We start from the raw sequence: 179,512 nt of genomic DNA on the forward strand, positions 1-179,512 counted from the left end.
CGAACTGGTCTCGTATCAGGCCGAGACGCTGGTGGTGACCGGGGCGACCGACCCGGATCGTATCGCCGAATTCTGCGCGGCGGCGGGGGTGCGGACGATCAATCTGGATCTGCCGGGCAGCAAGGCGCCGTCGGTCCTTTCGGATAATTTCGGCGGCGCGCGTGATCTGACACGGTTGATCATAACCCGTACAAAGCAGGATTTCGGCGCCGTGCCGCCGTTATGGTTCATTGGCGGGCGTTCGCATGATCACAATACGATGGAACGGCTGCGTGGTTTCCGCATCGCCCATCAGGAGGCGGGACTGACCCTGTCCGAAGACCGCATTCTGATGCCGGGTTATTCGCCGGACAACGCATTCGCCGCCCTGGAAGGCCGCGAATTCACGCAATCATGCGGCATTTTCGTGAATTCGACGATTTCAATGGAAGGCGTGGTCCGCTGGCTGACTGGCAATGTCGCGATGGACCGTGTCCGGCTGGGCTGTTTCGACTGGGACCCGTTCGCAGCGCTTCTGCCTCAGAATGTCGGCATGGCGGAACAGGACGTGCCGGCGATGCTGGCCCGGTTGTTCCAGATCGTTTCTTCGGCGGAAGGCAATCCATCGGATCGCATCGAATTGCCCTGCATCCTGCGGCCACTTTCGCCGCAGCGCGGTTTCATCTGATCTGCAACGGGCGGAGTTTGCGCCGGATGAATCGCTTGCCGGTTGCAAGCGGCTCGGCAATGCCGACGATTCGGTCAAGTTATCGGATGGCGCTGCCGGGCCGGTATCAAGGGCCGTGATCCGTGCCCGGTACAGCACCGGCGGGCATGGGCAGCTTTCCGGCCCAGACACCCTGTTCAACCATCGCGGCGACCTGTGCCGTGATCGCTTGCCCGGCAAAGCGCGCCAGACGCGGGGCAGGCCGGTCGGTGGGATAGCCGAGAACCAGTTTTCGCTGCGGAACCGGATTGATGAGCGGAGCGGCGCAAAGCAGGCCGTGTTCGAGATCACCGTAAATCGGGGCGGGCGGAAGCACTGTCATCCCATGTCCGCCGCCGACCAGTTGCTTGAGCGCCGCATAGCTGTCTGCCTCGACAGGGACATCAAGAAGAAATCCGCAATCTTCGGCGCAGCGATCAAGAATTGCGCGCAAACTATGGCCGACGCTTGGCAGAAGCAGCCGGGTCGCGCGGAGATCCCTGAAATGCACGGGTTTGTCTTGCGACAGTTCCGCTCCGGGCGGGCCGACCAGAAACAGGACTTCTTCCAGCAGCGGCTGCAAATGCAGGCTGCGCGCCGATTTGGGATCGTAAAGGACCGAGGCGTCGACCTCGCCGCGATGCATCCAGTCCAGCAGATAGCCGGAATAGGCACTGACAATGCGAAGCGTTGCCTCGGGATGCGTTGCCCTGAACGCGGCAACCAGCGGCTCGGCAAGGATATCCGAGACGGTGGGCGGCATGCCGATCGCCACATGGCCACGCAGCGGCGCGTTCTCGTTCCCGACAGAGGCGCGGATCCCTTCGGTTTCGGCCATGACCCGCAATGCGTGGCGCAGCACATCCTGCCCCTGCTCGGTCAGGATCATGCCGCGGCCATGACGATCGAAAAGCCGTGCCCCCAGTTCCTCTTCAAGCAATCTGACCTGACGGCTAAGCGCGGGCTGCGCGATATGCAAACGATCGGCGGCTTTGGACAGGCTGCCCAGTTCGGCTACATGTATCAGCGTGCGAAGTTGGGACAACTCCATAAGAGACCGTCGAGATATACAATAATCGTATAGCTGTTCACAAAAATCACTCGACGTCCAGAAGATTTTGTTAAGGCTATAAGGGGCAGGCAACCCTGACGAGGAGAGATGCGGTGAGCGTCGTCGATAGGATTTCAGCGGGCGCCGCCCGCGATCCGGCCAGAGAGTGGCCGCTTGAACTTTATGATCTGCTGAAGCGCGCGGGTATCCGGCAGGTGTCATATGTCCCCGATGCGGGGCATTCCGCGCTTATCCGCCTGTTCGGCGATGATGCGGATATGACCACCAATATGTTGACAACCGAGGAAGAGGGCATCGCCATTGCGACCGGCGCGTGGCTTGGCGGCCAGCGCAGCGTTGTTCTGATGCAAAGCTCGGGGGTGGGAAACTGCATCAACATGCTGTCGCTGCCGGTGCAGACCCGCACGCCGCTGCTGATGCTGGTGACGATGCGCGGGGAATGGGCCGAGTTCAATCCCTGGCAGGTCCCCATGGGGCAGGCGACCGAGGCGGCGCTTACGGCAATCGGCGTGACCGTGCTGCGCGCGGAAACACCGGAAGACCTGATCGAGATCGCAGAGCAGGCCGCCGGAATGGCCTTCGACGCGGATCAGCAGATCGCGGTGCTGATCGGTCAACGCCTGCTTGGCAAGAAGAAATGGTGAATGACATGACGCTCCCGACAATGGACCGCCGTGCGGCGGTGGCGAAACTTCTGGCTGCGCGGGACGGCGCGCTGGTGGTGACCGGTCTTGGCTCGCCCAGCTATGACGTTCACGCGGCAGGCGATATGGATAACAACTATTATCTTTGGGGCGCCATGGGAGGCGCTGCGCTGGTCGGGCTTGGCATCGCGCAGGCGCAGCGCGACAGGCGGGTCATGGTCATCACCGGCGATGGCGAGCAGTTGATGGCTTTTGGTGCCCTGGCGACCATTGCGGTTGCCGCGCCGAAAAACCTTGACGTGATCGTGCTGGACAACCAGCATTTCGGCGAGACCGGGATGCAGCCAAGCCATACCGGGCACGGCATTGCCCTCGACCGGGTCGCGGCCGCTGCCGGTTTCGCCGAAACCGCCGAGATTCGCAGCCTTGAAGAGCTCGGGGCATTGACCAAACGCCTGCGCGAACCTGCCGCCGGGCCGCGGCTTTTCGTCCTTAAGGTCGAAGCGAATAATCTGCCGCGCTCCCTGCCGCCACGCGACGCGGTATTCGTCAAGAACCGGTTTCGTGCGCATCTGGGGCTGGCGAGTTGTTGAAATGGCCGGGAATGCGGCTTCGTCCGTTCCGGCTGATGTAAAGGCGGCCACGCGGCCGCGGCATGGGGGGAAGATGGCACTTGCACGATTCCAGAACACCGTCGGCGGGCGTCTTGTCCCGGCCCGGAACACATTCGAGTCGCTGGATCCGTTCACCGGCAAACCCTGGGCGCTTATTCCGGAAGATGGCCCCGCCGAGGTCGAGGCGGCCGTGGCTGCGGCGAAAGCGGCGTTTCGCAACCCGGCATGGGCAGGGCTGAATGCCGGTGCGCGTGGAAAACTGCTGCTGCGCGTGGCGGAGCTGATTGCCCGGGACGCCGATCGCCTTGCTGCGCTTGAAACCCGCGACAATGGCAAGCTTCTGGCCGAGATGACGGCGCAATTGCGCTATATCCCTGAATGGTTCCGTTATTTCGGCGGGCTTGCGGACAAGATCGAAGGCGCTGTCCTGCCCATCGACAAAAGCGGCATGTTCGCCTTTACCCGACGCGAGCCGCTTGGCGTGATCGCGGCGATCATGCCCTGGAATTCGCCGCTGATGCTGTTGACATGGAAACTCGCGCCGCTGCTTGCCGCGGGCAATACCGCGGTCATCAAACCGTCCGAACACAGCTCTGCCTCGGCGCTGGAATTCGTGAAGCTGTTCGAGCAGGCGGGTTTTCCTCCGGGCGTCGTCAATACCGTGACCGGGATGCCGAAGGAGGTCGGAACCCCGTTGGTCAGCCATCCCGATGTGGCCAAGATCGCCTTTACCGGTGGTGAGCCGGGGGGGCTTGCAGTTTACCGGGCGGCGGTCGAGGGGCTGAAGACGGTGACGCTGGAACTGGGCGGAAAATCGGCCAATATCGTTTTTGGCGACGCCAATATCGATAGCGCGGTGAATGGGGCGATTTCCGGCATTTTCGCGGCCTCGGGTCAGACCTGCATTGCCGGATCGCGTCTGCTGGTGCATCGCTCCGTGCATGATCGGGTCGTCGAGGGCGTGGTGGCGCTGGCGGGCAAGGCGCGGCTTGGCAATCCCGCCGATGCCGCGACTCAGGTCGGCCCGGTCACCACGCGGGCGCAGCGCGAAAAGGTGCTGTCCTATCTTGATATCGCGCAGGACGAAGGGGCCGAGCTTGCCCTTGGGGGCGGCACGCCGGATGCCGACGGGCTTCGCGACGGCTGGTTCGTGCAGCCGACGATCTTCACCGGGGTCAGCAACCGGATGCGGATTGCGAGGGAAGAGGTTTTCGGTCCGGTGCTTTCGGTCATTCCCTTCGACGAGGAAGAAGAGGCCTATGCCATCGCCAATGACAGCCCTTATGGTCTGGCGGCCGGGCTTTGGACCTCGGATATCGGGCGGGCTTTGCGCGGCAGCGCGGCTTTGGAGGCCGGGACGATCTGGGTGAATTCCTATCGTGCGGTCAGCTATATGGCTCCTTTCGGCGGCTATAAGCGATCGGGGATCGGGCGTGAGAACGGGCAGGACGCCATCGACGCCTATCTGCAGACCAAAACCGTCTGGATCGATATGATCGGCGAGACCGCCAATCCCTTTGTCATCCGGTGATATTGAAGGAGAACGTCATGAGACTTCAGGGAAGGACCGCCATCGTTACCGGTGCGGCAGGCGGGATCGGCCGCGCCAGCGCGATACGCTTCCTTGCCGAGGGCGCAAAGGTCGTTCTTGGTGATGTGGACGAGTCCCGGCTTATGGCGACCGCCGCCGCGATCGGCACGGATGAGACAGTGCTTGCCGTTGTCGCCGATGTCTCGAAAAAGGCGGATATCGATGCGTTGGTGGCCGCGGCGGTCGGGAAATTCGGTCGCGTCGACATCATGCTGAACAATGCCGGGATCGCGCCGGTGATGGATTTCCTCGATGTGAGCGAAGAGATCTACGATCATGTGCTGAGCGTGAATCTGAAAGGCGCGTTCCTTGGCACTCAGGCCGCCGCCCGTCAGATGATCGCTCAGGGCGAGGGTGGGGTGATCATCAACATGTCTTCGATCAATTCCGGGCTCGCCAATCCGAATGTCGCAACCTATGCGATTTCCAAAGGCGGGATGAATCAGGTGACGTCCACCGCCGCAGTGGCCTTTGCGCCCTATGGCATCCGCGTCTGCGGCGTCGGCCCCGGCACGATCGCAACGGATATCATCAAGGGTGCCTTTACCGAGCGTGCAGGCATGGATGCCATCCTTGCCCGCACACCGATGGGGCGTCTGGGGGAGCCGGAAGAGGTTGCTTCGGTCGTGGCATTCCTTGCCAGCGATGACGCTTCTTATATCACCGGCGAGACGATTTATCCCGATGGCGGCCGCCGTGTGCTGAACTATACCGTGCCGGTCAGGGAATAAGCAGGATGAATGGCCCCGACGGCAGGTTGCGGCGATCCATATCCTGTTGTCCGCCGGATCGCAGATGTCATGTCGCCGGCTTTGACGGCTATTGTTCCTTCAGGCGCATGAATTGAATGAAGCAGAACAGATAGGCAAGAAACAGGACCAATCCGCAGCCAAGCGCATGGTCCGTGAACAGTCCTGCCGCGAAACTGCAGATCACGCCGCTCAGCATCTGGAAGCAGCCATAAAGCCCCGAGGCGGATCCGACATTGCTGCCAGCCAGCCGAAGCGTGGTGCCGATCGCGACCGGTCCCAGACCCCCGGCGGCGAAAAGAATGATCAGGCTTACGGTGACGACGGAAACCGGCGTCAGCATGTCGGTGATCGCGCCGATCAGGAATGCCAGCCCGGCAAGGACTCCGATGACGGAAAAGCTTCGAAGGATCAGGCGGTCCCTTACCCGCCCAACGATAGCGCGGGTCAGCAGGGAACCGGCCGCCGCCGCTGCAAGCGTGCTTCCGACGCAATACCCGACCGCCTGAACGCTCAGACCCATTTCGGAAGTCAGGATGAACGGTGCAGAGACGAAATAGGCATAGCACGCCGTCGATCCGAATGCTCCGCCGGTTATGGCTCTGAAAAAGGCTTTCCCGGCAAGAAGATCCCGGAATGTCGCGTAGATGCGCGTGGCGTTCAGTGTTCCGCTTGGGGCGGCGGTCTCGGGCAGATAGCGGGTGGCAAGTGCGATGGTTATCAATCCCATAAGCACCAGCGCCCCGAAAATCGTCCGCCATCCGAACAGGCCGGCAATCTCGGCGCCGATCACGGGTGCCAGACCGGGGCCAAGAAGCAGGATGAGGTTCAGGATCGCGATGCTGCGCGTGGTGCTTATGCCTCTGCTTGTGTCGGCCACGATGACGCGGGTCAGTGCCAGCCCGCCCGCGCCGCCCAAAGCCTGCAGGAAACGCGCGGCAATCAGGAACTCGATTCCCGTGGCAAGATAGGATGCAACCGCCCCGGTGCAATAGATGCACAACGCGCCAAGAACCGCGGGGCGCCGTCCTATCGCATCCGATAACGGGCCATAGATCAATTGTCCAAGCGCCAGACCAAGGATGTAAACGGTGACGGTCAGCTGGATGGTCTGGCTGTCCGTATGCAGGGCCAGAGCAGCCTGAGGCAGCGCGGGAACGAAGATATGCATCGCCAGCGTGCCGCTGAAAGCGATCAGCACCAGAAGCGCAAGTGAAGCGTGCAGGGGTTTATCCGTGGGCGTGGTGGTCATGTAATCGGCGTCACGATACAGGCAGGGGCATTTTTCGGGGGGGCGGGAAAGCATGGCGGGCTGAATCATCCATCCGGGATATTTGCCGAAATCCTGATAAGTGCCGAACGCATGGCGGCAATTTCCTCGTCCGAGACGGAGGTGAGGAATTTCCGCTCGGCTTCCATGCTTTTTGCGATGATGAATTCCGCCCAGCTTCGTCCTTCCGCCGTAAGCGAGATGCGTTTCGTCCGCTTGTCGTCGGCGTCGGGCGCAGAGGCGACAAGATCGCGCTCGGTCAAAAGCTGAATGACGCGAACCAGTGCGGACGGATCAAGGCCAAGCTGGGCGGCAAGATCCCGTTGACGCATCGGCTGATTATGATCGTAAAGCGCAATCAGCGGGCTGCGGGTCGCATCGGTGAAGCCGACGGCGCGAAACTCGTCATCGATATAACGGCGCCATTTCCGAAAGATGCTGCCCAGAAGGCGACCGAACCGGGCGGAGGGATCCGCCTGAGGCTGCGCTTGGGTCGCTTTGACAGGTAAAATCGATGACATGTCATTCGATTAGCCCCCGTGGCGTTGACATGCAAGGGGCAGGGATGCTGGTCGTGTCGAGGATCCGTGATAAATATGGAATATTTTTTCATAATATATAGGGTGGCATAAATATATTTTGAATCAGTAGATTGATGAGGATTCTTGACAGATTCACCTTTTCTGCAGGTCATGCGATCATGGATGATCCGGGCTGCCTCAGCCTGCCGGATGGCGGCGTGTTTTCACACTGTGAAACCGGGTCCTCTTTCATTGACGGTCGCGCGTTGGCTTCGTCCAATATGCGCAAGCTGCTGGCGGCCCGAGTTCGTTCAGTACCGCCAAAGGGATGGAGGAGACGGGATGCCCGGGAATTTGCAGATCATGAGCACCCTCGCGGTGGAACTTGCGTTCAAGCGCGATATCCTGCCCGCGTGGCAGGAAAAGGGGATCGACACCAGCGTGCAATGGTCGCCGACAACCGTACTGGTCCAGGAGATCCGGCAGGGAAAGCGGGCCGATGCGATCATCATGATCGAACATCAGCTTGAAGCGTTGGAGGCGGAAGGCATCGTCGAATCCAGCTCGATCACTCCGCTTGCGCAGGCCCGGTTCGGGCTGGGCGTGCTGGCGGGGGCCGCGCATCCGGCAATCGACACCGCAGAGGATTTTCTTGACGCGATCCGTGCCGCGCGGAGCATCGCCTATTCGCTGGCGGGTGCCAGCGGCATCCATTTCCGCAAAATTCTGCAGGATCGCGGGATGACGGATGTGCTGGATCGGGCCACGCCCATTCAGGCGGGCTTCACCGCCGAGAAACTGGTCTCGGGAGAGGCGGATCTTGCCGTGCAGCAGATCAGCGAGTTGATGCTTGTGAAGGGCGTCGAGATTGTCGGTCCGTTCCCGGAGCCATTGCAGCAGACAACCGATTTCGCTTGTGCCATCTTTGCGGATGCCCCGAATGCGGCGCATGCCCGCACTTTCCTTGATCACCTGCAATCGCCGCAATCGCAACAGGCCTATCGGGATGGTGGCCTTGATTCCCTTGTCACCGCTCAACCCGCCTGAACCGGAGTTCGCCATGCCACGCTCACCCCGTATCGTTCTGTTCCACGCCACGCCGGTCGCGATGGAGCCAATCAAAACCTCGATGGCGCGGCTATGGCCAGAGGCCGAGGCGGTCAATCTGCTGGATGACGGTCTGACCATCGACCGGGCGCGAGAAGGCGACGAATTGTCCGAGATCCTGATCGAGCGTTTCGTGGATCTTGGCCGCTATGCCTGCCGCGCCGGTGCCGACGGGATCCTCGTCACCTGCTCGGCCTTCGGTCCCGCCATCGATCGCATGATCGGGACGCTGCCGGTGCCGGTGCTGAAACCGAACGAGGCGATGTTCCGGGCCGCGATCCGGCAGGGCAGGCGCATCGGCATGCTGGCGACATTCGCGCCCTCGGTTCCGACGATGGAGGCCGAGTTTGCCGAATTCGCGGCGCAGGCGGGGGCAGACAGCAAGCTGGACACGATCGTCGTGCCGGACGCCATCGATCTTCTGCGCAAGGGCGATGCCGAAACCCATAACCGTCTGGTGGGCGACATGGCCCCCGATCTGGCCGACAGGGACGCGATCATGCTGGCGCATTTCTCGACCTCTCGCGCGGCGGAAAAGGTACGCGCGGCGGTCAGCGTCCCGGTATTCACCGCACCCGATGCGGCGGTCACGCGGATGCGCGAACTGGTGGCGGGGTAATCCATGCTTCTGGGGGTTATCGCCGACGATTTCACCGGCGCCAGCGACATCGCCAATACCATCGCCCGCGGTAACGGCGAAAGCGGCGGGCTGGTCACATCGCAATATATGGGTATTCCCGATTATAATGCCGACCCGACGGTTGAAGCCGGGGTGATCTCTCTGAAAAGCCGCTCGGTGCCGAAAGCGGATGCCGTGGCGCTATCGCTTGAAGCGCTGCGCTGGCTGAAGGCACAGGGCTGCCGACAGATCGTGTTCAAATACTGCTCGACCTTCGATTCCACGCCACAGGGGAATATCGGTCCGGTCGCGCAGGCATTGGCGGCGGAACTGGGCGTTGACGGGGTGGTTGTCTGCCCGGCATTCCCAAAGGCGGGCCGCACGATCTATCAGGGGCATCTCTTCGTGCATGACCGGCTGCTGAGCGAATCCGGGATGCAGAACCATCCTTTGACGCCGATGACCGATGCCGATATCCGCCGCTGGCTGTCGCTGCAGGTCACCGGCGATGTCGGGTTGATATCGTTGAATACCGTCCGGCAGGGCGCGGACGCATTGCGGCAGGCTCTGGCGCAGGACGGTCGGCAACTGGTGGTCGTCGATGCGGTTGACGATTCGGATCTGGCAATCATCGGGCGGGCCTGCGCAGAGGCGCCGCTGGTCACGGGTGGCTCAGGCGCGGCTTTGGGGCTGCCCGCGAATTTCATCGCATCGGGGCAGGCGCGCGGACATCATGGAGGCGGTTTCGCCGGTGCCGTCGGCCCCGAAGCTATCCTTGCCGGAAGCTGTTCGGGCGCGACGCGGGGGCAGGTCGATCATCATGCGAAGGGCCATCCCGTCCTGCCGATCCCGGTCGATCAGGTGATGACCGGCGAGATCGGCGTTCCGCAACTGCTGTCATTCCTGCTGGAGCATAGCGGCAAAGCGCCGCTGGCCTATTCCTCGGCCACGCCCGAAGAGGTGCGGGCGGCACAGGAACGTTATGGGCGCGAGAATGTCTCGGATGCGCTGGACAGGCTGTTTGCATCCACGGCGCAGGCATTTCTGGATCAGGGCGGCAAGCGGCTGGTGGTGGCGGGGGGCGAGACCTCGGGCGCGGTGGCGCAGGCGCTGGATCTGGGCGAGGTGATGATCGGTCCCGAGATCGACCCGGGGGTTCCGATCCTGATCTCGGCGCGGCGCGATGCGGTGCTGGCACTCAAATCCGGGAATTTCGGACAACAGGATTTCTTCAGGAAGGCCGCAAACATGCTGGCGTGGGCGGGCTCATGAGCGAGGAAGCCGATCTGCGCAGCAAGATCGTCCGGCTGGGCGCATTGCTGTACAACCGTCAGCTTGCGCATGGCAGCGCCGGGAACCTGTCGGCGCGGCTGGCCGATGGCAGCATTCTGGTGACGCCCACGAATAGCTGCCTTGGGATGCTGCATCCCGATCAGGTTTCGCGGGTCTCTGCCGCAGGCGAATTGCTGGACGGGGATCCGCCGTCGAAAGAGGCATTCTTCCACCTTGCCATGTATGAAGAGCGCCCCCGGACCGGTGCCGTCGTGCATCTGCATTCGACCTATGCGGTGGCCGTCTCCTGCATGTGCCATGACTGCACCGATGACGTGTTGCCGCCATTGACGGCTTATCACGCCATGCGTGTGGGTAAGCTGCCATTGGTGGATTACTATCGGCCCGGTGACCGGGCGCTTGCCGATGCGGTCCGCAAGACCGCCCGGAACGCGCATTCCATGCTGCTGGCCAATCACGGCCCCATCGTGTCGGCGAAGTCGCTGGAACAGGCGATCTATACCTATGAAGAGCTGGAAGAAACGGCAAAGCTGTTCTTCATCCTTGGCGACCGGCCGACGCGGCCACTGAGCGCGCAGGCGCTTGCCGAACTGAACGCCGCCTTCCCAAGCTGACATGCGTTTTGCCCTGTGGAAGTGGGCGACGGCAATGGATGAAACTATCGTGAAACGCCATGAAACGGGCGATTTTCTGCCGTGGATAGCGCCCTCCGCGGCGGGAAACTGACGGTTTCGCATATCGCTGCTCAGGCGGATTTTCACATTGCGAAAGCAAATCCGTTACAGTTGATCGGAAGCGGTATCACCCACATCCTCCGCTGGACAAAAGCCCGCACGGGACTGGCGGGCGACGATCTCGGGATTTCCCCGGCCAAGATCATCCGAGTGCAAGATGCCGCCGGAATCGGCGGCACTGGTCTAAATGTTCTAAGGAGGAACTGGATATTATGGCGATGCCAGAAAATGTTACGACAGATAAGGATTTCCCGATCCCGGAAACCATGAAAGCATGGGTCCTGGGCGATCCCGGCGAATTGAACTATGTCGATAAACCGGTTCCCACACCGAAAAGGGCAGAGGTTCTGGTGCGGATCGATGCCGTGGCGATCTGCGCGACCGATCTGGAAATCATCCATCACGGTCCACCCGCGATGATCGAGGGCGATCTGCCCTTCAACAAGAACTACACGCCGGGTCATGAATATATGGGCACCGTCGTGGCGCTTGGGCCGGGTGTGGACGAATTCGCCATCGGTGAACGTGTGACGGTGGAAATTCATGCCGGTTGCGGCCAGTGCAAACGTTGCCGTCAGGGCATGTATACCTCGTGCCACAATTACGGCAAGAATTACGGCGATGTCGACAAGGGCCACCGGGCCAACGGTTTCACCACCGATGGCGGCTTCTGCGAATATCAGGTGAACAATATCAACACGCTGGTCCATGTGGACGATTCCATGAGCGATGAGGAAGCGACATTGGTCGTCACCGCCGGGACCTCGATGTATGGCCTGACCGAGATCGGCGGGCTGATCGCCGGGGAAAGCATCGTCGTCAGCGGGCCGGGGCCGATCGGGCTTCTGGGCGCGGCGGTTGCAAAGGCGCTTGGCGCGCAGCCCGTCATCCTGACCGGCACCCGCGACAACCGGCTTGAGATCGGCAAACAGCTTGGCGCCGACCACGTGATCAACATCCGCAAGGAGGATCCGGTCGAGACCGTGCGCAAGCTGACCGGGGGCAAGGGTGTCGATTACGTGCTGGAATGCTCGGGCGCGCCGAATGCGGTAAACGAAGCGGCGCAGATGCTGAATCGCGGCGGCAAGATCTGCCTCGCGGCCTTCCCGTCCGACTCGGTGCCGGTGGATGTCGCCTATCTGGTGCGCAACAATATCTATCTTTACGGCATCCGCGGCGAGGGCAAGACGGCCACCCATCGCGCCGAAGCCTATATGCGCCAGAAGCGTTTCGATGCAAGGCTGATCCATACGCATACTTTCGCAATGGATGACCTGCCCGAGGCGCTGCGCTATGCCAAGGACCGGGTCGAGGATGCGATCAAGGTCGTGGTCAAGAACCGCCACGCGGCCCAGATGGTCGAGGCCGCCGAATGATCCGTTAAAGCGACGAAGAATAACGCGCCGGGCAAGAGTGGAGCTTGCCTGGCGCGGAATGTAAACCAAGGGAGGAAAATCATGGCGCATCTCACGCCGACGGAGGCCGCCCCGACAGCGCCGGAACGCAGTGGCATCATGCGCTGGTTGAGCAAGCTGTATATTCAGGTTGTCATCGGGGTCATCATCGGGACGACGCTGGGCTTTGTCGCCCCCGATATCGCGGTCACTCTGAAACCTCTGGGTGATATCTTCATCCGGGCCATCAAGGTTATTGTCACGCCGATCATCTTTCTGACGATCGTGGTGGGCATCGCCGCAATCGGCGATATGCGCAAGGTCGCGAATGTCGGGCTTAAGGCATTGATCTATTTCGAAATCGCCTCGACCTGCGCATTGCTGATCGGTATGGCAGTGGGCAATATCTGGAAATTCGGCAGTGGCATCAACGCCGATCCGGCCGAACTGGATGCCGGTGCGGTGTCAAGCTATGCGCAGCAGGGCGAGGATATGACGTTGATCGACTTTCTGATCAACATGGTGCCGAAAACCTTCCTTGAACCTTTCGTCACGGGGCAAATCCTGCCGGTCCTGTTCGTGGCGGTACTGTTCGGGCTTGGTCTTTGCAAGCTGGGCGAAAGGGCGCAGCCTTTGGTCGCGATGCTTGATACGGCGGCGCATGGCCTGTTCGGCATGGTCAATATCATCATGCGCGCCGCCCCCTTTGCGGCGGCGGGCGCAATGGCGTTCACCATCGGCACATATGGCTTTTCCACGCTGCTGGATCTGGGTCAGCTTGTCCTTGCGGTCTATCTGGTCAGTGCCCTGTTCGTGATCTTCGTGCTGGGCTTCTTCCTGCGCCTTGCCGGGTTCAACATCTTCAAGGTGCTGGCCTATTTCAAGGACGAGATCATTATCGTTTTCGCCGCCACCTCGGCCGAGACCATGATCCCGCGCAGCATGCAGAAACTGGAACGGCTGGGCGTGCAGAAGGAAACCGTCGGACTGGTCATACCGACCGGCTTTTCCTTCAACATGGACGGAACCGCGATCTACATGACGATGGCGGTGCTGTTCCTGGCCCATGCGACCAATACCGACCTGACGATCATGCATCAGCTGACGATCCTGTTCATCATGCTGTTCACCTCGAAAGGCGCGGCAGGCGTGACGGGCGGCGGCTTTATCGCTTTGGCGGCGACCATGCCCGCCATCGGCGTGCTGCCGGTTGCCTCGCTGGCGCTGCTGATTGGTGTCGACCGTTTCATGGCCGAAATCCGCGCGGCGACCAATCTGGCCAGCAATATCATCGCCACGCTGGTCGTCGGCTCGTGGACAGGCAATGTCGACAAGAAGCGGGCGAACGCGATCCTGAATGGCGAGGAGGTTCCGGATCTGCCGCAACAACCGGTATCGGCGCAGGCCGGCGCCGATTCTTCCGACGCGATGGGGCTTGCCCCCGCGCGTTAACCAACCGCCCCCGGACATTGACATATCGGCAATCGTTCGGGGGCGTTTCCCCGAAACAGGAAAACTCACTCCGGACCCTGACCGGCCCGGACCCGGCAAAGACCGCAAAGGAGAACCCATGAGCTTCGCTTTTTCCGAAGGAAATCCGCCCGAAGATACATCCCGGCTGCACAAGCCGCCCTTCGATACCGAGCGGCTGGACCGGCTGATGGAGGATGCCCGGCTTGACGCCCTGCTGGTAACGTCGAAGCACAGCATCCAGTACCTGCTGGGTGGTTATCGCTTCTTCTTCTACGATTACATGGATGCGCATGGCCTTAGCCGCTATCTGCCCTTTTTCGTCTATGTAAAGGGCCGCCCGAAAGACTCCGGCTATGTCGGCGTGCCGATGGAGCGGTACGAAAAGCAGCTGGGCAGTTTCTGGGTCTCGAACCTGAACCTGAAGAATTTTCAAAGCAAGGGCTTCGCGGCGGCAGCAGCCGATATGCTGAAGGGGATCAATGGCGGCGGCGGGCGCGTGGGCATCGAGGTCGGCTTCATGCCCATCGACGCCTATCAGGTGCTGGAAGAGCAGCTTCCTGACGCCACGCTGACCGATGCCACCTTCACGCTTGAATTGCTGCGCGCCCTCAAATCGCCCGAGGAACTGACCCTTCTGCGAGAAGCCTCGGAAAAGGTGGTCGATGCGATGCTGGCGGTGATCGGCAGTCACGGTCCCGGCGTGACCAAGCGCGCCCTGTTCGAGGCGCTGCGGCAAGAAGAAACCAAGCGCGGCCTGAAATTCGAATATGCACTGACCAATATCGGAACCGCCTTCAACCGCGCGCCCTATGACAAGATCTGGGAGGAGGGCGAGACACTGGCGCTGGATTCGGGCGGCAATTACAAGGGCTATATCGGCGATCTGTGCCGGATGGCCTTTACCGGCCAGCCGGATCAGGAACTGGTCGACCTGCTGGGGCAGGTGGAAGAGGTGCAGCAGGCAGGCCGCGGCGGGTTGAAGCCCGGCGCCATCGGCGGCGATATCTTCGAATGGGCGAATGCCGCGCTGGACAGATGCGGCGAGAGGAAGCGGATGTTCTTCTCGGCCCACGGCATGGGCATCGTCAGCCATGAAGCGCCCTGGCTGATGAGCACTGCGGTGCCGACCTATCCCGCCTATCACGCGGACCGCCCGCTGGAGGAAGGCATGGTGATCTCGATCGAGACCGAGCTGCATCATACCGAGCGCGGTTTCATCAAGCTGGAAGACACGATTGCCATTACCGCCGATGGCTGGGAAGCTTATGGCGATACCGGCCGCGGCTGGAACGTCGCGGGCGGCTGATGCGTCTTTCCGGGCCGCCGCCAGACTGGCGGCGGTTCGAATTGCAGTTTTTCATGGATCATATCATGGTGAAAGCATTCCCGCTCAGCGCTCATATGGGCTATCTTTTCACGGATCTCCCGCTGACCGACAGGGTCGCTGCCGCGCGAGATCACGGCTTCGCGGCCGTTGAATATCCTGCCCCCTACGACATTCCGGCGCGGCAGATGGCCGGCCTGCTGAATGCCGCAGGGCTGCGTTATACACAGTTCGGGTTGAGATCCGGCAATGCCGCGAACGGTGAAAAGGGCATCGGAATTCTCCCCGACCGGCGCGAGGAATTCCGCGCCAGCCTGACCGAAGCGCTGGATTATGCCGAGGCCATCGGCGTGCGCATGCTCCATGCGATGTCGGGGATCCTGCCGGCCGCTGAACGCCGCCCCGAGCATCGGGCGTGCTATATCGGAAACCTGCGTCTTGCGGCCGCCGAAGCCGCCAAACGCGATATCACCATCATCATCGAACCGATGAGCGCGGCGGCGGTGCCGGATTATTTCATCGATACACCGCAGGACGCCGCGCAGATCATCGCCGAGACGGGGGCAGGGAATATCGGTCTGCTTCTGGACATCTTCCACACAGCCGCCATCGGGCAGGATATTCATCAGACCATTCGCGACCATGCGCCCCTGATCCGTCACGTTCATATCGCCGATTATCCGGGACGTCATGAACCCGGTTCGGGCGAGCTTGATTTTCCCGCGATCACCGCGACCCTGGCCGAATGCGGGTATGAGGGCGTTCTGGGCTGCGAATATGCGCCTGCGGGCGAGACGGTGGCGGGATTGGGCTGGATGGGTGCGGATTGGGTCGGTTCCGGGACCAAAGCGACCGGATAAGAGGGGCGTTCCCGGATTCGGGGCGCGTCCCGAGCTGTCGGAAATGTCCTGGACGGCCCGCGCTGCCCGGGGCGCTGCCCCTCTTGGCTTGCGGCCAATTCACCCCGAGGTATTTGGACAAAGAAGAAGGGGCGGCCCTGACAGGCAGAATGGGCTGAAATCGCGCAATCCGAAACGAAGTGCCGCCGCGCCCGGATTCAGGTAAAGCAGCCTGCGGGCATGCGGCTGGACAGGTCATTGGCGCATTTCACCACCGCGCGGGTGAGGTAATCGCTATAGGCGTCACTGGCCCGCCGCCGCTCTACCGTTACCCCGATCGAGCCGACGACGGCGCCCGACATGTCCCGCACCGGCGCGGCAAAGCCAGCCTGCCCGGTATGAAATTCGCCATCCTCGACCGCGAAGCCCGACCGCCGCACCAGCCGCAGCTCTTCGGTCAGATCCGACAGCGAGGTGATCGTATGCGGGGTGAACGCGGTCAGCCCGTTATCGGCCACGACCCGCGCCAGCTCAGCCTGCGGCAGCCATGCAAGGATCGCCTTGCCGTTGGCCACAGTATGGACAGCATGGGTCAGGGGGCGGTTGCCGAGATCGATGGCGCTGCCGCGGATCTGCGAGGGCAGGCGGACATAGCTGACCAGCGACGATCCCCGCAGTACCGTCATCTGCACGGCTTCGCGGATATCCTCGTTCAACTCGTGCAAGGACGGTTTCACGAATTCGATCAGTTTCGCCTCGCGCTCGGAGCGGCGCGACAGGATCTCGAATTTGGAGCTGAGACTATAGCCCTGAGCCCGTCCCGAATTGATCACATAGCCGCGGCGGACCAGAGTATTGATCAGGTGATGGCATGTCGACAGGTTCAGATCGGCCAGATTGGCGATATCCTTCAGCATCAGCGGCCGGTCGCTGAGCGACAAGATCTCGATGATCGACAGCACGCGATCGACGGACTGGATGCTTTTGCCTCGTTCCTCGCCGGGCAGGGCAGGGGACAGATGCCTGTAATGGGACGCCCGCTTGCTGCCCGCCGCCGTTAACGCATTCGATACCTGCTGCATGCAAACCTCCGCTTCGATGCCGCAGTGACAAGGCTATCACGTCCCGAAATTCCATCAATGCGTGTATCGGAATTGCGACAGAATTTCATAATGTGAAAAATTGGCGGCCATCGTCACCACATGACGGGTGAAAGATCGTACCGGTCGATGCGTCGTATCGGCATGTCGTGATAACGGGCGGGCTTCGAAGTGGAAACCCATCGATTGATCGAAAATTCAGAACAAAACAATTCTTTTTTCTTGTTGGAATACAGATAAAAAATCCCCCATAAGCCGTGAAATAGCGAAAATTATCCTATCCAATGGCCAGATCACCATGTCGCATGTCACGACCGAGAAGCTTCCGAAAACGGCTGGAGACAGCAAGACATCCTGGACGCCCGGGCTGTGGATGCGGCGCTATCTGCCGGGGCTTTGGCTGGTCGGCCTTCTGACGGCGGCCTCTTACGGATTGCGTTCGTTTCCCGGTCTTGCACAGCTTAGCCCGATGATCATCGGCATCATACTGGGCGTAATGATGTGCAATCTCGCGCCCACGGCCGAGATATTCCGCCCCGGCATCGCCATCGCGGGCAAGGGGCTGCTGCGCGCCGCCGTCGCCCTTCTTGGTGTGCAGATCACCATTGGCGAATTGATCGGGATCGGCGCCTGGGGGCTGGCCAGTGCGGTCATCGCGTTATTCACCACATTTTTCTTTATCCTCTGGGTCGGGCGGCTGATGGGAGTCGGACGTTCGCTTACGGTGCTGATCGCGGCAGGAACCTCGGTTTGCGGCGCCGCTGCGATCGCGGGGGCGAACAGCGCTGCCCGCGGCTCGGATGAGGATGTGACCTATGCGGTCGCAAGCATCACGCTGTTCGGCACGATCGCGATGTTCAGCCTTCCCCTGATCGGCAGGCTTCTGGGCATGGAGACGCAGGCCTATGGCACCTGGGTCGGGCTTTCAGTGCATGAGGTCGCGCAGGTGGTGGGTGCCGGATTCCAAAGTGGTGAACTGGCTGGAAAAACCGCGGTCATTACAAAACTTGTGCGGGTCTTGCTGCTTGCCGTTCTGGTATCCGGGCTTGTGCTTGCCTTCCGGAAAAGAGACGGCGCGGAACCGGAAGCGGACAAGACTTCTGCCGGTGTTCCGCTGGTTCCTGGCTTCATCCTTGGTTTTCTGGGGCTGGTTCTGCTGAATTCGGGCGGCCTGTTGCCCGAGATGCCCCGCGAGGCGATCATCGATGTGACGCCCGTTCTGTTGACTGCCGCGCTTGCGGCGCTGGGGCTTGGCACGCGGTTCGACAAGCTGCGCGAATTGGGCGTGAAGCCGCTGATCCTTTGCGGATTGGGTACGATTGTCATCACCACGCTTTCCTATATTCTCGTGTCGATGTGATATCGAGGCGGCTTCCGATCTTCGGATTGCGGCCATCTGAAAGTACCGCCCATGACCATTGACCAGCTGCGGATTTTCCTTGAGGTGGCCCGGCAGCAGCATGTTACCCAGGCAGCAGCCATGCTGAATCTGACCCAATCAACGGTCAGTGCCGCGATCAAGGCATTGGAAACCCGGCATGACGTGCAACTTTTCAACCGGCTTGGCCGCGGCATTCACCTTACCCGCGAGGGCGAGCAATTCGTTGCTCTGGCCGAAAAGGTTCTGGCCTCTGTGCGCGATGCCGAGCAGTTGCTGCAGGATTTCGGCGTTGGCAATGCCGGTCGGCTGAAGATATTCGCCAGCCAGACGGTCGCCAGCGTCTGGCTCCCCCAGCGTCTGGTGCAGTTTCATCAGCACTGCCCGGCAATCAGCATCGGACTTGAGGTCAGCAATACGCAGAATTGCGTGGATGCGATTATCCAGGGCAAGGCCGACGCGGCCTTTATCGAAGCGTCGGTCAATAATGCCGAACTTTGCCAGATCCCCGTGGGGCTTGATCAGTTGGTGCTGCTTGTCGGAGAGCAGCATCACTGGAGCGGGACACCTCCGCGCGGTTTTGGCGAATTGTTCGAAACCGGCTGGATTCTGCGTGAGGCGGGCTCGGGCACCCGCGCGACATTCGAGCAGAAACTGCGCGCCGAAGGGTATGATCCCGAACAGCTCGACATCTTCCTTGAGCTTCCCAGCAACGAGTCGGTTTGCGCCGCTGTCGAGGGCTCGAAGCTGGCGACCGTGATCTCGAAGGATGTCGCGCAACCCTATCTGAGTGCCGGACGCATGGTTGCGCCGCCCTTCGATCTGCCGGCGCGTCCGTTCCATATGATCCGCCACAAGGACCGGCATCGCTCGCGCGCGTTGGGTCTGCTTGAGGAATTCATGGCGGCCAAGCGCTCCGTAACCCCGCCACCGGCTGGCGGTCTCTGATCCGGGGGAGGAATACGGGGCAGTCGGTTGTCCGCGTTCCGATTTCAACCAACGCGAAACCGCTCTCATCTTCTCTTCTGTCCTCGGGTATCTGTCCCAGGAAATGAATATGCGGCCCGCCTTGAAACGGGCCGCATATCAGAGCTTTACCTTGTTCCGTCTGTCGGAAGTCAGTTTGCTTCCGGCAGGGCATAGGCGACGATGTAATCGCCCCGATCGGGCGATTGCCGTGCGCCACCTGCGGAGACGACGACGAATTGCCGGCCGCTTTCGGGCGATACATAGGTCATCGGCGTTGCCTGTGCGCCGACCGGCAGGCGAGCTTTCCACAATTCCTCGCCGGTGAAGGTATCTAAGGCGCGCAGATAGTAATCCTGCGTTCCCGCATAGAAGGTCAGCCCTCCGGCAGTGGTCATCGGCCCGCCCAGGGAAGGCATGCCCACGGGGATCGGCAGATTGGTCTTCATTCCCAGAGGGCCGCTATCCTGCAATGTCCCTGCGGGAACCTGCCATGCGATCTCGCGGGTTTTCAGGTCGATGCCGGTGATGGTGCCATAGGGAGGCTGATGACAGGGAACCTGCAGGGGCGAGAAGAAACCGTTCTTCCACGCCGCATAGGGAGTCCCGGTCTGGGTCGCCAGCCCCTCATGCGAATCCGATGATACCGCACCGGATTCGACTTCGGCCTGCGGGATGAGCTGGACGAATTGCGGCATGCGGATATCATTGACGATCAGCATCGAATTGCCTTCGTCGACCGAGGCGGAGCCCCAGTTCATCCCGCCGTAATAGCCCGGCATGATCAGGCTCATATCTGTGCCCGGAGGTGTGAATTCACCCTCGTATCGCATCTTGCGGAACTGGATCCGGCAATAAAGCAGGTCATAGGGCGTCGCGCCCCACATCCGTGCCTCGGTGAAGGGTTCGGTGCCGATGGCGGGCATGCCCACGGAGTAGGGTTGAGTTTCGGACAGGAAATCTTCCGGAACGCCACCGGCCTGCGGCACTGGCTTTTCTTCGACCTTGGCGATCGGATTGCCGTCGCGGCGATCCAGCATGAAGATCTGGCCCCGCTTGGTCACCTGGATAAGCGCGGGAATCGTGCCGCCGTCTCCGTCGGGGATATCGTAAAGCGCCGGTTGCGACGGAACGTCATAGTCCCAGATGTCGTGATGGACGGTCTGGAATTTCCAACGCTCCTTGCCCGTGGCCAGATCAAGCGCCACGACCGAGGCGGAATATTCCTCGGCAGCTTCCGAACGATGGGCGCCGAAGAAATCGGGGGTGGCGTTGCCGGTCGGCAGATAGATCAGCCCCAGTTCCTCATCCACGGCCGGAGTCGACCAGACATTCGGGGTTCCCGGGGTATAGGTCTCGCCTTCCGGGGGCGCTCCGGTGATCGCGGGATTGCCAAGATCCCATGCCCAGGCAAGCTCACCCGTGACTGCGGAAAATGCCCGGACAGCGCCCGAAGGCTCGCCGGTCTTGACATTGTCCCAGACCCAGCCGCCGACGACGATCAGGTCATCCGCGACGGTCGGAGCAGAGGTCTGGAAATAGAAGCCTTCCTCGACTTCGCCCATGCCCTGCTTGAGGTCGACAATGCCTGCATCGCCGAAACCGGCGCAGGGCTCGCCCGTCGCCGCGTCGATCTGGATCAGCCGCGCATCGATGGTGGTCAAGACGATCCGCTGCGCGCAGGCTTGGGGTTCCGCTGCTGCGGTTTCCTCTGTTTCCGCAGTGCCGGGTGTTTCCGTCGCTGCGGGGCCTTCGGCGGTTTCCGCGCCGTCTTCCGACGTCGCGGGATCGCCGGGCTGCGCGGTCGCGGTGGTGCCGGCGGCAAGGGCGGCATCCGAAGGTTCGTAATAGCTGACCCCACGGCAACGCTGCCACAATGGCGAACTGGCTTCGGGATCGTATTTCCAGCGAAGTTCGCCCGTCTCGGCGTTCAGGGCGTGAACGATATTATGCGGCGAGCAGGTATAAACGGTGTCGTTCACCATCAGCGGCGTATTCTGATCCTGCGCAGGATCTTCCGCGGTATCGCCGGTCTGAAAGGTCCAGGCGACTTCGAGTTCACCGACATTCCCGGCATTGATCTGATCGATCTGCGCGAAGCGGGTGCCATGTGTGGTCCGGGCATAGGCGGGCCAATCCGTCCGGGCATCCGCGGGCACTTCCGCAACCGCATCCGGCGCGGTGCCCCGGATCACTCCATGAGGCTGGAACGCCAGATAGCCGGTCGCGGCCAGTGCCAGAACAAGGATGGCGGCAATGGTGAAGGGAAGCGCCTTGCGCGGACGCCCCGGAAACAGCGGCACGCATAGCGCGACGACGATCCCCAGAACCATCGGCGCCACCAGACGCGGCACGAGCGGCCAGAAATCCATGCCGGCTTCCCACAGCGCCCAGGCGACCGTGGCAAGGAACACAAGCGCATAAAGCCAGATCCCGGCCTTATTGCGTATGAAGAACAAGATACCGGTAACGACGATGCACAGGCCGGCGAGCAGGTAATACCACGACCCGCCAAGACCGATAAGCTGTGCGCCGCTCCAGGCCAGTGGCAGCCCGGCGAGCGCAATGAGTATGCCGACGATACGCAACAGCAACCCGCCACCTTCCGGCGGCTTGCTTTGCAAATTGTTCATGGACATCCGATGTTCCTTTCTCACGCGGCCCGAAATGCTGCGGACCGTACCGCAATACCAATCAGCATGACTGGCCGATCGGAGGACCTGGCGGCTTATGGGAAGGGCGAGGCAATGCCTGGCTGGACGGTTCGTATTTTTCCCGCCGACAAGTTCCTGAAAGATTGGTAGGCCAGAAAACAACAAATGACAACGCGCAGAACGCTGTAACGTCAGAATATTTTTAGGTGTTGTGCAGTTCGTGCAAATGCATCCGCCACCGTCACGACAAGCTCAGCCCGGCCGCGAATGTATAGCCGACGCCGTAGACGACCTTGATCGGTGCGGGCAGATTGACCCGTTGTTCGATCTTGCGGCGAAGCCGGCTGACCACCGCATCCAGATGCCGGTGATCGAAGGGCCAGTTGGGCCGGGCCACGACATTCGCCAGTTCGTCCCGCGAGCAAATCCCCCCCGAACGCTTGCACAGCAGATGCATGAAGGCGAATTCGGTTGCGGTCAGCTTCAGGGCATGACCGTTCGGCGCGATCAGCGTCCAGTCTATGGTGTCCAGAATCCACTGCCCGGATTCTTCGCTTCCGGAGCCGGGCGCATCGCTCGTGCGCCTCAAAAGGCTGCGGATCGCGGCTTCGATCTCTCGCAGGGTGCTGTGCTTGACCAGATAGATATCCGCGCCACTCTCATAGCCGCGAATGCGGTCGTCGCTATCTCCCAGCGCAGTCAGCATGATGATGCCGCAAGGATGTGATCCGCGAATTTCGCCGGCAAGTTCGAAGCCGTTTCCGTCCGGCAGCCCGACATCCAGAATGACAACATCCGGCGGAGTGCCCTTGGCAAGGGTCAGGCGCAGATCCTGCGCCGTCGCGACCCCCATGGTCGTATATCCCGTCAGTTCGAGAAAATCCGTCAAATCGCGGCGAAGGCGGGATTCATCCTCGACGATAAGAATATGTGTCATGCCATCATTTCCTTCGGCAGAGCGGGCTGTGCCGATCCATGCGGCAGGGGCAGGCTTACGATCGCGGTCATGCCCCGGCTCTCATTGGGCGATAGATGCAGTTTGCCGCCATGATAGCCAAGCAGCTTGCGCGACATGTAAAGGCCAAGCCCGGTGCCGGTTCCCGCCTTTGTATTCGAACCCCGGAAGAAGCGGCGGCCGATCTTGTGGAAATCCGCTTGCGGAATGCCGATGCCGCGGTCACGGATCCGGATGGTGATCTCGGTGTCCCTGGTTCGGATATCGATTTCGATCGGCTGATCCTCGGGCGAATATTTGAGCGCATTGTCAATCAGGTTGATCAGCACTGTCGCCAGCATCTCGGGATCCGCGAACAGCAATGTTCCACCGTCGTCGGCGGTGAAGATCAGCCGTTCGCCGCGTCCTGTCAGCTCGAAATGCAATCTTACATCCGAGATGAGCAGGCCGATCCTGATCGGTTCCGGCTGGAATCCCGTATCGCGATCCTTGGCCATGAAACGCTCGATCAGCGAAACCAGCCGGTCTATCGCCTCGCCGATCGCGGCGATCCGGTCCTTCGTGGCCGAAGGCGATTTGTCTCCGACAAGTTCGATCATGTCGGTCGCATTGCGGATGATGGCAAGCGGGGTGCGGAATTCATGGCCGACGATCCGCATGAAATCGGTCTGTTCCTCGCGCAGGCCGCGTTCGGTTTCGAGACTTGCGCTTAGCCGCGTCTCAAGCTGGCGGCGCATCGTGATTTCGTGGGACAAGGCGGTGTTCTTTTCGCGCAGGTCGTTCGACAGCCGCGTGCTGACCATGAACAGCATGCAGGCGAAGAAGGCGATCTGGAACAATGATCCCTGCAGCAGATACCAGCTGTTATGGTTGGCCAGAACCAGTGAATTCACCAGCCCGACCATCCGGAATTCAAAGACGCTTTGCGCAATGCTCGAGGCCATGTATTCGACGAATATCCCGATGGTGATCCAGCGCAGCAGGATCGGCTGGGTCCGGTCGCGGCTCAGGGCCAGACAAATCACCGACATCATGATCACCGTGAAGATCGTCGACATATGCACCCGGATGGCGACATTACCCGGATCAATGGTGACGGCGATGTTCCAGCCGATGACATGCAGGACAAGCAGCGATATCCCGATCCAGCTATAGCGAGGCTGGCCAAGAAAGCGGGCCAGCCCTTCGGCAAGCAGGACCAGTCCAACCTTGATCGTCGTATTGGCCAGCACGATGCTCCAGCCTGAGGGCTCGACGCCGCGTATGATCATGAGAAAAAGCCCAAGCGCGATGGCGCCCAGCCCCGCGGCGAGAAACTTGAGTTCGTAAAGATGCCGCCACGCCAGCCATACAAAGATCCAGGCGATTGCCTGCAAACTCGCGATTGCAAATGTGACAATCAGCACAGTCTTGAGATCAAGCATGACTGAATATCTCCCGGCACCCTTCTTCTATATTGCATACGGGTCGAGATTTTACCGTTGCAGGAGTTTCCGCATCAGGCAAGCGCCGCATGCCATATGCAAGATTTCCGAAGAATTCCATAGAATTGGTAGGTAGACTCATAAGTTCAGCCGTCGGTATCGTAGCGGAGTTCCGATCCGGTGGCGAAGTATTTCCTGACGTTACGGCCGGATCGTCGATATGGGGAGCGATATGACAAGAGCCTATCCGACCATCCTCCGCCCGCTTCTGGTCCTGCTGAGCCTGTTCGGCCTTGGTGCCTGCAACGCGCCTTCCGGCGGCCCGGTATCGGCTTGCGAGGATTCGGCCACCACGCAATGCCTGATGTCCTACCCGGACTGGTCATGGGCCAATGGCGCCGCGTGGCCCGTGCAGCTCTGATCATCGGATGCCAGCGATATCCCGGACCGTCATGGCCTGACGCAGAATATCAGGATCAGGTTTCGAGCAGGGCGCGCCCGTGCAGAGAGAATAACTTTGCACGGGCGCGGCAATCGGGCCGGGACATTCGTTGATTCACATGTGAATATCCCGGCGTTCCGTTATTTATTGGATGAATCCCGGGCCATGCGGGTATCGCTCTTGATCCCGGAACCGGGCCAGCCGCGGCATTCGATTGGCGGCGGCAACATCGTCCGGATGCGCGTCAGGCCATCCGGTTCAGATCGGCAAGAAGCTCGGACGAGACAAGCAACCCGTCCTTTTCGGATTGCAGCCTGGCGGCACGGCGGCGCTGGGACGGTAATCTCGCGCCCTGATCGGTGATCTGCCGGAACAATGTCTCGGCTGAATCCGGTGATATGCCAAAGCGTTTCGGGTCGAAGACGATGACCAGTTCGCCATGCAGAATTCCCTTGTCGCTGTTCATGCCGGGTGCCGAAGTCTGGCTGCTCAGCATGTCGCCGATCAGCGGTCCGGCCATCAGTTCGATCATCGTCGAGATGGCCGAGCCCTTATGCCCGCCGAATGGCAGCAACGCGCCAGACAGGGCTCTTTCGCTTTCGGTTGTGGGGTTTCCGTCCTTGTCGATGGCCCAGCCCGCAGGCAGCGACTCTCCCCTGCGGCTGCGGATCTCGACTTCACCACGCGCCGCTGCGCTTGTCGCGAAGTCGAACGTATAGGGCTCGCCCTCCGGCCGGGGCCACGAGAATGCAAGCGGATTGGTTCCGAAAAGCGGTTCTTTGCCGCCGAAAGGCGCGACATAGGGATGTGTCGGTGTCATGGCAAGCGCCACGAAACCCCGCTTTGAAAGCTGCTCGACCTCCCACCACAGCGCCGAATAGTGGAAGCAATTATTGATGGCGAGCGCGGCGATGCCGCTGTCGCTTGCCTTGCCGGTCAGCATGTCCAGAGCGGTATCGAACGCGAGAAGCGAGTTGCCGCCCTGCGCATCCGCCTTGACGATAGCTGGGGCGTGATCCGTCAGTTTCGGCTCGGCAGTCAGGTTCACCAGCCCGGTTGCCGCCATGTCCGAACAGGTGATCAGCCGGTAAAGCCCGTGAGAATGGCATTCCTGCGCCTGCGCATCCAGCATGTTCTGCGCCATCACAGAAACATGCGCCGCGGAAAATCCGGCTTTGGTCAGGATGGCCGCCGCCAGATCCGCGGCGCGCTGCCGGGTTATGCGTTCATAGGTCTTGCTATTCATCATATTGCCTCATGTTCGGATCGTTTGGGGATTGTTAGCGCATGACCGGATGGCATTCCATCGGCGGGATGCCCTGAGGGCCGTGATCTTCGCCGCTGTCTCGCCGCGATGCGATGGATCGCAGCACCGTCGAATGCCGGCACGGCGTGTTCATGGCGCGGCGATTTCCGCGCGACAGGCCGGGCAATTGCGGACCAGGCTGAGCGGCAGGACCGATCCGCAGCTCTTGCATGACCGGACATATTTGTGAATCGACCGCAGCGGCGACCGGCAGGCGGGGCAGCGTGAATATGCGGCACGCGGCACGGGTTTGCCGCAGATACGGCAATCCGGCTGGGGTCTCATCGGGATCGATCTTCTCGTCGTTCGACCTCAAGCAGACGCAGCCGGCGGCTTTCGTTGTTCCTTGCCTTCCACGAGGCTTTCGCGCCGACCGGCAACCCTATCAGGGCAATGCCGATCGGGGTCATGACCGAGACATGGTCACGCGCGATATCCGCCTCGGCGGGTGGCACCAGGGTCATGTGGCGGTTTATCTGGGTATCCTCGTCCAGATATGTCACCCGTCTGCCAAGGGCGACCACGTCATCAGGAAGCCGGTCCGCGGGCACGATCCGTGCCCGCGCCAGGGTCGACAGCAACAGGGCTGAGAGTTCCGGATTTCTGCGGGCAAGCCCCGCTTCCAGCCTTTCAAGCAGGTCAAGATGATCTTCGGAAATGACACGCCGCGCCGCACGCGCGCGGGCAGGAGGGGAATGATTCATGGGGTATCTCCTTCAGAGATGGGAATGAATTGTATCGGCAGGGTGAAAGCCGCGGGAGTGCCGGTTATCCGCCGGAAGAAAATCCTCGGCATTGATATGCAGTATCTCGATGCGCCGGAAACCTGCTTCGGGGTCGGAAAAGGTGACGATCTGATGCGGCGCCATGCCGATCAGAACCGCACCAAGCCAGGTGCCGGTCGAAATCGCGCAACGCTGAACCGGCGGGGTCCAGTGATACAGCCGGAAACATCTGGGCAGGTGATGATCGATCCGGCAGGCGACTACACGGCCAGAGGTGACAAAGGCGCGCCGGGCCTCCGGCTCGGGGATGATTCTTGCATCGGCCAGCTTTGCCCGGAGATAGGCCGCCAGATGCGGATCCTCGGCCGGCCCGCCGATTTCCCGCCGCCGCCGCTGATCCTGCAACTGCCAGAAATCGGTTTCGGACAATGTCGCGCGGATCGGTCGCAGTCGCTCGATATGCTGATCGTGATCAAATGATTGCTGGCATTTGCTGTGCCGCAGCCCCAACGCAGGATCGCAATCCCGCCCGGATAGACGTTGCATGGAAATTCCCCCGACCGCGGCCTGCGCGGTTCACATGGTCAAGATGGTGTGAGGAAAGCCCCGAACGATTATATCAGCACGCATGCCGACACCGCCCGGGGAAGGGGGCGGGTCAGAAGCGAACCCGGAAACAGGATCAACCTGCTGATATGCATCTCATGCAACGACATGGGATAACAGCTAGGCAGCCGGCGGCGCAAAGTCAATCGCCCTGCCTGGAATGCGGGGCATTCAGGCAACAGGGAACCCCCCGGCCCGGGTCCAATCGCCTTCTCCCCTTCTTCTTTGTCCAAATACCTCGGGGGTCCGGGGGGCAGCGCCCCCCGGCTTTGCGAACAAAGAGACAGGCGAAACCCGTTAGATCACACCCTGTGCCCGCATCGCCTCGGCGACCCGCACGAAGCCTGCGATATTGGCGCCCAGCACGTAATCGCCGGGCGTGCCGTATTCTTCTGCGGTGCTGGCGCAGGTGTCGTGGATATTGCGCATGATCTCGGCCAGCCGCTCTTCCGTGCGCTGGAAGGTCCAGCTGTCGCGCGAGGCATTCTGCTGCATTTCAAGTGCCGAGGTGGCGACGCCGCCGGCATTCGCGGCCTTGCCCGGCCCGAACAGCACATTGGCATCCCGAAGTACGCGGATCGCTTCGGGGGTCGAGGGCATATTGGCGCCTTCGCCCACGGCGATGACGCCGTTGGCCACCAGAGTCCTGGCGTCACGGCCGGTCAATTCGTTCTGCGTGGCAGATGGCATGGCGACATCGCAGGGCACATCCCAGATGCGGCCGTCACGGATGTAATGCGTTCCAGTGCCTTTCAGGCGGGCATATTCGCTGATGCGGTCCCGGCGGACCAGCTTGATTTCCTTGATCAGTTCAAGATCGATCCCGTTCTCGTCGACGACATAGCCGCCGGAATCCGAACAGGCCATGATCTTGCCGCCGAAGGACTGGATCTTCTCCATCGTGTAGATCGCGACATTGCCCGAGCCGGAAACCACGACTTTCCTGCCGTCAAAGCTGTGGCCCTTGGTGCCCAGCATGCTTTGAACGAAATAGGTGTTGCCGTAGCCCGTCGCCTCGGTCCGTGCCCGCGAACCGCCGTAAAGCAACCCCTTGCCGGTCAGGACGCCCGCTTCGAAGCGGTTGGCAAGACGTTTGTACTGGCCGAACATATAACCGATCTCGCGGGCGCCAACACCGATATCCCCTGCGGGCACATCGGTCTTGTCGCCGATATGATAGTAAAGCTCGGTCATGAAGGATTGGCAGAAGCGCATGATCTCGCCATCCGAGCGGTCGCGGGGATCGAAATCCGATCCACCCTTGCCACCGCCGATCGGAAGCCCGGTCAAAGCGTTCTTGAAGATCTGCTCGAAACCCAGGAACTTGATGATGCTCAGATTGACCGAGGGGTGAAAGCGAAGTCCGCCCTTATAGGGGCCAAGCGCCGAATTGAACTGGACCCGGAAACCGCGATTGACCTGCGTCCGTCCACGATCATCAACCCATGGCACGCGGAAGATGATCTGGCGTTCAGGTTCGCAGATGCGCTGTATAAGCGCGTGATCCGCGTAATCGGGCCGCTTGGCGATAACGCGGCCAAGGCTTTCGATGACTTCGCGGACGGCCTGATGGAATTCCGGCTCACCGGCGTTTCTAAGCAGTATTTCCGCAAGGATGGGTTCCAGTTTTTCGTCGATATTTGACAATGGCTCACTCTCTTTTCGGATTGCCTGGGTTATAGGCAACTGCACGAATTTTGCGCAAGGTGCAAATGCTTTGACCAGCGCAGGTTGAGTTTGTGCCTTCTTGCTCTCCTGCGCTGCGGTGACCGGGGCCATCGCCGGCTGGACCGCGAAAGATATCGCTGAAATACTGCGCCGATATGCTTCGTCTTTTCTGATATCGCCGAAGCGTTCCGCTGAAATGATTTCATGAGCCCCGGTCCGATGCCCTTGAATGTTGATTACCTGAAAAATCTTGAGCGTGAGCCTGTTATTCAGGCATATGATTGGCGCGATGCCGCGATTTATGCGCTTGGTCTGGGTTATGGCAGCGATCCCACCGATAGCGGGCAATTGCGGTTTCTGGACCGGGAACAGCAGATGCAGGCCCATCCGGCAATGGCGAATGTGCTGGCCTATGATGGCGCATGGCTGCGCGATCCGGCCAGCGGGATCGACTATCTGCGGGTGGTTCACGGAGAGCAGGAGATGGAGATCCATCATCCCCTGCCGCCGGAGGGGCGGGTGACCGCGCGGATCCGGGTCGAGGAACTGGTGGACAAGGGCGCGGGCAGGGCGGCGCTGGTGACCGCCTGCCGGGAGATTCGCGATGCAGAGGACGGTACGCATTACGCCACGGTCAGGAATACCGCGTTCTGCCGCGGCGCGGGCGGTTTTGGCGGGAAATCCGTGCAAAGCCGTCAGCCCCAAGAAATTCCGGATCGCGCACCGGATGGCAGCGCGGATATCCCGACGCTGCCGCAGCTTGCATTGATCTATCGTCTTTCGGGGGATCTGAATCCGCTGCATTCGAATCCGGAGATTGCCCGCAAGGCCGGGTTCGACCGCCCCATTCTACACGGGCTTTCGACATTCGGCATTGCCTGCCGTGCCTTGATGGCCGGGATCGTCGGCAATGAACCCCGGCAGGTGCGCAAGCTGGCGGGACGCTTCTCGGCGCCGATCTACCCCGGCGAGACACTGACGATAGACTGGTGGCGCAAGGGGCCGGGGCAGGCGGCGTTTATCGCACGGGTCGGCGAGCGCAGGGTATTGTCGGATGGGTGCTTCGCGTATCATCAGAACCCGGCGCAATGAATCTCGTTTCCGGCGGGGATGCCGGTTGCCGGAGGTTCCTTAACCCAGCCAGACATCAAGGAACAGCATGAGGGCAAGGCCGACCGCCAGTCCTGCGGTTGCCTTGTTCTGATGGCCGTTGCGATGGGTTTCGGGGATGATCTCGTGGCTGATGACGTAAAGCATCGCGCCGGCGGCGAAGGCAAGTCCCCAGGGCAGAAGCGGCTCTGACAGGCTGACCACCCCGGCACCAAGCAGGCCGCCTATGGGCTCGACCAGTCCGGTGAGCGCGGCGATACGCCATGCGCGCGCCTTGCTGTATCCTTCGCCCAGAAGCGACACGGCCACGGCAAGCCCCTCGGGCGCATTCTGCAAGCCGATCCCGATCGCCAGCGGCAATCCTCCGGACATGCCACCCGAGCCGAAACCGACGCCGACCGCCAGCCCCTCGGGGAAATTATGGATGGTAATGGCGATGATGAACAGCCAGACCCGGCGCAGGGAATCGGCTGCCGGACCTTCTCGCCCTGTCCTGAAATGCTCATGCGGGAGACGCTCGTTCATCAGGGCCACCACGCCCATGCCCAGAAGGATCGCGACGCAGACGATCAGGGCGGGGGTGGCGCTGGTTTCGTAACGCGGCTCGGCAGCGTCGAGCGCGGGAATGATGAGCGAAAAGAAGGACGCGGCCAGCATGACCCCGGCCGCGAAGCCAAGCAGAAGATCGCGCGACGCACGGGACGGAACACCGCCGAAAAGCACGGGAAGCGCGCCGACCGCAGTCAGTAAACCGGCGGCGAGGCTGCCAAGAAAGCCAAGAGTCAGAGGAGACAACGAGTCCACGATGCTACCTTTTTCTGCCTGGATTCCCGATCATCCGGAAAGGATATCAGGACCATGGTCGCGACTGGCGAGTGCCGAAATATACCCGGTGATCGGTATCCGAGGCCCTGCCATGTTGCAAGTGTGCTTATCCGGATGGCGGGGCCTGCGCGATTCCCTTGCCATAAGCCAGAAGCCATATGTGCTGTGCCCACGGAGTTTCGGGCAATCTGAGTTCGCATTGCCGGGATGCAGGCGGCGAAACTTTATAAAATATTTACATGACCGTTGCAGAACTGTCGGATTCCATCGCTAGCGACGGCCCCAGACAATCGGGGTATTCGGATGCTGGAAATAAGCGCTCTGACGAAACGGTTCGGAGATCGCACGGCAGTGGACAAGGCAAGTTTCGTCGTGACCGAACCGGCGATGATCGGGATCATCGGCAGTTCCGGCGCGGGCAAATCCACCATGTTGCGTATGCTTAACCGGCTGACCGATGCCAGCGAAGGCGCGATCCGTTTTCAGGGGCAGGATATCACTGCACTGACGGGGCGGGCCAGGCGGAAATGGCAATCGCGCTGCGCGATGATCTTCCAGCAGTTCAATCTGGTTCCACGGATGGACGTGGTGTCGAATGTGCTGCATGGCACGCTGAACCGGCGCTCGACCCTGGCGACGATGTTCAACCTGTATCCGCGCGAGGATGTCGAGACGGCCATCGAGATCCTCGACCGGCTTGGCGTTGCCGAGCATGCCGCCAAACGCGCCGAGGCGCTTTCCGGCGGGCAGCAGCAGCGCGTCGCCATCGCGCGGGCATTGATGCAGGACCCGGCGATCATTCTGGCGGATGAGCCGATTGCCTCGCTGGATCCGATGAATGCCCAGATCGTCATGGATAGGCTGCGCCGCATTCATGACGAGGACGGGCGCATGGTCATCGCCAATCTGCATACGCTGGATACCGCAAGGCGCTATTGCGACCGGATCATCGGCATGCGTGCCGGGCGGATTGTCTTCGACGGCACGCCCGCGCAACTGACCACCGGAGTCGCGCGCGATATCTATGGCGCGGGGGCGGATTTCTCGGAAAGCGCAACCTCGACCGCCATCGAACAGGATGAGGCGGAACGGCCAGCCGCCCGCATGGCCGAACCGGCCTGACAATTTTCCCGCAGTTCCCGACCGGAACGAATAATCTGGAGATGACGATGACCAAGACCCTTTCGCTGGCACTTGTTCTGGGCGCCGCCTTCGTGCCGGCCGCCTATGCTCAGGAAATCGACGCATTCAATATCGGTATTCTGGGCGGCGAGAACGCGCAGGACCGCATGAACAGCTATGCCTGCATGGAGGATTATACCGAGGAAGCCCTTGGCGTGCCCGTCAAGCTGTTCGCCCCTGCCGATTACAACGGTGTCATTCAGGGCCTGTTGGGCGGCACGCTTGACATGGCCTGGCTGGGCGCTTCGGCCTATGCGGCCGTCTATCTCGACGATCCCGAGGCGGTCGAACCGGTTCTGGTCAAGGTCAACGCGGATGGCAGCTATGCCTATCATTCCATCGGCTTTGCCCTGAAAGACAGCGGTATCACCTCGCTGGAAGACATGAAGGGCAAAAGCTTCGGGTTCGGGGATCCCAACTCGACATCCGGCTTTCTGATTCCTTCGGTTGAAATTCCGCAGGAAACCGGCGCATCGATGGAATCGGGCGACTATTTCGGCGAGGTGAAATTCACCGGCGGGCATGAACAGACCATCGTGGCGGTTGCGAATGGCGATGTGGATGGCGGTGTCAGCTGGGCCGACGGTCAGGGCGAGTGGGAAGACGGCTACAACTCGGGCGCATTGCGCAAGGCGGTGGATGCCGGGCTTGTCGATATGACGCAGCTTGTCGAGATCTGGAAATCCAAGCCCATCCCCGAAGGCCCGGTCGTGCTGCGCAAGGCTCTGCCCGACGACGTGAAGGCGAAGATGACCGAACTGGTGGACAATCTTTACGAAAACGACCCCGATTGCGCCTATGGGGTTTTCGCCGGGGAAACCCTGGGCGCACAGCCGATCACCCATGATGCCTATGAATCGGTGATCGAGGCCCGCAAGGCCGAAATCGGCGGCTGATCCCTGACCTATGCGGAGGGCGGCATCCTGTCGCCCTCATCCTTGTCCGGACCTGCTTCATGACCGATATTTCCGACCGGCCCCATCTGCATCAGATGCAGTCAGCTTATCTGGATCAGATGCGCCGCCGCCGGCTTTATGGCGCGTTGACGCTGATCATCTTCCTGCTGCTTTTGCTGCCCGGCTTCCATCTGGCGGATTCCCGGAATGCGGGCGGTTTCTGGAATGGGATCGGGCATGTCTTCGATTATCCGGCGGCTGTCCTGTCCGAGGCATGGGCGAAGCGTCAGGAACTGCCCGGGCATTTGGTCAAATTCTTCCCGGCATTGGTGGAAACCATCAATATCGCTGCCATCTCGACGCTGATCGGATCGATCGGCGGGATGCTTTTCGCCTTTCTGTCGGTGCGCGGGCTGGCCTGCTGGCCGCGGCTCGTGCCGCTGTTCCGTCGCCTGATGGATATCATGCGCGCCATTCCCGAGATCGTCGTTGCCCTTGTCCTTATTTTCGTATTGGGGGGCGGGCCGGTGCCTGCCATGATCGCGATCACGCTGCATACCGTCGGCGCGCTTGGCAAACTGTTCTCGGAGGTGGCGGAAAACGCCGATCCCAAGCCGATCGAGGGGCTGGCCTCGACCGGGGCAGGCTGGTCGCAACGGATGCTGCTGGGGGTGCTGCCCCAGGTCGCGCCGAATTTCCTCAGCTATGCGCTGCTGCGCTTCGAGATCAATATCCGCGCTTCGGCAATCCTTGGCTTCGTGGGCGCGGGCGGAATCGGCTACGAACTGAAAAACGCCATGTCATGGGGTCAGGGGAAATTCGACGACGCCGCGGCGATCTTCATCCTGCTCTTCGGCACCATCGTGCTGTTCGATCAGCTTTCCAGCAGCTATCGCAACCGTCTGGTCAAGGGGGACTGGCAATGACCGCCGCCACGCTGGCCATGATGAAGGACGCGGCAACGACCCGTCTCGCCCGCAAAAGAATGGCGGCTTACACGGTCGTTGTACTGATCGGGCTGTATCTGGCCTATGTCTTCTTCGCCTTCGACATTCCCGGTCTGGCGCAACGCGCAAGGATGGATAACGCGGTCACATTGTTGTCGGACAGCTGGTCCTACAAGACGCATGTGACCCGCGATCATCGCAGCGGCACGATCTCTTACGCCATCGAGGGGCAGCGGAAGGGGGCCTATCCCGAAGGCGAGCGACCCGAATGGGTCAGCGGCAATGACGACGCGGTGAGCGTCGAGCTGAAAAACGGCCATTCGCTGCGGCTGCTGCCGGGCAATGTCACGGAATATCACTATCCGGGAACCGATCCCGTCACCATCCGGCTGATGGATGATGAGTTGGTCGCGGATGTGATCGGACCCGCGCCCGACTGGATCACGCTGAATCCGCGCCGCGTGGGCATCACGACCGAGGGCGGGCGGGTGACCATAACCCGCTCGAAAACCGAGATTTTCCGATATTTTCCAGGATGGGAGCTGTTCTTCTTCACGCTGGACAGCCCCTATCACGGCCACGGTCTGCTTGATATCCTGTTCGGGGAACGTATCGACCCGGACCGCCCGAATATCACCGGGGCCTGGCATGATTTCTGGTATAATCCGATGTGGCTGCACGCCAAGGTCGCATGGGCGATCTTCGAGACCATGCTGATGGCGTTTCTGGGCACGTTCGGCGCGGCCATCATCGCGCTGCCGCTGGCGTTTCTCGCGGCAAAGCGGTTCGCGCCGCTGATGGCGGTCCGTTTCGGGATGCGGCGGATTTTCGATTTCATCCGGGGCGTCGACGGGCTGATCTGGACGGTGGTGCTGTCGCGGGCCTTCGGCCCGGGGCCGATGACCGGGGCTCTGGCGATCCTGCTGACCGATACCGGCACATTCGGCAAGACCTTCTCGGAGGCGCTTGAAAATGTCGATGACAAGCAGATCGAGGGCATTGCCTCGACCGGCGCGAACCCGGCGCAGCGCTATCGGTTCGGTGTTCTGCCGCAGGTGACGCCGGTCCTGCTCAGTCAGGTGCTGTATCTGTTCGAATCGAATACCCGCAGCGCGACCATCATCGGCGCGATCACCGGCGGTGGCATCGGGTTGCTGCTGACACAGGCGCTTCAGACCCAGCAGGACTGGGAGGAGGTCAGCTATTACATCGTGCTGGTGGTGCTGATGGTGATGGCGATGGACTGGTTCTCGGGCTGGCTGCGTGCCCGGCTGATCGGCGGAAAAAGCGACTGATCCGTCGCGGACCTGACGCCGTCCTGCATGGCAATAGCATTTCCAGCCGGGACAAGACCGCCCCTGAAGCGTGCTGTGCTGGGTCGGAAACGCTGGTTCTTTGCATGCTGCGATGGCCGGGGGCGCTGCCCCATTGCGGGCAGTCTCTTGGACCAGTGGCGCGACCCGCGGGCGACCCCCGAGGTATTTGGACAAAGAAGAAGGGCAGGGGCTTCGATCCGGCGCGATCGGCCCTAGACCAGCCTCCCCTCATCCATCGCGGCGCGGACGAACCCTGCGAATAGCGGTGCGGGCTCGAAGGGCTTGGACTTCAGTTCCGGATGCGATTGCACGCCGATGAACCAGGGGTGATCGGGATATTCGATCGCTTCCGGCAGTTTGCCATCGGGTGACATGCCCGAAAAGACCAGCCCGACCTTTTCCAGCGCATCCCGATAGCTCGCATCGACCTCGTAGCGGTGACGATGACGATCCTCGATTTCCAACGCGCCGTCATAGACCTCGGAAACCTTCGAGCCGGGGGTCAGCACGGCGGTATAGGCGCCCAGGCGCATGGTGCCGCCCTTGTCGTCGGTCAGCTTGCGCTGCACCTTGTAATTGCCCTGTACCCATTCCTTCAGGTGATAGACAACCGGGGTGAATCGGGTCTCGCCCGCCTCGTGATCGAATTCCTCGGACCCCGCGCCGGGCATTCCGGCAAGGTTCCGGGCCGCTTCGATCACTGCCATCTGCATGCCCAGACAGATACCCAGATAAGGCACTTTCTTTTCGCGGGCATAGCGGGCCGCGGCGATCATGCCTTCGGTCCCGCGCTCGCCGAAACCGCCCGGCACGACGATGCCGTGATAGCCGTCCAGCAGCGTGACGCCATCGCCTTCCAGCTTCTCGCTGTCGACCCAGTCGGCCTGAACGCGGACCCGGTTCGCCATGCCGCCATGGGTCAATGCCTCGGCAATGGATTTATAGGCGTCTTCAAGCTGCGTATATTTGCCCACCACGGCGATGCGGACCTGACCCTCGGCATGCTCCAGCCGGTCCATCACATCTTCCCATCGGGCCAGATCGGGGCGCGGCGCCGGGCTGATCTGGAAGGCGTCCAGAACGGCGCGGTCAAGGCCGGCACGGTGATAGGCCAGCGGCGCGTCATAGATCGAACTGAGATCATAGGCGGGTATGACCGCATCCGGCCGGACATTACAGAACAGCGCAATCTTGGCGCGTTCCTTTTCGGGAATGGGCTGTTCCGAGCGGCAGACCAGCACATCCGGCGCGATGCCGATCGAGCGAAGTTCCTTGACGCTGTGCTGGGTGGGCTTGGTCTTCAACTCACCCGAGGCCGCAAGCCATGGCAGCAGCGTCAGATGCATGAAGATGCACTGCCCGCGCGGCCGGTCCTGACTGAACTGGCGGATGGCCTCGAAGAAGGGCAGGCCCTCGATATCGCCGACAGTGCCGCCGATCTCGCACAGCATGAAATCGACCTCATCTTCGCCTATGGCAAGGAAATCCTTGATTTCATTGGTGACATGGGGGATGACCTGGATGGTTTTTCCCAGATATTCGCCTCGGCGCTCTTTCTCCAGCACGTTGGAATAGATGCGGCCCGAACTGACGGAATCGGTGCGCCGCGCGGAAACGCCGGTGAATCGCTCGTAATGGCCAAGATCCAGATCCGTCTCTGCGCCGTCATCGGTGACGAAGACCTCGCCATGCTCGAACGGTGACATGGTGCCGGGATCGACATTCAGATAGGGGTCCAGCTTGCGCAGCCTGACGGTGAAGCCGCGCGCCTGCAAAAGCGCGCCAAGCGCCGCGGATGCCAGACCTTTCCCAAGAGACGAAACCACGCCGCCAGTAATAAAAATATAACGCGCCATGGAGCCCCCGTGATGATAAAATTCAGCGATTTTGCGGGCCGTGGAACAGCCTGCATCACGGGACTTAAGTTATAACCGATTCGTCCCGTGGCCGCAATGGACCGCAAGTTGATGTGGGGAAAATTACTTGTCCCCCTATGTCTTGTATGTCGTTAATTCGCCGGCTGTTGCTGTTCCGACGCAGCGGGTTCACCGCTTTCCGTGCCTGCTTCGGGGGCGGCTTCCGGTGCAGCGCTTTCTGCTGCGGGGGGCGCTTCCACTTCGCTTGCTGCAGAGGCTTCCACATCTGCGGCCGGAGCTTCGGGCGCTGCTGCTTCGGGTGCTGCGGCGTCCGGCGCTGCCTGGCCATCATCCGCTGCCGGCGCGGTGCTGCTGCCTGCTGGCGCATCGGGTGCCGGAGGCGTCAACGGGTCGCCGCCGGTCGAGGGCGGAGGCGTGTATTCCGGCAATGCGGGCACGGTCGAACCCTGCCGCGATTCGGGAACGCCGATCTGATCCATGATCGAATTGTTCGAAACGCTCCGCGCCGCGATGATCGTCAGGCCGATCGAGGTCGCGAACAGGGCAATGCCCAACGCCCAGGTGAATCGCGTCATCCAGTTCGCGGCCTGGCGTCCCGACATCACGCCGCCACCGCCGCCGCTGCCCATTCCAAGCCCGCCCCCTTCGGAGCGTTGCAGCAGCACGACCCCGGTCAGCAGGACTGCCAGGATGAGGTGAACGGTCAGCACGACGTTTTCCACAGAATTCGGCCTTTCATTTGCGGACGGGCCTATCTAGTCATCCATGCAGATGAAGGCAAGCGGAGTGTCTCATGCCCGCCACAAAACCCCGCGCGGTGATGATTCAGGGCACCGGCTCGAATATCGGCAAGTCGCTTCTGGTCGCGGGCCTGTGCCGTGCGGCGCTGCGGCGGGGGCTGAAGGTTGCGCCATTCAAGCCGCAGAACATGTCGAACAACGCCGCCGTCACCGTGGACGGGGGCGAGATCGGCCGTGCGCAGGCCTTGCAGGCCCGGGCCAGCGGGCTGGAGCCGGTCACCGACATGAACCCGGTGCTGCTGAAGCCCGAGACCGATACCGGCGCGCAGGTGATCCTGCATGGCCGCGCGGTCGCAAGAGCCGAGGCGCGGGATTACGCGGCGCTGAAACCCCGTCTGATACAGGGCGTGCTGGACAGTTTTGCCCGTTTGCGCGCCGCATATGATCTTGTGATCGTCGAAGGAGCGGGCAGCCCGGCCGAGATCAACCTGCGCCCCCGCGATATCGCCAATATGGGATTCGCGCGGGCGGCGGGCGTGCCGGTGGTGCTGGCCGGGGATATCGACCGGGGCGGGGTGATCGCGCAGATCGTGGGCACGCAGGCGGTGATCGATCCGGCGGATGCCGCTCTGATCCGCGGTTTCATCATCAACAAGTTCCGCGGCGATCCGCGCCTGTTCGACGATGGCTATCGCGAGATCGAGCGCCGCACCGGCTGGCCCGGTTTCGGGGTGCTGCCCTGGTTCGCAGAGGCGCATCGCCTGCCTGCCGAAGATGCCGTCGATCTGCGGGCATCAGGCGGCAAGGGGCTGCATGTGGTCTGCCTCACCCTTTCGCGTATCGCGAATTTCGACGATCTCGACCCGCTGGCGGCGGAACCGGGAATCCGGCTGACCATGCTGGGACCGGGCCGGGCGATTCCCGGGGATGCCGGTCTGGTGATCCTGCCGGGCACGAAAACCACGCTTGGCGATCTGGCATTCCTGCGCGCTCAGGGCTGGGACACCGACCTTGCCGCCCATGTCCGGCGCGGCGGGCATGTGCTTGGCATCTGCGGCGGCTATCAGATGCTGGGCCGGGTCATCCGCGATCCCGGCGGCTCCGACGGGATCACGGGCGAGGTCGAGGGTCTGGGCCTTCTGGACGTCGAGACCACCATGTCCGCCGCCAAGCGCACGGTCCGGGTCACAGGCACGGCGCTTGGCCAGCCGGTGGCCGGATATGAGATTCATATGGGCCGGAGCTCCGGCCCAGACTGCGCGCGCCCCTTCGCGCAGATCCCGGGCCCGGACGGCGCGATCAGCCGCGACGGAAGGATCCTGGGCAGCTATCTGCACGGGCTCTTTGCCGATGACCGGTTTCGTGCCGGTTTTCTTGCGCGTCTTGGCGTGACCTCGCAGCCCGGATACGAGGCTGGTGTGGAAGAAACGTTGGACGATCTCGCGCGGCATCTCGAAGCGCATCTGGATGTCTCGGCGATTCTGGCGCTTGCGCTTTGAAACCTCTTCTTTCTTCTTTGTCCAAATACCTTGGGGGTCCGGGGGCAACGCCCCCGGCATTCGCGGGACGCAACGAATATTTCGCCGGCGGATTTGCACAGTCTCTTGTCTGGACGACGGATCGCGCTCAGGTTAGGGCATGACCATGGAACAGACGAAACCGCCCCTGACGCTTTATCTGGCCGCCCCGCGGGGTTTCTGCGCGGGCGTGGACCGTGCCATCAAGATCGTGGAACTGGCGCTGCAGAAATGGGGCGCTCCGGTCTATGTGCGCCATGAGATCGTGCATAACAAATATGTCGTCGATTCCCTGCGTGAACAGGGCGCGGTCTTTGTCGAGGAACTGGATGAATGCCCCGATGACCGCCCGGTGATCTTCTCGGCCCATGGCGTGCCGAAATCCGTCCCGGCCACAGCGAAGCAACGCGAGATGGTGTTCGTCGACGCGACCTGTCCTCTGGTCAGCAAGGTCCATATGGAAGCGGCGCGTCACCATGCCGAGGGGTTGCAACTGGTCATGATCGGTCACGCCGGCCATCCCGAGGTGCTGGGCACGATGGGACAACTGCCCGAGGGCGAGGTGATTCTTGTCGAGACGGTCGGGGATGTGGCGGATCTGACCCCGCGCGATCCCGGACGGCTGGCCTTCATCACCCAGACCACGCTTTCGGTCGATGACACCGCGCAGATCGTCGCCGCTCTGCAGGCGCGGTTCCCGGGGATCATCGGCCCTGCCCGGGAGGATATCTGCTATGCCACCACCAACCGTCAGGCGGCAGTCAAGGCGATCGCGCCGAAGATCGATGCGCTGCTGGTGATCGGGGCACAGAATTCCAGCAATTCCAAGCGGCTGGTCGAGGTAGGGCGGGCCTCGGGCTGTGCGTATTCGCAGCTTGTGCTGCGGGCGGATCAGATCGACTGGCGGGCGATCGACGGTGTGCGCCATGTCGGCGTGACAGCAGGCGCAAGCGCGCCCGAAGTGCTGATCGACGAGGTGATTGACGCTTTCCGGGCGCGTTATGATGTCGCTGTCGAAATCGTCGAGACCGCGCAGGAGAATATCGAATTCAAGGTGCCGCGGGTTCTGCGGGAAACGGCATAGGGAGGGGCGCCGCCCCTCTTGGCCTGCGGCCAATTCACCCCGAGATATTTGGGCAAAGAAGAAGGTAGGGAAATGCGGCTTTATTCGATGCCTTCTTCGGGGAACAGCTACAAGATCAGGCTTTTGCTGTCTCTGATCGGGCGGCGGGTCGAGGTGATCGATTGCGAGGACGGATCCGTGGCGTTGGCGCAGGCCAGGGCCGGGGGTGCTCTTCCCTTCGGCAAGGTGCCGGTGCTGGAACTGGATGACGGGCGCAAGCTGGCCGAATCCGGTGCGATCCTGTGGTATCTGGGGGAGGGGACGGATTTCGTGCCCGGTGATCCGGCTCTGCGGGCGCAGATGCTGGGCTGGATGTTCTGGGAGCAATATAATCATGAGCCGGTCATTGCGGTGCGCCAGGCGCTTCTGAACTATCCGCACCGTGCCGCAGAGGCGACGCCCGCGAGGCTGGATGATCTGCTGCACCGGGGTCATGCGCTGCTGCAGGTCATGGAAGAGCATCTGGCCGGGGATGACTGGCTGACGGGCGGGCCGAGTCTGGCGGATATCTGTCTTTACGCCTATACCCATTCCGCCGGAACACGCGGCGGTTTCGGGATGGAGCGGTTCCCGGCAATCGGCGCATGGCTGCGCAGGATCGAAGCGCTGCCCGGGTATAAGGAGCTGAGCGAATGAGTTTCGAATATCTGCTGACGGCGTTCATCGTCTGCGCCGTGCCGGGGCTTGGGGTGATCTATACGCTGTCCTCGACGCTGGGCGGGGGGATGCGTGCGGGGCTTTGGGCCGCGCTTGGCTGCACCATTGCGACCGTCATTCACATGCTGGTGGCCATGGCCGGGCTGGCGGCATTGCTGCATGCCAGTGCCGTGCTGTTCCAAGCGGTGAAATTCGCGGGTGTCGCCTATCTGCTCTGGATGGCATGGGGCGCATTGAAGGGCGAAGGGGGCTTGCGGTTCCATGCGGCGGCGCAGGTTCCTCCGCGACAGCTGATCTGGCGCGGGATCGTGCTGAACCTGCTGAATCCCAAGCTGCCGATGTTCTTCATGGCGTTTCTGCCGCAATTCCTGCCCGCCAATGCCGGGATCGGCGCGCTGTTCGAACTGGGCCTGGGATTTACCGGAATGACCTTTGGCGTCTTCGTGCTTTATGCTGCCCTTGCCGCGAGTGGCCGGGATGCGGTGCTGGCCTCGGAATCCGCGATGCGGTGGCTGCGGCGGGTCTTCGCGGCGTCATTCGCTTTGCTGGGGCTGAAACTGGCGGTGAGCCGGGCGTGACGACACTTTTCGCATGGACCGACGGGGCTTGCAGCGGCAATCCCGGTCCCGGAGGCTGGGGCGTATTGTTGCGGGCGATGGAGGGCGACAGGATCGTCAAGCAGCGGGAATTGCAGGGCGGCGAGGCCGCGACCACCAATAATCGCATGGAACTGATGGCGGCGATCTCGGCGCTTGAGGCGCTGACCCGGCCAAGCGAGATCACCGTGATCACCGACAGCGCCTATGTGAAGAACGGCGTCACCCAATGGTTGCATGGCTGGAAGCGGAATGGCTGGCGCACCGCGGGCAGGAAGCCGGTGAAGAACGAGGAATTGTGGCGGCGGCTGGACGAGGCGCAGGCGCGGCACCGGGTCGAGTGGCAATGGATCAAGGGCCATGCGGGCCATGCCGAGAACGAGCGCGCGGATGAGCTTGCCCGCGCCGGGATGGAGCCGTTCAAATGAGTTTCGAGGCGCTGCTGGTGGCGCTGGATTACGGGGCGGTCCTGATATTCGCCCTGACCGGGGCGCTTGTCGCCAGCCGCGCGCAGCTTGATCCGGTGGGGTTCATCTTCATGGCGGCACTGACCGCGGTGGGCGGCGGTACTTTGCGGGATCTGATATTGGGGCGCGAGGCGGTGTTCTGGATCGAACATCCCTCTTATGTGCTGATGGCTGCTGCGGCTGCCCTGCTGGTATTCTGGACCGCGCATCTCATCGAAAGCCGTTATCGGCTGCTGGTCTGGCTGGACAGCGTCGCTTTGGCGGTCGCGGCTGCAGCCGGGGCGGGGGTGGCCATGGAAAGTGGCGCGGGCCCGGTGATCGTCGTGATCATGGGGATCGTGACCGGCACATTCGGCGGGCTGATGCGCGATGTCGTCGGGAACGAGGTTCCTCTGGTGCTGAAGCAGGGGCAGCTTTATCTGACTGCGGCTTTTGGTGGAACATTTACGGCTGCCTTGCTGAACTGGTTCGGGTTTCGGCAGGGCGAAGCTTTGATCGCCTGTGCGGCGGTGGTCTGGATTCTGCGCGCCGGCAGTCTGATATGGGGGTGGAAACTGCCCGTTTACCGGCCTCGCCCGCCAAGAGGGCCGGGTTGAGTGATTGCCGGATCAACATTTTTTCACCCAAAGTGAAAATGTGATGCAACCAAAAGGCGTGTTCGGGTAATGAATCTCCGGGAATATCCTGCAGGAGTGTTTGACATGAAGACCATCTCGATGCTGCTTGCCGCCGCTATGGCGGTTGCGGTGGCCGGCGTGACGCCGGCTGTCGCGGATCCGGGGAAGGGCAAGGGCCACAAGCATGCGCATAAGCATCGCGAACCGCAGGCGAAACATCGCGGGCATGTCCGATACGGTTCGAACTGTCCTCCGGGGCTTGCGAAAAAATATCCGGCCTGCGTGCCTCCGGGGCAGGTGCGGAAACACGCGGTCCGCTATGGAACCGGTATCGGTGACATCCTGCGAATCGCCGATTATGTCCGGATCAACGATTATGATCGCTATGGTCTCGAACGGCGCGATGGCTGGAATTACTACCGCAATGACAACCAGATTTATCGCGTGGACAGCGGAACCCGGAAAGTTCTGGCGGTTCTGAACCTGATTGACGCTTTTTCGCGGTAATTTCCGCGTTACGGCGATTGTCCCGGCTGGCTGTCCCTGATCCCTCCTGCGCCGGTCTTGTTTTTTGCGTCAAGGCCCGGGTTTCCGGGTGACGTCACGTGGAACCATAACTGAACCGGAACGTTTCAATTTGTGAAACCTTCCCGAGAAAAGGGTATGATCATGCAGAAACTGACCGCTATCCTGTTTTGCGGCCTGACGCTGGCGGTCACCGCCTGCGGACCCAATACCGCGACCCGCGCCACCACCGGCGCCGCGACGGGTGCGGTCGTCGCCGGGCCGGTTGGAGCCGTCGCCGGCGCTGCTATCGGCGGCAGCGGTGCGGTGCGTGTCAGATAACAGAGCGTTGTCAAAAAGGACGAGCCGCCCGTAGTAACCTTCCCTGTTACCGGCAGGCCGCGTCCTGTCGTGTTACAGCCGCATATCTCACCGCTGGAAGCATTGTCGCGACCGCTTTTCGAGGGCGCAATTTCTTTTTGACATTAAAATTTTAAACTTGAAGCAAAATCCGTTTTCCACCACTATTCTCCCAAGCTATGATTCTAAAATGGTCTGCGGTATCACGACAGGCATATCTGGCTGCAAGGCGCTCTGGCCATGCGGATCCGCATGCCGGAAGGCATTTCGGTCAGGCAACAGGGAGAAAAATTATGAAAAAACTCGGAGCAGCGGTTGCGGCGGGCGTAATCGGCATTGGCGGTTCTGCCGCTGCCGAGATCAAGGTGGGGATGATCGTGACCCTGTCGGGGCCGCCTGCGGCGCTTGGCCAGCAGGCAGTGGACGGGTTCAAGCTTGCTCTGGAGGATCTTGACGGCAAACTGGGCGGCGAGGAGGCCGAGCTGATCGTCGAGGATGACGGGCTGAAACCCGAGGTGGCGCTGTCCGCCGCAACCTCTCTGGTCGAGCAGGAGCAGGTCGATTTTGTCGTCGGCACGGTTTTCTCGAACATGTTGCAGGCGATTTTCCGCCCCGTGGTCGAATCCGAAACCTTTCTGATCAGTCCGAATGCCGGGCCTTCGACTTTCGCGGGGAATGCCTGCAATCCTTATTTCTTCGTGACCTCCTATCTGAACAACCAGAATGCCGAGGTGATGGGCAAATACGCGCAGGAGGCAGGCTTTGAAAAAGTATTCATGCTTGCGCCCAATTATCAGGCCGGACGGGATAATCTGGAAGGGTTCCGGGTCCATTACGAGGGCGAGATCGTTGATGAAACCTATGTTCCGCTAAACAGTCAGGACTATTCCGCCGAGATCGCCCGGATCGCGACATCCGGGGCCGATGCGGTCTTTGCCTTTGCTCCGGGCGGGATGGGCGTGCGTCTCGTCGGGCAGTTCCGCGACAGCGGGCTTGCCGACAAGGTTCAGTTCATGTCGGTTTTCACCACGGATGAAACCACCCTTCCGGCGCAGAAAGAGGCGGCAGAGGGCTTTATCGGCGCAGGAAACTGGGCGCCGGATTTCGAGGGCGAGGCCAGCAAGGCCTTTGTCGCCGCCTTCCAGGAGAAATACGGATATGTCCCGGGCGGCTATGCCATGCAGGCTTATGACGCGGCCATGCTGATCGACAGCGCCGTCAGTGCCGTAGAGGGCGATCTGAGCGACAAGGCCGCGGTACAGGCTGCGCTTGAAGCGGCGGATTTCACCTCGTTGCGCGGCGATTTCAGCTTCAACAGCAATCATTATCCGGTGCAGGATTTCTATCAGCTATCGGTCGCCAAGCGCGAAGACGGCCAATGGGCCACGGCGATGGGCGAGTTGGTGATCAAGGATTATGCCGACAATCTGGCTGAAGAATGCAGCATGTAAGCTTTCTGGCGGGACCGGCTGCGGTTCCGCCGATTTGCGGATAGAATCCTGATGTCGTTGACGCTGCTCATCCTCCAGATTCTGAACGGGCTACAGCTTGGCGTGATCCTGTTCCTGATTGCCGCCGGGCTGACGCTGGTTTTCGGGGTCATGGGTTTCATCAATCTCGCCCATGGCGTGCAATACATGCTAGGCGCCTATCTGGCGGTGTTCCTTTACGGGCTGACCGGCAATTTCGTCGCCGCGCTGGTTCTGGCGCTGCCGCTTGCGCTGTTGCTGGGGCTGCTGCTGGAATTCCTTGTGTTCCGGCATCTTTACGACCGCGATCATCTTAGTCAGGTGCTGGCGACATTCGGGGTAATCCTGTTTCTCAACGAACTCATGAAAATGCTGTTCGGGCCGGCGACGCTGAGTGTTCCGCCTCCGGAATTCCTGAATTTCTCGTTCAAGCTGGTCGATGGGCTGCTTTACCCCGCCTATAAGCTGGCGGTGATTGTGGCGGGGCTGCTTGTGGCGCTTGGCCTGTGGCTGGTGATCACGCGCACGCGCATCGGGATGCTGATCCGCGCAGGCGCGACGACGCCCGACATGGTATCCGCGCTGGGCGTGGATGTCCGGCGGCTGTTCCTATGCGTCTTCGGTTTCGGCGCGATGCTGGCGGGGTTCGCCGGAGTGATGGCCGCGCCGATCTTCGCGGTCGAGCCGGGCATGGGAGACAATCTTCTGATCGTGGCTTTCGTCGTGATCATCATCGGCGGCGCGGGCTCGATCCGGGGCGCGTTCGTCGCCGCGCTGCTGGTCGGGCTGGTGGATACGCTGGGACGGATGCTGGTGATCGACGGGTTGCGGCTGATCATGAACCCCTCGGCGGCCAATCAGGTCGGCCCGGCCATTTCCTCGATGCTGATCTATGTGTTGATGGCGCTGGTGCTGTTCTGGCGGCCACAGGGGCTTTTCGCTCCGAAAGCCGCGAGGTGACGGGATGAGCGAGCAGACAAAGCCGGATTCCAGGGCGGCAAGCGCAACCGCGATGCCGCTGATCGTGACACTCGTCCTTTTCGCGGCGCTTGCCCTGATCCCGCTTCTTGCCACGTTCTATGGCGGCGGCTGGCTGACCTCGCTTGCGGTGCGGGCGATGCTGCTGGCGATCGCTGCCATATCCCTTGATCTGCTGATCGGGCATGGCGGGCTGGTCAGCTTCGGGCACAGCGCCTTTATCGCGATCGGAGCCTATACCTGCGGGATCATGATCACCGAGGGCGTGGACGAGATCGCACTGATCCTGCCGGTTGCCATGGCCGTGGCGGGAGGCTTTGCCCTTGTCAGCGGCGCAATCAGCCTGCGGACCTCGGGCGTTTCCTTTATCATGATCACACTGGCTTTCGGCCAGATGGTCTATTTCGCGCTTGGTTCGCTGGCGCAATACGGGGCGGATGACGGGCTGACCCTGTGGGCGGCGCCGGGTTTTCTGGGCGGCAAATGGCTGGCCTCGGATATCGGCGTATATGTCACGGTCCTGCTGTTGCTGATCGGGACATGGGCATTGGTTCACCGGATCACCGGCTCGCGCTTTGGCAGAGTACTGCGCGCGGCGCGGCAAAACCCCGTCCGCGTGGCCTCGATGGGCTATCCGGTGCGCCGCTATCAGTTGGCGGCCTATTGCATCGCCGGAATTATCGCCTCGGTGGCGGGGGTCATGTGGGCGGTGCAATTCGCATTCGTCAGCCCGTCACTGTCGGCATGGCAAAGCTCGGGCGATCTGATCGTCATGGTGATCCTTGGCGGGATGGCCAGTCGCAACGGCGCATTGATCGGGGCGCTATGCTTCATCCTGATCGAGGAAAGCCTTTCCGCCATCACCAATGACTGGCGCCTGATCTTCGGCCCGTTCCTGGTGCTGATCGCGCTTTATGCGCGCGGCGGGTTGGCGGGGCTGCTTGACCGGATGAGGGGGCCGCAATGAGCGAGGCGATCCTGCAATTATCCGGTTTGCGCAAGGCTTTTGGCGCGCTTGTCGTGACCGATGACATTCATCTGGAACTGCGCCGGGGTGAGTGTCACGCATTGATCGGCCCGAATGGCGCGGGAAAATCGACGCTGATCCATCAACTGTCGGGAATGCTGCAACCGGATGCGGGAAGCATCGTCTTCATGGGGCAGGACGTGACCCGGCTCAGCCAGTCTGAGCGCGCGCTGGCAGGGCTGGGCCGCTCGTTCCAGATCACCTCGATCCTGCCCGAATTCACGGTGCTGGAGAATGTCGCGCTTGCCGCGCAGGTCCGGGCCGGGTCCAGTTTCCGCTTCCTTGGCCGCGTCGCGGATGAGCGACTGTTGAACGAAGCCGCGATCTCGGCACTGGCGCGGATCGGATTGGCGGGAAAGGCGGACATGGTGGCGGGTACGCTGTCTTACGGCGAAAAGCGCCTGCTGGAGCTTGCCATCGCCATTGCGGGCCGCCCCCATGCGCTTTTGCTCGACGAGCCGCTGGCCGGTATGGGCCGGGCAGAAAGCGCCAGTCTGACGCAGGTGCTGCTGGCATTGAAGGCTGAATATCCCATCCTGCTGATCGAGCATGACATGGAAGCGGTGTTCCAGCTTGCCGACCGGGTCTCGGTGCTGGTGGCAGGGGCAATCGTTGCGACAGGCACGCCGGATGAGGTTCGGGCCGATCCCAAAGCGCGGGCCGCCTATCTGGGCGATGACCATCCGGAGGGTACGGCATGAGTCTGTTGTCGCTGAAAGGGGTCACCGCAGGCTATGGCGCGGCTCAGGTTCTGTTCGGCGTCGATCTGGATATCGGTCAGGGCGAGGTCGTCACGCTTCTGGGCCGCAACGGCATGGGCAAGACCACGACGGTTCGCACGATCATGGGATTGCTGCGACCGTGGCAGGGGGAAATCCGCGTCGCCGGACAAGATCTTGCCGGACAACCGCCATATCGCATCGGCCGTGCCGGGTTAGGGCTTGTCCCCGAAGGACGGCAGGTCTTCCCGACCCTTTCGGTGGAAGAGAATCTGCTTGCCACCTCCAGAACGCCAGAAGGGCGCAATCGCTGGGATCTTGCCGCGGTCTATGGGTTCTTCCCGAGACTACACGAGCGGCGCGGCCATCTTGGATCGCAGCTTTCGGGTGGTGAGCAGCAGATGCTGGCCATCGGCCGCGCCCTGATGACCAATCCGCGCCTGCTGATCCTCGACGAGGCGACCGAGGGGCTTGCGCCTCTGATCCGCGCCGAAATCTGGCAGCGGCTGGCGGAGCTGAAGGCCGAGGGCGAAGCGATCCTGCTGATCGACAAGAATCTGGACGCGCTGACCGAACTGGCGGACCGGCATTACGTCATCGAGAAGGGCGAGATCGTCTCGACGGTGCCCGCCGGGCCGGATGTCGCGGCGACGCTGGAACGGCATCTGCATCTTTGACATGTATTTGATAACAGGAGGAAGACAGCATGGATCATGGAGTAACCCCGGCCGCCGATGCTTTGGGCGGCAAGGCATGGACCGTTGTCGGGCAGACCTATACGCCGAAGCTGCGTTCTGAAAACGCCTTCATCTGGCATGCGGTCATCCCGGCGGATACTTTTGTGCCGCCGCATATCCATCCGTTACAGGATGAATGGATCTACGTTCTGGAAGGTCACCTTGAAATCGAGTTCGGCGATGAAAAACATCCCGCCGGTCCGGGCGATACCGTGTTCATGCCCAAAGGCGTCGCGCATGGAATCTTCAACCGCTCGGGCAAGACGGCAAGCTGCACCTTCGGGGTCGCGCCGACCGGCAGGCTTTTCGAATTGTTCGGCAGGCTGGATGGCGTCACCGATCCGCAGGAACTGGTGCGCATCTCGGCCGAGCATGACGTGGATTTCCTTCCGCCTCCGGGCTGAGCGCAATACCGCCCGATGACGAAAACCGTGGCCGTGGCGTTTTCCCGCGGCCCCTTATCCGCAATACAGGACGCTGTCGCGCGCCGCCCGCTACCCCGGCCGGCACACCGATATTTCTTCTTTGTTCAAATACCTTGCCGGGGGTCTGGGGGATGCAAATCCCCCAGCGATCGCCGGAGGCAGAAGAAAACCTCAATCCCGGTCGCCCCGGAGCCGGCGTCCCATAGGGGACTTCGCGGTTTTCCGTTTCTTCAGCCGCCCGTTTTCGGCGCGGCAAATCCCGCCAGCGTTTCGTAATCCCCGACGATGGCGCGAAGCTCTTCCGGGGTGGCGATGTCGTGAATATCGGCAAACCTGTCCGGGGCGCGGTTCTCGACGAAATCGATCACGCCCTCCGGCCCGCCTGAGCGGTTCGCCGCGACGATCGCCGCCGTCGCCGGGCGGCGTTTCGCGTCATAAGCCTCCAGCGCCTGAACCACATCGCCTCCCTGCGCCAGCCGGTCGGCCAGATCGCGGGCGTCAAGGATCGCCTGGCTCGCGCCGTTCGAGCCAACCGGATACATCGGATGCGCGGCGTCGCCCAGAAGCGTAACCCGCCCATGCGACCAGCGGGGCAGGGCGTCGCGGTCGCACATCGGATAGACGAAGATTTCACCGGTCGCGCGGATCAGATCCGTGATATCCAACTCGGGAACAGACAGATGCCCTTCGGCCATCCGCAGCGCCTCTTCCGCGGGGGCCTTGCGCGACCAGTCCTCGCGCGTGGGGATCGGGGCCGAGCCATCTCCCAGCCGGGAACAGACAACCCAGTTGGTCAATGCCTCATGGGGCCGGTCGGGGTCATGCGTGATCGGGTACAGCACCAGCTTGTGCCGCATCCCGCCCGCCACGATCATCGAGGCGCCGTCAAGGAAACGCGGCCACCAGACGGCGCCGCGCCACATCAGGACACCGTTCCATTGCGGCGCCCCCTGATCGGGATAGAAATTGCCGCGCACCACCGAATGGATGCCGTCGGCCCCGATCAGCACATCTCCGGTTTCCTCGAAGCGCGATCCGTCGCGCGATTCGAAGTGTGCAGTGACCTTTTCGGCGGATTGTTCGAACGACACCAGCCGCCGGTCGCTGCTGATCGCGTCCGGGCCAAGCCGGTCCAGAACCGCGTCATGGATGACCTTTTGCAACCTGCCGCGATGGATCGAGAATTGCGGAGAATCCAGTCCGGCCCAGATCCCGCGCGGCTGCGCCACGATATCCTGCCCGCGCCCGGTCTTGTAGATCAGCCGCCGCGTACGCACCGCCACCGCGTCAAGCGCGGGCAGAAGGCCCAGTCGTTCCAGTTCCGCAATCGCATGGGGCAGGGTGTTGATGCCGACCCCCAATTCGCGGATCTCGCGCGATTGTTCGAAGATATGCGCATCTATTCCACGCTCATGCAGCATCAGGGCCAGTGTCAGGCCACCTATGCCGCCCCCCGCGATCAGTATTTTCATGCGTTCCCCCCTTTTGTCCGGCCGTGACGGTCAGTCGTCCAGAACCGCCGTCGCCTCGATCTCGATCAGAGCCTCGTCCTCGATCAAGGCGGCGACCACGACCATCGTCATTGCCGGAAAATGCCGTCCCAGAACCTTGCGATAAACTTCGCCCACTTCTTTCTGCCGGGCAAGATATTCGGCCTTGTCGGTGACATACCATGTCAGGCGGGTGATATCCTGCGCCCGGCCGCCCGCTGCCTCGATGATCGCCATGACATTGCGCAGCGCCTGTTCCATCTGCCCGATGAAATCGTTGCTTTCGAATTCCTGCCGCTCGTTCCAGCCGATCTGGCCGCCGGTGAAAAGCTGCCGGTCCCGGGTCAATACGCCATTGGCATAGCCTTTTGGCGCAGCCCAGTTTTCGGGGGTGATGAAGCGATGTCCCATCTATTCTTCCTCATTTTTCAGATATGGCTTGAATGCATGGCGGAGATCACCGGACCACGGGCAAGGGCGGCCCTGCGCGTCGACCAGAACCAGCACCGAGCGGAAGATCATCCGCAATTCCTGCCCCGCGCTTGCGACGATCCGCAAATGCGCGCTTGCCTTGCCCAGCTGCGCCAGCCACAGCGCAAAGCGCAGCCTGTCGCCATGCCGCGATGGATGCGTGAAACGCGCCTCAAGCTGGGCGGTCGGAACAGCGCCGCCGTGGTGAAGCTGTTCGAACGGATGGCCGATATGATCGAAGAATGCCTCGACTGTATCGTTCATCATCTCGAAATAGCGGGGATAGAAGACGATGCCCGCCGGATCGCAATGCCGGAACAATATCTTTTCGTCCCGCAGGAATGCGTGGTCGGGAATGGTGATATCGGTGCGAAGGGTCATCAGTCCTGCCTGTCGCGCAGGCGGAAACGCTGGATTTTCCCGGATTCCGTTTTGGGAAGCGCGGTCACGAATCTGACCGAGCGGGGATATTTGTAGGGCGCGATTTCCGCCTTTACATGGGCCTGAAGCAGCTTGACCATATTTTCGTCGCCAATCTGTCCTTCGGACAGCACAACATGCGCCTGAACGATCTGGCCGCGCGCGTCATCCGGCGCGGCCACCACCGCGCATTCCACCACGGCGGGATGGGATAAAAGCGCCGCTTCGACCTCGGGTCCCGCGATATTGTAGCCTGCGGAAACGATCATGTCATCGCTGCGGGCGGCGAAATGCAGATAGCCGTCCTCGTCCATCACGAATGTATCGCCGGTGATGTTCCAGCCGTCCCGCACGTAATCCGCCTGCCGGTCGTCTGCCAGATAACGGCATCCGGTCGGACCGCGAACCGCCAGCCGCCCGGGTTCTCCGGTGGGAACGGGTTCGCCGTCTTCGTCGATGATCTTTACCTCGTAGCCATTGACGGGCCGGCCGGTACATGCGGGGCGATGATCGTCGAAACGGTTCGAGATGAAGATATGCAGCATCTCGGTCGCGCCGATCCCGTCCAGCATGGGCTTGCCGGTCTTGGCCATCCATTCCTCGTAAACCGGTCCCGGCAGGGTCTCGCCCGCGGAGACGGCGGCGCGCAGGCTGGACAGATCGGCCCCCTCATCCATGGCCCGCAGCATGGCGCGGTAAGCCGTGGGGGCGGTAAAGCAGACGGTGGCGCGGAATTTCTCGATGATCTCGATCATATTGGGTGGCGATGCGGTTTCCAGAAGCGTGGCCGTCGCGCCGAAACGCAGGGGGAAGACGGCCAGCCCGCCAAGCCCGAAGGTAAAGGCAAGCGGAGGTGAGCCGACGAAGATATCTTCAGGCGTGACCCCAAGGATTTCCTTGGCATAGCCGTCAGCAATGATCAGCAGGTCGCGATGGTAATGCACCGTCGCCTTGGGCCTGCCTGTCGTCCCCGAGGTGAATCCCAGCAGCGCCACATCATCGCGCGAGGTCTGGACGGAATCGAAACTGACGGATTTCTCAAGCGCCAGCCGGTCGAGTTCCGCATCATGGTTCGAGGTGCCATCAAAGCCGACCACGGATTTCAGATAGGCGGATTCCTTCGCGCAGCTTACCAATTCATCCATCAGTCTCGTGTCGCAAAGCGCGTGGGTGACCTGTGCCTTGTCCACGATCTTTGCCAGTTCGCCCGCCCGCAGCATGGGCATGGTATTGACCACCACCGCACCGGCCTTCGTCGCCGCCAGCCAGACCGCGACCATGGCCGGGTTGTTGGCCGAGCGGACCAGAACCCGGTTGCCCGGTTTCACGCCAAGATCCTCGACCAGCACATGGGCCAGCCGGTTGGTCCAGTCCGCAAGTTCCTTGTAGGTGCGGCGGCGACCGTTTCCGATCAGGGCGGTATGGTCGCCGAAGCCTTGCGCGACCATGCGGTCGGTCAGTTCCACGCCGATATTGATCTTTTCGGGATAGTCGAACCCGGTCAGCAGGAAATCCGGCTGCGCCTCGGGCGGCGGCAGATTGTCCCGCGTGAATGTATCGACATGGGCTGTATAGCCAGACATCGTCAACTCCCCCTCAGTTGATCCAGAACCTGCCGCGCAATGATGATCCGTTGCACGTCGGACGCGCCCTCATAGATGCGCAGGGCACGGATATCGCGGTAAAGCGCCTCGACCTTCTGGCCGCAGCGCACCCCGTCGCCGCCATGCAGCTGCACGGCGCGGTCGATTACCTGCTGGGCCTGATCGGTCGAGAACAGCTTGGCCATTGCCGCCTCGCGGCTGACCCGTGCCGCACCCTGATCCTTGAGCCATGCGGCGCGATAGATCAGCAATGCGCTTGCATCCACATCCACCGCCATATCGGCGATATGCGCCTGTACCATCTGCATGTCGGCAAGCGGCTTGCCCCCGATTTGCCTTTCGGTCACGCGGGTCACTGCCTCGTCAAGCGCACGGCGGGCAAAGCCAAGCGCGGCGGCGGCGACCGTGGTGCGGAAGACGTCCAGCACCGACATCGCCAGTTTGAACCCCTGACCCGGTGCGCCGATCATGGCCGAGGCGGGCAGGCGCAGATCCGAGAAGCGCAGCCTTGCCAGCGGATGCGGGGCCATGACCTGCAACCGCTCGACCACCTCGAAGCCGGGCATGTCAGGGGTGACGATAAAAGCCGATAGCCCCCTTGCCCCCGGTGCTTCGCCGGTGCGGGCGAAAACCGTGTAAAGATCGGCGATTCCGCCATTGGAAATCCAGGTCTTTTCGCCGTTCAGAATATAGTCGTTGCCATCACGCGTGGCTGTCATAGTTGAATTCGCGACATCGGAGCCCGATTGCGGTTCGGTCAGGGCAAAAGCGGATATCGCCTTGCCCGTCGAGGTCAGGGGCAGCCATTGCTGCTTTTGCTCGGCCGTACCGAAAAGCGAGATCGCTCCGGTTCCCAGCCCCTGCATCGCGAAGGAGAAATCCGCGAGCCCGTCATGCCGTGCCAGTATCTCGCGCGACAAGACCAGTTTGCGCACATCCAGCGGCGCGCCATCCGGGCTTGCGGTATGTTTCAGCCAGCCTGCCCGGCCCAGTTCCGCGACCAGCTTTCGGCAGGTGCTATCGGTATCGGCATGGTCGATACCGGTCAGATTGCCGCTTGCCCAATCGTCCAGATCGCGGGCGAAATCGCGGTGATGCGGTTCGAAAAACGGCCAGTCCAGAAAGCTGCGATCCGCCATCAGTTCCCCTCGAATACCGGTTTGCCCTTGGCGACAAAGGCGTTGTAGGCGCGGGTAAAATCCTCGGTCTGCATGCAGATCGCCTGCGCCTGCGCCTCGGCCTCTATCGCCTGCTCGATGGACATCGCCCATTCCTGCGCCAGCATCGTCTTGGTCATCATATGGGCGAAATTCGGCCCCGCCGCGATACGTCGGGCTATCTCGGTCGCCTCGGCTTCCAATGTGTCAGCAGCGACCACCCGGTTGTAGAAACCCCATGCCGCGCCTTCCTCGGCGCTCATCGCGCGCCCGGTGTAAAGCAGTTCCGCCGCGCGTCCCTGACCGATGATCCGGGGCAGGATGGCGCAGGCGCCCATGTCGCAACCGGCCAGCCCGACGCGGGTGAACAGGAATGCGGTTTTCGCCTCGGGCGTGGCGATCCGCAGATCCGAGGCCATGGCGATGATCGCGCCCGCACCTGCGCAAATCCCGTCGATGGCCGAGATTACCGGCTTGCCGCAATTCACCATCGCCTTGACCAGATCGCCGGTCATCCGGGTGAAGCGCAGCAATTCCTTCATGCTCATCCCGGTCAGCGGGCCGATGATGTCATGAACATCGCCGCCCGAACTGAAATTGCCGCCATTCGGGGTAAAGACCACGGCGCGGACATCGTCGGAATAATGCAGGTTGCGGAACCAGTCGCGCAATTCGGCATAGCTGTCGAAGGTCAGCGGGTTCTTGCGTTCAGGCCGGTCGAGATTGATGCGGGCAATGCCGTCTTCGATCCGGCAGGTGAAATGTTGAACGTCACTGCGCATGGCTGCTTCCTTTGCAGATTTTGGCGGAATATTCGCCCGTGCCGCTGGGGCCTTGCGCGGAATCAAGGGCCACAGGCCCGCCGCGCAGCGCCCGACCGCCCCGTCGTGCTGTGTACGCAATTGCCTGACGGGCGGGTGCCTTCGTAACGTTCTTCTGCGGGTCGAGCGTCGTGCGGGGGCGCGGCATAATGTGACGACCACTACGGTTGACGCCCACCCGACGGACGGGCACTACGCGGCTCTCGTTGGTCTGGGGGTGCCCGGCTCTGAAGGTCCTTAGCACGCTCACACCTCACCCCCCGACAGGCTCAGCGCATGACCGTTCACCGATGCTGCAGCCTCCGAGCAAAGCCACAGCGCGGTGCCCGCAACCTCCGCCACGTCGATCAGGCGTTTCTGCGGGTTTCCGGCGATCAGGGCATTCCTTGCGGCATCCTCATCCGCTCCGGTCTTGTCCATGATATTCCTGATCGAAGCTTGCAAAAGCGGGGTGTCCATGAAACCCGGGCAGATCGCGTTGACCGTCAGCCCGGTTCGCGCCAGTTCCTGCGCAAGCGCCCGTGTCAGGCCGATGACACCATGTTTGGCCGCGCAATAGGGCGCGACATAGGGATAACCTTTCAGACCGGCGGTCGAGGCAATGGCAAGCAGCCTTCCCCACCCGGCGGTTTTCATCTCCTCATGCGCCGCCTGCCACAGGTTGAACACGCCCTCCAGATTGACCTCTAGCGAGGCTTTGAAATCCGCCACCGTTATCTTGCGGAACGGGGCGCTTGGCGCGGCACCCGCATTGGCGATGGCGATGGCGACGGGGCCATGTTCGGCACGGGCGGCGGTCAGAGCTGTTTCCAACGCGTCACGGTCGGTGACATCGGCGGTGACGGCAAAGGCTCCGGTTTCCGCCGCTATCGCCTGCAGGGGCTCAGGACGGCGGCCGATAATGGTCACCCGCGCATCCGCCCGCGCGAATTGTCGCGCGATTTCGGCGCCTACGCCCGAACCGCCGCCGGTGATGACTGCATGCTTGCCCGCAATACTCATACCTGCACCGTCTCCGCTTCACGATCGGCCAGCCGCCATGCCTGATCGCGGCCTGCCTGATAAGGCAGGGGCCATTCCTCGTGCCGGTCGCCGATGGCGGCTGCCTCGTGCAGCGTCCAATAGGGATCGGCCAGATGCGGTCGTGCAAGACAGACCAGATCGGCCCGTCCGGCCATCAGGATGGAATTGGCGTGATCGGCTTCGTAAATATTGCCGACGGCCATGGTCGCGATGCCGGTTTCATTGCGAATCCGGTCCGAGAACGGCGTCTGGAACATCCGGCCATAGACGGGCCTTGCCTGCGTCGAAGTCTGACCGGCGGAAACGTCGATGATGTCGGCTCCGGCGTCGTGGAAGGCGCGGGCGATGGCTACTGCCTCCTCCGGTGTCACGCCATCCTCGCCGACCCAGTCATTCGCCGATATCCTGACCGACATCGGCTTGTCCCCGGGCCACGCCTCACGCATGGCGCGGAACAGTTCCAGCGGATAGCGCAGCCGGTTTTCCAGAGAGCCGCCATATTCGTCCTGACGGATATTGGACAGCGGCGAGATGAAGGACGACACCAGATAACCATGCGCGGCATGCAGTTCGATCATGTCGAAACCGGCGCGTTCCGCCATCTGCGTCGCCGCCACGAATTCGTCGCGGATCCGGTCCATATCTTCTCGGGTCATCTCGCGCGGGGTCTGGTTGCGTGGCGACCACGGGATGGCCGAGGCAGACAGTAATTCCCAGTTATCCGCCTCAAGCGGCGCGTCCATTTTCTGCCAGCCAAGCTGGGTGGAGCCCTTGCGGCCGGAATGACCGATCTGGCAACAGATCTTCGCTGCGGTTTCTTCGTGGATGAAATCCACGATCTGCCGCCATTTTGCTTCATGTTCCGGGGCGTAGAGGCCCGGGCATCCCGGCGTGATCCGGCCTTGGGCGCTGACACATGTCATCTCGGTAAAGATCAGCCCGGCGCCGCCCTTTGCCCGCTCTCCCAGATGCACAAGATGCCAGTCGGTCGGGCAGCCGTCCTGCGCCTTGTATTGCGCCATGGGCGACAGGACGATCCGGTTTTTCAATGCCATGTTGCGCAGTTTGAAAGGTGCGAACATCGGCGCCCGCACCGGCTCTGCCGGTCCGCCGGCATGGGTCTGGAACCAGCGTTCCGCGCCTTTCAGCCATTCGGAATCGCGCAGGCGCAGATTCTCGTGACTGATCCGCTGCGACCGGGTCAGCAGCGAATAGTTGAACTGCACCGGGTCGAGATTCAGATAGCGCTGCACATCCTCGAACCATTCCAGAGAGTTGCGGGCAGCCGATTGCAGGCGCAGCACTTCCAGCCGCCGCTCGTCCTGATACAGCCGGAACGCCTGTTCCAGGTCAGGCTGCGAGGTCACGTAATCGGCCAGCGCAATCGCGCTTTCCAGTGCCAGCTTGGTGCCCGATCCGATCGAGAAATGCGCGCTGGCCGAGGCATCGCCCATCAGCACGATATTCTCATGGTGCCATTTCTCGCAAAGCACGCGCGGGAAGTTCAGCCATGCCGAGCCACGGATATGGCCGGCATTGGTCATCAGGCTGTGCCCGTCCAGATGATTGCGGAAAACCTTTTCACAAACGGCGATGCTTTCATGCTGGCTCATCTCGCCGAAACCATAGGCGTCCCATGTCGCCTGATCGGTTTCGACGATGAAGGTCGCGGTATCCTCGTCGAACTGATAGGCATGGGCCCAAAGCCAGCCCTTGTCGGTTTCCTCGAAGATAAAGGTAAATGCGTCGTCGAATTTCTGATGGGTGCCAAGCCAGACGAATTTGCAGGCGCGCAGATCGATATCGGGCCTGAACTCTGCGGCATATTCCTGCCGGATCCGGGAATTCACGCCGTCGCAGGCCACGACCAGATCGTAATCCCGCGCATAATCTGCGGCGCTTTCGACCTCGGTTTCGAAGCGCAGCTCGACGCCCAGTTCCCGCGCCCGTTCCTGCAACAGCAATAACAGCTTCTTGCGCCCGATCCCGCAGAAGCCATGCCCGGTGGAAACCAGTTTTTCGCCCCGGTAATGAACGGCGATATCGTCCCAATAGGCGAAATGAGCGCGAATTTCCGCGGCACTTTTCGGATCGTTCCGATGCAGATTGTCCAGCGTTTCATCGGACAGCACGACGCCCCAGCCGAATGTATCGTCGGGGCGGTTGCGCTCGATCACCACGACCTCTGATTCGGGTTGGCGCAGCTTCAGCGAGATCGCGAAATAAAGCCCGGACGGGCCGCCGCCTATACACGCTACGCGCATCGCCATGATCCTCCGCTTCCACTTCATACTGCTGGGGAAAAGTAGAAGAGAGGGCTGGTTATTTCAACTAAAAAATTTTAAGCTTGAAATAATTATGGGCCGCAGGCGATGTCAGCACGCTGAAGACGTTTTCGCCTTGAAAGTTTTCGGTCTGACGTGAAACCTTGTTCTGCGAAGGGAAGAGGATCGCATGCTTGAAGGTAAGCAACCGGACGAAAAGCAAGATTTCGCTTCGTCAGACGATGGCGCCCTGGCCGTGCGGCGGCTGAAGCTGTGGATTCGGATGCTTGGCGTCACCCGGCTGGTCGAGAACCAGCTTCGCGAGTTTCTGCGCGTCGGCCATGACACGACCTTGCCGCGCTTTGACGTGATGGCGACGCTGCACAGACGCCGCGATGGGCTGAGCATGACGGAACTGTCGCGGACCCTGCTGATTTCGAATGGTAATGCGACGGCGGTGGTGGATCGTCTGGTCCGGGACGGGCTGGTGCGGCGCATTCATTCCGACACGGACCGCCGCCGCGTCACCGTGATCCTGACGCCCGAGGGGGTGACGCAATTCGAGGCTTTGGCCGTCAGGCACCGCGCCACGATCGATCGCCTGTTCGCCCAGCTTGACGACGAGGATCTGGACATGATGCGCGACGTGTTACGGCGTCTGCGCGGTGATCTGACCGGCGAAAGTGGCGGGTAGCGCGGTTGTAGCGAAGGCGGCCGCGTTAGAGCGTAGGATGGGTTATATGTGAGCGGAGCTTTGCGGGACGAAGCTGTCCTCGATCATCAACGATCCAATGCCCGCAATCGGTATATTCGAAGCGTCGAGACATAAAACGGTATCAAGTGCTTTAGCGCCTCATTGGTTGTCTTTGAATATGCCGGACGGCATACTGTCAGAATGATGAAAAGCCATGACGCTTATATAGCCGCCGCGCCGGAACAGTTTCGCGCCATGTTGGGTCAATTGCGTGCACAGCTATCACAGGCACTGCCAGATGCCGAAGAAGTCGTTAAGTACGATATGCCCGGATTTCAGATCGAAGAAACGATCATCGCGGGCTATGCCGCCTTTAGTAAACAATGTGGTCTATATGTTGACCCGGGCGCAATTGCTGCCCATGCCGACGAGATCGCCTCTTTGAAACTCAAGGCAACCAAGACCGGAGTTACGTTCTCGGTGAGTAAGCCTATCACTGGTGAGTTAGTTGAGAAATTGGCAGTTAGTTCGCGCAGGAAAAAGGGATTCTAGCGACCGTTTTCGACAACTCAAAATGCGGTTTGCAAACCGGCGTGAACTCGGAGCGTTCGGCCAAAGCGGACATCAGCTAATCACGTTCCGGATGTCGCTATGGCTTCAGAGAAAACTCTACCCGCGCCGATCTCTGCCACGCGCGAAATCCTTCCCCGGCGCCTATCCCTCACGGACATGCCTCGTTTCCGGGCCTGCATTCATCATTTATCGTCCGGATCCGGTGGTCGCGGCTTGTCCTTTCCATCGGCGGGCTGCTTTCGCTCGCGCTCCATGCCTTCAGGATATGTCTTCCGTTCCTGCGCAGGTTGTCCGGGGATGCGCTGTTCATCGTCGTGATCACGGTTTCGGGCTTTGCGGGCCATCTGTATTTCTCCTGATCAGGATGAAAGGGAAACCGGCTGGCAGTCCTCATGGTTCCATCAGAGCATCAGATGACGCGCCATCCATTCTGCAAACTGGTGCGATGGAAGGGTATGCGTCTCGCCTATCTGCCGGTACTCCCGCCGCAGATGCTGAAGACCCGGGGCGATTTTACAGGCACAATATACGGCATTGCATCGGAAGAGCGCGGTATCAGACCCATCTCAACCCGACTTGCCCTGATATTCATCATTCGTCAGCCGAACTGGTTCAAAGACCAAGGATTTCCTTCGCCTCGGCGAGTGCGTCAACCGCAGCCTGATGATTGCCGGCATCATGCTCTGTCTCTCCGAGGGCGCGTAATTCTTTCACCTTTGCCAGATCGGCTTCCGAGAGCGAGGCGGTTTCCAGCGCGGCGTCGATTTCGCTCATATCCTGGGGGCAATGGAAGGCAAGGGCGGGGCTGGCAGCGAACGCGGCGAAGGCCACGGCGAAGCTCAGGCGTTTCATGACGATGTTCCTTTCATCTTTCGTGGCAGTGGCAGCACTATATCACATAAGGCCGCAATCGAGATAGCGCGGCATGTGGTTGGCGGGCGTGTCATGGTACCCCGATTGGGGCCGCCCTTACTTCTGCGTCTGCAATGAACCAGCGCCAAGTGAATCCTGCGTCCGATTGGCCGGTTCCGGTTCCTTCGCTTCCGGCCGTTCCAGAGTCCTGCCTGCGCCGATCGCGTCCAGCACATTCTCGCTGGGCACGAAGAACAGAGCGCCCGTCACCGCTGTCGAGACATCGAGGATGCGGTCGTAATTCCCCGGCGGCAGGCCGATGAACATGTTGTTCAGCATCGTCTCGATCCGGCCGGGCTCGCGGGCATAGCCGATGAAATAGGTGCCGAACTCACCCCGCGCGGGGCTGCCGAAAGGCATGTTGTCGCGCAGGATCTGCAGCTGGTTGCCCTCGGCGTCACTGATGTTGGTCAGCACGTTATGAGCATAACTTGCCTTCTCGGCATCGGGAAACTCGATGTCTGACAGCTTGTGCCGTCCGATGACGCGCTCTTGCGCCTCGACCGTCATTGCTGTCCATTTTGCCAGATCATGCAGGTATTTCTGGGTGATGACATAGCTGCCTCCGGCAAAGACCGGCTCCTCGGGTCCGATGATCACTGCGGCGGTCCGATCGGCGCCGTTCGGATTCTCGGTCCCGTCCACGAAGCCCAGAAGATCGCGATTGTCGAAGAACTTGAAGCCCTGCGTCTCGTCTTCGACGGTCGAGATCGGGCCAAGACGCAGCATGATCTGGCTGGCCAGTTCGAAACAGAAATCGGGCCGCTCGGCGCGGATGTGGAGCAGCATATCGGCCGGTGTCGATGGGGCGTGATGGGCGCCCGCGATCTCGCGGAAGGGGTGCAGGCCCCGTGGGCGCGCGCCCATGCTCAGCCGGTCCCACAGGGCCGAGCCGATCCCGATCACGCAACTCAGCCCCGCCGCGGGGCTGCGAAAGCCCACGGCGCGGACCAGCGAGGGCAGGTCGGCGCAGAAATCGCGAAACCTGTCCAGCGCGGCATCTTCCCGGTTCAGCGTCAGCGTCAGGAAGATAGCGTTGGAGGTCAGTGAGCCTTCGGCAGGCTGGCTTGCGATGGGCGTCATTGTCATTCCCCTGCTGGCGTAGGTTCGGATAAGCCCTTTCTGATGGCTTGCGGAAGTATCTACCTTCAACATCCCGGATGTCACGAGACAGAGTGGTTGTCCGCCCTTCATTTCCGATCAGGCGGTCGTTGCCTGTTGGAACGGTGGCGAATATCGCGGCCAGCTTTGCCATTCCGTGGGTTTTTTATGCCTGTTTTCTCTGCATCGGAACGATTCCAGTGATGACAAACAGGTCATTCGAAGGGATTTCCGCAGGAAACGACCATTCCCGCTTGGCGAATGGACGCTGCGCAGACAGAATTATCCTTGTTGGGCATCTTGTACACGTCAGCGCGATGCCCAACACGAGCCTGGCTCACGCTGCTCCTGACTGGCGCGGGCTTTTTTTCACCTCTGTCACACGCCTGTAACTACCAGCAGGCAGAATGACGATGTTTTCACGTATTTATTGCAGACAGCCCGCGCCAACCCTCCGTCGGCGCGGGCTTTTCCATGCATCACTCCGCTTTGGGCGCGATTGTAGCAGCCTCAACGCTTGCGACAACTGGCCGCAGATAGTGCCGTTGATCACCGGAAGAGCGATCTCCACATCTGAATTACTCCCTGCTCTGGCCCGCGCCGTTCCTTCTCTCCCGTGGCGCGGGCTTTTTCATGCAGAAACGGCGGATGCGTCCCCGCCCATGGTTTTCCGGTCAGGGTGAATGTCGTGCCACCCTGCGTCGCATTCATGCCACTGTACCGGCTTCCGAATCGGGGAATATCAGTATTCAGAACCCAAGAGATCGTCGCGTTTCATTCAACCAAATGTCCCGACAGCGGTTTTACTGCGGGGCACATTTTCCGGCAAATGGCTGATGTCAGTATTTCTATGGGATTTCATGGAGCGGGTGATGGGAATCGAACCCACGTATTCAGCTTGGAAGGCTGCTGCTCTACCATTGAGCTACACCCGCGTTCCAACCCATATAAAAGCCTGCGTTGCCGGGTGCAACCTGTCAGATGCCAGATTCTCTCAGCGCAAGATGCAACGCTTCCGCTTCGGTGAAATGGATCGCCTCCATGCCGACCGCCCTGGCGCCTTCGACATTTGCCGGGCTGTCGTCGATGAAGACGCAATTTCCGGCCTTGATCCCGTTGCGGTCAAGCAGGGTGCGATAAATCTCGGGCTGAGGCTTCAGCAGCCCTTCCACGCCTGATACGACGATATCCTCGAACAATGTCTCCAGCCGTGGATATTGGGCCAAAGCGGCGGGCCAGTTGTCACGCGACCAGTTGGTGATCGCGAACAGCCGGTGGCCGGCCGATTGCAGGGTCTCGGCTATTTCCCAGCTTCCGGGGACGGGATCCTGAATGGTCAGGTGAAAATTCGCGGTATAATTCTCCAGCGGGGCAGCATCCGCACCATGGGCGCGGCGAGCCTCGGCCAGGCCGTCGGAAAGCGGGCGTCCGCCGTCCTGCAGGTAGTTCCAGCCGTGAAAATCCACACGCGCCATCCAGTCGCGGATCGCGGTGGAATCGGTGAAATGCGTGGCGAATGCCCGTTCGGGGAGCCAGTCGATCAGAACCCGGCCAAGGTCGAATACGATATGTTTCATCAGCGGCGAGCCTCGAAAAAGGATTTCAGAAGATCACGGGACGCCTCGGCGCTTATCCCGTCGTAAATCTGGGGGCGGTGATGGCATTGGGGATGATCGAAAACCCGCGCGCCATGCGCGACACCACCCATTCTGGGATCGCTGGCCCCGTAGTAAAGCACTGCAATGCGCGCCGCCGAGATCGCAGCCGCGCACATCGGGCAGGGTTCCAGCGTGACCCACAGGCCATGACCCGGAAGCCGGTCCGAACCGGCAGCGGCGCAAGCCTGCCGGATTGCCAGGATCTCGGCATGGGCGGTCGGATCCGACAATTCCCGCATGCGGTTTCCTGTCGTTGCTACGATCCGCCCATCGGCAGAGGTCAGCACCGCGCCCACCGGCACCTCGCCCCGCTTTGCGGCGGCCCGCGCTTCGGCCAGCGCCAGCGGCATATGGGATTTGAACTCTGTCATCGTCGGGGTTGTCGCAGGGCAGGGGGCATCGCGCAAGATACGGCTTTCCTGTAGGATGGATTTCACGTAAGGAATGCAGCTTGCCACCGCAGAGATGCGCAGGAGACATCGCCATGACCGACAAGACAGCCCCCGAATCCCCCTCAGCCGACCGTATCGCCAAGGTGATGGCGCGTGCGGGCATAGCCAGCCGCCGCGAATCCGAGCGGATGATTCTGGAAGGCCGTGTCACCGTGAATGGTGAAAAAATCACCAGCCCGGCGCTGGATGTTCTGCCCAGCGACAGGATCACCGTAGACGGCAGGAAACTGGATGAACCGCAGGAGGCCCGGCTGTGGCTATACTACAAGCCGATCGGGCTTGTGACCTCGGCTTCGGACGAGAAGGGCCGTCAGACCGTATTCGACGCCTTGCCGCGCGATCTGCCGCGGGTGATGACGGTTGGCAGGCTTGACCTTAATTCCGAAGGGCTTTTGCTGCTGACGAATGACGGCGAGTTGAAACGCAGCCTGGAACTGCCCTCGACCGGATGGCTGCGCCGTTATCGCGTGCGTGTGAACGGCGTGCCGAATGATCTGACATTCGCGCCTTTGCGCCGGGGCGCAACCATCGATGGCGAGGAATTCGCGCCGATGGAGATCCGGCTGGATAGTCAGCAGGGGGCGAATGCCTGGCTGACCGTGGGGATCCGCGAAGGCCGGAACCGTGAAATCCGGCGTGCCATGGCGCATGTCGGCCTTCAGGTGAACCGGCTGATCCGCGTCGGCTATGGCCCGTTCCGCCTGACCGGTATGGAAAAGAATCAGGTGGTCGAGGTCAAGCGGCGGGTCTTGCGCGACCAGCTTGGCGGATTGATGAGTGGCGAGGCCGAAACGAAGGACCGCGACATGCGTCCCCGGGGTGGCGATGCGCCGCGCAAGCCACGCGGCAAACCGGGTTTCGGCGATGCCCGCCGCCCGTCATTTCGCAGCGATGACGACAGGCCGGGCCGCAGCGCGAGGCCGGACGGCAAACCGCCCCGGAAATTCGGCACGGCGCGGATGAAGAATGAAGAGAGTCCGGCGCGAGGCGGCAAGCCTTGGAACAAGAGGGAACGGACAAGCGAGCCTCGCACCGGGGATGGCGCAGCGGGTGAGGAGCCGCGGCGCAACTTCGGCGCAAAAACTGCCAAGGGACAGCCTGCGCGCGAATTCTCGGGAAAACCAGGGTTCAAAGGGCCCCGCGGAGGATCGCGCGGGCCGGCAAAAAGCAATGCCGGATCCGGCAGGCCCTTTGGCGGCAAACCAGGCGGACGCCCCGGTGGTAAGCCGCGCGGACCCAGAACCTGATCGAAGGGCGCAGCAGCGCCCTTTTATTTTGTCAGGATCAGCTTGCCGGCGCGGGTGATGCGCAACTGGTAAACCTGTTCGTCAAGGACGATAAGTGCCTGATTTCCACCACGTGTCAGCTCATTGGCGTCGTGCTGCGGCAGCCGCGCGAGAACGCTGGTTCCGGGGCGGGTAAAATCGGCAGGGCGCGTAGCGGTCATGGTCAGCCTCATTCCTGAAAAATGCGTCTGAAACAAATCTGACTAATTTACTCGGCAATGTCAAAGAAAAAGAGTCGGAAATAAAAAACGGCGATATCCAAGCAGGATACCGCCGCAATGGGACGTATGAGAGAGAGTGTCAGCCCTTGCCGGAAAGGCATTCGGCAAGCGCATCGCCCATGTTCTGCAACATCTCCGCATACAGGCCGGCCCCGGCCTCGATCCCGCGCCCTGCCGGATCCAGTTCCGCGCCGATTCGCGCATCACTGCCCTCGATCGCGCTTTGGATCAGCGCCTGTTTATGCCCGTATTCGGGAAAAGCGCATTCGGCCCCCGAATCGGCGATCTGGGCCGAGATCTCGCTGAGCCGTGCGGCCGAGGGCGCCGAGGCATCCCCCAGCGACACCGCGATTCCCGGCAAAAGTCCGAAATGCGCGGTGAAATAGCCATAGGCATCATGGAACACCGCAAAGGGCCGGTCTTTCACCGGTTCAAGCTGCGCATTGAGCTGTGCTTCCAACTCTCCGATCTGCTTCACCGAAGCTTCGGCATTGGCGGCATATGTTTCGGCATTCTCGGGATCCTGCGTGGCCAGTTCCCTGGCGATTGCTGTCAGCCAGGTCTGCGCATTGTGGGGATCCAGCCAGGCATGCGGATCAGTGCCGTCGTGGCTATGACCATGGCCGTCATTGTGGTCATGCCCGTGCTCTTCATCATGCTCATGCTCATGCTCATGCTCATGCTCATGGTCGTGATCGTCATGCGCATGTTCCGCATGATCGTCACCTTCTGCGCCGAATTCCTGCAGATGCGTGCCGGGAACGGTCAGCAATGACAACGAACTGCCATCCCCAAGATTATCCGCCGCACGTTCCAGCCACGGTGTCATTTCCGGTCCGATCCAGACCAGAAGTCCTGCCGATTGCAGGGCAGCGGCATCCGAGGGCTTTAGCTGGAAGTGATGTGGATCCGCGCCATCGCCGATCAGCACCCGTACCTCGCCAAGATCCCCCAGAACCTGCTGTGCAAGTGACCCGGTCACGGGAATATCGGTGACGATCTGCGGAGGCGCGGCCATTGCCTTTGCTGCCAGCAAGCCCAGAATCGCCGTGGTCGTCAAAAGTCGCATGATGCCTGTCCTGAATAATAAGTCTCGTGTTGCGGGTGAAAGCTTTCTCATGTTATGTGATAACAAGTCAATCAAATTGTAATAAGGTAACAAATTGCAGCATGAACCGGATCAAGGCGACGCTTTCGCCCCGCATGATCATGCGCTTTGCCAATCGCGGGCATTGGCTGAAGCCGAGGAACGTCTGAGGCAGCAAGGTGCAAGGCTGACGCCCGTTCGCCGTCGCACATTGGAGATCCTGCTTGAAGCGCATCGGGCGATGGGCGCTTACGAGGTGCTTGACCGGCTGGCCGAGGCCGGGTTCGGCCGCCAGCCGCCGGTCGCCTATCGTGCGCTTGAGTTTCTGGTCGAGCATGGGCTGGCGCATCGCCTTCAGCGGTTGAACGCCTTCGCGGCCTGCCTGCATCCCGGCGAAGATCACGCCCCGGTTTTCCTGATCTGCCGGGTCTGCGACAAGGTGGCCGAAGCCCATGCGGCCAATGTCCGCAGCGAACTAAGTTCGGCGGCGGGGGAACTTGGCTTCACGGTCGAGCGCGCGACCGTCGAGGCACTGGGGCTCTGCCCGGCCTGCGCCGGACGGGACGCGGAATGACCGCTCTGATTGCTTCGGAAAAGCTGACCATCAATCGCCCCGGCACGACCGAGCCGGTTTTGCGCGATGTCGATTTCCACATTGTGCCGGGCGAGATCGTGACGGTTGTCGGCCCCAATGGTTCGGGGAAATCATCGCTTATCCGCGCACTTCTGGGGCACATGCCGCTGATCGCGGGGCGAATCGACCGCCGCGCGGGGCTGAGAATCGGCTATGTGCCACAGCGGGTTCAGCTTGACCGGTCGATTCCGATGACCGTGCGGCGCTTTCTGTCCCTTCCCCGCTGGGTCGGGGGGCAGGTGGCTGCGCTTGCTCTGGCGCGCACCGGAGTCGCCGGGCTGGAGGCGCGTCAATTGACCGAGCTTTCGGGCGGGCAGTTTCAGCGTGTCCTGCTTGCCCGGGCGCTTCTGCACGATCCGCATCTTCTGGTGCTGGACGAGCCGACGCAGGGGCTGGATCAGCCGGGGATCGTCGCCTTTTATCAGCTTATCGAAGAGGTTCGGCGCCAGACCGGCGCTGCCGTGTTGATGGTCAGTCACGACTTGCTTGTCGTGATGGGCGCGTCGGACCGGGTGATCTGCCTGAATGGGCATATCTGCTGCGAGGGAACGCCCCAATATGTCGGCAATGCACCCGAATACCGCGCCCTGTTCGGAGCGGATAGCAAGGGCACCCTGGCCCTCTACCGCCACCATCACGACCACGACCACGACCATGATCACGATCCGCATCACGATTGCGCCGATCATGGCGAATGAGTTCTCGAATGAGGCAGTGGCAACGCATATCGGCCAACAAGGGTTCCCATGCTTGATGATTTTCTGATCCGGGCCGTTCTGGCAGGTCTGGGGCTGGCGCTTGCCGCCGGCATGCTTGGTTGCTTCGTTGTCTGGCGGCGCATGGCCTATTTCGGCGATTCTACCGCGCATGCCGCGATTCTGGGGGTGGCGCTGAGCCTGGCCTTCGATCTGTCCATCTATGCCGGGACCATTGCGACCGCGCTCGCCGTGGCGCTGCTGGTATCGATGCTGACCTCGCGAGGGCATGCGATGGATACGGTGCTGGGCGTCATCGCGCATTCCGCGCTTGCTTTCGGGCTTGTCGCGATCAGTTTCGTTCCTTCGGCGCGGGTCGATCTGGCAAGCTATCTTTTCGGGGATATCCTTGCCGTCGGCCGCAGCGATCTGCTGTGGATCTGGGGCGGATCGTTCCTGATACTCGGGCTTTTATGCTGGCGCTGGCAGAACTTAGTGACTGCGTCGGTCAACGAGGAACTGGCGATGGCGGCGGGTATCGATCCCCGTCTGGAGCGGCTTGTGATGTCGGTTGCGCTTGCCCTTCTGGTTGCAATCGCGATTCGGATCGTCGGATCGCTTCTGATCTCGGCAATGCTGATTATTCCTGCGGCAACCGCCCGCCGATTTGCCGCCACCCCCGAGCGGATGGCCGCCATTGCCTGCATTATCGCGGCGCTGTCGGTTCTGGCGGGACTGTGGGCGAGCCTGCGGCTCGATACGCCTGCCGGTCCGTCGATTGTCGCCTCCGCAGCAGCTTTTTTTATGTTTGCGCAGGTATTTCGTTCACATTAACTACAAAACACCTCATTATCGCGGCGTCTCGTGGCCTGTGGGCAGCACCCCATGGTTGAAGTGTTGGCCAATATGCAACAGTGGGCGCAGCCCCGCGCTGACAAGAAGGTATTGTTCCTTTTCAACTGCGTGGGATTGTGTAAGTGTCACATCGATGTTGCCGGAAACGGCAGCTTTCAAAACGAAACGGAGCATGATCATGACCAAATTCGCTACTTTCGCTGCCGCTCTCGGCCTGACCGCTTCTTCGGCTTTCGCCGGTGGCTATGTTGCCCCCGTCGTCGACGTTGAGCCTGTTGTTGTCGAAGAGCAGTCGGCATCCTCGAACGCCGGCCTGGTTGTTCCCGCCCTGCTGCTGCTGGGTGTGATCGCCGCGGTTGCTGCTGACGATGACGACAGCTGATTTCAGAACAGATCGAATTTCGATCTGACTGTTTTCAATGGGCTGACCGATTGGTCAGCCCTTTTCTTTTTGCAATGTTTCATAACCATGCCGGCCGTTCATTCAGGCAGATCGGGTGTGATTTCAGCTGGAATCCGTTCCCGGCATGACATAGCTTTCACGGCATGAAGCCCAAGATTCTGACGACTCTTCAGACCTATAGCAAACAGCTTTTCATGGCTGATCTTGCTGCAGGGATCAGTGTCGCGATGGTGGCTCTGCCACTTAGCCTTGCGATCGCGATCGCCTCGGGCGCTGATCCCGCGACCGGATTGGTCACCGCGATCGTTGCAGGCTTTCTGATTTCGCTTCTGGGGGGCAGCCGGGTTCAGATCGGTGGCCCGACGGGGGCGTTTATCGTCGTCGTCTTTGCGGTCATTGCTGATCATGGCTATGACGGGCTTGTCATCGCGACCTTCATGGCCGGGCTGATCCTGCTCGTGGCGGGGTTTCTGCGGGCAGGGCGGCTGATCCAGCTTGTGCCCGAACCTGTCATCAATGGTTTCACCATCGGCATCGCGATCATCATCGCGACGAGTCAGCTTATGGATCTGTTCGGTTTGACGGTCGCGCAGGTCCCGGCCGAATTTTTCGGCAAACTGAAGGCGCTTTGGGCGGCGAAAGCCGGTCTGAGCATCCCGGCGCTGCTGATCGGCGGGCTGACGATGGCGTTGATCGTCGGTCTGAAACGCGCCGCGCCGCGATTGCCGGGGCTGATCATCGCCGTTGCCGTCACCTCAGCCATCGTCGCCATATTCGGCCTGCCGGTCGATACGATCCAGTCGCGTTTCGGAGATTTGCCGCGCGGTTTGCCGGCTCCGGCGATTCCCTCGTTGAATATGGAACGGATTGGGGAACTGCTGCCGTCGGCTTTCGTCATCGCGTTTCTCGCAGGTGTCGAATCGCTGCTGTCTGCCATGGTCGCCGACCGGATGATCGCAGGCAGGCACCGCTCAAATGCCGAACTGATCGCTCAGGGGGCGGCAAATCTGGGATCAGCACTGTTCGGCGGATTGCCGGCGACTGGCGCAATCGCCCGCACGGCCACCAATATCCGCGCCGGTGGCAAGACGCCGGTGGCCGGACTGGTTCACGCCATGACGATCCTGATCGTGATGCTGATCGCCGCGCCGCTGGCGGGTTATATGGCGATGCCCGCGCTTGCCGGGCTGCTGATCCTGACGGCATGGAATATGAGCGAACCCCATCGCTGGCCGGAATATCTGCACGAGAGGCGTTCGGACCAGTTTCTTCTGGTCGTGACACTTGTCCTGACCGTTGTGGCCGATCTGACCGTTGCAATCGGCGTCGGCGTGGCGCTGGGGCTGGCAATCCGCCTGCGCCGCCGCCTGATCCCGCCCTCGGACTGGAAGCCGCCGCAAAGATGACATTTGCGCAAGCCAATGACGAAGCCCGCCCAGAGCATGTCGCGCCTGCCCGGTTTCTCTCCTTCTGCTTCTTCTTTGTCCAAATACCTCGGGGGGCCAGGGGGCAGCGCCCCCGGCCGTCGCGGGACGCAAGTAACCGGCGTTTCCCATTCAAGCGTCACACGCTCTGGCGCCCAATGCTATCCGGGCCGCCTGATGCCCAGAAACGGCCCTTCGCCCGCTGCATCGATCCGGGCGATGGCGTCCTGAATCCCTTCGCGGATGACGGCCATTTTCCATGCGGTCGCGTGAATCATGACGTCCGCCGAGACCGCCATGGCGACATGGCCGGGCCAGAACAGCAGATCGCCGCGCGCGATGCCGGATACTGTCGGGAAGGCATCGCGCTGCAAATCGGAATCTCCCGGGCAGGGGATGCCGCAATCCAACAGCGCGATCTGGATCAACCCCGAGCAATCCAGCCCCGCATAGCTGTTGCCTCCCCAGAGATAGGGCGCCCCCAATAGTGATTCCGCAGTCGTGACGGGATCCGTGGAAGGCTTGTCACCGATATGCTGCAGGGGAACGAAGCCGCCGGTTGCAAGCTGCGCGAATCCCGACCTGGTTCCGGCCACCGACAATCTGGCACCGATGGACAATCCGCAAAACTCGGACTGCTTCATATCCGGCGCGGAATAAAGATGGCTTGCAGGGGCGGTAACGCGATGCGTGATAGGGGCGGTTCCGGTTCCCAGCACCTTCTCCGGCAGCCAGCCGCAATAGCCGTCCTGTGCGGTCTGGACAAAGGCCCATCCGCCGCGAATTTCGATCACGGTCAGGTCCGCGCCGAAAATCACCTGCCGGTCCCGGTGGCCATCCGGCGCATTCAGCAGATCGGCAAGAGGGGCGCTTAGACGCGCAGGCCGGCCGGATGTGTATTCCGGGCGCTCCAGTACACCGCGCAGGGATTCAAGGGCAACCCGCTCGGTCGCCGGGGTCAGGCGGCGATCATGCGTCATGTCAGCAATCGCGGAACGGCGTCCAGAATCGCCCGCGCGCCCTGACCCACACCGCCTTTCGGCCTGCCGGGCTTGGCAGCGGGTTGCCAGCCATAGATATCAAGATGGACATAGCGCCCCGCACCCTCGGCAAAGCGGCGCAGGAACAGCGCGGCAGTGATGGAACCGGCCATGCCGCCGGATGGTGCGTTGTCCAGATCGGCGATATCCGGCTCGATCATGGTCTCGTAGGGTTCCCAGAACGGCATCCGCCACAGCGGATCGCCTGCCTGCATCGCGGAGGTCTGGATGATTTGCGCGGTTGCATCGTCGTCGCAGTAGAAGGGCGGGATATCCGGGCCAAGCGCCACCCGCGCCGCGCCTGTCAGCGTCGCGTAAGAGATCATCAGATCCGGGTTTTCCTCGGCGCCCATCGTCAATGCGTCCGCCAGCACCAGCCGCCCCTCGGCATCGGTATTGTTCACCTCGACCGTCAGACCCTTGCGGCTGCCAAGCACGTCACCGGGGCGAAAGGCATTGCCGGCGATGCTGTTTTCCACCGCCGGGATCAGCACGCGCAGCCGCAGCCGCTGCGCCGCGCCCGTTCCGGCCAGCATCTTCAGCAGCCCCAGAACTGTGGCAGCGCCGCCCATATCCTTCTTCATCAGCCCCATCGAGGACGGGGGCTTGATATCCAGCCCGCCGGTGTCGAAACACACGCCCTTGCCGACCAGCGTCAGCATCGGGCCACTGTCGCCCAGCCGGATGTCGATCAGCCGGGGCGCCTGTTCCGCCGCGCGGCCAACCGCGTGGATCAGCGGCAGGTTGGATTTCAGCAGGGCTTCGCCCGTCGTCACCTCGATCGAGGCGCCGATATCGTTGGCCAGCTTGCGGGCCGAGGCTTCAAGCTGCTTGGGTCCCATATCGCTTGCCGGCGTATTGATCAGATCGCGGGTCAGAAATTCGCCCGCCGCGATGGCAAGAAGACGGTCGGCATCCACGCCGTCGGGGCAGACAAGCCGCGGCCGGGCGGGGGCGTCGCCCTTGTACCGTGTGAAGCGATATTGGCCCAGCAGCCAGCCCAGCGCCAGTTCTTCGGGATCATGTCCCTCGGGAAGGGATGCCAGCCGCCAGTCCCTCTGAGGCAATGCCGAGACGGCGCGGGCAAGGATGAACCGCTCCCGCCCGGCTCTGGCGGGCTGGCCAAGCCCGAACAGCGCGCCCTGAACGCTGCCATCCGGTGCCGGCAGCAGGCACAGCTCGCCTGTCTTGCCAGTGAAGCCGCAGGCGGCGGGCCAGTTGCCCGCCATGGCGTCTTCGGGAATCTCTGCGTCCTGCGTGACGCACCAGATCGGCAGTGACTGATCGGAGATGGGGGCAAATTCGACCGGCATCGCAATTTCCTTGTTGTCCGAGGGTCAAACTACACGCTGGCGGGGGCTTCGCAAGTGCGGCAGTCAGGAAAGGCCGGTATCGCGCCGGATCGTGGCCAGCGAGTGATTGCCGACCCGCTGCAGTCTGGCGCCGATTGCCGCGACGGCGATATGATTGCGCTGCTGGATGCAATCCCGAAGGTTCTGGGCAACGGTGGCCAGTGTCGGAAGGCCCAGCTGCCAGGCAAGACGCGCCAGCGATTCGGCATGAACCAGGGCATCCGTATCGTCGCGGCAATCCATGGCCTGTCGGGCTTGGAAAAGCGTAGCCTCGACCTCGCCCAATGCCAGGCGGATCGTGTTCCGTGCTGCCGGTTCCCCCAGTTTTCTGACAATATCCGCGATCCGCCGCTTGTCGAAGCGGACCGGCTCGAATATCGGCAGGGACATGACATTTGTCATGCAGGAATCTCCGGTCCCTCATTTGCGTTGGACGCGGAGATTGCAGTAAGAGAATGAACAACTTGCTAGCGCAGTGAATTTCCCCTCGAATTTTAGTCATTATGCGCTTATCAACTGGCAAGTTTACAAGAGGTCATCATGCATAATGTCCGCCCATTGCCGCAATATCTGATCAGCCGCTATCATGGCTGGAAGGCCACGGCCTATGCCGAGAACAGCGCATGGTACCGGAGATTGGCGGATGACGGTCAGCGTCCAAGGGCGATGGTCATCTCGTGTTGCGATTCGCGCGTGCATGTCACCAGCATATTCGGCGCGGATTCGGGCGAGTTCTTCATCCATCGGAATATTGCCAATCTGGTTCCGCCCCATGCGCCGGACGGGCAGCAGCACGGCACCTCGGCGGCGGTCGAATATGCGGTGGAGGCGCTGCGGGTGGCGCATCTGATCGTGGTCGGGCATACGAATTGTGGTGGCGTGGCCGGGTGTCATGCGATGTGTTCGGGGAATGCGCCGGAGCTCGAGGAGAAATCCAGCTTTGTCGGCCGCTGGATGGATATCCTTCGTCCCGGCTACGAACGGGTGCGGGAACTGCCCGAAGGAGAGCAGATCCGGGCACTGGAGCGCGAGGCGGTCATGATCTCGATCGAGAATCTGATGACTTTCCCCTTCGTGAAAGCCGCCGTCGAAACCGAGGAATTGTCGCTGCACGGGCTGGTCCACGATATCCGCGAAGGGACTCTGTGGCAGGCTGAAGACGGCGGCAAGCGCTGGATGGCGCTGTAAACTCTTTCGATCAGTCCTGGCGTATTCCCGGACCCGTGTTCCGGTTCACCATTTTCAACCGGCAATGCTCCGTTAACTGTCGTTTCCGGGCGATTTTACTTCCGCCCCTTCTTCTTCATCCAGATATCCCGGCGACGGGCAACGCCTCCGGCAGTCGCGGGGCGCAAGTAACCGTGTTCCCAGCCAACCCATACCGGCGCTAGCTGTCCGGCCGCCAGCGGATCACGCGCCACAGATATATTCCGATCAAAGCGACGACGATCAGCGTCGAAGCAGGGTTCAGCCATGCGCTGACCTGTTCGTACCTGCCTTCCAGCCAATATCCGGCAAGCGCCAGAAATGTGCACCACAGAAAGCTGCCCAGTGCCGAGAACAGCAGGAAGCGCGGGGTGGACATCCGCGCGATTCCGGCCGGAATTGAAATCAATGTGCGGATCGTCGGCACAAGCCGGCCGAAGAACACGACCGCGGCGCCATGCCGTTCGAACCATGCTTGCGCCCGGTCGAGTTCAGAGGGGGTCATGGTCAGCCAGCGCCCATGCCGCGCGATCAGCCGGCGCAACCGTTTGTCGCCAAAGGCGCGGCCAATAAGATACCACAGCCACGCCCCCGCCAGTGATCCCGCCGTGCCCGAAAGAATGGTGAGCCACAGAGGCGTACCGCCCCGTGCTGCGTTGAACCCGGCCAGAGGCATGACCAGTTCCGACGGAATCGGTGGAAAGACATTCTCCAGCAGCATGAGGGCAGCGATGGCCAAGGCCCCGCCACCCTCGAGAAAGCTGGAGATCCAGTCGAACATGATGGGGTCGTCAGCCCTTCTTCAGGACGCGATTGCCCAGAAGCTCGGCGATCTGAACCGCGTTCAGAGCCGCGCCCTTGCGCAGGTTGTCGCTGACGCACCACAGGTTCAGCCCGTTCTCGATGGTCGAATCCTGGCGGATGCGGCTGATGAAAGTGGCGAAATCGCCCACGCATTCGACCGGAGTCGTGTAACCGCCCGGTTCGCGTTTATCGACGACCAGAATGCCGGGGGCTTCGCGCAGGATGTCGCGGGCTTCGTCCTCGTCAAGGAAATCCTCGAACTCGATATTGATCGCCTCGGCATGGCCGACGAAAACCGGAACGCGGACACAGGTCGCGGTGACCTTGATCTTCGGATCGACGATCTTCTTCGTTTCGACGACCATTTTCCATTCTTCCTTGGTCGAGCCGTCTTCCATGAAGACATCGATCTGCGGAATCACGTTGAAGGCGATCTGTTTCTGGAATTTGCTGGGCTCGACCTCTTGCCCGGGCACATACATGCCCTTGGTCTGATCCCACAGCTCATCCATGCCTTCCTTGCCCGCGCCGCTGACCGACTGATAGGTCGAGACGACCACGCGTTTGATCCGGGCGCGGTCATGCAGCGGTTTCAAAGCCACAACCATCTGTGCGGTCGAGCAATTCGGATTGGCGATGATGTTCTTCTTCGCATAGCCCTCGATCGCGTCGGGATTCACCTCGGGCACGATCAGCGGGATATCCGGGTCATAGCGGTAAAGCGAAGAGTTATCGATCACCACACAACCGGATTTGGCGGCGATGGGGGCGTATTTCTTGGTCGCATCGGAACCGATGGCAAAAAGCGCGATATCCCAGCCGGTAAAATCGAACTGCTCGATATCCTTGATCTTCAATGTCTTGTCGCCAAAGCTGACTTCGGTCCCCTGCGAACGGCGCGAGGCAAGCACGGCGATCTCATCCACCGGAAACTGACGTTCGTCCAGAATATTCAGCATTTCACGGCCCACATTTCCCGTGGCGCCGGCAACAACGACTTTGTAGCCCATCGGGGCCTCCTTTCCTGCGATCGCTGGCGTTTAACGCAACGCGGCGTGGGATGGAAGGGGCATGGTCCGAAAGCTTGTATCTCGGGGAACAGGCAAAGCTGAGCCTGACAGAGGCGCAATTGCAGGAAATTGCGGGGATTTTTCCCGAGCTTCTGGAAAACTGCGCTCCTCTGGTTCCTGCCGCCGGAATATTCGCAAAGGGCGCTTTGACACGCAAACTGGTGCAGCGCAGCATAAAGAACCAGTTGCCGGTATTCGATTCAGCAACCTGAACGATGAAGAAGCCTGTCCCGGCCCGTTCGGGGCAGGACATCGTCATTGCGAGACGATATCCACGCCTTCCCCCCTTTTCATCGACGCCCATTTGCCTATGCTTGCCGACATGTTGAGAGGGAATGTCTGATGACGCAGTCGGGAATTGATTATGGCGGAATGATGCATCGCGCAATGCAGAGCCTGATTGCCGATGTACTGCGCGATGTGGCCCGGAACGGTTTGCCGGGTGAACATCACTTCTTCATTACCTTCGACACCCGCGACGAGGGTGTCGAAATGGCCGACTGGCTGCGCGAGCGTTATCCCGAGGAAATGACCATCGTCATTCAGCACTGGTTCGACAATCTGACCGTGGATGACCAAGGCTTCACCGTCACGCTCAATTTCGGCAATTCGCCCGAGCCGATGCGGATTCCGTTCGATGCCCTGCGGACCTTTGTCGATCCCTCGGTCGAGTTCGGTCTTCGTTTCGAGACTCAGGACGGCGATGACGACGAAGAAGAAGACGCGGATGACACCTACGAAGAGGTTCCCGCCGACGATGACGATCCCGACGACTCGCCCGGAGGTGGCGAGATTGTGCAACTGGATCACTGGCGGAAATAGGCCGTCACGCAGCTGTCACCTCTCTGCAATAGGCCATGTCCAGCAGCGCTGCAGGAGATTGCCATGTCGGATCTGTCGTTATTCGTCAGTCAGTTCATTCGTCGCCCGTCCGAGATTCGCTCGGTCATTCCCACTGGCCGGGCCACCGCCCGCGAAATGGCGCGGCTGGTGACCCCCAACATGCGCGTGGCCGAGATCGGCGCGGGGACGGGTACGGTTACAAACGCGATTCTGGCCCGTGGATTGCCGCCCGAGCGGTTGGACCTGTATGAATTGAACGCTGCCTTCTGCGACCATTTGCGCGCGCATTTCCCGGGCGTCCGTGTTCATAACCGGCCTGCTCAGGACATGGCCAATGAGAATGGCGAGCCATATGACATGGTGATCTCGGGCGTGCCGACCCTGCCGATGCCGGATGAGTTGCAGGCCTCGATCGTTGGTGCGGCCTTGTCGGTGATGCTTCCCGGAGCGCCCTTCGTGCAGATCACCTATGGCCCGCTGCCGCCGCTATCCGAGAATGTGCGCCGTCATTTCGGCCTGCAGCATGAGCGCAGCCGCCGGATCTGGGCCAATCTGCCGCCTGCGCAGGTCTATACATTCCGGCGGTATTAATCTTCTGCTTCGCATACAATAGCATACCGATTGCTTATCCCTGCTGCGGGGGATAAAACTCCGGCAAAACCGCGACGGAGCCATTGCCATGACCAAGACCCGCACCGAAACCGACAGCTTCGGCCCGCTGGAAGTCGACGCCTCGAAATACTGGGGCGCGCAGACGCAGCGTTCGATCATGAATTTCCCCATCGGCTGGGAACGTCAGCCGGTCGCGATCATTCGTGCGCTTGGCGCGATCAAGCTGGCGGCGGCGCGGGTCAACATGGCCTCGGGCAAGTTGGACGAAAAGCTCGGCGCGGCGATGGAACAGGCCGCCACCGAAGTGTTCGAGGGCAAGCTGAACGACAACTTCCCGCTGGTCGTGTGGCAGACCGGATCAGGTACGCAGTCGAACATGAACGCGAATGAAGTCGTCTCGAACCGCGCGATTCAGATTCTGGGCGGCGAGATGGGATCGAAAGACCCGGTCCATCCGAACGATCACTGCAATATGGGGCAATCCTCGAACGACACTTTCCCGACCGCGATGCATGTCGCCATCGGCATGATGGCGCGCGATGTGCTGCTGCCGGGACTGGAAAAGCTGCACAAGGCCCTGTTGGCGAAATCCGAAGAGTTCAAGGATATCATCAAGATCGGCCGCACCCATACGCAGGACGCGACGCCCCTGACCCTTGGGCAGGAATTCGGCGGATATGCCCATCAGGTGAAGATGGGGATCGAGCGGGTGAAACTCGCCCTGCCGCATGTCTACGAACTCGCACAGGGCGGCACGGCCGTCGGCACCGGGTTGAATACCGACAAAGGCTGGGACACCGCGATTGCTGCCGAAATCGCGAAAATCACCGATCTGCCCTTTGTCACCGCGCCCAATAAATTCGAGGCATTGGCCGCACATGATGCGATGGTGTTCTTTTCGGGTGCGCTCAAGACCGTTGCGGCTTCGCTGTTCAAGATCGCCAATGATATGCGGCTGCTGGGATCCGGCCCCCGCTCGGGTCTGGGTGAGCTGATCCTGCCCGAGAATGAACCGGGCTCTTCGATCATGCCGGGCAAGGTGAACCCGACGCAGGCAGAGGCACTGACGATGGTTTGCGCCCATGTCATGGGGAATGACGCCGCCGTTGGTTTTGCAGGGTCGCAAGGGCATTTCGAGCTGAATGTCTATAACCCGATGATGTCCTATAACGTGCTGCAATCCATGCAGCTTCTGGGCGATGCCGCGTCATCCTTTACCGACAACATGGTTGTGGGGACGAAGGCCAATACCGCGCGGATCGAGAAACTGATGAAGGAATCGCTGATGCTGGTGACGGCACTGGCGCCGACCATCGGCTATGACAACGCCACCAAAGTGGCCAAGACCGCACATAAAAACGGCACGACTTTGCGCGAAGAGGCAATTGCGCTAGGATTGGTGGATGGCGAGACATTCGACAGGATCGTCCGACCCGAAGACATGATCGGCCCCAAAGGCTGATCCCGGAGGAGATATGAAGGCGCTACCGCAACTCATGTTTCAGCGTGATCTGGCCGAGGTCATCCAGCTTTGGACGCAGGCATTTCCGGATATGACCGCGACTGAACTGGCGGCCAAGGGTGAACCTCGCCGGGTCAGCGTGAATCCGGCCGGGCAGGAGTTGATCCTGTTTCACAGCCCGGTCAGCCATGAGTTCGACTTCACACCTTCGATCTCTATTGTCGTGAGTTGCGAGCGGGCGGATGAGGTGGATCATCTGGCCGGGGTGCTTGGCGACGGGGGCAAGACCTTCATGCCGCTGGACAGCTATCCTTTTTCGCCGCGCTTCACCTGGATCGCGGACCGCTTTGGCGTCAGCTGGCAGCTCATGCAGCAGCCCGAGGGGCAGGGATGAACAAGCCCGTCAATCTTCGGCAGCACCGCAAACAGCGCGCGCGGCAGGAGAAACGGGCGCAGGGCGATGCGAATGCCGCGAAATTCGGCGAAGCGAAGCATCAGCGGAAGGTGCGCGACAGTGAGGCGCAGCGAGTGACACGGCTGCATGAAGCGCATAAACGCGATGATTGACCTGCCGCCGATGACCCCTCCGCTGAAGCGGTCGGTCACGATTGACGGCCATCGGACATCGGTGTCGCTTGAAGATGCGTTCTGGCAGGCACTGGGCCAGATTGCGGAACGGCGCGGCGTGACCCGCGTCACGCTGATCGGCCAGATCGACCGGTGCCGCGCGCCCGAGATCGGGCTGGCCACGGCGTTGCGGCTATTCGTATTGGCCGCGTTTCAGGAGCCGGGATCCCAGTGACGTCCGCATTGCCGGCGACGGTTGCGAGACTGGATTGTCATGATATCGGATGGCGGTGGTTGCGTAAAATGCAAAATTAATTACGCAATACGACAATCAGATAGCAACATTTTCGCCTATCTTTGCCGGGACGGCGCGGCGCGCCCTTGTCGCCGGCCGATCCAACAACGGAGGGGATGATAATGAAGCGCATTCTTGCAGCCGGTATTGTGGCATCGCTCGCGGCCGGTCAGGCCAGCGCGGCGGATGATCCGGCTACCTGCCAGGCACCCAGTTTTTCGGATGTGGGCTGGACCGACATCTCGGCGACGACGGCAACGGCGGCGCGAATTCTTGAAGGGCTGGGCTACGCGCCCGACGTCTCGGTCCTGTCGGTGGCGGTGACATTCGAGTCGCTGAAACAGGGCGATACCGACATCTTTCTGGGGAACTGGATGCCGGTGCAGGAACAGATTCAGCCGCCGCTGGTCGAGGCGGGCGATATCGAAATCATCCAGACAAACCTGGAAGGTGCCAGGATCGGTTTTGCGGTTCCGAAACATACCTTTGACGCGGGGCTGAAGACCTATTCCGACATTGCTGCGTTTCGTGATCAACTGGGCGGCAAGATCTACAGCATCGAGGCCGGCAGCAGCGCCAATGCCACGATACTGGATGCGATCACGGATGACACATTCGGCTTGTCCGAGTTCGAACTGGTCGAATCCAGCGAACAGGGAATGCTGGCGCAGGTCGAGCGCGCAATGAACGGGGACGGGGATATCCTGTTCTTCGGCTGGCGGCCGCATCCGATGAATGTCCGCTATGAAATGGAATACCTGACGGACGGAGATGACATGTTCGGGCCAGATGATGGCGCGGCCACTGTGCTGACCGTTTCCCGGGCAGGCTTTTCCGAGGATTGTCCGAATCTTGGCAAGTTCCTGAAAAATCTTGTCTTTAATGTCGAGGCCGAGGATCTGATGATGGCCTATATCCTTGACGAAGGGCTGGAGCCGCGCGACGCTGCCGAACGCTGGCTGTCCGAGAATCCGGAAGTGCTGGATGCCTGGCTGGCCGATGTCACCACGCTGGACGGCGAGCCGGGCCTGCCCGCGGTGCAGCAATCGCTAGGCCTGTAGCCGCCGCCGCGCGGCCGAGGGTGGATGCCCGTAATGCCGCTTGAACGCCCGCGATAGTGACGCGACCGAGGAGAAGCCGGTGCGCACGGCGATCTCGGCCATGGACAGGTTTGTATCCACGGTCAGCCGCCGCGCGGCCTGCAACCTGAGTGACAGGTAATAGGCGCCGGGGGAAATTTGCACGACGTCGCGGAACAGCCCTTCCAGCGTGCGCACCGAACAACCCGTCCGGCTGGCGATGGCCCGGACGGGCAGGGGCGCATCCAGATGCTCCTCCATGATCCGTACGGCGGCGGCCAGACGAGGCTCCTGCTGGCCAACCCGCCCCATCGAGACAAGCGGTTGCGCATCCGATGGCCGCCGCGTCTCGTCATAGACATAAAGGCTGGCGACATTCAGTGCGGCGGCGAAACCCTGCCGCGCCCGGATCAGTGCCAGCATGAAATCCAGCGCGGGCACGGCGGCGCCGGTGGTCAGAACCGGCCCGTCCACGATCCAGCGATCCGGGATCACCTGCACCTGCGGAAAACGGGCGGCGAAATCCTCGAAATCCTCCCAGTGGGTGGTGGCGCGGCGGTCGTCCAGCAGACCGGTCATGGCCAGAACCCAACTGCCTGCCTCGACCCCGCCGACCATCCGCGCATGTCTTGCGCCCTGCCGCACCGCCGCGACCAGCGCCGGGCTGGCATGGCGGGTGGCGTTGAAGGCGGCGACCACGATCAGCAGATCACATCCCTCGCGCGGGTCGAACGTGGCGTCGACCTGGACCTTCAATCCGCAGCTTGTGGCGACCGCCTGCCCCTCGAAGGAGACCACTTTCCAGCGATAGGAACGCTCGCCCGTGATCCGATTCGCCGCCCTCATCGGGTCCAGCGTGGCAGCAAGACTCATCAACGATGCCTCGGGCAGCACAAGGATCGTGACGGTCAGGGGCTGATCGGATTGCTGTAACACCATCTTTGCGCTGTTTGTCAATTTGATTGCGTTTTACGTTAAATGCGTAATTCCGCTTTGCGTCAAGTTGAACCTGCATAATCAGTGAGGAACCGCAGATGCCGCTTACCCCCAACCGAGAGGTGTTCATCACCTGTGCCGTCACCGGCGCGGGCGACACGACGGGCCGGTCGGACAAGGTTCCCGTCACCCCTGAACAGATCGCCGATGCATCAATCGCCGCCGCCCGCGCCGGTGCCGCCATCGCGCATATCCATGTTCGCGACCCTGAAACCGGCAAGGGCTCGCGCGATCCGGCGCTCTATCGCGAGGTGGTCGAACGTATCCGCGATTCCGGCACCGACATGGTGCTGAACCTGACCGCTGGGATGGGGGGCGACCTTGTCCTTGGCTCGACCGAAGCTCCGTTTCCCACCGATCCTGCCGGCACCGACATGGTGGGCGCAACCGAGCGTCTGGTTCATATCGCGGAACTGAAGCCCGAGATCTGCACGCTGGACTGCGGCACGATGAATTTCGGCGAGGGCGATTACGTGATGACCAACACCCCCGCCATGCTGAAGGAAATGGCGCGGCAGATTCAGGCGCTTGGCGTGCGCCCCGAGATCGAGGTGTTCGATACCGGCCATCTGCTGCTGGCCAAATGGCTGAAGGCGCAGGGGGTGATCGATGATCCGGTGATGATCCAGCTTTGCATGGGCATTCCGTGGGGCGCGCCAGATGATCTGGGCACGTTCAAGGCCGTCGTGGACAATGTGCCGGATGACTGGACCTTCTCGGCCTTTTCGATCGGGCGCAACCAGATGCCCTATGCGGCTTTGGCGATGCTGGCGGGCGGGAATATCCGCGTCGGGCTGGAGGATAACATCTGGCTGGACAAGGGCGTTCTGGCCACGAATGAGGCACTGGTAGCCCGCGCGGTGAATGTGGTGCAATCGCTGGGGGGGCGTGTTCTGGGGCCTGCTGACACACGCGCCAGGCTGGGGTTGGAGAAACGCTGGTGAACGGGACCATTGCAAAGGCCGCCTGTATCGGCGGCGGTGTGATCGGCGCGGGCTGGGTGGCGCGGCTGATCCTGTCTGGCGTGGATGTCGATGTCTATGATCCTTCGCCCGAAGCCGAACGGGTGGTGGCGGAAGTTCTCGCCAATGCCCGGCGATCCATGCCGCGCCTGCTGGATATATCCTTGCCACTCCCGGGACGGCTGCGCTTTGCCTCCAGCGTCGCCGATGCGGTGGCAGGGGCCGAACTGGTGCAGGAAAGCGTGCCCGAACGGCTGGATCTGAAACGTTCCGTCCTGACCGCCATCGACGCCGCCGCTCCGGCGGATGCGATCATCGGCTCTTCGACCTCGGGGCTGCTGCCCAGCGATCTGCAACAGGGCATGACCCATCCCGAACGGCTGGTCGTCGCGCATCCCTATAACCCGGTCTATCTGCTGCCGCTGGTGGAACTGGTCGGCGGGCAGGTCACCACACCGGAAACCCTGACACGGGCGCAGGCGATCTATACCGCGCTTGGCATGAAGCCCGTCACCATCCGGCGCGAGATCGAGGCTTTCGTAGGCGACCGCCTGCTGGAAGCCCTGTGGCGGGAGGCGCTGTGGCTGGTCCATGACGATATCGCCAGCGTGACCGAGATCGACGATGTGATCCGTTATTCCTTCGGGCTGCGCTGGGCGCAGATGGGACTGTTCCAGACCTATCGCATTGCCGGAGGCGAGGCCGGGATGCGCCATTTCCTGAGCCAGTTCGGGCCGGCTCTGAAATGGCCATGGACCAAACTGATGGACGTGCCAGAGATGGATGAGGCACTGATCACCCGCATCGCCGATCAGTCCGATGAACAGGCCGCCGGTCTGTCGATCCGGGAGCTGGAGCGGATCCGCGACGATAATCTGGTCGCGATCATGCGGGCGCTTGCGGCGCAGCAGGGCGGGCGCGGCTGGGGTGCGGGCGAATTGCTGCGCCAGCAGGAAGCGGCGTTGCGGAAGGAAAGCACGGCTGAACCCCTGCAACTGGTCAGCGGCACCGTTCCCGCCGAGTGGATCGATTATAACGGCCATATGACCGAACATCGCTATCTCGAGGTTTTCGGCAATACCACCGATGCCCTGCTGGAGCAGATCGGGGTCGATGCCGATTATATCGCCTCCGGGCGCAGCTATTACACGGTCGAGACTCATATCATGCATCTGGGCGAGGCCCGGCAGGGTGCGCATTACGGCACGATGACGCAGATCCTGCATGCCGATGACAAGCGGCTGCATGTCTTTCACCAGATCCGCAACAGGGAAACGGGCGCGATCCTTGCCTCGGCCGAGCAGATGCTGCTGCATGTCGATGCAAAGGCGAAAAAGGCTTCACCCGCCGCGCCCGACCTGCTCGCCCGGGTGACTGCGCTGGCGCAGAGCCATGCGGATATGCCCCGCCCCTCCGCGATGGGGCGTCATGTCGGGCAAAGGTCAGGCTGACCCTGCCCGGCCCGCCTGTGGAGTATCGGGCAGGGTGATGGCGGCGAGGGCCGCCATCACTCATATTGCATCCGTTACTCCAGTGCCGCGGAAACCGCGTCGAAGAACACCATTGGATCGATCGGCTCTGCTCCCAGTGGCTTCGGTTGCGCCATATGGGTTGCGATGACGATGTTCTTCGTCGGGTTGATATAGATGTTCTGGCCCTGAATGCCGATTGCCGCATAAGCGCCGTCGGCTATGGACTCTTCAGTCCATCCCGGCCACCACATCAGCCCGTATTCGATTGTCGATCCGTCATCCAGTTGTTGCGGCTTGCCGGCGGTTTCGGTCCAGCCTTCCGGCAGCACCCGTTCACCGTCGATCACACCGCCATCGAGGAAAAACTGTCCGAAGCGCGCGAAGTCCCGCAATGTGGCCGAGATGCCGCTGCCGCCGATCTCGATGCCATCGGGCGAATCCAGCCACCAGTTCGCGTCAGCCTCCATTCCGTAAGGCTGCCAGATTTTCTCGGACAGGTATTCGGCCAGCGGTTTGCCGACCGCTCCATGGACGATCTCGCCCAGGACCTGTGTTTCGCCGGTGGAATAGACATGGACGGTGCCCGGCTCGGCCGCACGCGGCAGGGCAGCCATGACCTGCATGGCGGCGCCCGGCTTCTGCGCGATCTGCGCACGAAGCAATTCGCGTCGGTCGGAGTCCGGGTTGGTATAGGTTTCATCCCATTTCACGCCCGACGCCATGATCAGGATGTCGTGGATGCTGACGCCCTCATAGGCACTGCCCGCCAGGCTGGGCACATAGTCCACCACCATGTCATCCACGCTGCCGATAAGCCCGTCCTCGATGGCTGCGCCGACAAGGGTCGAGGTGATCGACTTGGCGACCGACATCGACATCCAGCGCGTTTCGGGCGTGTTTCCGCGTTGATAGGTTTCGTGGACCACCTGACCGTCCTTCAGGACGATCAGGCCGGTCACATTGTCCAGCGAAAGGAAGTCGAAGAAATCATATTCCGTCCCGTCGATATCAAAGGCCACCTTGCCGGGCAGATCCTGCGGTCTCTCTGGCAGATCGCGAACCGCATCCCCGGCCGGAATGCTGCGTACCGGAAAAAGCCTGTCGATATTGCGAAACGTACTGACGGCGAGATCGGGGGTCAGGTGACCGTCATATATCTGTTCGACCGTGCCGATCTCTTCGTCGGCATGGGGGTAGTTCTCGGCCATTGAAAGACCGGGCCACGCCACGGACAGCGCCATGACCGTCAACAGCATCCTGTGCTTGCCCGAAACGCGCATTCCTTACCTCCCTGATTTTCTCGATTGGTTGCTTAATCTGTGCGGCTTTGCAAGCTGCGGACGGATTTTGCCGATGCGTCCGTGTCGGGCGTGTCGCGGTCGATGCGCGATATGCGCCTCCCGGCGTGGTTCCCTGACGGCGGCGGGTATGGCCGCGGCCTGTGCGGGCGGTCGGAATTCTGGCGCTTGATGTCGGATCGTTGGCGCAATCTTCGCGGCAAGCTGGGCAGAATGGACTGGACAAGGAACCCAGTGACGCACCCCAGACAACGTGAACCAGGAGAACGTGCTGATGCAGAAAGAACGGATCGCAGAGCTGCTAGAGCAGCGGCAGCCGGGATATTCGCTACCGCGCGACTTTTACGTCGATGACGACATGTTCCGCGCCGATATGAAGGCGGTGTATGAAACCGACTGGCTGTTTGCCTGTTCGACAGTCGAGATCCCACGCCCCGGCGATTATCTGACCCTGCAGGTGGGCGATAACCCGGTCGTGGTGCTGCGCAACCGTGACGGGGGCATTTCGGCGTTTCATAACACCTGCCGCCATCGCGGATCGAAGCTGTGCCTGAAGGACAAGGGGCGCGCCAACCGGCTTGTCTGTCCCTATCATCAATGGGTGTACGAGCTTGACGGCAGCCTGATTCATGCCCGCCAGATGCCCGAGGGTTTCGATACCACGCAGCACAGCCTTACCCCGGTGCATGTCGAACTGGTCTGCGGCATGGTCTATATCTGCCTTGCCGACACGCCGCCGTCGCTGCATCGCTTTCGTGCCGGTGTCACGCCTTATATCGCGCCCCATATGCCCGACCGCACCAAGGTCGCGTTTACCTCGACCATCGTCGAGGAGGCCAATTGGAAGCTGGTGATCGAGAATAACCGCGAATGCTATCATTGCGCGGCAAACCACCCGGAATTGCTGGTTTCGATGGTCGAGTTCGCTTTGCCGGATGACCCGCAGGTCGCTGGTCGCTTTCAGGCGTTGATGGATCGCTCGACCTCGCGCTGGGATGCGCTGGGCTTGCCGCATCAGCCGGCGGAGGGCGGTAATGAATTCCGCTGCATCCGCCTGCCGTTTAACGAAAACTGCATCTCGTTCACGATGGACGGCACTTCTGCCTGCAAGAAGCTGCTGGCCGATTTTACCGAACCGGATCTGGGTTCGGTCAGGATGTTCAGGGTGCCGAATAACTGGAACCATTTCCTGTCCGATCACATCATCCATTTCCGCGTCTTGCCGATCTCGGCCAACCGTACCGAGCTGCGGACCACCTGGCTGGTGCATGAGGATGCGGTCGAAGGCGTCGACTACGATGTCGAGCATCTTACGGCGGTGTGGCTGGCGACCAATAGCGAGGACGGCGAACTGGCCGAGAACAATCACCGCGGCATATTGTCCCGCGCCTACCGGCCGGGACCCTATGCGCCGTCGGAATTCATGCTGAACCATTTTACCGATTGGTATGCGGGCAAGATGGCCGAGTATGCGGGCGTCCGGCATACCCGGTTTGCGGCCGAGTGACGCGATGGATATGAGGGTTCCGCCCAAAGGGCAGCTGTCATTCGCCTGCGTTTCGGTGCGTGATGAAACAGCGTCGATCAAGACTTTCCGCCTGCGGGCGGGGTCCGGTCAGGTTCCTGTCATCCCCGGTCAGGCATTGGTGCTCAAGGTGCCTTTGTCCTCTGGTCCGGTGTGGCGCAGCTTCACCGTGTCGGGGGTGCGGGATGGCGATCTGGAACTGACGATCAAGGCGCAGTCCGAGGGCGGGGCGACCCGTTGGCTGCATGATAATTTCATCGCCGGATGTCAGGTTGACGCGCGTGCGCCTCGCGGCGATTTCACGCTTGCGTTGCGGCAGCAGCCGGAACTTGCCTTTGTTTCCGGCGGGTCGGGGGCCACGCCGATGATGGCCATGCTGCGCGAGCTGGCCGAAACGGAACCGCAGGCCGATGTGGCGTGGTTTCATGCCGCCCGTGATCCTGACGAAGTGCTGTTTGCCGCCGAACTGATCGAATTGCAGCGCATCATGCCCCGGCTGACAATCGCCGTTACGGTCAGCCGGACCGCGCCGGGCTGGTTCGGATATCGCGGACGCCTGAACCGCCGGCTGATGGCCACGGCAGTGCCGGATTTCGGCCGGCGCGAGGTATTCTGCTGCGGTCCGCAGGGCTTCATGCAGGAGACGCAGCTGATCCACGCAGCCGAAGGCGGCGCAAGTTCACGGTTTCATACCGAAAGTTTCGGCGGTGATACCGGTCCGGTCGCGACCCCGGTCCCGGCAAGTCCGGTGGGTGTCGCCGGGCCTTCGTTTCAACTGAAGGTGAATGGCCGGATTCTTGCCGCCGCTCCGGATGAAACATTGCTGCAGGCCAGCTTGCGTCAGGGTGTGGTCATCCCATGCGGTTGCGGCGAAGGGCGCTGCGGCACCTGCATGGTTCAACTGGTATCCGGCGACATCACCGCCAGTCCGAATGGTGGCATTACCCAAGAAGAGGCGGAAAGCGGCTATATCCTTGCCTGCTCGAGCCGCGCGACCTCGGATGTCGAAATTTCCATGAACTAAGAGAGCATCATGCAAAAATCTGCTTTCCACTGCCAAAGACCCGGGGCGTCGCGCCGCAGGCAGGCCGGGACAAGGCAATGATTGCCGATCCCAGATCCGTCGCAGGCAAGCAGCTTGTGATCGATGAGACGACCCGGATTCTGGTTGTCGGTGCCGGACCTGCCGGGGTGGCTGCCGCGCGCGCGGCGCAGGCGGGCGGTGCGCAGGTTGTGCTGATCGATGAAAATCCGGTTCCCTATGAGACGATGGCCGAGCATGTGCCGCAGATCTGGGGCGGAAGGATGGGCGGTGCGGTTCGCAACCGCAATGCCATACAGGAACAGATGCTCGATGCCAGACCTGACCTGATGCAATTGTTCGAGGCGGGTGTCGATATACGTCTGGGAACGGCCTGTTGGGGGCTGTTCACCAATCAGGCCAATCTGGGCTGGATGCCGGGGCGGGTGGCCGGCCTGCTGGATATCGAGAAAAACAGCCATCTGATCGGCTTTGAACAGGCGATTATCGCCACCGGACGGCGTGACATGGGACTTGCCTTTCCCGGCTGGGATCAACCGGGGGTTATGGGGGCCAATGCGGCGCTCACATTGTCGCGGCTATACGGTGCACTGGACAGTAAACGCGCGGTGATGCTTGGCGCGACATCCGAGGCCCTTATCGCGGCGCTGGATTTGATCGCTGACGGTATCGAGATCGTGGCGGTCGTCGAACAGGCGGCCGCATCCGTGGCTGACGAACAATTGGTCAGACGAATTCACGATGCCGGTATCGAGATCATGCTGAATGAAGCGCCAAGAGGCGTCACCTCCGATGCAAACGGCGTCACCGGGCTGGTTTTGCAGGACCGGACGATCAGTTGCGATACCGTCATTCTTGGGGTCGGCGCGGTGCCGATGATCGATCTGTTGCAGGCCGCCGGGGCGGATTGCCGCTTTGACGGCATGCGCAGCGGCTATGTCCCGGCACTTGGCGCCGGGTTCGAAACCAGCCTGAAAGCCATTCGCGCGGTCGGTGATTGTGCCGGGATCTGGGCGAAGAAATCCGCCGATGCCTCACTGGCGGAAGCCGAGGGGCGGCTGGCCGCCGCAGCAGCACTTGACGCGATCGGATTGGCCGCCGCCGCGCCTGATATCGCCGTGCCCCGGCCGGAACGTTCCGGCGATCCCGCCGGTGACGATCTTGGCGATTATCGCAAAGCATGGGTTCATGCGTCTGTGATCGGAGCGCCATCCGGAACCCATGTCTGCCAGTGCGAGGAAATCACCGCCGCAGAGCTCCTTGATGTCAGCCCGCCCCATTACCTTGATGTGCCGCGACTGCCGAATAGGCAGCGCAGTCTGGCCGAGATCCTTGGCGATGGCCCCCCGGATCCCGATCACATCAAACGGTTGACCCGTGCGGGTATGGGCCCCTGTCAGGGTCGCCGCTGCCGCGAACAGATACAGGCATTGCTGGCGCTGCACGAGGATCTGCCGCTGGCAGCGGTGCCTTTGGCTGGATATCGCAGCCCGGTCCGGCCGATGACGCTGGTTGCGGCCTCGCTGCCCGAGGATCCCGCAATCGCCGCGGTCTGGGATTCCTGGTTCGGAATGCCGCGCCAATGGGTGCCTTATTGGGAGGTCGATGAAAAATATACCGTCGCCTCGCTTGCAACGGAAAAAGATCATGTCAGCGAATAACCCTGTTACCGGTCTGGAAGGCGACGCGCCGCGCGGTGCAGCCGTTGTCATCGTCGGCGGCGGCGTCACCGGTCTTAGCGCGGCATTCTGGCTGGCCGAAGCCGGTGTCGATGTGCTGGTGCTTGAACGGGGCATCGTGGGCTGGGAGGCCTCGGGGCGCAATGGTGGCGGCTGCTCGCACCATCACAGCCCGCTTTTTGCGGAAGAGCAGCGGCTTTGGCCGATGATGGACGAATTGCTGGGCTATCCGACCGAATTTCGCCCTGACCGTATCCGCATTTCCCTGAGTCCCGAACAATCCCGGCTTTACGGCCGCGCGGTAACCAATGCCCGCAAACAGGGCTTTCGCGCCGACGATCTGGATGCGCAGACGGTACGCGAACTGGTGCCTTTGGCGGGCGATAACGTCCATTCCGGGCATTATTACCACTTCGGCGGCCATGCGAACCCGCACCGGACCGTGCAGGCATTCGCGTGGGCGCTGCGGGATCGCGGCGGCCGGGTGCGGCAGCATATCCGCGTGACCGGCTTCCGGCAGGCGGGTGGCCGGGTGACGGCGGTCGAAACCGATCAGGGGGTGTTCGGTTGTGATCATCTGCTGATTGCCGCAGGTCCTCAGACCGGTCAATTGGCGGCGCGGCTGGACGTGACCATCCCGATGCGCTCTGCCCGGGCCGAGATGATCGTGACAGAGCCTTTGCCGCTGATGCCGCTTGGCGGGATCGATGGCAACGGGCTTTACGGCCGTCAGACGCTGCGCGGCAATCTTGCCTATGGCGGCGGTCCGCATGAATGGGTCGAGACCGAGGGAGATTCGGGTGGCATACGGCCCTCGACGCCTCTGGCGGGCAGTATCGCGCGCCGGGTGGCCGAGCTTTTGCCGAAGGCCGCCCATGCCCGCGTCATCCGTAGCTGGTCGGGCATTATCGAGAATACCCCGGATGGCCGCCCGGTTCTGGATAATCCGGCCGGTCCCGGCAATCTGACTGTGGCGACGATGTCCGGCGTGGGTTTTGGCCTGTCGCCGGCCAGCGGACGGGCATTGATGCAACTGGTCCTGCAAGGGCATTGTGATTTCGCCGATATTTCCAGTCTTGGGCTTGACCGTTTCACTGCATTGGAGCCGGATTGGGCGGAATTGCAGGGCTGGCTGCCCGCCGGGCTGGCGGCCGTCTGAATCCGGCCGCTTGCGGATGCATCGGGGGCCGGTCAAGAATGGCGGATCGCCGCCAGGAACGAATGATGTTTTACAGCACCATCCCCGAGCCTCTCTGTTTCGCCTTTCTGATGATCGAAGGGCAGTCCATGATGAGTCTGGCGTCCGCGACCGAACCGTTGCGCGCCGCCAACCGACTGCTGCAACGCGAAGCTTTCCGGTGGGAATTGTGCAGCCTTGACGGTCATCCGGTGCAGGCCTCGAACGGGTTGCCGTTTCATGCGGAGCCGGTCGAGATCGGTTTGTCCCGCAATCACGCCATATTCCTTTGCGGCGGATTCCGGGTGAATCCGGTGGATGAACGCCCTTATCTGGCGGCGATGCGCAAGGCGGCGCGCGGCGGGCTTGCGATCGGTGCCTTGTCGACGGCCAGCCATCTTCTGGCGCGGGCGGGACTGCTTGATGGCTATCGCTGCACCATTCACTGGGAAAACCGCGCCGCTTTCGAAGAGGATTTTCCGCATCTGTCGCCCACCGGCACGCTTTACGAGATCGACCGCAACCGGCTGACCTGTTCGGGCGGGACGGCTGCGATGGATCTGATGCTGCGGATCATCTCGGATCGGCATGGGGCGGATCTTGCACAATCGGTGGCCAACCAGTTCCACCATGAAAGAATTCGCGCCGCGAATGAGGATCAGCAAGGCGGGAAACTGCAACGGATGAATGCACTTCCGCAGCCGCTGCAAAACGTCATCCGGCAGATGCAGGGCAATCTCGAGACGCCCTTGCAAATTGATGTCCTTGCCGAGGCATCGGGTCTGAGCGCCCGGCAGCTTGAAAGGCTGTTCCGGTTCTATCTGGGAATGACGCCGGTGCGATATTACCTGTCCCTGCGAGTCGAGCGGGCGCGGGAAATGTTGCTTTATACCGAACAATCCATTATGGATATAGCTATCGCAACCGGTTTTGCCTCGACCTCTCATTTCTCGAAATGGTTTAAAGAATTCAATAGTATAACTCCAACAAAGCTGCGGATGAGAAGCCGTCTGAAGCGTGATCGGGAACTGCAGGACAGGTTCGTGTCCGGTGATCCGGGCTGATCCGCGCGGGCGTATGACTGACGTGGCAAAGCATGGCCGGGCCTGTATCGGCATCCCATGCATGAGCAACGTTCTGCGGAATGTCCGTCCAGCCCGCCGGAAGGCCGCTATTGGTTCAGATGGCGGATTCATGCAAGCTGATGGCGGAAATGCGTAACGTTGCAAAGGATGATCCGCGTTATCCCTGGTAAACCGCTGACCAGATCGTGATCCGAGCTCAGAGGGGGGTATATATGGAAGTTCTAAGTTTTATCGCAGCCAATTGGCTGGTGATCCTCGGGTTGGCGGGTGAGCATCTGTCGATCGTTGTTGTCGCAGTCGGCCTTGCGATTCTGACCGGTGTGCCGATCGGCATTGCCATTACCCAGAACAAGCGGGTCGCCAATGTGATTCTTTATATCGCCTCGATCATCGTCACGATCCCGTCGATCGCATTGTTCGGGCTGATGATTCCGGTGCTGTCAAAGATCGGGCAGGGCATTGGCTGGCTGCCCGCGGTGATCGCGATCCTGCTTTATTCGCAATTGCCGATCATCCGGAACACCTACACGGCAATCACCAATGTCGACCCGGCCCTGCGCGAGGCGGCGATCGGCATGGGAATGACGCCGATGCAGCGCCTGATGCGGCTGGAAATTCCCGTTGCCCTGCCGGTCATCATGGCCGGGGTTCGGACAGCGGTCGTGATGAATATCGGTGTCGCCGCAATCGCGGCTTATATCGGTGCCGGCGGGCTTGGGGTACTGATCGCCCGCGGCATTTCGCAAACCGATCCGCGCCAGCTGATCGCGGGAGCAGTCGCGGTGTCGATCCTTGCCATCGCCGCGGATTGGGGATTGCTCAAGCTGCAGAAGCGGCTGACCCCGGCCGGCTTGAAACGTTGAACCAGACGGGAAGTCATCAATCAGAACATCGCAGAACAAACAAAATCAGATAACAGGGAGACAGCCATGATCAGGATCAAGCCACCCACCGTTGGAAGTGATCACCATTCCCGGGGTTTCAAAGGGCGCGTTTCTTTTGTGACGGCCGGGGTATCAGCATGATCCGCCTTGAAGACCTGACCAAGATTTTCAGAACGCCCAGCGGCGATATCGTTGCCGCCGACCGCGTGAACATGGAAGTTCCGGAAGGCGAGATCTGCATTCTGCTGGGGCCATCAGGCTGCGGCAAAACCACCGCGCTGAAAATGATCAACCGGCTGATCCCGCCCACCAGCGGAAAGATTTTCATTGGCGGCAAGGATACGTCACAGCTCAACGATATCGAGCTGCGCCGCAATATCGGCTATGTCATCCAGCAGATCGGCCTGTTTCCGAACATGACCATCGAGGAAAACATCTGCGTCGTGCCCCGGTTGCTGCAATGGGACATCAAAAGGGCCAAGACCCGCGCCGCAGAGCTGCTTGACCTGGTCGGTCTTGATGCCCGCCAGTATCTCAAGCGGTACCCGAAGGAATTGTCGGGCGGCCAGCAGCAGCGCGTCGGCGTGATCAGGGCATTGGCTGCCGATCCGCCGGTGATGCTGATGGATGAGCCTTTCGGGGCCATCGATCCGATCAACCGCGAGATCATTCAGGATGAATTCCTGAAGATGCAGTCCGAGCTGAAAAAGACCATCATGTTTGTCAGTCACGACATAGATGAAGCGGTGAAAATGGGTGACAAGATCGCCATTTTCCGGGCCGGAAAGATCGAGCAATATGCCTCGCCCGACCAGATCCTGGCGCATCCCGAAAATGCCTTTGTCGCGGATTTCGTGGGCACCGACCGCACCCTGAAGCGCCTGCGCCTGCTGACCGCCGAAGAGGTCGCCGACCGGAACGCCCCGATCACCTCGCGTTCGACCAAGGTCGAGGACGCCCGGCAGGTTCTGGCCGCATCCAAAGCCCGTTTTGCGGTCGTGATCGACGGCGAAAACCGTCCCGTTGGCTTTATCACCGCGGATGAAATGCGCGGAGCGTCCGGTACGGTTCGCGAATTGGCGAACAGGCTGCCCGCAACGGTTCCGATCCGTGCCGATCTGCGCGCCGTGGTGTCCGAAATGTTTGCGCATGATACCATGTGGCTGGCCTGTACCGATGACAACGGCCGTTATGCCGGGGTGATTTCGCAGCCGGATGTGACAACGGCGCTGCGCGCGACCTATGCCTCTGCGCCGGATGCCGCGCATGATCCGGGGGCGCCATGACACAATCTCTGGGCATGGGACGCATCGCCTCGTTCTTTCTGGTCTTTGCGCTTGGGATATGGGTGTCGGCCTCGGGCCTGACCGAGTCGATTGCCATGTATTGGGATGATATCGTTTATCTGACCAAACAGCATCTGGTTCTGGTCTGTTCATCCGGCTTTGCGGCAATCCTGATCGGGGTGCCGGTCGGCGTGTTGTTGTCGCGCCCGTCGATGGAGAAATATGCCGAATCGATCATGCAGATTTTCAACGTTGGCACCACAATCCCGACGCTGGCCGTCGTCGCCTTGTCGATGACGATTCTTGGCATCGGATTTCCTCCGGCATTTTTCGGATTGTTCGTTGCGTCACTGCTGCCGATCATCCGCAATACCTATGCCGGACTTCTGACCGTGCCTGCGCATCTGAAGGAGGCGGCAACCGGCATGGGCATGACCCGGCAGCAAATCCTGTGGCGGGTCGAGTTGCCGAATGCGCTTTATGTGATCTTTTCGGGTATCCGCACGGCCCTGGCGATCAATGTCGGCACGACGCCGCTGGCGTTTCTGATCGGCGGCGGCGGGCTGGGAGAGCTGATCTTTACCGGTATCGACCTGATGGATACGGGCATGCTGCTGGCCGGGGCCATTCCGACCGCGGCCCTTGCCGTCGCCGTCGATTTCCTGATGGGGCAGGCCCAGTTGCGGCTGATTCCGAAAGGCGTGAACCCGCTTCGTTAAGCAAGATATAATCCAGCAAAAACAAGGGAGAATAAGATGAATATCAGCATCAAATCCGCTTTGACCGGGATTGCCCTGACCGCATTCGCGTTCAGTGCTCAGGCGGCGGACATCGTTGTGGGTGGTAAAAACTTTACCGAACAGCAGCTTTTATCGGCCATTACCCAGCAGGTTCTGGAGGCCAAGGGACACAAGGTCGATAACCGTTCCGGCATGGGCTCGGCTGCCGTGCGGCAGGCGATGGAGAACAAGCAGATCGACGTTTACTGGGAATATACCGGCACGTCGCTGATCACCTATAACAAGATCGAGGAAAAGCTTGATCCCGAGGCGACCTATGAAAAGGTGAAGGAGCTTGATGCCGAGAAAGGCATCGTCTGGCTGAATCCGTCCGAGGCCAATAATACCTATGGGTTCGCGATGCGCGCCGATGACGCCACCGAAAAGGGCATTGCCACGATTTCCGATCTGGCCAAGTCGATCAATGATGGATCCGGACTGACCTTTGCCTCGAATGCCGAGTTTTATGCCCGTTCGGATGGGTTGAAACCGCTTGAAGAGGCATATGGCTTTGAATTCGGCCGCGCCAATGTCAAGCGCATGGATACCGGGCTGGTCTATCAGGCGCTTAATGATGGACAGGTCGATGTCGGACTGGTTTTCGCCACTGATGGCCGCATCCCCGCCTTCAACTTCACTATGCTTCAGGACGATCAGGGCTATTTTCCCAGCTACGCCCTTGTGCCGGTGATCCGTGACGAGGTGTTGGAGGCCAATCCCGATATCGGCGAGGTGCTGAACGAGGTTTCGGCCAAGCTGAACGACGAGGTCATGGCGCAGCTGAACGCCAGCGTCGATGTCGAAAAGGTTTCGATCGAGAATGCCGCGGCAAAGTTCCTCAAGGATAACGGTCTGATCTGACTTCAAAAACCGGAAAGGCGGTATCCCTGCCTTTCCGTCTTCCCCCTCGGCCCTGAAGCATTCTCGGTAAATGCCGGTATTGTTCTTGTGTCCGGAAAAGCATGAAAACGAAGAATTGCAGCATGCCGATGTTTCAGCGAAATGTCGGAATGCTGTAACGCCAAAAGGCCCCGGTCATGAGTAACCGTACCACCCTATCCGTCGGCGCTGCACAATTTGCCAGTGTGATCGGCGATATCGATGCCGGTATCGCATTGCATCTGGACTGGATTGCGCAGGGTTGCGCCGCCGGGCTGGATCTGCTGGTTCTGCCCGAATTGTCGCTGAATGGTCATCACGGCACCGAATGCCTGCTTGAGACCGCAATGTCGCGCAAGGATCCCCGCCTGGGAAAGCTGGCCGAGGCTGCGGGGCCGATGGCTTTGGCCCTGGGTTTCATCGAAGAAGGCCCGGCCGCGCAGTTCTATAACTCTTCCGCCATCCTCAGGGACGGCAAGCTTGTTCACCTGCACCGCAAGGTGAATATCCCAAATTACGGCAAGCTTGAGGAAGGCAAGCATTATGCCTCGGGGCGTTTTGTCGAGACATGGGCGCTTGACGAAAACTGGCGCGCCGGGCTGCTGATCTGCGCCGATGTCTGGAATCCCGCCCTGACCCATCTGGCCTTTCAGCATGGCGCAACCATGCTGATCTGCCCGGTCAGTTCCGGGATCGAGGCTGTGGGCGCGGAATTCGACAATCCGGGTGGCTGGGCACTGACCTGCCGGTTCTATGCGATGATCTACGGCGCTCCGGTGATCATGGTGAACCGGACCGGGACAGAGCGTGATCTGACCTTCTGGGGCGGCTCGCGCATCGTCGATCCTTTCGGGCGGGAGCTGGCCGTGGCCGGAGCGGAAGAAGAACTGATTACCGCCACACTCGACTATGACCAGCTTCGCCGTGCGCGGCATCAACTGCCGACCTTGCGCGACAGCAATATCGCCTTGGTCCATAACGAGACGGCGCGCTTGCTTGGCACTCTGGGTGTGCCTGATTTTCTGCGCGACTGAGGCCGATCATGACACTGGCTTTTGCCGATTTCCTTCACGATACCCATGCCGAAGATCTGCCGGACGAGGTCCTGATGCTGGCCCGTCACGCCCTGCTGGATCTGATCGGCGTCGCGGCGGCAGGCAGTCAGACCGCATTGTCGCGTATTATCCGCGACCATGCTGCGGAACATTTCGCGCCGGGACGGAAATCCGCGATCATGCTGCTGGATGGCCGCCGGGTCAGTCCTGCGGGCGCGGCTTTGGCGGGCGGGATGACGATAGATGCGATGGATGCGCATGACGGCCACAAGCTGACCAAGGGCCATGTCGGTTGCGGCCTGTTCCCGGCCTTGCTTGCCATCGCTCAGGCCGAAGCCGTCACCGATGACCGCGCCTTCCTGACCGCGCTGGTGCTGGGATATGAGATCGGGACCCGCGCCGGCATCGCCCTGCATCGCAGCGCCTGCGACTATCACAGCTCTGGCGCATGGGTGGCCATTGCCTGCGCGGCAATTGGGGCGCGGTTGTTGGGACTGGACAGCCGCCGCACGCGCGAGGCGATCGGCATTGCCGAATATCACGGCCCCCGCAGTCAGATGATGCGCTGCATAGATCATCCGACAATGGTCAAGGACGGTTCGGGCTGGGGCGCCATGACGGGGGTATCGGCGGCCTATCTGGCGGCTGACGGCTTTACCGGGGCACCCGCGCTTACGGTCGAAGCCGATGACCTGTCCGATCTCTGGTCGGCTCTGGGCAGCAATTGGCGTATCCGCGAACAATATTTCAAACACTGGCCGATCTGCCGATGGGCACAGCCCGCCGTACAGGCGGCACTGATGCTGCGCGATACATATGCCCTGCGCTCCGAACAGATCCGCAGGATCCAAATCACCACTTTCCATCAGTCGCTTCGTCTGGCCTGCCGCGAGCCGGCAACCACGGAACAGGCCCAGTATTCCACCGCCTTTCCGACTGCCGTCGCCTTGGTACATGGCCGGATCGAGCCGGGCGACGTCGACGGGCAGGATCGCATGAATCCCGAAATTCGACGTCTGGCCAGCAATATGGTTATACGGGAAAGCCCCGAGTTCAATGCCGCGTTTCCTGCCCGGCGTTTTGCCGATCTGCGGCTGGAGCTGGCTGATGGCCGCGTCGTTCGGTCGGGTCCCACCGAAGCCCCCGGTGATCCGGATGCTCCGGTCACATGTACGACTGTCCGGGATAAATTCCAGCGCTATGCCACGCCGGTGCTGGGCGCTGCGACGAGTGCCGAACTGGAGGACGCCGTATCGCGGCTTGGCAGTGGCGCCGGAACTGGCCGGTTCTTCGGACTTCTGGGCGGATCGGTTGCGTTGCGGGGATGAGCAGCGCGGGTTAGTCTTTGCGGCCGAGACCGTCGATGCGACCAAGCCGGCGCCTGCGCGCTCCGTGATCGCTTTGGCCCGCACATCGCGCCGTCACAGCAAATTCATCCGGAACCGGATATCCATTCCGAAGGACGTGCCACGATATGCGTCGATCGTCGAGCGTTTGCGATCGATATAGGCGCCGATATCGAATTTGCGCATTGGCACAACCACGCTGAGCCGCGTTCTTCGGTCTTCGCGGGCGATGCCGAACAACGCGCCGCCATCCGTGCGGATTTCGCTTAGACCCAGGGTAAGGTCACGTTCCATCAGCGTGCCCGACCATTCAAGGCTGATACCCTGGCGCAAGGTGTTTTCACCCGTGACCCGTTCGCCCCATGTCAGTCCAAGACTCCACATCCCATGATCTTCGGTCAGAAGAGCCGTATCGAATTGCAGTATTGCCTTGCCGTAATCCTCTGTTGTCAGCCGTCCGACCGTGAAGCTGGCCTGCTGGGCGCCGAAAGCGGTGTCGAAAATCCGGCGTGCTGTCAGACGGCTGTCCAGCGAGTATTCCGTCTTGATGCCGTCATAGGTCGCGCTGCCGGACAGGCAGGCGTCCATCCATGTCCAGTCGGCAACAGGCTGCTCGGCGCAGATATGGGCCGTCGCGGCGGCCTGATGATAGCCATAGACGGGTTCCGGTTCCACGGCGTAGGATTGCGCGATGCGCAGCCGTGCCCCGGGTGCATAGGAATAATTGGTCCATTGCGTGTATCGCAACCCTGGCAGCAGGGCCCCTTTGGCGCGTGAGTCCTTATCCACCCGAAAGCGTAGCCCGCCCAGTGTGATATGATCCGAAGGGATGCCGTCATTTACATTCGCTTCGTGGCGCAGGGTCGGCACCAGATTCTGGCCGGACGTCAATGGTTGCAGCGCCGCGCCCCCGCGCTGATGCAGGAAACCCTGAAGATGCAAGAGCTGCCAACCGGCCTCGGAGATTTGCGTCTCTGTCCGCTCAAGCACGAACAGCGCCAGATCCGGTTTGCCCTGTTGAAGCGGCAGGCGCAGATCCTGCGCTGCGGCCGGATCGGCGAAACCGAAAATCAGTATCAATGCGCCGAGCAACCGGCGCATTGATATTTTATGGTCAATCACGATCCCGTCTGCCCACAATGCTCAGGCCCAGCCGGCCGCCATCGCTTGTCGCCGAACCCCGCCCAGTGATGGAAGCGGCGTTCTCGCCAAGGAAATCACCCGAGATATTGCCCGAAACATTCCCCGGGCTTCTGGAACCGCCGCTCAGCTGGCCCGAGATGTCGCTGGAAAAGCCAGAGCCGTTGATCCGACCATTCGCCATCCGCAGTTCTCCGCGAATTCTTTCGCCCGAGCGCGTATTGAAATCGTCCAACTCTCCCGTGATCCGGTTCGTCGCGAAATTGGCGTTCATATCCACTTCGCCGATCATCTCGGCCTCGCTGAGTGAGGCGGGCTGGCCCCCGAATGCCATGCCGACGATGCCGTCATATTCCGCGCGTCCCCGCGTCGGCATACTGGCGACACCAGTGCTGCTGCTGGCCGAGGTTTCCGCAACGAGTCTGGCGGCGCGGTCAGAATCAGAGGCATATTCCGCAACCGGGTTGTCCCCGCCGTCGCTACCGCCACTACATGCCGCAAGCACAGACAAAACACCAAACATGGCAGTACTCTTGATCTTCATTATGACAGCTCCTTTGATTTTATTGATGGGTCAGTTATCTGGGCGCTCTTCCAACACCTCGCCGGTCGCGGCCTCGATCACGGCTTCGATGCGGCGGTTGTCGGGTGCGATGGCCTCGATTTCATGGGTCCGGCCATCATCTTCGGCACTAGTCACGACATAGCCGCGCTTTTCAAAGGACAGCACGGTTTCCGATAACGGGCGAAGCGGCTTTTGTTGCGCAATGGCCGGGCTGGAAGCGGCAGCGCCAAGCGCAAGTAAGGTAAGGGCAAGATATTTCATATTTTTTCCTTTTGGTACGTGTCTTCCTGACTACAGGGAGTAATATAGCCATTGGCCCTGACGCGGCGCTGACACCGGCTGTCAGCGGTTTGTCAGCGACACCGGGGTAAGATTTTCCATGTCCAGACACCGGATCATCCTGCTTTGCCTGCTCTTCCTTTTGCCAGCGGTGGCGGCGGCGCAGGGCTTGCCTTCCATTCAGATGGAAGACGGCCTTGATGCCGGAGAGGCCCGCGCTGCTGTGCTGCGCGGCGAAATCCTTTCGCTTGACCGGATACTCGATATCCTGCGCAAGGATTTTCCGGGAGAAATCGTCGAGATTCAGCTGGAACTCGAGGACGGGATACTGATCTATGAATTCGACATCCTCAGTCCCGACGGCCGATTGAATGAAATCGAGATCGAGGCCGCGACGGGACGCGTTCTGGAGGTTGAAGAGGAAGATAATGAGTAAGAGGGTAAAATGCGCTGTTTGATCGTCGAGGACGACGACAGAATCGCGGCGGATATGGCGGCGGCGCTTAACGCGTCCGGGTTTCGCACCGAGCGGCTTGCGGACGGTGAAACGGCATGGTTCGCCGGGGGCACCGAGGATTATGATCTGGTCGTTCTGGATCTTGGATTGCCGCTGCTTGACGGGATGACGGTTCTTAAACGGTGGCGGGCAGAGGGGCACAATATGCCGATCCTGATCCTGACCGCCCGTGGTGACTGGAACGACCGGGTCGAGGGAATCGATGCAGGCGCCGACGATTACCTGCCCAAGCCCTTCCGCATGGAAGAGCTTGTCGCCCGCGCCCGCGCACTGGTCCGGCGCGCCTCGGGGCGGATGAACCCGATCCAGCAGGCAGGAGAGCTTGTCATCGACACGAACCGCCAAAGCGTTTCCGTTGCGGGGCGGCTGTTAGGCATTACACCGCTGGAATTCCGGCTGCTTGCCTATCTGGTATATAATACCGCCCGCGTGGTGCCGCCGACGGAACTGCTTGAACATCTCTACGGAGATGATGACAGCCGCGATGTGAATGCGGTAGAGGCTATCGTGGCGCGTCTTCGGCGAAAGACTGGGCCGGGGATCATCGGCACCCGGCGCGGCTTCGGCTATTATCTGGAACAGACTAGGTGAGGCGCAACCATTCCATTCGGCGGCGGCTGACATTGGCCGCGGCATTGATGATCTCTGTCGCTTTGATCCTTGCCGGGCTGGCGCTTGCGACCATGTTCAGCCATCAACTCAGGCGAATGGCAGAGAACGAACTTGCCGATCGCGCGATCACGCTGATGTCCGGGCTGGATCCGAATGCGCCACTGCGCGAACCGGCAGGCACTATCGGCGGTGACCCCAGGTATCTGCAACCCTATTCGGGGTTTTACTGGCGTATCCGGGTGGCTGATCGCACCTATCGCTCCGAGTCGCTTTGGGATGCGACATTGCCTCTTGCCGCCGCACCGCCCCGCGGCGAAAGCCGGGTGACGACCGGCCCCGGTCCTGACGGGCAAGAGCTGATCATCCTTGACCAGACCCTTCTTCTGGGCCCCGACGAGGTTGAAACCCGAGTCTCGGTCGCCGTCAACCGCGCCACGCAGGTTGAGGCACAGGGGCTATTCGCGCGCAGCCTTGTCCCTTTCCTCATCGTGCTGGGATTGGTGCTGGTCGGTGCGTCGGTCCTGCAGGTGGCGGTCGGATTGCGCCCGTTTCGTCAGATCGGAAGCCGGATCGATGATCTGAATGCGGGTCGCCTGCCAAGGCTGGGGCAGGATATGCCGGATGAGGTGCGCCCCCTTGCGGAAGCGGTCAACCGGCTTCTCGACGATCGGGAGGCACGGATTGAAAAGGCGCGCAACCGATCCTCCGACCTTGCGCATACCCTGAAAACACCCCTGCAGGCATTGTTCGGCGAAACCGGCCGGTTGCGTGACGCCGGGCAGGGGAAGGCTGCCGATGCGATCGAAGAGATCGTGGAGATGATCCAAAGCCGGATCGATCACGAATTGGGGCGTGAGAGGATTAGTGGCAAGGGCATCAGCAATCCTGTTGTGGTCGTTCGCAAGGTCGCGGCGGTATTGCGGCGCACGGCGCGGGGGAGCGAAATCACGATCGGGCAGGAGGTCGCGCCACAGGACATCCGGGTCGATCCCCATGATCTGACCGAGATTATCGGAAGTCTGGCAGAGAATGCCATGCGTCATGCGCGCAGTCGGGTGCATATCTGGACCGAGGCCGATACCGCTACGCTTTCGGTCTGCATCCGGGATGATGGCGCGGGCATTCCCGAGGGGCAACTGAACACGGTGACCCGGCGCGGTGTCCGTCTGTTGCAGGACCCGGAGGGCACCGGGCTGGGCCTTGCTCTTGCGCAGGAAATCGTGGACGCGAATGGCGGCACGCTGGCATTGGAAAACCGCGATGACGGGTTTTGCGTGAAAGTGACCTTTGCCAAGGCCGACGACATTCCTTTGAAAAGCGCCGTTCATCGCCATCGGCCTTAATTCCACACCGGGAGTCAATCGGTGAGGCAGGGAAGACGGCCCGTCTGGATTTTCTGGAGACTTGTTAGTGGTTATGTGACATACCATCCCGATGTTGTGCTGAAATCAGGTCACGGATTTCACGCTCAGGTTATGTTGTAACGCGGTGTATGTGAGAATTCAGAATGAAAGATTCAAACGCTGATGCCGGGCGCGAAGACCCGCTGCTTCTGATCGGATTCCGTCAGGACCGGTTGGGTGCCAGATTGGTAACATTGGCGAATGTCATTCGCGTATCGAGGGCCCTGGATGTTGATGGGCGATATCTTTGGCTCAGTCAGCCCGATGGGCCATATCCCGATCTCACCGATCCGACAGAGATGTTTTCGGAAGAATTTGTCGCAAGATGGATCCGGGTCGTTTCAACCATTCCCTCTGATCTGGATGACAGGCATAATTGTTCAATCGAATTCAAGAAAATAAATAAAACGAATGTACTGAGCAAGATGAAGCGGGGAGACCGTTTCTGGACCGAAAACGGCGCTGATATATTGTACTTGATGGATGAAAATCCAAACGCGACAGCGGTAGATTTTCGCGCTGCCTTTTCCGAAATAGAATTCTCGAAATTCATCAGTTCGCGTTTCAAAAAAGCAATGTCCCGCATAGGGGCGGATGATTCTCTGACGGCGTTTCATGTTCGGCGCGGAGATATTCTGGATGGCGACCCCTGGTCGCTGACTCGCTGGCCACGGAAATATGTTCCTGATGAATTTTATGCCGCAGCCGTCAAGCAGGTTGAAGGTCCGATCGTCGCCTTTACCGATACTCCGGAGGCGCTTGAGCATCTGCGCCGCACACAACCCGGTGCTGAACGGATTACCCCTATTTATGATGCGCTCGATCTGAAGAAATGTTCGCGATCACAGCGAGATTTGCTGGAATTGCTGGTGCTGTCCCATGCCGCGAAAATCTATGCCCCGGTGCAAAGCGCATTTTCGACAGCGGCAAGCCTGATTTCAGGAAATCCTATTACTCCACTGCCCCGGGGGCTGGGTCATCGGCATCTTGAAGATGCCCATGACAGGCTGTTGAACAGAGCGATCGATAAACCGGAAAGCTTTTTCGTACCCGGTGACCTTGCCCAGTCGCTGCAATTTGCGGCGCGTCACGCGATGGTTACGAAACGTACCAAACCACTTCTTGATTCGATGATGAAGCTTGACGGAAGCATATTTTCTCGTCACCCGTTCCTGTTGCGCCTGGTTTCAGAATTGGCCATCGCTTCGGGAAATGGCGATGCAGCACTTGATTTCTCGAAGAAATCCTTCACAGCAGAAGGTATCTGGAAACGCGATAAGATCGCGGCGAAAATCGTAAATCTGGCAGCGCGGAAATGGCGGAAACCTGATTCACTGGCGGTATTGGAAGATTACTGTGCCGCCATTTTTGATTATTCCAATGAAACATCTGCATCATATCTGCTTAAGAACATAACAACGGATTATCTGGGGAATGCAATGTTCTGCACGGCATTTCTTGTGAACCCCAGCGGATTGGAAATGCTTGCCGAAAAAGTTTCAGGGGAAAGATCAATATTGCAGGCTGTTTCACAAGAAAAAGAGGTGAAACTGACGCCGCTTTGGCCCATCATGACAGATTGGATTGATCTGATTAATGGAAACCGCGGGCGACGAGAAATAAGTACGACGCCGTCACTGCACCCGCGCCTTGACGCATTTGGTCCGGAAATGAATGCACTTCTGAAAAATACCCTGTCGACCGGACAGGCCCCGGCAGATAGTTTGCAGCAATTACAGCTTGGCCGCATGGCGTCGAGCTTGTCGTTATTCGGTCGCTACAAGAAAGCACTAGATCTTTTAAACGCTCTACTTCGGAATGAAGTCACTCCGATGAACCTGAAGCGTCAGGCAGATCTTCATTATCGCATCGGCCATGACGCGAATGCATTGACATATCTGAAGGAAGCTGTGGAGCTTGCTCCGGATTGTCATGGGCTGCAGCTTTCTTGTGCGCTTGGCTATGCGCGCTCCGGTCAGTTTAATCTGGCTAAGAAGCATACGGATATGGCGCAGGAAATATGGCCCGGATCAAAGGTCACGGATCTTGCCAAGAAACAAATTCACAAGATGAGAAAGACATCATGATGTGTGTTTGCCAGGATGATCGGCAAAAGGCAGGTCCCGAATTTATGGATGCCGATGAAGACCGAGGGCGCTGCCGCGTCTCTGGCAGGTCTCCTGAACCGGTAGCGCGACCCGCTGGCAATCCCCGGGATATTTGAGTGAAGAAGGGGAAGCGAATCCGGCAGGCGCGACACGCTCCGGGTCGACCCCGCTATCTGCGTGTAATCATGCGCCCTGCGCCTTTTGCCGTTCATACGCCGCGATCGTGAGGCGCAAGGCCGACGCAAGATCTTTGGGCGGAGTCCAGCCATATTCGCGGGCGCGTGACGAGGACATAAGCTTGGCCATCATCCCCTCTGGCCGGGTGAGATCATGGGTGAATCGCCCTTGCCATCCTGCGATCTGCGCGATCATCCGGTAATACTCTGTTACCGAATGGTCGCGGTCCATCCCGATATTGAGAAGATCGGGCAGTGTTTCAAGGCGCGGCAGAATGTCCATTATAAAGCGCGCGAAATCGTCCACGAACAGGAATTCCCGGCGCGCATTGCCGCTTCCCCAGATTTCGACCTCAATGTGACCGTCATCGCGCGCGTCAATGACCTTGGTCACGATGGCAGCGATCAGATGGGATGCGATCGAGCCGAAATGGTCCTCGATTCCGAAAAGATTGCACGGAACCAGTGTCCGAAAGGCCCGCGAGGGATATTGACGCGAGACATAGCCGCAAAGTCGCGCAGCAGCTATCTTCGAAAGGGCGTATCCTTCATTTGTCGGCTCCAGTGGCGCGGCCAGTATGTCCTGTTCGACCAATGGCTGGCGATAATCCTTTGGATACATGCAGGAAGAGCCAAGAAATATCAGCCGTTCAACCCCCGCCTCATATGCGCCCATGATGACCGCATCATTTATCCGCAGGTTTTCAGACAGATATCCAACGGGATCGTTCATATTTGCCTGTATGCCGCCGACGCGGGCAGCGGCATGAATGACTGCATCGACCGGGTTCATGTTTAACCAACTGACGACGGCAGAGCGGTCGGTCAACGGCAATTCGTCGCGGGTCGGCGTGAACAACCTTATTGCGGGTGCGTGTTGCGGCTGGATGCGTTGCAGGGCACGCCCCAGCATGCCTGTGCCGCCGGTCAGCAGGACGCGCATGGTTTACGTCCTCGCATATACATCTTCGTAACGGATGATATCGTCTTCTGCCAAATAAGCTCCGGTCTGGACTTCAATAAGCACCATCGGAACCTTGCCGGGATTCTCCATTCGATGAACGCTGCCGACCGGGACATAAATCGACTGATTTTCTGTAACGAGCGTTACCGTATCGTCTATCGTCACGCGTGCCGTGCCGCTGACCACGACCCAATGTTCCGACCTGTGAAAATGGGATTGCAATGACAAGGCCGCGCCGGGTTTGACGACGATGCGCTTGACCTGAAATCGTTCGGCGAGTGCCAGCGTTTCGTACCAGCCCCAGGGCCGGTGATCGCGTGGAAAGCTTTCGGCCTGCCGCGCATTCTTTTCCTTGAGTGCGCCAACCGCTTCTCGGACATCCTGTGCGCGGTTCATATCCGCAACAAGAACCGCGTCGCCGGTGGCTACCACGATCAGATCCCTGACGCCGATCCCGACGAGTTCCATCCCTTCCTCTTCGGAACGTAACAGAACATTGTCGCAATCTATCGCCGTCGACCGGGCATCGGTCACCACGCCGCGGATGGCGGGCTTGTCCTTTTGGGCCTCGCGCCAGATTGCGTCCCAACCGCCCAGGTCGGACCAATGTTCCGCAAAGCGGACGACGCTCAGATTGGAAGCGTTTTCCATGATGGCGTAATCGATCGAGAGATCGGGCAGCTTCTTCCACGGATCGGCTGCCAGTCGCAGAAAGCCAAGATCGCATTGCGACTCTTTCAGTGCCGCGCGTACCGGCTCCAGAAATTCCGGCGCATATGTTTCGAAGGCCAGGATCATGGTTCGGGCTTCGAACAGGAAAATACCGGCATTCCAAAGGAAATTGCCTGCCGCTATCATGTCGGCGGCGGTCTTTTCGTCCGGTTTCTCGACGAAACGGCGCAAGGCGGACACATTGTCGGAAGGCGTGCCGTCCAGTTCAAGATAACCATAACCGGTTTCGGGATGGCTGGGTTGGATGCCAAAGGTGACGATGCGCCCTTGCCGCGCGATCGGGACGCCTTGATGAACGACCCGCGCGAATGCTTCACTGTCGGGGACGACATGATCGGATGGCGCAACCAGCATCAGTGCTTCGGGATCTTTCGCCGCAAGATAGAGTGCCGCAGCCAGGATAGCAGGGGCGGTGTTGCGCGCCGATGGCTCAATCAGGACCGCAGCAGGATCGATGCCGATTTCGGAAAGCTGTTCGGCCACGATAAAGCGGAACTCCGCGCCAGTCATCACCACAGGGGCGCCGAATTCGCTGCCCGACAGGCGCAGCGCAGACGCCTGAAATAACGTATGCTTGCCGATCAGCGGCGCGAATTGCTTGGGGAAGGATTTGCGCGACGCCGGCCAAAGTCTTGTACCGTTACCACCAGAGAGCAGGATCGGAGTAATCGTCATTCTGCGACCCCGTAAGCGCGACGGGCCAGGCGTTCGGTTTCCAGCAGGCGCCTGTCCTCGGCAACCATTTCTCTGACAAGCTGTGGAAAGCTTGTCTCATGGCTCCAGTTCAGTTTTTCGCGTGCCTTCGTCGGATCGCCAAGCAACTGCTCCACCTCGGTCGGCCGGAAATAAACCGGATCGATCTCGATCAGGCAGCGGTCGGTTCCGGCGGCATAGCCCTTTTCCTCGACACCCTCGCCACGCCATTCGATCGTGGTTCCGATCTCTGCAAAGGCAAGCTCGCAGAATTCGCGGACGCTGTGCATCTCGCCTGTAGCCAGTACGAAATCCTCGGGTGTATCATGCTGCAGAATGCGCCACATTCCTTCTACATAATCGCGGGCATGCCCCCAGTCGCGTTGGGCATCGAGATTGCCAAGAAACAACCGGTCCTGCAACCCCAGCGTGATTGCTGCGACGGCACGGGTGATCTTGCGGGTAACAAAGGTTTCGCCGCGAATCGGGCTTTCGTGATTGAAAAGAATGCCGTTGCAGGCGAACATCCCGTAACCTTCACGATAATTGACCGTAATCCAGTAAGCGTAAAGCTTGGCCGCCGCATATGGAGAGCGGGGATAGAAGGGTGTGATTTCGCGTTGCGGCACCTCCTGGACCTTGCCGTAGAGCTCGGAAGTCGAAGCCTGGTAAAACCGGGTCCTGTCGGACAGGTTCAGCAACCGGATCGCCTCAAGGATGCGCAGCGTGCCAACCGCATCGGCATTCGCGGTATATTCCGGCATTTCAAAGCTGACCTTGACGTGACTTTGCGCGGCCAGATTATAGATTTCGTCAGGCTGAACCTCTGCGATGGTGCGGATCACCGCGGTGGAATCGGTCATGTCACCGTAATGAAGGTGGAAATTCCCCTGCCTGTGCGTGTCGATCTGCAAATGATCGATACGGCCGGTATTGAAGCTGGAAGAACGGCGCTTGATGCCGTGGACATCATAGCCCTTGGATAACAGAAGTTCTGCCAGATAGGCGCCGTCCTGTCCGGTGATGCCGGTGATGAGCGCAGTTTTCGCCATGTAAAATGCCCCTGTTAAAAACGGTCTGCAACAGATTGAACGACTTCGCGCAATCGGGTGATCTGCGGTTCAATCGGGTAATGGTGATTGCCGACGAACAGCCCATCCCGGTCGACGCGCTCTGCCGCGACGATTTCCGATCCGATACTGTGATCAAGTTTCGAGATAACCGGATTGTTCAGGAAGTTTCCGGTAACGATCGGGCGGCATTCGATTTCGGCCTCACGCAGCGCCTCGACCAGAGAACCGCGCCGACCTGCCAGTCGCCCCTTCAGGATCATCGCGAAGCCGAACCACGAGGATTCGCCGGTTTCCTGTTGTATATCGAGAAAATCGAGCTGGCCGAAATCCCGCTGGAATATCGCGGCATTTTTGCGGCGTTCGGCGATGAAACCGGGTAATTTCGCAAGCTGCGGCAAGCCGACCGCCCCTTCCATCTCCAGCGGGCGCAGGTTGTATCCGGGCAGGACGAAGCGAAACTGGCGCAGGAACGGATCCTCATCAAGCGGCAGGTGGGTGTCTTCGGGCAAATCGCGCACCCAGCCATGCGCGCGCATCGAAATCATGGTGTCATGCAGCTTCCGGTCGTCAGTGATGACCATGCCGCCTTCCATCGTGCAGATGTGATGGGAAAAGAAGCTGCTGAATGTGCCGAATAATCCAAAGCTGCCGGCCATTTCGGAATTGTAGCGGGCGCCCATGGATTCGCAGTTATCCTCGAACAGCAGGATGCCTGTCTTGGCGCACAGGGTCCGCAGCCGGTCCGCCTGGACGGGATTGCCAAGCAGGTTGACGGCAAAGACCCCGCGCGTATGCGGCGTGATGGCATCGGCAAGCTTGTTCAGATCGATGTTCAGTGTTGCAGGATCGATATCAACAAAACGCAGTTTCAGGCCGGTTTGCGTGATCGGGAAATAGGTTGTGGACCAGCTTACGGCGGGCACGATGATCTCGTCTCCCTGCCGCCAACCCAGATCCGGATGCCAGAAGGCCGAAGCCAGGGCAAGAAGGTTCGCTGTCGATCCGGAAGAGGTCATGACCGCGTATTTCTTGCCGAACCGGGCGGCGAAAGCGTCTTCATATGCCCGCACCCGACTGCCCATCGTGAACCGTCCCGAGGTGATCACCTCCTGCAGTGCCGTGTATTCCGTTTCATCCCAGGTCGAGCTGGCAAGCGGGTAGAACATCAGGTTTTGTCCTGTTTGGAAATGCAAGGAAATTACCGAAGCGCGGACGTGCGAATCGCTGACTATCTGGCGGGTAAGGAGGAATGCGCACTGACCGAACAGCCCGGCAGCGCAGGTTCAAACCGGAATACCAGCAGAGCGAATTCGGCGGCACTATTCGGCGGATTGAATGATGATCCGCGCCTGGCCATGTCACGGGCCGGCGTTGGCCCGCATCGATTGCTGACCTGCCGTCTGGGCCGGATATTTCTGTTTAGCTATATGGGGGTGATAAGAATGGCATGTGTAACGGGTCCTTTCCATGAAAACAAACAACACTTGATACAAGTCTGACGGAGCCGATGGGCACATGACGGCCCATTGAGACTCAAAGTCTACTCCCTGAGGAAAAGACTATCAAACGATAATTGCATCATTAATTGCATCATTCTTAACAAAAATTTTGCGGATGGTGTGCCCGGAACAATGCGGCGTTGCTGCAGAAACCGCGTGAGGGCGGGGGTCCGGGTGCTTTGGATAGGCTTGCCCTGCCGGCCCGGCTGCCCGGCGCCTCGTCGCCAATGTCGTTACAGTTGAAAACACCGCCGGCAGGCGCAGTACTTTAATTGCCCGGCAGGTTCGCGGCCAGATCGAGCGCTTGCGGAAAGGATGCGGCAAAGGTCTGGCCATGACCCAATCCTTTCAGGACAGTGACCCGTACATCCAGATCCTCGCGCTGCTCCAGCAGCTTCGCCAGCGCCATCGTGTCAGGCGAAGGTTGCGGAACGGCCGGTGGTTCGGTGCCGCGCCGATATTCGCTATCGCCAAGCATGATGTGAACCGGAGCGATCTTTCCCGGCTCCAGCAGCGGTGCGCCGGCAGACAGGTGCTGCAGGACATTCCCGCCAAAACCGCTTGAGGGGCTGGTCGGCGCCCAGCCCGCAAAGGCATGCGGTTCGGACAAAAGGCAATGCAGCGTAAACAGGCCACCATAGGAATGCCCCCAAAGCACCCGCCGCGCCGGATCAATCGAAACGCGCTTTTCCACCGCATCGCGCAATGGACCCAACAGGCGCGTGCGAAAGCTGTCGGCTCCGCCGGTGGCGCGGCCTCTGCCAGCTTCCGGATCCGGGACCCGGCTGACCGGCGTGTAGTCCAGGGCCCGCGCCGTGGTATCGAAAATCTGATCGACGGGATAGCCGATCCCGATAACGGCCAGCCCGGGCTGGCTGACCAGATCACTCGCCCCGATCCGGTCGAATACCGCATTTCCGTCAAGCATCCAGAGGGACGGCCAGCCATCAGCCGGAGCCGTGGCCTTGGGCACGGCAAGGAACAGACGATAGCCGGACCCGTCTACGGTCACGTCCTGTCGCGACAGGATGTGCGTATCAGGCGGAGCGTCGAAGATCCGGTATTCCGGGGCTTCGGTGAAATCCGGACGCGTGCTTCCCTGTGCGGCAAGCTTCCCGGCAAGGCAGATGGTGGGGATGCTCGCCAACAGCGAACGGCGGCTTTTTGCAATCACGTCGCACCTCTTATTGTCCGGGAAACCGCATCCAAAAGCATGGCGCCGATCATGCCCATCCTCAGAAACTGGTGGTGAGGCCCAGCCACAACCGGCGCCCCTCTTCCACGGTCCTGAACTCATCCTCGCGGATTTCCTTGTTCAGGACGTTGTATATGGCGGCGTTCAGGGTCGCATATTCGTTTATTTGGTAGTTCACGCCAAGATCCACGGTCGTATATGGCGCGTATTTCCGACCGGTCTGACCGTTGATTTCCACCTCGCGGCCATCCTCGCCGATACGCAGCCCGGACGCGATTTCCGAACCGTGATAATTGGCGCTGACCCAGGTATCCAGCCCGGTAACCGGCGTGGCCCAGTCGAAGCGCAGACTTGCCATGTGTTCCGGCGTCCGGGCAAGCGGGAAGCCTTCGAAATCACCGGTTTTTTGTTCGGAATCCGTGTAGGTGTAGGATGCGCGGGCCGACAATGTCGGGGTGATTGACCAGTCTCCGGCCAATTCAACCCCGGTAATTTCGGCTTTATCGACATTGAATTCCTTGTACAGAATGTAGTGGTGGCGGCTTCCGTCATCCGCGGTGTATTGCGGACCGTCAAGCCAGAGTTCTCCGGTATTGATCTGCTGAAGCTTGTTCTTGAACCGGGTATGGAATGCCGTCGCGCTGACCGAGAAGCTGTTCGCCTCATAGGTCATGCCGATTTCGATATTGGTCGTTTCTTCGGGTTCCAGTTCGGGATTGCCCAGAATGACGCCGCAGGACGGCGGATTGTTACCGCTGCATCCCCGGCCGCCGGTCGTATAGGCATAGCCTGGCGCGATCGTTCGGATGTCAGGAGCGCGGAATCCCGTGGAAATGCCGCCCTTGACGGTCAGGTTGGGACTTGCGTTCCAGACACCATAGAGCCGCGGATTGATCTGGCCGCCATAATGTTCGTGATCGCTATACCGCATGCCAAGGGTCAGTGCGAAATCATCGCGCATCCGCCATTCGTCCTCGACATAAAGCGCCCATTGATCGACCGAGAATTTCTCGTCGTAATGCTCCCCTTCCGGCAAATGCGCCTGCGCGCCCGGATTCTGGTCATGCAGGACGGTTCGGATGAACTGGCTGCCGAAAGTCAGTTGATGATGGCCATTCCACTCGAAGGCCTTGTTGCCCTTGGCATCGACGACGGTGTTGCGGATCCTGGGCGAACGGATGTCCTCGGCAAAAGCGCTTCCGGAATCCAGGCGATCATAGGTGGTGCGCTCGCCGGTTTCCTGCGAGATGCTGAATTCGGTCGTCATATCGCCGATCTGGCCGTTATGCGTCAGCGACCAATGCGAGCGGTCGTTGTCCTGATAGCGCAGATCGCCATATTCCTCGTTGGTGACCCGTGTGCGCCCCGCTTCCAGCAGCAATTCGTTCCGGTCATCTATCTGCCAGGTCAACCGGCCGGTGATGTCGTAATCATCCGATGCATTCGGACCGCCTGTCACCGATGACGCGTCCTGATCGAATTTCCTGCCCCAGATTTGCAAGCCCAGAGTATCCTTGACGATCGGACCCGAGGCATAGAAGGACAATTGCCTGCTGTTTTCAAAGCCGTCTTCGCTTGGCAGCGTCGTTTCGGCCGTGACCGAGCCGGTCCAGCGATCCGCAACGGGTTTCGTGATGATATTGATGACCCCGCCCATCGCGTCCGAGCCATAAAGGGATGACATCGGTCCGCGCACGACCTCGATACGCTCGATGGCCTGGACCGGGGGGATGAAGCTTTGCTCTATCCCGGCATTGCCGTTGGTGCGGGCGTCGCGGGTATTCTGGCGCTTCCCGTCAACCAGGATAAGCGTGTACTGGCCGGGCAATCCGCGGATAAAGATATCCTGCTCATTCGCTGTTCCCGTGGTGGCCACGCCCTGAACCTCACGCAACGCATCCGTCAGCGAGGTGAAGCTGCCTTTCGCAAGCTCTTCCGAGGAAATCACCGAAACACTTGCCGGCGCATCTCTCAATGCCTGTTCGAAACCGCCCGCAGTCAGGACGATTTCATCCAGGGCGGTAACGGTCGTGTCCTCGGTCTGTGCCAGCACAATGGTGGGGGCCACAAGCGCTGTAAAGGAAAGCAGCGCGGTACTGAGTTTGGGTGTGCGGGATGTGTGGTTCGGCATCATGACCTCGGAGCGATTGGGTTGAGTGGTGGGGCGGCATCAGGCCGCCGGCGAATATCCATGTAAATTTGTCGGGAATTTTGTTAGCCGAGTGTATGAGTGTAATCAATGGGCTATGGATCTGAACTGAAGCGCTTTTTGCCTATGTTGCGATAATGCCCGGTCCGGGCAGGATGCTTTATCGGCTGCGATGCCGGTAACAGGCTGCCCGGCATCAGAGACGGTTGAATCGCCGAAGATCGTTCAGATAAAAGCGCGTCAGCTGTCCGAGGCGTTCAAAGCGCCCGTCAGGATATCGAGATTCCCGATAAGGGATGTATAGCCGCCGCCCGAAATATAGGTACTGCCCGGATTCAGATACACGACATTTCCGTTTTTCCAGGCTTTCGTGCTCTCGACCAAAGGGTTCTTCAGCGTTACTTCCGCCGAAGTCCCATCCTGTCCGACTGCCGCCCCGCGATCCAGAACAATCAGCCAGTCGGGATCGTGCTGAGCAATGAATTCATGGCTGATCGCATTGCCGTGGGTATCCGTTTTCAGGCCGGTTGCCGCCTCTTGCAGTCCGGTTGCGTCGAACACCCAGCCAAACCGGGAACCCTTGCCGAAAGCCGACATTTTCGGCCCATTGGTCAGGACCATCAGAGCGGTGCCCTTACCCTCGCCCGCTTCCCGCGCTTCGGTCAGTTTCTGATCCAGAGTCGCGACCAGCTCCGCGGCTTTGTCCTGCTTGCCGAACAGTTCCCCATAGGCTGCGATATGCGCCTTGGCATCGGATACGAGATCGGCGCCGATCGTCATGTCGATAGCCGTGGCAACTTGCGACACGGCATCAAGCTGTGTGGCGGAACGCCCTCCGACCACGATGAGATCGGGTTCCAGCGTAGCCAATGCTTCGAGATTGGGTTCGAAGAGCGTACCGACGGGTTGGGCGACCTTTGCCACGTCGTCCAGATAGTCGACCAGGATATTGTCCGGACGGCCCGCAGGCAGAACACCCAATGCATGTAAACTATCGATTGCGGCGACGTCCAGAATGGCCACTTTTTCCGGCTGTTCAGGCAAGGTTACCTCGCCTTGCGCGGTGGTGATGGTCACGTCTGCTGCGGATGCAGCGGCGCAGAACGACAGGACAAACAGCCCCGACAGCGGGATGTAACGCATTGGATTTCTTTCCTCGACATTGGATCTCGCCGGATAATCGGCCCGTATCAGAAGGATGAATTATCCCTCTCCTTAGGGCGTGTAAATAATGTCAGGGTAATTTAATCAGGAATTGAGTGGCAAATCGATTTGCCTGTTGCCGTGCATCACGAATCCGATGCCATTTCATTCCGGCGCCGGACGTCATGGAAAACCGCGCCGATTGCATGCAAGCCGAACCGGTCCGGCGGCAGGGCAGTACGGAATCCGTAGCGGCGGTTCTCCCCATACGCATTTCCTTGCGCCGGGTTTGAGTAATTTTACCTAAGCAATCTTACGCATATCCAGGCCACTGTCAGATCGTCTATACGCATCCCTATTAACGACGAGCATTTTAGGGTGAACATGTCACTTCACGATTGAGCCCGCGCCTTCATTGGTGCGGGCATGTTCATGTGCCGGTCTTATTCGCCGTCTTCCTTACCCGCATCGTCTTCATCATCCGTGCCGGGGCGCTTTTCATCCTCGTCATCAAGAGATTTGACCGCGTCCTTCAGCTTGTCACGCTCTTTCTTTGCCTTTTCCCGGGTCCGATCCTTTTCGGGCTGATCTGTCATAGCCGCCTCCATTGGTTGCGTTGTAATACAACGCCTGTCACGCAGATCGGTTGCCGTCGACCCGCACCGTTCCGCTTGACGCGACATGCTTTTGCGGCCTGAGACGGGGATGGATTTCCGTCACGGACAATCCAGCGAATTTCCACAATCTGTTCCGCTACATGGCTGTTGCCCGGTCTGGGCATTCCTGCAAGCGGAGGAGTCGGAAGGGATAGGCGGGAAGTCGCCTCATCGTCAAAGCGCTGTCGTATCTTTCACATCATTTTCATACAGTCCGATCAATCCAGCGCGGCACCAAGAGGATAGCATTGATGTTCCGGCAATTTTTTACCTTTGGACTGGTATTTCTGACGGCTGCACCGCTTTATGCCGCGCCCCGGGATTATGAGGACAGCCTTCCTGCGGATGTGCTTGGCATGACTCCGAAAGAGGCGAAGATGGATGGCGACAGGCTGATCGTCTTTTACGGTGAATCGATCGGACGTGCGACCGTCACGATAATGCCCGCACCGGATGCCGACCCGAACAGCGCCAGCGCAAATGCCGAAGCTCCGGAAGGCCAAACGCCTGCTGCGCAACTCGTGTTGACGCAGCAATTAAGCCAGAATTTATCTCGTGGCACGAATGCTTTGGGGGATGACTATAAGACGGAGCCTGCCCGGATCGACGGTCTGGAGGTGGATGATAAATCGGCAATTTGCGGCATTATCGAGCGCAGGCAGGCGGAAGAGCAGGTTGCTGACGGGAAAGAGCCGATGATCTTGCTGGACAGGGTATGCACCGCGCAGCTGGGAGATGATGTGGTTTCGGTTTACGTGACCACCCCGATCTCGGAAAACATGCGCGAAAAGCTGACCAAGGACCAGCTGGGCTTCTCGGCCATTGTCATCGCGACCCTGACGGATGAGATGCGGCAAAAATAGCCATATTGGACCAAGCTTCGAATGGCATGCGGATCAGCCCATGCCGGTAGCTTGCCGTTGACGCCATGAACGGCCAATATGAAATCGCTCATATATCGGAGGTCATGAGATGAAGCGTTTCGCTATCCCTGCCATAATCGGCCTTGCCGCCGCCACGCCGGTTTCTGCTGCGCTCAGCGGGTATTGGGATAGTTCCAAGGTCATTCACGCCATTCTGGGCAATGAGCGGGTGGCTGACGCCCTCAGGCAGCAACCCATCGAAAGCATCATCAGTATCGAGAACGGCTATCAGATCGCCACTCAGGACTGCCAGGTCGAGGTTCAGGTGAGCCGCATCGCGCCCGACAGACCGGGCCCGGCGCGGTTCAGCCTGCAAATCGGACCGGGACAATGCTCCTGACCGGATAATCTGGTCCGGCTGAACCGTGACGATTCGTTCAGGATGCGACGACTCCAAAGCTGCTTATTTCCGGTACAGCTCTGGAGCCGCAGTTGAACAGAGACGGGAATCCTGATCGTCATAAGGGCTTAGAAAGCCCGGGGATTGCCGTGGAAGTAAAGAGGCTCGGTTCCGGCGGGTTTACGACCGCTTCTTACCGATGCTCCAGCACGCAGGAACGCGAAAACGGTTGCGAGGAAGCTGCCACGTTTGACGGCAGGGGCGTAATGTTCGATGTTCGTATAGGCCATGATTTCTACTCCATATGCTTGAGTGTGTGCTCAACGATACGGACTATATAGGGACCGTAATTGGAATTAGTTATACCAGAGTGCGCATAGCTGTTTTGCACTCGCAGCATAGCTTTTCCGCGCATGCATCATCTGCCTGAATTTAGCCGCAGGGCTATCGCCGAAGGTGCAGGTGAATCTGGTGAAGCCGAGGGGAATCGAACCAATGCCTGTCCAGTCAGAATCTTATTTTTACAGAATTGTTATTATTTTATTTTTTGCTGTCAGTCTGTTTCTGCCCTTCAAGTATCGCAACGATTTTTGCAGCAAAATATGCAGCAGAATTCGAGGGCCGTCGCGCCGGAATACCGGTCGACTTGGCCACGGTGCGCGCCCTTGGAGAATGATATGACGCACAATGGTGAGCGACGATGGCAGGCATTTTCCGAGAGGAATGACTTGGCACTTCCGGCGGGTTGTCCCGGCAGAATTCCGCTCCGGTGTCCAGCGTCATCCTCCGTCCCCTTCTGTGCGGGCATGGAAGATGAAACCGAGGAAGTTCAGCAGCACCTGCGCGGCAAGGATGGCGGTGCTGCCAGAGTGGTCATAGTCGGGCGCGACCTCCACCAGATCGACGCCGACCACCTCGTGCCGCCCCGCAAGGGCCTGCAGCATTTCCAACACCTCGTAATAGAGGAAACCGCCATGGCTGGGCGTGCCTGTGCCCGGCGCAATCGAAGGGCAGAAGCCGTCGATATCGATGGTGACATATACCCGTGCGCCCTTGGGAATGCGATCGATCACCCCTTGCGGCCCCAGCGCCCGCATCTGTCGCACCGAGAGAATGTCCGAACCCATCGCCCGGGCGGCGTCATAGCCCTCTTTCGCGGTCGAGGACACGTTGCGGATGCCGACCTGCGTCAAACCGGTGACATAAGGTTTTTCCGCCGCACGCCGCATCGGGTTGCCATGACCGTTGCGGACACCATGGCGCTCATCGACAAAATCCAGATGTGCGTCAATCTGAAGAATATGGATATCGCCCCGCCCCTCGAAAGCGTCGATGCAGGGGATGTTGACAGAATGGTCGCCGCCGATCACGACCGGCAATGCGCCCGCGTCGAGAATGGCGTTCACACCTGCCTTGATATTGGCGTGGCTTGTCGTGGTGTCGGTATGCACGATATCGGCATCACCGATATCCACCATCTGCACCTCACCGCCCAGATAGGTGCAGTCATCTTCGTGGTCATAGGCCCCGGCATGGCCGAAGCTGAACAGAGTTGACGCTTCGCGCACCGCGCGGGGACCAAAGCGCGCGCCAGCCCGATACTGCGTGCCGAAATCGAAGGGTGCACCCAGCACGGCGATATCCGCATCGATCTGCGTCCAGTCGCCAACATAAGGCCGCTTGCCAAAGGTCGAGATGCCGACGAAGGGAAGGTTGAGGCGGCCGGAGTGATAGGAATGGGCATTCACGGATGATATCCTTAGGTTTGGAATTAAATGAAGGTGGCAGAGCCGCTATTCGTCCTTGAGCCTGGACCCGGCGCGGCCTGCGGTACTGATCGCAATCGCGGCAAAGGTCACCACCGCCGCGCCGACCAGATACCAGGCCGGGGCCAGCTTCGAACCGGTGACACCGATCAGCCAGGTTGCGATCAGCGGAGCGGTGCCGCCAAAAAGCGCATTGGCGCTGTTGAAGCTGAGCGCGAAGCCCGAGAAGCGCACCCGGGTCGGGAACAACTCGCACAGAAAAGTCGGTAGTGTCCCGCCATTCATCGACAGCAGCGCACCGAACAGCGCCCAGACGCCCAGGATGATGAAGAAGCCGGTCGAGGGGACACCGGTAAAGACCGCGCCGGACAGCAGCACGAACATCGGCACGGTCAGGATGGCAAACAATACCGAGCAGGCCATCAGTACCTTTTTGCGCCCGATATGATCAGACAGCGCACCCATCAGAAAGATCGAACCCAGATAGACCGCGAGCGAGGCGGTCGAGCCGATGAAGGCGGCGGTCTCGGAAATACCGAGTTCGGTCGAGAGATAGATCGGCATGTAGCTCAGCACCAGATAGAAACCGACCGCATTGAGAAGTGTGCCACCGAAGGCGATCAGCACTTCCCGGCAATGACTGGTCAACAGCTCGATCACAGGGGTTTGCGGCACATGCTGCGCCTCTTCCAACGCCTTGAAATGCGGGGTCTCGTCCAGCCTGCGGCGGATATAGACGCCGACATAGCCTAGCGGCAGCGCCATCAGGAACGGCAGGCGCCAGCCCCAGGAGTGCAATTGTTCCGTCGTCAGCAGGCCATGCAGGATCGCCACGAAAAGCGAGGCTGCAAGCAGACCCGCCGCCTCGCCCGCGGGTACGAGACAGGTCATCATGCCGCGTTTGTTGTCGGGCGCGTATTCGGCCAGAAAGGACGCGGCTCCGGCATATTCGCCGGACGCGGCAAAGCCCTGCACCAGTCGGGCGACAAGCAACAATCCCGCCGCCCAAAGGCCGACCGATTCATAGGTGGGCAGGAACGCGATCACGAAGGTCGCCGCCGACATGATGAAGATCGACAGCGAAAGGGTTTTCTGCCGCCCGATCCTGTCGCCGAAATGACCCCAGATGATTCCGCCGATCGGGCGCACGATGAATGACAGGGCGAAGACCGCATAAGTCGCGAGCAGCGCGGTACGGGCGTCGGTTCCGGGAAAGAAGACGACGGCGATCACCGTGGCGAGAAAGCCGTAGGACGCATAGTCGAACCACTCGACAAAAGTGCCTATGAAGCTTGCCATCCCGGCTCGACGCAATACGATGCCTGTCGGATTGACGCCGGGAACGGTGATGCCGGGCGGGTCGGTAACGGTGTCTGTCATTGCGAAGGTCTCCTCCCATTCGCCTAGACGACACACCATCCTGCAGCGCTGATCCGGACCTGTCTGGGGTCGGATTTCCCTTCAGAGCGGTGTGCGATCCCAAAAATCTCGCCGGCCAGTCTTGCTGTCGCGAATAACTGTATAAAAGCTGAAGTTAATAATGTTCATATCAGAATTGGTGATGTAATAATTCGGCATGCGGATCAGCGATTTCACCCTGCGCAATCTGCGCACATTCTGTGCGGTGGCCGAACATGGCGGTTTTCTGGGTGCACAAGCGATGCTTGGAATGAGCCAGCCGGCGATCAGCGCTCATATCAAGGATCTGGAGGTCGGGCTTGGCTTTTCGCTCTGCCGTCGCGGCCGCGGTGGTTTTGCGCTGACCGAGAAGGGCAAGGACGTCTATGCCCATGCCAAGGACATGCTTTCGGGCATCGAGGATTGCGAGGCGCGGCTGGGCGCATTGCGGCAGGTGCTGACCGGGCATCTGCGGGTGGGTCTCGTCGACAGCGAGGCCGATAATCCCGATCTGCCCGTGCATCGCGCCATCCGCCGATTCTTTTCGCGCGAGCAAGAGGTGCGTCTGAGCCTTGAGGTCGGCACGCCCGAGGCCCTTGCCAAGGCCCTGCAAACCGGCGAGGTCCATGTCGCCATCGGTCCCTTTCCCAACCGCCAGCCGAATATCGACTACTCGCCGATCTATGCCGAGGAACACGCCCTGTTCTGCGGCCGCGATCACCCGCTGTTCATGCGCCCTGCCGCTGAAATCACGACAGCGATGTTGTCCCCTTATCCGATGACGGTGAGGCCTTATCTGCAGCGTGCAGAGCTTTCAGCCCTTCAGGATGCGCATGTGACCGCCTCTGTCTCCAACATGGAGGCGCAGGCGATCCTGATCCGAAGCGGTTGTTTCCTCGGCTTTCTGCCGGTGCATTTCGCGCGGAAATGGCTGAGCGATGGCCAGATGCGCCGGATAGACCTGCCCGGTCTCGGCTGGCGCTCGCAATTCCATATCGCGCAGCGCGTCCAGCCTGAACCGACCGGGATCGCCCGATTGTTCGTGCGAGATGTAAAGCAGGAGTTGATCCCGCATCAGGTATGAGTGTCTGCCCCTTGCCAGAATAACATCCCGCTCCGTCTCGGCATGTAATCGGGTGATGGGTGCAGTTAATGCCTCTGTCCAACGATGTTCTCGAATTTTGCGACATCCGCTATGCCGCGATCGATAGTGTCGGCTTTTGATAGCGGACACTATGAGGCAGCGAACGATGCTGCCAACGAATACCCATCCCATCACGACCAAGGACTCCACGGCAATATAGATCGCATCCAGCACGACAAGCTGAACCGTGAGTGAGCTTTCGCCGTCTTGCATAATGAACAGAGGCACGAATGCCGTGAACAGCAGGATAGGCTTGGGATTGGTCACGGCAACCAGGAACTCACGTCATGCGAGAGCAGAAGTGTCCTGGTTGCGGGGTGGGTCATTTATGGCCCCCCGTTCATGACCGATCATCATCGTTGACCGCCCCCGATGCTCCGAATTTGCGATCATAGATCCGACACGAAGGACATCATGCTCGCGGTTTTTACGCGATTTTTACGCGACACCCGGAAAATTCACATATCGCCTTAACGCAACTTTGCGCGATGGCTGCTGCGATTGAACATGCAGGAGCTGAATATGGCTGATCTGATTTACCTGGCGCTTGGCATTGGCGCCTTTGTCGCCTTTGCCCTGACGCCCCGCCTGATCGAACGATTGTGAGGCCGAAATGCTGGACCTCATTCTGGGCCTCGCCGTCGCGGCAGGGATTTTCGTCTTTCTGATCCTGACGCTGGCGCGTCAAGGCCGTTCATAAGGAGACGGTCATGCCCGATCTGATCGGATATATCCTTTATGCATTCGCGTTGACCGGAGGCGGCTATCTGCTGGCCTCCCATATGACGCGCGTCTATGCCGGAGAAGGGAACCTGCTCTCGCGGTTTCTTGCCCCGGTCGAAAGGGGTTTCTACAGTCTGGCCGGTATCCGGCCCGGCGCGTCGCAGGGCTGGCGGGGCTATACAATAGCGGTCCTGACCTTCAACCTTGCTGGTTTCTGCCTGCTCTACGTTATCCTGCGATCGCAGAACCTGCTTCCGTTAAACCCGGACGGAATCGCGGCGATGTCCCCGGATCTGGCCTTCAACACGGCTGTCAGCTTTGTCACCAACACCAACTGGCAGGCTTATTCCGGCGAGGCCCAGCTTTCCTACCTTGCCCAGATGGCCGGACTGACTGTGCAGAACTTCGTTTCTGCCGCGACGGGCATGGCCGTGGCGGTCGCTGTGATCCGGGGCTTTACCGGTCCGAAAAACAGCGGGCTGGGGAATTTCTGGTGCGACATGACGCGATCGGTGCTTTATGTCCTGCTGCCGCTTTCGGTCATTCTGGGGTTGATCCTGATCCTTCAGGGCGTGCCCCAGACATTGCTGGGAGCGGCCCATGTCACGACGCTTGAAGGCGCCGATCAGGTGATCGCGCGCGGTCCGGCAGCCAGCCAGATCGCCATCAAGCAACTGGGCACGAATGGCGGCGGGTTCTTCGGCGTGAACTCTGCCCATCCGTTCGAGAACCCGACCATCGTCTCGAACATGTTCCAGACGCTTGCGATTCTGCTGATTCCGGTATCCTTCTGCTTTCTGTTCGGCCGCATGGCGCAGGACAAGCGGCAGGGATGGGCGATCTTCGCCGCGATGGCCGTGATGTTCGCGCTGGGGCTGGCGGTGATCCATTTCGGCGAAGCCGGAGGCAACCCACTGCTGGGTGCCGGGCCGAACATGGAGGGCAAGGAAACCCGCTTTGGCGCTGCGCTTTCGGCGCTCTGGGCCGAGGCCACGACCGCCGCCTCAAACGGCTCGGTCAACGCCATGCATGACAGTTTCATGCCGCTGTCCGGCCTTGTCACCATGGTCAACATGCAGATCGGCGAAGTGATCTTTGGCGGCGTCGGCGCGGGTCTCTATGGCATGCTGCTTTATGTCGTGCTTGCCGTGTTCCTGGCCGGCCTGATGGTCGGACGCTCGCCCGAATATCTGGGCCGCAAGATAGAAGGACGCGAGGTCACGCTGGCGATGCTGGCATTCCTGTCGATGCCGTTGGGTATTCTTGTCGGCGGCGCGATTTCTGCCACCGTGCCGATGGCGCTGCAATCCGTGCAGGATGCCGGACCGCACGGGCTGAGCGAGATCCTCTACAGCTATTCCTCGGCGGTTGGAAATAACGGTTCGGCATTCGCGGGCTGGGGTGCGGCGGAGCCCTGGCAGACCACGGCACTTGGCCTCGCGATGCTGCTGGGGCGCTATGCGATCATCGTGCCGATGCTGGCCATCGCCGGATCGCTGATCGACAAGCAGAAAAGCCCGTCCACCGCCGGAACCTTCCCCACGCATGGGCCGCTATTCGTGACGCTTCTGATCGTCACCGTGGTGATCTTCGGGGCGCTGACATTCTTCCCGGTTCTCGCCCTTGGACCCATCGCCGAGCATACGGCGGTGATCGCCGGGCAAGGCTATTGAACCATGTCGCGGCCTGCATCTCTGGCCGCGATGCGATCTCTCAATTCAAGGACAAAGAAGATGTCCCATAGTGAACTTGTCCCAAAGGGGCTTTACATGGCGGCGCTGAAAACCGCCTTCACCAAGCTTGACCCTCGCCAATTGATGGGGAATGCCGTCATCTTCGTGACCGCCATCGTGGCCGCAATGACCACCCTGTTGGCCCTGCGCGATGCCGCCTTTGGTGCGGATGATGCCGCTGTCAGCCTGCAAATCGCCTTCTGGCTTTGGGTCTGCGTGCTGTTCGCGAATTTTGCCGAAGCGCTGGCCGAAGGGCGCGGCAAGGCGCGGGCCGACAGCCTGCGTGCCACCAAGGCGGAAACCGTCGTGAAATTGCTTGCGAGTGAGGATGATACGGCACCAAAGGAAACGGCGTCGTCCTCATTGCGCAAGGGACAGCTTGTTCTGGTCGAGGCAGGCGATCTCATTCCGACGGATGCAGAGGTGGTTCGCGGCGTCGCTTCTGTCGATGAAAGCGCGATCACCGGAGAAAGCGCCCCGGTGATCCGCGAAAGCGGCGGTGACAGATCCAGCGTGACCGGCGGAACGCGGATCGTCTCGGACAGTCTGGTCCTGAAGATTACCGCCGAGCCGGGCAAAAGTTTTCTTGACCGGATGATTGCGATGGTCGAGGGGGCCGAACGGCAAAAGACTCCGAACGAGATCGCCCTGAATATCCTGTTGGCGGGCCTGACCCTGATCTTCCTGCTTGTGGTTGTCACGCTTGAACCCTTTGCCCGTTATTCCGGGCTGGTGATCCCTGTGGTGACGCTTGCCGCGCTTTTCGTCACGCTGATCCCCACGACCATCGGCGGTCTTCTTTCCGCCATCGGGATCGCGGGGATGGACCGTCTCGTCCGCGCCAATGTCATCGCCAAGTCGGGCCGCGCGGTAGAAGCGGCGGGAGATGTCGACACGCTGCTGCTTGACAAGACCGGAACCATCACCTTCGGCAACCGGATGGCCGATGCCTTTGTTCCTGCGCGTGGCGTCAGCGAAAGGCAGCTTGCGCAGGCGGCGTTTCTGGCCTCGCTTGCCGATGAAACGCCCGAGGGGAAATCCATCGTCGATCTGGCCGAAAGACTGCTTGGCGCATTGGATCACCAGCCGGAGCCGGGTTCCGAGCCTGTCGCTTTCTCGGCCCAGACCCGGCTTTCCGGCGTGGATTTTTCCGGGACCCGCCTGCGCAAGGGTGCCACCGATTCAATCGAGGCTTTCGTGGGCACGCCGACGGATCCGGCGTTGCGGGCCAAAGTCGATGAGATCGCGCGATCGGGCGGCACGCCGCTGCTGGTGGCCGAGAATGACCGCATTCTGGGCGCGATCCATCTGAAGGATGTGATCAAACCCGGTATGCGAGAGCGTTTCGCCGAACTCAGGGCCATGGGAATTCGCACCGTGATGATTACCGGCGACAACCCTTTGACGGCTGCTGCCATTGCCGCCGAGGCCGGGGTGGACGATTTTCTGGCCGAAGCAACGCCCGAGATGAAGCTGGAATATATCCGCAGGGAACAAGAGGGCGGCCGGCTGGTCGCCATGTGCGGCGACGGATCGAATGACGCGCCGGCACTGGCGCAGGCGGATGTCGGGGTGGCGATGAATCTGGGCACGCCCGCAGCCAAGGAGGCCGCGAACCTGATCGATCTCGACAGCGACCCGACAAAGCTGATCGAGGTGGTGATGGTGGGCAAGCAATTGCTGATCTCACGCGGTGCATTGACCACCTTTTCCATCGCCAACGATGTCGCGAAATATTTCGCCATTCTGCCTGCGATTTTCGTCGCGGCCTTTCCGGGACTGGGCGTTCTGAACATCATGAGCCTGTCCTCTCCGCAAAGCGCCCTGCTGTCGGCGGTGATCTTCAACGCGCTGGTCATCTTCGCGTTGATCCCTCTTGCCCTGCGCGGCGTGAAATACACACCGGCAAGCGCCGCCGCCCTGCTGCGGCGCAACCTGATCATCTACGGACTCGGCGGGCTGATCGTGCCATTTGTCGGCATCAAGGCCATAGATTTGGCCGTGACCGCCTTTGGCCTCGTATAAGGAGCCATGACCATGCTTATTCACATCCGCCGCGCATGCACGATGCTTGCCGCCATGCTGCTGCTGACCGGACTGGCCTATCCTCTTGCCATGACCGGAATCGCGTCGGTCATCGCGCCGCAAGCTGCAACCGGAAGTCTGATCATGCGGAACGATGGCGTAGCGGTGGGCTCTGCCCTTATCGGGCAGGAATTCACGCAACCCGTTTACCTGCATCCGCGCCCTTCGGCAGTGGATTACGACGCGGCATCCTCGGGCGCGTCGAATCTGGGGCCGAGTTCGGCAGAACTGCATAATACGGTCAAGGCACGCCGCGATGCCTGGGAAAGCCTGAACAACGGCATCGCCCCGATCGATGCGGTCACGGCATCCGCTTCGGGTCTTGATCCCGATATCTCACCGCAGAACGCACGCGGACAGGCACAGCGTATTGCCAGCGCGCGAGACGTGGATCCGGAACAAGTGCTTGCGATCATCGACGCGAATATACAAAATCCGCTATTGGGGATTTATGGTCAGCCGCGTGTCAATGTCCTGATGACCAATCTGGCCCTTGATGCGGAACTTGCCCCGCGACCCGCCCCGACGGAGTAACCAATGTCCGACGCGTCCCGCCCTGAACCCGAGGCGTTGCTGAAGGAAGCTCGCCGCGAGGGTCGGGGGAAGCTGAAAATCTTTCTGGGTGCTGCGCCGGGCGTCGGCAAGACTTATGCGATGCTGGAGGCCGCGCGGAGACGCGCGGCCGATGGCGAGAATGTGCTGGCGGGCGTGGTGGAAACCCATGGCCGGGCCGAAACCGAAGCGATGCTGCGCGATCTCCGCGCGCTGCCTCGCCAGCCCTTCTATCATCGCGGCAAAATCCTGCACGAGATGGATCTCGAAGGATTGATTGCGGCGAAGCCGGATCTCGCGTTGATCGATGAACTGGCCCATTCCAACCTGTCGGGCAATCGTCATGAAAAGCGCTGGCAGGATATCGAAGAGGTGCTGTCGGCCGGGATCGACGTCTATACGACATTGAACGTGCAGCATGTCGAGACGCTGAATGACACCGTCGCCCGGATCACGGGGGTGCGGGTGCGCGAGACGGTTCCTGACCGCGTGCTGGAGATGGCCGATGAGATCGAGCTGATCGATCTGCCGCCTGATGAATTGCTTGAACGGCTTCGGGCCGGGAAGGTTTATGTTCAGGATCAGGCGGCGCGGGCGGTGGCGAATTTCTTTGCCAAGGGGAACCTGACCGCATTGCGGGAACTGGCGATGCGCACTGCCGCCGACCGGGTGGATGCCGAGCTCAGACAGCATATGGCCGCCAATGCCATCGCCGGGCCGTGGCCGACACAGGAACGGCTTCTGGTGGTCATACCGGAAGGTGCCGTGGGGCGCGATGCGGTTCGGATCGGCAAACGTTCGGCGGATCGCGCGCGGGTCGAGTGGTTTGCGGTGGCCCTGACCAGCGTGCGCGATGAAATCCGAACCACAACGATGCAGGAAAGCCGTGCCGATGCTCTTCGGCTGGCCGAGAGACTTGGGGCCGAAGTCACGATCCAGCAAACGGAACGGAACCCGGCCGAGGAGGTGACAGGCTTCGCCGAGCGGCTGAATATCCGCCGGATCGTCGTGCCACGCCCACCCAGGCGCAACCCGTTGCTGCGCCAGTTCGCGCCGACCCATCACGAACAACTGGTGTCGGGCCTCGTGAGAGAGGCAACCAGGTTCGAATTAACTCTGGTCACCGATGACGAGCGGCCGGCACGGCAGAGGCAACGCCTGAAACCCCCTGCCATGCCGGACATGCTGCGCATGATGGGGTTCATATTGCTTGCCGTGACCGGAACCACGGTGCTGGCCAAGGCGGCCGAGCATTTTATCCCGGTGGTCAGCCTGTCGCTTCTCTACATGACGACAGTTGTCGCGATGGCCTCGCGTTTCGGAAGAGGACCGGCCATCGCCACTGCGGGCCTGAGTTTTCTGACCTATAATCTCCTGTTCACGTCCCCGGTTCACACGTTCCGCATCTGGGATCAGGGCCAGCTTCTGACGCTGGTTCTGTTCCTCGTCGCATCAATCCTGACGGGCAATCTCGCTGCCCGCCTTCGCGATCGGGCCATGGCTCAACGTGCCATCGCCGAACGAACCGGCAAGCTTTACGAATTCTCGCGCAGGGCGGCGGCGGCGGCATCTTTCGATGATGTGGTCTGGGCCGCCGTCAGCCATGTCGCAACGGTCCTGCATTGCGAGTCGGTCCTGCTGGTTCCCAAGGAAATCGCCGGGCTTACCATCGTGGGGGCCTTTCCGCCCGAAGACAGGCTGGCGGATCGGGAAATGTCCGCCGCACGCTATTGTTTCACCCATGGAGAGGCGGCGGGCCACGGATCTGATACGCTGCCGACCTCCCGCTGGCTCTTCGTGCCGCTCAGCGCTTCGGACCGGCGGATCGGTGTTCTTGGGATTTCCTTTTCGGACGGACGGCAAATCGCCCAAAACGACCGGCGGCTTCTGGAGGCGCTTGCCGATCAGGTTGTGCTGGCGCTTGAACGTATCCGGCTGACCGAGGATCTGGCGCAGACACGCGTGGTCTCCGAGGCGGAGCGGTTGCGTTCGGCGCTTCTGTCTTCGGTCAGCCACGACCTGCGTACGCCACTGGTCTCGATCCTCGGTGCGGCGGAGGGGTTGGAGCATCCCCGTCTCACAAAGGAGGGACAGCGTAGCCTGATCGAAACCGTGCGGGAGGAAGGCGAGCGGCTTGACCGTTATATCCAGAATCTGCTGGATATGACGCGGTTGGGCCATGGCGCGCTAAAGCCGAACGCCATCCCTTCCGATTTGCGTGAGCTTGTCGGCATGGCGCGCCATCGGTTGCGCGGACCGTTGCGCACTCACCCGATAAGCGTGCAAATGCCCGAGGATATGGCTCCGGTCCATGTCGATCCGGTATTGATGGAACAAGTCCTCGTCAATATCCTCGACAATGCGGCGAAATATTCCGCACCATCTACACCCGTCCGGATAACAGTAGAAGTCCAGCGCGCCCATGCGATCCTATCCATAGAAGATGACGGTCCAGGCCTGCCTATCGGCGCGGCGGATCGGGTTTTCGACATGTTCTGGCGGGCAGAGCAAGGTGATGGCGGGCAGGCTGGGACCGGTCTTGGACTTGCTATCTGTCGTGGAATTGTCGAAGCCCATGGAGGAGAGATCCATGCCGAGCCTGCCCGCGAAAGTGGCCGGGGAACGCGCATCGTGATGGAGCTGCCATTGTCGAACCCGGAGACCTTCTTGTGACCTCACGCATCCTCATCGTCGATGACGAGGCTCCGATCCGGCGTTTTTTGCGGGTTGCACTGGAAACCGAGGGTTACATCGTTTCCGAGGCGGCAACGGCACATGAGGCGGTTGCCGTGGCGGCGAGAGAGGCGCCGGCGGCGATGATCCTCGATATGGGCCTGCCGGATGCCGATGGCATTACGGTCATCGAGAAATTGCGCGAATGGTCGCATCTGCCCGTCCTGGTTCTGTCGGTGAGAAGCGACGACGCGGGCAAGATCGCAGCGCTCGATGCAGGCGCACAGGATTATGTGACAAAGCCCTTCTCGACCGGAGAACTGCTTGCCCGGTTGCGCGGCCTGTTGCGCGATTATACGCGCGAGGCCGCGCCAGCAACCCTGACGCTCGGCCCGCTACAGATCGATATCGCGGACCACCGTGCCATCCTGGAAGGAGAAAACCTGAATCTGACCCGGAAGGAGTTTGACCTGTTATGGCTGCTTGCCTCGCATGCCGGGCGGCTGGTGACGCATGACATGATCCTCAAGGCGATCTGGGGACCGGCGCATACGGAGGACAGTCAGTATCTGCGGGTCTATATCCGGCATTTGCGCAGCAAACTGGGCGATGATGCGGCGAATCCGCGATGGATATTCACCGAGCCCGGCATCGGATACAGGCTGGCGGACGGATAGCATCATCAAGAGCAACGGCCTTCATCCTGTGGGATGATGACATCTTTCGGCGAACGGAATCGATGTCAAAGCATGACAGAGATTACGACAGCAATGTCCGTTCTGACGAAATGCTGCGGCAGTCATGCCGCCTCGCCGCAGGTCCGGTTTCCGCGCATCTCTTCACCTCGTGCCGCAACGCCGACCGGGCAGAAGCTCTGCGCGCCTGTCTCAGCCCCCTCAGCATCTCGGACGATCTGGACGATGTCGCTGAGGATCGGTTCCCGCCGCAGCAACAATTTCGATCAGCTCCACCACATCGATCCGCCGCTCGCCGTTCTCATACTTTGCTATAAAAGACTGCGGGCGCTTCAGACGCTCTGCCAGTTCGGTCCGGGTTTGCCCTGCGTCAGGCCGGGCTTGTTTGAGGGTTGCCATCAAAGCCAGATGACCAGGACTGCGCAGGGTTCTGCCCATCCTTGAATTCCAGATGAATCCGGAATTCGGATCGTGGCGTCTGGGGAATATCCCATTTTGGGCTATTCCGTGCTGGACATGTTTGCATTTTTAATTTCAGGACGAACCGATGTCTCAACAATGCCCATATTGCATGACCGAAATCCACGCAGACGCCACCACCTGCTAAGCCTGTGGAGCCATCCATGGGGTGTGGGGGCGTTCGGTCGAAAACCGGCGCCGGGCATCGACCTTTATGCTCGGCATAGCTGTATTCTTTGTCCTGGCCGGCATAGGCTTCGGCATGCTGGTGGCGTCGGATTACCCGACGACCTTTTCGACGGTATGATCGCCTGGTTCTGACGACGGACACTCATTTGCCCCGTCGTTTCCAGCCGTTCCAGCAGAACCGTATCGGGATCGGCCTGCCGGATCGCGGCGATCAGCCCGCCGGAAACGATGGCATGAACCCTCTCGGCCTCCTGACGACCGTATCCTGCAGGCCCAGCTCAAGGCGTTGCTCCTCCTCGTCGGCACAACGATGGGCTTCGTTGACACGCTCTACGGCAATGTCTTTTGCCTTCTGCGCCTTCAGCTACCCTGCTCTGCCTTCTACGCCGCCCTGTCCAGGCGGCGGCGCGGCCCCGTCCGGGCCTGCCCATGCTTCGCCCCGACCTCGGCATGACAGCGGTCCTGCCAGCCGCGCATCGCCTGCTTGTAGCGGCGCGATGACGAGCCGAACCAACGCTGTGCCTTGTGCTTGCCCTGCAAGCGATGGCCCTCGTGGCAGCGCTTGGCCTTCATACGCATATTGTCATCTGCACATATGGGCATGGCCAGCACATGCAGATGCAGACAGGTCGCTTCGTCGCGACATCGGTCGGTTGGATAGGCCTTCAATATCTCCAGAGATTTCGCCGCCGCCCCGCGTGCGCGTGCGCGCGAAGGTGGTTTATGGATGGTTTGGGCCCCTCGGTGGGCCCGTCTCGTCATCGGGTTCGGCAATACCCTCCAGGGTGCGGACAGCGGCAAGGGAAATGCGATAGACGACGGTGAAACCGTTCTTGCAGGCACGGCGGCCGGTCTCGATCAGGATGCCTTCGTTCAGGAACTCGCTGATGGGGGTAGTAACGTAAACGGCCACGACATCCTCACCGATCTGTGCCGCGCATACCCGGTTCAGCAGGAACATCAGCTCCTTTCCTGCGGCAACCTGATCCTCGTCCTGTTCACGCTCGATGATGCCGCAGATGGCGGCTTTGTCGTCGTCCATCTTCGCCTCTCTTGGCGGCATGCCCAGCACGTCCGCTGGTAGGCTGCCCTGATAATCCTGGGGGGCGGCATGAAGCGGCGAGGTAGTCAGTATAACCAATCCAGCAGCAAGAATTTTCTGAAATATCGGCCCATCCTTCCGATGTGCGTCGCGGTGATGACCGGAGAGTATGAAAGGGATGTGACGGGATAGACCACTCTTCCGAGATGAAGCCGTTTCCTGCTCGTCCATGACCAAGCCCCCCGCACTCGGCAGAGGCTTCGATCGGCCAGTTTTTGGTATGAGGACATCCGGACAAACTCACCTGTCCGAGAAAAGACGCGTTATTTCATCTGCCTGTTTCAAAGTTTGTGGACAATCCTAGAGTTCTTAAAAATGAGGGAAATCACATGTCCATTTCCATGCCAGGCATCGGTGCCGCTGCGTCTTCCAGTGTCAATTCAGCGTTCGACAACCACCTGACCATCGCAAAATCGAGCAAAGTAATCGCTGACTTTATGGCCTCGACCGGCCGTAGCGCGATCTCGAAACAGGATCTCCAGAACTTCGCCGGAAACTCGTCGGGCAATGTCCCGTCGGATGTGTCGGCGGCAGCGTCTTATCTTCTGAAGCACGAAGACGCATTCACGGCGATCGAAACCCATGACGTCCCGCAAAAGGATGATTATTCCGGCGTGTGGAACTTCGAATGGGCAGCAGATGGCGGGCTGGACGGTACCGCTATTGATGCTATTGCCAAGATGGAGGACGCTTTCGACCGCGCGATTGAGAAATCTTCGGAAATCACCGAGAAAACCACGATCGCCAAGACCGAACTGGACGCTTCGAAACAGCGCCCGCAGAACTGATAACGCACAACAGGATGGTCCGGCGCGTCGGTTGCGCCGAGCCATCCTATTGTCTGGCCATGCCCCGCAGCATGTCAAAACGAGTCTCGAGTGCGTCGATCTGATCCAGCATCAGCGGCAGCAGGAAGATTATATAAAACACAATCAGCAGCGCATAGACCAGGTTCTTGATCGCCAGGGACAGGTCGAAGATGTGCAATTGTGGTGCCATGCGCGACAAAAACGCCATCATAACATCAGTGATCAGGATCGCGATGATGATGGGGCCCGTCAACACCAGCGCGGTACGCAGCAGCGAATCGAGCACCGACAGGATCGCCGTTGGCGCGCCCGCATCCATGATCGGGGTGAAACTGCCCGGCCGCCAAAGGTCATAGCTGTCATAAAACGCCCCCAGCAGAAACAAAAAGCCGCCTGACATGAAGAATAACGCGATTATGCAGATATTCAGCAAGGTCGCCGTGACCGAGCTTTCGCCTGACGATAGCGGATCAACAAGCTGGGACATGGTCGATCCGCGCTGGAGGTCAATCAACTCGCCGGCCGCCTCGGCCGCCCAGAACGGGATACCGAAAGCCAGACCGATGACGGCCCCGATCGACATCTCCTTGACGATCAACCCGGCAAGGGTCAGCGCATCAGGCATGTCGGTCGATTGCAGCGATATGAAGATGAAAGGCACGACAGGAATCGCGATCGCAAAGGCCACGGCCGAGCGCATTATTCCTGTCAGTCCAAGCCGCGTGAAGGCCGGTGTCAACATAATTACCCCCATGGCGCGGGCCATGGCGATCGATGTCGCAATCAACAGTGGATAGGCAAGCTGTGTGATTGCCGCGGTGAGCGCGCCCAAATCCATTGTCTAGCGCGTGACTTCAGGAAAGATGTCCAGCATCCGTCCTGTCAAATTGCCGACCTGCACCGCCATCAGGCTGCCCAGAAAAATCACGACCAACATTACCGCGATCAGCTTGACCGCCTGCGGCAGCGTTTGATCCTGAATCTGGGTAAGGGCCTGAAACAAGCCTACCGCAATCCCTATGATAATAGCGACGACCAGTGCAGGCGCCGAGACGATCAGCACGGTCATCAATGCCCGGTTCATCTCACCAAGGAAAAGTTCCTGCCCCAAACTCAGCCGCCTCCATAGCTGAGAATCAGACCGTGCATCAGTCGCGACCAGCCCTCGACTGCGACAAACAGGAAGATCTTAAGCGGGATCGATATGAGTGTGGGCGATACCATCATCATCCCCATCGCCATCAGCACGTTGGCGACGATCAGGTCCACGACCAGGAACGGAATATAAAGCAGGAAGCCGATTTCAAAGGCGCGGGTCAGCTCGGACGCAACAAAGGCGGGAATCAGCACGATCAAGTCGGTATCCTGCAGCGTGGCGCGGGCTTCATCGGACCAGACCGAAGACGAGGCTTCCATGAAGAATTCACGTTCGCGCGGTTCGGCGAAGCGGGACAGGTAATCGCGTAACGGCTCGGCCAGTGTTTCGCCTGCGGCTAATATGCCTTCGACGCTCTGGGCGTCGACGGGGTTGGTCTCGAGCGCGCGATACATGTTGCCGACCAATGGCGTCGTCACATAGACGGTCAGGATCAGCGCGATACCGTAAAGCACGAGGTTAGGCGGCGATTGCTGGACGCCGAGTGCGTTGCGGATCAGAAAAAGCACCACCGAGATCTTCAGGAACGCGGTCATGGTCACGATCGCCAGCGGCAGTAAGCCGATGGTCGAGATAACGACAATGATGGCAAGCAGATTGGGCTGGAACTCGGTCATTGGTTATCCGCAAAGAGTTGCAGGACACGTACACCTGTGCCTGCGCCCAGTGCGACGGTTTCGCCTCGGCCCAGCAGGCTGTCGTCGGTATGGATGTCGAGGGGGGCTCCCTCGAAGACCGCGATCGGCAAGATTGCTCCGGGGACCAGCGCATCCAGCTCTGCCAGAGTCATGTTGCTGTGGGCTGCAATGAAGGAAAGGCGCGTCTCTGTACCAATCTCTGGCTGGGGCAGGGGAAGAAGGTCCGATTGGATTGCCGGGCCGTCGGACCTTACGTGAACCGCAGCCGCAACCTTCTGGCCCGCTACCAGGACGGGTGGGCCGGGCTCCAGCATGACGATGTCGCCCGGTTGCAGTGTTGCGAGTGCATCGCGTGCCAGAAATTGCTGGCCGATCCGCAGGATGACCGGAATCTGGGTTAACATCAGGTCATCGGGCTGGGCCATGGGCGCTTGTCGATCAAGGTGATCGACAAGACGGTTTGCTAATTCCAGGTCTAGATGCAGGCAAGGTTTATGATGCTGACCTTCGACCTCAAGGTTGATCCCGACGGATAGTGGCGTATGACCGGGCATGCCACCTGCACGGAAGGGCTGTTCAAGCGCCGCTTCGCAGATCTCTGCCAGATCCTGGCATGCAAACTCGAGCAGCATGGCCAATTGGTCCGGATCGTGCGGCTGTGGCAGGTCTTGCGTGCTCAGCGCCCATGCAAGCAGATCGTGGGGCAATTCCAGTTGCGCGGCCTGATCTCCCAACCGCAGCGGTAGCGTAATCCTGTCCGGCACATGTTGGTACGCGCCGATCGTGAACGTAGCGCTGTGTCCCGCAAGTGTCAGAGATACTGGGCTGCGCGGCTGTGTCAGGCGTGACAACAGGTCAGGTGCGTCGGCTTGCGCGGTAAGCGCCTTCGCAAGAAGCGCGATGCCTGGTTTCATCTGGTCGTAGTTCATGGTCCGCTTCGTCCTGCGATGCGGGGGGTATCCTCGGCTTCCGCCTCGGTCAGGCTTTCCTGGCGTAATCGACACCTGTGGAAAATGTCGTCAAAAAGAACTTGCAGCTTTTCCCGTCGGCGCAGGCTTTGCCGCCATTCCTGGCTGGCCTTCAGGCTGGCCTGTTCTGCAACGCTGACCGCCGCCTCTGCAGCAGTGAGCGTTGCCGTCAGTTCTTCGCGCGCGGCAGCTGAATGCAGTGCTCGATCGGCGGCAGCACGCAGATCGTCACCACTAAAGCGATGTTCCAGCAATGCCGCATGCAGATGTGCTTCGCGCTGTGCTTCATCGTGCTCGTACCCGTTGAGTTGCCGGGCTGCGTTGTCGCGCAGTGCTGCAGCCGCATCGTATTGGTTTCGGGCCTGTGCGGCTGCGCGAGCGGCGCGGGCCTCGCGCATTTTGCGCAGGTGCAGAAGGCGTTCCAGATCGTTCATTTCAGGATCGCTTCCATCTGCGAGATGGTATCGTCCAGATTGGCCCCGTCGGTGGTATGCTGGCGCAGGAAGGCATTGATCTTGGGCTGGAGATCGATGGCAGTATCCACTTTGGGATCGGCACCCCTGATATATTCGCCAGCGCGCAACAAAAGCTCGATTTCGCGATAGGTGGCCATATTGTCCCGGATGCGCGCGGCCAGTTCCTGGTGACGGGCATTCGTCACCGCGTTCATCAGGCGGCTTCGGCTTTGCAGGACATCGATTGCCGGAAAATGCCCTCGCTGCGCCAGATCCGCGGATAGCATGATGTGACCGTCCAGGATTGACTTGGTTTCCTCGGCTACAGGGTCAAGTGTCATGTCGCCTTCGGTGAGGACCGTATAGATGCCGGTGATCGAACCGGTTTTTCCGGGACCTGCACGCTCAAGCAGGCGCGGCAGGTCGGAAAAAAACGAGGGTGGAAAGCCGCGCCTCGTTGGCGGCTCGCCTGCGGCAAGGCCGATTTCGCGCTGTGCCCGGGCAAACCGGGTGACCGAATCCAACAGCAGCAGCACATCAAGGCCAAGATCGCGAAAGAACTCGGCCACGGTCGTCGCGGCGTGGGCGCATTTGACCCGTTCGATCGCTGGACGGTCCGAGTTGGTGACGACCGCCACTGTGCGTGTACGGGCGGCAGGTGGAAGCTGCACCTCCAACAATTCGCGCACCTCGCGTCCGCGTTCTCCTACAAGTCCGATCACGATGACATCTGCTTCGGAGCCGGTAACAATGGCCGAGAGCAATGTGGATTTGCCGCTGCCCGGTTCTCCGAAGATCCCGATTCGCTGGCCTCGCGCGATAGTCATCAGCCCGTCGATGGCACTGACGCCCAAGGCCAGGGGCTGACGCACGATCTGGCGTGACAGTGGCGGTGGCGGTTCCGACTGAACGGGACGCAGAACGCAGTCCCTGAGGGGAAGGGCGTCGGGTTCCAGCGGGCGTCCCATCGGATCGATAGCGCGACCAAGCAAAGCTTCGCCGACCGGGATCTGCAAGGTGCGGCCGGTGGGGATCACCTCGCATTGAGCCGAGAGGCCGTGCAGGTCGCCGATCGCGCTCAGCACGACGAGGTTATCCTCGAAGCCAATGACTTCGGCAGGGATTAGCCGGTCGTTAACGGGATCGCGCAGGTGGCACAATTCACCAATGCGGGCGGTGGGGAGGCTGGCATGGACGAGAATGCCGCGCACTTCGCGCACGCGTCCATGTACGGGGCGCGGCTCCACACGTGTTACAGCGGCGGACAGGCGCGGCAACAAGGCCGAGAGGTCAAGGGTGTCCTTCATGCGCCGTCCATCGCGCGACGATAGGCCGCGATCTGGGCGTCGAGGCTGATATCGATACTGCTGACCGGGCTGGTCAGGATGCATCGCCGCCCGGTCAGGTGACGGTCGGGTACCACGCGTAACCCTTGGTCGGAGGCAAGCTGCGCCTCAACCTGCGCCATCAGGTCCGGTGGAACGGAAAGCGTGATCGCATGCGACTCGCGAAACTCCTTCAAGGCGCGTCGCGTGGCTTGCACGATTAGTGCCGCATCGTCCATCTGGTCTAATATTTCGTGCAGAATGATCAGCACCAGGTCGGCCAGCTGTGACTGAATGCCCGCCAGGTAGCGCGTGACGTCATCCTGCGTGCGCAGCAGCAGTTCGGCGGCTTCACTCTCGCCTTGAGTACGCCCGGACTGGCGGCCCTCCTCGCGGGCCAGCGCTACAACCCCTTCGGCACTTTCGCGTATGGCCTCGGCCTCGGCCCGAGCTTTGTTCAGAAAGGCGAAGCCGTTCTGCCAGGCTTCGGCTTCGTCGGGGCGAAGGATCGTTGCATGTGGCCGGTCGGGCAGGGCAGTGACCGAAGGGGCGGGCGAATTCATCGGATGTCCTTCTGCTCCAGCGCCAAGCGTCGCATGATTTGTGGGCCATGCGACAGGATGACGGGATCGTTTGTATGCGGCAGGCTATCATCATCTGGCCAGGACAGGGCCGCGCGCATATGCAGAATGGGAGGCAGGTCTGACAGCCAGGCGGCGAGACAGGCGATGCCATCATCCGCTATGATTTGAAACTCCGTGCCTTCTTCCGGAGCCTGACGATCGGCGGAGAGGTCTGCATGCGCACGTGCCGCGACCAATGCCGGTTCCCCGAAATGCGCAACGAAATCGGAGATGACGGGGCCGCGGATTTCCTGCAAAATCCGCCTCGCATGCAGAACAACACCTGCATGGCCGGCTAATTGCTCCAGCGGCTCGCGGCCCAGTGAGATGAGGATACCGTCTGCCTCCGAGACCGATGGAGCGACATCTAGTGAAAAAAGTGCTTCGATACGATCTGCGAAACGAGGTTCGGTCAGCAGTCGCCCGGCTACGGCCTCGGTCAATGGCGGCGAGAAGCGTGCCGCGAGCCGCGCGGGATGCAGGGTGTTCACTCGCTCGGCTCCAGAAGATAGGCTTGTGGGCGGCTGCGACGGTGCCACAGGAACCAGGCCAATGCTGTTCCCGTGCCAAGCGCAACGGCAGACAATGCCGACAGCAGCACGACAAGCCGCGCGTAACTGCCGGGCAGCACCCAGATGCCAAGCAGCGACTTCATCTCCGGGGCCTGTGCCGAGCTGATCTCCGATGTGGCCACGCTTGGCACGACCGAGACCTTGTCATAGGTCAGGCCGGAAATACTGTTTGCCACCAGTGTCTTGATCTGTGGAATCAGTGCCTGTACATCCATCTCGCTGTCATGGCGGATAAATACGGAAGCTGAAGACGGCTGGGCATTGCGGCGCAGCGGATCGTTGTCGGGCAGGACGATATGCACCCGGGCGACCTGCACTCCGTCTATTTCCGTGACTGTGTGTGACAATTCTTCGGACAGTGCAAACAGCATCCGCGCGCGTTCTTGCGTGGGAGAGGCGACAAGACCATCCTGCTGGAACACATCGCCCATCGACGCAAATTTCTGCCGTGGCAATCCTGCCTGGGCCAGCACATCCACAGCCTGCGAAAACCGGGCCTTGTCGACTCGCACGGTCATGCGACCATCGTCCTGCAGCATGCGGCTGGCGGGAATGTTGTTCCGCTCAAGCGTCGCGATCATGGAATTGGCCTCGGGCTCATCAAGATTGGTGTAGAGATCCTCCTGGCAGGCTGCCAAGGCCAGAATGGCAGCGACCGCCAGGATGCGGATGACCGTCTTACTGCCGGCGATCATGGTTATTGTCCGCGCAGAAGCGTATTGGCCGCACCCGCGACCTGAGTGGCTCCGCGGACGACAAGCTGGGTTTCGATCGCGTGGTCGAACATCAGGCTAAGGGAATCGATCGCCCGGTCCAGCTGACTGTCCTGAACCGAGTTCTGCGTTGGCGGCTGCGAAGGTGGAATGACATCTTGGCCGGGCTGCAGGCTGACGAACTGTGCGCTGGAGGTTCCAGCATGATCCAGAAGCGCCTGCGAGCGTTCGCTGAGCGACATGCTGCGCTGCGCGAAGCCCTGCAGGGATTGCATAACCTGGCTGCCAAGTTGGGCGGGGCTGGGGTTTTCGGGCAGCTGCTGCGCATGGATTGCAGCATGTTCGAACAGGTTTTCGATCTGGACCGTATCCTGGACGGGATTTGTCGCGACGGTCCCCGCGGCACCTTCGGCTATCGTCATCTTATACCTCTGAACGGTTGGCGAGGGTCCAAGATCCCTGACCGTTTGATCATTCGTCCGACATTGCCTCGTTCAGGATGTCATTGGCGCGGGGCATGATAATCATCTGACCGCCGATGGTAATGGCGCCCTCGATCATCATGTCCTCAAGCTCGGGGGTCATTTCGCTGCCCTGGTTTTCCTGAGCGTTCTGCACCGCCACATCGAATGCGGCTTCGTCATTCGATGTGACCGCAGCGGACTCGCTGCCGGAAACGGGGGGGATAGCCATGGGAAATCCTTTCTCGTTAGGGTTGGTTGTCCGGTGCCGTCGTAGCAACTTCCTCGGTGCCAAGGCCGCCGCGATAGACGCGCACGCGTGGATCGTCGCCCGAGGCGGTGCGCCTTGGCTGGATGCCATTGAGATACTGCTCGACCGTTGCGATATAGGCAGGCGGACCGGAGACCGAGATCATCGAGCCATCACCGGCGCTGCGGATACTGAAACGCTCATCGGCAAGGCCAAGCTCTTGCATGCCTCCGATAATTTCCGCGCTGCCATGCCCGCTTGCGGGGATCAGTCGCGTAACATATTCGTTGGCGGCACTGACATGCAGGACCGAGCCGTCGAAATACCATGTCAGGCCGTTCTGTTCGGACAGGTGCTGGAGAAACTCTTCGGCCGTCTTGGCCGTGACCTGGCCGATCACGCGGCCCCTCACCGCATCGGTTAGTGATACCGCGATGCCCAGATTGCGACCGAATTCAGTCAGTGTCAGACGTATATCCTGATCCAGAATGACATAGTCATAAGGGGTGTCGGACCATTCGGGGGCGGCAGCGAAAGCTTTCGCGCCGAGTCCCAGTGCCAAGACGATGGCCATCCCTCTGACGCCGCGACGGGCGGAAGAGACAGCAGTATGGCGCCAACAGGCTTGGGAGATCAGCGGATACATGACGCGTAGAAACCACATCAGCCTTGCAGATTTATGACAACCTCAGGTGGTGAATTTCCGCCTATCACTTGGATATTATGCAAAACTTTTACATAGAGCCTGTTTGTATATCCCGACGGTGCAAGGCGTTCGGATGGGTTCGGGCCAGAATCTGCGAGCGTGTTCCGTTGCAAAATGAAACGTTTCTAGGAGTTGAAATCATGGCTACGACCCCTGTTTCCGGCGGTGGCGCAGACGCTGCGATCGCGAAAATGGAAGCCGCTTTCGACGCGGCGATCGAGAAATCGGCAAAAATCACCGAGATCACAACTGAGAAGAAAACCGAACTCGACGCCACCAAGCAGCGTCCGCAGAACTGATGTTCGGTGGCGCAGGTGGCCTTGTTCCGCCTGCGCCTCTTTTTTCTGAACTCAAGGCAAGTATGCAGTGACAAGTAGCGTCCAATCACCCGGTCGGACAGAGATCGCGATCAGAAGCCCGCGAACGGCCGGCCTGACACTCAGCGTGCTTGACGGGATACATCGTGGCGTTACGACTGCCATCGAAGGTGGTAGCTGTACGATCGGTGCAGCCAGTGATCGCGATGTCGTACTTGCTGACGAGAATGTTGCACCTGATCACCTGAGACTGCGCTTCTACGGCCGGCAGGTTGCGATTGATGCTGTTGGCGGGGATGCGAGGGTCGAAGGACTGCCGCTGATCCGCAAGGGTCACGGTTGCCGCGTGACATTGCCGATTGTGGTCAGTCTTGGTGCGGCGCGCATTCGGCTGGGCCGCGATGTCCGGCAGGCGGGGCGTCTGCAACACTGGTTGCCTGCCGGTGCCGTTGCGCTGGTACTCGTGATCGGCGGTCTGTTGCTGGCAAACCAGTCAAGCGGCTATGGCGCGGCCAACAAGACAACAGCGGCCAGCGGCAATGAGATGAGTCGCCAAGGCGTGATCCCCGCGGATGGTTCTGTTGCCGAGGCGCTGCGGCAACATCTGGCGGATGCCGGCCTCGATGGCCTGGCCGTAACGGAAAACGACCGTCATCTCAGTGTCTCTGGTACGGTGCCGGAAGACGGGTTAGCCGCCTGGACCGACGTACAGCACTGGTTTGATGGCAGTTATGGCGCGCGCTATGTACTTTCCAGTCGCGTGACCACTGCCGCACCTGCAGGCGTGCCTGAGTTTTCGTTTCAGGCGGTTTGGTTTGGCATGCGTCCCTATGTTGTCGATGCCCAGGGCCAGCGCCGCTACCCGGGGGCCGCACTGCAGGACGGCTGGGTGCTGAAATCGATCGGTCCTGATGGGATCACGGTCTCGCGGAACGGAACAGATTTCCTGCTGAACACATGATAACCTGCCCCTCAATCCGATCTGCGGCATGAGCCGGATCACTCGCCACAGCCATGGCGTCGAACGCCACCGTCTGGACAGCGCCCTGGTCACCGCCGGCCAGGGTGCCGATGCCTTGACCCGGGCACAGATCGCAACATTTGAGAATATTCTCCGCCAAAGCCGCCGTGGCAAGGGTGCAGGTCGCCGGTCGCTGCGGGACGAGATCGAGAGCCTGACCATGCCCGAGATCGGCGATCCCGGCATCTTCACCGCGGGCCGCATGAGCGATCTTCTGACTCATGTGATCGACGCGGTCCTCCCGCAACTGGACATGCACGAGGACGTCATGGACATCACCGGAGCGATGTTGCGCGAGGAAATTGAAAACCAGCGCGAAATCCAGGACCGTATCAGCGAAGGCGGATGGCATGAATGACGGCAAGGATGCGGGCCGTGGTACAGCCAAGGATCGCGAAGATAGCGCGGATCTGCTGCATTCGCTGGGTTATCTTTATCTGAAAGGCGGGCGCGTACGCCGCGCGCTGGTCCTGCTTCTTCTGGCTCATCAGATCGAGCCGGACAGCCCCGGCATCCTGCGCACGCTGACTGCGGCCTTGATCGAGAATGGATCCTCGCAGCGGGCGCTCGCCGCGCTGGACCGGCTGGCGACACTGGAGCCCGAGGGCAATCAGGCCGCGACCTTGCTGCGCGCCCGTGCCCTGTGGACGATGGGCGACGAGGAGCGGGCCCGACAGTGTTTTGAGCTATACGTTGCCCAAAGGAATGCCGCATGAGAGGTCTTCTTGAACGGCTGAACGGGCTGGCCGGAATGGCCGCCCAGCGCTCGGACGTGATTGTGATGATCTTCATGCTCCTTGCGGTCGTGATGATCGTGCTCCCGCTGCCGACGATGCTGGTCGACACGCTCATCACCGTCAACATCTCGCTGAGCCTGCTGGTTCTGGCCGTGGCCTTCTATATCGGGCGGCCTGCGGATTTCTCCGCGCTGCCATCGCTCATTCTGCTGACAACCTTGTTTCGTCTGGCATTGTCGATCACTACGGCCCGGCTGATCCTGCTCCAGGCGGATGCGGGCGAGATCGTCGAAACCTTCGGTAACTTCGTGATCGGGGGCGAGATCGTCGTCGGCCTGATCGTGTTCCTGATCATTACCGCCGCGCAGTTCATCGTCATCACCAAGGGCGCCGAACGCGTGGCAGAAGTCGCCGCCCGCTTCACGCTGGACGCCATGCCCGGCAAGCAGATGTCGATCGACAACGATATGCGCAACGGCGATATTGACGCCGATGAGGCGCGCTTGCGCCGCTCACGACTCGAGCGGGAGAGCCAGCTATACGGCGCGATGGACGGGGCGATGAAATTCGTCAAGGGCGACGCGATCACCGGCCTTGTCATCGTCTTCGTCAACCTGATCGGCGGGCTGGTGGTCGGCATGATCAACCATGGCATGACCTTTGCCGAAGCGGGGCGCACCTATTCGCTGCTGACCGTCGGCGACGGTCTGATCGCACAGATCCCGGCGCTGCTGATCTCGCTTGCGGCCGGCACCGTAGTAACGCGTGTGGCCAGCGATACCGAGCGCGATCTGGGAAACGAGATAATCGGTCAGCTTGGCTCCAACGAACGGCCGCTGTTTCTGGCGGCGGTGGTACTGGCGGGCGGTAGCTTTGTGCCGGGTTTCCCGACGCTGATCTTCCTGACTCTTGCCGCCATTTTCGGCGGACTCGGCTGGTTGGTCGGTCGCAAGCGCCCCGTCGAATCTGCCCCCGAGACCGCCTTGCCGCAAGAAGAAGAGGTGCTGAGGCTGGACGAGACTTCCTCGACCGAGGACACGATCCTGTCGGATGGGGCGACCCGCCACAAGGTGGTGGTACATGTTGGGCCGACATTGGGGCAGGCGGTCTGGTCCGATCGTTTCAGACGCGAGGCGAACGTCCTGCGTAGCCAGCTTGGCGCCGAGCTTGGTCTTGAATTTCCGGCGGTCGAGTTGCGGCTGATGCCGGAACTGGCCGCCGACCGCTTCCAGGTGGAGCTGGACAATGTGCCCATTGCAGATGGCGAGGTGCCACAGGGGATGCTGTTGCTCAACGATGACGTCATGCATCTGGATATGATGAAGATCGGCCATATGCCCGGACCGGCGATGATCAGTGGCGTAGGCAGCATCTGGGTATCCAGTCAAAAGCAACCGGCGCTGGATGAGGCCGGGGTCGGCTATCACGACGCGGCAACGGTGCTGATCCTGTGTCTTACCCAGGCGATGCGCCGCTACGCCGCGCATTTCATCGGGATTCAGGAAACCCGCGAGATGTTGACCCGGATGGAGGATGAATATGGCGAACTTGTCCGAGAGGTCGGCCGCGCCGTGCCTTTGACCCGGCTCTCCGATATTCTGCGCCGCCTGGTCGAGGAAGATGTGCCGATCTCGAATATGCGCGCCATCCTTGAGGCACTGGTGGAATGGGCTCCGCGCGATAGCGATACGTTATCCTTATCCGAACGCGTGCGCACGGCGTTGTCGCGTCAGATTTGCCACCGTCATGCACAGATGAACCGCGTTATCGCGGCCTATGTCACAACTCGCCCGACCGAGGATGCACTTCGAAGCTCGGTCAAGCAGACTGGTATTGGCCCCAGTCTGCAATTGCCCGAGGCTCCAACCCGTGCGCTGCTGGAACAGTTGCGAAAGCGCGAGGACGGCAATACTACCCTGGCCCCGGTGGTGCTGACGGCAATGGATCTGCGCTATGCAATACGCCAGTTCCTGCTCCGCCACGGGCTGGATATGGCAGTGCTGTCCTATCCCGAGATAGCCTCTGAATATTCGGTGCAGCCACTGGTACCGATCTCCCTTGCAACGGCCCGGGGCGGGCGGGGTACGATCATGCAGCGCGATGAAAACGCGCAGGAAACAGCATGACGACAAACAAGACCAAGACACCGAAAGGACGTTCGACGGCATGAGATTCGCAATCGCCACACTTGGCAGGGTGCTGGCCCTGCTGGTCCTGCTCGTAACCGGTACACCACTCAGCGCGCAAACCGTGAACGCTCGTGTCGGGGAGACTTTGCGTATGACCAAAGGCGAGGGGCGGATCATCCGCTTCGACCAGCCGGTGACGGACGTATTTCTGGCCGATGCCGAGATCGCCGACATTCGTGTGATCTCGCCTCAGACGGTTTACGCCCACGCCAAGGCCGTGGGGCTGACAGACCTTATGGCGTTGAATGCAGATGGTCAGACCGTCGGCAATGTTGAGTTCTCGGTGACCGAGGATCCCCGCCCGCTTGAGCAGCGCCAGCAGGATGTCGCTCCCACCAGTGCGATCACCTTGCGCATGTTCGGCGATTCCCCGACCGCCAGTGGAAATGCCACATCTCTGCAAGAGGCGGTCGATATCTCCGATACTCTGGAGACCTTCGCGACCGAAGCCGCACCTGTCTTTAACAATTCCACCATGTCCGGTCCGAACCAGGTGAATATCCGGGTTCGTTTCGCCGAAGTCTCGCGCCAGCAGCTACAGCAATACGGTATTAGTTGGGGCGTGTTCGATGGCGGCGGTTCGTTCAGCTTCGGTTTGGTCACGGGTATAGGTGCCGAACGCGGTGGAAATCTTGCGCTGGCAAGCAAGACCTGGGATGGCGGGCGTGTCGACATGCTGCTGGACGCCTTGCAGCAAAATGGCGTGCTGACGATCCTGGCAGAGCCGAATATCACGGCAGTCACTGGCGAAACCGCAAGTTTCCTGGCTGGCGGCGAATTACCGGTCCCTGTTCCAGTGAGCGACGATCAGGTCGGCATCGAATATAAGCAGTTCGGGGTCTCTCTGCTTTTCACGCCGACATTGCTGCCGAACGGGCTCATCTCGATGCGCGTGCGCCCCGAGGTCAGCAGTCTCGCCCAATCGGGGGGTGTCAAGGTCGCGAACCTGAGCGTACCTGCCTTGCAGGTTCGCCGCGCAGATACCACGGTCGAGGTCGGATCGGGTCAGACTTTCGCTATTGCGGGCCTGTTTCAACGCGATGCAGCACAGCAGATCGACAAGGTGCCGTTGATTGGCGATATTCCGATATTAGGGGGGTTGTTCCGATCAAGCCGTTTCCAACGCAATGAAACAGAGCTTGTCATTCTGATAACCCCATATCTGGTGAAACCGGTCGAAGAGCGATCGCTGAAAACGCCGCAGGACAGCCCGCGCGGGGCGCTGCCCGGACCTGTTGCGAGCGGGCAGCGCCCCAAGACGAATAAAGGTTATGGATTCTATGTACAATAAGCGCCATTTTGGTTTGGTCGCCGTGATTGCGATAGCAGGTTGCAATGCGCCGGCTCGTGATCCTTTGCCCTACTCGCCGAATTATCAGTATATCGGGGATGCTCAGTCCGGCGCGGGAGTTATCCGCAAGGGTTATGCGGTCTCGTCCGTATCGGAGAGGCGGTTGGTGCCGGATGCCTGCGTCACGCCCGACATCACTGCCGATCCTTTCTATCTGCCGCCGGGTTGCGCCAATAACATCAATCTGCAACAGATGGTGGCCAATCAGGGCGATCTGCTTCGCGGGACGACGACGGGGCCCGCAATGGCGGCCCCAGCCGCGCGCGCGGCGCGCAAAGTGATCGACGGTGAGCAGGAACTGCCCGAGCCGCTGCCCGGCGACACGCTTTCGACCACCGAGCAACGTTACTGATGAATGCGTTCCTAGCCCGCCGACAACAACCCGATCGCCCGCGCCTTACCGGCGGGCGAGGCGATGTCGCGGATCTTGCGGGCCTCGGACAGAAAGGCGCGCTTGTCGCGCGGGGCGTAATCGGGAACCCGGACCGCTTCGGCGCCTGCCATATCGCCCGAAATGACCAGCACCAGCATGAGGTTACGGAAATGTCGGGTTTGGGCGCGGGGCGATGCGGTAATGCCGCGCGCCGTGGCGATGGACTGGGCGGCCTGTCCGGAAATCGCTTGCGCGAGCGCGACATTCGACTGGGTATCAAGATTCGCAGGCTCGATCTTCGCGGCCGAGCGGAATGCCTCTTCGGCCTGGGCGGCATTGCCCGTCAGGATCAATGCCGTTCCCAGCCGGTTCCAGCCCGCGCTGCTGTGTACCTTCGGTGCGGCTACGGCCAGGGTGCGGGCGGCACTTTCCACCTGATCTGCCTGCAATTGCGCCGTCCCCAGCCCCAGCAGCGCCGCGCCATTGTCGGGCTCAGTGTTCAGCGCGGTGCGATAGGCCTCGGCGGCCGCTTCGGGCTGGCCAGAATCCAGCAGAGCCTTGCCCAGCCGGCTATATGCGCCGACCGTGTCCTTCGAGGATTTTGCCGCGCGCTGATAAAGGCTGATAGCTGTCTGTGTGTCGCCGCGAGCCTCGAGATCCTGCGCGAGCCTGACCATCCGCGCCTCGTCGCCACGGGGGAGGCTGGTGCCATCAGTCGTGGCGCAGGCTGCCAGAGAAAGCGAGGCAAGCAGCGTGACGGAAAGGGACGAAAGGTGCATTACCGGCTCCTGAATTGCCGCCACCTTGTAAACTGCGATACAGCGAATGACAACGCTGCAGCGGGGCCGGGGACATGAGCGGCTCGACGGAAGAACGCAGCCTCCCCGCTTCCGACAAGAAGTTGCGCGAGGCGCGCGAAAAGGGCCAGATCGCGAAAAGCCAGGACCTGGTCGCGGGTATGACTCTGCTGGTCGCGGTAATTTACATGGGCGCGAACATGGAGGATCAGATTACCCGCGTCGAGGCGCTGTTCCACATGGTCGCCCGTCGTGTCTGGGTCGAGCCGCTGGACGCGCTCTGGCCCGAGATCCGCGCTCGTGCGATCGAGATTCTGATGGGCATTGCGCTGCCGCTTTTCCTGACGACGCTGGCGGCAATCGTTGCCACCAATCTTGTTGTGATGCGGGGCTTCATCTTCTCGGTCTCGCCGCTTGAGCCGAAATTCGAGAAGATCAGCCCGATCGAGGGGGCAAAGCGGATCTTCTCGATGCGCAGCATCGTTGAATTTTTGAAATCCCTCATCAAGATCGTCACGCTTGCCGTGGCTTTCGTCATCGTGTTCCGTGGAGGATTGCAGGCACTTCTGCAATCCTCGATTTGCGGAAATGCCTGCATCCGCGCCAGTTTCGAGGGACTGCTGCACCCGTTGGTAATCACGGCGATCATCATCTTCCTGGTCGTCGGCAGTATCGATGTCGGTATCCAACAATGGTTGTTTAGCCGCGATATGAAGATGAGTCGCAGTGAACAAAAGCGCGAACGCAAGGATGCCGAAGGCGACCCCGCCATCCAGCAGCAGCGCAGCAAACAACGTCGCGAGATGCAGGCCCATGCGACCAAGATCGGGCTGGAACGCGCCTCGATGGTGCTGGGCGTAACCGGCGGCTGGGTCGTGGGCATCCGCTATATCCGGGGCGAAACCTCGGTACCGATCGTGGTCTCGCGCGCTGGCCCGGAAAAATCAGGGCAGCACCTGTCGCAGGCACAGGGGCTGGACATTCCGGTCGTCGGCAACGCTGCGCTGGCCGCCGCCATCGCGCGTGTCGCCCGAAACGGTGAGCCGGTCCCGGCGCAGCAATTCCAGCCCGTTGCCGATGTTCTGGTGGAAACGGGGATCATATGATGAAAGGTCCAGCATGGCCCGAATGCTTGCCCGCCGTGGTTTTCTTGCCGGTCTTGTCCTTGCACCGTTGCCGTTGCATGCTCAGGAAGGTGGATATATCGACTTTCTGTTTGCGCCGGTTCAGGGTGGGCGCGAGGCAAGGGACCCGTCCGCGCTCCCGGCTGATCGCGTAACGCGTCAGCGCATTCCTTATCCCTCGCAAGAAGTGCCCGGCACGATCCTGATCGATACCAGGACGCGCCGGCTTTACCTGATCGAGCCGGATGGTTTTGCGCAAAGCTATGAAGTCGGTGTCGGTGCCGAGGGCTTTGGCTGGTCCGGCACCGAAATCATCAGTGCCAAGCGGGAGTGGCCGGATTGGCGTCCACCCGCCCAGATGCGCGCCCGCCGCCCCGATCTACCTGCCTTTGTCCCGGGAGGGCCGGAAAATCCTATGGGCGCGCGGGCATTATATCTGGGCCAGACGCTCTACCGAATCCACGGCTCGAACGAGCCTGAGACCGTGGGCGATGCGGCTTCCTCCGGCTGCTTTCGCATGACGAATGCCGACGTGATCGATCTTTACAATCGCGCTCGGATCGGCGCCCGGGTCCGCGTCTTTTGACAAGACGCTGACAAAGAACCACGCGTTGCCAAACACATGTCGTCACGGGTCTGTCATCGACGGGGCTTAGTCTTTTGCTGAAAACCCTAATGACCACCTATTGCTCAGGAACATGCTCATGTCGAATGTCGCCGCCTCTGCCCCAGTGGATCCTAAATCGGTCGATCCCGACAACACCAAAGCCTGGCATGATGCTAAAGAGCAGGCAAAGGAAGCCGGCATCCGCTGGGAGCGCCCGGAAGATGACAAGCGTACGGCGAAGGAAATTCTGGACGACAGCTCGCTGTTGAAAAACCTTGGCAATCAGGCTGGCGTGCGCGAGTCTCTGGAAAAGCGTGTGGGCGGCAAGATCGGCGAGGACGCCGACGCTACCTACCGCGCCGTGCAGGTGCTGGAACATGTCGAGCGTTTCGATGGTGATGGAAAGCGTCTGGTCGGTGACGACATTGGCAATGGTGAGATCAACGGATTCTCGAAGGGTGGAGAGGCCTATAACGGCACCGAGGCCGGACGGTTGCAGGATTTTGGCAAATACGGTTTCGACAATCTCAAGGGTGAGTTGCAGCATATCGAAAGCGCGTCCGAAGACCCAAAGGCTCGCGAACAAGCCGAGGCTCTGGGCATCGAATGGGAACTGCCCGAAGGCGACGACAGTACCGCCAAGGAAATCATCGACAAGAATCCACTGCTGAAGAACCTTGGCAATCAAAGTCACGTCAAGGAGATGCTAAAAGAACGGGTTGGCGATTTCGAAAATGACCCGAATGCCGCTCACCGTGCTGTGCAGGTGCTGGATCATATCGAGCAATATGATGAGGACGGTAATCGCATTGCCAGCAAGGATATCGGGAACGGTGAAATCAACGGCTTCCACGACAGCGGTGAAGCAGATCATGGGACCGAGGCCGGGCGCCTGCAAGATTTCGGAAAATACGGATTCGAAAGCCTGAAGGGCAAGATCCGCGACAGTGATAACGCCGCCGATGACAAGGACGCGCGCGCCAAGGCAGAAGCTTTGGGCATCCATTGGGAGCGTCCCGAAACAGACAAGCGCAGCGCCAAGGATATTGTCCAGAACAATCCTCTGTTGAAGAATCTGGGCAACCAGTCCGATGTCAAGGATATGCTGAAGGAACAGATTGGCGATTTCGAAAATGATGCCGACGCCGCGTTCCGGGCCGAACAGGTTCTGAAGCATATCGAGACTTATGACGCCACCGGGAATTCAACCGGCGAGAAAAGCGACGGCAAGATCAACGGCTTTGATCCCAAAGGCCGGGCCAAGACCAATACCGAGGCCGCTCGGCTTCAGGATTTTGGTAAATATGGATTTGATGCGCTGAAGGGCAAGCTGACGGATGAAATTACCCCAAAGCATGAGGAGGCGGTCGAAAAGGAACGTATCGACGCCGTCAACAAGGCGCGCGAGGAGGCCGGCCTGCCACCGATGGACAAGCAGGACGTCACACAGCTTCTGACCTCGGATAAGGATGCTGACGGCAATAACCTTACGGTGACCGAATCTGCCTGGCAGCAGGTTATGTCCGATTGGAAGACCGGCATCGAGAACGGTTCGATCAAGGCCGATGACGATCGTGCGAAGCTCTACAATGCAATGAAAGCTGGCGCGTTCGCCGATAACGGTGCGCAGATGTATACGCTGAATATCAGCGAGGGGGTCACGACCCGTGCTGTCACCGGCAGTGACATGGAAGGCGTCATAGACAGCGAAAAGGTCGATAAACAGATCTCCGAGTTGATGGAGTCCGAGGCCGTAAGCAAGGATATCGGCGAAGCCCGCAAGACCGCGCTTGGTAAGGTGAAAGACGGCGACAAGGTTGTCGAAGATCTGAAGAAGATGGCGGAAAGCCCGGAATATGCGAAGTATATTCAGGATCTCAGCAAGGATCCCAAGATGAAGCAGGTGGCCGAGGATGACATCTCCGCGACCTATACATCGCTTCTGGCGGCTGATCCTGAAGCTGCGGCCAAGTTCGCCCAGAACATGCAGATCGACAGCATGACAATGGAACTGGATGCCCTGATTGCCGATCCCAGCAAAATCAGCGAGGAAAACTTGAACCTTGCTGGTGCTGATGCGGGCAAGATGATCCTGACATTGCTCAAGAAGGGTGGGCTTGATCTGGGTCGCCGCGCGGCCGAGGCGCAGAAATTCCTGGAAGGGATGATCGGCGACAAGAAGACCAACAAGGAATTTGCCCAGGCGATGGCCGAGATCGGGGCTAAATTCTCGCATAGCGGCGAAGTCAGCACCAAAGATGTCGAGAAGATCATCGGCAGCGGTAAATACGAGGGCTTGCAAAAAGGCGGTGCACGCGCCTTCTTCGAGGAGATGACCAAGGCGGGTGTCATCGGTTCACTGGGCGGTGTGGTCTCGCTGGCCTCGGGCATATATCAGCTGGCGGGCAAGGGAGGTACGCTGGCCGACACACCCGAGGAACGGCTGGCCATCGCCAAAGATTTCGTTAGCTTCATCGGAGCGGGTAAGCATTTTGCCGATCTGGGAAATCACATCATCGGCGAACACAATAAGGACGTCATCAAGTTCAATGAGGACATCGACAAAAAATACGTCGCCAGCGATGTTCCGCATGACGGTAATGGCCCGGACCCTCGCGAGGACGAATCGCGCGAGCTAAGGACCCAGGCCGAAATCGACGAGATGAAGAAGAAACCGTCCCAATCGCTGCTGGGGCTGGACAAGACGCTGGATGATTTGTTGCGCGGTCCCTCGGGCACTACGCCTGCCGGGCCGCATAACCAATACGCCGATTTTCACGCAGCCTTCGAGGAAGCATTGGACAACTCGTCCAAAAGCGACAAGTACAAGGAACGGCTGGGTGAGTTCGAGTTGGGGGGCAAGGACGGCGAGAAGTTGATCAATTCGGTCGAGGACGGGTTCCAGACCCGGCCTGGCGTCAAGGGGCCGGACGGCAAGCCGGCGAGCGGACTGCATAAGGGCGCATCCGCCTTCTTGTTGGTGGCCAGCGCCGGTGCCGACACCTTTGCCGGTGCCGCCGACATCGCCATTGGCGCGCTGACGATCAAGAAGGGGCTGGCCAAGGGCGATGATACCACCACCGCCAAGGGTGCGTTGCAGGTTGCGGCGGGCGGGTTTGGTCTGACGGGAGGCGTCGCTTCCTCTCTGGGGCTGCTGAAAAGCCTGCAATTCGTCAAGGCAGCTGCCGCACCGAGCTTCCTTGTTTCGGCAGTTCTGTCAATTGCTACAGTCATCCCCGACATCATTAACGACATCAAGAAGACCAACCAGATCGAAAGCTACCGCGGGGATCTGCAGGAATTCATGACCCAACTGGACGATCAGGGCCTCTTGACCGAAGACGGGCTGGACAAGTTCCGCTTCCTTGACAGCTACATGGCCAATTATGGTCAGCGTGATGCGCCGGACGGTATCAGCATCTTCGATTACCGCGACTCGGAAGTAGACCACTTCCTGAACTATTGGAACGGTGAGGATGGTAAGGCGGCCGAGGAACGTGGGCAATTCTCTTCCGGCTTTGGTTTGGATGAGGACAACCATGAGGATTACGGCGGCGACGGCGACAACTTGAGCACTGATATGGAAGGGCAGGGCGGCCTGTCCTGAGCTTTGGGCTAATCTGGGGACCCTCCGGCTTTCTGAGGGAGGAGTTTGTTAGATTCATTTTATGAGGATGCCATGAACGTCAATTCTGCTCTTTCCGGGTGGCAGTCTTTTGTTTCCGACCGCCAGTCACGCATGGACGCGACAAATGATGAAGCTTTGAAGAAACATTTCGCCGCCGAGATTGAGCTGGCGCAGCAGACAATTGAATCGATGGGCAGCGATGCACCCTCCGCTCCGGACATGACGGCCCCAGAGCCTCAGGCGGATCAGTTTCCGGTTAAGACCAACTCTGAAGCCGAGCCCGGGGATGGTAAAGGGCAAAGCGGAGCAATGCCGGAATTGACCGGGAAGCTTGCGCAGTACCAGGACGAAATTCGTATCGCGTCCGAGGCGACTGGCGTTCCGCCGGAGCTATTGGCTGCCGTGATATGGGATGAATCCAAAGGCATTGCTTCCGCTGCTACGACGAATGGTGAGAATGGCCTGACCGATAGCGGTCTGATGCAGGTGAACCCCGAAACCTTCGCGGCCCTGAAGGCCAAGCATCCCGACCTTCTGCCTGGCGGGCCGGATGATGTGCAAAGCAATATAATGGCCGGCGCACTTTATCTGGCCGAGCAGAAGGCGACCTTCGGGGATTGGGACTTGGCGCTGCGTGCCTATAACTCGGGACCGGGTTCGGTCGACCCATCGGATCCGTCGATCTCGACCACGGGACTGGGAACGAAAAACTATGTCGACAAGGTCAATTTCTTCGAGGATCTGATTGCTCGCGGGCAGGTGCTGCCGGACGGTTTCCCAGGCGGCAATCAGATGTATTGAACCGAACCCGGCATCAAGGCTGAGCAAGCTCTACGAACGCACCAGCGTCGTCATCACCCCCGACCTCATCGGGAAATCGTGCAGGCAGCGGAGCGATTGCCCGAGTTCCCGGCCCTGGGGCGTCCGGTCGCCCTCCGGAGACACGGGAACTGAGCATAGCGGGACTGCCCTATCTGATCGTCTGCGAGGTCGGTGTTGACATGGTGACGATATTGGCGGTGTTTCATGCCTCCCGAGACCTCTCGCGAGCCCTGCATGACAGGATCCAGGGCAGCTAGGAGCTTATACCAGCCCCTGCCGGGCGGGCTGCCATTTGAAGCGCGCAAGGATGATGCCGTGATCATTGGTGCCGCTGTCCTTGTGGTCATCCCGGTTCAGATGATCATTGGCGACCTGCAGCCCGTCAAAGCGCCATAGCCGCCGCCGTGAATTGTCGTAGAACTGCTCGCTGACCAGGATATGGTCGAGGCTGCCATGCTGGTCCTGGTAGATATAGGTGTAGTAGACATCCCGGACCGAGCGGTATTCCTGCAGGGTCTGCGCGGTATAAAGAGCATTGTCGCCACCTCCCGTCGACAGCGTGGTCAGGAAGCGCGGCTGCTCGGACAGGATGTTCAGCGTATTGGACTCCTTGCCGTCATTCATGTCGCCGATCAGCACGACCGGCGTCTCGGTGTCCTTGGCAATACCCGTTATCAGCACCCGCAACGCGGTTGCCTCGGCGGTGCGGCGGATCGTCGAGAGCGCATAGCCGATAGCCGTGCGATGCGCTCCGTGCGTATCGCGGTCATACCATTTCTCGCGATAAATCTCTGCCGGGCGCTTCGATTTGAAATGGCAGACAAAGGCTTCGATGTTCGGCGTGTCCGAAGATGGACGAAGCTGCAACCGCAGCACGGGGCGCGAGAAACGCGCGAGGTTCACACTGATTTCCGGTTGCTGCGGATCGTCGCCGGTTGATTTCAGCATCATCTCGGACGGGAAATCCACGATCCATTCGGGCTCATTCACCAGCAGGTCGCGGCGGATGGCGGCGGCGCAGGTGATGCGATTGTCGGGATGATCGGGCGGCGCGAGCAGGAGATGGCTTTCGGCCATGCCGGCACGGTTCATCGCCTCCTGCAGCGCTTCGGGCGCCCAAAGCTCCTGGAAGCCGAACAGATCGGCGTCCATGCGGGCAAGCATACGCGCGGTGAAATCGATCTTGCGGTCATAGACCTCGTCGGACCAGCCATCCTTGTCGGTATAGACCGGCTTACCGGGGAGCTGCAGGTTCAGCAGGTTGAACGAACAGAATGAGACATCTTTTGCAGCCATGATATCGCTCTCCATTACGCCCAGTGATTGTGGGATCATGATGTAACTTTCACATAACAAGCGGAGGCCGTAAACGATGCCGGGCGGCAATCCGGCGCGCTTGACGGGAGCGCCATTCATCGGCGGCTGCTTCAGCCGCCGATCCTTGACCTGGCACCATACCCGTCATTCAATGTGACATTCTTGCAGAACTGGCAAAGCAGCATAGCCGCGGGCGGATCGTATCCTCTGGCAGCCCGACGTGATCCTCGATCACCTGTCCGGAGGTTTTCATGACCCTGATTCTGCTTGCCATCTTCCTGCCGGATTCGCAGCGCCGGCGACGATTGCCGGATATGCGCTTGTCCATGGCATTGCGAAGAATCTCATCGGCGCAGGTCTTGCTGTCATTCTGCTGGGCGGAATTGGCGGCTTGGTCATTGGCATCTCGGCCATCGCCCCTCTGAATGTGCTCGGCGAGTGGGTCCTTTCGGACTGAGACGGATGCCGCAATTGGCTGCTCACTGAAGAAAACCGGCGGCTTGCGCGGCGGAATTCCGGTTATCCGCATAAAGATAGAAAATCATTTCATCATGGGGCGATTGTCAGCCAGTTAGGCCCACTTGGCCCGAACTGGAAATTCGGCCATCGGCAGCAATCTTGTGAAAGTCGCCCGGTTGTCAGCCTGAGAATGTCATTTTCTGTGTCACGTTGAGTTGGCGTTATCTGCTCGGGCGAAGCGCTGTCAAAAGATCAGTGTGGTCCATCCCAATAAATTTTAGTGAGGGCTTGGTGGAGCCGAGGGGAATCGAACCCCTGGCCTCATCATTGCGAACGATGCGCTCTACCAACTGAGCTACGGCCCCATCGCCGCGATATTTGACGCCGGGATGTCGTGATGTCAAGCAAGGTCGGAGGAATTGCCGGCAGGGTATGGCGTGTGGGCCTTGTGCTGTTTTGCAACTGCCTGTGATCGTCCGGAACCTTCGTGGCGTCAGGAACGTTCGCCGCTGACATCTGAAACAGACGTGATGTGCAGTCTGCAACGAAGAAGGATATATTGGCGATATGAACTTACGCTCACTCGCACTTGCGCCCGCCCTGATCATCGGCCTTGCCGTTCCGGCACTGGCCGAGAAGATTCCGCTGAACGAGATCTCGAATTATCTCAACAGCCTGAAAACGCTCACGGGCGCTTTTACGCAGGTCAATAACGACGGATCGATTTCGACCGGAACGGTCTATATCCAGCGGCCGGGCCGTGTCCGGTTCGAATATAACAACGATTCCACGCTGGTCCTGGCATCGGCGGGCAATGTTGCGATATTCGATCCCAAATCCAGCGGCGGGCCACAGCAATATCCGCTGTCGCAGACCCCGCTTTCGATCATCCTCGACGCCAATGTCGATCTTAGCCGGGCAAACATGGTCACCGGCCATAGCGAGGGCAAGAACTCGACCATCGTGACCGCTCAGGATCCCGAACATCCGGAATATGGCAATATCCAGATGGTCTTCACCCCGGGGCCGACCGAATTGCGTCAATGGGTCGTCACCGACGACGCAGGCGAGAAAACCACCGTGATTCTTGGCGAGATGAGCAAGGGCGGTGCGATCGCGTCCTCCAAATTCTCGATCAGGAACGAGTTGGCACGCCGCAATTAATTGTCGCCAATCATTGTCCGATCTGCATCAACCGGGCCGAATCATCAGTCCGGTTGATATGATTTATCACGAAAGCGCACTTGAACTCTGGGGCGGTGTAGGTCAACGGTAAGCCTCGCATTCGCTGCCAGGTTATTCCATGTCAAGCCAAGCCCGGATTTTCACGCCCATCCTGATCGGCGGTTGCTTCATCCTGCTGATCAATTTCTCGCTTCGCGCCAGTTTCGGCGTGTTCCAGATCCCGATCGGAGAGGAATTCGGCTGGCCGCGTGCCGAATTCTCGCTTGCCATCGCTATCCAGAATCTTGCCTGGGGGATCGGGCAGCCGATCTTCGGAGCCTTCGCCGAACGCTGGGGAGATCGCCAGGCGATCATATTGGGCGCGTTCCTCTATGCCGCCGGACTGGTTCTGACCGCCTTTGCGACCACGCCGGCCACGATGCAATTGCTGGAAGTCATCGTCGGTTTCGGCGTTGCGGGAACGGGCTTCGGGGTTATCCTAGCCGTCGTGGGCCGCGCAGCGAGCGACGAGAATCGCAGCCTTGCCCTTGGCATTGCGACCGCGGCCGGTTCGGCCGGGCAGGTGATCGGTGCGCCGCTGGCCGAGATCCTGCTTGGCTTCTATACGTGGCAGATGGTGTTCATCATCTTCGGGGGGCTGGTTCTGCTGTGCCTGCTGTTCCTGCCGATGCTGGGCGGCGGCAAACCCGCCACCCGCTCGGAACTGGAAGAGAGTCTGGGCAGTGTGCTGCGGCGCGCCTTTCGCGATCCGACCTATCTGATGATCTTCGCCGGGTTCTTTTCCTGCGGCTATCAGCTTGCCTTCATCACAGCACATTTCCCCGCCATGATCACCGAAATGTGCGGCCCGATCAATCCGCTGGGCACGCTTGCCTCGATCGGGATCACCACGACATCGGCGCTGGGCGCGGCCGCCATTTCGCTGATCGGACTGGCGAATATGGCGGGTGCGATCTTTGCCGGGTGGCTGGGCAAGCGCTATAGCAAGAAATATCTGCTGGCGGGCATTTATACGCTGCGCACGATCGCTGCGGCGGCATTCATCCTGACCCCCATCACGCCGGCAACCGTCATCATCTTCTCGGTGGTGATGGGCGGGCTGTGGCTGGCGACGGTGCCGCTGACCTCGGGGCTGGTCGCTTATATCTATGGGCTGCGTTATATGGGAACGCTGTATGGTTTCGTGTTCCTGTCCCATCAGATCGGATCCTTTCTGGGGGTCTGGCTGGGTGGAACGCTTTATGACCGCTTTGGCGATTACACATTGGTCTGGTGGGTCGGCGTGGGGGTCGGCGCATTCAGTGCCCTGATCCATCTTCCCATCCGCGAAGCCCCGTCACGCCTGCAGCCCGGAAGTCCCGCTGCCGCATGATTTCTTGCAATTTTTATGCGTAATCAATAGCTTGTTTTCCTGCGCCAGGAGTAGGAAAATTTATCGCTGTCAAATCGTTTCATACATGGCAGGGTAGGGGCAGGCGAAGCCGGGACCTGCCCGGAACACGGAGGAAACGAGATGAGACCGATCAAGATACTGTCCGCGACCGCCGCGGCCTTCACCCTGGCTGCGGGCATGGCATCGGCGCAGGTGGTGGTTTCGTCCAAGATCGACACCGAGGGTGGCGTTCTGGGCAATATCATCCTGCAGGTGCTGGAGGCCAATGACATCCCGGTCGAAAGCCGGATCCAGCTTGGCGCGACTCCGATCCTGCGCGAAGCCATTCTTGCGGGCGAGGTCGATATCTATCCCGAATATACCGGCAATGCCGCGTTCTTCTTCGAGAAGGCGGGCGATCCACTGTGGAATGACGCAGAAAGCGCCTATCAGGAGGCCGCGAAACTGGATCTTGACGCCAATGAGATCGTCTGGCTGACTCCCTCTCCTGCCAATAACACCTGGGCGGTTGCCATTCGCAGCGATCTTGCAGAGGAAGCAGGGCTTCGGACTTTCACCGATTTCGGGAAATATGTCGCTGGCGGCGGCGAGGTGACGCTGGCGGCGTCGTCTGAATTCGTGAATTCCGAGGCGGCGTTGCCCCGGTTTCAGGAAGTTTACGGCTTTACGCTTCAACCGGATCAGCTGATCACCCTGTCGGGTGGCGATACGGCCGCCACGATCGCCGCCGCTGCGCAGCAGACCAACGGTGCGAATGCCGCCATGGTCTACGGCACGGATGGCGGGATCGCGCCTTCGGGACTGGTCGTTCTGGAAGACGACAAGGGCGTTCAGCCCGTCTATCAGCCGGCCCCGGTAATCCGCCAGGAGGTGCTGACGGAATATCCTGCGATCGAGGATCTGCTGAAACCGGTTTTCGAGGGCTTGACGCTGGATGTCCTGCAAGAACTGAATGGCAGGGTACAGGTCGGTGGCGAAGCGGCGGCAAGCGTCGCAGAGGATTACCTTACGCAGAACGGTCTTCTGAACTAGGGGCGCCGGTTCTGGCCGGATACGGGGTGCGCGCACTCGGGTGCGATGCAGGCACCGCCGCCCCGTCTTGCGCGAAGGCAGCACCGAAAGGCGGCTGAGGATGACAGATGTTACCAACCTGCGGGACCGCCCGGCATGGCTGACTCTGGATAAGCTTGGCGTATTGATTGCGTTGATCGCGGTTGCGGGACTGGCGCTGCCTTTCGCATTGCTCAAGGCAAACCGCATCGTGCCGGGTGAAGCCCGCGGCATTCTGGACGGGCTGCCCGGCGGTCCGGGCTTTCTTTTCCTGGCACTGCTGATCGCCTGCATCCTAGCGGCGCTGTTGCGCGTTCCGAATTTGGTCAAGCTTGGCGCCAGTGCCACGGCATTGCTTGCGCTGTTCCTGCTGATCGGCGTGGCCGCCAGCAACCTGATGCCGCCCGAGAACAATTATGCGCGGGTTTCTCCGTCATCCGGGTTCTGGCTATTGGTATTCGCCAATTCGCTGATGCTGGCAGATGTCCTGACCCGTCTGCGGCTGGGGCCGTGGATACGGATCGGGATCCTGCTGGGGGTCTGTGTCGTGGTCACGCTGCTGCTCTGGAGCGGCAGCTGGAACGATCTTTCCATCCTTCAGGAATATGCGACGCGTTCCCGCGCGTTCTGGCAAGAAGCCCGGACGCATATCCTGCTGACCTTCGGCTCTGTCGCGGCGGCGATCCTTGTCGGTATTCCGATGGGGGTTCTGTGCTACAGGCGCAAGGCGCTGCGTGCCGCAGTGCTGAATGTGCTCAATATCGTGCAGACGATCCCGTCAATTGCGCTGTTCGGCCTGCTGATCGCGCCGATGGCATGGATCGCCGCGACCATCCCCGGCGCCTCCGCCATCGGCATCTCGGGCATCGGTACCGCGCCTGCTCTGGTGGCTCTGTTCGCCTACTCGCTTCTGCCCGTCGTCTCAAATACGGTCGTTGGGCTTCTGGGCGTGTCGGCGGCGGCAGTCGATGCGGCGCGTGGCATGGGGATGACCCGGCGTCAGCGGATGCTGGGCGTCGAATTGCCGCTGGCCTTCCCGGTGATCCTGACCGGAATCCGGATCGTCCTTGTCCAGAATATCGGGCTTGCCACGATTGCCGCCCTGATCGGCGGCGGCGGTTTCGGGGTCTTCGTCTTTCAGGGCATCGGACAGACCGCGATGGATCTGGTGCTGCTGGGCGCGGTGCCGACCGTGGCGCTGGCCTTTGCAGCGGCGGTCGTGCTGGACGCCGTGGTCGAGATGATAAGCTAAGAGGTTCCCATGATCGAGATCGACGGTGTCAGCAAGGCTTATGGCGATAATCTGGCGGTGAACGATGTCAGCCTGACCATCCAGCCCCATACGATTTGCGCCGTGGTCGGAACGTCCGGATCGGGAAAGACCACGCTGATGCGGATGATCAATCGTCTGGTCGAGCCGACCTCGGGCCAAATCCGTATCGACAGCGAAGATGTGACCGCGGTTCCCGCGCATGAGCTGCGTCGGCGCATCGGTTACGCCATTCAGGGGAATGGATTGTTCCCGCACAAGAATGTCGGCCAGAACATCGCCACGGTGCCGCGGCTCTTGGGCTGGAATGAAAAGCGTATCTCGGCCCGGGTGGATGAATTGCTGGAACTGTTCCAGCTTGATCCGCATATGTTCCGGGACCGGATGCCGCATGAACTTTCAGGCGGGCAGCAGCAGCGGGTCGGTGTCGCAAGGGCGCTTGCCGCAAAGCCCAATATCCTGCTGATGGATGAACCCTTCGGTGCGCTTGATCCGGTCATCCGGACCAGGGCGCAGGACGATCTGCTTGCGATCCAGCAGCGCTTCGGCACCACGATCGTGCTGGTGACGCATGACATGGAAGAGGCGATTCATCTGGGCGACCGCATTGCCGTGATGGACGAGGGCAAACTGGTGCAATTCGCGCCTCCGGCAGAGATCATCGGCAACCCCGCCTCTGATTTCGTCGCGGAACTGCTGGGGCCGTCGGATCGCGCATTCCGTCTGTTATCACTGTCCCGGCTTGCCGATCACGTCGAGTCCGGCGAGGCGACGGGCGAGCCGCTGCCATCGACCGCCAGTCTGCGCGACGCCTATTCCGAGCTTTTATGGTCCGGCAGAACAGCCGCGCCGGTGGTGACCGCCGCAGGAGATGTGATTGGCCGTATCCGGCTTGAAAGCCTGACCAGACTGGCGATGGCCCCGAAATGACGATTGGAAACCTGATAAGGCTTCTGGTCCTTGCGGTTCTGATCGCCCTGCTGATGCGCCCGGATCTCTTCGCCGGATTTTTTGCCCTGTTCGCCAAGCCGGGGCAGCCGGTGATCTACAATCAGGGAAACTTGCTGGCCATCACCATCAGTCACCTGCTGATTGTTGCGATTGCCGTCCTGGGTTCGACCATGGTCGCGGTCGGGCTGGGCATATTGGTGACGCGGCCCGCCGGAGCGGAATTCCTGCCGCTTTCACGTGCCATCGCCAATATCGGCCAGACATTTCCTCCGGTCGCGGTGCTTGCGCTTGCGGTTCCGGTGCTGGGCTTCGGCACAGGGCCTACGCTGGTGGCGCTGTTCCTGTATGGCCTGCTGCCGGTATTCGAGAATACGCTGACCGGATTCACCAATCTGCCGCCCCGGGTCATGGAGGCGGCGCGTGGTGCGGGGATGACGGGACGGCAGCGGCTGTTGCAGGTGGAATTGCCGCTGGCGCTGCCGGTCATTCTGGCCGGCATCCGGATTTCGACCGTGATTGCGCTGGCGACCGCCACGATCGGCTCGACGGTCGCCGCCCGGACGCTGGGAGAGGTCATCATCGCCGGATTGCTGACGGGCAACACGGCCTTTGTCCTGCAAGGGGGGCTGATCGTCGGAGCGCTGGCGGTGCTGATCTATGATGCATTGTCGGGGCTGGAGCGTCTGCTCATGGCCCGTCAGGGGCGAGGGGTGGCGAGATAGGCCGGTCAGGTGTCGCCAGCGCGGTACGGGTCGGGGCTTGTCGCGCTGAATTGGAAACGCCGGTTATTTGCGTCCCGCGATGGCCGGGGGCGCTGCCCCCGGACCCCCCAGGTATTTGGACAAAGAAGAAGGGAGAGGAAGCGAATCCGGGCAGACGCGACAGGTTCCAGGCAACCGGAAAATCGTTCAGCTTGGACCTGAAACGATTTAACCCCGCGTTGCGCCGCCACCGGAATGACGCGCGAAGAAATCCGCCATCCGTTGCGCGATATCCTCGGGAATTTCTTCGGACATGTAATGCGTTGCGTCCACGGCCTCTCCCTCGACTTTTTCCGCGCGAAGCCGCCACAGGGCAAGCGCATCGAAACATTTCTCGATCACGCCCCGTCGCGCCCAAACAACCTGCAACGGCATCGTCAGCTTGCGCCCTTCGTCCTCATCGTCGTGACGCAGATCTATCGTGGCGGCGGCGCGGTAATCCTCGCAGGTGGCATGGATGCATGCCGGATCAGAGAAGGCGGCAAGATATTCGGCAAGCGCGTCCTTGGTAAAAGGATTCCCGCCGCCCGCCTGTTTGCCGCATTTTTCCTTCCAGAAGGCTTCGGGATCGTGGCCGATCATGCGTTCCGGCATCGGATAGGGCTGGATAAGGTAAAACCAGTGCCAATAGGTTGCGGCGAAATCCTGGCTCGTGCCTGCATACATCTCGCGGGTGGGGGCAATATCCAGCAGCACCATCGACAGAACCCTGTCCGGCATATCCAGCCCCAGACGATGCGCCACGCGGGCGCCGCGATCATGGGCGCCGATATGGAAGCGCGGGAAACCCAGCTCCTGCATCAGCAAGCCCATCTCGGCAGCCATCGCCCGCTTGGAATAGGGGGCGTGATCGGGAGCCGATTCAGGTTTGTGCGACCGGCCATAGCCGCGCAGATCCGCGCAGATGACCTGAAAATCCCGTGCCAGTAACGGCGCAACCCCATGCCACATGGCGGAGGTCTGGGGATAGCCATGCAAAAGCAGCACCGGCGCGGCATCCGGGTTTCCGCCGCGCCGGATAAAGATCTGGCCATCGCCGGTCTTTACGGTTTCCTCAACGAATCCTTCGAACATACTGCCCCCTTTGGTCCGGTTAAGGGGGAGAGTGGCGCGAAGCCTGGCCCCGAGTCAAACCCGATAGCCAAAGGGGTCTGCCCGGCGATCACTCTGCCGCGGCGCGTTTCGGCAATACCCAATCCGGGCGCGGAAAATGGCAGGTATAGCCGTTGGGGATACGCTCCAGATAATCCTGATGCTCTGGCTCGGCAGTCCAGAAATCGCCGACCGGTTCCAGTTCGGTCACGACCTTGCCGGGCCACAAGCCAGAGGCATCCACATCGGCGATCGTGTCCAGCGCGACCTGTTTCTGCGTGTCGTCCATGTAATAAATGGCCGAGCGATAGCTGGGGCCGACGTCATTGCCCTGCCGGTTGGGCGTGGTCGGATCGTGGATCTGGAAAAAATATTCCAGAATCCGGCGATAGCTGATCAGCTCGGGATCGAATGTGATCTCGATTCCCTCGGCATGGGTGCCATGATCGCGATAGGTGGCGTTCGGCACATCGCCGCCGGTATAGCCCACACGGGTCGAGACGACGCCGGGCAGCTTCCGGATCAGATCCTGCATGCCCCAGAAACACCCTCCGGCCAATACTGCACGCTCAGACATTCAGCCCTCCTCTATCTGGTTCAGATACTCGCCATAACCTTCGGATTCCATGCGGTCTTTGGGAACGAACCGCAGCGAGGCGGAATTGATGCAATAGCGCAGCCCACCCGCTTCGGCCGGACCATCGGGAAATACATGTCCCAGATGGCTGTCGCCATGTCTGGAACGAACCTCGGTCCGGACCATCCCGAAGGAATCATCACGGAGTTCGGTGATATTGTTGTCGATCGGCTTGGTGAAGGCGGGCCAGCCACAGCCGGAATTGTATTTTGCCGAACTGGCGAAAAGCGGCTCGCCGGTGACGATGTCGACATAGATGCCCGGCTCGAAATGCTTGTCATATTCCCCGGTAAAGGCGCGTTCGGTCCCGTTTTCCTGCGTGACCCGGTATTGCTCGGGGGTCAGCTTGTCGATTGCGTCCTGCGATTTGGTAAAATTCATTGACCACTCCGTAAAATGACCTTCCGTGCGCGATTATATGGGAAGACCGCCGCGATTTGCCAAGATGGGCAGCCTTCGCGTCGCGTCCGATGACCGATCGCGCCAAAGTCGTCACAGCTTCGCCATCCGGGTCTTGGCGTCGGCATATTCCTTGGCAAGCCGGTCGATATAGGTGGCGGCCGGAACGACGTCATGTATGGCTCCGATCCCTTGTCCCGCGCCCAGAATCTGGCTCCATGCCTTGGGTTTGGACGAGCCCTGAGCGAAATTCATCTTCGAGGCGTCCGACTTTTCCAGATTGTCGGGGTCAAGCCCGGCATTGCGGATCGAAGGCGCCAGATAATTGCCCGAAACCCCCGTGAAAAGCGATGAGGTGACGATATCCATTGCTCCGCTGTCACAGATCATCTGCTTGTATTCCTCGGTGCCGCGCGCCTCCATGGTGGCGATGAAGGGGCTGCCGATATAGGCCAGATCGGCCCCCATCACCTGCGCCGCCAGCACCGAGCGCCCAGTGGCGATGGCGCCTGACAGCAGTAACGGTCCGTCGAACCATTCGCGAATTTCCTGAACCAGGGCAAATGGCGATTGCGGGCCGGCATGGCCACCGGCACCGGCTGCGACGGCGATCAGCCCGTCGGCGCCTTTCTCGATGGCTTTCTTCGCAAAATGATTATTGATGATGTCATGCAGGGCGATCCCGCCGCAATCATGTGCCGCCTCGTTGACTTCAGTGCGGGCGCCAAGCGAGGTGATCCAGATCGGCACCTTGAAGCGGTGACAGATTTCGATATCGCGTTCCAGCCGGGCATTGCTGCGATGCACGATCTGGTTGACTGCGAAAGGCGCGGCGGGCTGGTCGGGATTGTCCTGATTATGCTGATCCAGCTCTTCCGTGATCCGCGTCAGCCACGCCTCAAGCTGAATCGGATCCCCATCCTTCTCGCGGGCGTTCAGGGCGGGGAAACTGCCCACGATACCGGCCTTGCATTGCTCGATGACCAGAGAGGGGCCGGAAACAATGAACATCGGCGACGCCACAACGGGAATGCGCAGATTTTGTAGAATGGGTGGCAGCATGAGTTCCTCCTTGCAGGTCCGGAAAGGATGGCGCGAGTGACGGCGGGGTTCAACCCGTGACGCAGCGATGCGGCCGTGCTTTGGATGCGCCGGTTAAGGCATCTCATGCGCCCAGGGCGGGTTTGCCCCGGGGCGCGATACGGTGATCGCGGCGGCCTGCGCGCCCAGACCCAAGGCCGCGTGAAGCTGATCGCCAGTGATCGCGGCGATGCCGGGTTTGCTCAGGATGCCCTGCCTGCGCAGACTGGCAAGAACGCCGGCATTGAACGTGTCGCCGGCCCCGATCGTGTCGGCGACACTGGTGCGGATTGCGGGGGCCTCGACAGTCTCGCCGGACCAGATCGCGCGGGCGCCGGATGCGCCGCCGGTTTGCAGGACAATCCTGGCGCCAAGCGCCAGCACCTGCCGCGCGGCATCTTCGATGCCAAAGCCGGGATACAGCCATTCCAGATCGTCGGCGGATAATTTCACGATATCCGCCTGTGGCAGAATGCGGGCAAGCCGCGCGCGATAGGCTTGTTCGTCCTTGATGAAGAACGGACGGATATTGGGATCGACCATGACCGGCAGCTTCGCGTGGTTCCGCTGAATCAGGGCTTCGATCGCCGTGCCGCAAGGGTCGGGCACAAGGCTGATACCACCGGCGAAAATCGCCTCGGTCTGCGCGGGCAGGGCAGGGATGTCGTCCGGGGAAAGCATCCGGCCTGCCGAGCCCTCGTCATAGAACGCATATCGCGCCTCGCCACCGGCCAGGGTCACAAGCGCCAGCGTGGTCAGACGATCCGAGCGGGGGCATAACCCGGTATCCACCCCGGCCTCGGTCAGCGGGCGCAGCAGAACCTCGCCAAAGGAGTCCCGGCTGATCGGCCACAGATAGGCGGTCGGCTCGCCAAGGCGGCCCAACGCGATGGCGGTGTTATATACCGCGCCGCCCGCAAGGGGCCTGAAAACGCCATTTTCCGGCACCATGTCGATCAGTGCTTCCCCCGAACACAGGATCATGATCGCGTCCTTCCCTATACTGCTTGCGCCCGTGTGTTAGCCCAAGGCGACAGTTTCCGCCGGCTCGATGCCGCCGAGCTGGATATAACCTGTCGATTCACCGAAATACAGAAAAACTGTTAGCGCAATCAGGGCTGCGATAACGGCAGCCGCGATTTTCCAGACCGACCAGGGACGTTCCCCCTGAACCCGCCCGGATTGGCCGTTGACGAGAAAGCGATAGCTTTTGCCGTTATATTTATACGCGGCGATCCAGATGGGCAGCACGATATGCTTGAAGGTTTCGGCGCTGTAATCGGTTTGCACATGGGTGACGCGCTGTTCGTCGCCGCCGATGTCGCGCCGGGCGTCGTTCGCGATCACGCTGGCCATTTCCTGCCGGGCGATCTGGTGGCCATCGGCAAGCGCAACCGTGTATCCTTCGGCATTGAACCCGGCAAGGTAATCGGGCCGGTATTCAGCCAGATGCGACAGATCCCACGGCGCCAGCCCGTCCGAGAAATTCCGCGGCAGCGATTCCGCGGCCAGCACCAGCACATCGTTGAAATTCCGCGCGATACGACCGGAAACGGGACGCCAGCGAATGCGGCGAACCTGACGGGCCACGCGCTGTTGGCGGCCGTTCACGTTTTGCGTGACATAGACGGTCTGGTAATAGGCATCGCCGCGCTGTCCGCTGTAAGAGGAGCGGGTACTGGCATCGAAGGTCCAGAAAGGCGAATAAATCCCGGTCATCCGGCGACCGCGCCGCGCATAGGCCACAAGTCCTGACGGCGCGAACCACAGCTTGCCCAGCCAGTCCTCCATGGCTCTGCGCGCCTGATTTTCATTCAGGACAAAGGGCAATACCCCCTGCGGCTTGATCTGACGGGTGGCACCGGTATCCGTGACCACCGGAGTCGCGCAGAAAGGGCAGTCGCTGGAATGGCTTGCCCCGGTGATCTGGATGCGCGCGCCGCAATTCGGGCAGGACAGGGTGCGGATTTCCTCGGCCATGTCGGAAGCGGCAGCGAGGCGCAATCCCTTATCAAGCGGGATCTCGGTCAGTTGCGGCGATTTATGCGCCGCATCCCATTGAAGCGCATGGCCGGTTTTTGGGATGCGTGACGGATCGCCGTCATTGGACGGCTTCGGGACGATGCGCTGCTGATGGCCGCAATAATCGCAGACCAGATATTCCTGCCCCGGCTGATAGCGAAGACTGGCGCCGCAATTCTCGCAGGGATACCGATGCTCGGCCGACAAGGCGGTCATTCAGGATCAGTCCGGAAGCGGCGGCGGGATGTCCGAAAACAGTCGCGACAGTTCCGATATTTCTCCTGCGGCGGTCCAGCCGTCGCGCCCCTGCGCCCAGACAAGCGTCTCGCGGGTCAGGCTGCCATCTGTGACCATCTGCTGAAGCTGTGACTGTCCGAATGGCCCCCTGGCTTGCCCGTCGATGGCTACATGCCACTGTGCGTCCTGCTGACCGGGAAGCGGAGGAGGGGCCGCACCGGCGGCATTCTGCGCCGGAACCTGCTGCTGTCCCTGTCCTTGTCCCCAAGGACCGCCAGCGGCCATGCCCATTCCCATTGCGGCCCCCATTGCCGCGCCCATGCCCGCACCGGCGCCGCCGGGATTGTTGCTGGCATTCAGCATCGCTTCGCTTGCCGCATATTCGCGGTAACGGCTGAGATCCCCGATGATTCCCATCGAGGTGCGCTTGTCGAGCACCTTCTCGACCTCTTGGGGCAGGCTGATATTCTCGATATAGAATTCCGGAATGCTCAGGCCATATTCGTCGATCACCGGCTTGATCGCATCCGCGACGAGTTTGCCCAGATCGGCGGTGTTGGCGGCCATATCAAGCACCGGAATGCCCGAGCCTGCGATCATGCGCGAAAATTCCTGCACGATCACGTTGCGGATCTGAAAGGAAATCTCGTCGCTGGTGAATTCGCCGTCTGTTCCGACGATCTCGGTCATGAAGCGGGCCGGATCGGTGACCCGCATGGAATAGGTGCCGAAGGCGCGCAATCTGACCGGTCCGAATTCCGGATCGCGCGCCATGATCGGGTTCTTGGTGCCCCATTTCATCTCGTTGAAACGGGTGGTGTTGACGAAATAAATCTCGGATTTGAAGGGGCTCCGGAAGCCGTGATCCCAGTGCTGAAGCCGGGTCATCACCGGCATGTTGTTGGTTTCCAGCATGTAAAGACCGGGCGTGAACACATCGGCCAGCTGTCCTTCATGGATGAAGACCGCTGTCTGCCCTTCGCGCACTGTCAGCTTGGCACCGTATTTGATCGCTCGCCCGACCGTGTCGAAGCGCCAGACCATGGTATTGCGCGAGTCGTCGACCCATTCGATGACCTCGATGAATTCGCCGCCCAATATGTCGAAGATACTCATGGTTCCGCCCTTACATCAGCAATGGTGATAAACAGGAACTTAGTCGGCCAGAAGCTCTCCTGCAATCGTTCGGACAATCGGGGCTGCCTCCTCCTCGGTCATGCCGGGGCGCAGGCGCGGATCGTAAAGGATCCGCAGCAACAATTCGTCATGCCTTGTCAGCAGGGCGAATTCCTCGTCATCGTTGAAGATCGAGGGGCGAACCGTCGGGCTGTCATTGGCAAGACCCATGCCCTGCGCCAGCTCTTCATGAATGCAGGACAGCCGCAGCAGCGGCGGCAATTCCGCCCGGATCAATGCGACGGCATGGGCGTAGCTGTAGGAATTGCCCTGCGAATAGGCAAACACCGTGCAATAGATGTCCGGCGACAGCCGGCCGAGCGTGGTGACGTCATGGCTTGGAATCGAGGGGGCGATGTCGCGCAGATATTGCCCGATATTATGCCGCTCTTCTTCCGCCAGCACCAGCAGGGTGAAATTGCCATTGCCCTCGGTCGTGCCGACCGTATGGCCGGATGTTTCCGCCAGCCGGGCGGAATAGGCCGCGACCTCGCCCCGAATCTCGCGTCTGACCGCCACATCGGACGATGGGCCGAATGCGATTTTGATACTGACCGGCTGTTCCCATCTGCGCAGCGATGCCGCGGCTTCCGCGCCTTGCGGGTTCTGCACGCCGTTACTGTCATATTCGTCCCGCAGGGCGATCTGGATGAAATCCTGCGTCAATGACTCGGCATTTATCGGAATATCCGCTGGAATGCGGTCCTGACGCAGCCGGCCGGCGGCAAGAAGCCGCTGCTCGACTTCAGAGTAATAGCTGCGGCGCGATTGACTGGTGGGATTGGCTGCCGCGCGAGAAGCCGCGAGATTGGCTTCGCGATTGCGTTTCGCCCGCGCCTCGCGAAGCTCCGCCTGCGTGGGACCCGGATCAGGAGGCGTCGGCTTGGCGACCGGAGGCGGCGTGACAGGGACGTCCTTTCCGCGTTGATCCGTGCAGGCCGTCACGGCAATTGTCAGCATAAGGGCCAGAATCGCCCATGAACGCCGTGCAGAGACATGAGAGGGAAAACCGGCCGTCGCTTGCATCACATTACTTCCCTTGGGGCTGCCTGCCCGCTCCCTTCGAGATTTCCTGACGCTGTGCGCTTGCGGCGGCAAGCGTATTGCGCAATTCCTTCTCCATCTGCGTTAACTCGTCTTCGGCGGCGGCGCGGCGGGCGCGGCCTTCATCGGCGATCCGCAGGCTGTCCTCGATGGTCGAGATCAGCTCCGCATTGGCCGTACGGACCGATTCAATGTCAAAGACGCCCCGCTCGGTCTGGGTGCGGATTTCTGCATTGGCCTTGCGCAGATTCTTGGCATTACTGGTCAGCAGGTCATTGGTCAGGTCGTTTGCTGCCTTGACCGCACCTGCGGCTTCCGCGCTGCGTTGAATGGTGACGGCCTGCGCAAGCTGCGTTTCCCAAAGCGGCACGGTATTGACCAGCGTCGAATTGATCTTGGTGACAAGGGATTTGTCATTCTCCTGCACCAGCCGGATCGAGGGCAGCGACTGCATCGTGACCTGCCGCGTCAGCTTGAGGTCATGCACACGGCGGTCAAGATCGTCGCGCATGGCCCGCAGGTCGCGCAATTCCTGCGCTTCCATGACCTTGTCATCGTCATTCGCCGCGTTCATGACGGCTTCCTTTGCGGGGATCACATCGCTGTCCAGCTCGCGCAGCTTTTCTTCGCCGGCGGCAATATACAGGGCCAGCTCGTCATAGAATGTCAGCGTGCGGTCATAAAGAATGTCCAGCGATTTAATATCTTTCAGCAGTTTCTGCTCATGCCCTTCCAGATCGATCGTCACCTGATCGATCTGACTTTGCACATTCTCGTAATTGGCGATGAATTTCGCAAAGGGGGCCGAACGACCCAGCAGTCTTTCCCACCAGCTTTGCTTGCGCCGCGTATCAAGTTCAGAGGCCGAGAAGCCGCGAATGGTCGTGACGATCTCGCGCAGGGATTCTCCGGCCGGTCCGACATCCTTGTTCTTCACATCCGCCAGCATTTTCTGGCTGATCTGCTGAAGCTCCGTCTGGGCGCGAACCCCGAAATGCATGACCGAGGCCGAGTCGGTCATGTCGATCTCATCCATCCGTTTGCGGATTTCCTCGGTTGTGACGGAATCTGCGGACCCTATCTGGACCTGATTGCTGTCGGGTTCGGGCAGTACAACCTTGGTGACGTCCTCGATATCCTTGGTAACGGCTTCGGCGCGACGCTTCGTCTCTTCGGTCATGACATGTTTTCCCTTTTGACTTTGACGACCGCGTTGGCCGTATTGCGGCGCAGCATAGGGTGATTCGTTACGCTTACAACACGAATGAGGGGCGAAAATCTCGCCCCTCTTGCAGATTGCAACGATCTCCTGTGACCTGATTGCATCACATCGGACAGCGTCAGGCAGCCTTCGGCTGCGCGGCGAAGCGGCCGTAGAATGTCTGGTGCTTTTCCGCCAGTTCGCGCAGCAATCCGGGCGTTTCAAACCGCGCGCCATGCCGTTCTGTCAGCCCGTCGCAGATTTCGACGGCACGCGTGGCACCCAGGATATCGAGCCAGCCGAACGGCCCGCCCGCCCAGGGCGCAAAGCCCCAGCCAAGGATCGCGCCGACATCGCCTTCGCGGATATCCTCAAGCACGCCTTCCTCAAGCGCCCGCACGGCTTCCAGTGATTGCGCGAACATCAGACGGTGCTGTATCTCGGTCAGTTCGGGCTGCTCCTGTGCTTCGGGATATTGCGCCTCCAGCCCATCCCACAGCCCCTGACGCTTGCCCTTGTCGTCATAGGCATAGAAGCCCGCATTGGACTTGCGGCCCAACCGTCCCAGATCGGCCATCCAGAACAGCACCTCGTCAACCGCGCCATCGGGATAGGCATCGCCCATCGCAGCTTTGGTCGCCTTGGCGATCTTGACGCCAAGATCGATCGAGGTCTCATCGACCAGTTGCAGCGGCCCAAGCGGCATACCCAGCATCTTCGCGGCATTCTCGATCAGCACCGGGTTCACACCCTCGGCGACCATGCGGATGCCTTCGTTGATATAGGGGATGATGCAGCGATTGGCGTAGAAAAACCGCGCATCGTTCACCACGATGGGCGTCTTGCGGATCTGCCGCACGAAATCCAGCGCCTTGGCGACGGCACGCGGGCCGGTTTCGCGCCCCTTGATGATCTCGACCAGCAGCATCTTGTCCACGGGACTGAAGAAATGGATGCCGATGAACTGTTCGGGCCGGGCGCTTGCGCGGGCCAGATCGCTGATCGGCAGGGTCGAGGTATTGGTGGCGAAGATCGCATCCTGCGGAATGACGGCTTCGGCCTTTTTCGTCACTTCGGCCTTGATGCCGGGGTCTTCGAAAACCGCCTCGACAATCAGGTCGCAGCCGTCAAGCGCAGCGTAATCCGTGGTGGCCAGAATACGGCCCAGCAATTCGGTTTTCTGATCTTCGGTCGCTTTCTTGCGGCTGATGGCCTTGTCCATCAGGCCCTCGGAATAGGATTTGCCCTTATCGGCGGCATCCTGTTTCGCGTCGATCAGCACGACCTCGATCCCGGCCTTCGCACTGACATAGGCGATCCCTGCGCCCATCATTCCTGCGCCCAGAATGCCGACCTTCTTCACCGTCTGATCGGGGGCCTCGGGCCGGTTCGCGCCCTTTTCCAAGGCTTCCTTGTTGATGAACAGGCTGCGGATCATCGCGGTGGATGACGGATTCATCAGGACATTGGTGAACCAGCGGGCTTCAATGCGCAAAGCCTGATCGAAGGGGACCATCGCGCCTTCATACACGGCCGACAGCAATGCTTTTGCCGCAGGGTAAACGCCTTTGGTCTTGCCATGCACCATGGCGCTTGCGCCGACAAAGGTCATGAAACCCGCCGGGTGATAGGGTTCCCCGCCCGGCATCTTGTAGCCCTTTTTGTCCCATGGCTTGACCAGATCGTCATCGCCGGCATTCAGGACCCATTCACGGGCAGCCGCCACCGGATCCGCAACCACCTCGTCAACAAGCCCCGCCGCTTTCGCCTTGGCCGGAGGGTTCAGCTTGCCTTCCAGCAGGAAGGGAGCGGCGGCCATGGCTCCCAGCTTGCGGACCAGCCGGGTCGTGCCGCCGCCGCCCGGGAAGATGCCGACCATGATCTCGGGCAGGCCGATCTTGGCCTTGGCGTTATCGGCGGCAAAGATGCGATGCGTCGCCAGAGGCAGCTCCAGCCCGATGCCAAGCGCCGTGCCGGGCAGGGCGCTCGCAATCGGCTTGCCGCCTTTCAGCGTCTTGGGGTCCATCCCGGCACGTTCGATCTTGCGCAGCAGATGATGCAGGGTCATCACGCCGTCGAATACGCCCTGCGCACCGCCATTGTCCTTCATCCCGGCAATGACGTTCAGATCCATCCCGGCGGCGAAATCCTTCTTGCCGCTGGTGATGACGATTCCCTTGACGGCATCATCCGCCAAAGCGCCGTCAATCAGCTTGTCCAGTTCCGCCGCGCCGTCCAGAGACAGTACATTCATCGACTTGCCCGGCACGTCCCAGGTGATGATCGCCACGCCATCGGCGTCTTTCTTCATCGTAAAATCGGTCATTTCCATGCTCTCCCTTACACGCGCTCGATAATGGTGGCCGCGCCCATGCCGGACGCGATGCACAGGGTCGCAAGGCCGACCTGCTTATCCTGCCGTTCAAGCTCATCCAGAAGCGTGCCGATGATGATCGCCCCGGTCGCGCCCAGAGGATGCCCCATTGCGATCGCGCCGCCATTCACATTGACCCTGGCCGGATCGACCTGAAATGCCTGCATGAATCGCAGCACGACGGCGGCGAATGCCTCATTCACCTCGAACAGATCGATATCGCCGATGGACATGCCGCTGTCGGCCAGGATCTTCTCGGTCACGGGAACCGGCCCGGTCAGCATGATCGTGGGATCCGTGCCGATCTTGGCGGTCGAGCGGATCCGGGCGCGGGGTTTCAACCCATGCGCCTCGCCGAATTCCTTGCTGCCCAGCAGGATCGCCGCCGCCCCGTCCACGATCCCCGAGGAATTCCCGGCATGATGGACATGATCGATATGGTCCAGATGCGGATATTTCAGCATCGCCACCTGATCGAAACCGGGCATGATCTCGCCCATTTCCTTGAAGCTGGCCTTCAGCTTGCCCAGATCCTCGGTGCTCGTGCCGGGGCGCATGTATTCGTCGCGCTCCAGAATGGTCAGCCCGTTCTGATCGATGACCGGAACGATGGATTTGGCAAAGCGGTCATCCTGCCACGCTTCGGCCGCCCGACGCTGCGATTCCACTGCAAGCGCATCGCATTCCTCGCGGCTGAAACCGTATTCGGTCGCGATGATATCGGCACTGATCCCCTGAGGCACGAAATAGGTCTTCATCGCAAGGCTCGGGTCAACGGCAATCGCGGCGCCGTCGCTTCCCATGGCCACACGGCCCATCATCTCGACGCCTCCGGCGATATAGCCCTGACCGGCTCCACCCCTGATCTGGTTGGCGGCAAGGTTAACCGCCTCCATCCCGCTGGCGCAGAAGCGGTTGATCGACAGGCCCGGAATGGATTCGTCCAGATCCGAGGCCAGCACGGCCGAGCGCGCCAGACATCCGCCCTGTTCCTTGACCTGAGTGACATTGCCCCAGATCACATCCTCGACCGCATGGCCTTCAAGCCCGTTACGCTCTTTCACGGCGTTCAGGAGCCGCGCCGACAGCGCCAGCGCGGTCACTTCATGCAGGCTGCCATCGGGGCGGCCCTTGCCGCGCGGCGTGCGCGCGGCGTCATAGATATATGCTTCGGTCATATTGCCTCCTTAGGCCCGGTCGGAAGGATTGCCGGGCATCAGATCATAGGGATGTTTCCAGCCGGGCAAGGCGGCAATGCCGTCCAGCCAGCGATCGATATTCGGCCAGTCGGCGCGGTCGAAGCCGAATGGTTCGGGATAGAACAGATATCCGCAACAGGCGAAATCAGCGATCGTGGGGCCGCTATCGGCTACCCAGTCCCGGCCCGCGAGATGATGCTCCAAGACCTTGTAAGTGGCCTTCAGCCGTCCCTGCATGAACGCAATCGCCTCTTTCGGGCGCTTTTCCTCCGGCAGGAAATTCATCAGGAAACGGGTGGCTCCGGCCTGCCCGGACAGTTTGTGATTGTCGAACATCAGCCAGCGAAGAACCTCGTTCCGGTCGTTGCCCTGAAATTTCCCTGTCCGCTCGGCGATATGCAGTTGGATCACCGCGGACTGGGTCAATGTCAGATCATCATCGCGGAAGACCGGCACTTCGCCCATTTCGTTGATCTTGCGGAATTCGGGTGTCCGCGCCTCGCCGTTGAAGAAATCGACATAGACGGGCGACCAGTCGTAACCGGCGAGTTCCATCGTCAGGGCCGCCTTGTAGGCATTGCCCGATTCGCCAAAACACCAGAGCTGTGCGGTCATATGTTCTCTCCTCGAAGCGGGGGGCTTTGCGCCCCCCGAACCCCCCGCAAGGTATTTGAACAAAGAAGAAGGGGGGCCGTTAAGGTTAAGACAACGTTTTCAGGTCAGAATGCGCGATGCGGTACAGGCTGAGGAGCCGATGACCGCCAAAGGAGAAGTCGTCCCGGCCTGTGGGCCGATAACGCCTGGCCCGCCGCGAGGCGGGAGAGGCCGGGACGCAGTCTTGTGCTTCTTCTTTGCACAAATACCTGTTTCGGCCTTTCCCATTCGGGCCACCGTTTCAGAATGATTCCGCATCGAGCGCCATGACCGTGTCGGCTCCGGACTGAATCCGCGCCAGATGCGTTGCCGTCATCGGCAGTTGCCGTTTCATATAGTGTCGCCCGGTGGTGAGCTTGGTTTTCAGATATTCTGCGTTGCCATCGCCCGCATCCAGTGCCGCTTGCGCGGCAACGGCCATTTTCGCCCACATGAGACCCAGTGTGACATGCCCGAAGAGATGCATGAAGTCGTAAGAGCCGGACAGCGCGTCGTTGGGGTTTTTCATGCCCTTTTCCATGAAGAACATGCCCGCCGCCTGCAAATCCTTGGAGGCAGCTTTCAGCGGTATGATGAAATCGGCGGCAAGGGCTTCGCTCTCGCCATGTTCCTTGCAGAAGGATTTCACCATCTCGAAAAATGCCATGACATGCTTGCCGCCGTCCTGCGCCAGTTTGCGGCCCACCAGGTCAAGCGCCTGCACACCATTCGCGCCTTCGTAGATCATGGTGATGCGGGCATCGCGGACGAACTGGCTCATGCCCTGTTCCTCGATATAGCCGTGGCCGCCATAGACCTGCTGCGCCAGAACCGCAGTTTCAAAGCCCTTGTCGGTCAGGAAGCCCTTGATGACCGGGGTCAGCAGCGAGACCAGCCCCTCGGCTGCGGCATCATCGTCAAGATGGCTGCGGTCGATCAGATGCGCCCCCCAGAGCGCCAGCATTCGTGCGCCTTCCAGAAAGGATTTCTGGTCCATCAGGCTTCGGCGGATATCGGGATGCACGATCAGCGGGTCGGCGGGGCCGTCCGGGTTCTGCACCCCGGTCACCGCGCGGCCCTGAAGCCGCTCGCGGGCGTATTCGACAGCGTTCTGATAAGCGGGCACGGCGACCGCGTAGCCCTGCAATCCGACGCCGACACGCGCTTCGTTCATCATCGTGAACATGGCCCGCATGCCCTTGTGCAAATCGCCCAGCAGCCAGCCCTTCGCGCCGTCATAATTCATCACGCAGGTCGAATTGCCGTGAATCCCCATCTTCTCTTCAAGATTGCCGACCGTGACACCGTTGCGTTCCCCCAGCGAGCCATCTTCATTCACCAGGAATTTCGGCACGATGAAGAGCGAGATGCCCTTTGTGCCCTCACCCCCGCCGGGCGCTTTGGCCAGTACCAGATGGATGACGTTTTCAGCCATGTCATGATCGCCGGCCGAGATGAAGATCTTCTGGCCGGTGATCAGGTAGCTGCCGTCATCCTGCGGCTCGGCTTTCGTGCGCAGCATGCCCAGATCGGTGCCGCAATGTGGCTCGGTCAGGTTCATGGTGCCGGTCCAGTCGCAGCTGACCATCTTCGGCAGATAGGTCTGCTTCTGCGCGTCGGTGCCGTGGGCGTGGATGGCCGAATAGGCGCCATGGGTCAGGCCCTGATACATGTTGAAGGCCATATTGGCGGATACGAACATCTCGCCTGTTGCCACGCCCAGCACATAGGGCATGCCCTGACCGCCATATTCCGGATCGCAGTCAAGCGCGGTCCAGCCGCCTTCCTTCATCGCCTCGAACGCCTTGCCGAAACCTTCGGGCGTGCGGACAACGCCATTTTCCAGCTTGCAGCCCTGCTGATCGCCGATGGCGTTCAGAGGGGCCAGAACCTCGGACGCCAGTTTGCCGGCCGCGTCCAGCACCGCCCCGGTGAAATCGCGGTCGAGCTCGTCATGGCCGGGCAGGCCGGTTTGCGACAGTCCCAGCACGTCGTGAAGGGCGAATTGGAGATCGCGGATCGGGGGAGTGTAAATCGGCATGGCTTATCCTGAACGCTTGCTGTGAATGGCGTCGGACAGACGGGTTTCGGCATCGTTGATCTGTTCTGCCAGATCGGCGATCGCCTCGCGAAGTTCCGCATATTGGCGTTCCATATCCGCAAGACGTTCCCGCGCGATCGTGATCGTGGCGGCGATCTGCGTCTCGTTCCTGCTGCCCGGCTCGTAGAGTTCAAGCAGCTGGCGGATCTGTTCGAGGCTGAAACCGAACCGTTTGCCGCGAAGGATCAGCGTCAGCCGCGCCCTATCCCTGCGGTCATATAGCCGGTGCTGGCCGCGACGCTGGGGAAAGATCAGTTCCCGCGCCTCATAGAAGCGCAGGGTGCGTGGGGTGACGCCGAAGGCATCGCACATCTGCCGGATGGTCATCAGCTCGTCGGACATGGATCGCGGTTCCTCCTCATTCACCGTCTGTCGTCCTTGGACAGAACTCTAGCCGAAAGTTGACGTTCACGTAATCGAAACGCTGCGTCACAGTCCTGGATCCGTTTTGGCCCGCTCCGGCCGGTTCCGTGGCGGAGGGTCAATCGGCTCCTTTCAGTTCATTGGCGGCCGTATTGCGCAAATCCTGCAAATCGGCGCGGACCGCCTGCAATTCCGCGATCTGATCTGCCAGAACGCCCAATTGCCGGTCGGCAAGTTCCAGCCATACCTGCAACTGCTCACGGCTGCCCTTCTGTTCATATATAAGCAACCATTGCCGAATCTCTTCCAGTGAAAAACCGAATCTCCGTCCCCGCAGGATCAGGGTCAGGCGGGCGGTTTCGCGGGGCCCGTAGAAGCGGGCGCGGCCCTCTTTCCGGGGTTGAAGCAGCTCGATATACTCGTAATAACGCAATGTTCGCGGGGTAACGTCGAACTTTGCACACATTTCCTTGAAACTGATCTCCTGCTCGCTTGTCATTCACTCGCTCCCGGCATCTGCTTGCCTATGAGGCTATCCTGACGCAATTTGCATCTCAACCGAAAGGCGCAACCGATGCGCCATTGGCCCTGACCGGAGATTCGTCCGGGGATATTCCGGGCTGCCAGACAAGGAGGTCCGGTCGATGGACGACACGGAAACTGCCAAAACGGGGGGTGCCGACCATACCCGGATCGCGCAGCAATTCATCGAGGCGATTCCCCATGCGCGGGCATTGCAGATGCGAATCGATGAGATCGGCGGCGGCCGTGCGGTGATCTCGATGCCATGGGCCGAGCATCTGGTGGGCGACCCGCGCAGCGGGGTGGTTCATGGCGGCGTGATCTCGGCCCTGATGGATACCTGTTGCGGGGCGGCGGTGATGGCGGATGACAGCAAGCCCAGCTCGACCGCGACGATCGATCTGCGGATCGATTATATGCGGACGGCAAGGCCGGGTCACAGGATCACCGCGCGGGCCGAGGTGTTTCACATGACCAGACGGGTCGCCTTCATGCGGGCGGTTGCGCTGGATGACGATGACATCGGCAATCCCGTGGCGACCGCGACCGGCGCCTTCACGGCAGAGCGGTAGGGCAGGGCGATGGATCGCAACGAACCCTTGGACCAGATCAAGTCCCGCCGCGATTCGGCACTGAAGGCGCTTGTTTCGGGCGTGCCCTATATGAACTGGCTGGGCATCCGTTTCGACCGGCGCGGCGATGAACTGACCGCAGTTCTGCCATTCGACCGGAAGCTGATCGGCAATCCGCATCTGCCTGCCTTGCATGGCGGCGTGACGGCGGCCTTTCTGGAAATGACCGCCATCGTCGAACTGGCATGGGCGGCGATGTGGGAGGATCTGGAATCGGGCCGGATCGCGCCCGACGCGGCGATGCCCGACAGTCTGCCGCGCCTTCCCAAGACCATCGATTTCACCGTTGACTACCTTCGCTCGGGATTGCCGCGCGATGCCTATGCCCGTGCCAATGTGGTGCGATCGGGGCGGCGCTACGCTTCGGTCCATGTCGAGGCGTGGCAGGATAACCGGTCGCGGCTGTTCGCGCAGGCGACCGGGCATTTCCTGATGCCCCAGGGGTAATATCGGGAACGCCATGCCAAGGGGATGTACAGCAGGGCCATGAAGATCACGCATCGGCGGGTTCTGAACATCGCCATTCCCATCGTCCTGTCCAATGTGACCGTCCCGCTTCTGGGATTGGTCGACACCGGCGTCGTCGGGCAGCTTGGGCGGGCCGAACCTATCGGTGCGGTCGGGATCGGCGCGGTGATCCTGACCTCGATCTATTGGATCTTCGGGTTCTTGCGGATGGGGACTTCGGGCCTTATCGCGCAAAGCCACGGCGCAGGAGACGGGGCCGAGGTGGGCGCGCATCTGCTGCGCGCGCTGACCATCTCCGCCGTGGCGGGAATGCTGCTGATCCTGCTGCAACTGCCGATCTTCTGGGCGGCGTTCCAAATCGCACCCGCATCAGCAGAGGTCGAGACGCTTGCCCGCGACTACTTGGCCATTCGGATCTGGGGGGCGCCGGCAACGATCGGGTTATACGCCATAACCGGCTGGTTGATCGCCATCGAGCGGACGCGGGCGGTTCTGGCATTGCAGCTGTTACAGAACGGGCTGAACGTCACGCTTGATATCTGGTTCGTGCTGGAATTGGGCATGGGCGTTCCCGGCGTGGCACTGGCAACCCTGATCGCCGAATGGAGCGGGCTTCTGCTGGGTCTGTGGCTGGCCCGTCATGCGCTGCGCGCGGCGGTCATCGCTGCCCGGAACCTTGCGGTTCTGTTCGCCAGGGACAGAATTGACCGCCTGTTGAGGGTGAATGCCGATATCATGGTCCGCTCGATGCTGCTGCAGGCCAGCTTCACCAGTTTTCTGTTTCTTGGCGCTGCGCAGGGGGATGTCACTCTGGCCGCCAATCAGGTGCTGATTCAGTTCCTTTCGATCACCGCTTTCGCGCTGGACGGTTTCGCCTTCGCGGCCGAGAGTCTGGTGGGACAGGCGGTTGGGGCCTATCGGGCCGCGGATGTGCGCCGGGCATCAATCGTCACCGCGCAATGGAGTGTCGGGAGCGCGGTCTTGCTTGGGCTGATCTTCTGGCTTGGCGGGGGCGTGATCATCGACATGCTGACAACTTCGCCCGAGGTCCGGGAAGAGGCGCGTTTCTATCTGGTCTGGTTGGGGATCGCTCCGGTCATCAGCGTTGCCAGCTATATGTATGACGGAATCTTCATCGGCGCCACCCTGACCCGCGAGATGCGAAAGGCGATGATGCAGGCGGTTGCCCTTTATGCGGTCGCATTGCTGCTGTTGCCGCCGGTGATGGGTAATCACGGACTGTGGGCGGCCCTGATGATCCTGAATGCGGCGCGCGGTGTGGCCATGGCGCGGCTATATGGCAGGGCGGAAATGGCGGCGGTGCGGGCTTTGTGAC

Annotated in this window: 182 protein-coding genes and 2 tRNA genes (1 of these 184 only partly in view); 98 read left to right on the forward strand and 86 right to left on the reverse strand. The window is 60.6% G+C overall.

All coding sequences use genetic code 11. The annotated features are described in order from the left end of the window. A protein-coding gene (locus D3P04_RS01640; protein WP_119745237.1) for a LacI family DNA-binding transcriptional regulator crosses the window boundary here: on the forward strand, window positions 1-667 show its 3' portion. 365 nt of this gene lie to the left of the window's left edge; the window shows 667 of its 1,032 coding nt (coding positions 366-1,032); its start codon lies beyond the left edge, outside the window; its stop codon occupies window positions 665-667. A gap of 106 nt (window positions 668-773) precedes the next feature. Here D3P04_RS01640 and D3P04_RS01645 read toward each other — a convergent pair whose 3' ends face one another. Continuing rightward, complete coding sequence (locus tag D3P04_RS01645) at window positions 774-1,730, reverse strand: LysR family transcriptional regulator (RefSeq protein WP_220475237.1); 957 nt, start codon at window positions 1,728-1,730, stop codon at window positions 774-776. A 119-nt stretch (window positions 1,731-1,849) separates the two neighbouring features. Between D3P04_RS01645 and D3P04_RS01650 the strand changes: the two genes are divergently transcribed. The 4 genes from D3P04_RS01650 (at window position 1,850) to D3P04_RS01665 (ending at window position 5,337) form a co-directional block, all read left to right on the forward strand. Further along, complete coding sequence (locus tag D3P04_RS01650; protein WP_220475238.1) at window positions 1,850-2,401, forward strand: thiamine pyrophosphate-binding protein; 552 nt, start codon at window positions 1,850-1,852, stop codon at window positions 2,399-2,401. Window positions 2,402-2,406: 5 nt separating this feature from the next. Continuing rightward, window positions 2,407-2,994: a thiamine pyrophosphate-dependent enzyme gene (locus D3P04_RS01655; RefSeq protein ID WP_119745632.1), complete on the forward strand. Its 588-nt coding sequence runs from the start codon at window positions 2,407-2,409 to the stop codon at window positions 2,992-2,994. Window positions 2,995-3,067: 73 nt separating this feature from the next. Then, on the forward strand, window positions 3,068-4,546 hold the full coding sequence (locus D3P04_RS01660; RefSeq protein ID WP_119745634.1) for an aldehyde dehydrogenase: 1,479 nt from the start codon (window positions 3,068-3,070) through the stop codon (window positions 4,544-4,546). A 17-nt stretch (window positions 4,547-4,563) separates the two neighbouring features. Then, on the forward strand, window positions 4,564-5,337 hold the full coding sequence (locus D3P04_RS01665) for an SDR family NAD(P)-dependent oxidoreductase (RefSeq protein ID WP_119745243.1): 774 nt from the start codon (window positions 4,564-4,566) through the stop codon (window positions 5,335-5,337). Window positions 5,338-5,425: 88 nt separating this feature from the next. On the opposite strand, the gene D3P04_RS01670 is transcribed toward D3P04_RS01665, so the two are convergent. Both D3P04_RS01670 and D3P04_RS01675 read right to left on the reverse strand, forming a co-directional pair. Further along, window positions 5,426-6,661 carry an MFS transporter gene (locus D3P04_RS01670; protein WP_182912700.1) on the reverse strand — a complete coding sequence of 412 codons (1,236 nt, stop codon included), beginning with the start codon at window positions 6,659-6,661 and terminating at the stop codon, window positions 5,426-5,428. An 11-nt stretch (window positions 6,662-6,672) separates the two neighbouring features. Beyond that, window positions 6,673-7,146: a MarR family winged helix-turn-helix transcriptional regulator gene (locus D3P04_RS01675; RefSeq protein WP_119745247.1), complete on the reverse strand. Its 474-nt coding sequence runs from the start codon at window positions 7,144-7,146 to the stop codon at window positions 6,673-6,675. Window positions 7,147-7,488: 342 nt separating this feature from the next. Between D3P04_RS01675 and D3P04_RS01680 the strand changes: the two genes are divergently transcribed. From D3P04_RS01680 to D3P04_RS01715, 8 genes are all read left to right on the forward strand, one after another. Continuing rightward, window positions 7,489-8,193 carry a molybdate ABC transporter substrate-binding protein gene (locus D3P04_RS01680; RefSeq protein WP_182912701.1) on the forward strand — a complete coding sequence of 235 codons (705 nt, stop codon included), beginning with the start codon at window positions 7,489-7,491 and terminating at the stop codon, window positions 8,191-8,193. A gap of 13 nt (window positions 8,194-8,206) precedes the next feature. After that, on the forward strand, window positions 8,207-8,872 hold the full coding sequence (locus D3P04_RS01685) for an aspartate/glutamate racemase family protein (protein WP_119745251.1): 666 nt from the start codon (window positions 8,207-8,209) through the stop codon (window positions 8,870-8,872). Window positions 8,873-8,875: 3 nt separating this feature from the next. Next, complete coding sequence (gene otnK / locus D3P04_RS01690; RefSeq protein ID WP_119745253.1) at window positions 8,876-10,144, forward strand: 3-oxo-tetronate kinase; 1,269 nt, start codon at window positions 8,876-8,878, stop codon at window positions 10,142-10,144. Continuing rightward, window positions 10,141-10,779 (forward strand): 3-oxo-tetronate 4-phosphate decarboxylase, encoded by a 639-nt coding sequence (gene otnC / locus D3P04_RS01695; protein ID WP_119745255.1) that lies wholly within the window; start codon window positions 10,141-10,143, stop codon window positions 10,777-10,779. The genes otnK and otnC overlap by 4 nt, the downstream gene beginning before the upstream one ends. Window positions 10,780-11,111: 332 nt before the next feature. Next, the gene (locus D3P04_RS01700; RefSeq protein WP_119745257.1) at window positions 11,112-12,275 is read left to right on the forward strand and encodes a zinc-dependent alcohol dehydrogenase; all 1,164 of its coding nucleotides are present in this window, start codon (window positions 11,112-11,114) and stop codon (window positions 12,273-12,275) included. Between the two features lie 81 nt (window positions 12,276-12,356). Next, a complete protein-coding gene (gene dctA / locus D3P04_RS01705; RefSeq protein WP_119745259.1) occupies window positions 12,357-13,745 on the forward strand; it encodes a C4-dicarboxylate transporter DctA in 1,389 nt (462 codons plus the stop codon). Between the two features lie 118 nt (window positions 13,746-13,863). Next, the gene (locus D3P04_RS01710) at window positions 13,864-15,072 is read left to right on the forward strand and encodes a M24 family metallopeptidase (protein WP_119745261.1); all 1,209 of its coding nucleotides are present in this window, start codon (window positions 13,864-13,866) and stop codon (window positions 15,070-15,072) included. 65 nt (window positions 15,073-15,137) lie between these two features. Then, window positions 15,138-15,950: a hydroxypyruvate isomerase family protein gene (locus tag D3P04_RS01715; RefSeq protein WP_220475239.1), complete on the forward strand. Its 813-nt coding sequence runs from the start codon at window positions 15,138-15,140 to the stop codon at window positions 15,948-15,950. A 197-nt stretch (window positions 15,951-16,147) separates the two neighbouring features. Here the strand turns inward: D3P04_RS01715 and D3P04_RS01720 are convergent, their stop codons facing one another. After that, window positions 16,148-17,011 carry an IclR family transcriptional regulator gene (locus D3P04_RS01720; RefSeq protein ID WP_119745263.1) on the reverse strand — a complete coding sequence of 288 codons (864 nt, stop codon included), beginning with the start codon at window positions 17,009-17,011 and terminating at the stop codon, window positions 16,148-16,150. A 316-nt stretch (window positions 17,012-17,327) separates the two neighbouring features. Here D3P04_RS01720 and D3P04_RS01725 point away from each other — a divergent pair, with 316 nt between their 5' ends. Then, entirely contained in the window at window positions 17,328-18,389 is a 1,062-nt protein-coding gene (locus tag D3P04_RS01725; RefSeq protein WP_119745265.1) for a YeiH family protein, read from the forward strand. A 51-nt stretch (window positions 18,390-18,440) separates the two neighbouring features. After that, window positions 18,441-19,355, forward strand: a complete 915-nt coding sequence (locus D3P04_RS01730) for a LysR family transcriptional regulator (RefSeq protein ID WP_119745267.1) — start codon at window positions 18,441-18,443, stop codon at window positions 19,353-19,355. Window positions 19,356-19,525: 170 nt separating this feature from the next. Here D3P04_RS01730 and D3P04_RS01735 read toward each other — a convergent pair whose 3' ends face one another. The 3 genes from D3P04_RS01735 to D3P04_RS01745 form a co-directional block, all read right to left on the reverse strand. Continuing rightward, on the reverse strand, window positions 19,526-22,012 hold the full coding sequence (locus D3P04_RS01735; protein ID WP_220475240.1) for a membrane-bound PQQ-dependent dehydrogenase, glucose/quinate/shikimate family: 2,487 nt from the start codon (window positions 22,010-22,012) through the stop codon (window positions 19,526-19,528). A 256-nt stretch (window positions 22,013-22,268) separates the two neighbouring features. Next, window positions 22,269-22,964 carry a response regulator transcription factor gene (locus tag D3P04_RS01740; protein ID WP_119745269.1) on the reverse strand — a complete coding sequence of 232 codons (696 nt, stop codon included), beginning with the start codon at window positions 22,962-22,964 and terminating at the stop codon, window positions 22,269-22,271. Then, window positions 22,961-24,406 (reverse strand): sensor histidine kinase, encoded by a 1,446-nt coding sequence (locus tag D3P04_RS01745; RefSeq protein ID WP_119745270.1) that lies wholly within the window; start codon window positions 24,404-24,406, stop codon window positions 22,961-22,963. The genes D3P04_RS01740 and D3P04_RS01745 overlap by 4 nt, the downstream gene beginning before the upstream one ends. A 232-nt stretch (window positions 24,407-24,638) precedes the next feature. Between D3P04_RS01745 and D3P04_RS01750 the strand changes: the two genes are divergently transcribed. Beyond that, complete coding sequence (locus D3P04_RS01750; protein ID WP_147391864.1) at window positions 24,639-24,827, forward strand: hypothetical protein; 189 nt, start codon at window positions 24,639-24,641, stop codon at window positions 24,825-24,827. A gap of 265 nt (window positions 24,828-25,092) precedes the next feature. On the opposite strand, the gene D3P04_RS01755 is transcribed toward D3P04_RS01750, so the two are convergent. The 5 genes from D3P04_RS01755 to gdhA form a co-directional block, all read right to left on the reverse strand. After that, window positions 25,093-26,097 (reverse strand): Ldh family oxidoreductase, encoded by a 1,005-nt coding sequence (locus tag D3P04_RS01755; RefSeq protein WP_119745274.1) that lies wholly within the window; start codon window positions 26,095-26,097, stop codon window positions 25,093-25,095. Between the two features lie 31 nt (window positions 26,098-26,128). Further along, window positions 26,129-26,470 (reverse strand): hypothetical protein, encoded by a 342-nt coding sequence (locus D3P04_RS01760; protein WP_119745276.1) that lies wholly within the window; start codon window positions 26,468-26,470, stop codon window positions 26,129-26,131. After that, on the reverse strand, window positions 26,436-26,858 hold the full coding sequence (rnk, locus tag D3P04_RS01765; RefSeq protein ID WP_119745277.1) for a nucleoside diphosphate kinase regulator: 423 nt from the start codon (window positions 26,856-26,858) through the stop codon (window positions 26,436-26,438). Before rnk ends, D3P04_RS01760 begins: the two co-directional genes overlap by 35 nt. Before the next feature lie 12 nt (window positions 26,859-26,870). Further along, window positions 26,871-27,425, reverse strand: coding sequence for a hypothetical protein (locus D3P04_RS01770; RefSeq protein ID WP_119745279.1), 555 nt, complete (start codon window positions 27,423-27,425; stop codon window positions 26,871-26,873). 357 nt (window positions 27,426-27,782) lie between these two features. After that, window positions 27,783-29,132, reverse strand: a complete 1,350-nt coding sequence (gene gdhA, locus D3P04_RS01775; protein ID WP_220475241.1) for an NADP-specific glutamate dehydrogenase — start codon at window positions 29,130-29,132, stop codon at window positions 27,783-27,785. Window positions 29,133-29,372: 240 nt separating this feature from the next. On the opposite strand from gdhA, the gene D3P04_RS01780 reads away from it, so the two are divergent. Then, window positions 29,373-30,245 carry a MaoC/PaaZ C-terminal domain-containing protein gene (locus D3P04_RS01780; RefSeq protein WP_119745283.1) on the forward strand — a complete coding sequence of 291 codons (873 nt, stop codon included), beginning with the start codon at window positions 29,373-29,375 and terminating at the stop codon, window positions 30,243-30,245. 39 nt (window positions 30,246-30,284) lie between these two features. On the opposite strand, the gene D3P04_RS01785 is transcribed toward D3P04_RS01780, so the two are convergent. After that, window positions 30,285-31,067, reverse strand: a complete 783-nt coding sequence (locus D3P04_RS01785; RefSeq protein ID WP_119745285.1) for a ZIP family metal transporter — start codon at window positions 31,065-31,067, stop codon at window positions 30,285-30,287. Window positions 31,068-31,391: 324 nt separating this feature from the next. On the opposite strand from D3P04_RS01785, the gene phnC reads away from it, so the two are divergent. Genes phnC through phnE (D3P04_RS01805) form a run of 4 tightly spaced genes read left to right on the forward strand, consistent with a single transcriptional unit; the run spans window position 31,392 to window position 35,408 of the window. After that, window positions 31,392-32,210 (forward strand): phosphonate ABC transporter ATP-binding protein, encoded by an 819-nt coding sequence (phnC, locus tag D3P04_RS01790; RefSeq protein ID WP_119745287.1) that lies wholly within the window; start codon window positions 31,392-31,394, stop codon window positions 32,208-32,210. A 47-nt stretch (window positions 32,211-32,257) separates the two neighbouring features. Continuing rightward, the gene (gene phnD / locus D3P04_RS01795; RefSeq protein ID WP_119745640.1) at window positions 32,258-33,166 is read left to right on the forward strand and encodes a phosphonate ABC transporter substrate-binding protein; all 909 of its coding nucleotides are present in this window, start codon (window positions 32,258-32,260) and stop codon (window positions 33,164-33,166) included. Between the two features lie 59 nt (window positions 33,167-33,225). Continuing rightward, complete coding sequence (gene phnE / locus D3P04_RS01800) at window positions 33,226-34,092, forward strand: phosphonate ABC transporter, permease protein PhnE (RefSeq protein WP_119745289.1); 867 nt, start codon at window positions 33,226-33,228, stop codon at window positions 34,090-34,092. After that, window positions 34,089-35,408: a phosphonate ABC transporter, permease protein PhnE gene (gene phnE, locus D3P04_RS01805; protein WP_119745291.1), complete on the forward strand. Its 1,320-nt coding sequence runs from the start codon at window positions 34,089-34,091 to the stop codon at window positions 35,406-35,408. Before phnE (D3P04_RS01800) ends, phnE (D3P04_RS01805) begins: the two co-directional genes overlap by 4 nt. A 233-nt stretch (window positions 35,409-35,641) precedes the next feature. Here the strand turns inward: phnE (D3P04_RS01805) and D3P04_RS01810 are convergent, their stop codons facing one another. Both D3P04_RS01810 and secG read right to left on the reverse strand, forming a co-directional pair. Then, complete coding sequence (locus tag D3P04_RS01810) at window positions 35,642-37,285, reverse strand: CTP synthase (protein WP_119745293.1); 1,644 nt, start codon at window positions 37,283-37,285, stop codon at window positions 35,642-35,644. Window positions 37,286-37,437: 152 nt separating this feature from the next. Further along, window positions 37,438-38,028 carry a preprotein translocase subunit SecG gene (secG, locus tag D3P04_RS01815; RefSeq protein WP_119745295.1) on the reverse strand — a complete coding sequence of 197 codons (591 nt, stop codon included), beginning with the start codon at window positions 38,026-38,028 and terminating at the stop codon, window positions 37,438-37,440. Window positions 38,029-38,099: 71 nt separating this feature from the next. On the opposite strand from secG, the gene D3P04_RS01820 reads away from it, so the two are divergent. The 14 genes from D3P04_RS01820 to D3P04_RS01885 all read left to right on the forward strand — a co-directional run bounded on the left by D3P04_RS01820 (window position 38,100) and on the right by D3P04_RS01885 (window position 49,221). Next, the gene (locus D3P04_RS01820; RefSeq protein WP_119745297.1) at window positions 38,100-39,545 is read left to right on the forward strand and encodes a cobyric acid synthase; all 1,446 of its coding nucleotides are present in this window, start codon (window positions 38,100-38,102) and stop codon (window positions 39,543-39,545) included. 139 nt (window positions 39,546-39,684) lie between these two features. Beyond that, a complete protein-coding gene (gene ispH / locus D3P04_RS01825) occupies window positions 39,685-40,647 on the forward strand; it encodes a 4-hydroxy-3-methylbut-2-enyl diphosphate reductase (RefSeq protein WP_408634347.1) in 963 nt (320 codons plus the stop codon). Window positions 40,648-40,719: 72 nt separating this feature from the next. After that, window positions 40,720-41,322, forward strand: coding sequence for a glutathione S-transferase family protein (locus D3P04_RS01830; RefSeq protein ID WP_119745299.1), 603 nt, complete (start codon window positions 40,720-40,722; stop codon window positions 41,320-41,322). Continuing rightward, a complete protein-coding gene (locus D3P04_RS01835; RefSeq protein ID WP_119745301.1) occupies window positions 41,319-41,921 on the forward strand; it encodes a LysE family translocator in 603 nt (200 codons plus the stop codon). The genes D3P04_RS01830 and D3P04_RS01835 overlap by 4 nt, the downstream gene beginning before the upstream one ends. Then, on the forward strand, window positions 41,918-42,367 hold the full coding sequence (gene rnhA / locus D3P04_RS01840) for a ribonuclease HI (protein WP_119745303.1): 450 nt from the start codon (window positions 41,918-41,920) through the stop codon (window positions 42,365-42,367). The genes D3P04_RS01835 and rnhA overlap by 4 nt, the downstream gene beginning before the upstream one ends. Further along, on the forward strand, window positions 42,364-43,002 hold the full coding sequence (locus D3P04_RS01845; protein WP_119745305.1) for a trimeric intracellular cation channel family protein: 639 nt from the start codon (window positions 42,364-42,366) through the stop codon (window positions 43,000-43,002). Before rnhA ends, D3P04_RS01845 begins: the two co-directional genes overlap by 4 nt. A 105-nt stretch (window positions 43,003-43,107) precedes the next feature. Continuing rightward, window positions 43,108-43,530: a hypothetical protein gene (locus D3P04_RS01850; protein WP_119745307.1), complete on the forward strand. Its 423-nt coding sequence runs from the start codon at window positions 43,108-43,110 to the stop codon at window positions 43,528-43,530. Between the two features lie 162 nt (window positions 43,531-43,692). Continuing rightward, entirely contained in the window at window positions 43,693-43,869 is a 177-nt protein-coding gene (locus D3P04_RS23220; protein WP_182912702.1) for a hypothetical protein, read from the forward strand. Window positions 43,870-44,180: 311 nt separating this feature from the next. Then, complete coding sequence (locus D3P04_RS01860; RefSeq protein ID WP_119745311.1) at window positions 44,181-45,338, forward strand: ABC transporter substrate-binding protein; 1,158 nt, start codon at window positions 44,181-44,183, stop codon at window positions 45,336-45,338. Between the two features lie 51 nt (window positions 45,339-45,389). Continuing rightward, a complete protein-coding gene (locus D3P04_RS01865) occupies window positions 45,390-46,316 on the forward strand; it encodes a branched-chain amino acid ABC transporter permease (RefSeq protein WP_119745313.1) in 927 nt (308 codons plus the stop codon). Between the two features lie 4 nt (window positions 46,317-46,320). Then, window positions 46,321-47,301 carry a branched-chain amino acid ABC transporter permease gene (locus D3P04_RS01870; protein ID WP_119745315.1) on the forward strand — a complete coding sequence of 327 codons (981 nt, stop codon included), beginning with the start codon at window positions 46,321-46,323 and terminating at the stop codon, window positions 47,299-47,301. Continuing rightward, entirely contained in the window at window positions 47,298-48,062 is a 765-nt protein-coding gene (locus D3P04_RS01875; RefSeq protein WP_119745317.1) for an ABC transporter ATP-binding protein, read from the forward strand. Before D3P04_RS01870 ends, D3P04_RS01875 begins: the two co-directional genes overlap by 4 nt. Next, complete coding sequence (locus tag D3P04_RS01880; protein ID WP_220475242.1) at window positions 48,059-48,757, forward strand: ABC transporter ATP-binding protein; 699 nt, start codon at window positions 48,059-48,061, stop codon at window positions 48,755-48,757. Before D3P04_RS01875 ends, D3P04_RS01880 begins: the two co-directional genes overlap by 4 nt. Window positions 48,758-48,786: 29 nt before the next feature. Beyond that, window positions 48,787-49,221: a cupin domain-containing protein gene (locus D3P04_RS01885; RefSeq protein ID WP_119745319.1), complete on the forward strand. Its 435-nt coding sequence runs from the start codon at window positions 48,787-48,789 to the stop codon at window positions 49,219-49,221. Window positions 49,222-49,472: 251 nt separating this feature from the next. Here D3P04_RS01885 and D3P04_RS01890 read toward each other — a convergent pair whose 3' ends face one another. From D3P04_RS01890 to D3P04_RS01925, 8 genes are all read right to left on the reverse strand, one after another. Continuing rightward, on the reverse strand, window positions 49,473-50,714 hold the full coding sequence (locus D3P04_RS01890) for a flavin-dependent oxidoreductase (RefSeq protein WP_119745321.1): 1,242 nt from the start codon (window positions 50,712-50,714) through the stop codon (window positions 49,473-49,475). A gap of 30 nt (window positions 50,715-50,744) precedes the next feature. Further along, a complete protein-coding gene (locus D3P04_RS01895) occupies window positions 50,745-51,143 on the reverse strand; it encodes a RidA family protein (RefSeq protein WP_119745323.1) in 399 nt (132 codons plus the stop codon). After that, a complete protein-coding gene (locus D3P04_RS01900; protein ID WP_119745325.1) occupies window positions 51,144-51,584 on the reverse strand; it encodes an acyl-CoA thioesterase in 441 nt (146 codons plus the stop codon). Beyond that, on the reverse strand, window positions 51,584-53,206 hold the full coding sequence (locus D3P04_RS01905; protein WP_119745327.1) for an AMP-binding protein: 1,623 nt from the start codon (window positions 53,204-53,206) through the stop codon (window positions 51,584-51,586). Before D3P04_RS01905 ends, D3P04_RS01900 begins: the two co-directional genes overlap by 1 nt. 2 nt (window positions 53,207-53,208) lie before the next feature. Next, the gene (locus D3P04_RS01910; protein ID WP_119745328.1) at window positions 53,209-54,366 is read right to left on the reverse strand and encodes an acyl-CoA dehydrogenase family protein; all 1,158 of its coding nucleotides are present in this window, start codon (window positions 54,364-54,366) and stop codon (window positions 53,209-53,211) included. Further along, window positions 54,366-55,196 carry an enoyl-CoA hydratase family protein gene (locus D3P04_RS01915; RefSeq protein WP_269902615.1) on the reverse strand — a complete coding sequence of 277 codons (831 nt, stop codon included), beginning with the start codon at window positions 55,194-55,196 and terminating at the stop codon, window positions 54,366-54,368. The genes D3P04_RS01910 and D3P04_RS01915 overlap by 1 nt, the downstream gene beginning before the upstream one ends. 255 nt (window positions 55,197-55,451) lie before the next feature. Then, complete coding sequence (locus tag D3P04_RS01920) at window positions 55,452-56,207, reverse strand: SDR family NAD(P)-dependent oxidoreductase (protein ID WP_119745332.1); 756 nt, start codon at window positions 56,205-56,207, stop codon at window positions 55,452-55,454. Beyond that, entirely contained in the window at window positions 56,204-58,492 is a 2,289-nt protein-coding gene (locus tag D3P04_RS01925; protein WP_119745646.1) for a bifunctional salicylyl-CoA 5-hydroxylase/oxidoreductase, read from the reverse strand. Before D3P04_RS01925 ends, D3P04_RS01920 begins: the two co-directional genes overlap by 4 nt. 190 nt (window positions 58,493-58,682) lie before the next feature. On the opposite strand from D3P04_RS01925, the gene D3P04_RS01930 reads away from it, so the two are divergent. Both D3P04_RS01930 and D3P04_RS01935 read left to right on the forward strand, forming a co-directional pair. Beyond that, window positions 58,683-59,186 carry a MarR family winged helix-turn-helix transcriptional regulator gene (locus D3P04_RS01930; protein ID WP_119745334.1) on the forward strand — a complete coding sequence of 168 codons (504 nt, stop codon included), beginning with the start codon at window positions 58,683-58,685 and terminating at the stop codon, window positions 59,184-59,186. A gap of 201 nt (window positions 59,187-59,387) precedes the next feature. Then, entirely contained in the window at window positions 59,388-59,738 is a 351-nt protein-coding gene (locus D3P04_RS01935; protein WP_220475243.1) for an iron chaperone, read from the forward strand. 203 nt (window positions 59,739-59,941) lie between these two features. Here the strand turns inward: D3P04_RS01935 and D3P04_RS23225 are convergent, their stop codons facing one another. The 6 genes from D3P04_RS23225 to D3P04_RS01960 form a co-directional block, all read right to left on the reverse strand. Continuing rightward, entirely contained in the window at window positions 59,942-60,103 is a 162-nt protein-coding gene (locus tag D3P04_RS23225) for a hypothetical protein (RefSeq protein WP_182912703.1), read from the reverse strand. 268 nt (window positions 60,104-60,371) lie between these two features. Continuing rightward, on the reverse strand, window positions 60,372-60,611 hold the full coding sequence (locus tag D3P04_RS01940; RefSeq protein WP_119745336.1) for a hypothetical protein: 240 nt from the start codon (window positions 60,609-60,611) through the stop codon (window positions 60,372-60,374). A 117-nt stretch (window positions 60,612-60,728) separates the two neighbouring features. Continuing rightward, the gene (locus D3P04_RS01945) at window positions 60,729-61,754 is read right to left on the reverse strand and encodes a Dyp-type peroxidase (RefSeq protein ID WP_119745338.1); all 1,026 of its coding nucleotides are present in this window, start codon (window positions 61,752-61,754) and stop codon (window positions 60,729-60,731) included. An 879-nt stretch (window positions 61,755-62,633) separates the two neighbouring features. Further along, window positions 62,634-62,707 (reverse strand) — tRNA-Gly (locus D3P04_RS01950). A 42-nt stretch (window positions 62,708-62,749) separates the two neighbouring features. Continuing rightward, window positions 62,750-63,349: an HAD family hydrolase gene (locus D3P04_RS01955; protein ID WP_119745340.1), complete on the reverse strand. Its 600-nt coding sequence runs from the start codon at window positions 63,347-63,349 to the stop codon at window positions 62,750-62,752. Then, complete coding sequence (locus tag D3P04_RS01960) at window positions 63,349-63,801, reverse strand: nucleoside deaminase (protein ID WP_119745649.1); 453 nt, start codon at window positions 63,799-63,801, stop codon at window positions 63,349-63,351. Before D3P04_RS01960 ends, D3P04_RS01955 begins: the two co-directional genes overlap by 1 nt. A 113-nt stretch (window positions 63,802-63,914) precedes the next feature. Between D3P04_RS01960 and D3P04_RS01965 the strand changes: the two genes are divergently transcribed. Continuing rightward, window positions 63,915-65,129 (forward strand): pseudouridine synthase, encoded by a 1,215-nt coding sequence (locus tag D3P04_RS01965; RefSeq protein WP_119745342.1) that lies wholly within the window; start codon window positions 63,915-63,917, stop codon window positions 65,127-65,129. Between the two features lie 23 nt (window positions 65,130-65,152). On the opposite strand, the gene hemP is transcribed toward D3P04_RS01965, so the two are convergent. Beyond that, on the reverse strand, window positions 65,153-65,329 hold the full coding sequence (gene hemP / locus D3P04_RS01970) for a hemin uptake protein HemP (RefSeq protein WP_106690805.1): 177 nt from the start codon (window positions 65,327-65,329) through the stop codon (window positions 65,153-65,155). Window positions 65,330-65,468: 139 nt separating this feature from the next. Further along, window positions 65,469-66,458, reverse strand: a complete 990-nt coding sequence (locus D3P04_RS01975) for a zinc ABC transporter substrate-binding protein (protein WP_119745344.1) — start codon at window positions 66,456-66,458, stop codon at window positions 65,469-65,471. 94 nt (window positions 66,459-66,552) lie between these two features. Here D3P04_RS01975 and D3P04_RS01980 point away from each other — a divergent pair, with 94 nt between their 5' ends. From D3P04_RS01980 to D3P04_RS02000, 5 genes are all read left to right on the forward strand, one after another. Beyond that, window positions 66,553-67,050: a Fur family transcriptional regulator gene (locus D3P04_RS01980; protein ID WP_119745346.1), complete on the forward strand. Its 498-nt coding sequence runs from the start codon at window positions 66,553-66,555 to the stop codon at window positions 67,048-67,050. Continuing rightward, entirely contained in the window at window positions 67,047-67,808 is a 762-nt protein-coding gene (locus tag D3P04_RS01985) for a metal ABC transporter ATP-binding protein (RefSeq protein ID WP_119745348.1), read from the forward strand. Before D3P04_RS01980 ends, D3P04_RS01985 begins: the two co-directional genes overlap by 4 nt. 48 nt (window positions 67,809-67,856) lie before the next feature. Beyond that, window positions 67,857-68,639 carry a metal ABC transporter permease gene (locus D3P04_RS01990; protein WP_119745350.1) on the forward strand — a complete coding sequence of 261 codons (783 nt, stop codon included), beginning with the start codon at window positions 67,857-67,859 and terminating at the stop codon, window positions 68,637-68,639. Between the two features lie 193 nt (window positions 68,640-68,832). Beyond that, the gene (locus D3P04_RS01995) at window positions 68,833-69,042 is read left to right on the forward strand and encodes a hypothetical protein (protein ID WP_119745352.1); all 210 of its coding nucleotides are present in this window, start codon (window positions 68,833-68,835) and stop codon (window positions 69,040-69,042) included. Window positions 69,043-69,257: 215 nt separating this feature from the next. Beyond that, a complete protein-coding gene (locus D3P04_RS02000; protein WP_333473089.1) occupies window positions 69,258-70,469 on the forward strand; it encodes a SulP family inorganic anion transporter in 1,212 nt (403 codons plus the stop codon). Window positions 70,470-70,648: 179 nt separating this feature from the next. Here D3P04_RS02000 and D3P04_RS02005 read toward each other — a convergent pair whose 3' ends face one another. The 3 genes from D3P04_RS02005 to D3P04_RS02015 form a co-directional block, all read right to left on the reverse strand. Continuing rightward, window positions 70,649-71,467 (reverse strand): C40 family peptidase, encoded by an 819-nt coding sequence (locus D3P04_RS02005; protein ID WP_119745356.1) that lies wholly within the window; start codon window positions 71,465-71,467, stop codon window positions 70,649-70,651. Further along, window positions 71,464-72,840 (reverse strand): leucyl aminopeptidase family protein, encoded by a 1,377-nt coding sequence (locus tag D3P04_RS02010; RefSeq protein ID WP_119745358.1) that lies wholly within the window; start codon window positions 72,838-72,840, stop codon window positions 71,464-71,466. Before D3P04_RS02010 ends, D3P04_RS02005 begins: the two co-directional genes overlap by 4 nt. Window positions 72,841-72,903: 63 nt before the next feature. Then, entirely contained in the window at window positions 72,904-73,281 is a 378-nt protein-coding gene (locus tag D3P04_RS02015; protein WP_119745360.1) for a hypothetical protein, read from the reverse strand. A gap of 138 nt (window positions 73,282-73,419) precedes the next feature. Between D3P04_RS02015 and D3P04_RS02020 the strand changes: the two genes are divergently transcribed. Next, window positions 73,420-74,067, forward strand: a complete 648-nt coding sequence (locus tag D3P04_RS02020) for a carbonic anhydrase (RefSeq protein ID WP_119745362.1) — start codon at window positions 73,420-73,422, stop codon at window positions 74,065-74,067. Window positions 74,068-74,266: 199 nt separating this feature from the next. Here D3P04_RS02020 and D3P04_RS02025 read toward each other — a convergent pair whose 3' ends face one another. Continuing rightward, the gene (locus D3P04_RS02025) at window positions 74,267-74,866 is read right to left on the reverse strand and encodes a DedA family protein (protein ID WP_119745364.1); all 600 of its coding nucleotides are present in this window, start codon (window positions 74,864-74,866) and stop codon (window positions 74,267-74,269) included. Window positions 74,867-74,876: 10 nt separating this feature from the next. After that, window positions 74,877-75,899 (reverse strand): aspartate-semialdehyde dehydrogenase, encoded by a 1,023-nt coding sequence (locus D3P04_RS02030; protein ID WP_119745366.1) that lies wholly within the window; start codon window positions 75,897-75,899, stop codon window positions 74,877-74,879. A 50-nt stretch (window positions 75,900-75,949) separates the two neighbouring features. On the opposite strand from D3P04_RS02030, the gene D3P04_RS02035 reads away from it, so the two are divergent. From D3P04_RS02035 to choX, 8 genes are all read left to right on the forward strand, one after another. Next, on the forward strand, window positions 75,950-76,171 hold the full coding sequence (locus D3P04_RS02035) for a hypothetical protein (RefSeq protein WP_119745368.1): 222 nt from the start codon (window positions 75,950-75,952) through the stop codon (window positions 76,169-76,171). 130 nt (window positions 76,172-76,301) lie between these two features. Further along, window positions 76,302-76,781, forward strand: coding sequence for an SspB family protein (locus D3P04_RS02040; RefSeq protein ID WP_119745370.1), 480 nt, complete (start codon window positions 76,302-76,304; stop codon window positions 76,779-76,781). Between the two features lie 63 nt (window positions 76,782-76,844). Then, window positions 76,845-77,393, forward strand: a complete 549-nt coding sequence (locus D3P04_RS02045; RefSeq protein WP_119745372.1) for a class I SAM-dependent methyltransferase — start codon at window positions 76,845-76,847, stop codon at window positions 77,391-77,393. Window positions 77,394-77,481: 88 nt separating this feature from the next. Beyond that, window positions 77,482-78,876 carry a class II fumarate hydratase gene (gene fumC, locus D3P04_RS02050; protein ID WP_119745374.1) on the forward strand — a complete coding sequence of 465 codons (1,395 nt, stop codon included), beginning with the start codon at window positions 77,482-77,484 and terminating at the stop codon, window positions 78,874-78,876. 13 nt (window positions 78,877-78,889) lie between these two features. Next, window positions 78,890-79,270 (forward strand): VOC family protein, encoded by a 381-nt coding sequence (locus tag D3P04_RS02055; protein ID WP_119745376.1) that lies wholly within the window; start codon window positions 78,890-78,892, stop codon window positions 79,268-79,270. Beyond that, window positions 79,267-79,443, forward strand: coding sequence for a DUF4169 family protein (locus tag D3P04_RS02060; RefSeq protein ID WP_119745378.1), 177 nt, complete (start codon window positions 79,267-79,269; stop codon window positions 79,441-79,443). Before D3P04_RS02055 ends, D3P04_RS02060 begins: the two co-directional genes overlap by 4 nt. Beyond that, window positions 79,418-79,678 carry a ribbon-helix-helix domain-containing protein gene (locus D3P04_RS02065; RefSeq protein WP_232844854.1) on the forward strand — a complete coding sequence of 87 codons (261 nt, stop codon included), beginning with the start codon at window positions 79,418-79,420 and terminating at the stop codon, window positions 79,676-79,678. Before D3P04_RS02060 ends, D3P04_RS02065 begins: the two co-directional genes overlap by 26 nt. 182 nt (window positions 79,679-79,860) lie before the next feature. Further along, window positions 79,861-80,799, forward strand: a complete 939-nt coding sequence (gene choX, locus D3P04_RS02070; protein ID WP_119745381.1) for a choline ABC transporter substrate-binding protein — start codon at window positions 79,861-79,863, stop codon at window positions 80,797-80,799. On the opposite strand, the gene D3P04_RS02075 is transcribed toward choX, so the two are convergent. Then, a complete protein-coding gene (locus D3P04_RS02075) occupies window positions 80,788-81,756 on the reverse strand; it encodes a GlxA family transcriptional regulator (RefSeq protein WP_119745383.1) in 969 nt (322 codons plus the stop codon). The two genes, choX and D3P04_RS02075, sit on opposite strands and share 12 nt — an antisense overlap. Before the next feature lie 95 nt (window positions 81,757-81,851). On the opposite strand from D3P04_RS02075, the gene D3P04_RS02080 reads away from it, so the two are divergent. After that, complete coding sequence (locus D3P04_RS02080; protein WP_119745385.1) at window positions 81,852-82,757, forward strand: BKACE family enzyme; 906 nt, start codon at window positions 81,852-81,854, stop codon at window positions 82,755-82,757. After that, the gene (locus D3P04_RS02085; protein WP_119745387.1) at window positions 82,754-84,226 is read left to right on the forward strand and encodes a carnitine 3-dehydrogenase; all 1,473 of its coding nucleotides are present in this window, start codon (window positions 82,754-82,756) and stop codon (window positions 84,224-84,226) included. Before D3P04_RS02080 ends, D3P04_RS02085 begins: the two co-directional genes overlap by 4 nt. 74 nt (window positions 84,227-84,300) lie before the next feature. On the opposite strand, the gene D3P04_RS02090 is transcribed toward D3P04_RS02085, so the two are convergent. Beyond that, window positions 84,301-85,527: a serine hydrolase domain-containing protein gene (locus D3P04_RS02090; RefSeq protein ID WP_119745389.1), complete on the reverse strand. Its 1,227-nt coding sequence runs from the start codon at window positions 85,525-85,527 to the stop codon at window positions 84,301-84,303. 292 nt (window positions 85,528-85,819) lie between these two features. Here D3P04_RS02090 and D3P04_RS02095 point away from each other — a divergent pair, with 292 nt between their 5' ends. The 11 genes from D3P04_RS02095 to D3P04_RS02145 all read left to right on the forward strand — a co-directional run bounded on the left by D3P04_RS02095 (window position 85,820) and on the right by D3P04_RS02145 (window position 98,264). Continuing rightward, window positions 85,820-87,052: an aromatic ring-hydroxylating oxygenase subunit alpha gene (locus D3P04_RS02095; RefSeq protein ID WP_119745651.1), complete on the forward strand. Its 1,233-nt coding sequence runs from the start codon at window positions 85,820-85,822 to the stop codon at window positions 87,050-87,052. 4 nt (window positions 87,053-87,056) lie between these two features. Then, window positions 87,057-88,094, forward strand: coding sequence for a hybrid-cluster NAD(P)-dependent oxidoreductase (locus D3P04_RS02100; RefSeq protein WP_119745391.1), 1,038 nt, complete (start codon window positions 87,057-87,059; stop codon window positions 88,092-88,094). A 77-nt stretch (window positions 88,095-88,171) separates the two neighbouring features. Continuing rightward, window positions 88,172-89,773 carry an FAD/NAD(P)-dependent oxidoreductase gene (locus D3P04_RS02105; RefSeq protein ID WP_119745393.1) on the forward strand — a complete coding sequence of 534 codons (1,602 nt, stop codon included), beginning with the start codon at window positions 88,172-88,174 and terminating at the stop codon, window positions 89,771-89,773. Continuing rightward, window positions 89,760-90,950, forward strand: a complete 1,191-nt coding sequence (locus D3P04_RS02110; protein ID WP_119745395.1) for an NAD(P)/FAD-dependent oxidoreductase — start codon at window positions 89,760-89,762, stop codon at window positions 90,948-90,950. The genes D3P04_RS02105 and D3P04_RS02110 overlap by 14 nt, the downstream gene beginning before the upstream one ends. A gap of 62 nt (window positions 90,951-91,012) precedes the next feature. After that, a complete protein-coding gene (locus D3P04_RS02115; RefSeq protein ID WP_232844855.1) occupies window positions 91,013-92,032 on the forward strand; it encodes a GlxA family transcriptional regulator in 1,020 nt (339 codons plus the stop codon). A gap of 233 nt (window positions 92,033-92,265) precedes the next feature. Then, window positions 92,266-92,916 (forward strand): ABC transporter permease, encoded by a 651-nt coding sequence (locus D3P04_RS02120; protein WP_119745399.1) that lies wholly within the window; start codon window positions 92,266-92,268, stop codon window positions 92,914-92,916. Window positions 92,917-93,074: 158 nt separating this feature from the next. Continuing rightward, on the forward strand, window positions 93,075-94,223 hold the full coding sequence (locus D3P04_RS02125; RefSeq protein ID WP_119745401.1) for an ABC transporter ATP-binding protein: 1,149 nt from the start codon (window positions 93,075-93,077) through the stop codon (window positions 94,221-94,223). Beyond that, window positions 94,220-94,942: an ABC transporter permease gene (locus D3P04_RS02130; RefSeq protein WP_119745403.1), complete on the forward strand. Its 723-nt coding sequence runs from the start codon at window positions 94,220-94,222 to the stop codon at window positions 94,940-94,942. The genes D3P04_RS02125 and D3P04_RS02130 overlap by 4 nt, the downstream gene beginning before the upstream one ends. A 36-nt stretch (window positions 94,943-94,978) precedes the next feature. Then, window positions 94,979-95,863 (forward strand): glycine betaine ABC transporter substrate-binding protein, encoded by an 885-nt coding sequence (locus D3P04_RS02135; protein WP_119745405.1) that lies wholly within the window; start codon window positions 94,979-94,981, stop codon window positions 95,861-95,863. Window positions 95,864-96,039: 176 nt separating this feature from the next. Then, window positions 96,040-96,915, forward strand: a complete 876-nt coding sequence (locus tag D3P04_RS02140) for a nitrilase-related carbon-nitrogen hydrolase (RefSeq protein ID WP_119745407.1) — start codon at window positions 96,040-96,042, stop codon at window positions 96,913-96,915. 8 nt (window positions 96,916-96,923) lie between these two features. Next, entirely contained in the window at window positions 96,924-98,264 is a 1,341-nt protein-coding gene (locus D3P04_RS02145; RefSeq protein WP_119745409.1) for an MmgE/PrpD family protein, read from the forward strand. A 93-nt stretch (window positions 98,265-98,357) separates the two neighbouring features. Here the strand turns inward: D3P04_RS02145 and D3P04_RS02150 are convergent, their stop codons facing one another. Genes D3P04_RS02150 through D3P04_RS02160 form a run of 3 tightly spaced genes read right to left on the reverse strand, consistent with a single transcriptional unit; the run spans window position 98,358 to window position 100,248 of the window. Further along, complete coding sequence (locus tag D3P04_RS02150) at window positions 98,358-99,383, reverse strand: hypothetical protein (RefSeq protein ID WP_119745411.1); 1,026 nt, start codon at window positions 99,381-99,383, stop codon at window positions 98,358-98,360. A gap of 13 nt (window positions 99,384-99,396) precedes the next feature. Beyond that, a complete protein-coding gene (locus D3P04_RS02155; protein WP_119745413.1) occupies window positions 99,397-99,966 on the reverse strand; it encodes a transferrin-binding protein-like solute binding protein in 570 nt (189 codons plus the stop codon). 30 nt (window positions 99,967-99,996) lie between these two features. Next, window positions 99,997-100,248 carry a PepSY domain-containing protein gene (locus tag D3P04_RS02160; RefSeq protein ID WP_119745415.1) on the reverse strand — a complete coding sequence of 84 codons (252 nt, stop codon included), beginning with the start codon at window positions 100,246-100,248 and terminating at the stop codon, window positions 99,997-99,999. Window positions 100,249-100,366: 118 nt separating this feature from the next. Here D3P04_RS02160 and D3P04_RS02165 point away from each other — a divergent pair, with 118 nt between their 5' ends. The 4 genes from D3P04_RS02165 to D3P04_RS02180 all read left to right on the forward strand — a co-directional run bounded on the left by D3P04_RS02165 (window position 100,367) and on the right by D3P04_RS02180 (window position 104,885). Further along, window positions 100,367-100,702, forward strand: a complete 336-nt coding sequence (locus D3P04_RS02165; RefSeq protein ID WP_119745417.1) for a PepSY domain-containing protein — start codon at window positions 100,367-100,369, stop codon at window positions 100,700-100,702. 9 nt (window positions 100,703-100,711) lie between these two features. Then, complete coding sequence (locus D3P04_RS02170) at window positions 100,712-101,374, forward strand: response regulator transcription factor (protein WP_119745419.1); 663 nt, start codon at window positions 100,712-100,714, stop codon at window positions 101,372-101,374. Further along, on the forward strand, window positions 101,371-102,738 hold the full coding sequence (locus D3P04_RS02175; protein WP_119745421.1) for a sensor histidine kinase: 1,368 nt from the start codon (window positions 101,371-101,373) through the stop codon (window positions 102,736-102,738). The genes D3P04_RS02170 and D3P04_RS02175 overlap by 4 nt, the downstream gene beginning before the upstream one ends. A gap of 164 nt (window positions 102,739-102,902) precedes the next feature. Then, complete coding sequence (locus D3P04_RS02180; RefSeq protein WP_119745423.1) at window positions 102,903-104,885, forward strand: tetratricopeptide repeat protein; 1,983 nt, start codon at window positions 102,903-102,905, stop codon at window positions 104,883-104,885. 204 nt (window positions 104,886-105,089) lie between these two features. On the opposite strand, the gene D3P04_RS02185 is transcribed toward D3P04_RS02180, so the two are convergent. The 8 genes from D3P04_RS02185 to D3P04_RS23230 all read right to left on the reverse strand — a co-directional run bounded on the left by D3P04_RS02185 (window position 105,090) and on the right by D3P04_RS23230 (window position 115,126). Continuing rightward, complete coding sequence (locus D3P04_RS02185; protein ID WP_119745425.1) at window positions 105,090-106,025, reverse strand: NAD-dependent epimerase/dehydratase family protein; 936 nt, start codon at window positions 106,023-106,025, stop codon at window positions 105,090-105,092. Between the two features lie 3 nt (window positions 106,026-106,028). After that, entirely contained in the window at window positions 106,029-107,453 is a 1,425-nt protein-coding gene (locus tag D3P04_RS02190; protein WP_119745426.1) for a mannose-1-phosphate guanylyltransferase/mannose-6-phosphate isomerase, read from the reverse strand. After that, window positions 107,450-108,523 (reverse strand): GDP-mannose 4,6-dehydratase, encoded by a 1,074-nt coding sequence (gene gmd, locus D3P04_RS02195; RefSeq protein ID WP_119745428.1) that lies wholly within the window; start codon window positions 108,521-108,523, stop codon window positions 107,450-107,452. The genes D3P04_RS02190 and gmd overlap by 4 nt, the downstream gene beginning before the upstream one ends. 14 nt (window positions 108,524-108,537) lie before the next feature. Further along, the gene (locus tag D3P04_RS02200) at window positions 108,538-109,710 is read right to left on the reverse strand and encodes a DegT/DnrJ/EryC1/StrS family aminotransferase (protein ID WP_232844856.1); all 1,173 of its coding nucleotides are present in this window, start codon (window positions 109,708-109,710) and stop codon (window positions 108,538-108,540) included. A 601-nt stretch (window positions 109,711-110,311) separates the two neighbouring features. After that, window positions 110,312-111,217, reverse strand: coding sequence for an alpha/beta hydrolase (locus D3P04_RS02210; RefSeq protein WP_182912705.1), 906 nt, complete (start codon window positions 111,215-111,217; stop codon window positions 110,312-110,314). A 61-nt stretch (window positions 111,218-111,278) separates the two neighbouring features. Continuing rightward, window positions 111,279-113,372: a TonB-dependent receptor domain-containing protein gene (locus D3P04_RS02215; protein WP_232844857.1), complete on the reverse strand. Its 2,094-nt coding sequence runs from the start codon at window positions 113,370-113,372 to the stop codon at window positions 111,279-111,281. A 255-nt stretch (window positions 113,373-113,627) separates the two neighbouring features. Beyond that, entirely contained in the window at window positions 113,628-114,530 is a 903-nt protein-coding gene (locus D3P04_RS02220) for a siderophore ABC transporter substrate-binding protein (RefSeq protein WP_119745434.1), read from the reverse strand. A gap of 443 nt (window positions 114,531-114,973) precedes the next feature. Then, window positions 114,974-115,126 carry a hypothetical protein gene (locus D3P04_RS23230; protein WP_182912706.1) on the reverse strand — a complete coding sequence of 51 codons (153 nt, stop codon included), beginning with the start codon at window positions 115,124-115,126 and terminating at the stop codon, window positions 114,974-114,976. A gap of 311 nt (window positions 115,127-115,437) precedes the next feature. On the opposite strand from D3P04_RS23230, the gene D3P04_RS02225 reads away from it, so the two are divergent. Both D3P04_RS02225 and D3P04_RS02230 read left to right on the forward strand, forming a co-directional pair. Continuing rightward, window positions 115,438-116,049 (forward strand): hypothetical protein, encoded by a 612-nt coding sequence (locus tag D3P04_RS02225; protein WP_119745436.1) that lies wholly within the window; start codon window positions 115,438-115,440, stop codon window positions 116,047-116,049. A 109-nt stretch (window positions 116,050-116,158) separates the two neighbouring features. After that, window positions 116,159-116,449 (forward strand): hypothetical protein, encoded by a 291-nt coding sequence (locus D3P04_RS02230; RefSeq protein WP_119745438.1) that lies wholly within the window; start codon window positions 116,159-116,161, stop codon window positions 116,447-116,449. Window positions 116,450-116,577: 128 nt separating this feature from the next. Here the strand turns inward: D3P04_RS02230 and D3P04_RS23235 are convergent, their stop codons facing one another. The 4 genes from D3P04_RS23235 to D3P04_RS02240 form a co-directional block, all read right to left on the reverse strand. Next, window positions 116,578-116,739 (reverse strand): hypothetical protein, encoded by a 162-nt coding sequence (locus D3P04_RS23235; RefSeq protein ID WP_182912707.1) that lies wholly within the window; start codon window positions 116,737-116,739, stop codon window positions 116,578-116,580. A gap of 250 nt (window positions 116,740-116,989) precedes the next feature. Further along, entirely contained in the window at window positions 116,990-117,232 is a 243-nt protein-coding gene (locus D3P04_RS23045) for a hypothetical protein (protein ID WP_147391865.1), read from the reverse strand. Further along, window positions 117,229-118,197 (reverse strand): agmatinase, encoded by a 969-nt coding sequence (gene speB / locus D3P04_RS02235; protein WP_119745440.1) that lies wholly within the window; start codon window positions 118,195-118,197, stop codon window positions 117,229-117,231. The genes D3P04_RS23045 and speB overlap by 4 nt, the downstream gene beginning before the upstream one ends. Window positions 118,198-118,242: 45 nt before the next feature. After that, the gene (locus D3P04_RS02240; protein WP_119745442.1) at window positions 118,243-119,595 is read right to left on the reverse strand and encodes an MFS transporter; all 1,353 of its coding nucleotides are present in this window, start codon (window positions 119,593-119,595) and stop codon (window positions 118,243-118,245) included. A gap of 196 nt (window positions 119,596-119,791) precedes the next feature. On the opposite strand from D3P04_RS02240, the gene D3P04_RS02245 reads away from it, so the two are divergent. The 6 genes from D3P04_RS02245 (at window position 119,792) to D3P04_RS02275 (ending at window position 129,200) form a co-directional block, all read left to right on the forward strand. Continuing rightward, on the forward strand, window positions 119,792-120,697 hold the full coding sequence (locus D3P04_RS02245; protein WP_220475244.1) for a LysR family transcriptional regulator: 906 nt from the start codon (window positions 119,792-119,794) through the stop codon (window positions 120,695-120,697). Between the two features lie 770 nt (window positions 120,698-121,467). Further along, the gene (gene kdpA, locus D3P04_RS02255) at window positions 121,468-123,153 is read left to right on the forward strand and encodes a potassium-transporting ATPase subunit KdpA (RefSeq protein ID WP_119745446.1); all 1,686 of its coding nucleotides are present in this window, start codon (window positions 121,468-121,470) and stop codon (window positions 123,151-123,153) included. A 60-nt stretch (window positions 123,154-123,213) separates the two neighbouring features. After that, window positions 123,214-125,238, forward strand: a complete 2,025-nt coding sequence (gene kdpB / locus D3P04_RS02260) for a potassium-transporting ATPase subunit KdpB (RefSeq protein ID WP_119745448.1) — start codon at window positions 123,214-123,216, stop codon at window positions 125,236-125,238. A gap of 12 nt (window positions 125,239-125,250) precedes the next feature. Then, window positions 125,251-125,832: a potassium-transporting ATPase subunit KdpC gene (kdpC, locus tag D3P04_RS02265; protein WP_119745659.1), complete on the forward strand. Its 582-nt coding sequence runs from the start codon at window positions 125,251-125,253 to the stop codon at window positions 125,830-125,832. A gap of 3 nt (window positions 125,833-125,835) precedes the next feature. Then, entirely contained in the window at window positions 125,836-128,523 is a 2,688-nt protein-coding gene (locus tag D3P04_RS02270) for a sensor histidine kinase (RefSeq protein ID WP_119745450.1), read from the forward strand. After that, on the forward strand, window positions 128,520-129,200 hold the full coding sequence (locus D3P04_RS02275) for a response regulator (RefSeq protein WP_232844858.1): 681 nt from the start codon (window positions 128,520-128,522) through the stop codon (window positions 129,198-129,200). Before D3P04_RS02270 ends, D3P04_RS02275 begins: the two co-directional genes overlap by 4 nt. A gap of 219 nt (window positions 129,201-129,419) precedes the next feature. Here the strand turns inward: D3P04_RS02275 and D3P04_RS02280 are convergent, their stop codons facing one another. The 3 genes from D3P04_RS02280 to D3P04_RS23635 form a co-directional block, all read right to left on the reverse strand. Further along, complete coding sequence (locus D3P04_RS02280; RefSeq protein ID WP_119745454.1) at window positions 129,420-129,656, reverse strand: helix-turn-helix domain-containing protein; 237 nt, start codon at window positions 129,654-129,656, stop codon at window positions 129,420-129,422. Between the two features lie 591 nt (window positions 129,657-130,247). Then, the gene (locus D3P04_RS23630) at window positions 130,248-130,445 is read right to left on the reverse strand and encodes a hypothetical protein (protein ID WP_232844859.1); all 198 of its coding nucleotides are present in this window, start codon (window positions 130,443-130,445) and stop codon (window positions 130,248-130,250) included. A 142-nt stretch (window positions 130,446-130,587) separates the two neighbouring features. Next, the gene (locus D3P04_RS23635) at window positions 130,588-130,908 is read right to left on the reverse strand and encodes a hypothetical protein (RefSeq protein WP_232844860.1); all 321 of its coding nucleotides are present in this window, start codon (window positions 130,906-130,908) and stop codon (window positions 130,588-130,590) included. Between the two features lie 389 nt (window positions 130,909-131,297). Here D3P04_RS23635 and D3P04_RS02295 point away from each other — a divergent pair, with 389 nt between their 5' ends. Then, window positions 131,298-131,756 (forward strand): hypothetical protein, encoded by a 459-nt coding sequence (locus D3P04_RS02295; RefSeq protein ID WP_119745456.1) that lies wholly within the window; start codon window positions 131,298-131,300, stop codon window positions 131,754-131,756. Between the two features lie 46 nt (window positions 131,757-131,802). Here the strand turns inward: D3P04_RS02295 and sctT are convergent, their stop codons facing one another. From sctT to D3P04_RS02355, 12 genes are read right to left on the reverse strand one after another with little or no spacing between them, the layout of a single operon-like run. Beyond that, complete coding sequence (gene sctT, locus D3P04_RS02300) at window positions 131,803-132,609, reverse strand: type III secretion system export apparatus subunit SctT (protein ID WP_182912708.1); 807 nt, start codon at window positions 132,607-132,609, stop codon at window positions 131,803-131,805. 9 nt (window positions 132,610-132,618) lie between these two features. Beyond that, window positions 132,619-132,861, reverse strand: a complete 243-nt coding sequence (locus D3P04_RS02305; RefSeq protein ID WP_220475257.1) for an EscS/YscS/HrcS family type III secretion system export apparatus protein — start codon at window positions 132,859-132,861, stop codon at window positions 132,619-132,621. A 29-nt stretch (window positions 132,862-132,890) separates the two neighbouring features. Continuing rightward, window positions 132,891-133,550 carry a type III secretion system export apparatus subunit SctR gene (gene sctR / locus D3P04_RS02310; RefSeq protein WP_119745462.1) on the reverse strand — a complete coding sequence of 220 codons (660 nt, stop codon included), beginning with the start codon at window positions 133,548-133,550 and terminating at the stop codon, window positions 132,891-132,893. Beyond that, window positions 133,547-134,500, reverse strand: a complete 954-nt coding sequence (locus tag D3P04_RS02315; protein ID WP_119745463.1) for a FliM/FliN family flagellar motor switch protein — start codon at window positions 134,498-134,500, stop codon at window positions 133,547-133,549. Before D3P04_RS02315 ends, sctR begins: the two co-directional genes overlap by 4 nt. Beyond that, on the reverse strand, window positions 134,497-134,973 hold the full coding sequence (locus D3P04_RS02320) for a hypothetical protein (protein WP_119745465.1): 477 nt from the start codon (window positions 134,971-134,973) through the stop codon (window positions 134,497-134,499). Before D3P04_RS02320 ends, D3P04_RS02315 begins: the two co-directional genes overlap by 4 nt. Continuing rightward, window positions 134,970-136,301 carry a FliI/YscN family ATPase gene (locus D3P04_RS02325; protein WP_119745467.1) on the reverse strand — a complete coding sequence of 444 codons (1,332 nt, stop codon included), beginning with the start codon at window positions 136,299-136,301 and terminating at the stop codon, window positions 134,970-134,972. Before D3P04_RS02325 ends, D3P04_RS02320 begins: the two co-directional genes overlap by 4 nt. After that, entirely contained in the window at window positions 136,298-136,882 is a 585-nt protein-coding gene (gene sctL, locus D3P04_RS02330; RefSeq protein ID WP_119745469.1) for a type III secretion system stator protein SctL, read from the reverse strand. Before sctL ends, D3P04_RS02325 begins: the two co-directional genes overlap by 4 nt. Beyond that, entirely contained in the window at window positions 136,879-137,433 is a 555-nt protein-coding gene (locus tag D3P04_RS02335; protein WP_119745471.1) for a hypothetical protein, read from the reverse strand. The genes sctL and D3P04_RS02335 overlap by 4 nt, the downstream gene beginning before the upstream one ends. After that, on the reverse strand, window positions 137,430-138,209 hold the full coding sequence (gene sctJ / locus D3P04_RS02340; protein WP_119745473.1) for a type III secretion system inner membrane ring lipoprotein SctJ: 780 nt from the start codon (window positions 138,207-138,209) through the stop codon (window positions 137,430-137,432). The genes D3P04_RS02335 and sctJ overlap by 4 nt, the downstream gene beginning before the upstream one ends. 2 nt (window positions 138,210-138,211) lie before the next feature. Beyond that, window positions 138,212-138,649 carry a hypothetical protein gene (locus D3P04_RS02345; protein WP_119745475.1) on the reverse strand — a complete coding sequence of 146 codons (438 nt, stop codon included), beginning with the start codon at window positions 138,647-138,649 and terminating at the stop codon, window positions 138,212-138,214. A gap of 49 nt (window positions 138,650-138,698) precedes the next feature. Continuing rightward, window positions 138,699-138,920: a hypothetical protein gene (locus D3P04_RS02350; RefSeq protein WP_119745477.1), complete on the reverse strand. Its 222-nt coding sequence runs from the start codon at window positions 138,918-138,920 to the stop codon at window positions 138,699-138,701. Between the two features lie 16 nt (window positions 138,921-138,936). After that, window positions 138,937-139,512, reverse strand: a complete 576-nt coding sequence (locus D3P04_RS02355) for a type III secretion protein (protein WP_119745479.1) — start codon at window positions 139,510-139,512, stop codon at window positions 138,937-138,939. A gap of 272 nt (window positions 139,513-139,784) precedes the next feature. Here D3P04_RS02355 and D3P04_RS23245 point away from each other — a divergent pair, with 272 nt between their 5' ends. The 7 genes from D3P04_RS23245 (at window position 139,785) to D3P04_RS02385 (ending at window position 145,611) form a co-directional block, all read left to right on the forward strand. Beyond that, complete coding sequence (locus tag D3P04_RS23245) at window positions 139,785-139,943, forward strand: hypothetical protein (protein WP_182912715.1); 159 nt, start codon at window positions 139,785-139,787, stop codon at window positions 139,941-139,943. Between the two features lie 67 nt (window positions 139,944-140,010). Next, on the forward strand, window positions 140,011-140,922 hold the full coding sequence (locus D3P04_RS02360) for a SctD/MshK family protein (RefSeq protein WP_119745481.1): 912 nt from the start codon (window positions 140,011-140,013) through the stop codon (window positions 140,920-140,922). A 28-nt stretch (window positions 140,923-140,950) separates the two neighbouring features. After that, window positions 140,951-141,340 (forward strand): hypothetical protein, encoded by a 390-nt coding sequence (locus D3P04_RS02365; protein WP_119745483.1) that lies wholly within the window; start codon window positions 140,951-140,953, stop codon window positions 141,338-141,340. Then, on the forward strand, window positions 141,333-141,698 hold the full coding sequence (gene sctY / locus D3P04_RS02370; protein WP_119745485.1) for a type III secretion apparatus assembly chaperone SctY: 366 nt from the start codon (window positions 141,333-141,335) through the stop codon (window positions 141,696-141,698). The genes D3P04_RS02365 and sctY overlap by 8 nt, the downstream gene beginning before the upstream one ends. Continuing rightward, window positions 141,695-143,845: a type III secretion system export apparatus subunit SctV gene (gene sctV / locus D3P04_RS02375; RefSeq protein ID WP_119745487.1), complete on the forward strand. Its 2,151-nt coding sequence runs from the start codon at window positions 141,695-141,697 to the stop codon at window positions 143,843-143,845. Before sctY ends, sctV begins: the two co-directional genes overlap by 4 nt. 40 nt (window positions 143,846-143,885) lie before the next feature. After that, entirely contained in the window at window positions 143,886-145,199 is a 1,314-nt protein-coding gene (locus D3P04_RS02380) for a type II and III secretion system protein family protein (protein ID WP_119745661.1), read from the forward strand. Next, the gene (locus tag D3P04_RS02385; RefSeq protein WP_182912709.1) at window positions 145,189-145,611 is read left to right on the forward strand and encodes a hypothetical protein; all 423 of its coding nucleotides are present in this window, start codon (window positions 145,189-145,191) and stop codon (window positions 145,609-145,611) included. Before D3P04_RS02380 ends, D3P04_RS02385 begins: the two co-directional genes overlap by 11 nt. Before the next feature lie 11 nt (window positions 145,612-145,622). On the opposite strand, the gene D3P04_RS02390 is transcribed toward D3P04_RS02385, so the two are convergent. After that, window positions 145,623-146,411, reverse strand: a complete 789-nt coding sequence (locus D3P04_RS02390; protein ID WP_119745488.1) for a tetratricopeptide repeat protein — start codon at window positions 146,409-146,411, stop codon at window positions 145,623-145,625. A gap of 74 nt (window positions 146,412-146,485) precedes the next feature. On the opposite strand from D3P04_RS02390, the gene D3P04_RS02395 reads away from it, so the two are divergent. The 4 genes from D3P04_RS02395 (at window position 146,486) to D3P04_RS02410 (ending at window position 152,589) form a co-directional block, all read left to right on the forward strand. Further along, on the forward strand, window positions 146,486-147,535 hold the full coding sequence (locus tag D3P04_RS02395) for an EscU/YscU/HrcU family type III secretion system export apparatus switch protein (protein WP_119745490.1): 1,050 nt from the start codon (window positions 146,486-146,488) through the stop codon (window positions 147,533-147,535). 13 nt (window positions 147,536-147,548) lie between these two features. Continuing rightward, complete coding sequence (locus D3P04_RS02400) at window positions 147,549-148,139, forward strand: L,D-transpeptidase (protein ID WP_119745492.1); 591 nt, start codon at window positions 147,549-147,551, stop codon at window positions 148,137-148,139. 118 nt (window positions 148,140-148,257) lie between these two features. Further along, window positions 148,258-151,767, forward strand: coding sequence for a hypothetical protein (locus tag D3P04_RS02405; protein ID WP_119745494.1), 3,510 nt, complete (start codon window positions 148,258-148,260; stop codon window positions 151,765-151,767). A 72-nt stretch (window positions 151,768-151,839) separates the two neighbouring features. Beyond that, window positions 151,840-152,589, forward strand: a complete 750-nt coding sequence (locus D3P04_RS02410; protein ID WP_119745496.1) for a transglycosylase SLT domain-containing protein — start codon at window positions 151,840-151,842, stop codon at window positions 152,587-152,589. Window positions 152,590-152,871: 282 nt separating this feature from the next. Here the strand turns inward: D3P04_RS02410 and D3P04_RS02415 are convergent, their stop codons facing one another. Further along, entirely contained in the window at window positions 152,872-154,026 is a 1,155-nt protein-coding gene (locus tag D3P04_RS02415; RefSeq protein ID WP_220475245.1) for an endonuclease/exonuclease/phosphatase family protein, read from the reverse strand. Window positions 154,027-154,675: 649 nt separating this feature from the next. Then, a tRNA-Ala gene (locus tag D3P04_RS02425) sits at window positions 154,676-154,751 on the reverse strand. A gap of 202 nt (window positions 154,752-154,953) precedes the next feature. Here D3P04_RS02425 and D3P04_RS02430 point away from each other — a divergent pair. The 6 genes from D3P04_RS02430 (at window position 154,954) to D3P04_RS02455 (ending at window position 160,957) form a co-directional block, all read left to right on the forward strand. Beyond that, window positions 154,954-155,550, forward strand: coding sequence for a LolA family protein (locus D3P04_RS02430; protein WP_119745499.1), 597 nt, complete (start codon window positions 154,954-154,956; stop codon window positions 155,548-155,550). A 139-nt stretch (window positions 155,551-155,689) separates the two neighbouring features. After that, window positions 155,690-156,943, forward strand: a complete 1,254-nt coding sequence (locus tag D3P04_RS02435) for an MFS transporter (RefSeq protein ID WP_119745501.1) — start codon at window positions 155,690-155,692, stop codon at window positions 156,941-156,943. A gap of 141 nt (window positions 156,944-157,084) precedes the next feature. Continuing rightward, window positions 157,085-157,996, forward strand: coding sequence for a glycine betaine ABC transporter substrate-binding protein OsmF (osmF, locus tag D3P04_RS02440; RefSeq protein WP_119745503.1), 912 nt, complete (start codon window positions 157,085-157,087; stop codon window positions 157,994-157,996). A gap of 100 nt (window positions 157,997-158,096) precedes the next feature. Further along, window positions 158,097-159,266 (forward strand): ABC transporter permease, encoded by a 1,170-nt coding sequence (locus D3P04_RS02445; RefSeq protein ID WP_119745505.1) that lies wholly within the window; start codon window positions 158,097-158,099, stop codon window positions 159,264-159,266. A 9-nt stretch (window positions 159,267-159,275) separates the two neighbouring features. Continuing rightward, window positions 159,276-160,214, forward strand: a complete 939-nt coding sequence (locus tag D3P04_RS02450) for an ABC transporter ATP-binding protein (protein WP_119745507.1) — start codon at window positions 159,276-159,278, stop codon at window positions 160,212-160,214. After that, window positions 160,211-160,957 (forward strand): ABC transporter permease, encoded by a 747-nt coding sequence (locus D3P04_RS02455; protein ID WP_119745509.1) that lies wholly within the window; start codon window positions 160,211-160,213, stop codon window positions 160,955-160,957. The genes D3P04_RS02450 and D3P04_RS02455 overlap by 4 nt, the downstream gene beginning before the upstream one ends. A 207-nt stretch (window positions 160,958-161,164) precedes the next feature. On the opposite strand, the gene D3P04_RS02460 is transcribed toward D3P04_RS02455, so the two are convergent. The 15 genes from D3P04_RS02460 to D3P04_RS02530 all read right to left on the reverse strand — a co-directional run bounded on the left by D3P04_RS02460 (window position 161,165) and on the right by D3P04_RS02530 (window position 177,053). Further along, on the reverse strand, window positions 161,165-162,070 hold the full coding sequence (locus D3P04_RS02460) for an alpha/beta fold hydrolase (protein ID WP_119745511.1): 906 nt from the start codon (window positions 162,068-162,070) through the stop codon (window positions 161,165-161,167). A gap of 88 nt (window positions 162,071-162,158) precedes the next feature. After that, on the reverse strand, window positions 162,159-162,665 hold the full coding sequence (gene msrA / locus D3P04_RS02465; protein WP_119745513.1) for a peptide-methionine (S)-S-oxide reductase MsrA: 507 nt from the start codon (window positions 162,663-162,665) through the stop codon (window positions 162,159-162,161). Continuing rightward, window positions 162,666-163,106, reverse strand: a complete 441-nt coding sequence (msrB, locus tag D3P04_RS02470) for a peptide-methionine (R)-S-oxide reductase MsrB (protein WP_119745515.1) — start codon at window positions 163,104-163,106, stop codon at window positions 162,666-162,668. A 111-nt stretch (window positions 163,107-163,217) separates the two neighbouring features. After that, window positions 163,218-164,186: an NAD(P)H-dependent flavin oxidoreductase gene (locus D3P04_RS02475; protein ID WP_119745517.1), complete on the reverse strand. Its 969-nt coding sequence runs from the start codon at window positions 164,184-164,186 to the stop codon at window positions 163,218-163,220. 93 nt (window positions 164,187-164,279) lie between these two features. Further along, window positions 164,280-165,188: a carbohydrate kinase family protein gene (locus D3P04_RS02480; RefSeq protein WP_119745519.1), complete on the reverse strand. Its 909-nt coding sequence runs from the start codon at window positions 165,186-165,188 to the stop codon at window positions 164,280-164,282. 36 nt (window positions 165,189-165,224) lie between these two features. Further along, on the reverse strand, window positions 165,225-166,442 hold the full coding sequence (locus D3P04_RS02485; protein ID WP_232844862.1) for a zinc ribbon domain-containing protein: 1,218 nt from the start codon (window positions 166,440-166,442) through the stop codon (window positions 165,225-165,227). A 6-nt stretch (window positions 166,443-166,448) separates the two neighbouring features. Further along, on the reverse strand, window positions 166,449-167,579 hold the full coding sequence (locus tag D3P04_RS02490; protein ID WP_119745521.1) for an SPFH domain-containing protein: 1,131 nt from the start codon (window positions 167,577-167,579) through the stop codon (window positions 166,449-166,451). Between the two features lie 39 nt (window positions 167,580-167,618). Further along, the gene (locus D3P04_RS02495; RefSeq protein ID WP_119745523.1) at window positions 167,619-168,665 is read right to left on the reverse strand and encodes a DUF2927 domain-containing protein; all 1,047 of its coding nucleotides are present in this window, start codon (window positions 168,663-168,665) and stop codon (window positions 167,619-167,621) included. A 4-nt stretch (window positions 168,666-168,669) separates the two neighbouring features. After that, window positions 168,670-169,863 (reverse strand): toxic anion resistance protein, encoded by a 1,194-nt coding sequence (locus tag D3P04_RS02500; protein ID WP_119745525.1) that lies wholly within the window; start codon window positions 169,861-169,863, stop codon window positions 168,670-168,672. A 160-nt stretch (window positions 169,864-170,023) separates the two neighbouring features. Next, on the reverse strand, window positions 170,024-172,210 hold the full coding sequence (locus D3P04_RS02505) for a 3-hydroxyacyl-CoA dehydrogenase NAD-binding domain-containing protein (protein WP_119745665.1): 2,187 nt from the start codon (window positions 172,208-172,210) through the stop codon (window positions 170,024-170,026). A gap of 14 nt (window positions 172,211-172,224) precedes the next feature. Beyond that, window positions 172,225-173,436, reverse strand: a complete 1,212-nt coding sequence (locus D3P04_RS02510; RefSeq protein ID WP_119745527.1) for an acetyl-CoA C-acetyltransferase — start codon at window positions 173,434-173,436, stop codon at window positions 172,225-172,227. A 9-nt stretch (window positions 173,437-173,445) separates the two neighbouring features. Beyond that, window positions 173,446-174,072 carry a glutathione S-transferase family protein gene (locus D3P04_RS02515; protein ID WP_119745529.1) on the reverse strand — a complete coding sequence of 209 codons (627 nt, stop codon included), beginning with the start codon at window positions 174,070-174,072 and terminating at the stop codon, window positions 173,446-173,448. Between the two features lie 280 nt (window positions 174,073-174,352). Continuing rightward, window positions 174,353-176,131, reverse strand: coding sequence for an acyl-CoA dehydrogenase C-terminal domain-containing protein (locus D3P04_RS02520; protein WP_119745531.1), 1,779 nt, complete (start codon window positions 176,129-176,131; stop codon window positions 174,353-174,355). Window positions 176,132-176,134: 3 nt separating this feature from the next. After that, window positions 176,135-176,533 (reverse strand): MerR family transcriptional regulator, encoded by a 399-nt coding sequence (locus D3P04_RS02525; RefSeq protein WP_119745533.1) that lies wholly within the window; start codon window positions 176,531-176,533, stop codon window positions 176,135-176,137. 139 nt (window positions 176,534-176,672) lie between these two features. Continuing rightward, complete coding sequence (locus tag D3P04_RS02530; protein ID WP_119745535.1) at window positions 176,673-177,053, reverse strand: MerR family transcriptional regulator; 381 nt, start codon at window positions 177,051-177,053, stop codon at window positions 176,673-176,675. Between the two features lie 145 nt (window positions 177,054-177,198). On the opposite strand from D3P04_RS02530, the gene D3P04_RS02535 reads away from it, so the two are divergent. Genes D3P04_RS02535 through D3P04_RS02545 form a run of 3 tightly spaced genes read left to right on the forward strand, consistent with a single transcriptional unit; the run spans window position 177,199 to window position 179,511 of the window. Further along, a complete protein-coding gene (locus D3P04_RS02535) occupies window positions 177,199-177,648 on the forward strand; it encodes a PaaI family thioesterase (protein WP_119745536.1) in 450 nt (149 codons plus the stop codon). Between the two features lie 9 nt (window positions 177,649-177,657). Continuing rightward, entirely contained in the window at window positions 177,658-178,155 is a 498-nt protein-coding gene (locus tag D3P04_RS02540; RefSeq protein ID WP_119745538.1) for a PaaI family thioesterase, read from the forward strand. A 39-nt stretch (window positions 178,156-178,194) separates the two neighbouring features. Continuing rightward, window positions 178,195-179,511, forward strand: a complete 1,317-nt coding sequence (locus tag D3P04_RS02545; RefSeq protein ID WP_232844863.1) for an MATE family efflux transporter — start codon at window positions 178,195-178,197, stop codon at window positions 179,509-179,511. Window position 179,512 lies beyond the last annotated feature (1 nt).

Source organism: Paracoccus onubensis (genome assembly GCF_003591515.1).
In the GTDB taxonomy this organism is placed as follows: Bacteria; Pseudomonadota; Alphaproteobacteria; order Rhodobacterales; family Rhodobacteraceae; genus Paracoccus; species Paracoccus onubensis.

Bases quoted from the DNA above. Each gene is read 5' to 3' on its own strand.
- D3P04_RS02495 (WP_119745523.1), bottom strand. From the start codon at position 168,665: ATGCAAGCGACGGCCGGTTTTCCCTCTCATGTCTCTGCACGGCGTTCA.
- D3P04_RS02430 (WP_119745499.1), top strand. From the start codon at position 154,954: ATGAACTTACGCTCACTCGCACTTGCGCCCGCCCTGATCATCGGCCTT.
- D3P04_RS02225 (WP_119745436.1), top strand. From the start codon at position 115,438: ATGTTCCGGCAATTTTTTACCTTTGGACTGGTATTTCTGACGGCTGCA.
- D3P04_RS02460 (WP_119745511.1), bottom strand. From the start codon at position 162,070: ATGTTCGAAGGATTCGTTGAGGAAACCGTAAAGACCGGCGATGGCCAG.
- otnC (WP_119745255.1), top strand. From the start codon at position 10,141: ATGAGCGAGGAAGCCGATCTGCGCAGCAAGATCGTCCGGCTGGGCGCA.
- D3P04_RS02435 (WP_119745501.1), top strand. From the start codon at position 155,690: ATGTCAAGCCAAGCCCGGATTTTCACGCCCATCCTGATCGGCGGTTGC.
- D3P04_RS02010 (WP_119745358.1), bottom strand. From the start codon at position 72,840: ATGCCGGTCGAATTTGCCCCCATCTCCGATCAGTCACTGCCGATCTGG.
- D3P04_RS01770 (WP_119745279.1), bottom strand. From the start codon at position 27,425: ATGCAACGTCTATCCGGGCGGGATTGCGATCCTGCGTTGGGGCTGCGG.
- D3P04_RS23630 (WP_232844859.1), bottom strand. From the start codon at position 130,445: ATGCGTATGAAGGCCAAGCGCTGCCACGAGGGCCATCGCTTGCAGGGC.
- D3P04_RS02040 (WP_119745370.1), top strand. From the start codon at position 76,302: ATGACGCAGTCGGGAATTGATTATGGCGGAATGATGCATCGCGCAATG.
- D3P04_RS02165 (WP_119745417.1), top strand. From the start codon at position 100,367: ATGTCCAGACACCGGATCATCCTGCTTTGCCTGCTCTTCCTTTTGCCA.
- D3P04_RS02240 (WP_119745442.1), bottom strand. From the start codon at position 119,595: ATGACAGACACCGTTACCGACCCGCCCGGCATCACCGTTCCCGGCGTC.
- ispH (WP_408634347.1), top strand. From the start codon at position 39,685: ATGACCATGGAACAGACGAAACCGCCCCTGACGCTTTATCTGGCCGCC.
- D3P04_RS02475 (WP_119745517.1), bottom strand. From the start codon at position 164,186: ATGCTGCCACCCATTCTACAAAATCTGCGCATTCCCGTTGTGGCGTCG.
- D3P04_RS02305 (WP_220475257.1), bottom strand. From the start codon at position 132,861: ATGAACCGGGCATTGATGACCGTGCTGATCGTCTCGGCGCCTGCACTG.
- D3P04_RS01810 (WP_119745293.1), bottom strand. From the start codon at position 37,285: ATGGCGCGTTATATTTTTATTACTGGCGGCGTGGTTTCGTCTCTTGGG.
- D3P04_RS01740 (WP_119745269.1), bottom strand. From the start codon at position 22,964: ATGACACATATTCTTATCGTCGAGGATGAATCCCGCCTTCGCCGCGAT.
- D3P04_RS02315 (WP_119745463.1), bottom strand. From the start codon at position 134,500: ATGAACTACGACCAGATGAAACCAGGCATCGCGCTTCTTGCGAAGGCG.
- phnE (WP_119745291.1), top strand. From the start codon at position 34,089: ATGACCGCCGCCACGCTGGCCATGATGAAGGACGCGGCAACGACCCGT.
- D3P04_RS02090 (WP_119745389.1), bottom strand. From the start codon at position 85,527: ATGCGCGTTTCGGGCAAGCACAGGATGCTGTTGACGGTCATGGCGCTG.
- D3P04_RS01930 (WP_119745334.1), top strand. From the start codon at position 58,683: ATGCTTGAAGGTAAGCAACCGGACGAAAAGCAAGATTTCGCTTCGTCA.
- D3P04_RS02390 (WP_119745488.1), bottom strand. From the start codon at position 146,411: ATGCACCTTTCGTCCCTTTCCGTCACGCTGCTTGCCTCGCTTTCTCTG.
- D3P04_RS02480 (WP_119745519.1), bottom strand. From the start codon at position 165,188: ATGATCCTGTGTTCGGGGGAAGCACTGATCGACATGGTGCCGGAAAAT.
- D3P04_RS02030 (WP_119745366.1), bottom strand. From the start codon at position 75,899: ATGGGCTACAAAGTCGTTGTTGCCGGCGCCACGGGAAATGTGGGCCGT.
- D3P04_RS02185 (WP_119745425.1), bottom strand. From the start codon at position 106,025: ATGCGCGTCCTGCTGACCGGCGGCACAGGCATGCTGGGGCGTGCCCTG.
- D3P04_RS02410 (WP_119745496.1), top strand. From the start codon at position 151,840: ATGAACGTCAATTCTGCTCTTTCCGGGTGGCAGTCTTTTGTTTCCGAC.
- D3P04_RS02500 (WP_119745525.1), bottom strand. From the start codon at position 169,863: ATGACCGAAGAGACGAAGCGTCGCGCCGAAGCCGTTACCAAGGATATC.
- D3P04_RS01845 (WP_119745305.1), top strand. From the start codon at position 42,364: ATGAGTTTCGAGGCGCTGCTGGTGGCGCTGGATTACGGGGCGGTCCTG.
- D3P04_RS02145 (WP_119745409.1), top strand. From the start codon at position 96,924: ATGACACTGGCTTTTGCCGATTTCCTTCACGATACCCATGCCGAAGAT.
- D3P04_RS01720 (WP_119745263.1), bottom strand. From the start codon at position 17,011: ATGCAGCAGGTATCGAATGCGTTAACGGCGGCGGGCAGCAAGCGGGCG.
- D3P04_RS01870 (WP_119745315.1), top strand. From the start codon at position 46,321: ATGAGCGAGCAGACAAAGCCGGATTCCAGGGCGGCAAGCGCAACCGCG.
- D3P04_RS02515 (WP_119745529.1), bottom strand. From the start codon at position 174,072: ATGACCGCACAGCTCTGGTGTTTTGGCGAATCGGGCAATGCCTACAAG.
- D3P04_RS01755 (WP_119745274.1), bottom strand. From the start codon at position 26,097: ATGATGAATAGCAAGACCTATGAACGCATAACCCGGCAGCGCGCCGCG.
- D3P04_RS01675 (WP_119745247.1), bottom strand. From the start codon at position 7,146: ATGTCATCGATTTTACCTGTCAAAGCGACCCAAGCGCAGCCTCAGGCG.
- sctR (WP_119745462.1), bottom strand. From the start codon at position 133,550: ATGACCGAGTTCCAGCCCAATCTGCTTGCCATCATTGTCGTTATCTCG.
- D3P04_RS02160 (WP_119745415.1), bottom strand. From the start codon at position 100,248: ATGAAATATCTTGCCCTTACCTTACTTGCGCTTGGCGCTGCCGCTTCC.
- D3P04_RS01905 (WP_119745327.1), bottom strand. From the start codon at position 53,206: ATGTCTGGCTATACAGCCCATGTCGATACATTCACGCGGGACAATCTG.
- sctY (WP_119745485.1), top strand. From the start codon at position 141,333: ATGAATGACGGCAAGGATGCGGGCCGTGGTACAGCCAAGGATCGCGAA.
- D3P04_RS01965 (WP_119745342.1), top strand. From the start codon at position 63,915: ATGACCGACAAGACAGCCCCCGAATCCCCCTCAGCCGACCGTATCGCC.
- D3P04_RS02510 (WP_119745527.1), bottom strand. From the start codon at position 173,436: ATGACCGAAGCATATATCTATGACGCCGCGCGCACGCCGCGCGGCAAG.
- sctL (WP_119745469.1), bottom strand. From the start codon at position 136,882: ATGAATTCGCCCGCCCCTTCGGTCACTGCCCTGCCCGACCGGCCACAT.
- D3P04_RS01745 (WP_119745270.1), bottom strand. From the start codon at position 24,406: ATGCTTGATCTCAAGACTGTGCTGATTGTCACATTTGCAATCGCGAGT.
- D3P04_RS01940 (WP_119745336.1), bottom strand. From the start codon at position 60,611: ATGAAACGCCTGAGCTTCGCCGTGGCCTTCGCCGCGTTCGCTGCCAGC.
- D3P04_RS01725 (WP_119745265.1), top strand. From the start codon at position 17,328: ATGTCGCATGTCACGACCGAGAAGCTTCCGAAAACGGCTGGAGACAGC.
- D3P04_RS02140 (WP_119745407.1), top strand. From the start codon at position 96,040: ATGAGTAACCGTACCACCCTATCCGTCGGCGCTGCACAATTTGCCAGT.
- D3P04_RS01730 (WP_119745267.1), top strand. From the start codon at position 18,441: ATGACCATTGACCAGCTGCGGATTTTCCTTGAGGTGGCCCGGCAGCAG.
- D3P04_RS02320 (WP_119745465.1), bottom strand. From the start codon at position 134,973: ATGAACGATCTGGAACGCCTTCTGCACCTGCGCAAAATGCGCGAGGCC.
- D3P04_RS02135 (WP_119745405.1), top strand. From the start codon at position 94,979: ATGAATATCAGCATCAAATCCGCTTTGACCGGGATTGCCCTGACCGCA.
- D3P04_RS02125 (WP_119745401.1), top strand. From the start codon at position 93,075: ATGATCCGCCTTGAAGACCTGACCAAGATTTTCAGAACGCCCAGCGGC.
- D3P04_RS02120 (WP_119745399.1), top strand. From the start codon at position 92,266: ATGGAAGTTCTAAGTTTTATCGCAGCCAATTGGCTGGTGATCCTCGGG.
- D3P04_RS02450 (WP_119745507.1), top strand. From the start codon at position 159,276: ATGATCGAGATCGACGGTGTCAGCAAGGCTTATGGCGATAATCTGGCG.
- kdpC (WP_119745659.1), top strand. From the start codon at position 125,251: ATGCTTATTCACATCCGCCGCGCATGCACGATGCTTGCCGCCATGCTG.
- phnE (WP_119745289.1), top strand. From the start codon at position 33,226: ATGACCGATATTTCCGACCGGCCCCATCTGCATCAGATGCAGTCAGCT.
- D3P04_RS02385 (WP_182912709.1), top strand. From the start codon at position 145,189: ATGTACAATAAGCGCCATTTTGGTTTGGTCGCCGTGATTGCGATAGCA.
- D3P04_RS02485 (WP_232844862.1), bottom strand. From the start codon at position 166,442: ATGACCGCCTTGTCGGCCGAGCATCGGTATCCCTGCGAGAATTGCGGC.
- D3P04_RS02055 (WP_119745376.1), top strand. From the start codon at position 78,890: ATGAAGGCGCTACCGCAACTCATGTTTCAGCGTGATCTGGCCGAGGTC.
- D3P04_RS23220 (WP_182912702.1), top strand. From the start codon at position 43,693: ATGCAGAAACTGACCGCTATCCTGTTTTGCGGCCTGACGCTGGCGGTC.
- D3P04_RS02075 (WP_119745383.1), bottom strand. From the start codon at position 81,756: ATGGTGTTACAGCAATCCGATCAGCCCCTGACCGTCACGATCCTTGTG.
- D3P04_RS02155 (WP_119745413.1), bottom strand. From the start codon at position 99,966: ATGAAGATCAAGAGTACTGCCATGTTTGGTGTTTTGTCTGTGCTTGCG.
- D3P04_RS02105 (WP_119745393.1), top strand. From the start codon at position 88,172: ATGATTGCCGATCCCAGATCCGTCGCAGGCAAGCAGCTTGTGATCGAT.
- msrA (WP_119745513.1), bottom strand. From the start codon at position 162,665: ATGTCTGAGCGTGCAGTATTGGCCGGAGGGTGTTTCTGGGGCATGCAG.
- D3P04_RS02045 (WP_119745372.1), top strand. From the start codon at position 76,845: ATGTCGGATCTGTCGTTATTCGTCAGTCAGTTCATTCGTCGCCCGTCC.
- D3P04_RS02000 (WP_333473089.1), top strand. From the start codon at position 69,258: ATGGCTGATCTTGCTGCAGGGATCAGTGTCGCGATGGTGGCTCTGCCA.
- D3P04_RS02060 (WP_119745378.1), top strand. From the start codon at position 79,267: ATGAACAAGCCCGTCAATCTTCGGCAGCACCGCAAACAGCGCGCGCGG.
- D3P04_RS02280 (WP_119745454.1), bottom strand. From the start codon at position 129,656: ATGGGCAGAACCCTGCGCAGTCCTGGTCATCTGGCTTTGATGGCAACC.
- sctV (WP_119745487.1), top strand. From the start codon at position 141,695: ATGAGAGGTCTTCTTGAACGGCTGAACGGGCTGGCCGGAATGGCCGCC.
- D3P04_RS02230 (WP_119745438.1), top strand. From the start codon at position 116,159: ATGAAGCGTTTCGCTATCCCTGCCATAATCGGCCTTGCCGCCGCCACG.
- D3P04_RS02170 (WP_119745419.1), top strand. From the start codon at position 100,712: ATGCGCTGTTTGATCGTCGAGGACGACGACAGAATCGCGGCGGATATG.
- D3P04_RS02110 (WP_119745395.1), top strand. From the start codon at position 89,760: ATGTCAGCGAATAACCCTGTTACCGGTCTGGAAGGCGACGCGCCGCGC.
- D3P04_RS02345 (WP_119745475.1), bottom strand. From the start codon at position 138,649: ATGACGATAGCCGAAGGTGCCGCGGGGACCGTCGCGACAAATCCCGTC.
- phnC (WP_119745287.1), top strand. From the start codon at position 31,392: ATGCTGGAAATAAGCGCTCTGACGAAACGGTTCGGAGATCGCACGGCA.
- D3P04_RS02215 (WP_232844857.1), bottom strand. From the start codon at position 113,372: ATGATGCCGAACCACACATCCCGCACACCCAAACTCAGTACCGCGCTG.
- D3P04_RS02365 (WP_119745483.1), top strand. From the start codon at position 140,951: ATGAGCCGGATCACTCGCCACAGCCATGGCGTCGAACGCCACCGTCTG.
- D3P04_RS01670 (WP_182912700.1), bottom strand. From the start codon at position 6,661: ATGCTTTCCCGCCCCCCCGAAAAATGCCCCTGCCTGTATCGTGACGCC.
- D3P04_RS01660 (WP_119745634.1), top strand. From the start codon at position 3,068: ATGGCACTTGCACGATTCCAGAACACCGTCGGCGGGCGTCTTGTCCCG.
- D3P04_RS02270 (WP_119745450.1), top strand. From the start codon at position 125,836: ATGTCCGACGCGTCCCGCCCTGAACCCGAGGCGTTGCTGAAGGAAGCT.
- D3P04_RS02505 (WP_119745665.1), bottom strand. From the start codon at position 172,210: ATGACCGATTTTACGATGAAGAAAGACGCCGATGGCGTGGCGATCATC.
- dctA (WP_119745259.1), top strand. From the start codon at position 12,357: ATGGCGCATCTCACGCCGACGGAGGCCGCCCCGACAGCGCCGGAACGC.
- D3P04_RS01975 (WP_119745344.1), bottom strand. From the start codon at position 66,458: ATGCGACTTTTGACGACCACGGCGATTCTGGGCTTGCTGGCAGCAAAG.
- choX (WP_119745381.1), top strand. From the start codon at position 79,861: ATGAAGCGCATTCTTGCAGCCGGTATTGTGGCATCGCTCGCGGCCGGT.
- D3P04_RS02080 (WP_119745385.1), top strand. From the start codon at position 81,852: ATGCCGCTTACCCCCAACCGAGAGGTGTTCATCACCTGTGCCGTCACC.
- hemP (WP_106690805.1), bottom strand. From the start codon at position 65,329: ATGACCGCTACGCGCCCTGCCGATTTTACCCGCCCCGGAACCAGCGTT.
- D3P04_RS01820 (WP_119745297.1), top strand. From the start codon at position 38,100: ATGCCCGCCACAAAACCCCGCGCGGTGATGATTCAGGGCACCGGCTCG.
- D3P04_RS02525 (WP_119745533.1), bottom strand. From the start codon at position 176,533: ATGTCCGACGAGCTGATGACCATCCGGCAGATGTGCGATGCCTTCGGC.
- kdpA (WP_119745446.1), top strand. From the start codon at position 121,468: ATGCCCGATCTGATCGGATATATCCTTTATGCATTCGCGTTGACCGGA.
- otnK (WP_119745253.1), top strand. From the start codon at position 8,876: ATGCTTCTGGGGGTTATCGCCGACGATTTCACCGGCGCCAGCGACATC.
- D3P04_RS23635 (WP_232844860.1), bottom strand. From the start codon at position 130,908: ATGGACGACGACAAAGCCGCCATCTGCGGCATCATCGAGCGTGAACAG.
- D3P04_RS01990 (WP_119745350.1), top strand. From the start codon at position 67,857: ATGCTTGATGATTTTCTGATCCGGGCCGTTCTGGCAGGTCTGGGGCTG.
- msrB (WP_119745515.1), bottom strand. From the start codon at position 163,106: ATGAATTTTACCAAATCGCAGGACGCAATCGACAAGCTGACCCCCGAG.
- D3P04_RS02015 (WP_119745360.1), bottom strand. From the start codon at position 73,281: ATGACAAATGTCATGTCCCTGCCGATATTCGAGCCGGTCCGCTTCGAC.
- D3P04_RS01960 (WP_119745649.1), bottom strand. From the start codon at position 63,801: ATGACAGAGTTCAAATCCCATATGCCGCTGGCGCTGGCCGAAGCGCGG.
- D3P04_RS02350 (WP_119745477.1), bottom strand. From the start codon at position 138,920: ATGGCTATCCCCCCCGTTTCCGGCAGCGAGTCCGCTGCGGTCACATCG.
- D3P04_RS01680 (WP_182912701.1), top strand. From the start codon at position 7,489: ATGCCCGGGAATTTGCAGATCATGAGCACCCTCGCGGTGGAACTTGCG.
- D3P04_RS01750 (WP_147391864.1), top strand. From the start codon at position 24,639: ATGACAAGAGCCTATCCGACCATCCTCCGCCCGCTTCTGGTCCTGCTG.
- D3P04_RS02455 (WP_119745509.1), top strand. From the start codon at position 160,211: ATGACGATTGGAAACCTGATAAGGCTTCTGGTCCTTGCGGTTCTGATC.
- D3P04_RS01860 (WP_119745311.1), top strand. From the start codon at position 44,181: ATGAAAAAACTCGGAGCAGCGGTTGCGGCGGGCGTAATCGGCATTGGC.
- D3P04_RS02535 (WP_119745536.1), top strand. From the start codon at position 177,199: ATGGACGACACGGAAACTGCCAAAACGGGGGGTGCCGACCATACCCGG.
- D3P04_RS02445 (WP_119745505.1), top strand. From the start codon at position 158,097: ATGACAGATGTTACCAACCTGCGGGACCGCCCGGCATGGCTGACTCTG.
- D3P04_RS01925 (WP_119745646.1), bottom strand. From the start codon at position 58,492: ATGCGCGTAGCGTGTATAGGCGGCGGCCCGTCCGGGCTTTATTTCGCG.
- D3P04_RS02095 (WP_119745651.1), top strand. From the start codon at position 85,820: ATGCAGAAAGAACGGATCGCAGAGCTGCTAGAGCAGCGGCAGCCGGGA.
- D3P04_RS02540 (WP_119745538.1), top strand. From the start codon at position 177,658: ATGGATCGCAACGAACCCTTGGACCAGATCAAGTCCCGCCGCGATTCG.
- D3P04_RS01835 (WP_119745301.1), top strand. From the start codon at position 41,319: ATGAGTTTCGAATATCTGCTGACGGCGTTCATCGTCTGCGCCGTGCCG.
- fumC (WP_119745374.1), top strand. From the start codon at position 77,482: ATGACCAAGACCCGCACCGAAACCGACAGCTTCGGCCCGCTGGAAGTC.
- D3P04_RS02190 (WP_119745426.1), bottom strand. From the start codon at position 107,453: ATGACGATTACTCCGATCCTGCTCTCTGGTGGTAACGGTACAAGACTT.
- phnD (WP_119745640.1), top strand. From the start codon at position 32,258: ATGACCAAGACCCTTTCGCTGGCACTTGTTCTGGGCGCCGCCTTCGTG.
- D3P04_RS01920 (WP_119745332.1), bottom strand. From the start codon at position 56,207: ATGAGTATTGCGGGCAAGCATGCAGTCATCACCGGCGGCGGTTCGGGC.
- D3P04_RS01890 (WP_119745321.1), bottom strand. From the start codon at position 50,714: ATGAAAATACTGATCGCGGGGGGCGGCATAGGTGGCCTGACACTGGCC.
- D3P04_RS02200 (WP_232844856.1), bottom strand. From the start codon at position 109,710: ATGTTCTACCCGCTTGCCAGCTCGACCTGGGATGAAACGGAATACACG.
- D3P04_RS01665 (WP_119745243.1), top strand. From the start codon at position 4,564: ATGAGACTTCAGGGAAGGACCGCCATCGTTACCGGTGCGGCAGGCGGG.
- D3P04_RS01715 (WP_220475239.1), top strand. From the start codon at position 15,138: ATGGTGAAAGCATTCCCGCTCAGCGCTCATATGGGCTATCTTTTCACG.
- D3P04_RS01955 (WP_119745340.1), bottom strand. From the start codon at position 63,349: ATGAAACATATCGTATTCGACCTTGGCCGGGTTCTGATCGACTGGCTC.
- D3P04_RS02180 (WP_119745423.1), top strand. From the start codon at position 102,903: ATGAAAGATTCAAACGCTGATGCCGGGCGCGAAGACCCGCTGCTTCTG.
- D3P04_RS02545 (WP_232844863.1), top strand. From the start codon at position 178,195: ATGAAGATCACGCATCGGCGGGTTCTGAACATCGCCATTCCCATCGTC.
- D3P04_RS02355 (WP_119745479.1), bottom strand. From the start codon at position 139,512: ATGGCCATCGTCTTGGCACTGGGACTCGGCGCGAAAGCTTTCGCTGCC.
- D3P04_RS02415 (WP_220475245.1), bottom strand. From the start codon at position 154,026: ATGAATGGCGCTCCCGTCAAGCGCGCCGGATTGCCGCCCGGCATCGTT.
- D3P04_RS01735 (WP_220475240.1), bottom strand. From the start codon at position 22,012: ATGTCCATGAACAATTTGCAAAGCAAGCCGCCGGAAGGTGGCGGGTTG.
- gmd (WP_119745428.1), bottom strand. From the start codon at position 108,523: ATGGCGAAAACTGCGCTCATCACCGGCATCACCGGACAGGACGGCGCC.
- D3P04_RS01900 (WP_119745325.1), bottom strand. From the start codon at position 51,584: ATGACCCTTCGCACCGATATCACCATTCCCGACCACGCATTCCTGCGG.
- D3P04_RS02380 (WP_119745661.1), top strand. From the start codon at position 143,886: ATGAGATTCGCAATCGCCACACTTGGCAGGGTGCTGGCCCTGCTGGTC.
- D3P04_RS02325 (WP_119745467.1), bottom strand. From the start codon at position 136,301: ATGAAGGACACCCTTGACCTCTCGGCCTTGTTGCCGCGCCTGTCCGCC.
- D3P04_RS01875 (WP_119745317.1), top strand. From the start codon at position 47,298: ATGAGCGAGGCGATCCTGCAATTATCCGGTTTGCGCAAGGCTTTTGGC.
- D3P04_RS01655 (WP_119745632.1), top strand. From the start codon at position 2,407: ATGACGCTCCCGACAATGGACCGCCGTGCGGCGGTGGCGAAACTTCTG.
- D3P04_RS02065 (WP_232844854.1), top strand. From the start codon at position 79,418: ATGAAGCGCATAAACGCGATGATTGACCTGCCGCCGATGACCCCTCCG.
- D3P04_RS01850 (WP_119745307.1), top strand. From the start codon at position 43,108: ATGAAGACCATCTCGATGCTGCTTGCCGCCGCTATGGCGGTTGCGGTG.
- D3P04_RS01995 (WP_119745352.1), top strand. From the start codon at position 68,833: ATGATCATGACCAAATTCGCTACTTTCGCTGCCGCTCTCGGCCTGACC.
- D3P04_RS23225 (WP_182912703.1), bottom strand. From the start codon at position 60,103: ATGGCCCGCAAAGCCCGAAACCGTGATCACGACGATGAACAGCGCATC.
- D3P04_RS01830 (WP_119745299.1), top strand. From the start codon at position 40,720: ATGCGGCTTTATTCGATGCCTTCTTCGGGGAACAGCTACAAGATCAGG.
- D3P04_RS23045 (WP_147391865.1), bottom strand. From the start codon at position 117,232: ATGACGCTGGACACCGGAGCGGAATTCTGCCGGGACAACCCGCCGGAA.
- D3P04_RS01865 (WP_119745313.1), top strand. From the start codon at position 45,390: ATGTCGTTGACGCTGCTCATCCTCCAGATTCTGAACGGGCTACAGCTT.
- D3P04_RS23230 (WP_182912706.1), bottom strand. From the start codon at position 115,126: ATGACAGATCAGCCCGAAAAGGATCGGACCCGGGAAAAGGCAAAGAAA.
- D3P04_RS01895 (WP_119745323.1), bottom strand. From the start codon at position 51,143: ATGGGACATCGCTTCATCACCCCCGAAAACTGGGCTGCGCCAAAAGGC.
- D3P04_RS02220 (WP_119745434.1), bottom strand. From the start codon at position 114,530: ATGCGTTACATCCCGCTGTCGGGGCTGTTTGTCCTGTCGTTCTGCGCC.
- D3P04_RS02520 (WP_119745531.1), bottom strand. From the start codon at position 176,131: ATGCCGATTTACACTCCCCCGATCCGCGATCTCCAATTCGCCCTTCAC.
- D3P04_RS02005 (WP_119745356.1), bottom strand. From the start codon at position 71,467: ATGACGCATGATCGCCGCCTGACCCCGGCGACCGAGCGGGTTGCCCTT.
- D3P04_RS01700 (WP_119745257.1), top strand. From the start codon at position 11,112: ATGGCGATGCCAGAAAATGTTACGACAGATAAGGATTTCCCGATCCCG.
- D3P04_RS01945 (WP_119745338.1), bottom strand. From the start codon at position 61,754: ATGACGCCCATCGCAAGCCAGCCTGCCGAAGGCTCACTGACCTCCAAC.
- D3P04_RS02025 (WP_119745364.1), bottom strand. From the start codon at position 74,866: ATGTTCGACTGGATCTCCAGCTTTCTCGAGGGTGGCGGGGCCTTGGCC.
- D3P04_RS01685 (WP_119745251.1), top strand. From the start codon at position 8,207: ATGCCACGCTCACCCCGTATCGTTCTGTTCCACGCCACGCCGGTCGCG.
- D3P04_RS02530 (WP_119745535.1), bottom strand. From the start codon at position 177,053: ATGACAAGCGAGCAGGAGATCAGTTTCAAGGAAATGTGTGCAAAGTTC.
- D3P04_RS23245 (WP_182912715.1), top strand. From the start codon at position 139,785: ATGGCTACGACCCCTGTTTCCGGCGGTGGCGCAGACGCTGCGATCGCG.
- D3P04_RS02130 (WP_119745403.1), top strand. From the start codon at position 94,220: ATGACACAATCTCTGGGCATGGGACGCATCGCCTCGTTCTTTCTGGTC.
- D3P04_RS02100 (WP_119745391.1), top strand. From the start codon at position 87,057: ATGGATATGAGGGTTCCGCCCAAAGGGCAGCTGTCATTCGCCTGCGTT.
- kdpB (WP_119745448.1), top strand. From the start codon at position 123,214: ATGTCCCATAGTGAACTTGTCCCAAAGGGGCTTTACATGGCGGCGCTG.
- D3P04_RS01710 (WP_119745261.1), top strand. From the start codon at position 13,864: ATGAGCTTCGCTTTTTCCGAAGGAAATCCGCCCGAAGATACATCCCGG.
- D3P04_RS02490 (WP_119745521.1), bottom strand. From the start codon at position 167,579: ATGAGTATCTTCGACATATTGGGCGGCGAATTCATCGAGGTCATCGAA.
- D3P04_RS23235 (WP_182912707.1), bottom strand. From the start codon at position 116,739: ATGGCCTATACGAACATCGAACATTACGCCCCTGCCGTCAAACGTGGC.
- D3P04_RS01985 (WP_119745348.1), top strand. From the start codon at position 67,047: ATGACCGCTCTGATTGCTTCGGAAAAGCTGACCATCAATCGCCCCGGC.
- D3P04_RS01910 (WP_119745328.1), bottom strand. From the start codon at position 54,366: ATGGCGGATCGCAGCTTTCTGGACTGGCCGTTTTTCGAACCGCATCAC.
- D3P04_RS01880 (WP_220475242.1), top strand. From the start codon at position 48,059: ATGAGTCTGTTGTCGCTGAAAGGGGTCACCGCAGGCTATGGCGCGGCT.
- D3P04_RS02035 (WP_119745368.1), top strand. From the start codon at position 75,950: ATGGAAGGGGCATGGTCCGAAAGCTTGTATCTCGGGGAACAGGCAAAG.
- rnk (WP_119745277.1), bottom strand. From the start codon at position 26,858: ATGAATCATTCCCCTCCTGCCCGCGCGCGTGCGGCGCGGCGTGTCATT.
- D3P04_RS02245 (WP_220475244.1), top strand. From the start codon at position 119,792: ATGCGGATCAGCGATTTCACCCTGCGCAATCTGCGCACATTCTGTGCG.
- osmF (WP_119745503.1), top strand. From the start codon at position 157,085: ATGAGACCGATCAAGATACTGTCCGCGACCGCCGCGGCCTTCACCCTG.
- D3P04_RS01780 (WP_119745283.1), top strand. From the start codon at position 29,373: ATGCCCTTGAATGTTGATTACCTGAAAAATCTTGAGCGTGAGCCTGTT.
- D3P04_RS02400 (WP_119745492.1), top strand. From the start codon at position 147,549: ATGGCCCGAATGCTTGCCCGCCGTGGTTTTCTTGCCGGTCTTGTCCTT.
- D3P04_RS02395 (WP_119745490.1), top strand. From the start codon at position 146,486: ATGAGCGGCTCGACGGAAGAACGCAGCCTCCCCGCTTCCGACAAGAAG.
- sctJ (WP_119745473.1), bottom strand. From the start codon at position 138,209: ATGATCGCCGGCAGTAAGACGGTCATCCGCATCCTGGCGGTCGCTGCC.
- D3P04_RS02405 (WP_119745494.1), top strand. From the start codon at position 148,258: ATGTCGAATGTCGCCGCCTCTGCCCCAGTGGATCCTAAATCGGTCGAT.
- D3P04_RS02295 (WP_119745456.1), top strand. From the start codon at position 131,298: ATGTCCATTTCCATGCCAGGCATCGGTGCCGCTGCGTCTTCCAGTGTC.
- D3P04_RS02020 (WP_119745362.1), top strand. From the start codon at position 73,420: ATGCATAATGTCCGCCCATTGCCGCAATATCTGATCAGCCGCTATCAT.
- D3P04_RS01885 (WP_119745319.1), top strand. From the start codon at position 48,787: ATGGATCATGGAGTAACCCCGGCCGCCGATGCTTTGGGCGGCAAGGCA.
- D3P04_RS02150 (WP_119745411.1), bottom strand. From the start codon at position 99,383: ATGCGCCGGTTGCTCGGCGCATTGATACTGATTTTCGGTTTCGCCGAT.
- D3P04_RS01935 (WP_220475243.1), top strand. From the start codon at position 59,388: ATGATGAAAAGCCATGACGCTTATATAGCCGCCGCGCCGGAACAGTTT.
- D3P04_RS02115 (WP_232844855.1), top strand. From the start codon at position 91,013: ATGATGTTTTACAGCACCATCCCCGAGCCTCTCTGTTTCGCCTTTCTG.